The 230686-nt window shown below is 45.7% G+C and carries 210 protein-coding genes and 2 pseudogenes (1 of these 212 cut by a window edge); 40 read left to right on the forward strand and 172 right to left on the reverse strand.

The annotated features are described in order from the left end of the window. Positions 1-5: 5 nt before the first annotated feature. On the reverse strand, positions 6-641 hold the full coding sequence (locus AC58UW_RS11495; protein WP_497420803.1) for a trimeric intracellular cation channel family protein: 636 nt from the start codon (positions 639-641) through the stop codon (positions 6-8). Positions 642-657: 16 nt separating this feature from the next. After that, positions 658-1734 carry a Gfo/Idh/MocA family protein gene (locus AC58UW_RS11500; RefSeq protein WP_497420804.1) on the reverse strand — a complete coding sequence of 359 codons (1077 nt, stop codon included), beginning with the start codon at positions 1732-1734 and terminating at the stop codon, positions 658-660. A 291-nt stretch (positions 1735-2025) separates the two neighbouring features. Here AC58UW_RS11500 and AC58UW_RS11505 point away from each other — a divergent pair, with 291 nt between their 5' ends. Then, the gene (locus tag AC58UW_RS11505) at positions 2026-2247 is read left to right on the forward strand and encodes a hypothetical protein (RefSeq protein WP_127451768.1); all 222 of its coding nucleotides are present in this window, start codon (positions 2026-2028) and stop codon (positions 2245-2247) included. On the opposite strand, the gene kapB is transcribed toward AC58UW_RS11505, so the two are convergent. The 3 genes from kapB to AC58UW_RS11520 are packed head-to-tail and all read right to left on the reverse strand — an operon-like array spanning position 2244 to position 3490. Then, positions 2244-2633, reverse strand: coding sequence for a kinase-associated lipoprotein KapB (gene kapB / locus AC58UW_RS11510; RefSeq protein WP_497420805.1), 390 nt, complete (start codon positions 2631-2633; stop codon positions 2244-2246). The two genes, AC58UW_RS11505 and kapB, sit on opposite strands and share 4 nt — an antisense overlap. Before the next feature lie 19 nt (positions 2634-2652). After that, positions 2653-2970, reverse strand: a complete 318-nt coding sequence (locus AC58UW_RS11515) for a thioredoxin family protein (protein ID WP_497420806.1) — start codon at positions 2968-2970, stop codon at positions 2653-2655. 1 nt (position 2971) lies between these two features. Further along, the gene (locus tag AC58UW_RS11520) at positions 2972-3490 is read right to left on the reverse strand and encodes a hypothetical protein (protein WP_497420807.1); all 519 of its coding nucleotides are present in this window, start codon (positions 3488-3490) and stop codon (positions 2972-2974) included. Positions 3491-3563: 73 nt separating this feature from the next. Here AC58UW_RS11520 and AC58UW_RS11525 point away from each other — a divergent pair, with 73 nt between their 5' ends. Then, positions 3564-3776: a hypothetical protein gene (locus AC58UW_RS11525; protein WP_497367107.1), complete on the forward strand. Its 213-nt coding sequence runs from the start codon at positions 3564-3566 to the stop codon at positions 3774-3776. 57 nt (positions 3777-3833) lie between these two features. Here AC58UW_RS11525 and AC58UW_RS11530 read toward each other — a convergent pair whose 3' ends face one another. The 25 genes from AC58UW_RS11530 to AC58UW_RS11650 form a co-directional block, all read right to left on the reverse strand. Continuing rightward, a complete protein-coding gene (locus AC58UW_RS11530; RefSeq protein WP_497420808.1) occupies positions 3834-5447 on the reverse strand; it encodes an ABC-F family ATP-binding cassette domain-containing protein in 1614 nt (537 codons plus the stop codon). Positions 5448-5484: 37 nt separating this feature from the next. Continuing rightward, a complete protein-coding gene (locus tag AC58UW_RS11535; protein WP_497420809.1) occupies positions 5485-7443 on the reverse strand; it encodes an ABC-F family ATP-binding cassette domain-containing protein in 1959 nt (652 codons plus the stop codon). Beyond that, positions 7440-8462, reverse strand: coding sequence for a M42 family metallopeptidase (locus tag AC58UW_RS11540; protein WP_497421187.1), 1023 nt, complete (start codon positions 8460-8462; stop codon positions 7440-7442). The genes AC58UW_RS11535 and AC58UW_RS11540 overlap by 4 nt, the downstream gene beginning before the upstream one ends. A gap of 181 nt (positions 8463-8643) precedes the next feature. After that, positions 8644-8934, reverse strand: a complete 291-nt coding sequence (locus tag AC58UW_RS11545) for a Dabb family protein (RefSeq protein WP_497420810.1) — start codon at positions 8932-8934, stop codon at positions 8644-8646. Between the two features lie 21 nt (positions 8935-8955). Further along, positions 8956-10518: an ABC-F family ATP-binding cassette domain-containing protein gene (locus AC58UW_RS11550; protein ID WP_497420811.1), complete on the reverse strand. Its 1563-nt coding sequence runs from the start codon at positions 10516-10518 to the stop codon at positions 8956-8958. Between the two features lie 95 nt (positions 10519-10613). Then, positions 10614-12050, reverse strand: coding sequence for a DUF6382 domain-containing protein (locus tag AC58UW_RS11555; RefSeq protein ID WP_497420812.1), 1437 nt, complete (start codon positions 12048-12050; stop codon positions 10614-10616). A gap of 14 nt (positions 12051-12064) precedes the next feature. Continuing rightward, a complete protein-coding gene (locus AC58UW_RS11560; protein WP_497421188.1) occupies positions 12065-12571 on the reverse strand; it encodes an A24 family peptidase in 507 nt (168 codons plus the stop codon). Between the two features lie 29 nt (positions 12572-12600). Continuing rightward, positions 12601-13266, reverse strand: a complete 666-nt coding sequence (locus AC58UW_RS11565; RefSeq protein ID WP_497420813.1) for a TadE/TadG family type IV pilus assembly protein — start codon at positions 13264-13266, stop codon at positions 12601-12603. Between the two features lie 18 nt (positions 13267-13284). Continuing rightward, on the reverse strand, positions 13285-15573 hold the full coding sequence (locus AC58UW_RS11570; RefSeq protein ID WP_497420814.1) for a TadE/TadG family type IV pilus assembly protein: 2289 nt from the start codon (positions 15571-15573) through the stop codon (positions 13285-13287). A gap of 14 nt (positions 15574-15587) precedes the next feature. Next, entirely contained in the window at positions 15588-16457 is an 870-nt protein-coding gene (locus AC58UW_RS11575) for a TadE/TadG family type IV pilus assembly protein (protein ID WP_497420815.1), read from the reverse strand. A 124-nt stretch (positions 16458-16581) separates the two neighbouring features. Then, entirely contained in the window at positions 16582-16809 is a 228-nt protein-coding gene (locus AC58UW_RS11580; RefSeq protein WP_497420816.1) for a Flp1 family type IVb pilin, read from the reverse strand. Between the two features lie 15 nt (positions 16810-16824). Further along, entirely contained in the window at positions 16825-17691 is an 867-nt protein-coding gene (locus AC58UW_RS11585) for a type II secretion system F family protein (RefSeq protein WP_497420817.1), read from the reverse strand. Between the two features lies 1 nt (position 17692). Next, complete coding sequence (locus AC58UW_RS11590) at positions 17693-18577, reverse strand: type II secretion system F family protein (protein ID WP_497420818.1); 885 nt, start codon at positions 18575-18577, stop codon at positions 17693-17695. Further along, positions 18574-19836, reverse strand: coding sequence for a TadA family conjugal transfer-associated ATPase (locus AC58UW_RS11595; protein ID WP_497420819.1), 1263 nt, complete (start codon positions 19834-19836; stop codon positions 18574-18576). Before AC58UW_RS11595 ends, AC58UW_RS11590 begins: the two co-directional genes overlap by 4 nt. Further along, positions 19833-20852, reverse strand: a complete 1020-nt coding sequence (locus tag AC58UW_RS11600) for a P-loop NTPase family protein (RefSeq protein ID WP_497420820.1) — start codon at positions 20850-20852, stop codon at positions 19833-19835. The genes AC58UW_RS11595 and AC58UW_RS11600 overlap by 4 nt, the downstream gene beginning before the upstream one ends. 360 nt (positions 20853-21212) lie before the next feature. After that, complete coding sequence (locus AC58UW_RS11605; RefSeq protein ID WP_497420821.1) at positions 21213-21725, reverse strand: acyl-CoA thioesterase; 513 nt, start codon at positions 21723-21725, stop codon at positions 21213-21215. Between the two features lie 87 nt (positions 21726-21812). Next, positions 21813-23411: a protein kinase domain-containing protein gene (locus AC58UW_RS11610; protein ID WP_497420822.1), complete on the reverse strand. Its 1599-nt coding sequence runs from the start codon at positions 23409-23411 to the stop codon at positions 21813-21815. A 138-nt stretch (positions 23412-23549) separates the two neighbouring features. After that, complete coding sequence (locus tag AC58UW_RS11615; RefSeq protein WP_497420823.1) at positions 23550-24587, reverse strand: SAM-dependent methyltransferase; 1038 nt, start codon at positions 24585-24587, stop codon at positions 23550-23552. 20 nt (positions 24588-24607) lie between these two features. Then, positions 24608-25375: an ABC transporter ATP-binding protein gene (locus AC58UW_RS11620; RefSeq protein WP_497420824.1), complete on the reverse strand. Its 768-nt coding sequence runs from the start codon at positions 25373-25375 to the stop codon at positions 24608-24610. Positions 25376-25397: 22 nt separating this feature from the next. Then, positions 25398-25751 carry a cyclic-phosphate processing receiver domain-containing protein gene (locus AC58UW_RS11625; protein WP_497420825.1) on the reverse strand — a complete coding sequence of 118 codons (354 nt, stop codon included), beginning with the start codon at positions 25749-25751 and terminating at the stop codon, positions 25398-25400. Between the two features lie 36 nt (positions 25752-25787). Further along, complete coding sequence (locus AC58UW_RS11630) at positions 25788-26624, reverse strand: deoxyribonuclease IV (RefSeq protein ID WP_497420826.1); 837 nt, start codon at positions 26622-26624, stop codon at positions 25788-25790. Between the two features lie 15 nt (positions 26625-26639). Beyond that, positions 26640-27449 (reverse strand): Fpg/Nei family DNA glycosylase, encoded by an 810-nt coding sequence (locus tag AC58UW_RS11635; RefSeq protein WP_497420827.1) that lies wholly within the window; start codon positions 27447-27449, stop codon positions 26640-26642. Between the two features lie 72 nt (positions 27450-27521). After that, a complete protein-coding gene (locus tag AC58UW_RS11640; RefSeq protein WP_497420828.1) occupies positions 27522-28955 on the reverse strand; it encodes a ribonuclease H-like domain-containing protein in 1434 nt (477 codons plus the stop codon). Beyond that, the gene (locus tag AC58UW_RS11645; RefSeq protein ID WP_497420829.1) at positions 28952-31240 is read right to left on the reverse strand and encodes a DEAD/DEAH box helicase; all 2289 of its coding nucleotides are present in this window, start codon (positions 31238-31240) and stop codon (positions 28952-28954) included. The genes AC58UW_RS11640 and AC58UW_RS11645 overlap by 4 nt, the downstream gene beginning before the upstream one ends. 59 nt (positions 31241-31299) lie before the next feature. Then, positions 31300-31515: a hypothetical protein gene (locus AC58UW_RS11650; protein WP_497420830.1), complete on the reverse strand. Its 216-nt coding sequence runs from the start codon at positions 31513-31515 to the stop codon at positions 31300-31302. Positions 31516-31670: 155 nt separating this feature from the next. On the opposite strand from AC58UW_RS11650, the gene AC58UW_RS11655 reads away from it, so the two are divergent. After that, positions 31671-32273 carry a nitroreductase family protein gene (locus AC58UW_RS11655; protein ID WP_497420831.1) on the forward strand — a complete coding sequence of 201 codons (603 nt, stop codon included), beginning with the start codon at positions 31671-31673 and terminating at the stop codon, positions 32271-32273. A gap of 251 nt (positions 32274-32524) precedes the next feature. Here AC58UW_RS11655 and AC58UW_RS11660 read toward each other — a convergent pair whose 3' ends face one another. The 7 genes from AC58UW_RS11660 to AC58UW_RS11690 form a co-directional block, all read right to left on the reverse strand. Next, on the reverse strand, positions 32525-33130 hold the full coding sequence (locus AC58UW_RS11660) for a hypothetical protein (protein ID WP_497420832.1): 606 nt from the start codon (positions 33128-33130) through the stop codon (positions 32525-32527). Next, complete coding sequence (gene pilM, locus AC58UW_RS11665; protein WP_497420833.1) at positions 33114-34721, reverse strand: pilus assembly protein PilM; 1608 nt, start codon at positions 34719-34721, stop codon at positions 33114-33116. The genes AC58UW_RS11660 and pilM overlap by 17 nt, the downstream gene beginning before the upstream one ends. Before the next feature lie 15 nt (positions 34722-34736). Continuing rightward, the gene (locus AC58UW_RS11670; RefSeq protein ID WP_497420834.1) at positions 34737-35477 is read right to left on the reverse strand and encodes a prepilin peptidase; all 741 of its coding nucleotides are present in this window, start codon (positions 35475-35477) and stop codon (positions 34737-34739) included. Positions 35478-35592: 115 nt separating this feature from the next. After that, positions 35593-36054, reverse strand: a complete 462-nt coding sequence (locus AC58UW_RS11675; RefSeq protein WP_497420835.1) for a prepilin-type N-terminal cleavage/methylation domain-containing protein — start codon at positions 36052-36054, stop codon at positions 35593-35595. A gap of 30 nt (positions 36055-36084) precedes the next feature. Beyond that, positions 36085-37293 (reverse strand): type II secretion system F family protein, encoded by a 1209-nt coding sequence (locus AC58UW_RS11680; RefSeq protein WP_497420836.1) that lies wholly within the window; start codon positions 37291-37293, stop codon positions 36085-36087. Beyond that, positions 37293-38345, reverse strand: a complete 1053-nt coding sequence (locus AC58UW_RS11685; RefSeq protein ID WP_497420837.1) for a type IV pilus twitching motility protein PilT — start codon at positions 38343-38345, stop codon at positions 37293-37295. The genes AC58UW_RS11680 and AC58UW_RS11685 overlap by 1 nt, the downstream gene beginning before the upstream one ends. A 20-nt stretch (positions 38346-38365) precedes the next feature. Beyond that, positions 38366-40030 (reverse strand): GspE/PulE family protein, encoded by a 1665-nt coding sequence (locus AC58UW_RS11690; RefSeq protein ID WP_497421189.1) that lies wholly within the window; start codon positions 40028-40030, stop codon positions 38366-38368. 364 nt (positions 40031-40394) lie between these two features. Here AC58UW_RS11690 and AC58UW_RS11695 point away from each other — a divergent pair, with 364 nt between their 5' ends. Next, on the forward strand, positions 40395-47000 hold the full coding sequence (locus AC58UW_RS11695; protein WP_497420838.1) for an Ig-like domain-containing protein: 6606 nt from the start codon (positions 40395-40397) through the stop codon (positions 46998-47000). Positions 47001-47045: 45 nt separating this feature from the next. Here the strand turns inward: AC58UW_RS11695 and AC58UW_RS11700 are convergent, their stop codons facing one another. The 10 genes from AC58UW_RS11700 to metH form a co-directional block, all read right to left on the reverse strand. Further along, positions 47046-48962: a hypothetical protein gene (locus AC58UW_RS11700; protein ID WP_497420839.1), complete on the reverse strand. Its 1917-nt coding sequence runs from the start codon at positions 48960-48962 to the stop codon at positions 47046-47048. Between the two features lie 11 nt (positions 48963-48973). Continuing rightward, the gene (locus tag AC58UW_RS11705; RefSeq protein ID WP_497420840.1) at positions 48974-49522 is read right to left on the reverse strand and encodes a PulJ/GspJ family protein; all 549 of its coding nucleotides are present in this window, start codon (positions 49520-49522) and stop codon (positions 48974-48976) included. Next, positions 49506-50060, reverse strand: coding sequence for a type IV pilus modification PilV family protein (locus tag AC58UW_RS11710; RefSeq protein WP_497420841.1), 555 nt, complete (start codon positions 50058-50060; stop codon positions 49506-49508). The genes AC58UW_RS11705 and AC58UW_RS11710 overlap by 17 nt, the downstream gene beginning before the upstream one ends. 198 nt (positions 50061-50258) lie before the next feature. Continuing rightward, a complete protein-coding gene (locus AC58UW_RS11715) occupies positions 50259-51254 on the reverse strand; it encodes a metal-dependent hydrolase (protein ID WP_497420842.1) in 996 nt (331 codons plus the stop codon). 31 nt (positions 51255-51285) lie between these two features. Continuing rightward, entirely contained in the window at positions 51286-52233 is a 948-nt protein-coding gene (locus AC58UW_RS11720) for a lysophospholipid acyltransferase family protein (protein ID WP_497420843.1), read from the reverse strand. A 16-nt stretch (positions 52234-52249) separates the two neighbouring features. Beyond that, positions 52250-53050 carry a GNAT family N-acetyltransferase gene (locus AC58UW_RS11725; protein ID WP_497420844.1) on the reverse strand — a complete coding sequence of 267 codons (801 nt, stop codon included), beginning with the start codon at positions 53048-53050 and terminating at the stop codon, positions 52250-52252. 125 nt (positions 53051-53175) lie between these two features. Beyond that, a complete protein-coding gene (locus tag AC58UW_RS11730; protein WP_497420845.1) occupies positions 53176-53865 on the reverse strand; it encodes an LrgB family protein in 690 nt (229 codons plus the stop codon). Then, positions 53855-54205, reverse strand: a complete 351-nt coding sequence (locus AC58UW_RS11735) for a CidA/LrgA family protein (RefSeq protein ID WP_477500843.1) — start codon at positions 54203-54205, stop codon at positions 53855-53857. The genes AC58UW_RS11730 and AC58UW_RS11735 overlap by 11 nt, the downstream gene beginning before the upstream one ends. Positions 54206-54488: 283 nt before the next feature. After that, positions 54489-55418, reverse strand: coding sequence for a ribonuclease Z (gene rnz / locus AC58UW_RS11740; RefSeq protein ID WP_497420846.1), 930 nt, complete (start codon positions 55416-55418; stop codon positions 54489-54491). A gap of 110 nt (positions 55419-55528) precedes the next feature. Beyond that, complete coding sequence (metH, locus tag AC58UW_RS11745) at positions 55529-58966, reverse strand: methionine synthase (RefSeq protein WP_497420847.1); 3438 nt, start codon at positions 58964-58966, stop codon at positions 55529-55531. 217 nt (positions 58967-59183) lie between these two features. Between metH and AC58UW_RS11750 the strand changes: the two genes are divergently transcribed. Continuing rightward, positions 59184-59723, forward strand: a complete 540-nt coding sequence (locus AC58UW_RS11750) for a 1,2-dihydroxy-3-keto-5-methylthiopentene dioxygenase (protein WP_497420848.1) — start codon at positions 59184-59186, stop codon at positions 59721-59723. A gap of 75 nt (positions 59724-59798) precedes the next feature. On the opposite strand, the gene AC58UW_RS11755 is transcribed toward AC58UW_RS11750, so the two are convergent. The 3 genes from AC58UW_RS11755 to AC58UW_RS11765 form a co-directional block, all read right to left on the reverse strand. Then, positions 59799-60590 carry an HAD family hydrolase gene (locus tag AC58UW_RS11755; RefSeq protein ID WP_497420849.1) on the reverse strand — a complete coding sequence of 264 codons (792 nt, stop codon included), beginning with the start codon at positions 60588-60590 and terminating at the stop codon, positions 59799-59801. A gap of 43 nt (positions 60591-60633) precedes the next feature. Continuing rightward, a complete protein-coding gene (locus tag AC58UW_RS11760) occupies positions 60634-60816 on the reverse strand; it encodes a DUF896 domain-containing protein (protein WP_497420850.1) in 183 nt (60 codons plus the stop codon). 140 nt (positions 60817-60956) lie between these two features. Continuing rightward, complete coding sequence (locus tag AC58UW_RS11765; RefSeq protein ID WP_497420851.1) at positions 60957-61349, reverse strand: LysM peptidoglycan-binding domain-containing protein; 393 nt, start codon at positions 61347-61349, stop codon at positions 60957-60959. A gap of 147 nt (positions 61350-61496) precedes the next feature. Between AC58UW_RS11765 and lexA the strand changes: the two genes are divergently transcribed. Beyond that, positions 61497-62114, forward strand: a complete 618-nt coding sequence (gene lexA / locus AC58UW_RS11770) for a transcriptional repressor LexA (protein WP_127451671.1) — start codon at positions 61497-61499, stop codon at positions 62112-62114. Positions 62115-62604: 490 nt separating this feature from the next. Here the strand turns inward: lexA and AC58UW_RS11775 are convergent, their stop codons facing one another. The 13 genes from AC58UW_RS11775 to AC58UW_RS11835 form a co-directional block, all read right to left on the reverse strand. Further along, the gene (locus tag AC58UW_RS11775) at positions 62605-63843 is read right to left on the reverse strand and encodes an aminopeptidase (RefSeq protein WP_497420852.1); all 1239 of its coding nucleotides are present in this window, start codon (positions 63841-63843) and stop codon (positions 62605-62607) included. A gap of 99 nt (positions 63844-63942) precedes the next feature. Beyond that, on the reverse strand, positions 63943-65283 hold the full coding sequence (glnA, locus tag AC58UW_RS11780; RefSeq protein WP_497420853.1) for a type I glutamate--ammonia ligase: 1341 nt from the start codon (positions 65281-65283) through the stop codon (positions 63943-63945). A gap of 38 nt (positions 65284-65321) precedes the next feature. After that, positions 65322-65732: a MerR family transcriptional regulator gene (locus AC58UW_RS11785; protein WP_145655132.1), complete on the reverse strand. Its 411-nt coding sequence runs from the start codon at positions 65730-65732 to the stop codon at positions 65322-65324. 97 nt (positions 65733-65829) lie between these two features. Continuing rightward, positions 65830-67080 carry a methionine gamma-lyase family protein gene (locus tag AC58UW_RS11790; RefSeq protein ID WP_497420854.1) on the reverse strand — a complete coding sequence of 417 codons (1251 nt, stop codon included), beginning with the start codon at positions 67078-67080 and terminating at the stop codon, positions 65830-65832. Positions 67081-67085: 5 nt separating this feature from the next. After that, positions 67086-68408 carry a GTPase HflX gene (gene hflX, locus AC58UW_RS11795; protein ID WP_497420855.1) on the reverse strand — a complete coding sequence of 441 codons (1323 nt, stop codon included), beginning with the start codon at positions 68406-68408 and terminating at the stop codon, positions 67086-67088. Positions 68409-68592: 184 nt separating this feature from the next. Beyond that, entirely contained in the window at positions 68593-69864 is a 1272-nt protein-coding gene (gene efeB, locus AC58UW_RS11800; protein ID WP_497420856.1) for an iron uptake transporter deferrochelatase/peroxidase subunit, read from the reverse strand. 28 nt (positions 69865-69892) lie between these two features. Further along, a complete protein-coding gene (locus tag AC58UW_RS11805; protein WP_497420857.1) occupies positions 69893-71053 on the reverse strand; it encodes an imelysin family protein in 1161 nt (386 codons plus the stop codon). A gap of 27 nt (positions 71054-71080) precedes the next feature. Next, complete coding sequence (locus AC58UW_RS11810) at positions 71081-72562, reverse strand: FTR1 family iron permease (protein ID WP_497420858.1); 1482 nt, start codon at positions 72560-72562, stop codon at positions 71081-71083. A 170-nt stretch (positions 72563-72732) separates the two neighbouring features. After that, positions 72733-73701: an AAA family ATPase gene (locus AC58UW_RS11815; protein ID WP_497420859.1), complete on the reverse strand. Its 969-nt coding sequence runs from the start codon at positions 73699-73701 to the stop codon at positions 72733-72735. Between the two features lie 137 nt (positions 73702-73838). Then, positions 73839-74150, reverse strand: a complete 312-nt coding sequence (locus AC58UW_RS11820) for an antibiotic biosynthesis monooxygenase family protein (RefSeq protein WP_497420860.1) — start codon at positions 74148-74150, stop codon at positions 73839-73841. 26 nt (positions 74151-74176) lie between these two features. Next, positions 74177-74803: a histidine phosphatase family protein gene (locus tag AC58UW_RS11825; RefSeq protein ID WP_497420861.1), complete on the reverse strand. Its 627-nt coding sequence runs from the start codon at positions 74801-74803 to the stop codon at positions 74177-74179. A gap of 32 nt (positions 74804-74835) precedes the next feature. Then, positions 74836-75837 (reverse strand): lipoate--protein ligase, encoded by a 1002-nt coding sequence (lplA, locus tag AC58UW_RS11830; RefSeq protein WP_497420862.1) that lies wholly within the window; start codon positions 75835-75837, stop codon positions 74836-74838. A 13-nt stretch (positions 75838-75850) separates the two neighbouring features. Further along, the gene (locus AC58UW_RS11835) at positions 75851-76381 is read right to left on the reverse strand and encodes a GNAT family N-acetyltransferase (RefSeq protein WP_497420863.1); all 531 of its coding nucleotides are present in this window, start codon (positions 76379-76381) and stop codon (positions 75851-75853) included. Positions 76382-76490: 109 nt separating this feature from the next. Between AC58UW_RS11835 and AC58UW_RS11840 the strand changes: the two genes are divergently transcribed. Continuing rightward, positions 76491-77291, forward strand: a complete 801-nt coding sequence (locus AC58UW_RS11840; protein WP_497420864.1) for a GNAT family N-acetyltransferase — start codon at positions 76491-76493, stop codon at positions 77289-77291. Positions 77292-77329: 38 nt separating this feature from the next. Then, on the forward strand, positions 77330-78199 hold the full coding sequence (locus AC58UW_RS11845; RefSeq protein ID WP_497420865.1) for an SDR family oxidoreductase: 870 nt from the start codon (positions 77330-77332) through the stop codon (positions 78197-78199). Positions 78200-78427: 228 nt separating this feature from the next. On the opposite strand, the gene AC58UW_RS11850 is transcribed toward AC58UW_RS11845, so the two are convergent. From AC58UW_RS11850 to AC58UW_RS11930, 17 genes are all read right to left on the reverse strand, one after another. After that, positions 78428-79123: a YdcF family protein gene (locus AC58UW_RS11850; RefSeq protein ID WP_497420866.1), complete on the reverse strand. Its 696-nt coding sequence runs from the start codon at positions 79121-79123 to the stop codon at positions 78428-78430. Continuing rightward, the gene (locus AC58UW_RS11855; RefSeq protein WP_497420867.1) at positions 79095-79796 is read right to left on the reverse strand and encodes an alpha/beta hydrolase; all 702 of its coding nucleotides are present in this window, start codon (positions 79794-79796) and stop codon (positions 79095-79097) included. The genes AC58UW_RS11850 and AC58UW_RS11855 overlap by 29 nt, the downstream gene beginning before the upstream one ends. Before the next feature lie 54 nt (positions 79797-79850). Continuing rightward, positions 79851-80555 (reverse strand): peptidylprolyl isomerase, encoded by a 705-nt coding sequence (locus AC58UW_RS11860; RefSeq protein WP_497420868.1) that lies wholly within the window; start codon positions 80553-80555, stop codon positions 79851-79853. A gap of 47 nt (positions 80556-80602) precedes the next feature. Further along, a complete protein-coding gene (locus AC58UW_RS11865) occupies positions 80603-83050 on the reverse strand; it encodes a transglycosylase domain-containing protein (protein ID WP_497420869.1) in 2448 nt (815 codons plus the stop codon). A 290-nt stretch (positions 83051-83340) separates the two neighbouring features. Next, positions 83341-83580, reverse strand: coding sequence for an RNA chaperone Hfq (gene hfq / locus AC58UW_RS11870; protein ID WP_497420870.1), 240 nt, complete (start codon positions 83578-83580; stop codon positions 83341-83343). Positions 83581-83646: 66 nt separating this feature from the next. After that, the gene (gene miaA, locus AC58UW_RS11875) at positions 83647-84615 is read right to left on the reverse strand and encodes a tRNA (adenosine(37)-N6)-dimethylallyltransferase MiaA (RefSeq protein ID WP_497420871.1); all 969 of its coding nucleotides are present in this window, start codon (positions 84613-84615) and stop codon (positions 83647-83649) included. Then, the gene (locus AC58UW_RS11880; RefSeq protein ID WP_497420872.1) at positions 84609-85385 is read right to left on the reverse strand and encodes a class I SAM-dependent methyltransferase; all 777 of its coding nucleotides are present in this window, start codon (positions 85383-85385) and stop codon (positions 84609-84611) included. The genes miaA and AC58UW_RS11880 overlap by 7 nt, the downstream gene beginning before the upstream one ends. Positions 85386-85389: 4 nt before the next feature. Further along, entirely contained in the window at positions 85390-87390 is a 2001-nt protein-coding gene (gene mutL, locus AC58UW_RS11885) for a DNA mismatch repair endonuclease MutL (RefSeq protein ID WP_497420873.1), read from the reverse strand. Between the two features lie 6 nt (positions 87391-87396). Then, the gene (locus AC58UW_RS11890) at positions 87397-88836 is read right to left on the reverse strand and encodes a S41 family peptidase (RefSeq protein WP_497420874.1); all 1440 of its coding nucleotides are present in this window, start codon (positions 88834-88836) and stop codon (positions 87397-87399) included. 49 nt (positions 88837-88885) lie between these two features. Next, positions 88886-91513 (reverse strand): DNA mismatch repair protein MutS, encoded by a 2628-nt coding sequence (gene mutS / locus AC58UW_RS11895; RefSeq protein WP_497420875.1) that lies wholly within the window; start codon positions 91511-91513, stop codon positions 88886-88888. 205 nt (positions 91514-91718) lie between these two features. Continuing rightward, positions 91719-93188 (reverse strand): putative amidoligase domain-containing protein, encoded by a 1470-nt coding sequence (locus AC58UW_RS11900; protein WP_497420876.1) that lies wholly within the window; start codon positions 93186-93188, stop codon positions 91719-91721. A 108-nt stretch (positions 93189-93296) separates the two neighbouring features. Further along, entirely contained in the window at positions 93297-93863 is a 567-nt protein-coding gene (gene cotE, locus AC58UW_RS11905) for an outer spore coat protein CotE (RefSeq protein WP_497420877.1), read from the reverse strand. A gap of 114 nt (positions 93864-93977) precedes the next feature. After that, positions 93978-94937: an aromatic acid exporter family protein gene (locus tag AC58UW_RS11910; RefSeq protein WP_497420878.1), complete on the reverse strand. Its 960-nt coding sequence runs from the start codon at positions 94935-94937 to the stop codon at positions 93978-93980. Between the two features lie 68 nt (positions 94938-95005). Beyond that, positions 95006-95848: an ABC transporter permease gene (locus AC58UW_RS11915; protein WP_497420879.1), complete on the reverse strand. Its 843-nt coding sequence runs from the start codon at positions 95846-95848 to the stop codon at positions 95006-95008. After that, complete coding sequence (locus AC58UW_RS11920; RefSeq protein ID WP_497420880.1) at positions 95845-96615, reverse strand: ABC transporter ATP-binding protein; 771 nt, start codon at positions 96613-96615, stop codon at positions 95845-95847. Before AC58UW_RS11920 ends, AC58UW_RS11915 begins: the two co-directional genes overlap by 4 nt. Positions 96616-96658: 43 nt before the next feature. Continuing rightward, positions 96659-97672: an ABC transporter substrate-binding protein gene (locus tag AC58UW_RS11925; RefSeq protein WP_497420881.1), complete on the reverse strand. Its 1014-nt coding sequence runs from the start codon at positions 97670-97672 to the stop codon at positions 96659-96661. 147 nt (positions 97673-97819) lie between these two features. Next, positions 97820-99340 (reverse strand): carboxypeptidase M32, encoded by a 1521-nt coding sequence (locus AC58UW_RS11930; protein WP_497420882.1) that lies wholly within the window; start codon positions 99338-99340, stop codon positions 97820-97822. A gap of 144 nt (positions 99341-99484) precedes the next feature. Here AC58UW_RS11930 and AC58UW_RS11935 point away from each other — a divergent pair, with 144 nt between their 5' ends. Both AC58UW_RS11935 and AC58UW_RS11940 read left to right on the forward strand, forming a co-directional pair. Continuing rightward, on the forward strand, positions 99485-99808 hold the full coding sequence (locus tag AC58UW_RS11935; protein ID WP_497420883.1) for an iron-sulfur cluster biosynthesis family protein: 324 nt from the start codon (positions 99485-99487) through the stop codon (positions 99806-99808). Between the two features lie 52 nt (positions 99809-99860). After that, positions 99861-100430, forward strand: a complete 570-nt coding sequence (locus AC58UW_RS11940) for a beta-class carbonic anhydrase (protein WP_497420884.1) — start codon at positions 99861-99863, stop codon at positions 100428-100430. A gap of 348 nt (positions 100431-100778) precedes the next feature. Here the strand turns inward: AC58UW_RS11940 and AC58UW_RS11945 are convergent, their stop codons facing one another. The 9 genes from AC58UW_RS11945 to AC58UW_RS11985 form a co-directional block, all read right to left on the reverse strand. Beyond that, positions 100779-101357, reverse strand: coding sequence for a nitroreductase family protein (locus AC58UW_RS11945; protein WP_497420885.1), 579 nt, complete (start codon positions 101355-101357; stop codon positions 100779-100781). 204 nt (positions 101358-101561) lie between these two features. Continuing rightward, positions 101562-103727, reverse strand: a complete 2166-nt coding sequence (locus AC58UW_RS11950) for a hypothetical protein (protein ID WP_497420886.1) — start codon at positions 103725-103727, stop codon at positions 101562-101564. Between the two features lie 22 nt (positions 103728-103749). Next, the gene (locus AC58UW_RS11955) at positions 103750-104928 is read right to left on the reverse strand and encodes an ABC transporter permease (protein ID WP_497420887.1); all 1179 of its coding nucleotides are present in this window, start codon (positions 104926-104928) and stop codon (positions 103750-103752) included. Continuing rightward, the gene (locus tag AC58UW_RS11960; protein WP_497420888.1) at positions 104925-105644 is read right to left on the reverse strand and encodes an ABC transporter ATP-binding protein; all 720 of its coding nucleotides are present in this window, start codon (positions 105642-105644) and stop codon (positions 104925-104927) included. The genes AC58UW_RS11955 and AC58UW_RS11960 overlap by 4 nt, the downstream gene beginning before the upstream one ends. 27 nt (positions 105645-105671) lie before the next feature. Then, on the reverse strand, positions 105672-107399 hold the full coding sequence (locus AC58UW_RS11965; protein WP_497420889.1) for an efflux RND transporter periplasmic adaptor subunit: 1728 nt from the start codon (positions 107397-107399) through the stop codon (positions 105672-105674). 15 nt (positions 107400-107414) lie between these two features. Further along, the gene (locus tag AC58UW_RS11970; protein ID WP_497420890.1) at positions 107415-108017 is read right to left on the reverse strand and encodes a hypothetical protein; all 603 of its coding nucleotides are present in this window, start codon (positions 108015-108017) and stop codon (positions 107415-107417) included. Positions 108018-108117: 100 nt separating this feature from the next. Then, entirely contained in the window at positions 108118-109572 is a 1455-nt protein-coding gene (locus AC58UW_RS11975) for a sensor histidine kinase (protein WP_497420891.1), read from the reverse strand. Then, positions 109565-110293, reverse strand: coding sequence for a response regulator transcription factor (locus AC58UW_RS11980; protein ID WP_497420892.1), 729 nt, complete (start codon positions 110291-110293; stop codon positions 109565-109567). Before AC58UW_RS11980 ends, AC58UW_RS11975 begins: the two co-directional genes overlap by 8 nt. Beyond that, positions 110290-110823: a DUF309 domain-containing protein gene (locus AC58UW_RS11985; protein ID WP_497420893.1), complete on the reverse strand. Its 534-nt coding sequence runs from the start codon at positions 110821-110823 to the stop codon at positions 110290-110292. The genes AC58UW_RS11980 and AC58UW_RS11985 overlap by 4 nt, the downstream gene beginning before the upstream one ends. Positions 110824-111004: 181 nt before the next feature. On the opposite strand from AC58UW_RS11985, the gene AC58UW_RS11990 reads away from it, so the two are divergent. Further along, complete coding sequence (locus AC58UW_RS11990) at positions 111005-112927, forward strand: glycosyl hydrolase family 18 protein (protein WP_497420894.1); 1923 nt, start codon at positions 111005-111007, stop codon at positions 112925-112927. Positions 112928-113253: 326 nt separating this feature from the next. Here AC58UW_RS11990 and AC58UW_RS11995 read toward each other — a convergent pair whose 3' ends face one another. Continuing rightward, positions 113254-113469 (reverse strand): double zinc ribbon domain-containing protein, encoded by a 216-nt coding sequence (locus AC58UW_RS11995; RefSeq protein WP_497420895.1) that lies wholly within the window; start codon positions 113467-113469, stop codon positions 113254-113256. A 162-nt stretch (positions 113470-113631) separates the two neighbouring features. Between AC58UW_RS11995 and AC58UW_RS12000 the strand changes: the two genes are divergently transcribed. Continuing rightward, positions 113632-113790 (forward strand): DUF1540 domain-containing protein, encoded by a 159-nt coding sequence (locus AC58UW_RS12000; RefSeq protein ID WP_157324647.1) that lies wholly within the window; start codon positions 113632-113634, stop codon positions 113788-113790. Between the two features lie 106 nt (positions 113791-113896). On the opposite strand, the gene AC58UW_RS12005 is transcribed toward AC58UW_RS12000, so the two are convergent. The 5 genes from AC58UW_RS12005 to AC58UW_RS12025 form a co-directional block, all read right to left on the reverse strand. Beyond that, positions 113897-115975, reverse strand: a complete 2079-nt coding sequence (locus AC58UW_RS12005) for a thioredoxin domain-containing protein (protein ID WP_497420896.1) — start codon at positions 115973-115975, stop codon at positions 113897-113899. Positions 115976-116050: 75 nt separating this feature from the next. After that, a complete protein-coding gene (locus AC58UW_RS12010) occupies positions 116051-116263 on the reverse strand; it encodes a type II toxin-antitoxin system HicB family antitoxin (RefSeq protein ID WP_497420897.1) in 213 nt (70 codons plus the stop codon). A 401-nt stretch (positions 116264-116664) separates the two neighbouring features. Further along, the gene (locus AC58UW_RS12015) at positions 116665-118077 is read right to left on the reverse strand and encodes a YfcC family protein (RefSeq protein ID WP_497420898.1); all 1413 of its coding nucleotides are present in this window, start codon (positions 118075-118077) and stop codon (positions 116665-116667) included. Next, on the reverse strand, positions 118070-119284 hold the full coding sequence (locus AC58UW_RS12020) for a M20 family metallopeptidase (RefSeq protein WP_497420899.1): 1215 nt from the start codon (positions 119282-119284) through the stop codon (positions 118070-118072). Before AC58UW_RS12020 ends, AC58UW_RS12015 begins: the two co-directional genes overlap by 8 nt. Positions 119285-119509: 225 nt before the next feature. After that, on the reverse strand, positions 119510-120397 hold the full coding sequence (locus tag AC58UW_RS12025; RefSeq protein WP_497420900.1) for a LysR family transcriptional regulator: 888 nt from the start codon (positions 120395-120397) through the stop codon (positions 119510-119512). A gap of 393 nt (positions 120398-120790) precedes the next feature. Between AC58UW_RS12025 and AC58UW_RS12030 the strand changes: the two genes are divergently transcribed. Beyond that, the gene (locus tag AC58UW_RS12030; protein ID WP_497420901.1) at positions 120791-121978 is read left to right on the forward strand and encodes an MFS transporter; all 1188 of its coding nucleotides are present in this window, start codon (positions 120791-120793) and stop codon (positions 121976-121978) included. A gap of 64 nt (positions 121979-122042) precedes the next feature. On the opposite strand, the gene speD is transcribed toward AC58UW_RS12030, so the two are convergent. The 8 genes and pseudogenes from speD to AC58UW_RS12070 form a co-directional block, all read right to left on the reverse strand. Further along, complete coding sequence (gene speD, locus AC58UW_RS12035; RefSeq protein ID WP_497420902.1) at positions 122043-122855, reverse strand: adenosylmethionine decarboxylase; 813 nt, start codon at positions 122853-122855, stop codon at positions 122043-122045. An 85-nt stretch (positions 122856-122940) separates the two neighbouring features. Then, positions 122941-123807, reverse strand: a complete 867-nt coding sequence (locus AC58UW_RS12040; RefSeq protein ID WP_497420903.1) for an AraC family transcriptional regulator — start codon at positions 123805-123807, stop codon at positions 122941-122943. Positions 123808-123961: 154 nt separating this feature from the next. Beyond that, on the reverse strand, positions 123962-125161 hold the full coding sequence (locus AC58UW_RS12045; protein WP_497420904.1) for an MFS transporter: 1200 nt from the start codon (positions 125159-125161) through the stop codon (positions 123962-123964). Position 125162: 1 nt separating this feature from the next. Then, on the reverse strand, positions 125163-125648 hold the full coding sequence (locus tag AC58UW_RS12050; protein ID WP_497420905.1) for a DUF6530 family protein: 486 nt from the start codon (positions 125646-125648) through the stop codon (positions 125163-125165). 547 nt (positions 125649-126195) lie between these two features. Beyond that, positions 126196-126704 (reverse strand): annotated as a pseudogene (locus tag AC58UW_RS12055) (MFS transporter). A gap of 36 nt (positions 126705-126740) precedes the next feature. Continuing rightward, complete coding sequence (locus tag AC58UW_RS12060; protein ID WP_497421212.1) at positions 126741-126962, reverse strand: hypothetical protein; 222 nt, start codon at positions 126960-126962, stop codon at positions 126741-126743. After that, positions 126887-127159, reverse strand: coding sequence for an MFS transporter (locus AC58UW_RS12065; RefSeq protein ID WP_497420906.1), 273 nt, complete (start codon positions 127157-127159; stop codon positions 126887-126889). Before AC58UW_RS12065 ends, AC58UW_RS12060 begins: the two co-directional genes overlap by 76 nt. A gap of 43 nt (positions 127160-127202) precedes the next feature. After that, positions 127203-127406 carry a hypothetical protein gene (locus tag AC58UW_RS12070; RefSeq protein ID WP_497420907.1) on the reverse strand — a complete coding sequence of 68 codons (204 nt, stop codon included), beginning with the start codon at positions 127404-127406 and terminating at the stop codon, positions 127203-127205. Positions 127407-127409: 3 nt separating this feature from the next. Here AC58UW_RS12070 and AC58UW_RS12075 point away from each other — a divergent pair, with 3 nt between their 5' ends. Beyond that, positions 127410-127733, forward strand: coding sequence for a helix-turn-helix domain-containing protein (locus AC58UW_RS12075; RefSeq protein WP_497420908.1), 324 nt, complete (start codon positions 127410-127412; stop codon positions 127731-127733). A gap of 101 nt (positions 127734-127834) precedes the next feature. Next, positions 127835-128263 carry a VOC family protein gene (locus AC58UW_RS12080; RefSeq protein WP_497420909.1) on the forward strand — a complete coding sequence of 143 codons (429 nt, stop codon included), beginning with the start codon at positions 127835-127837 and terminating at the stop codon, positions 128261-128263. 71 nt (positions 128264-128334) lie between these two features. On the opposite strand, the gene cls is transcribed toward AC58UW_RS12080, so the two are convergent. From cls to glgB, 6 genes are all read right to left on the reverse strand, one after another. Further along, positions 128335-129789 (reverse strand): cardiolipin synthase, encoded by a 1455-nt coding sequence (gene cls, locus AC58UW_RS12085; protein ID WP_497420910.1) that lies wholly within the window; start codon positions 129787-129789, stop codon positions 128335-128337. 109 nt (positions 129790-129898) lie between these two features. Continuing rightward, the gene (locus AC58UW_RS12090) at positions 129899-130093 is read right to left on the reverse strand and encodes a hypothetical protein (RefSeq protein ID WP_497420911.1); all 195 of its coding nucleotides are present in this window, start codon (positions 130091-130093) and stop codon (positions 129899-129901) included. Positions 130094-130222: 129 nt separating this feature from the next. Then, positions 130223-131653: a glycogen synthase GlgA gene (glgA, locus tag AC58UW_RS12095; protein ID WP_497420912.1), complete on the reverse strand. Its 1431-nt coding sequence runs from the start codon at positions 131651-131653 to the stop codon at positions 130223-130225. A gap of 91 nt (positions 131654-131744) precedes the next feature. After that, positions 131745-132854 carry a glucose-1-phosphate adenylyltransferase subunit GlgD gene (gene glgD / locus AC58UW_RS12100; RefSeq protein WP_497420913.1) on the reverse strand — a complete coding sequence of 370 codons (1110 nt, stop codon included), beginning with the start codon at positions 132852-132854 and terminating at the stop codon, positions 131745-131747. Between the two features lie 6 nt (positions 132855-132860). After that, positions 132861-134009, reverse strand: coding sequence for a glucose-1-phosphate adenylyltransferase (locus AC58UW_RS12105; RefSeq protein WP_497420914.1), 1149 nt, complete (start codon positions 134007-134009; stop codon positions 132861-132863). Next, entirely contained in the window at positions 133999-135957 is a 1959-nt protein-coding gene (glgB, locus tag AC58UW_RS12110; protein ID WP_497420915.1) for a 1,4-alpha-glucan branching protein GlgB, read from the reverse strand. Before glgB ends, AC58UW_RS12105 begins: the two co-directional genes overlap by 11 nt. A 180-nt stretch (positions 135958-136137) precedes the next feature. On the opposite strand from glgB, the gene AC58UW_RS12115 reads away from it, so the two are divergent. Genes AC58UW_RS12115 through AC58UW_RS12125 form a run of 3 tightly spaced genes read left to right on the forward strand, consistent with a single transcriptional unit; the run spans position 136138 to position 138895 of the window. Further along, positions 136138-137259 carry a peptidylprolyl isomerase gene (locus tag AC58UW_RS12115; protein WP_497420916.1) on the forward strand — a complete coding sequence of 374 codons (1122 nt, stop codon included), beginning with the start codon at positions 136138-136140 and terminating at the stop codon, positions 137257-137259. A 54-nt stretch (positions 137260-137313) separates the two neighbouring features. Continuing rightward, positions 137314-138180, forward strand: a complete 867-nt coding sequence (locus AC58UW_RS12120) for a class I SAM-dependent methyltransferase (RefSeq protein ID WP_497420917.1) — start codon at positions 137314-137316, stop codon at positions 138178-138180. 1 nt (position 138181) lies between these two features. Further along, positions 138182-138895 carry an RluA family pseudouridine synthase gene (locus AC58UW_RS12125; RefSeq protein ID WP_497420918.1) on the forward strand — a complete coding sequence of 238 codons (714 nt, stop codon included), beginning with the start codon at positions 138182-138184 and terminating at the stop codon, positions 138893-138895. 26 nt (positions 138896-138921) lie between these two features. Here AC58UW_RS12125 and AC58UW_RS12130 read toward each other — a convergent pair whose 3' ends face one another. Further along, positions 138922-139326: a MarR family winged helix-turn-helix transcriptional regulator gene (locus AC58UW_RS12130; RefSeq protein WP_497421190.1), complete on the reverse strand. Its 405-nt coding sequence runs from the start codon at positions 139324-139326 to the stop codon at positions 138922-138924. Positions 139327-139581: 255 nt separating this feature from the next. On the opposite strand from AC58UW_RS12130, the gene AC58UW_RS12135 reads away from it, so the two are divergent. Next, positions 139582-139749 carry a hypothetical protein gene (locus AC58UW_RS12135; protein WP_497420919.1) on the forward strand — a complete coding sequence of 56 codons (168 nt, stop codon included), beginning with the start codon at positions 139582-139584 and terminating at the stop codon, positions 139747-139749. On the opposite strand, the gene gyrA is transcribed toward AC58UW_RS12135, so the two are convergent. The 15 genes from gyrA to leuC form a co-directional block, all read right to left on the reverse strand. Beyond that, positions 139740-142181, reverse strand: coding sequence for a DNA gyrase subunit A (gene gyrA, locus AC58UW_RS12140; protein WP_497420920.1), 2442 nt, complete (start codon positions 142179-142181; stop codon positions 139740-139742). The two genes, AC58UW_RS12135 and gyrA, sit on opposite strands and share 10 nt — an antisense overlap. Before the next feature lie 24 nt (positions 142182-142205). Next, positions 142206-144173 carry a DNA topoisomerase IV subunit B gene (gene parE, locus AC58UW_RS12145; RefSeq protein ID WP_497420921.1) on the reverse strand — a complete coding sequence of 656 codons (1968 nt, stop codon included), beginning with the start codon at positions 144171-144173 and terminating at the stop codon, positions 142206-142208. A gap of 65 nt (positions 144174-144238) precedes the next feature. Continuing rightward, the gene (locus tag AC58UW_RS12150; protein ID WP_497421191.1) at positions 144239-145231 is read right to left on the reverse strand and encodes an ABC transporter permease; all 993 of its coding nucleotides are present in this window, start codon (positions 145229-145231) and stop codon (positions 144239-144241) included. A 15-nt stretch (positions 145232-145246) separates the two neighbouring features. Next, complete coding sequence (locus tag AC58UW_RS12155) at positions 145247-146227, reverse strand: ABC transporter ATP-binding protein (RefSeq protein WP_497420922.1); 981 nt, start codon at positions 146225-146227, stop codon at positions 145247-145249. Beyond that, complete coding sequence (locus AC58UW_RS12160) at positions 146227-147042, reverse strand: GDSL-type esterase/lipase family protein (protein WP_497420923.1); 816 nt, start codon at positions 147040-147042, stop codon at positions 146227-146229. Before AC58UW_RS12160 ends, AC58UW_RS12155 begins: the two co-directional genes overlap by 1 nt. 189 nt (positions 147043-147231) lie before the next feature. Beyond that, positions 147232-149040: an ABC transporter ATP-binding protein gene (locus tag AC58UW_RS12165; protein ID WP_497421192.1), complete on the reverse strand. Its 1809-nt coding sequence runs from the start codon at positions 149038-149040 to the stop codon at positions 147232-147234. 35 nt (positions 149041-149075) lie between these two features. Further along, entirely contained in the window at positions 149076-150911 is a 1836-nt protein-coding gene (locus tag AC58UW_RS12170; protein WP_497420924.1) for an ABC transporter ATP-binding protein, read from the reverse strand. Positions 150912-151181: 270 nt separating this feature from the next. Continuing rightward, complete coding sequence (locus tag AC58UW_RS12175) at positions 151182-154835, reverse strand: dynamin family protein (RefSeq protein ID WP_497421193.1); 3654 nt, start codon at positions 154833-154835, stop codon at positions 151182-151184. 126 nt (positions 154836-154961) lie between these two features. After that, positions 154962-155237 (reverse strand): NAD/NADP transhydrogenase alpha subunit, encoded by a 276-nt coding sequence (locus AC58UW_RS12180; protein ID WP_315949363.1) that lies wholly within the window; start codon positions 155235-155237, stop codon positions 154962-154964. A gap of 25 nt (positions 155238-155262) precedes the next feature. Beyond that, entirely contained in the window at positions 155263-155934 is a 672-nt protein-coding gene (gene nth, locus AC58UW_RS12185; RefSeq protein WP_497420925.1) for an endonuclease III, read from the reverse strand. 194 nt (positions 155935-156128) lie between these two features. Continuing rightward, a complete protein-coding gene (locus AC58UW_RS12190) occupies positions 156129-158843 on the reverse strand; it encodes an S-layer homology domain-containing protein (protein WP_497420926.1) in 2715 nt (904 codons plus the stop codon). A gap of 29 nt (positions 158844-158872) precedes the next feature. Continuing rightward, positions 158873-159463 (reverse strand): GerMN domain-containing protein, encoded by a 591-nt coding sequence (locus tag AC58UW_RS12195; protein WP_497420927.1) that lies wholly within the window; start codon positions 159461-159463, stop codon positions 158873-158875. 67 nt (positions 159464-159530) lie between these two features. After that, positions 159531-161015 (reverse strand): N-acetylmuramoyl-L-alanine amidase family protein, encoded by a 1485-nt coding sequence (locus AC58UW_RS12200; RefSeq protein ID WP_497420928.1) that lies wholly within the window; start codon positions 161013-161015, stop codon positions 159531-159533. Positions 161016-161284: 269 nt separating this feature from the next. Further along, positions 161285-161890, reverse strand: coding sequence for a 3-isopropylmalate dehydratase small subunit (leuD, locus tag AC58UW_RS12205; RefSeq protein WP_497420929.1), 606 nt, complete (start codon positions 161888-161890; stop codon positions 161285-161287). Positions 161891-161917: 27 nt separating this feature from the next. Continuing rightward, positions 161918-163339, reverse strand: coding sequence for a 3-isopropylmalate dehydratase large subunit (gene leuC / locus AC58UW_RS12210; RefSeq protein ID WP_497420930.1), 1422 nt, complete (start codon positions 163337-163339; stop codon positions 161918-161920). 236 nt (positions 163340-163575) lie between these two features. Here leuC and AC58UW_RS12215 point away from each other — a divergent pair, with 236 nt between their 5' ends. The 9 genes and pseudogenes from AC58UW_RS12215 to AC58UW_RS12255 form a co-directional block, all read left to right on the forward strand. Then, positions 163576-164613 (forward strand): ABC transporter substrate-binding protein, encoded by a 1038-nt coding sequence (locus AC58UW_RS12215; protein WP_497420931.1) that lies wholly within the window; start codon positions 163576-163578, stop codon positions 164611-164613. Then, entirely contained in the window at positions 164610-166673 is a 2064-nt protein-coding gene (locus AC58UW_RS12220; protein WP_497420932.1) for an iron ABC transporter permease, read from the forward strand. The genes AC58UW_RS12215 and AC58UW_RS12220 overlap by 4 nt, the downstream gene beginning before the upstream one ends. A 125-nt stretch (positions 166674-166798) precedes the next feature. Further along, positions 166799-168382: a spore germination protein gene (locus tag AC58UW_RS12225; RefSeq protein WP_497420933.1), complete on the forward strand. Its 1584-nt coding sequence runs from the start codon at positions 166799-166801 to the stop codon at positions 168380-168382. Next, positions 168363-169472 (forward strand): GerAB/ArcD/ProY family transporter, encoded by a 1110-nt coding sequence (locus AC58UW_RS12230; RefSeq protein WP_497420934.1) that lies wholly within the window; start codon positions 168363-168365, stop codon positions 169470-169472. The genes AC58UW_RS12225 and AC58UW_RS12230 overlap by 20 nt, the downstream gene beginning before the upstream one ends. Next, the gene (locus AC58UW_RS12235; protein WP_497420935.1) at positions 169469-170629 is read left to right on the forward strand and encodes a Ger(x)C family spore germination protein; all 1161 of its coding nucleotides are present in this window, start codon (positions 169469-169471) and stop codon (positions 170627-170629) included. The genes AC58UW_RS12230 and AC58UW_RS12235 overlap by 4 nt, the downstream gene beginning before the upstream one ends. Then, positions 170629-170850 carry a hypothetical protein gene (locus AC58UW_RS12240; protein WP_497420936.1) on the forward strand — a complete coding sequence of 74 codons (222 nt, stop codon included), beginning with the start codon at positions 170629-170631 and terminating at the stop codon, positions 170848-170850. Before AC58UW_RS12235 ends, AC58UW_RS12240 begins: the two co-directional genes overlap by 1 nt. A gap of 135 nt (positions 170851-170985) precedes the next feature. Beyond that, positions 170986-171879: a LysR family transcriptional regulator gene (locus AC58UW_RS12245; protein WP_497420937.1), complete on the forward strand. Its 894-nt coding sequence runs from the start codon at positions 170986-170988 to the stop codon at positions 171877-171879. Positions 171880-171909: 30 nt separating this feature from the next. Beyond that, complete coding sequence (locus AC58UW_RS12250) at positions 171910-172884, forward strand: helix-turn-helix transcriptional regulator (protein WP_497420938.1); 975 nt, start codon at positions 171910-171912, stop codon at positions 172882-172884. Positions 172885-172992: 108 nt separating this feature from the next. Then, positions 172993-173187, forward strand: a pseudogene (locus AC58UW_RS12255) (hypothetical protein); the annotation flags it as partial. Between the two features lie 76 nt (positions 173188-173263). Here AC58UW_RS12255 and AC58UW_RS12260 read toward each other — a convergent pair. Next, positions 173264-173713 (reverse strand): SgcJ/EcaC family oxidoreductase, encoded by a 450-nt coding sequence (locus AC58UW_RS12260; protein ID WP_497420939.1) that lies wholly within the window; start codon positions 173711-173713, stop codon positions 173264-173266. Between the two features lie 255 nt (positions 173714-173968). On the opposite strand from AC58UW_RS12260, the gene AC58UW_RS12265 reads away from it, so the two are divergent. After that, entirely contained in the window at positions 173969-174460 is a 492-nt protein-coding gene (locus AC58UW_RS12265) for a cysteine dioxygenase (protein ID WP_497420940.1), read from the forward strand. 323 nt (positions 174461-174783) lie between these two features. On the opposite strand, the gene AC58UW_RS12270 is transcribed toward AC58UW_RS12265, so the two are convergent. The 3 genes from AC58UW_RS12270 to AC58UW_RS12280 all read right to left on the reverse strand — a co-directional run bounded on the left by AC58UW_RS12270 (position 174784) and on the right by AC58UW_RS12280 (position 177945). Continuing rightward, entirely contained in the window at positions 174784-176166 is a 1383-nt protein-coding gene (locus AC58UW_RS12270) for a glycine--tRNA ligase (RefSeq protein ID WP_145655236.1), read from the reverse strand. Between the two features lie 365 nt (positions 176167-176531). Next, positions 176532-177332: a carbon-nitrogen family hydrolase gene (locus tag AC58UW_RS12275; RefSeq protein WP_497420941.1), complete on the reverse strand. Its 801-nt coding sequence runs from the start codon at positions 177330-177332 to the stop codon at positions 176532-176534. A gap of 85 nt (positions 177333-177417) precedes the next feature. After that, complete coding sequence (locus AC58UW_RS12280) at positions 177418-177945, reverse strand: DUF1572 family protein (RefSeq protein ID WP_497420942.1); 528 nt, start codon at positions 177943-177945, stop codon at positions 177418-177420. A 154-nt stretch (positions 177946-178099) separates the two neighbouring features. On the opposite strand from AC58UW_RS12280, the gene AC58UW_RS12285 reads away from it, so the two are divergent. The 8 genes from AC58UW_RS12285 (at position 178100) to mtnB (ending at position 187295) form a co-directional block, all read left to right on the forward strand. Continuing rightward, entirely contained in the window at positions 178100-179302 is a 1203-nt protein-coding gene (locus tag AC58UW_RS12285; RefSeq protein ID WP_497420943.1) for a pyridoxal phosphate-dependent aminotransferase, read from the forward strand. A 388-nt stretch (positions 179303-179690) separates the two neighbouring features. Continuing rightward, the gene (proB, locus tag AC58UW_RS12290) at positions 179691-180791 is read left to right on the forward strand and encodes a glutamate 5-kinase (protein WP_497420944.1); all 1101 of its coding nucleotides are present in this window, start codon (positions 179691-179693) and stop codon (positions 180789-180791) included. 31 nt (positions 180792-180822) lie between these two features. Further along, entirely contained in the window at positions 180823-182556 is a 1734-nt protein-coding gene (locus AC58UW_RS12295; protein WP_497420945.1) for a proline--tRNA ligase, read from the forward strand. After that, positions 182549-183796 (forward strand): glutamate-5-semialdehyde dehydrogenase, encoded by a 1248-nt coding sequence (locus tag AC58UW_RS12300; RefSeq protein WP_497420946.1) that lies wholly within the window; start codon positions 182549-182551, stop codon positions 183794-183796. Before AC58UW_RS12295 ends, AC58UW_RS12300 begins: the two co-directional genes overlap by 8 nt. Before the next feature lie 27 nt (positions 183797-183823). Further along, on the forward strand, positions 183824-184693 hold the full coding sequence (proC, locus tag AC58UW_RS12305) for a pyrroline-5-carboxylate reductase (protein ID WP_497420947.1): 870 nt from the start codon (positions 183824-183826) through the stop codon (positions 184691-184693). A gap of 42 nt (positions 184694-184735) precedes the next feature. Beyond that, positions 184736-186004 (forward strand): 2,3-diketo-5-methylthiopentyl-1-phosphate enolase, encoded by a 1269-nt coding sequence (locus tag AC58UW_RS12310; RefSeq protein WP_497420948.1) that lies wholly within the window; start codon positions 184736-184738, stop codon positions 186002-186004. After that, positions 186001-186663, forward strand: a complete 663-nt coding sequence (locus AC58UW_RS12315) for a 2-hydroxy-3-keto-5-methylthiopentenyl-1-phosphate phosphatase (protein ID WP_497420949.1) — start codon at positions 186001-186003, stop codon at positions 186661-186663. The genes AC58UW_RS12310 and AC58UW_RS12315 overlap by 4 nt, the downstream gene beginning before the upstream one ends. Then, entirely contained in the window at positions 186660-187295 is a 636-nt protein-coding gene (mtnB, locus tag AC58UW_RS12320) for a methylthioribulose 1-phosphate dehydratase (protein ID WP_497420950.1), read from the forward strand. The genes AC58UW_RS12315 and mtnB overlap by 4 nt, the downstream gene beginning before the upstream one ends. Positions 187296-187686: 391 nt before the next feature. Here the strand turns inward: mtnB and AC58UW_RS12325 are convergent, their stop codons facing one another. The 8 genes from AC58UW_RS12325 to AC58UW_RS12360 all read right to left on the reverse strand — a co-directional run bounded on the left by AC58UW_RS12325 (position 187687) and on the right by AC58UW_RS12360 (position 196070). Continuing rightward, positions 187687-188367, reverse strand: coding sequence for a DnaD domain protein (locus tag AC58UW_RS12325; RefSeq protein WP_497420951.1), 681 nt, complete (start codon positions 188365-188367; stop codon positions 187687-187689). A 34-nt stretch (positions 188368-188401) separates the two neighbouring features. Beyond that, on the reverse strand, positions 188402-189697 hold the full coding sequence (gene asnS / locus AC58UW_RS12330; RefSeq protein ID WP_497421194.1) for an asparagine--tRNA ligase: 1296 nt from the start codon (positions 189695-189697) through the stop codon (positions 188402-188404). Between the two features lie 96 nt (positions 189698-189793). Further along, on the reverse strand, positions 189794-191002 hold the full coding sequence (locus AC58UW_RS12335) for an acetate kinase (protein WP_497420952.1): 1209 nt from the start codon (positions 191000-191002) through the stop codon (positions 189794-189796). Continuing rightward, positions 190999-191871 (reverse strand): 3-hydroxyacyl-CoA dehydrogenase family protein, encoded by an 873-nt coding sequence (locus tag AC58UW_RS12340; RefSeq protein WP_497420953.1) that lies wholly within the window; start codon positions 191869-191871, stop codon positions 190999-191001. The genes AC58UW_RS12335 and AC58UW_RS12340 overlap by 4 nt, the downstream gene beginning before the upstream one ends. A 224-nt stretch (positions 191872-192095) precedes the next feature. Continuing rightward, positions 192096-193604 carry an AAA family ATPase gene (locus AC58UW_RS12345; RefSeq protein WP_497420954.1) on the reverse strand — a complete coding sequence of 503 codons (1509 nt, stop codon included), beginning with the start codon at positions 193602-193604 and terminating at the stop codon, positions 192096-192098. Beyond that, entirely contained in the window at positions 193597-194127 is a 531-nt protein-coding gene (locus AC58UW_RS12350) for a hypothetical protein (protein ID WP_497420955.1), read from the reverse strand. Before AC58UW_RS12350 ends, AC58UW_RS12345 begins: the two co-directional genes overlap by 8 nt. Positions 194128-194241: 114 nt before the next feature. Then, on the reverse strand, positions 194242-194736 hold the full coding sequence (locus tag AC58UW_RS12355) for a cell wall elongation regulator TseB-like domain-containing protein (RefSeq protein WP_497420956.1): 495 nt from the start codon (positions 194734-194736) through the stop codon (positions 194242-194244). Between the two features lie 38 nt (positions 194737-194774). Then, entirely contained in the window at positions 194775-196070 is a 1296-nt protein-coding gene (locus AC58UW_RS12360; protein WP_497420957.1) for an amidohydrolase, read from the reverse strand. Between the two features lie 244 nt (positions 196071-196314). On the opposite strand from AC58UW_RS12360, the gene AC58UW_RS12365 reads away from it, so the two are divergent. Further along, positions 196315-196941 (forward strand): DUF47 domain-containing protein, encoded by a 627-nt coding sequence (locus tag AC58UW_RS12365; protein ID WP_497420958.1) that lies wholly within the window; start codon positions 196315-196317, stop codon positions 196939-196941. 64 nt (positions 196942-197005) lie between these two features. Next, a complete protein-coding gene (locus tag AC58UW_RS12370) occupies positions 197006-198007 on the forward strand; it encodes an inorganic phosphate transporter (RefSeq protein ID WP_497420959.1) in 1002 nt (333 codons plus the stop codon). A 389-nt stretch (positions 198008-198396) separates the two neighbouring features. On the opposite strand, the gene AC58UW_RS12375 is transcribed toward AC58UW_RS12370, so the two are convergent. The 14 genes from AC58UW_RS12375 to AC58UW_RS12440 form a co-directional block, all read right to left on the reverse strand. Then, positions 198397-199017 carry a redox-sensing transcriptional repressor Rex gene (locus AC58UW_RS12375; protein WP_497420960.1) on the reverse strand — a complete coding sequence of 207 codons (621 nt, stop codon included), beginning with the start codon at positions 199015-199017 and terminating at the stop codon, positions 198397-198399. Further along, positions 199014-201875, reverse strand: coding sequence for an ATP-dependent DNA helicase DinG (dinG, locus tag AC58UW_RS12380; RefSeq protein ID WP_497420961.1), 2862 nt, complete (start codon positions 201873-201875; stop codon positions 199014-199016). Before dinG ends, AC58UW_RS12375 begins: the two co-directional genes overlap by 4 nt. Positions 201876-201965: 90 nt before the next feature. After that, positions 201966-202559, reverse strand: a complete 594-nt coding sequence (locus AC58UW_RS12385; RefSeq protein ID WP_127451445.1) for a tetratricopeptide repeat protein — start codon at positions 202557-202559, stop codon at positions 201966-201968. Between the two features lie 79 nt (positions 202560-202638). After that, positions 202639-203022, reverse strand: a complete 384-nt coding sequence (gene panD / locus AC58UW_RS12390; RefSeq protein ID WP_315949310.1) for an aspartate 1-decarboxylase — start codon at positions 203020-203022, stop codon at positions 202639-202641. A 5-nt stretch (positions 203023-203027) separates the two neighbouring features. Further along, entirely contained in the window at positions 203028-203891 is an 864-nt protein-coding gene (panC, locus tag AC58UW_RS12395) for a pantoate--beta-alanine ligase (RefSeq protein ID WP_497421195.1), read from the reverse strand. Between the two features lie 27 nt (positions 203892-203918). Then, a complete protein-coding gene (panB, locus tag AC58UW_RS12400) occupies positions 203919-204773 on the reverse strand; it encodes a 3-methyl-2-oxobutanoate hydroxymethyltransferase (RefSeq protein ID WP_497420962.1) in 855 nt (284 codons plus the stop codon). A gap of 257 nt (positions 204774-205030) precedes the next feature. After that, positions 205031-205999: a biotin--[acetyl-CoA-carboxylase] ligase gene (locus tag AC58UW_RS12405; protein WP_497421196.1), complete on the reverse strand. Its 969-nt coding sequence runs from the start codon at positions 205997-205999 to the stop codon at positions 205031-205033. A gap of 74 nt (positions 206000-206073) precedes the next feature. Further along, positions 206074-207357 carry a CCA tRNA nucleotidyltransferase gene (locus AC58UW_RS12410; protein ID WP_497420963.1) on the reverse strand — a complete coding sequence of 428 codons (1284 nt, stop codon included), beginning with the start codon at positions 207355-207357 and terminating at the stop codon, positions 206074-206076. Positions 207358-207386: 29 nt separating this feature from the next. After that, entirely contained in the window at positions 207387-208559 is a 1173-nt protein-coding gene (bshA, locus tag AC58UW_RS12415; protein WP_497420964.1) for an N-acetyl-alpha-D-glucosaminyl L-malate synthase BshA, read from the reverse strand. Positions 208560-208579: 20 nt separating this feature from the next. After that, entirely contained in the window at positions 208580-209272 is a 693-nt protein-coding gene (bshB1, locus tag AC58UW_RS12420; protein ID WP_497420965.1) for a bacillithiol biosynthesis deacetylase BshB1, read from the reverse strand. 1 nt (position 209273) lies between these two features. Then, positions 209274-209693: a methylglyoxal synthase gene (locus tag AC58UW_RS12425; protein ID WP_497420966.1), complete on the reverse strand. Its 420-nt coding sequence runs from the start codon at positions 209691-209693 to the stop codon at positions 209274-209276. Between the two features lie 27 nt (positions 209694-209720). Continuing rightward, complete coding sequence (dapB, locus tag AC58UW_RS12430) at positions 209721-210524, reverse strand: 4-hydroxy-tetrahydrodipicolinate reductase (protein ID WP_497420967.1); 804 nt, start codon at positions 210522-210524, stop codon at positions 209721-209723. 26 nt (positions 210525-210550) lie between these two features. After that, complete coding sequence (locus tag AC58UW_RS12435; RefSeq protein WP_497420968.1) at positions 210551-211060, reverse strand: tetratricopeptide repeat protein; 510 nt, start codon at positions 211058-211060, stop codon at positions 210551-210553. A 62-nt stretch (positions 211061-211122) separates the two neighbouring features. Continuing rightward, positions 211123-211461, reverse strand: a complete 339-nt coding sequence (locus AC58UW_RS12440) for a nucleotide pyrophosphohydrolase (RefSeq protein ID WP_127451427.1) — start codon at positions 211459-211461, stop codon at positions 211123-211125. Between the two features lie 114 nt (positions 211462-211575). Here AC58UW_RS12440 and AC58UW_RS12445 point away from each other — a divergent pair, with 114 nt between their 5' ends. Continuing rightward, positions 211576-212448: a YitT family protein gene (locus tag AC58UW_RS12445; protein ID WP_497420969.1), complete on the forward strand. Its 873-nt coding sequence runs from the start codon at positions 211576-211578 to the stop codon at positions 212446-212448. Between the two features lie 41 nt (positions 212449-212489). Here AC58UW_RS12445 and AC58UW_RS12450 read toward each other — a convergent pair whose 3' ends face one another. The 21 genes from AC58UW_RS12450 to trpE form a co-directional block, all read right to left on the reverse strand. Further along, positions 212490-213380, reverse strand: a complete 891-nt coding sequence (locus tag AC58UW_RS12450) for a sporulation protein YpjB (protein ID WP_497420970.1) — start codon at positions 213378-213380, stop codon at positions 212490-212492. Between the two features lie 66 nt (positions 213381-213446). Then, the gene (locus tag AC58UW_RS12455; protein ID WP_497420971.1) at positions 213447-214109 is read right to left on the reverse strand and encodes a DUF1405 domain-containing protein; all 663 of its coding nucleotides are present in this window, start codon (positions 214107-214109) and stop codon (positions 213447-213449) included. 62 nt (positions 214110-214171) lie between these two features. Then, positions 214172-215062 (reverse strand): c-type cytochrome, encoded by an 891-nt coding sequence (locus AC58UW_RS12460; protein WP_497420972.1) that lies wholly within the window; start codon positions 215060-215062, stop codon positions 214172-214174. 20 nt (positions 215063-215082) lie between these two features. Then, the gene (gene qcrB, locus AC58UW_RS12465) at positions 215083-215754 is read right to left on the reverse strand and encodes a menaquinol-cytochrome c reductase cytochrome b subunit (protein WP_127451419.1); all 672 of its coding nucleotides are present in this window, start codon (positions 215752-215754) and stop codon (positions 215083-215085) included. A gap of 17 nt (positions 215755-215771) precedes the next feature. After that, the gene (locus tag AC58UW_RS12470; protein WP_497420973.1) at positions 215772-216317 is read right to left on the reverse strand and encodes a QcrA and Rieske domain-containing protein; all 546 of its coding nucleotides are present in this window, start codon (positions 216315-216317) and stop codon (positions 215772-215774) included. Positions 216318-216598: 281 nt separating this feature from the next. Continuing rightward, the gene (locus AC58UW_RS12475) at positions 216599-217030 is read right to left on the reverse strand and encodes a DUF2487 family protein (RefSeq protein ID WP_497420974.1); all 432 of its coding nucleotides are present in this window, start codon (positions 217028-217030) and stop codon (positions 216599-216601) included. 72 nt (positions 217031-217102) lie between these two features. Beyond that, positions 217103-218146: an LCP family protein gene (locus AC58UW_RS12480; RefSeq protein ID WP_497420975.1), complete on the reverse strand. Its 1044-nt coding sequence runs from the start codon at positions 218144-218146 to the stop codon at positions 217103-217105. Positions 218147-218295: 149 nt separating this feature from the next. Continuing rightward, entirely contained in the window at positions 218296-218484 is a 189-nt protein-coding gene (locus AC58UW_RS12485; RefSeq protein ID WP_167053825.1) for an IDEAL domain-containing protein, read from the reverse strand. Between the two features lie 180 nt (positions 218485-218664). Beyond that, the gene (locus tag AC58UW_RS12490; RefSeq protein ID WP_497421197.1) at positions 218665-219819 is read right to left on the reverse strand and encodes a hypothetical protein; all 1155 of its coding nucleotides are present in this window, start codon (positions 219817-219819) and stop codon (positions 218665-218667) included. A gap of 139 nt (positions 219820-219958) precedes the next feature. Continuing rightward, positions 219959-220540, reverse strand: a complete 582-nt coding sequence (locus AC58UW_RS12495; protein WP_497420976.1) for a histidine phosphatase family protein — start codon at positions 220538-220540, stop codon at positions 219959-219961. Between the two features lie 49 nt (positions 220541-220589). Then, positions 220590-221219, reverse strand: a complete 630-nt coding sequence (locus AC58UW_RS12500) for an anti-sigma factor family protein (protein WP_497420977.1) — start codon at positions 221217-221219, stop codon at positions 220590-220592. 7 nt (positions 221220-221226) lie between these two features. Then, a complete protein-coding gene (locus AC58UW_RS12505; protein ID WP_145655289.1) occupies positions 221227-221808 on the reverse strand; it encodes an RNA polymerase sigma factor in 582 nt (193 codons plus the stop codon). 423 nt (positions 221809-222231) lie between these two features. Further along, a complete protein-coding gene (locus tag AC58UW_RS12510; RefSeq protein WP_497420978.1) occupies positions 222232-223101 on the reverse strand; it encodes a polysaccharide deacetylase family protein in 870 nt (289 codons plus the stop codon). A gap of 171 nt (positions 223102-223272) precedes the next feature. After that, positions 223273-224361 (reverse strand): prephenate dehydrogenase, encoded by a 1089-nt coding sequence (locus tag AC58UW_RS12515; protein WP_497420979.1) that lies wholly within the window; start codon positions 224359-224361, stop codon positions 223273-223275. Positions 224362-224384: 23 nt separating this feature from the next. Then, positions 224385-225485 (reverse strand): histidinol-phosphate transaminase, encoded by a 1101-nt coding sequence (gene hisC / locus AC58UW_RS12520; protein WP_497420980.1) that lies wholly within the window; start codon positions 225483-225485, stop codon positions 224385-224387. A gap of 222 nt (positions 225486-225707) precedes the next feature. Next, complete coding sequence (trpA, locus tag AC58UW_RS12525) at positions 225708-226517, reverse strand: tryptophan synthase subunit alpha (protein ID WP_497420981.1); 810 nt, start codon at positions 226515-226517, stop codon at positions 225708-225710. Between the two features lie 3 nt (positions 226518-226520). Further along, entirely contained in the window at positions 226521-227717 is a 1197-nt protein-coding gene (gene trpB, locus AC58UW_RS12530) for a tryptophan synthase subunit beta (protein ID WP_497420982.1), read from the reverse strand. After that, positions 227714-228412: a phosphoribosylanthranilate isomerase gene (locus tag AC58UW_RS12535; protein WP_497420983.1), complete on the reverse strand. Its 699-nt coding sequence runs from the start codon at positions 228410-228412 to the stop codon at positions 227714-227716. Before AC58UW_RS12535 ends, trpB begins: the two co-directional genes overlap by 4 nt. Before the next feature lie 15 nt (positions 228413-228427). Beyond that, positions 228428-229234, reverse strand: coding sequence for an indole-3-glycerol phosphate synthase TrpC (trpC, locus tag AC58UW_RS12540; protein WP_497420984.1), 807 nt, complete (start codon positions 229232-229234; stop codon positions 228428-228430). Further along, complete coding sequence (gene trpD, locus AC58UW_RS12545) at positions 229224-230264, reverse strand: anthranilate phosphoribosyltransferase (RefSeq protein WP_497420985.1); 1041 nt, start codon at positions 230262-230264, stop codon at positions 229224-229226. Before trpD ends, trpC begins: the two co-directional genes overlap by 11 nt. A gap of 27 nt (positions 230265-230291) precedes the next feature. After that, positions 230292-230686: the end of an anthranilate synthase component I gene (gene trpE, locus AC58UW_RS12550; protein ID WP_497420986.1), read on the reverse strand. It continues 1153 nt past the right edge of the window; 395 of the gene's 1548 nt are visible here — the last part of the coding sequence; its start codon lies off the right edge, out of view; it ends in the stop codon at positions 230292-230294.

The following is a 230686-nucleotide window of genomic DNA, read 5'->3' on the forward strand; positions in this document are numbered from 1 at the left end:
TTAGGCTATGAGTCTGATCTACGAATTGATTCCACCATCGCATTGCGCAAAGAACGTTTAGGCAGCTTCCATTTATAAAACACGGATAACATTCTCAAAATGACGATAAGTGCAAAAAGCACGGATATCTGCCAAGCTCCTTGCGACCAGCCCAAACCAACCAATGCCCCAGCCAGCATACCCCATACGGCATAAATTTCGTCCTTCAACACAAGTGGCTTACGACCAGCCAGTACATCTCGGACCATTCCGCCGCCAATCCCTGTTAAAACAGCAGCCACAATTACAGCACTTAGCGGATGCCCCATATTCGTTGCATAGAACGCGCCTTGAATAGAAAAGGCTGCCAAGCCGATAGCATCAAAGAAAGCTTCCCACGTCTTCCATACCCGAATGTATTTGACCGGCATCAAGAAGACCAAGGTCATTGCAAATAACGCGATTTGAAAATAAAGCCCTTGCTCCCACAGCAAGACAACGGGTTTGCCAATCAGTAAATTTCGAATAACACCTCCGCCGAATGCTGTTACGAGTCCAAGAACATAGACCCCTAGAATATCATAATCCTCTTCCATCGCAACAATCGCTCCACTCACTGCGAAGGCAATCGTACCGATGATACTAAACAACTCCCAATTCACTTGCTGCAGCCCCTGTCTACTCGATGTCCCAATTCAATTTAACTTCATTGCCGGTTTGTGAGGATTGGTAAATCGCATCTAGAATTAAATTATTCGTATACCCCGTCATGACTGAGGTTATTGGTTGTTGACCGCTTTCGATGCAGGATAGGAAGTGTCTCATCATGCGCACACGAGGTCCTTCGTCGAGCTCTGGCACAGTCAAATCCACATCAGCTTCGCGGTCAAACATTTCCGCGAGAAGCTTCCCTTTTGTTCCGCGAATCGAAGCGCCTCCTTCGGAACCAAGCAGCTGAACATAAGGCTGGCTATCTGTCTCGATTAGTGCGGCCCAGCTTACATCGAGCGATAGGGTTGCACCGTTATCGAGCTTAATTAGCGCTGTAGCCAAATCTTCTACATCATATTGCCCATCCCAGTTCGGTGTCCCCCAGGAGCCGATCCCTTTCTTGCGTGGACCAAATTCCGCATAAGTTGCCCCATAAACCGAAACCGGTTTCGGATTCCCCATCAAATAGAGCGATAAATCTAACATATGCACACCTAGATCAATTAACGGTCCGCCGCCGGATTTTCCCATCTGCGTAAACCAGGTTCCCCAACCGGGAATTCCCTTACGTCTCATCCAGCCTGCTTTAGCATGATAAATATGGCCTAGCGCTCCTTTTTCAACCTGTTGTTTGACAGCTTGTGAAAGGACCTCCCAGCGCAGTTGGTGTGGAATCATCAACACTTTGCCTGCCTTGCGCTCTGCTTCTACAATTTGTCTAGCCGATTCGAGATTTAGCGCCATAGGCTTTTCCAGCATGACATGTTTACCTGCTTCTAAGGCTTGGATGGCGATAGGTGCATGCCATTCATTGGATACAGCAATAACAACCGCATCAATACTTGGGTCAGCGAGCAGCTTGTCCGAACTCTCATATACCCGCTCAATGTTATATTGCTTGGCTCTAGCCTCTGCAAGCGGTAAGTACACATCTGTGACCGCGGCAATTTCTGCCTCAGGCACTTTTTTCAACACTTCCATATGTACATTTCCGATGTTTCCGGAACCGATTATACCGATACGGATTGGTTTTCCTGCTGTCATTTAAATCCCCCCAAAACATGTTTGATTTCAATCTTTCTTATTATAATTGTGCTTATCTTTCCCCGCAACCGCCAATCTATCGCTCAGATCAGTCTTTTGCAGACGGGTACCCCGATTAATTTCAAAAGATTATTGGAGGAACTAGCCCTCTCTCGCTATTCTTTACATATAATAAGATACTAAAACTTTTTTAATAGTTTGTCTCAAACATACCTAACATTTGAAATGTATCCTAAATAGGTAGACCAACTGGTCCATTTTCCAGATGGAAGACGTGAAGGAGGGCTTAACATGCAAGCAGTTACCATTAAATTCAAAAACAAATCCATTCCCGTGCTTAATTTCACACATCGCAGTTCACATATGGAATTGTTGTCCAGTAAGCTGAAGGAGTTTGAACTCCACTTTGAGTTTCGCCGGAAATTAAAAATGATCTCGCTGATCGAGATCATTGGTGATGTCGCTATTTTTAAGTATAACGACGGCACAAAATTGTATTTAGAAGTTTCTTAAGTCGACTTTGGGAAATATTCCTTCTGCAGCTGACTAAGCTCCTGAAGAGAGCGCCTAGCCCATGCTTCCATTTCCGACAGCTTAGAGATTTGAGCCATAAGCGCTCTCTCCAGTGATACTTGATAGTCAGGAATAGCACCTGCGTATGAACGTATCGTTGAAATCGGCATTAAAGCAATTTCCTGAAACGACAATGCCCGTCTTTGATGAAAAAAAGCTACGTTTGGATCCATCGGATTATGCAAATCCCCTTGTGTTGGATGTTCTTTTACAGCCAAAATGCGGACTGCCGCTTTCATTGTGCTTGACATCTCCACCACTTCACCATAATAAACCCCAGTCTTATACTCAGCAATGACGTGATCCCCAATTTGAAAGCTGCTCATTCTTATCATCTCCTATTAGTTACTTGCTGCTCAGTGGCAGCAATTTGCGATATAGCTCATCCACCGATTGCATGCGGTAAACCAATTGTTTGTCATGCCCTTGTTCAAATATAGCGATACATGGCACGCTGGTCACTTGCCATTCACGGCTAATTTGCGGTAGAAAATTAATGTTGCTCTTATAAAGCGGCAAAGAAGGCTGCATTGTCAGGATGATCTCTAACATACGTTCTGTCACTTTGCATGTCCCACAGAATGGCGTGTATAGAAATACAGCAAAGGACTCCTCCAGCCTGCTAACGATCTCTAACAATTCTTGTTGAGACAGCTCCTTCATGCTAACCTCCTCGTTCATCTAACCAAGTCAAACTGTCAGCCGCATAACCGATAAGATGCGGGAAATCATCCAAATGGCTCTCATCGATCTTTCTGCCGAATGAAAGCGTAATCTGATTATGATAAATTATCGGAAAAATGCCGTATTTGTAAGAAAGAAGTTGTGTGATTTGCGGACGATGCTCCCAAATAAGACCTAACTGCTCTTCGATATGCTTGCATTCAATATCCGGGTTCTTAACTTTCGTGAATAGCTTAATTGTCAGTGTACAGCCTGGCTTTGCTGTAGGATTTTCTAAAATTTCAGCAGCCAAATCGCTTAAATGAACATGTAAATTTATTTCAGCTTTGCTTGGCTTATCGATCTTTCTTGCAAATTCAATTGCATACGTTCGGGACATCGAGGATAGATCCACTAAATCTTCCCGGCGTGTAATAATAATTTTGCCATCCAAATCCAAATCGTAGACGGCTCCTTCTAGAACTACTTTAATGTTGTCATAGATCGTTGGGTCAAACATCGTTCACACCTTCTTTCATCTTTTGTTTGATTCGATTATACTAGTAACATATCACGGTAAAGAAGGTGTTTCTATGTCAGACAAGCCACAAGATCAGCTGGACGAACAACAAGGTCCTAAGAAAGTAAGCCTAGCGGATGCGATCAAACAAAAGTTAGCTCAGAAGAAAGCGGATCAAGCCGCAGCACGTGCAAACCCTAAACAAGCGGGCAACGCCAACCAAAGTGCCAAAAGTCAAATGACGAAAAAAGTAAATAATCAACGCCGTCGTACTGGCGGAAGCTAGAGCTATGTAGGCAAAAGCGCCCTGAGAGTTATACATCAGGGCGCTTTTCATTTGGTCTTACGCGTATTGAGCTTCGCGCAATTTTTTCACATCTTCGCTTTCCAGGTATTCATCATACGTAAGCATTTTGTCGATGAATCCTTTTGGCGTAATTTCCATAACGCGATTGGCAATCGTTTGAATGAACTGATGGTCATGGGAAACGAACAACATCGTACCGTCGAAATCAACAAGGCCGTTATTGAGCGCTGTGATGGATTCCAGATCCAAGTGGTTGGTAGGCTCATCAAGAATGAGAACATTGGCACCGCTTAGCATCATTTTGGAGAACATGCAGCGTACTTTTTCTCCCCCGGAGAGAACGTTAGCTTTCTTCAAAGCTTCTTCACCTGAGAACAACATACGTCCTAAGAAACCACGCAGGAATGATTCATCCGGATCTTTGGAATACTGGCGAAGCCAATCAACCAAGTTTAAATCGGAATTGAAATAATCTTGGCTGTCTTTTGGGAAATACGCTTGCGAAGTCGTAACTCCCCATGTATACGTGCCCGAGTCTGCTTCCATCTCACCCATGAGGATTTTGAAAAGCGTCGTTTTGGCAATACCGTCTGGCCCGACGAACGCGACCTTATCCCCTTTGTTAAGCGTGAACGTTATATTATCCAGTACTTTGACGCCATCAATCGTTTTGGAGATACTCTCAACAGCTAGCAGCTGTTTGCCAGCTTCACGTTCGCCTTTGAAGTGAATGAACGGATACTTACGGCTGGAAGGACGAATATCTTCAAGAGTAAGCTTCTCCAGTTGTTTTTTACGGGAAGTAGCTTGCTTGGATTTGGAGGCGTTCGCACTGAATCGAGCGATAAAGGCTTCCAGTTCTTTACGTTTTTCTTCTGTTTTCTTGTTCGCATCTCTTGCAAGTCTGAGGGCCAATTGACTGGATTCATACCACCAATCATAGTTACCCACGTACATTTGAATTTTACCGAAATCAATATCCGCAATGTGTGTACACACTTGGTTCAGGAAGTGACGATCATGGGATACAACGATAACGGTGCCTTCAAAACGAGAAAGGAAGTTTTCCAGCCAGCGAATCGACTCTAAGTTCAAATGGTTGGTAGGCTCATCGAGCAGCAAAATGTTCGGATTGCCGAACAACGCTTGCGCCAAGAGAACACGAACTTTCTCGTTGCCGTCGAGGTCTTTCATCTTCGTATCATGCAAGGAAGTTGGAATGCCTAGACCAATCAATAGCTCTGCCGCATCGGACTCCGCCTGCCAGCCATCTAGATCCTGGAACTCGCCTTCGAGCTCAGCAGCTCTCATGCCATCTTCTTCAGAGAAATCTGCTTTTGCGTACAACGCATCCTTCTCTTCCATGATTTTGAACAAACGAGCATGACCCATTACAACGGTTTTCAAAACTTCAATTTCGTCAAACTCGTAATGGTTTTGTTTCAGGACTGCCATTCTTTCACCAGGCGTGATAGATACTTCGCCTGTGTTCGGCTCAATTTCACCGGAAAGAATTTTTAGAAATGTGGATTTTCCTGCACCGTTCGCGCCAATTAGTCCGTAACAGTTACCTGGAGTAAACTTAATATTAGCGTCTTCGAAAAGCGCTCTTTTGCCGTAACGAAGTGTCACGTTATTAACATTAATCATGTGGAATACATACCTGCCTTTATTGTAGTTTCTTCTATCATAACTTATTTCGCTCTATTTCTTCTACCAACTCGGATAAATAAGTCCATCTTTCCATTGCTGCTTCCAAATCGGCTGTTGTTTGCTGCTCCTGCTCATACAAATCACGAACGCGGTCAAAGTCACTGCCAGCCACTTCGATCTGCTGTTTCAAGCTTGCCGCCTTGTCTTCCAAAGCGGCAATCGTACCCTCGATTTCATCCCATTCCTTCTGCTCTTTGAACGTTAGCTTCTTAGGACGGTTTGTATTCGCTGAGCCGCTTGAGGCTGCGGAACTATTGGCTGCTGCTTTGCCAGTGCTGGCATTGCTGCTTGCTTGTCGCACCAATTCTTTGCGTGCCTGCTCTGCCTCTTCTTGCTCTTGCTTCTCCTCCAAATAATCGGAGTAGTTGCCAATGTAAGGCTCGATTCCTCCTTGGCCGTCAAAAGCAAACAGATGCGTAACCGTGCGATCCAAAAAGTATCGGTCATGGGAGACGGTAATAACGGCCCCTGGGAAACTATCCAGATAATCTTCCAGTATGGTCAACGTTTGAATGTCCAAATCGTTCGTCGGCTCGTCGAGGAGCAGTACATTCGGTTCTCCCATGAGCGTACGCAGCAAGTAGAGTCTTCGGCGCTCTCCGCCTGACAGCTTCCCGATAGGTGACCACTGCAGTGTGGGAGAGAACATGAAGCGCTCGAGCATTTGCGAAGCAGGAATCGTCTCGCCATCTGACGTCCGTATCAGTTCAGCCGCTTCCTTGATGTAGTCGATGACGCGCATCTTCTCATCCATCTCGACCGTTTCTTGCGTGTAATACGCGAGTTTCACGGTTTGGCCGGTCTCGATCGTCCCGCTGTCGGGCTGGATGCGCCCGGCAAGCATGTTCAGCAGCGTCGATTTGCCGCTGCCGTTAGGGCCAATGATGCCGAGGCGATCCTTCGGCATCACGATGTAGTTGAAGCCGCTGAGCAGCGTCTTCCCGCCTGGGAAAGCTTTGGTGACGGCTTCCAGCTCCATCACCTTCTTGCCAAGGCGGCTTCCAGCCAGCGCCATGTCTAGCTTATCTCCGGGACCGTCCACCTTGTGGTCCCGCAGCTCCTCGGCGCGCTGCACGCGCGCCTTCTGCTTCGTCGTGCGCGCCTTCGCGCCGCGACGGAGCCAAGCCAACTCGCGGCGCATGAGGTTCTGCCGCTTATCTTCACTGGCGGCTTCGGACTCCATCCGCTCCGCCTTTTTCTCGAGGAACGCCTCGTAGTTGCCCTCGTAACTGTAGATCTTGCCCCGGTCCAGTTCCAGGATGCGGTTCGTGACCCGCTCCAGGAAGTACCGGTCATGGGTAACGAGCAGCAGCGCGCCGCGCCACTTGCCGAGGAATTCTTCGAGCCAGATAGCGGTCTCGTTATCAATATGGTTCGTCGGCTCATCCAGGATGAGCAGATCAGCGGGTTGGATTAGAACGCGCGCCATGGCGACGCGTTTGCGCTGCCCGCCGGACAGCAGGCCGACGGGCTTGTCGAACTCGCTGATGCCTAGCTTCATCAGCACGGTTTTGGCCAAGGTGCTGGCTTCCCAGGCACCTTGTTCATCCATGCGCGACTGGGCTGTGAACAGCCGCGCTTGCTTCTTCTCGCTGGAGGGATCAAGCTCCAGCTCAGCAAGGGCCAGCTCATAGTCGCGCAGCGTCTTCATGAGCGGCGTGTCGCCGTGGAATACTTGCTCAAGCACCGTGGAGTTCGGATCGAACTCCGGGTTCTGCGGCAAGAATTCCACTCGGAAATGGTTCGCGTGCACGAGCTTGCCGCGATCCGCTGTTTCCAGTCCCGCTAGCAGCTTCAGCAGCGTGGACTTGCCTGTGCCGTTCACGCCGATGAGACCGATGCGCTGCTTCTCGTTCACCGTGAAGTTGATGTCATCGAACAAAACTTTGTCGCCAAAGGTTTTGGTAATATTGACTGCACTCAAAATATTCATGCTTCCACAGGCTCCATGACGTAAGCTGCAAGAAGTGCTGCTGTGTTAACTACAGCATCCATATGCGTCCGCTCCATGCTGTGTGACGCATGCACACCAGGACCTACCAACGCGGCGCGAATGTCGCGTCCGCCTTTGAGCGCGGCCGAGGCGTCAGAGCCATACCTTGGATAAATATCAACCGCATAGCCGATTTCCAGCTTCTCGGCAAGCTCAATCATTTTAGAAGTCATATGATAATCATAAGGACCAGACGAATCCTTAGCGCAAATGGAGACATCACACTCGCTGCCGCTCAAATCATCGCCAAGAGCACCCATATCAACAGCAATAAAGTCTGTAATATCTTCTGGAATAAAAGCGGACCCGTGTCCAACTTCTTCATAATTGGAGAAAAACAATTTAATTGTAAAGAGCGGTTTTAAGCCCTCTTCTTTGATTAACCTTAGCAGACCAAATAACGAAGCTACACTCGCTTTATCATCCAAATGACGGGACTTCACGAAGCCATTTCCCTTCACTTGAACACGTGGATCGAAGGAAATGTAATCCCCAACCCGGATACCAAGATCCTGAACCTCTTTTTTGGACTTTACAAGCTCATCGATGCGCACTTCCATGTTGGCTTCATCGCGTTTGAACTCTCTAGCATCTTCATACACGTGTACAGATGGCCTCGAAGTGAGAATCGTCCCATCATATACGCGTTCGTCGCGTGTATGAATTTGAACATATTCATTCTCAATTGCGCCCATCATGAATCCGCCCAATGAAGTGATCTTAAGCGTTCCGTTCTCTTTAATAGAACGAACCATCGCACCAAGAGTATCCACGTGCGCAGAAATACCAATAACCCGGTCATTACGGACACCTGGAACCGTCACAATGCCGCAGCCCTTATTCGTATATGTAAGCTCATAACCAAGCTTATTCACTTCTTGTTCTACCTTTTTCATAATGTGGTGCGTATAACCTGTCGGACTTGGTGTACGCAGCAGCATCTCGAGTACTTCCGTCATATAAGCTTTATTTAGTTTGGATTTCACTCGGGATTCCTCCCTTTTCTATAAAATTATTAGATTCCTATAAACACACAAAAAACAGTGCAGCCTAGGAATTTTAGCTGCGCTAGCGGCATAAACCGCAATGCTAACCCCTTCTAAGGATACTACACTGTTCCCTTATGTTTTTCAAACCCAATTAGCTTACAAAATCAACGCAAATGGAAGTCCCATCAAGTACTGTCTTCATATGAGCCTTCACGCCTTCATGAATAGGGTGAGTGTCATATGTTTTTAAATCTTCTAAAGAATCGAATTTTGTAATTAAAGCAATATCATACGAACGCTCCAAATGAAGAATATCTGTCCCTACTTCAATATGGCGCAATACTGGAATTTTCCCTTCCATATTCGTAAGAACTGCTTTCGTTATTTCCACGGCTTCAGGACTGCGATCTTTGAGCTTAAAAAACACAACATGAGTTAACATTGGATATTTCCTCCTAATTGGTTAATTCGTTACTTTTGCTTTGGCAGACCATTCTTCCACGTCCCAGACTCTAGTTACCCAACCTTCATAAAATTCCGGTTCATGGCAAACCAGCAAAACCGTTCCTTTGTAAGCGATCAAAGCTCTTTGAAGTTCTTCTTTGGCAACAACGTCCAAATGATTTGTCGGCTCATCGAACAACAACCAGTTGCTTTCTCTCATCAGCAGCTTGCAAAGCCTCACTTTGGCTTGCTCTCCCCCGCTGAGCATGCTCATGGCACGCGTGATGTGCTCATTTTTCAAACCACATCTTGCTAGAGCGCCCCTGACTTCATTCTGATTCATGGAAGAAAACTCATTCCAAACATCGTCAATCGGTGTCATATTTGGCGCTTTTACCTCTTGCTCAAAGTAAGCTGGGCTTAAGTAATCGCCTTGATACGTTTTGCCGCTGAATGGCTCGATTTTCCCTAAAATGGTTTTGAGCAGTGTAGATTTCCCCACACCGTTGCAGCCAACAATCGCAATTTTCTCGCCGCGTTCAATCGTCACATTCATTTTCGGTAAAAGCGGACGGTCGTATCCAATTTCCAAATTTTCTGCCTCAAATACGATTCTACCACTTGTCCGAGATTCCTTAAATATGAACGTGGGTTTCATCGCACTTTCTGGCTTTTCGATTCGATCCACTTTCTCTAGCTGTTTCTGACGGCTTTTGGCGCGCGTAGAAGTAGAAGCCCTGGCTTTATTGCGAGCAATAAAGTCTTCCTGTTTCTTAATGTACTCTTGTTGCTTCTCATAAGCATCGATATGCTGCGATTTGTTCATTTCCGCCATATCCAGGAATTTCTCATAGTTCGCCGTATAACGAGTCAGCTTCGTAAATTCCAAATGATAGATCACGTTAACGACCTCATTCATGAATTCCGTATCATGTGAGATCAGCATAAATGCAAACGGATAATCCTTGAGGTACATTTTTAACCACTCAATGTGTTCAACGTCCAAATAGTTCGTAGGCTCATCCAAAAGCAGCACGGTTGGCTTCTCCAAGAGCAGCTTGGCCAAAAGAACTTTGGTCCGCTGTCCACCGCTTAGCGACGTCACATCACGGTCTAACCCAATTGCATTAAGGCCAAGTCCGTTTGCCATTTCATCAATTTTGACGTCCAGCAAGTAGAAGTCGCCGATTTCCAAACGTTCCTGAATCTCGCCCATCTGCTCAAGAAGAACTTCCAGCTCTTCCGGCGAAGCATCCGCCATTTTTTCGGTAATGGCCATCATCGCTTTCTCTTCTTCAAAAAGAGGTAGGAAGGCATCGCGTAAAATATCGCGAATCGTCCTGCCTGCCGCTAGTACCGAATGCTGATCCAAATACCCGTACTTAATTCTTGGCGTCCATTCTACTTTCCCTGTATCTTTCAATAGTTTCCCGGTCAATATATTCATCAATGTGGATTTCCCCACACCATTTGCTCCAACTATGCCAACGCGCTCGCCTGCCAGTAGTCGGAAGGAAACATTTTTAAATAATGTTCGATCCCCAAAACTGTGGCTCAAATCCTCTATCGTCAAAAGACTCATGTTAAAAATCTAAACTCCTGTCTGTTAAAAAATCGCACATACTCGTGACTTCTTATTATACCACTGCTAGAGCTAGACAGGAAATAGTTAAATTTTCAATATCGAAATATCATGGGTTGGCACACAATCTGAATCTCGTCGCCATCTTTTAATAAGTAAGATTGATAGGTAACAAGTGTTTCTCCATTGAGAGACGTTCCGTTTGTGGAGCCTGTATCCTTCAGAGCGTAGCCCTGATCACATTTTGTTATTTCAGCATGTATTCTAGAAACACCTGCTTCTTCCAATACGTAATCTGCTTTTAAATTCGTATCTCCTCGGCCAATCGTGAAATGTTCGCTAAGGATCGGCACTGATTTAGGCATACCCTGAATTTGAATTTCGAGCCTAGGGCCTTCTGTTTTGATCTTAAGATTCCCAAGAAAAACAGTCGCATTCCTAGCGTTATTTTGAATTAATGTTGTATGCATATGTAAATTTTGATAATGACTTTGTATGTCCGGAGGTTCAACATTGGTTACCGTAGACGTCTCTCTCTTACTCTCAATATGCTTCTCTGGTTTATCGGAAAAGAACGACACCTGCTTTTCTCTAACACTTTTGTACCGCGGCAGCCCAAGAAATTTGAATACAAACCATACGTCTGCTAATAAAATAGTTATTCCTGCTGACAGGTGCAGCGATGGAGTTGAAGGAGAAGATACATAATGCTGCCAGAGAAACGCCGCTACGAGTATGACACCAATAAGGACAATTATTTGCGATCTCTGTGTGATTGGGGTAAAAGCGGCCGTTTGACCATTGTTTAAATCCTGTTTCATATCCAATATTTTCGAATGGATTGGTAACGGTAACTCGTCTGCAGGGCCGGTTGTGTTGAGCGGCTTGTTCATCGTATTATGCTTCCAAATCGGTTTTGGCAGCCCCTCTAGAACGGGAGGTTGCTGATCCATAAGCTTCAACAGGTTTATTTTGAAATCTTGAAGAAGTTGCGTACTCGACAATGCGTCTGTGTCTATCCAAGCATCTAGATCTTGCCTTGTTTCGTCCTTCAACTTCGAACTGATCTGCCTCATTAAATCCAGAATAGAATTGTGTATGGTCCCTCCCTCTATACTTTGCTCCATTGGCACATACGTCAAACATACATCAGACCAGTCGCTGCCGATAAAGATGAAATTATCTTTCAGAACAAATCCCATCTCATGCAGCATGTAATTTTTACTTTCATCGATAACGCACACAATTGCATACATGAGCTTAGCGAAATGGCACTTGGAAAGCTCCTCAACCTTAAGCACCTGAGCCAGCATTCTCTTAGCTGATAAACGATAAAACAAGCTTACTCGATTATCTACCTCTTGGATTTCGAGCGGCAGCATGTTGGGAATTGTGTTGGCATCAAGCATCTTAATTTGCAAAGTTGAGAGGGCATCAGCTGCCAAACCCTCCCCATTGTCTTTAAAGAGCCTCATATAATGACCATGCTGATATACAAATTCATAGCGCAGTCCGAATACTTCCTCTGTCACGGGCTCACCTCTTCTCAAATAAACGAATAATACCAGGTCAATGCGACACCTGGCATAACCGCATACATAAACGGAAACTTGATATTAGGATCACGCTTCATCCCCATTACGATGTTCAGATCATGTAACACGACGATTGAAAAAAGCCACTTCACCAGCTTCTGACCCGTAGCCTCCATTTGTTTGTGCATCATTAGTAAAATAAGCCCTATCAATGCAGCACAGAGTATGGCATATAGCATCAATTGGAAAACAAAACTGATTCCCATCATCGCGCCTATAGCGGTAAACAACTTAACATCCCCTGCCCCTAAAGCACCGACAAGATAGAGTAGGAGCATCGCAATAAATGCACTTCCTGCACCTATGAGCGAAAAAGTTAACCCATTCCATCCGCTTACTGACACATTCAAAATTATTCCTATGATCGCTCCGCAGATTGTTAATTTGTTGGGAATTACCGCTCTTCGTACATCAGTAACAAAAGCAATCGTAATAAAGATCAGTAATAAATAATGAATTCAAAGCCCTCCTCTATCTAATAAGGCATTCAGGCACCTACCCATGCCCGTTCAAACGCCCTTTTTTTCAAAATAATCGTTTGACTAAAAAACGGGATCGGAAGTCGATACGATATTTCCGCCTCAATTCCAAAATAAGCATCGCCCTCGCTATACAGACTTGGGAGTGTTACAGAAATAACTTTAAAGTTATTTCTCTGTACAGTTGAGTGATCACAAAAAGCGTAAACAATCGGTGTAAACACAGCATGTAAGCGGGGTTTAACTTGCTGCTCGTAGAGATCATTTTTCTCCTCATCTACTAACTCTTCACCTTGCAGCCGTTTCTCTTTCTCCCATTTAACTAATTCAAGCAGTGGTTCAGGAATATATGCGGCATACTCATCTGCTAAACTCTCCGTGTTAGACACTTTTTCTCGGGCAGAATGAACATAGTCAATGGCTGAATTCATTATTTCTGCTGGGCTGCTCTGCTCGAATTTCACTTTAGCTTCTTGCACGAGAAGCCTTACTGGGTAAAGCTGGCCAGCTATCGATTTCGTTGCTTCAGACACACCGGCTTGCAGTGCCATTTCTAGACATGCGATTTGAATACAAATGACAAGACCTACAACAAAGGCAAGGAAGAAAGGCAGTATTAAAGCAGCTTCCAATACGATGCCTCCCTTTTGTTCACTGCAAAACTTATGTAGCATGCTTGCACCTCCTAACATTCAATACGCTACTGCAGCTGCACTAGTAAATTGGCACCGATTCCCTGTCACTTTGCAGCCTAATAGCCTACTCCCATCTAACAGCTTCATGATCTGAGGAATAAACCACAACTTAATATCACTTGAGGCATTACCCTGTATGTAGGTCGAAGCTTGCATTAAATCCTTTCCGGTTTCGAGCTCAATGAGCGCCTGCATTCTAGCCATTTGCTTTGTATTATTGCTATGTATGAGCATGAAGACCCGCAAGTAATCCTTGTATGTCAAGCTTAAGGCTGGGGCTGCAAGTTTTGCAGATAACTCTACAGCTTCTCCTTTCACAAGCTTTGTCATGTCTTGGAAAGCCAGAACAGCCCCCTCTGCTGCTGCAGCCAAAAGTACTAGAAGCGGTGAGCCCAGATTAAGCAGTTCCTTTTTAGGATCAAGGAGAGCTTCAATTGTGCGAATGGCCAGTCGAAGTGAGAACATTTCCGCATAAGCCGATGAAATATTCGCTGGACATGAGGAGAATCCATACAGCAAGTATTCTACCTCTTGGTTAGCTAACAAGTGAGATCTTGGATCTGCACGCTCGTTTGAAACTTTGGGATTGCCAGTTTGATCCTTTTCTAAAGCAATCGTTCGGTAATTGAATTTTGTAAGTGCATATTCATTCACATAAAGCTCATTACGCATCACCTCGGCCGCATTATTGAAGGCTTCAAGCATATCCATTGCCTTTAGGCTCACAGGCTCAGATTTCTCTAGATCATAAGCAATTTCGCTGCCGATAGCGGCTTCCTGCGCATTTGCTTCCCGATACTTCTGATAGAAACCTTTGGGGGATGACGTTGATTGTGAATCAGAACCTTGAAGACGTTCATAAAGCTCATCATCACTACTCTGAGCATTCACCAAGCTGCACCCGCCGATCGATTGCTTCGCTTGATCCAAGATCATTTGAATCTTACTCTTTTGCTGCTGTTTACTTGCTGAGATAACCCCATTTTGTTCCATCCTCGTTCTCTCTAAAACGCTTTGCTTTTGATAAAAATCTTGCGATTCCGTCCAGTAAGCATCATTGGCTAGATTAGCTTTGTTTGTATTTTCAGCCGTATACAGCTGTACAGAGCCCACTAACTCTTGAAAAGCTGTAAATAACGCTGTAATTCTTGCAATAGCTGTTTGGTACACGTAAAAGTATTCATCCCCCATGACAGGAACACTTTGAAAAACTTCATTCGCACTTGTCGCCGCATCCCCTGAGCTAGGGAGTGAAGTAATCCCTTTAAGCTTCGTACGTATTTCATCGTTACGCTGCTTTGCCGTGCGTAATGTTGGTTCAATTGTCTGTTGTAATACCCCAATCTCTTTGGTATTTGCCAGAACTTCAAGCTTCGTTGCGGCAAGGAGTGCCACATATTTGATAATTAATTGCAGCAGATTTTGGAGATCATTCAGCTTTTGAGATAATGTTTGCGCTTGGATCCCTAATGCCTGACGAGATTCCAAGATGGCTTGCATGCCAGCCAAGCCGCCTGGGCCCGCTTGACTGATCGCAGCAATGGACATATCCAAGTCTCTTATCGATGCTTGAACAGAATGCAGCTGACTTTCCACCTGAACGATTTCATTTCGCACTTCATCTACGGTATGGATGCCAATTTGTGACGCTAAACTGTCCAATTCTGCAATCCGCGATTGATAATAGGTGTGGTATATGCTCGTTTTACGATACAGCTCTTCACTGCTCTGCCATGCTTCATCTAGCTGCTTCTCTCTCTGATCTATTAGCTTCTCTAGCTCAGCTGCCTCCTTAGAAAATTGGCTTCCAAACTGAAAGGGAGCCTTCGTCCCTGTTTTGCGAAATTTATCCGTAATCTCTAGTGTGAACTCGATTGGCGCCTTAATCTTCATATCTTCTAGTAATTGACGCTCAAAAATTTCATGGCTTGCTAACGAGTACACGGGTGTAACACGCTCTCCCTGATCTATCGGCCTAGTATCCACATAATGAAAAGCTCCTGACGATACCTGCCCAGACAAATTATTAGCAAAAACGGTTCGAAAAACTTCCTCTGATTTCTCTTGCGGAATCCCCAGCCCGTATAAGCCCATCGCCTGAAGATTTGTATCAAAAGATGACATAACCGAGCGCGTAGCTGCCTTGACCGCTGATTCCGTCTCTTTTTCCGCTAATTTAATTCTTGCAAAATCAATGAGTACCGCTTGAAATAAAAAGACCGGCACAATGATAAGAATCAGATAGACGGAAACGGCTCCTCTCTCTGATCGAACGAATCTCTTCAAAAACTCCCCCCATTCTAGTTATGAATGACAACGACGATTCCTTTCCGCTCAAGCTCTTTTCGAAAAGCATTGGAGGGCATACCTTTGCCGCCGGCATCTTTTTTGAAAAAATGCCAGACCACACCCTTCACTTGTGTTCCTTGATGAATAAGCTCGAGATCTTTAGGTAGCTGCTCCATCCGAAGCTGAGCCTCTGTCAAACTATAAAAGGCTTGATGGCCGATCCCGCGAGCATCCAAAGCGTCAATCGTTCTACTTTTACCAGACTCAGTTGTCAAAACGACTTCAGAGCCATTAACCAAAGATCGCAAATATGCCGCGGCCTGCCTTTCCGATTTTATCGATATACTCGGACCTGACAGATCACTTTGGGTAGGTTCTGCGAGTGCCTCTCTCGCTTTTTGAGGAGAAATCCGATCCTTTATCGTTTTAAAATAAGTCCGTGTAATATCCGTTAATCGGATAAGCTCAACTTGTTCCACGACATGTGAGACAGCACTTCCGCCTGTTTGATTAGCCTTGAACCACCTGCTCATAACCGGAGATACATGAAAAGCTTTATGAAGCTTCACTTCGATTTGTTGGTCTAAAATAAAATTTGAAAACTTTGCTGAACCCGTCACACCTTGAGGCAGCAACTCAGAGGATTTAGCCAGCTTTCTCTCTACGAGATCACTAGCAGCTCCCGTTGGAAGTGCTATCTCAGCGGATTCGCTAGATACCAGTCTTCCGAATAAATCGGAGACTTGGTTTTGAGTAAGTCGAAAGTAGAGACCGTCTGTCTCCAAGGGATTAAAGTTTCCTGTCACCAGATCTTTATGGCTGTTGTCCCAAGTAAAAGTTAGCCGTTCGGCTAAAGTTCTAGCGATTTGCTGAAGATACACTTTTTGATAAGCGTATAAACTAACAAATAGCAGGGTTATTGTACAAAATAATATGAGAGGTAACACTAGGGACGCTTCTAATGTAAAGCTTCCCTGCTCACCATCTCTAAAGCGTTGTCCTCGGCTATTGCGCACAGCTAGTCGTTGGACTTGGCGCGCATGGAGCCACTGCACTGTTGTCTTTGAGGTCAGAATTGGCATCCCCAATCAGCTTCTGGAACCATGAAACTATCCACTTTCTGAATATGATTGCTATGGCAACAAGCACAGCAACAATCAATAAAATTTCTAAAGTACCTAGTCCGTCTTCTTCTTTCCAAAATGATTTCAACCCTTCCATCATGCTTCTCATCATTTCTAACCTCCATTATTTCATCATCAGTAAGGCAGGCATGGCGACAATCACCATCACTACGACAAAAATAAGTACCATGGGAAAAACAAGCTTAGAGGAAGCTTCCTCCCCTAGTGTTCGGGCAACCGATTTCCTGCGCTGCCAAAGCTCCAAGGAAAGCGAATGGAGTGCCGCGACGAAATCACTTCCTCCTCGTTTATAGTTAAGCAGGATGGCTGAAGTAAACAATGATACCTCATGCAGTGCACAGCGCTTACTAAAATCTTCCATCACTTTTGAAAATGAGACATTCATTTCCAACTCATGAACTGCTTGCGATAGCTCTATGTATAGCGGTGATTGCGCTTTATGAGGTCTAACTTCGACGCAGCGAATCCATGCTCGATTGACGGTTTCACCTGCATTGACGAGCAGCACGATTGTGCTCAAAACTTCAGGCAATTCCATGATCATCAGAAGTTGTTTCTTCCTAATTTTCACTTCCAAATCGCGCGCCATGAGCAAAGGAACAACAATCGCAACGATGAAACCAAAACCCAAAAGCGATGCATCCCCACCTGCAAGGACCGAGAAAAGCGTGACAATCACGACACAGAGTAAACTCATCGATATTATCTCAGCAAAAAACCATTTACTCCCATAGGCTGATAAACTTCTCCCATGCAGCTTAATTAAGTTATGGTGGATTTTGGAAGTGAAATCCGGCAGTTTTTCCATCAGGCTCAATTGATCAACTAGCAAATAACTGCAAGGAAATAGGAATTTATTACGAAAGGGATACGGGTAAGCGGTAATTATATCTGCATATCGCTTGCGTCCCCACAACAACAAAATGAGAACTGCCAGTATTTCGAGTATGAGCAAAATAGTGATCCACATGTTACACCTTAATATTCATGATTTTTTGAGTGAGCATAAAACATCCGCCTAGCAAGAGTAAACTCGCACTCATGATGAGGATCCCGCTCCCTGTATAGAGTGGCTGCATATACTCTGGCGATGAAAAGGCAAGTACAGCTACAATGACGATCGGGGCAAACAATAGAACCCTCGACTCAAACCGTTTCTGCGCAATCATGACGCTTATATCCTGAGTGATCTCAAGTTTTTCTCCAATGACAGTTGCTGTACGCCTCATCACCTCTACCAGATTTCCACCAGTCCGCTTACAGGTAAGAAAGACATCCGTGAAACTAATTACATCCTCTAAATGACTGCGTTCCGCCAAGTTCTTCAGCGCTGCTTCAATGGGCTCGCCGTTCTCAACCATTCGGCAGATAACGCTGAATTCAATCACAATTAAGCAGGCAGGGTCAGGATATAGCAGTTTTAAGTCATCTAAAGTTTCTTGGAAGGCACTTTCAATAGACTTGCCTACCGCCATGGAAGAGGATAAACAGCTTAGTGCTTGTTTGAATTGAACAAACAGTTTATTTTTACGCAAATGAATTAATTGTTGTTTGCGAATGCGGGGAAACATTAGCCCTACTGCTGAAAATGCGGCAGCAAGAACGAAGCTTTTATAGAAAATGTACCCTACAATAAAAGCAGGTAAAGCAAGCATAAGAATCGCGCTCAGTTTTTCACGAGGGGTCAATTGATAGAGATGGTAGTCAACTAACGTGTTGATGGAACGGGGTTGTTGCGTATCGGGAATTTTTGCTTTCTTCTCGGCAGTGCTGCTGTTTAGTCGGCGTCGTTCCAGGTACAATAGAAGCATCCAACTAAGTGTCCCCACGAGGAGGATAAGAAATATAATTTTCATTTAGCCTCACACTCACCCTTTCCGTGTGAAAACCAAGTTGGCAGTTTTTTGCCAGCCATTCGTATTTTGTGCATGCTGTGCAGTGGATTGCCTGTATACGTAAGCTCTCCGATGACCTTAGAGTCTGTTACATCCCCTCTCTCTTCGAATAGAAACAGCGGAAGCAGCTGAACTTCCCCCTCCTTAATACCAATAACTTCATGGATTTCAGTCACCTTTCGGGTTCGATCACGAATGCGGCTGATATGGATCATCACATCTAGTGCCGATGCAATTTGCTTGCGAATAACTTCAATAGGCAGTAAAGCGCCACTTAGAACCATCGTTTCAAGTCTGCTTAGCATATCAATTGATGTGTTGCCATGGCCCGTACTCAAACTTCCATCATGACCAGTATTCATCGCCGATAACATATCTAGTGCCTCTGCGCCACGAACCTCCCCGACAATAATACGATTCGGGCGCATCCTGAGCGACGCACGAATTAGATCCCGAATGCTAATTTCACCTCGTCCCTCCGTATTCGCGTTTCTGGTTTCCATTCTGACCAAATTGGGTACGGTTTGTATCTGAAGCTCTGCCGAATCCTCAATCGTAATAATACGTTCATGAGCGGGAATCCACGCACTTAGCGCATTTAGAAAAGTCGTTTTTCCCGATCCTGTACCACCTCCAATAAAGATGTTGTATCCGGACTCAACCAACACTTGAAGAACTTCTGCGGCCTCCACAGAGATACTCCCCATCTGGATCAGATCTTCCATAAGCAGCGGTTTTTCTGGAAATTTACGAATTGTCAGCGTAGGTCCGCTCAGAGAAGCTGGCGGAAGCACAATATTGACCCTCGAGCCATCCTGCAGCCGGGCATCGACAATCGGCGTTGATTGATTAACAATCCGATTCACTTTAGACACAATCATCTGAATAAGATCCTCAAGCTTCTCCGCACTTTCCAAAGCGTACGAATATTGCTCAACTGCTCCTCTACGCTCGAAAAATATATGCTCATGCCCATTAACCATAATTTCAGTAACAGACGGATCATCGATAAGCGGCTGCAGGATATCCAAACCTCGAAATGAATCAAACATGCGTTTGACGGAGGCATGTATTTCGTTCGATGTCCATTTATCCTCCGTTGATGCAAGAAAAATGGCTTCTTCAATAAGCTCCATCAGTTTGGTATCGCTTATCGTGCTTGAAAGATCAAGCTTTTCCTTAATCTGTTGCTTCAACGTCAAAAATTGACTTTGGTTCATGAAGCTGCAGCCCCTTCTGATATTGAAGAAGAATTTCTTTTGCTAATAAAAAGATTGGCTGCCATCTCATAGGCTTGTTCCGAGAATAAACTTGATGCCCACATCTGCTCTGGGGTTCTAAAACTTTTCCACTCTGGGATATAAGGAAGGTTAAAAGAGATATCACGGCCGATCTCAGAGAAATCATTCGTTTGAATGCCTATATACTTATTCATAACAAAATGAACGTTCTGCAGTGCACCCAACTGCTTATAAAGCACCTTCGTTTTATAAACATCATTCAAATCATCCCGAACAAGCCAAATGATATGATCGCTGACCTCCAATCCTTTCACAATTCGCGGATGCACAGATGCTTCAAGATCTATAATGATGTACTCATATTCATTCAAAGAAATAAGGGCTTCAATGAGAATTCGAGTCTGCTCTCCGCTTAATTCTTGCATTTCTCTGATCTGATCATTAGGCGACAAATAGTCAAATCGCAGCTGCGGATCAAAAGACTTGAGTAATTGCAGCTTAGGCCCTAGTAATCCAGGCGAACTTCTCAAGTAGTAAATTAACTGTGAAAATCGTCCTGTTTCCCCCATCAGCCATAGTGAAGTTGAGCTTACGGATTCCAGGCTTAGATAAAAAACTCGCTCGCCACGAAAAGAAAGCTGCTTGGCTAGATGGATAGCAGTCATGGTCTTACCAGTATTTCCGCTTGAACTATAGACGGAGACGACGCTGGTTCTATTTGCCCCGTGGCTGCTTCTCTCCTCATTCAGCTTTTCAGCATAGAAGGCCTGAAGTCGTGTAAGTAAATGGTGCAAGGATTGAAACCGGTACAAAAAAGGAACCTTCGTTTCTGCATCCAGCGAGTTCGCAATCGTTTCGCTTAATATCATCTTATGAAGGCTAGTTCTTCGGTTCAATAGAAGCCGATAATACGTCTCCGACATTAATAGCACACCTACTGCCTGCTGAGTCTCAAGTACTTCTAAAATCAATTCTAATTTCGAAAACAGCTTCACCTGCATTCGTTCTCCGAACTCAGAGGCACGTATAAAGGAAGCTAGTCGCTACGCATATTCCTCATCATCATCTAATACATAGAGTTGAAACTTTTTCATCCAGACCCCCTCCTATACGATCTAAAATCAAGAAAATTGGTTATACAATCCGCTGCCGATTAACACAAGACTAATCACCCCGAGTACGATCGCTAGGCGAATCGTAGTTGCAGCTTTCAAAGCATCATCCTCCTTCTCGCTCTGGAAAAACAAAAAAGCACGCGCCGACTTCAGAGAGATGATCTCCAAAATCAGCGGTGCTTCCGCTCGTCCAATAATTTATCCAAATTGTACCACATTTCACTGAAAAATCAATCCTTTTTATTCCCAAGGATACTTCATCGTGAAAAACCCAGCCAGCCTTTTACTTTCAACTCTGCGAAGGCGTCTCATTTCTGCACGTTGCGGCGCCGATTCATGCAGTTTTGTCTCTTCTTCTGTCTCCGGAATCACATGTGGCACCTCGACCGGCACTTTATTATCATCTAAAGCAACAAAAGTCAGAAAGGAAGTCGCGGCAATTTTTCTAGCCCCAGTTTTCAGATCCTCCGTAACGACTTTCACAAAAACCTCCATCGAGCTTTTCCCCGTCCAAGTCACAAATGATTCCAAACAGACAGAATCCGAAGTGTGGATCGGATACAAAAAGTCAACCGAATCTGTTGAGGCAGTTACAACGGATCTCCGGCAATGTTTATGTGCAGCAATCGAAGCAATATCATCAATGTAGGACATCAGTTTTCCACCAAACAACGTGTTGTGATTATTCACATCGGTCGGGAAAATGCGTGATGTTTTGAAGCATCTGGATTCTCTGGCAAATCTTTTTTCCATTACTAATTCCCCTTTACTTTCTAGCTTGTTTTAATCATGAAATATCATAGCATATTTCTCATTCGTTTGGTCAAAATTGGTTATAACTTAACGATTGCTAATCTTTTTTAATTTTGAAAATAAGGACGGCTTCGGCTTCTTGCTCTCGATAACATTCAAGCGATTCCCTGGTAGGATTTCCTTAATTAGTGGAGACAATGCTGTCATTAATTGTTCTAGCATCTCAGGACGATCCTGCATGCACTCTCCTTTCCAAACTGCGCGCATGACTTCGGCTCTAGGCAATTCAGGCAATGTGCACAACGGAGTGGCAGGAAGCGATGCCAGCCATTCTTGATGAAAGTGATTTTGCATGCTGCCATTAGCAATATAGTGCACTTTTTTCCCACGCTGCTGATAGGAATCAAATCGTTCGAAATGCGCACGCGAGCTGGGTCGATTGCATTTCCCTGGGGATGCGTCGAGGACAACGATAATTTCATCAGCACTATGGCAGAGTTCTTGTACGGAAGGATGCTCCCACTGCGTCGATACGTCCCATAGGACGATTGGCTTTTTGATCGTGTGCAGAAGCTTAAAAGAGTCTGCGGGCTGCCAAGCTCCATGAAAGCCGTCAGGATGAACAGGGAACCATGTCGAGCACCCTTTATCCCATGAGGCAGAAGGTGATAGGCTTTGATCTTGTTCCCTCAGAGAATGTGCAGCAAATTTGTAGGACTTAGGGGCTTTCAGATCACCGTATAAAAGCATGTACAAGTCAGGTTCGATGGTTGGTTGTTCAACAAGAGCGTTAGGGATCTGGATAGCATTTAAAATTCTAGCCAGAGTAACTGCCAGGAATGTCGATCCGACACCAGCAAAAAGACCTCCGACAACAATTAATTTATCCTGTGGCAGCAATGGATTAGAAGGATTCTGAATATCCGTAGTGTGTCCGGGATCGGGGGACATGGAACGAAGTCTCATCTTCACTTCCATGGCGGATTGACAGCGGTACTGAGGATTTTCTTGCAGTAGTAATCGTACCGTAGAAGTAAGTGTTTCCGGGAGCTGAGGGCTTAATTGATCTAAAGATTTATGAGTGAGATAGGCGTACTGACCACCCGTTAATAAGTAATACAGCATGGCACCAAGCGAATATAAATCGGAACGCGCATCGGTCTGTAAGCCCATAAATTGCTCAGGCGCAGCAAAACCGATCGTCCCCATTTGCATCGTATCGGTCTGTTTGCCTTGTGTGAAATGTCTCGCAACGCCAAAATCAATTAATCGAACTTGCGACTGCTCGTTCAACATAATATTGGAGGGCTTGAGATCCCGGTAAATAATCGGGCGAGGCTGGAACGTATGCAGATAATGCAGCATATCACATAACTGAAAAGCGATCTGGACGATTTTGGCGGTGGGTAGCTCCCGTCCTTTTTCTTCAAATAAATCTTGCAGCGTTGGTCCCTGAATATAATCCATAACCAAAAATCCTGTTCCATCTTCCGTTGTAAAATAATCAACCAACTGCGGCAGTTGAGGATGATGAAGCCTAGCGAGCATTTCTGCTTCTTCCAGGAAGGATGCTCCCTCTTGTTCAATCGGCAGTATTTCTTTAACAGCCCACTTCTTCCCCTTCAGCTTCAGATCCTCTGCTAAGTAAACTTGACTCATCCCCCCTTGCCCTAGCAAGGATTCCATGCGATATCTTCTACCGATACAGGTTCCAATCCAATTCTTCTTACGGCTTACGATAAAAAAACCCCCTTCAAATCAGGTAATAATTACCTTGATTATAAGAGGGGCCTAGAGAGAAATCTATACTTTTTTCCAAAAATACTACATCTTTTGCAAATATAGGGTCAATTCCTCGCGATTGTGAAACAGCTGTTTTGCTTTAAGCAGGAAAAGAGAAGGCTCAAGAATTCGTAAAATATCGCGAACCGTTTGGAACGGTTTCTTATGCATCAACTTGACCGTAATAATCGCCGTGCCGCCACTTTGCAGTGCGTACAGCAAATCAGCGACCAAACGTCCCATTTGCCGGGGGTCCCAACTCATATCACAAACAAGCAAGTCAAACTCTTGATCCCGCAGCTTCACATCGCTTGCATTTTTCTTATAAATCTTAAGATTAGGGTTGCCAAGCAGCCTCGGACTCATCGCCGCAGGGTCTATGGCCGTAACCTTCAAACCGCGCTCTAACAACAACGAAGTCCAGCCACCTGGAGCGGCTCCGATATCAAGTGCGGTTCTAGCGACGCTAAAATCAATTCCAAATCGCTGCTCCGCCTCCAAAAGCTTGAATTTGGCGCGTGAAATTTGGTCCTCTTCCTTCATAAATCGAATGGCTCCGGCTGACCAATCAGACAAATTATCTGCTGGCTTAGAAAGTCCAACAAACAGTTTTTTCGCATGGATGTAGATGGATATAATTTGGTCGGCATAACGAACGACCGGTTCAGCATGAACCTCTGAAACAAGTATGTCATCTAAAGCAGCCTTGACTGTAAATGGCGCATAAGGAACATCTGCACGCTCTTCTTTACGCACTTGGATGGCTATTTTCTCACCTGCGTGAATAAGCCCTTCTGCATGTGCATTTTTTAACCATCCTTTTAGATGTTCAAGATCCGCTTCAGTTCCAGTGATTTCCCATTCCTGAAAAACTGGTTGAATATGTCTTAGAAAAATGGGTTCCTGCTCTTTAATTAGTGTTATTGCATCTTCCGTACCTGAGGGCACTTCGAATAAAAAAACTTCAGTTGGCACCAGTAATGTGAACTTGGTCAGCGGAAATAATTTACGGATTTCATCCTGCGCGTACTGCGCAAACCCGTGATTCGAAGAGCCAATATATGTTGTAATTAGTGTCATAGCCGCATCCTTTATCTACTTTAATCCAAAACCTTAATCCACGGTCGATCCTGAAACCATTCCAAAGCAATATCCACGTCAAAAGCTTTACGGATATTTTCCGGCGTCAGCACCTCTTTCTTAGGCCCAGCAGCAATTAATTCCCCTTGTTCAATGATGGCAACATGCGTAATTAACGGAATAATTTCTTCAATATGATGAGTCACATAGACGACCGTAATATCCTGTTTACTAAGTTCATTCACATCTCTCAAAAAGCGTTCTCTCTCGTATAAATCCAAACCAGCAGCAGGTTCATCCAAAACTAGAAGGGAAGGCTTCATCATTAAGGACCTTGCAAGCATTACTTTCTTCCGTTCACCTTGCGATAAACTGCCTAAAGTTTGATGAGCTAAATGAGGAATTCGTACCCGCTCCAGCATAACCATTGCACGATCCAAAACTTCTTGTGGGATCTCCTGATAAAATCTAAGATAAGCATACTCGCCGGTAGCGACAACCTCAATTACAGGATCGCTTAGATTTAGTTTTTCCATTAGCGATTGAGATATATAACCAATTTTCTTGCGAATTTCCCTCACATCACATTGTCCATAACGGTTACCCAGCACGTCTACGGTTCCCCGACTTGGGAATTCGTAACCATTCATCATTTCAAGCAGCGTTGTTTTGCCTGATCCGTTACGACCTAACAATACCCAGTGTTCACCTGGATTAATATGTACATTCACATCATTTAAAATATGTCGTTCGCCTCGAATAAAATGAATATGCGATAAATGAATCATATCAGGCTACATCCCTTTCTAATTACAGTTCACTCTTGTATGTTCCTTGAGCAATTTGCAGCAGCAAATCGTCCGGGATACGGTGAGGATAGATGTTCATCTCATCAGGTTTGGCGGTATACAGCATTTGGTACATAGCTGTACAAGCAGCCTGGCTGGAGGTATGAATATATATGTTCCGCGGGAATTTCCGCTTCTGAACTAGCCAGACGACAACATCCATACCTGTTTGCTCGGTAGACCACCCCATATCATGATCTAGCGATAAAATATCGATTTCACATTCTTCGAGCAGCAGCAAACACTCCTGTATATTTCTAGCTAGCGTAAATCCTTGAGGACAAGGACGCATATCGTCTAAGTATACATGAATCATGAGCGGATTTCCTTCCCTTCCTGTTCATGCGATTCGTCAGTCAGCGTTACTGAATAAAGTTTTTACAAGAGCAATTTCCTCAGAGTGAGTGCCGTTGCTCCCTTTTCCCGTTTCGAGAACAACAGGAATATGTCTTAAAAAGGAAGAAGACAGCAGCTGTCCAAAATTTTCAAGACCGATATATCCCGCTCCAATATTCGCATGACGATCTCTGCGCGAGCCAAAAGGATGAAGGGAATCATTCAAATGAACGGCTTTCAAATGGGGGAAATAATCAAGAATTTTGCCCTTAGCCTCCAGCTCAGCCCATCCATGGCTGCGCCATAGACCGCTAGCAAAAGCATGGCACGTATCCAAACAGAAGCCAATTTTCTCTGGATGCTGGCATAGCTTCCGCACCTGAACCATCTCTTCCAACGTAAGTCCAAGCTGAGAGCCTTCACCAGCTTGATTCTCAAGCAAAATGAAAGACGCCCCCTCATAGCCTTGAGTGGCGCTATTCAAACATTGTATTATATTTTTATATCCTTGTAACGGGTCTTTTCCAACATATTTCCCAAAATGCACCACCAGACCGACAGATCCACACGCATCCGTGATCTCGAGTCCGTTCTTAATCAAGCTCGCCATTAAATCGCGTTCAGCAGCATCTGTCGCAGGATTCAACGGGTACGGCGCATGTCCTATAGACAGCATATCATGCTCACGGCAAAATTCCGCACAGGATGCAGCTTCCCGCACATTTACTATTTTCGTTGATAGACTCCTCGGATTCATCGGGAAATATTGAAAAGCTTTAGCCCCCATCGTAAGTGCTGCTTTTGCTGCTCCGCTATATCCGCCTCTTATACTAACATGGGCACCAACATACATGACCCCTCAGCCCTTTCACGATTGACAGTTCGCACAATAAAAGCATTTGCGACTAGAAACTTCTGTCTTAATAAGTGGATGACCACAACGTAAGCAGGGTTCTCCTTCACGGTCATATACGCGGCATTTTGCATCAAATTGCCCAGTTAGCCGATCTCCGACATATAATGGTTCATCGATATAACCTCCGTACTGAATGGCTTCGAGAAGGACGGAGCGCATCGCTTGAAATAAACGATTTTGCTCCTCACTTGTTAGGGATGACAGCTTACGCAGAGGCACAATGCTCGCCATAAAGCAGATCTCATCCGAGTAACAGTTCCCGATTCCTGATAAAAAAGATTGATCGACTAGCGTCACTTTCAGATTGCCACTTTTCCCTTTGAGCAGACTCTGAAATCGGGCAAAAGTAAAACTAGCTTCCAACGGTTCAGGCCCTAATTTACTTAATACCTTCTCAGCTTCAGGTATCGCATGCATATGTAAATAACCTAACCGTAATCCAATGAAGTATAAGTGCTGCGAGCCAAAATGGATCACTATCTGTGAAGTCCGGTCCGGTTTCTCCTCCTCCGTCCCATAGAACATCCAGCCCCCCAGCATTAAGTGCAGAAGTAATACTTCACCGGAACCTAAAAGAAAAAGCAAATGCTTCGCTCTGCGCTCAATTCGTACGATTCGATTACCGGTCAGCTTCTGGATAAAACGGTCCGGTTCCACATTCAAAGATTTGGGACGCGTAACTTCTGCCCCTGTAATTGGCGTGTTCTGGATGAGTCTCATTAACTGCTGACGATAGGTCTCCATCTCCGGTAGCTCGGGCATAACCAATTCTCCTTGCCTTTTTCTACCTTGTATATCCAAATGATAGGGAAAGTAAACGGCTGCGAGCAAGACTCAGATTAATCCCTCGCTCGCGTATATGGGCTTCATCTTGCGAGTTTTGGTTTTAGTTGTAGGCTCGCCTTTTCTTGTAAGGGAACCTCCATGGACCGCCGTGTTCTCTGCTTTTCTTACTTTATTTTTCAAGCGGCTGATGCGCTTCTCCAGTGCTTCCTCAATCTCATTCTGCTTCCGATCGCCACGGTGCAAGGAGCGCCTGCGCCATAGTTTGGCCCAAGCTTCCTCCGCATAAAAGATTGCCTGAGCCAAATTCCTCTCCCGATGCTCATAATACATGGCCAGCTCCAAATAAGGCTCCAGTTGCAGCGCGAGGGTGGCATTCTTGATCTGAATCCAACGTTTCCACAGATTAACGGCACGAGAATAATCGCCTTTTTTCTTGTAAAAGGCAGCTAGCTGGAGAATGGCCGATTCATGTTCGGTTGAATTTGCAGGGTTCGGGTCATTCATTAGCCTCGAAAATAAATCCTCAAAGAACGTCTCTGCACGCGCAGAACGATCCATCTTATCCAACCAAAGCCCTGTACGATATAATTCTTCCAATTCGATTTCGGCGTACAGTGCGGTGTTCTCCGCTACTACAGAACCACCTTCAAGCTCTGTAGTCGCAGATGATGCTATCGGTTCTATATCTCCGCTTAGCAGCTTGGAAAAATGGATCGCCAGAGCTGCTAATGTGACAATATCATGCTCATTATGAACGAAAACACCCTGCAAGACAGACGGGTTCTTCTCCGCCAAGTATTGAAAATATAGAGCGGGCGCCATGGAGCCAGGCACATCGTCCACGCGCTCAAAACCTAGTCGGCTCTCTTCAACCTTACTCAGACGGCAAGAAGGCAGCGTATTCCGCCATAAGCTTCTGGAAGGGTACAGCAAATCTAACTGCAGAAGCTTCGAATCGTCTAGCTTGAGCCTATTAAGTACATATCGATTCTTCAAGATAGGCCAATCAAATGTCCGTCCGTTGTAGGAAACGATATGAGTGAAGCGGTCGAGCAGTTCTTGCAAATACACAAGCATGGCTTGCTCTTCCGCTGGATTGCGAATCAACAGCTGTTCCACCGTAAACAGCTCTCCGGTGTAATAGCCGATGCCGACCATGAACGGTACGTTGCCCGCGCCGACACCGAGCCCCGTCGTCTCGGTGTCAAAGAAAAGCAGCGCGTCATGCCGAACGGCAGCGTCGCGGTCGTGAAAGCAGATCAGCTGCTGTGCGCAATCGGCCAGCTCCCGCAGCCGGTACTTGCCGTGCACGCTGTCTGTGCCGTACACCCGGCGCCGCATGACGAACGAGCCTCCCGGGCTCGTCTCGATATGGGCGCCGAGCTGCGCCCATTCGTCGTCGGCCGCAGGCACGGACGGCGGAGCGGTCTGCGCCGCCCCGGGTCCCCGCAGGCGGCCGAGCCTTTCGCGGAGCCCGCTCATCGGGCACCGCCATCCAGCTGCGCCAGCAGCTCCAGGGCGAGCTTCTTCCCAAGCAAGCCCACTTCTTCGATCGGCCCGACGCAGGCCGGACAGCCGCTAATGCAGCCGCAGTTCTGGATGAGGCTGCGCGCTTGATCCATGAGCTGTCCATGCACCTCGTACAGCCTGTCGCTCAACCCGACGCCACCAGGGTAACGGTCATAGAAAAACACCGTCGGAAGCTTGTTATGCACCGCCTTAACTTGCGGGACAACTCGGATATCCATCGGATCGCACATTAAATAAAGCGGCGCAAGATGAGATAGGACATTCGCAATGCCTAGCAAGGCATACTGCATGTCGTTGGCTGAACGGCCTGCTGCCATTTCTTCGTCAAAGGTGAACCAGTAAGAACTTGTATGCAGCTCCTCTTCCGGTAAACGGATAGGACCCGAACCTATGTTCTCGTGTGTCCTTAGCCGGATTTTCTTAAAAATTGTTGGCTGCGCGTTCACGGTAACCTCGCCTAGCTGCCGCAGCAATCCACCGCTCCGTCCTTCACGGTTCACGTGCAGCACCTTCAGCTGCACGGCTAAACTGGCATCTGTGAAATAGTCCACATCCACTTGGCGGACAAACGCTTTCTTCTCTTCATAATCCAGTTTCTCCACTTGAAATTGGACGCCTTCATGTATATAAATCGCCTCTTCATGAATAAGGGTAGGCGCACTGAAACGATCACATTCCCCAATCACTCGATTCGCATTGGTCATATCGATAATAATAAAATTTTCCTGTGCTGCTGACCGCAAGGAAATGTTGTGAGCCGGAAAGGACTGCTCCATCCAGTACCAGCGGTCATTCACCTGATGAAGCACCTGCTCTTCTGTTAAATACTCTAGAACGTCAGTCAGCGACTCGTCGCCAAACTTCTCATTCGCTTCAAAAGGAAGCTCATAAGCGGCACATTTCACATGATCCACAAGGATGATCAAATTGTCAGGATGAATACGCGCCTGCTCTGGCGGGCGCTCGAAGAAATAACGCGGATTCTGGATCAAATATTGATCCAGCGGATTGCTGCTCGCGACTAGTACCGTCAGCGAGGTCTCCTGCCGCCGTCCGGCACGCCCGGACTGCTGCCAAGTGCTGGCTATCGTGCCTGGATAGCCATTGAGCACGCACGCTTGCAGCTGCCCGATGTCGATGCCCAGCTCCAGCGCGTTCGTGCTCACAACGCCGCGGATTTCTCCGCTGCGCAAGCCTTTCTCGATCTCCCGGCGAAGCTTCGGGAGATACCCGCCGCGATAGCCGCGGATCGATTTGCTGCCCAGCTCGTGGGTCACGAGCTCCTGCAGATAGGTCAGCAAAATCTCCACGCGCACGCGGCTTCTTGCAAAAACAATCGTCTGGATTCCACTTCGCAGCAGCGTGCCTGCCAGCTTGCGCGTCTCCAAGACGGAGCTTCTACGAATCCCCAGCTGCTGGTTCACCACTGGCGGATTGTAAAAAACAAAGTGCTTCTCGCCTGCCGGCGCTCCGTTATTGTCGATCAGCGCTACGCTTTCGCCAATAAGTCGCTCCGCATGCTCCTTCGGATTATCAATCGTTGCTGATGCGCAAATAAATTGCGGCTTCGAGCCGTAGAATCGGCAAATTCGCTTCAGCCTGCGAATCACATTGGCTACATGACTGCCAAAAACACCGCGATAGGAATGCACCTCATCAATCACAATGTAGTTCAAGTTCTCGAATAACTTCACCCACTTGGTATGGTGAGGAAGAATCGCCGAATGCAGCATATCCGGATTCGTCACGACAATGTGTCCCGCATTCCGAATCGCTTGTCTGACCGTTGGCGGCGTATCGCCGTCATACGTATGCGTTTTGATATCTACTTCCATGAAATCTACCATTTCCTGCAGCTCGGCAACCTGATCTTGTGCTAAGGCCTTCGTAGGGAATAAATAGAGCGCACGGGAGGCATCGTTCTCCAAAATCTTCTGCAAAACCGGAAGGTTGTAGCAGAGCGTCTTACCAGAAGCCGTCGGCGTCACAGTGACTACATGATGACCGGCAGTTACCTGACGGAACGACTCCGCTTGATGCGTATATAACTGCTTAATATGCTTATGTTGAAGCGCAGCCCGAATACCCTCGTGCAATCCCACTGGAAAATCAGCCAGCTTCGGATCACGCGGGGGTATGGTGTGCCAGTATGTAACTTGCGACATGATGTCCTGTTGCTTGCGCAGCCAGTCGATCATTTCGTTCATAGAAGAAACCTTGCCTGTTAAAGGATTCATACGTCGAATCTCCTTACCAATATCGTTTCTTCTATTTTACAGAATATACGTTCGTATGTCTACATGAGATCGGATGAATCATCATAATCATACCGAATCCCTTCATGTTCAGCAGCCGAAACTGGGGCATTGACTTGCAAGGCTTGGATAGCACTTTCTTGCATTTTCAACAAAACTTCCTGATAATCTCTAGAACGGTGTTCTTCCAAATCATGTTTCATCGCAGTTCTCAAAGCTCTTTCAATGATCACAACATCATGACTAGTAAAATTCACGGTTCCTCGCACCTCTCTCGGTACTTTATTTCACAATCTCTAGCTTTGCCATAATAGGGAAAACACATACCGAACACAGTTATTTTCCAAAACTCGTATTGTATGAAGAAATCAGGTAAAATTAGGAAGAGTATATAAATAAGGAGGAATTCATTATGACAGCATCTTTACCCGTCGAAGTCGAATCCACACGCCAACCGGATCACGAGATCAATCCGCAATTCCTGACCCGTTGGTCACCTCGCTCATTCACGAATCAAGAGGTTACCGAAGATGTACTCCTTAGCTTGTTCGAAGCAGCACGCTGGGCACCATCCGGCAGTAATTTACAACCATGGCGGTTTATCGTAGCCCGCACGGAGGAGCAGCTTGCCAAGTTTAACAGCTTTATTGCCCCTGCTAACCGGGAGTGGTGTGAAAAAGCACCAGTGCTTGCTTTAGCTATTTCCTATACCAAAGCGACTAACGGGAACAACTCCCCGAGTCACGCTTTCGATGCAGGAGCAGCATGGGGATACCTTGCGTTAGAAGCTAACAATCAAGGATTAATCACACATGCTATGGGTGGCTTTGATCATAACCAGGCACGCGAAACTCTTCAAATTCCTGAGGATTATCAAACGCATGCCGTAATTGCAATTGGCTATCGGGGTCCTGTTGACGCATTGCCAGAACGCTTTCAAGAGCGTGAAGCTCCTTCAACTCGTCGTCCAGTAAGCGAATTTTTATTTGAAGGATCATTTGGTCAAACACTTTAAACTAGAAGTACAAAAAAACCGTCAGGATAGTACTCCTGGCGGTTCACACAAGCGAACTAGAGTCCGCTAATTGGAGAATATTGAGCATTTTTCCTTCTGATCGGAACTACAGGCTCTTATTTGTTCACCATGATGCGTTTTTCAGATGAAATTAGCAATATAGCGGACCATAGTTCCCCTTGCATTGGAAAATTAAGCCTTTTTAAAGAAATAGCGTACTGTAGTTCCCTCAAAATCACAAAAGATACAAATTAATAGGGAAGTTCGACTTTATCCACTCTTGATTTATACGATGGGTCAAAATAAGCCGTAAACGTGAGATTGACAGTCAGTTTCCGCGTTAAATCCTTTGGCAGATTTCCGAAATTCACTGTATCTACACGAATTAATCGAGGTAATCCTTGCAGCTGTGTAATGGCATCAGTAACTTCATTAAATGTCCCCGCTACCGAAGTTGTCACTCTTACTTCCCTGACATTCGGGTAAGGGTTTTTACTGTTCGTATCTGTCTGCTGCGTTTGTGAGCTCTTGTCGCTCACCGCATAGGAAATTGAGTTGAAATTCACTTTTGAGCTCATTTTAATCTGATTTAAATCAAGCGTCAGCTGCTCCGTATTGTCCCACAATGGAAGAGCGGCTTGAATGTCTTTTAGAGACGGACCGACATCATCTTTCTTCTCGCTTAACTTTTTAGTAAGAAGCTGCACCTGCTTTTCCACGATCGAAATTTCAATTTCCTGCGCTTTGATCTTATTGGTAGATGGCAGCTGCAAGAAATAGTAGAAAGCAAAAAGACCTAAAAACAGCAGGACCGCAAGAAAAAGTAGAAGAGACTTGGTATTATTTTTGCCCAACATTCGTAAGCTCCTCTCCTTTACCTTCCGTTGCTCCCTTAGTTCCCGCTTCTTTTGCAGCCGTGGCTTTCTTGAAAGCTATTGAGTAATTAACTGTATATTGCTTAGCAGTTATGATAGTCGGGTTATTCACAACAGGACTCGTTGGGTCTGTAGGTGTCTCAGCATTCACCGCTGCATTCGTAGTACCAACCGTCGTCTCGGTAATTGACTGAAGTATCGCATTTTCGCCAAAAGACAACTTGCGCAAGTCAAACAAATAGCGTGCTGAATCCTCCATCTTCGCAAAAACGACAGTTAATGTCATTTGCGATTCTGATGAATAGGAAATTGTGCTGATCTGAGCATCTACCGGCAGTGGTTTCTTGATATCCCCGATCATGGCTACAACATCTTTGCGGTTCGCCCTCGTCAATGTAATAAAAGCCGCTGGATCCCCTTGAGTTGCCGGCTTTGAAGTTAATTTTGCCTCTGCAGATGATTTCTGAGCATTGAGAGCAGTTAGTCTCGACGCGTTTTGAGTTAATACTTTCTGATTATCCAAATAATTCGTGCCTATCAAAGCTGCACAGGCAATCCACACAATCATGCCTATCACGGCTAATAGAAACTTAATTTTCGTCTCTGTTTTCCGATGCGGCAGCAAGTTAATTTGCGTTTTATGCTTGGAAAATAAAGCGACACCGATCGCGACACGATACGCGTTAGCGCTAAAATCTTTTGACCGTCCACTCGCATATAAGTCAAAATCAACCTTCTCCACTTTCAGCTCAGAGAGAGCCTGCTCAAGCTCCGAATGCAGCTGAATTCTGCCTTGATTCGCACCTGTTACGATAATATGGGAAATTCGGCTTTTCCCTTCTTGAATACTGTATTGATAAAAGCTCAGCATCCTAGAAATTTCAGCAATAATTTCCCCGATTTGATCAGGTGTTAATTCATCATCAACAGCTGTATCGTGTTCAACAAGCGTAATTGTCCGCATAAAAATGGGATTGCCATTTTGCAGCATGTACACTTCCAGTGTGCCACGATCTAAGGAAACCAACATGGATTCCTCAAAAAACTCCTCCTGCTGCGCCGATATCGCTCTTACTAAAGCAGTGGCAGATATCTCCGCCGCTTTGATGTGGACACCGGCATCCTCAAACACTTTGACATAGCTCATAATCAGCTTCTTGGGAGCTGCAAACACTAGAACTAACGTGCTTTCATCATCATGGCTTACCTGAATGTAATCGTAGACAGGGTCTTCAAAAGGCAAACGTAACGCAGTCTCCACTTCAAGCTCTACAAGCTGACGCAGCTCCTGTGGCTTAATACTTGGAATTCGCATTTTACGAATGATAATTTGCGATGTCGGAATGGCAATGGTCGCAGAAGCCCCCCTCAGCTTCTCCGCTTTTACCCATTGTTTGACCTGAAGGCTCAGGGATTCCGAATTGACAATTTGATCTTCAATAATAATCCCTGCCGGGATGGGAAGGAAGCCGCTCGATCCAACTTCCCACGTTTTTTTCTTTTTGACAGTCACATACCGGACTCCCGTTTGATCTACCGTAATCCCGACTCGCTTAGTACCTAAGCCGAACATATTAATCACACCCTGCTATCCGAGTAATGTTAGGTAAGCTTTTATCATATCCGATCCATAACCGTATGAAATCAAAATGCCCAGCGCCAATGACGGGCCGAATGGTATCGGTTGTTTTCTCTTGGTGATTTTTAGCAGAAGCAGCAACCCACCTATCAGACTGCCAATCATACATGCCAAAACAAATGCGACCATAATATGAGATAAGCCTAAGACTGCTCCACAGACTACTAGGAGTTTGGCGTCCCCCATTCCCATACCGCCGCGCGAAAGAACTGCTATTAACACAATAATACCGCCCCCGATCACAGCACCTAGTACATAACTCCACCAAGCCTGATCGCCAGGAAAAATGAATCGCAAAACAATGAAAATGGGAAAGAAGAACATCAGGATTTTATTAGGAATAAGCATATAGGACAAATCCGAAACCGTGATGATAACTAAAAGACTAACAAGCGTTAAGGCGATTATAGATTCTACCGTGATGCCAAAATGTACATACACCCATAAAAATAGCAACCCTGTTGCGAGTTCCCCTAAGGGATATAAAACTGAAACCTTCGTTTGACAGTATCTACACTGACCTTTGCTAAACATATAGCTGATCACCGGGATTAGATCCCTGTATTTCAGCTTTGTCCCGCATTTTGGACAGGCCGATGGCGGGTTGATGACGGACTGTTTTGCCGGCACTCGCAGCGCGACTACGTTGAAGAAAGATCCGAGTACAAGACCGATTATGAACATATACATTGCGATGAGGAGCGTCATGTGTTTGGGTCGCTTTCTTTGATTTTAAAAAAGGAATCGGAATGGACCGATTCCTTTTTGTAAAACACAATTTACTTAATTGTAATATTAAACTCTTTTAAGGAGTAGGATCAGTTTTATTACCTTTTCCTTTTCCAGCAATAACGTCGTTTCCATTAAATGTCCATTGTTCATTATCAGAAATTTTCAACACAACATTTGTTAGAGTGCCTGTTGCTCCGAATGTTACGGTACCACTTGCAATTGTTGCTTTTGTACTTGGCAAAGCAATATTTGTTTCCAAATAACCTTTTACTTGCAAACTGTCAGTTCCCCCAGTAATCTCAATTACTTTATCCTTAAAATCTCCACTACTTTCATTAGTAACATATAATCTAGCAGCATCATATACTTGTCTGGCCGTTGCCATATCTGCATCTTCTTTTGATTTACCAATGATATTACTAATTAGCGGTATTGCAATTGCTGCAATTACGGCAAGAATAACAATTACTGCTAACAGTTCGATTAGTGTAAATCCTTTTTGATCTTTATTAAGTTTGTTTAATATTTTTTTCAATTTTATTCCTCCTAAATTTTCTTAAATAAACTAACCAAAATTCGAGTACATAGTGAACATTGGAATCATAATAGCTGATACAATTGTACCAACCATTCCTGCAAGGAAAACTAGTAATAGTGGCTCAAGAAGTGACTTCAGTCGGTCAACCGTATTTTCAACATCCATTTCATAAAAATCCGCAATCTTCTCCAGCATCTGATCTAGAGCACCAGTTTCTTCTCCTATTGCAATCATCTGCGTTACTAGTGGTGGGAACACCCATGCTTGCTTTAGTGGCTCTGATAATGGATTGCCTTGACGTAATGAATCGGCTGAATTTCGAATAAAACGGCCAATGACTTTATTTCCAACTATTTCTTCAACAATTGCTAAAGACTGTAGAATTGGCACTGAACTTGAATAGAGAGATGAAAGTGTTCTTGTCATTTGTGCGACTGAGCCTTTTTGTTTTAACTTACCAAAAATAGGAACTTTCAGTTTTAAATAATCAATATAGTAAGCACCTGTCTCGAACTTTTTAATTATTTGGTAGAGAACTATTAATAAAAGTAGCCCAGTTATCCATAGAAACCATTGTTTTTCTATACTATTACTAAGAAACAATACTACACGCGTTACTAATGGAAGTTGCGCATTCATGCTTTCGAAAATCTTAACAAACTGAGGAACAACAGTCTTCAAAAGATAAACACAAGCCGCAACAGCTAGAAATCCAACAACCAGGGGATAAGTCATCGCCGACTTAATCTTCTCCCGAGTCACATGTTCCTTCTCAAAAAACTTCGCAAGTCGTTCCAACGTGCCTTCCAAGTCACCCGTCTCTTCACCAGCACGAACCATGTTTACAAACATCGGCGGAAAAATCTTTTTATGCTCCGAGATCGAGCTAGAGAAAGAAACACCCTTCGAAATATTCGAAGCAACCTGCACGAGCGCCTTGCGTAGCGGCTTACTCTCGGTTTGTGCAGCCAAGATCGACGTAGCTTCCACGATATTGACCCCAGCCCTGATCAAAGTCGCAAACTGCCGGCAATACACGATAAAGTGAATCGTTTTTACCGGATTACCGATGTAGATCTCCGTTTTAAGGGCTTTAAATTGCTCTTCTTTTACAGAGAGAACGATATAGCCTTTTTTCCGAAGCTCCTCAACCGCAGTCGATTTATCAGTGGCAGAAATTTTACCTTTTAGCTGCTTACCACTGCTGCCCCTTACTTCATACAGATACTCTGACATTACATCACACCACCCTCAGCAAGATAAGCTCTCGCTGCAATTGGATCAATAAGTCCTTGTTGCATCTGTTCCTTAATCGACATGTCGAGCGTATGCATTCCTAAGCTGCGTCCGGTTTGCATGACACTCTTGATCTGATGAATTTTCTCCGAACGAATGAGATTGCCTACAGCTGGCGTATTGATCATGATCTCAGTAGCACAAGTTCGTCCTAGGCCACCAGGCTTGGGAAACAACCGCTGTGAGATGACTCCGACCAAAACTGCTGCCAACTGCACGCGAATTTGCCCTTGCTGATGCGCTGGGAACGCATCGATGATGCGATCAATCGTTTGCGGTGCATCTGTTGTATGCAAGGTCGCAAAGACCAAATGTCCAGTTTCAGCTGCTGTAACCGCTGCTGAAATCGTTTCAAGATCACGCATCTCACCAACAAGAATAACATCGGGATCTTGACGCAAGGCCGCTCTTAACCCATTGGAGAAAGACTTCGTGTCACTGCCTACTTCCCGTTGGTCAATAATTGATGATGAATGCGCATGAAGAAATTCTATCGGATCTTCCAACGTCACAATATGCTTCTTCTCTGTTCGATTAATATAATCGATCATGGCTGCTAATGTTGACGACTTGCCGCTTCCCGTTGGCCCGGTCACTAAGACAAGTCCTTGTGGTTTCAATGCTAATGAACATATCACATTAGGCAATTGAAGCTGCTCAAGTGATGGAATCTTTGTAGGAATTGTACGAATGGCGACACTTACGCGACCTCTTTGACGATAGGCATTGATTCTGTACCGTGAACATCCTTCAAGCTCATACGAAAAATCTAACTCTCCAGCTTGATTGAATCGATCAATTTGGTCAGCATTCAATAGAGCTTCTGCCATGGAACGAGTATCATCAGCCTGTAGAGATTCGTTACCAACTTGCTGTAATGTGCCGTGGACACGAATGATTGGCGGAGAACCTACAGATAGATGTAAGTCTGATGCCTTAGACTCATGTGCAGTTCTCAATAGACTTACGATCCGCTCTAACGAATTTGACATTTCCCACACCTCCTTTCTCGTTAATAAGCAACTGTTTCTCTGATAACCTCTTGCAGCGTAGTAATACCTTGTTGTACTTTCTGGATCCCATCATCCATGAGCTGGATAAGCCCCTGCGCTAGTGCAGCATCCCGCATTTCATGAACAGATGCCTTGTTGCTAATGAACTGGCGCATGGTATCGTTCACGACGAGAATCTCGTGGATGGCTAGCCTCCCGCGATATCCAGTGCGATTGCAGTTGCCGCATCCATTTCCTTTGTGAAGCTTTTCGGCATGTATCCCTCTGTTGTTCATGAAGATACGCTCTTGTTCGGTCGGTGTATAAACCACTTTGCACTCATGGCAGATTCTACGAACGAGCCTTTGTGCAACAACACCAATCAGTGAAGAAGCAATCAAATACGGCTCTATCCCCATATCCCGAAAACGAGTAATCGTACTCACGGAATCATTGGTATGTAGAGTTGAAAGTACAAGGTGTCCCGTCAATGATGCACGGATTGCAATTTCTGCAGTCTCTGAGTCCCTAATCTCACCAACCATGACGATATTCGGGTCCTGCCGTAAAATGGATCGAAGACCGGCTGCGAAGCTGAGGCCAATCGTAGGATTCACATGCACTTGATTGATACCTTCTAACTGGTACTCTACAGGATCCTCAATCGTAATGATGTTGGCATTCTCTTGATTTAAATGACTTAGTGCTGAATAAAGCGTCGTTGTTTTCCCGCTTCCAGTAGGGCCTGTAATAAGCAAAATCCCATAAGGCTGCTCAATCATTTCACGAAAAACACCCATGTTACGTTCCCCGAACCCTAACTGCTCAATCGGCTTAACGCCTGTAGATAAGTCTAGAATACGTAACACTATTTTCTCACCATGAATAGTAGGAAGAGAGGAAACACGGATATCTACATGCTTATAATCCACTTGCATTTTGATTCTACCGTCTTGAGGCAATCTTCGTTCGGCGATATTCAGTTTAGCCATAATTTTTAGCCGTGCCGTTATGAAGCCTTGCATTTGCTTTGGAATTACACGCTCTGTTCTTAGATGACCGTCAACCCGGTAACGAATGACCAGATTCGTCTCGCCTGGATCTACGTGAATATCCGAAACTTTTAACTGAACCGCTTGCTGTATCATTTGATTGACCAACCTTACGATTGGAGAATCCTCGTCCGTAATTTCGGTTTCCTTGATATCTTCGGTCGTCGGCATATCTGTCATCATTTGGCTCATTGAATCCTGAAGTCCATAATGACGGGCAATTGCACGCTGCAATTCATCTCTGCTCGTAATTGCCGGTTCTATGCGATACCCTGTGCTCATTCTCATTTCTTCAATTGCAAAGTAATCCAGCGGATCCGCCATAGCCACCATGAGCTTTCCGCCCTCTTTATGAAGGGGAATGGCCTGATAACGTCTTGCCATGCTTTCAGGAATGATTTTGGTTATTTCAGGATCAATCTGATATTTGAACAAGCTAACATGAGGAATACCTAGTTGAAACTCCAGAACCTCAATTAATTGCTGCTCTGTAATATACCCTTGTGTAATCAGCAGGTCCCCAAGCCTCTGTTTTGTTTTACTCTGTTCCTTAAGTGCTTCTTGGAGCTGAGTTTCTGAAATAATCCCGCTCTCTACTAGTAAATCACCCAATCTTTTCCTAACAAGAGCCATTTCCTTATCCACTCCGTTACCAATTTCGCTCAAGACAATTATAGGACTAAATACCTAATTAAAGCAAGATGAAAATCATTATACAACATCGACATACATTTTAGAATGTTTTTATTAGCGAATTTTGTCGATTAATTGAGTTATCTAGTTCTAAATTGCCCCTAACGATACAATTCGCCCCCCATATCCGATATTCCTTTTTAAAAAAATCTTTAAAATTATGTATTTTTCGTCAACATCCTTATACTTTCCTAAAATATTTTCGATATCATATACACAAACTGTATATTTTTAGGACCAAAAAGTAGTAAAATAGTCTCATATCATAAATAATACTTTAGAGTCTACGGGAGGAGAGAAATGTATGTTTTCAGCCATACAAAAAAGGATCAGTATCATACTGATCGCATCCATGGCAATATCATGGTTCGGGTTCTCAGGTCTAACGAGCCAAACAGCTCTAGCGGCTGCCGGAGATACTGTAACTGTGGCATTGAAATCTGTAAATAACAGCAAGTTCATCACGACGGATACGAATGACAGTTCATACCTAAAAGCCAATAAAACGAACCCATGGGTGAATGAATTATTTGATTTGGTGGATCAGGGAGACGGCATTTATGTTTTGAAATCAAGAGCAAACTCCAAATATGTGACTGTCGGATCCGGTAGAACGGATACGTTGAAAGCTTCATCTCAAACCATAAGCGATAATCAAAAGTTCAGGATGATTACAAATTCTGACTCCACTGTATCATTCAAGCCAGTAGGTAACCTTAAAGATTACTTTATCAGTTTAGAAGATGATAGCAGTAATGAAATAAACTCAGAGCAAAGCAGTTCCACCTCTTCGCTTACAAAGTTTCAAATTTCCTACTTCGATCTCACCAAGCCATTGAAAATTCTAGAAATCAAGGATCTGGAGAAGTCTTCTAACGAGAAAACACTCACTTCAGATTTAAAAGCCAAGCTAGGTACAAATACCAGTATTCAGTTAGAAACGATCAGCATGAAAAAATTCGTAGCGCTCCGTGATGAATTTGATGGTAAATATGATGCCATTTATTTCGGTAAAAGTTTGTTTAATCCAACCTCAGAGACAGGAAGCAACCATGATACTCGTTTCCTAGAGAATGATATTACTTCTATTAAAGCGGCTGAAATTACGGATAAATACATAAATAAAGGCCTGCCTGTTATCGTGTATAGCGACGATTCGAAGGACCGTGGTGCTTTATACCAAGGATACTTAAACGGTAGTAATTGGGTAACTAAACCAGGCAATCTCTACAACTTGTTCTATCCTTACAGAACGACAACGCCTAAAAGCAATGTTATCTTTGTAAGTGATGGTGATATAAGTAGCTTAGATGCGTTTATTACTAAAACTAACCTGCTAGTCAATGCGAATGTTCGTCCACAGCTTAATCTGACGAGCAAACCCACGGACTACACACTAACTGCAAACCGTAACAACAAATATAAAGCTGGCGATACCCTGACCTATCATTTTAATGTATCTAATGTTAGAAACATCGGTCAGCGCAATTTAGTGGCTAATTTATATTTGGGCGTCGATAGCGTATTAAAATTCGATGCCTCCAATTTAGTACAAACTGTTCCAGTAACTTCCCTTACCAACAATACAGTAAGCTTTACACTCCCCAAAGGCTACTCAGGACTCTACTACTGGCGTCTTGAGCTTGTTGATCAGACCAGTACTGGGAAGTTAAAGGATTCAGAGTCTGGCGTATTTCGATATCAAGATCAACCGCCGTCCATTAAGGTGCTTCAAGTTATTCCAAATTCACAATCGACTAATCAGACGAGCAGTCTACTTCTAGAATCAAATTTAAAACAAAATTATTTACATTCTGATGATTATAATATCAACATTTCTGTCGTCGACTTCAACACATTTAACTCTACAGAATACAAAACATTAAACAGTAAATATGATATGTTGATCTTCGGTTTTAACGATTCTTACAACGGAACTGCAAACATTTCTGAGACATCTGCAGATGCTGTAAAATCATTCATTGCCACAGGTCAGGGCGTCATGTTCACCCATGACACGGTTTATCAAGGGAATCAAACTTGGATCAAAAAATTCCAAGCAGACACAGGTCAAATCGGTCCAATGACGAATATGGGACTCAATGCTCCTAACACTTCAACGTCCACTGTAAAAATAAATGAAGGCTTATTAACCGAGTTTCCTTTCTTTATAAGTGAAATGACACCATCGGTGGCAACAACCCATGATCAGTATTTCAGACTAGATCTGAATGATCCCAAGGTTATTCCTTGGTATAACATCAATGGCAGTCCTCGAGACGTTGAAGACAGCTGGAATCATTATTACACTTACTCTAAAGGTAATGTAACTTATTCAGGGACAGGTCATAATTTCGTAAACACTTCCAAAAACAGTTCCTTCCCAGATTGGGAACAAAGACTATTCGTTAACACCATGTACAGAGCTTTCATTGGTTCAAATCATAAGCCAACTTTGGATATCCTATCTCCAGTGGCTTTCAATGAATCATCCAAAAATTACATTTCAGCTAATAGTTCAATTTCTGTCAGCTTCAAACCTGATGATTTGGATTTAAATGATAAAAAAGTTACCTCTTCCATTACTTTTAATTACAGAGACGCCTCAGGTACTAGTCAATCTGTCAAAGTTTTAGCAGATACGCAGACGAATAAAGGTGAGACAATTACCAAAACATTTGCAAATCCTCTAGCCGCAAGCGGCGGTGATTTGACAATTTCAGTCTCAACCAAAGATACAGCAGGCGCTCTTGAAACAAAAGAAGTGGCTGTTAAAGTCATTACCTCTACTGGATTAACGCCAGACCGTACGGTATCAGCTGAAAAAATTGAAGTTAATAGTCCTGTGACTGTGAATTACACCATTAATCCAACTGCTAAAACGTACAGTGCGGCTACTAACCTAAATGATTTAACAATTACAGGGCTGCATTATAAAGAAACTTTCCCAGCGAACTTAGAACTTATTACAGTTCCTACAGGTTTCACGAAAACGGGCACATTAACTAGCGGCTTTACCCTTGAAGGAGATATTGCCAATATTCCATACCGCAAGGAAGGCAATCAATTTGTAGCCAACAGCTCCACATTCACCATCGTTGTCATACCAACGAAAGCTGGAGACTACTCATTATCTAATGCCAACCTAAAATACAATGATTTTGCTTCAAGCAACCAAAGTGTTCTCTTCTCTAACAAAGTGATAACAGCATTCACGAAATTAACTTCATTAACTCTGGATAACCTCACAATCGCAAAAGGTGATACCTCCAAATTGATTCCAAAGGTATTGCCAAGTGATGCTACCTATCAAAAGAATGAAGACTTCACCTGGACAACTGACGCAGCATCAATCGTTACAGTCAATGCAAGTGGTGAAATACGAGGTACCAATGCTGGAACTGCAAAAATCACGGCTGTTGCAAAAGATGGAAGCGGACTTATCGCAACCTCCGTCGTTTCTGTCATCCAACCCGGGTTGAATATCACGGGGCCGACTGAGGTAGCTGTAGGTGCAGATATATCATTACAAGCAGCACTAGTAACCGTGAATGAGAACGTAACTTCTGTCAGATGGAGTTCTTCAAATTCGAGTAAAGCAAACTTTACCGTTAGCGATCAATTTACAGGTATTTTACATGGCGTGCAAAAAGGTGCTATTACCGTAACGGCTACTGTTGTGACGGATAAAGGGAATACCTATTCCAAAGATTACACAGTAAACATATTCACTTCTTTAACATCAATAGGCTTAGGGAACGCCAGTATTCGAGTCGGCGAAACCGTCAAATTAATTTCAAACTATGCACCGTCCGATGCTGATTATCCCAACTTGACCTGGAGTACAGATCGATCCGATCTGGTCACAGTAGACAGTTCAGGGAACATCACAGGAGTAGCTGAAGGTACAGCTAAAATTACCATTAATTCTACAGACGGCTCCAATCTAACAGCCATCGCGACCGTTACCGTTGTTAAACCTTCTTTGATGGTTAATGGACCTACTTCCGTAAATATCGGAGAGAAGATCACGTTAGAAGCAATTTTCAATACAATCAATGAAACGGCAACTTCCATTTCTTGGAGTTCACCTGATCAGGATAAAGCAAGTTTTGTAACTGATGGTGACTACAAACGAGTCTTAACAGGCGTTAAAGCTGGAACTGTGAATGGCTCCGTTACGATTACTACAAATAAGGGCAGTACTTATTCAAAGAATTTCAGCGTTAACGTTTCAGCTGTTCCTGTAACTTCCGTAAGCATTGAGAATGCAAAGATTCGTGAGAAAGAAACAATTAATTTAGTTCCAACAATTTTGCCTACGAACGCAAGTAACAAAACATTAACATGGTCATCTAATCACCCAGAAATCGCAACTGTTGATTCAACTGGCAATATTCGCGGGGTTGCAGCAGGTGAAGCTACCATTATCGCAACTGTAAACGATGGGACCAACCAATCGGATACTGCGGTTGTCACAGTCATCAAACCTGCTTTTTCAATTGATGGCCCTAACATCCTTTATGTAGGCGGATCCCCTATCACATTAACAGCAAAGTTAACTACTGTGAATGAGGCTGCTCTTTCCTACACGTGGCATGTCTCAGATTTAGACAAGTTAAAAGCGAGTTTCGTTTCAAATGGTGACGATAAAAGGATATTAACAGGGCTGCATTCTGGAAGCATTAACGGCAGCGTAACCGTTGTTACAGACCAAGGAAGCACATATGAGCAAACCTTCTCAGTAACCGTCGTCTCCCTGCTTACTTCCTTGGACATTAGCGGTAAGGAAATACGAGTAGGTGAGCCTGATGTGATATTAACACCTAGCTTCCAGCCACTCGATGTCAGCAATAAAAATTTCACATGGTCTTCAGACAACACAGATATTGCATATGTTGATCAAAATGGGCATATTGATGCAAAAGCACCAGGTGTAGCAAGTATTCTAATCCGTTCGAACGATGGAACGAATATCTCTTCAACCGCAATTATTAAAGTCATAAAACCGGCAATTCAAGTAATTGCACCAACGACTGCTAACATCAAAGACCAATTTGATTTAAGCGCTTCTTTCACAACAGTGAATGAGTCTAAAACTAGTGTTGTATGGAACTTTGATGAGGCTGACAAGGTTGAAGTGATCAAAACCGACGACTACAATTTAAAAGTAACAGGTAAAACCGCTGGTATCATTCACGGAACAATTACAATTACAACAGATAAGAATAATACGTATGTGCAACCTTTTACATTTGAACTAAAGTCTATCCCTGTAACTTCCGTAAGCATTGAGAATGCAACGATTCGAGTGAATCAATCCTTTGAATTAACGCCTGCATTCATACCTACAACTGCTAGCATCAAAGAACTTACATGGGAATCGAACAATCCAAATGTTGTTACAGTCGACTCAAACGGAAAGATTCGAGGCGTAGCTGTAGGGACAGCAACAATTACAGCAACAACGACGGATGGCACGAATATATCCGACACAGCGACGATTACAGTCATTAGGCCGTCAATTTCTGTTAGTGGGCCTGATAAACTCTTTATTGGCGCACAACCCATTACACTTCAAGTCCTTTTAAGCTCCGTCAATGAATCGCCGTCCTATACGACTTGGAATGTTTCAGATGAGGATAAATTGAAAGCTGATTTTACCGGTGTAGCAGGAAGTTCAACGAGAACTCTTACCGGTAAACAGCCAGGCATCATTAATGGCACAGTGCATATGGTCACTGACCAAGACAGCTCCTACGATGCTAGCTTTAAGGTAACCGTCATTTCATTACAACTGAATGACCAAACCGTAGATGTCGGCCAAACTGGCAGCTTGTCACCATCCATTGATCCTCTGTTAGATTTGACTTCCGAAGTTATTTGGAAGTCAACGAATCCTAGTGTGCTAACGGTCGATGAAATTACCGGCAATTACCAAGCAATATCAGAAGGAACAACGCAAGTAACGATTATCTCTAGAACGGATCAAAGTGTCATTGCATCAGCTACAATTTCGGTTGCTCAACCGAGTGTAGAATTTAAAGGAGATAAAGTCGTAAACATTTCCGGAACAACAACACTTATAGCCTGGTTGCGATCTTCACATCAGAATGCTAAGACTTTCACATGGGCATTGGATAACCCAAATCAATCTTTTGCAAATGTAACAAAGTCTGCAGAAGATTCCCGTACTTTTACAGGTCAGAATGTTGGCTTAGTGACAGGAACGGTCAGCATTGTGACAGATAAAAACATTACGTATACCAATCGTTTCAGCGTATCAGTGGAATCATTATCCATTGTTAGAATTACGGATGGTGTTGAGAGCGACACCGCTGTAATTACAATGGACAAAGGTGAGTCCGTTGTATTGAAAGCTGCTTTGAATCCTAAAACAGCATCAAATAATGGTTTTAAATGGACCTTAATGAATCAAGACGGAGATAATGGTGAGGCTGCCATTGTTGGCGTTGACAGCAACCAAACTGTAACACTCAAAGGCATTAAAAAAGGCAAAATTCATATCAAAGTCGACGTAGCCGGAGGTCCTGGCTTCCCATCCAAAGCAGCAACCAAGGTTGTTGATGTGAAACAGGATTTGACTGGCTTGACTCTTCCTGAAACAACGATTACTTTGTATGCAAAAGGTACTGCAGCTCAAAAGTCGTTTGATTTACTCAAGTATCTAACGGTTACACCATCCAAGTGGAAGTTAGAATGGATTGATGACTTGAGTGCACAGCTACAGTGGAAAAGCAGCCGTTCTGAAATCGCCGATGTTAACTCGAATGGCGAGGTAACCGGTCTTAAGCAAGGATCAACAAAGATAACTGTCACGAATAAAGACGATGAAAATGTAAAAGACGACATTACAGTAAACGTCATAGAGTTTGACGACAGATATTAATAATAAAAAGCCCTCGACTATGTCGGGGGCTTTTTATTTTCATCCTCACTTTTTAAATTCTGTTACTTGCTTTTTCTTTCCTATGGTCAAGCCTACCTTGGAAACGCGTGGCAAACCAACGTCCTGATTTTCAAAAATTTGATTGTTATAGTCAATGATAAGACGCGATAGATTCTCAGAGTTGACTTCCGCTTGATAGTCCATTTGAATGCTTTCTACATGGCCAGCAGCATTCCCACGGATAGCATTTACGGTAAGGCTACCTTTGGCAAAAAAACCGCCATAAACCCATATGACAGAACCAACACCATATATCGTTGCATCACTATCTGTATAGAAAAAGGCTTTTAAAATTGGGGGATTATCAGGATGCGTCTCTACTGGTATGTTTCCAGCTGAGCTCGTAACATACTCAAAAGGTGCCTTGATCTCACGAAACGAATTGACGCGATAAATATCGATAGCTCCTTTAGAAATAAGGACTAACTCCCTACCTTTCAACTCTTTATCATTCAGCTCATTTCCAACCAACTCTTTACTATCCAACCCTAAAATAGAAGCATCCACAATCTCAGTTTTGCCTAACGTGTAAATGGTTGAATCCATATTAACTGTATTATGAATAGACAAATTTCCTGTAACCAGTATGTTAGCTTTAATGTCAATGCTGCTTCTCTTTAAACTAGTATTATTAATCGTTAAATCACCGTTCACGATGAACCAACTGCTTTTGTTTAAATCTACAGGCTCTGGATGTTTACTTCTCTCTGTGTAAAGCAAATCACTGAATATGTCGCCTCCATCAATCGTTAAATTACCATCATACAGCATTGTAGTATCAAGCTCATTAGAAAACAAAGTCTTAAGACTTTGTTTCTTCGCCTCATACGCGGCATATGCCACCTCATTTGCAGGATCAGGCACCACTTCAGACAGCGGATCAATAATCTCAATCCATGGACGCAAATGTCTTGTCAGACTGTCTCGCGACGCCAGTGCCGTCTTCATCTCAGCTCTTTGTCTATCTGGAGCAGCTTTGTCTTTCCCGATGGCCTGAACCATTTTATCCACGAATGCCTCGTTTACATCAATTCCTGCAAATTTACTCTGATCTTTGACATGTATATTTGCCGAATCCGTGCTAGTCAGCACATCTTTGATTGTTTTTACTCCCTCTCCCTCTTCTTCACTAATACTCTTATAATCGCTATTGCTGTCGCCGACGTTTTCAATCGTATCACATTGGGGACTAGTTTGAGAAAAATGAGCACTCACAGTTTCACAGTAATAGGCATTTAGCCCGTCTCCGGATGCATTCTTTTGTACGTAGGCGCTTCCCTCCAGTTTCGGGAATTTCGTCGATTGATATAAAGGTGTACCCAGGTATAAGTATTCTGCTTCGTTTTTAACCTTTAAAGCCTCACCTGCATAAATATCACCGATGATATAAGGCGTTCCGTTAATCAGCACATTACCTTCCGAACCCATCGCATATTTCAGTGAATCTGGGAATGTGTCCAGGGTAAGCTCCTGAGTTAGTCGACGCGTGACATTATTGACAGTTGCTACAGCGTTTATCGTAATTTTATAATTTAGTGAGCTGTCTTCTTTATCATTTTGTTTGAAAGTAATACTCTCAATTTCCCCTCTGGCCGCACCAACATCTACATCAAGTGAAGTGCTAGTGGATCTTCCGTTTAACTGCACTTTAATATCATCTAACCTCTCTTGAACTTCATCAATATTAACGCCGTCCTGACTTTGAAAATCCGACATGATATAAGCAGCGGCTTCATTCAACGCCTTCTCTGCCAGATGCAGACTTTGAACATCCTTCTGCTTCGTCTCCGTTCTCGTTGCACCGCCTATACTTGCACTCAACACAGCCAAACCTAGTATTGAAAATATAAGAACCATAAATAAAACCAACAGCAATGCTGAACCGCGTTCCTCGCGAAACATGTTATTCCTCCTTAGAAACCGAACTGGCTTTGCAGCTTGAGCTTGTGATCTCTTCCTTTAGATGTCTGACTCAATTCCAATGTGACATTAATAAGTCCATTCGTACATCCATTCGTACAGCTATTTATATGTATGATAGATTCACTCATAACTTGAGATTTTATAGCAACAGCACGGCTGGCAGACTTTTGATCGCTATAGATATACACTTTATGGTCAGAGTTATCAATAACCACATGACTGACTGAATGATGCACAACATTATTTTGATCTATTGTTTTTATGTGCATCAAAATGCCATTTTCCGTTTCATTGTTCGTGCTGAAGTTCTCGATGGTTTCGGGTCCTTGTGTATAAAACTCACTCATAATGGCCGACATAATGATATCGCCTTCGTCACGCAGAGAATTCTCGACATTTACACGATCATAGGCCTTAAATCCAAAGTTAATTACTCCATAAATGGAGCCGGCTATTAAAGAAAAAATACTTATAGCAGCAATAAGCTCGATCAACGAGTAACCTTTTTGCTCTTTCATTCTGCTAACGAATCGTCTCATTGGCGATATAGCCCTCCACAATGACGGGTTTATTTCTTCCGTTATTCACGTTGTTATCTTTGACATTTACTTCAACACGAATTGGCAGTAAATAATCTGCCATCCCTTTTTTTACAGGATCTTTTTTCAATTCATCTGTTATTTCATCCTGATAAGACACGGATATTTGATATTCAATATCATTTACCTTGGGATTAAGCACATCCCAAAGCTTCATATTCGGGTTTAGAAATAAATTTTGCAAATTAGCATTGGGACAAATATTTCTAGGACTACAGTCCTTGGGTGAAATAGGAGGGTTTTTCGTAGTAGAATCAATAAAATAATTATGAATCGTTGCATAGTTCTGCTTTTCCATATAAAACAAGGCATTCCTCGCCAAATTCACCATCACCGTCTTATTCTGATTCCCTTTGTTATAGGACATTGCGTTGATGAAAAACGCCATCATCGCCATGGAAGCTACAGACAAAATCACCGTCGCAGCCAAAACCTCAATCAGCGTAAATCCCTCTTCACGGGGTTCTCTTCTAATCATCTCATGTGCTCCTAGAATTAATAATTTCGACATCTTAAAGAACTTCTATATAGGACTATTGTACCATATCTTCGACCCCAATGACCGATTTCCCTGCATAAAAAATGACAAACCGGGCTCAAATTGTGTCGCTTTCCTAAAATGTCAAAAAAGCCATACTCCCTTATAGGAGCAAGGCTTCTTAAGCTTTTCTCAACTTTAGACGTAAGGCGGGTCCCACGCCTTTTTATCCCATCCAAGCGTGTCGCTGACAACGTTCATGTCCCGATCCAGCAGGACGTTCACTCCGAAAGGCAACTTTCGTTGATGCCAGAACCGGACATCGCGCCACTGTACTTCATAGCCGTCTGTTTTCTCGGTCCAGCACACATGGATGCGCTGCGCGAAGTGCAGGAAAGCACGGACGCCATCCGTAGTCAGGGTAGCTTGCACGATCGGGTGTGACTGTTCCTGATTATAGTCAATTTTGCTATATTCCACTTCAGTCACGACAGAACCATACCGAATTTCACCCAAGTAAAACCGTGTATCGCTCTCAATAACGAATTGCCAACGAAACCAACTGAGACTGGGGATGAGATGACAGATCCCGTCTTCCAGATTCAGTTCCTTTTTCACTAGTCGAATAAATCGTTTCCGCTGATCGCTCCTTATGGCAATGTAGAAGAAGGTCGCCACATAAATCAGCGCAAACATTTCCCCGATATGAAGCCCCCCGCTGCCGTGCCAGACGAATATCCAAATAAGTACGCCAACAGTGTGCAGGCCGAACAGGAAAGGCTCGTAGAGACAGAGGGTATCGAGATGATGCCATTTGGAAGAAAACGGCCGGAAACACTGCACACCATATACGTTAAATAAGTCCAAAAACACATGAAAAACAACAGCCAACAAAGTCCACATATACAAACTAAACAAATGATCCCATACCCCAAAGATAGCTGCAAGAGGCAAGCTGAGCACAATCGGCCAAATAAATAGTGCCGGCAAGGAATGGGTAATTCCTCGATGAACACGCAAATAGTTCGAATACCCTTTGATTCTTGCTATCGTGTCAAAATCAGGGGCATGCGAACCAATGAGCGTCCCGGCCAGAATTGCATGGGTCAAATTCGGATCTTGCGATACGACAGGCTCCAAACAAGCAAGTCCTGCTAAGGTGACGCCGAACAATAAATGGCTTCCTGTGTCCATGTGTCAATCACCCATCCTTTGTTTATGTGTGTTATCCCACTTCAGATGATGTCGTTTGATCGGCATTTGTGGCAGTCGTTTCTTCCCAGCGTTCATGCACATTGAACCAATAGAACCAAGAGCCCGGCTGCTCACGTATGGCCCGCTCCATGAGCCCATTCAGCAGCAGGTTCGCCTCGGCGCGAGCGATACGTCCCGGTATCTCCGTTTGCAGCTCGAGTGGTGAACCAAAAATGAGCTTATGCTTAAATCCGCGGATGCGATGCCCATAAAACGGTACAATCGGGATGCGTAGATCATGAGCAAGCATCGCCGCACCTTCAGGTGTGCGAGTCAATCTGCCGAAGAACCGTGATAAAGGAAACGAGGCGCGCCAGAAGTCCCCGAGCAGAAAGACGACTCCGCCGCTCTGCAAATGCTTCTTTAAGGTCCGATACAGCTCCAGAGGAGGGACACTGTCATAATCCAGTCCCTTGCAGCCCATGGCAGCGAATTTAAAATAAAGCGGTCTAAGCTCCGGGCTGCCTGCAGAAGCAACAGTAAGACAATCATACTTCCTGGTCAAATACCAATAGTAATAGAAAAAGTTGCCAATGTGCGGCGTATAGACGATGAAACCTTTCCCGTTGGCACGACTCTGGGCTTCTTGAAGATTCTCCTCACCCTGCACATCGAAATTATGCGCTTGCAAATTTAACATGCGTTTAGATAAGAAAAGGATCTCAACAAGCGTAAACACAACATTCCCCATATAAGTTTTAGAAATCGCACGAACAGCACGTTTTGGCATTTCATCAAGCAAGTCGGCAATATTATGTTCCACACGTCTTACTAAGCTATTGCGCAAAGCAACATAACCGACAAAAGAGATAAACGTACAAACCGCCTGCAACACCCATAGCGGAATGACCCGCAGCATTCGTTCGATACGCGCCAGCTTTTGTTCATCTGAAGTTAGTTTGGCGATCCCATCATACAAAGCAAATCCTCCTTGCCTAGGTTGTTAGAAAGTGACGTTTATACCGTCTTGTAACCCGCTCTTTTTCCAAAATAATGAAAAAATCGACGGTTTCAAATAGCTCATCATACGCCGGATCTCCACCAATTTCAGCACCGAGCCATTGATAGCCCTTCATGAGCGGGGGAAGCTTACGAAACACATCTTTCTCATTGCATTCAACATCTAATCGAGCAAGTCCGGGAATCCGGTGCGTGGATAACGGTTCAATGCCGTATCGGTTTGTAATCACCTGTTTTTGAAGCAGCATTGTATAAATTAGATTTAAATCTTCTAAATTGCTCATATGTACGCTAGCGCAGCCAATTAAATGGGTGTAGTTTCGTTCCGTAATATAACCGGCAATTCCTTCCCATAAAAGCTGAATCGCTTTACCGCCGCGATACTCCGGTGCAATGCAGCTTCGGCCTAACTCAAGCGTTTGTTCTTTATACGCTGCATAAGCCGCTAGATTAAATTCGGTTTCCGAATAAAAGCCGATGCCATGAATGGCACGATCTCCAGGAAGCAGACGGTATGTACCAACAACCTGATCCGTATCCAAATCTTTCACAATGAGATGATCGCAGTACGCATCATAAGCGTCTTTTTCAAGACCCTCCTCATTGAGCATTCGCATGTTTTTCTCTTCTTCAACGAAAACCTGATACCTTAGTCTCATGGCCTGCTCAATTTCATCTGCGCTGCACGCAAGCCTAACCGCTAATTTGGCCTGCTGAGGCGCCGTATTCAGATGGGGTCCACTCATCATCTTCACGCCTTTCCACTGGATTCTCACATTTCCATCGTAGCAGAGGTTTATTATGGTTTCATTTTCGGATTGTAAATATTTTGTAATGTTTGGAAAATGTAAAATAAACCGCTTTCGTCACTTCGACGAAATACGGTTTAAGGGCATGTAAATTATTTTAACCAATAATAGATGGGTATGAATAAAATGGATGTCATGATGCCACAAAGCGCCATCGACAGTCCGGCAAAGCCGCCCTGCTGCTCCGAATCTTTGACGACTTTAGCCGTCCCTATGCCGTGCGCGGCGGTCCCTAGAGCAATCCCGATGGAGATGTCGTCTCTAATCTTCAACCAGTTCAACAAACGCGTGCCAAACATACTGCCAAACAGGCCTGTCATCGTCGTTAAAACGGCAGTAAGCTCTGGAATCGCCCCAAGTCGCGTAGCTATTTCAATCGAGATTGGTGAGCTGACTGACTTAGGAAGCATGCTAAGAATAATGGACTGGCTGCCACCTAAAAGTCCAACAATAACTGCGCTCGAGGCAATGCCGGTAATTGAACCTGCCAATACACTAAGCATGACGCGTTTTAAATTGGCCTGGATCAAGGATCTATATTTATATAACGGGACACCTAATGCGACGGTTGCCGGTCCAAGTAGAAGGGTCAGTACATCTGCCCCATGTTTAAAGTCCTCAAAAGGAATTCGAAAACCAACTAAAATAAGAATGATAAGTCCTGTACATACAAAAAGCGGGTGCATAAATCGCCATCGTTGATACATCACATTCGCGAATGCATAAATCAGAACACTTAACGATAAACCGAATAAGGGGTGCTGCAGCATATTACCCGCCATATTTCTCCCCTTCCTTACCAAGCTTAGATGATATCCATCCCGTTACGATCAGAACAACCGCTGTCGCACCAACGATTCCACCACAAATGGCAACCAGATTCGCTCCAATGATGGGTAGAAACAAGAGAATACCAACTGTATAGGGGATAAAAAAAAGCATCATATGCCTGGTCAGCAGCGACGCGGCTTCTTCCACCCATTCAAGTTTAACTAGCTTAGCGAATAACGCCGCTGTAAATAGCATGAGCCCGATCACGTTGCCAGGTAGCGGCAGGTGCAGGCCCATTTGGATCACATACCCTATGAAATTAAAAGCTAATAAAATGGCAAAACCAAGCATGTTTTCTCCTTATCTGCTCAAAACCAAGGTCATCCAGAGTCTTTGTAAGCATTTCTTATTTCTCTTAACATAACATAAAAAATCGAGGACATAAAGATAGAAAGCAGTATTTCCGCTGCTGTAATCCCCATTTCGTCACCTCAGTTTCACACCTTTTGGATAGTGTATGAGCACGAAATGCGAAAATGACTTCTTCAAACATATGGACACGATCAACCTAATAAAAAAAAGAGACTATCCATTCGATCATTTCTAACCTTCCGAGATAGTCTCTCCCTTTATTTTATCCTTTGCGCGGCACTTCAAAGCTCCAAAAGTCCTTCGCAATATGACTGTTGCTGTGATGATGCTGCGCTTCTTGCAGCAATTCCAGCACAGCGTCTCCTTGGTAGCGAGAACTAATGTGCGTCATAATCAACGCATTCGCTCCCGCCTCTTGAGCAATTCGCGCCGCATCCGTAGATGTCGCATGATCAAAAGAATAGGCTAATTCCTGCTTATCCATGGCGAATGTCGCCTCATGAACAAGCACATCGGCGCCTCGAGCCAACAGCTGAGCCCCGCTGCAATAGCGGGTGTCGCCGAGGATTACGACGATGCGTCCGGGAATCGGCGCACCCAAGAAATCGGCGCCATGCAGCGTGCGCCCATCCTCAAGCTGAACCGTCTGCCCTTGCTTGAGCATGCCGTAGATCGGCCCGGCTGGTATGCCCAGCGCCGTCAACTTATCCAGCATCAGCTTGCCGGGTTGATCCTTTTCAATGATCCGAAACCCAAAGCATTCGATTCGATGCTCCAAACGCGCCGTTTCAACCAAAAATGTTTCATCTTCGAAGAGGAGTCCTTCTTCCTCGATCTCCACAATCTTTAGTAGATATGTCAGATGCGCACCGCTAACTTCCAGAGCCGTTTCAACGAAGCGTTTAAGCCCTGGCGGGCCAAACATCGTAAGTGGAGTATCGCCTCCCAAATACGAGCGGCTTGTTAACAATCCCGGCAATCCGTATAAATGGTCTCCATGCAAATGTGTGATAAACAGCATTTCAGTACGTCCAAGCTTCACGGGAGAGTTCATAATCTGCTGTTGAGTACCTTCTCCACAGTCAAATAACCAATAAGCCCCTCGTTCATCCAGTAAGTTAAGAGCTATTGATGTTACATTGCGTTGCTTGGAAGGCATGCCTGCCCCAGTTCCCAGAAAATATAGTTCCACGATCTAAAACCCCAATCTCTCTGAAAATCACTGTTGGTAGCAGCGAAAGCGAGGACGCTGCCGAACATCGTGTTCGGACAAGCTGCCTCGCTTTGTGCAATAACTTTTTCTTAGCCTACATTGAAATAACGTGCTTCTTTGTGGGCAAACACGATAGCCGAAACCGATGCTTCCGGCTCCATCATGAATGACTCCGTCAGCTCAACGCCAATATCTTCGGGTTTCAGAAGATTAAACAACTTGGCTTGATCCTCGAGATTAGGACAGGCTGGATAACCGAAGGAGAAACGTTGTCCGACATATTTGGCTCCGAATCTCTCCTGCATCGTCATATCAACGCGATCCGCGATCCCCCAAACATCCCTCATAATATGATGGATACGTTCTGCAAAGCCTTCTGCTACTTCCAACGCTGTCGCCTGCAGCGCGTGAGATTTCAAGTAATCTCCTTTGTCACGCCATTCCTTGGCCAGCTCATTAATATCATGCCCAGCTGTCACAAGCAAGAAGCCTACATAATCCATCTGACCGCTCTCTACAGATTTCAAATAGTCAGCTAGACACAGATACGGTTCTTTGTCTTGACGAGGGAACGTGAAGGTTTCAAGAACTTTACTCTGATCTTGCGGGTCGTAGACGATGACATCGTTTCCGCTTGATTGTGCCGGGAAGAAGCGGTACATGCCATGAGCTTTAATGATTCCGTTATTTTGAGCAGCATACAGAATGGAATCGACCGTATCTTTAAGCTGAAGAGCCTTCGTATCCTTATCGCTAAGTAGTAGCTCTACTTTTCCTTTGAGACCTAGATGATGGCCTAGAAGCATCTGCATGTTGACATATGGCATGAGATGGCTAATCGGGTAATCTCTCATGATATGGCGTTCCGTATCCTGCGGCACTTGTACAGGCAAATCCTTGGACACAGCAGACGAACTCACACGTGTAAGCTGCGGCTGTTTCTCTTCCTTCTTGCCTGTATCCATCACATCGGATTCAAGACTTTCTCTTAGTTCTTGAATGAGACGTTTACGTTGCTCAGGATCGCTTAGGCGGTTGGCAATATCCAGGCCGTCCATGGCATCCTTCGCATAGAGCACTACGCCTTCGTATTCCGGTTGAATACGCGTTTTGGTGAACTTACGTGTCAGCGCGGCGCCACCAACAAGGATCGGCACATCAACACCTGCTGTACGCAAATCCTGCGCAGTAATAACCATTTGCTGTGCGGATTTTACCAATAGACCCGATAAACCGATCGCATCTGCGTTCTCTCTGCGCTGTGCATCAACAATTTGATCTGGCGGTACTTTTATCCCAAGGTTTATAATCTTGTAACCATTATTCGACAGAATAATCTCGACAAGATTTTTACCGATATCATGCACGTCCCCTTTTACGGTTGCCAAGATAATTTTACCTTTGACAGCTGTTTCGGATTTCTCCATAAAGGGTTCCAAATAATTAACGGAGGCTTTCATTACCTCAGCACTTTGAAGTACTTCCGCAACAATCAACTCATTGCCATTGAAGAGTCGGCCTACTTCTTCCATCCCTTTCATTAACGGCCCATTAATTACTTCCAGAGGCGAATATGTTTTCAGCGCAATATCAAGATCTGGAATTAGCCCTTCCTTCGTCCCTTCTACCACATAAGAACCAAGGCGCTCTTCCAAGGAAAGATTGGAGATTTTCTCCTTCTTCTCGACCTTCTTCTCACGGAAATGAGCGACAAATTTCGCCAAAGTCTCATCATTGGTATTGTAAATCAGTTCCTCAGCCAGTTGACGCTCTTCCTCCGAAATAGAGGCATAACGCTCCAGCTTCTCTGTGTTCACAATCGCATAATCGAGACCCGCCCTCGTACAGTGGTACAAATAAACCGAGTTCAACACTTCGCGCCCAGCATCCGGCAATCCGAATGAAATATTGCTCAAACCGAGAATGGTTTTGGCTCTTGGATATTTCTCTTTAATCAGTTTAATGCCTTCAATCGTTTCCACAGCAGAACCAATGTACTGTGGATCCCCCGATCCTACAGGGAACATATTCGGGTCAAAAATAATATCCTCAGGATTCATCCCGTATTTCCCTGTAAGCAGCTCATAAGAACGTGTTGCCACTTCAAGTTTCGCTTCACGCGAGACGGCCTGGCCCCGTTCATCAATGAGAATACAAACAACGGCAGCCCCATATCGATGGATGAGAGGTAAAATCCCGGCAAATTTCACTTCGCCATCCTCCAGGTTAATGGAGTTAATAATCGCTTTACCTTGCGAGTATTTAAGCCCAAGCTCGATAATGTGATCATACGTGGAGTCAATCATCAAAGGTACCTTCACCTTTTTGACCACCTGCTGCATGAACTCTTCTACCGCGTAGGCCTCATCAATGTCCGTATCCTGTAAATTGATATCGATGACGTGAGCGCCATTCTTCACTTGATTACGTGCGATCTCTGAGCCTTCTTCAAATTTGCCTTCTTTAATCAAGCGCTTGAATTTACGCGATCCCGAAATATTCGTTCGTTCACCGACCATGATCGGACGGTTTTCAGGCTCGATAAATAAAGTTTCAATCCCCGAGACAGCGGGTAAATGTGTACCATATTCCGTTCTTGGTTTGTATTCACTAAGCGTTTCTGCCATGGCACGAATGTGCTCAGGCGTTGTTCCACAGCATCCACCAGCAATATTGAGCCAGCCTTGCTCAGCAAATCCTGCCATTTTCTTAGCCAAGGACTCCGGCGATTCATGATAATGACCATTCTCATCTGGCAATCCGGCATTCGGATAACAGCTGATTGCGGTTTCGGCAATACCCGACAGCGTTCGAATGTGATCCCTCATGAATTCAGGACCTGTAGCGCAGTTCAATCCCATTGAGATGGGTTTCAAATGTTCAAGTGAAATATAAAACGATTCGATATTTTGCCCTGCGAGCGTTGTTCCCATTGGTTCAATCGTTCCCGAAATCATAATAGGCAGTTCAAAGCCCAATTTTTCGAAAGCTCTGCGAATACCAATGCTTCCAGCTTTCACATTCAGAGTATCTTGTGACGTTTCCAGAAGAATCGCGTCTACCCCAGCCTCACATAAAGCTAAGGCTTGCTCGTAGTAGCTATCCTCTAGCTGGTCAAACGTAACGCCTCCGGTCACTGATAAGGTTTTGGTTGTTGGCCCCATTGCGCCTACGACATATCGAGGCCATTCCGGTGTTGAATATTTGTTCGCTGCCTCGATAGCCAGCTTGGCTGCAGCGAGGTTCAACTCGCGGTGACGGTCTTGCAAGTCATACTCGGCAAGTACTACACTTGTAGTTCCGAATGTGTTCGTTTCTATCATATCCGCGCCTGCGGCGAAATAAGCTTCATGAATTTTACGAATCACATCCGGGCGAGTTACGCATAGAATTTCATTACAGCCGTCTAAATCATCGCCTCCGAAATCTTCAGCTGTTAAATTCTCTTGCTGAATCATGGTACCCATGGCGCCATCGAGGATCATGATCTTTTTCTTTAGCTGCTCTTGAATCGGTGGTTTAGACATGAAATGACTCCCTTTCAACTTATCCTAAAGCGATAGATAATAAATAATCGACAAATTATGTTAAGATTTAGTGTAACAGAATACGGCTTCTATGAAAAGAATTTGAATTATCACAAATACCTATAGGTTTTATCGGGTAAACTTATGAACTTGCATCGACAGCGCACATCATTTCCACTATAATACAAGTATATTTACTAAGAAAGAGGGATGCTGCATGGCACAAATTAGAATTCGCAATACGAACGAACGAATCGAAGGCGAAGAACAAGTCAAAGCCTTCTTGGATAGCCAACAAGTTGTATATGAACATTGGGATGCGAACAAACTTCCTGAAGCGCTTCGCGAGAAATTCGTGCTTAATGATGAAGAGAAAGCTCAAATCATCAGCACTTATGAACCAGAAATCCGTGATTTAGCAGCTAGACGCGGATACGAAATTTGGGATGTTATCTCCCTTTCCGACGCGACACCGAATATTGAAGAACTCCTTAAGAAGTTTGAGCAAGTTCATACACACACGGAAGATGAAATTCGCGCAATCGTTTCTGGTAAAGGTATCTTCATCATCAAATCCGAAGAAATCGGCTATTTCGATGTAGAACTTGAGCCAGGGGATGTCATCTCGGTTCCTGAGAACACGAACCACTTCTTTACATTGATGGATAATCGCCAAATCGTTGCCGTTCGTCTTTTCATTGAAAAAGATGGATGGGTTGCTTACAACGTGGAAGATCCAGCTTTCAACAAAGCTTAAATCCTTATCTAGACAAAAGCCCAACAGTGCTGGACTCCTCGTCCGAACAGCCGTTGGGCTTTTTGTTATGCGGCATTAAGCATTAGCGATAATCGGTAAAACTTCCTCTAAGCGCGATACCACATTAGCAGGAACAATCTCATCTCCACTTTGCAGTCCATGATGATTGATCCAAATATTGCGCATGCCTACACGTCCCGAACCAAGGATATCCGTCGTCAATTTATCACCGATCATGATTCCTTCTTCCGCATGAATCCCCAGAAGTTCAAGTGCATGGTGAAAAATTGAAACATCCGGTTTCCCTACTCCAAATTCCCCTGAAATGACAATATGATCGAAATAGGACGTAATAGCTGGTACGCCAGCTAATTTTTCTTTTTGAAGATCAGGCGATCCGTTTGTTAGTAGTAGCAACTTGTAGTTACCCTTCAAAGCATCCAGTACACGGAACGTTTCTTCATAAACGTAAGGACGCTTGCGGCGTTCAGCAGGAAAAAGCTCGCCGAGCTTGTACCCAAGTGCTGAATCTTCTACGCCTAACGCGCGAAGCCCGCGGGTCCACGATTCCGTACGATAGCCTGGCGCTAATTTTTCAAGTTTGCGAAAATTTTCATTTTCACCTTGCGTGAAATTAGCCCATAGTCCTTCAAACGGATTAATACCAATTATTTTGGTGAATGAAAAAGTTTCATAAGACTCATATAAAGCACGGGCTTCTTTACGAACAGCAGCCTCCAGCTCTTCTGGATTCACAGCCGCGTGTTTGGCTGCTTCAGCGCAAGTTGCTTCAAAAGCTTCTTGTACACTACGGTCATCCCATAGGAGCGTATCGTCTAAATCAAAAAGTACAGCCTTCAACGTCATCATTCATTTCCCCTTTGAATGTTGTTTCTATGTGAAAAAGCAACTACTCTTCGTCCGTGAACTTGATGGAATCAAGTTGGACTTTAAGATTGCCTCGGAAAGCCTCAATATATTTTTTTCTCAGTTCGTTACGTTCATCGATTTCCGCTTCCGTTAATCCAACGGTTTTCGCTTTACGAGCAAGCTCATTTATGCGCTCAATGTTTTTATCCATACTGTCACTCATAATGATCCTCCAGTTCAAAAATTCAATATGAGTATTACTTTGCCATCCCTCTAATGGAATGTCAAGAAAACATCAAAAGAGGCTTAGGAACAATACCTAGCCTCTCACCGTCTATTTCCATTTCATTAGGGAAGCAATTGTCAAGGGAGCAATAAAACCTGTCCTTCTTTCAAAGAGCTCGTAGTTAGATGATTCTTCGTCTTAATTTTATCTATATAGGAACGAATGTTCTCTCCACTCTTCTTATGAGTAGTTGCAATGTCCCACAGCGTATCGCCCTCTTGAATGACGACTTGCTCTGGAACAACAGTCTTCGTCTCCGAGTGATTTGACAAGCTGCTCGTCGGCGAAGATGCTGACGCATAAGCTTGTACCATGGCACCGAAAAAGAACACAGTCCCCAGAATGAGAGCAATGAAAAGAAACCGAATGATAGTTTTCGTATTGCGTGATTTGGTTGCGATCCCTTTGGACGCGGTAGTTGATCTATGAGGTGTGCGTGAATTGTTAGTGTGTGAGTAGGCCATATACATGAATAATCATCCCCCAAACATTTGTTCTGTTATTAGAATAACACGAACACATGTTTGAGTCAACGATTTATTCGAACTTATGTTTGTACGAACTCGGGTTCTATGTTATACTTTGGGTAATGATTCCCAGTATTGGAGTGATAACTATTGAGTAAGATTTCACAGCGTCAACAAGCTATTTTAGAATACATTAAGAACGAAGTGAAAGATAAGGGCTACCCGCCTTCCGTACGCGAAATCGGTGAGGCTGTCGGACTAGCCTCCAGTTCAACCGTTCACGGGCATTTGGAGCGTCTTGAGAAGAAAGGGTTAATTCGTCGAGATCCAACAAAACCTCGTGCCATCGAGATCCTTGGCTTAGACGGTGCTGAAACTCATTTCGCTGTTTCCGTTGCACGCGTTCCGCTCGTAGGTAAAGTTACCGCTGGGGTGCCGATTACGGCGACAGAGAACATCGAAGACTACTTCCCTCTTCCTGTCAGCATGGTTGGGGATAACAACGTGTTCATGCTTAGCGTCATGGGTGACAGTATGATCGAAGCCGGCATACATAACGGCGATTATGTCATCGTCAAGCAGCAACAAACAGCGAACAACGGAGACATCGTTGTCGCGATGACAGAAGACGATGAAGCTACGGTCAAACGTTTTTACAAAGAGAAAGACCATATCCGTCTTCAACCGGAAAACTCCGCTTTGAAGCCGATCCTATTGAAGAATGTTACGATTCTTGGCCGTGTCATCGGATTATTCCGTGACATGTAAGACGAATAAGGACCGTCAGGTGAATCATCCTGATGGTCCTTATTCGTTTGTATCTGTGTTCTCCCGCGAATCCATTTTTCCTACGAGGAACTTGAGAACCTAGAGAGAACTGCGATATCTCTTTGATACATTCTATTGAAATCTCGTACTACTTCTTAATAAATTAATAAAAACCTAGCAGGACTCCAGCTAAGGGGTCACTAAAGGGAACTGGCGTACTCTATTTCATGAAAAACGAGCAATTTTCTCCCTAAGCGGAACTACAGGCCCTTATTTATCCTCAATACCTCGCTTTTCCGATGAAATCCACAAAATAGCGAACTGTAGTTCCCCTCGCTAGTGAATAATATGCTTTTGCAGGCTAATAACGGACCAGAGTTCCCTAGAATCCCCCAAACATGTAAATTCTTAAAGTTAAGACAAACAAAGAACCGAAGGACAAATCGTCCCTCGGTTCTTTGTACTAGTCAAAGCTTTGCTCAAGCTGACACTAAAACGCAAGCGCCCAATTACCTTCACGGAAAATAGGCTCCAAACTGCCATCCTGAAGCACACCGTCAATTTCAAGATCGGCCGTCCCTATCATGAAATCCACGTGGATCAAACTTGTGTTCCCGCCTCGTGCTTTCAGTTCTTCATTGGATAAAGAAGCTCCATCCTTGATATTTATCGGATAACAGCTGCCTAAAGCAAGGTGACAGGAAGCATTCTCATCAATGCCTGTATTGTAAAAAATTCGATTAACATTGGATATCGGCGAATCATAGGGAACAAGCGCGACTTCGCCCAGATAGCGAGCACCCTCGTCCATCTCCAATAACCTTGTCAAATGCTCATAGCCAACTTCTGCCTTATAATCAACGACCTTTCCTTCTTCGAACCTGAACGAAAACTTATCAACCAATGCTCCGTTAACATTTAGCGGCTTCGTACTTGATACCGTCCCATTAACGCCTGTCCGTTTGGGCATCGTAAATACTTCTTCCGTCGGCATATTCGCAACAAAGCGAATTCCGCTTGCGTTCGCTTTATCACCGCCCAGCCAAATATGGCCATCTGGCAGCTCTACGCGCAAATCAGTCCCCGCAGCCCGATATTGCAGCGCTGCATATTGCTTCTCGTTCAGCACCTTACGAACGCGTTTCAATTGCTCAATATGTGCGCGCCATGAGCTAACTGGATCATTTTCGTAAACGCGATTGAACCGGAAAATAGCGTCCCACATCGCGTCCATCCGCTCTTCTTCAGGAATATCTGCGTAAACTTTGGATGCCCAAGCCGCAGTCGGAGCTTTAATCAAGCACCAGCTGAACGTGCTCGTTCTCACATAATTTTGATACTTTGAACGTGCTGTTGCCATCGCTTTGGAAGCTCTGGAAATCACACTGGCGTCAATACCGGCGTACAAGTCAGGATCTGGCACTTTAATATTCAGTAGTGCGCCGCCATTCTCAACAAAACGCTCAAGCATATCTGTGTACCACACTGGGTAGTAGTCGAGTGCATCGTCATGAGCCGTTTCTAACCGGGCACGAGTCAGGAAATCATCCTGCCAGTTGACCTGAACAAAGTTCGCTCCTGCTTCGTAGGCTTTCTTAACAATTAGACGCGTCAAGTCCAAGCATTCAATCGGTGACTCGATCATGAGGTCTTGACCTTTGGTCAAATTAACGCCAATTTTAACGACCAATTCGGCATATTTTTCTAAGTTGACTAAAAAGTTATCCATATGAGTTCCTGCTCCTTCGCATGAAAAAGCCCATCAGCTCAGGGCGAGCCTGAAGCGTGACGGGCTTTCGTATCTAGTTTTCAAACGCTGCTGATCATCTTAGTACAGGGACAGATATTGATCTCTTTCCCATTGGTGAACCTGTGTGCGGTACATATCCCACTCGATTTCTTTAAGCTCATAGAAATGTGCTAAAGCATGTTCGCCAAGTGTATCGCAGATTACATCATCACGCAGCAGCTCATCCAAAGCTTGTTTCAAGTTCAGAGGCAAGCTTGGAATACCTTGGTTTTCTCTTTCCTCTTCCGTCATCACATAAATGTTGCGATCCGTTGGAGGAGGCAGCTGCATTTTGTTTTTGATGCCATCCAGACCCGCTGCAAGCATGACCGCAAGCGCCAAGTATGGGTTCGCAGCCGGATCCGGATTACGAACTTCAACGCGCGTGCTCAAGCCGCGGGAAGCCGGGATACGAATCATCGGACTACGGTTGCTCGCAGACCATGCTACGTAACAAGGTGCTTCGTAGCCAGGAACGAGACGTTTATAAGAGTTAACCGTTGGGTTCGTAATCGCTGCAAAAGAACGTGCATGGCGAAGTACACCTGCCATGTAATGTCTTGCAACATTACTTAAACCTAACTTGTCGGACTCATCGTAAAATGCGTTGGTATCACCTTTGAACAAGGATTGGTGACAGTGCATGCCAGAGCCGTTCATGCCGAACAATGGTTTAGGCATGAAGGAAGCATGTAGACCATGCTGTCTAGCAACGGTTTTGACAACGAGTTTAAACGTTTGAATTTGATCAGCCGCTTTGATCGCATCCGCATATTTGAAGTCGATTTCATGCTGACCAGGAGCTACTTCGTGGTGAGAAGCTTCAATCTCAAAGCCCATTTCTTCAAGCGTTAGCACGATATCGCGACGGCAGTTTTCACCAAGATCCATCGGAGCCAAATCAAAGTATCCACCTTGATCGTTCAGCTCGGTTGTTGGATTGCCTTTTTCATCGGTTTTGAACAAGAAAAACTCAGGTTCAGGACCTACATTCATCGCTGTGTAGCCCAGTTCTTCCGCTTGCTTCAGCGTATTTTTCAAGATCGCACGTGGATCGCCTGGGAATGGTCGGCCATCCGGCAAATAGATATCACAGATCAAGCGAGCTACTTTGCTTTCAGTTACCCAAGGGAAAATAACCCATGTATCCAAATCAGGATACAAGTACATATCTGACTCTTCAATACGTACATAACCTTCGATGGATGAACCGTCAAACATCATTTTGTTGTCCAACGCTTTTTCCAGCTGACTGAAAGGAATCTCAACGTTCTTAATACTTCCCATCAAGTCCGTAAACTGCAAGCGAATGAACCGGACATTCTGTTCTTTTGCAATGCGTAGAATATCTTCTTTGGTATAGTTGTTGTTGTAGGTCACGTTCATTCTCCTCTCATTTTAGAAGCGCTTACGGCGTGTTATTTATAAAACCGGGAAAGCTGTCCTTGGATGAGGGAAACCTGATCTGGACGCTTGCCCCCGCCTATCAACTGTTGCTTAAGCATTTTGTGCAGTTGGGAGTCGGTTAGTTCCTTACGCTTAACTTCCGTATGCTCGTTCAAAATCGTAGCATCTTCCGAATCTTTATCGACTGGGATGAGCACTTGCTTAATCCCTGCGATGTTAACGCCTTTTTCAATCAAATCTTTAATTTCAAGTAGTCGTTCCACATCATTAAAGGAGTAGAGTCGTTGATTACCGCCTGTTCTGGCTGGAATAATAAGCTCATGCTGCTCGTAATATCGAATTTGTCGTGCGGTTAGATCCGTCAGCTTCATGACGATCCCGATCGGGAATAACGCCATATTTCTACGTATATCATCACTCATGCTAATCACTCCTGCAAAGTTAAGTACCTCTCCTATATTGTACCTAAGTAACAAAAACGTGTCAAGGAGTGTAAGGTTTGTTCACAGACTTATTTTTTCAAAGCAATCCCTTGTCTACCATATGTTGGATTGCCGTAAGCACCCCTAACTTACAATGTGAATAAGTAAGTCCTCCCTGCATGTACGCGATGTAAGGCTCGCGAATTGGAGCATCGGCGGACAGCTCCAGGCTGCCGCCTTGGATGAAGGTCCCGGCTGCCATAATGACGGGATGCTCATAGCCGGGCATATCCCACGGCTCAGGCACTACGTGCGAATCCACGGCAGCTGCTTTCTGGATGCCCTGCACGAACGTGATCAAGTGTTCCGCCGACGTGAAGCGAATCGCTTGGATCAAATCCGTCCGCTGCGCGTCCCAACGCGGATGGCTCTCGAAGCCCAGCTGTTCGAATACAGCACTCGCGAACACCGAGCCCTTCACCGCTTGCCCAACCAAATGCGGGGCAAGGAACAGCCCTTGAAACATGGCTCGCGTAGCACCGAGCATGGCACCGACCTCGCCCCCAATGCCAGGGGCGGTCAATCGATAGGCAGCGAGGTCCACGAGGTCCTGCCGCCCGGCAATGTAGCCCCCGGATGGGGCGATGCCGCCGCCGGGGTTTTTGATCAGCGAGCCCGCCATCAAATCGACGCCAACCTGCGTCGGTTCCTGCAGCTCGGTGAACTCGCCATAGCAATTATCGACGAAAACGATAAGATTCGGGTTGATTTCTTTGACAAATCGGACCATCTCTCCGATTTGCCGGGTGGTGAACGACGGCCGCCAGGAGTAGCCGCGAGAGCGTTGGATGCCGATCACCTTCGTGTTCGGCTGAATAGCTGCTGCGATAGCCGCCCAGTCGGGCGATCCATCCTCCAGCAAGGCTACTTCGTCATAGCCAATGCCAAAGTCCTGCAGTGAGCCTGTGCCATCACCAGGTTTGCCAATCACCTTATGCAAGGTGTCATAGGGCTTCCCTGTTATGTAAAGTAGATGTTCGCCTGGCCGAAGCACACCGAACAATGCAGTCCCGATTGTATGCGTTCCTGACACAAAATGCGGACGAACCAGCGCCGCCTCTGCCCCAAAGCTATCCGCATACACAAGATCGAGCACCTCTCTACCGCGATCATTGTACCCATAGCCTGTGGAGGAGGCAAAATGATAATCACTTACTTTATGTTTCTGAAAAGCGCTAATCACTTTCCATTGATTCAGATCAATTGTTTTTTCAATGTGACGAAAAGCGCTTTCGACTTGACGCTCTGCACTTTCCATCAACGACATGACTTTATCCCCAAATTGCATAATGATTAATTCTCTCCCTCGTTCTCTTGAACCTCATGCTGCGGATTCTGATCATAGGCGACCAGCTGATAAGCGACTTTAACATAATCATCTTTGTTCACTCGGACTTTAAACACCATATCCTCGCCGTCTACTTCCGTTTCAAGTACATCGCCGATTCGGTACATTAAAGAGATGATGTCTCCTTTATCGGCCGGAATACGAAACTCTTTGCTATCCCCCATCAGCTTTTCTTGAATCGTGTTCCTCAGACGCTCCAAATCCGCTTGATCGAAAGCGCTAATCTTCAGAAACTCCCCTTCGGTCGTTAGTAATTCTCGGTCTTCCTGGGGACACGCATCGATTTTGTTGAAAAGTGTCAATTGTTCCTTCTGATGGGCGCCAAGCTCTTTAAGGACTTCGCTTACGACGCGCATCTGCTCGCCCCGCATATCTGTTGAGCTGTCAACGACGTGGAGAATGAGATCGGCTTCATTGGCCTCCTCCAATGTAGCACGGAATGAAGCTACAAGATCATGCGGCAAGTTTTGAATAAATCCTACGGTATCTGTAAGAACGATCTCCTTGCCGCTTGGCAGTTCCATCGTCCGTGATGTCGGGTCTAGGGTAGCAAAAAGCTGGTTCTCAATATAGACGTCGGCTTGCGTTAATTGTTTCAATAAAGTTGATTTACCAGCATTCGTATAGCCGACGAGAGCAACCTGGAACACACCGGTTTTCTTCCGGCGCTCTCGGTGCAAGGTGCGATGACGAACGACTTCTTCAAGCTGCGCCTTTAACTCGTCTATACGTCCTCGGATATGCCGGCGATCTGTCTCCAACTTGGACTCCCCGGGACCTCTTGTACCGATACCGCCGCCAAGCCTGGAAAGGTTCTTCCCTTGACCAGAAAGCCTTGGAAGCAAATAGCTGAGCTGTGCCAATTCAACCTGGATAATGCCTTCACGCGTTTTCGCGCGCTGTGCAAAGATATCTAGAATGAGCTGTGTGCGATCAATGATTTTGACATCGAGGGCCGCTTCCAGATTACGGACTTGAGCACCCGATAGCTCTTGATCAAAAATCGCGGTGTTTCCTCCCAAATCTTCCAACATTGCCTTCAATTCATCGACTTTCCCTTTGCCGATAAACCATTTGCTATCCTTCGTTTCTTTGTTCTGTGTCATGGTTTCCAAAACCTGTACTCCCGCTGTTTCAGCCAGTTTTACTAACTCCTGCAGCGAATATTCGGCTAATTCTTCATTGCGCTTCTGCTTCTGTGTAACCAGACTGACGAGCACAGCGCGGTCATCAATCTCTTTTTCAACCATATGTGAAGTTGTTTTCATAAGTTATAGTCTCCTTTACCTTGCACTTTCACGATTGAAATCCCCTCAAATAGGCGGATTCCTTCATCATTGTGTAGGAAATGCTTGGGAAAGTCAATTTACTGCGCTGGAAAGTTCAATTATAACAAAACGCAGTCAAAAAAACCGAAAGGCCACGTGGCCTTCCGGTATCTTTCCACACATGTTAAGTAAATAAACTTTGACCTAAGTAGGATCCTTTCGAAGGAACGCCCGGAAGCACGGCGAAATACCCCCCGCCAGTCGTATCCGTATAAGCCAGCATTTGATCTGGCAGCTTCGGATTCGTCAACCTTTTCTGAATCGATTCAAACTGCGTTTGAATGTTCCGATTGAAACAAACGAACAACAATCCGGCGTTCAACCGTCCAACGCTGTCCAGATTCTCCATGAAATTATAGCCTCTTCGCAAAATACGTTCACGTTCTGAATTCTCGCCTGCGCGCGGATTCGATAGGCGAATGTGGGAATCGAGCGGTGTAAATTTACCGCCCGAATCCTCTTCGAATTTAGGCTGATCCATTTCCTTTTGACCATCTAGCGGTGCCCCGGAAACTTTCTGACGTCCTATAATCTCCTCTTGATCGGAGTACGTTTGTTGATCCCATGTTTCAATTCGCATTTGAATGCGGCGAACGACCATGTAGGTTCCACCAGCAAACCAGGATGCATCATCACCGCTATCTGCCCATACGTTATTTTTCATAAAAGCTTCATCCGTCAAAGCCGGATTATTCGTACCGTCCTTGAAACCGAACAGATTTCGCTTGGTTCCTTGCGCCTTCAGGCCTAGCTGCCCAGTTTGCTGCCAACGTAAATGGGCAACCCCGCGTGCTGCCTTGGCCAAATTCCGGATCGCATGAAAACAGATCACTGGATCATCTGAACATGCCTGAATCAACATATCGCCATGGGTTAATTGATCCTGCAAGGAATCTTTATGAAAGATCGGCATCTCTGTTAAACGTGAAGGTTTCCGTGAACGAAGTCCGAATCGATCAACACCCTCCTTTTCAAAAAGAGAGGCACCTACAGCGAAAGTTATCGTCAGTTTCCCCGTATCTAGCCCCAGCTGCTCACCTGTATCCGTTGGAGGAAATTTGGCTTCTTGAGGCTCGACGGCCAGTGGTTTACCTGCCATTAGCGTAGCTGCCATTTCTGTCCAATGCTGCAGGAGCTCCTTAAGTTCCTGCACATTCTCAGTCGTTATATCAAAAGCCGCCACGTTGGCAAAGTTCTGAGCAGGCGTCACGACACCCGTTTGATGAGCGCCATAGAAAGAGATCGTTTCACTCTCAGCGTTGGCTTTGCTTGCATTCGCCTCTGCTGCGCTTGGAACCGCTCCTTGTGCTTTCCCCAGCAAATCACCGAGCACGATTCCCGCTGCTCCTGCCGCAGTCATCCCCAAAAAAGCTCTGCGATTCATTTTATCTGCCATTGTTGCTTCTCCCCTCCGATCCGTTACTTTATTTACTTAACGTTCCTGGCATTTTCACAAGAGGTTCTGCCAAAGCTTCCAATTTATTTTTCAAATCGACTTGTTTGGATTGCTCAATTTTCCCAAAATCGTTCCAAGTGGGTCCAGCTGGCGAAAGTAGGTTCATTGTTTCAATAACTACCGCTAAGCTTTTGGAAATTTTCTCATCTAAAGCAGCATCCTTCTTCTTCAATTCACCTTTGACAAGGTCATAAATCGCTTGCGCACCTTCTACATTGGCCCGGATAACAGGCACTGTAGCCCCGCTCCAACGCTCTTCTTCACCCGTAATTTTGCTGGACTGTGCTTCTTCCATCAATTCCCCGACACCCGCGATAAAGTCTGAAGCTTCGATCGTTGTAGATGCGATTGCCTGTTGCATTTTCTTGCCGTCTTCTAATAGGCGGGCAGAGAATGGCTCAGCATCTTTCACATTCTTTTTCACAAAAAGCAAGTACTCAATGCGGTGATATCCCGTAAATGCTGGATCTTTTTCATTCTTGAAATCATCCACACGAGCATCCATGACACCGTCCAATTCGCTGAACGTTTCGATGATCGGCTCAATTCTTTCATAAGGCATACGGGATAGTCCATAAGCTTCCTGCGCTTTTTTCAGATCGCCGCTTTTCACAGCTGCATCCAGCTGCTCTAATAAAGTAACAAGTTGTGTCCCTTGATCCTGTACATATTTATTATAAGCTTTCGCTGCTTCTTGAAGCTCCTTGGATGCCTCAATAACATCTTTATTGACCGCACCTTTGTTATCCGTAAAAGATGTCGTTAACTCTGTCATGGCTGCCTTAGCATTCGTGTTTAGTGCCGCTAATGTGGGATAATCCAACTTGTCTTGTTTCAAACCAGCTTCCAATGGAATCAGAAATTTCTCCACTTTAAAATAGAGTTCCGGGAATTTCGGTTTCACTTCATCCTCAAAGCTGGCCCACTGATCTTCCAACTGCGTTGATAGCTTCTTCGCGTCTTTTATTTTATTTGCATCTAGTTGACCTTTTAGCTGATCAATGCTTGTAAGCAGTGCTGCCGAACCTTCCGTAAAAGGAACTTTCTTCACTTCTACTGTTTCTGTTTTTCCGCAACCAGCAAGGACTAGCGTTGTTGCTGCCGCTAAAATGATAAGTTTCTTTTTCATAATTTGTGCTCCTTCTCGATAAAAAAATTATTTATAAACCGCTCGATTTTTGTTTTGAATCCATTTAAGACGATCCCATATGACAGTGAACAATGCCGCTAACAAGAGGATAAATTGAGGAATCGCACTCTCGAGTGTCGGATAAAGTGCAACGAAATCCCAACTAGGCAGCCAAGATGCCGTCGTTGCAGGAAGATAACCGGCTAACTGCAGACCGTGGACACCCATACCGGCAAATTTGAAGCACAAATAAAAGACGAAGAAGCTTGAAACCAAGAAGAATGGGCGCATCGGAATACGCAAGCCGACTTTTAAAATGAGGAACGCCACAATGATCAGGATTACAGCACCAATCGCGATGCCTCCGACCAAAGAGCTCAATGAAATCGAGGACGCCATCCCGATCATGAAGAGAACCGTCTCAGTACCTTCACGGAACACAGCTAGGAAAGCTAGTAAACTAAGTGAAACTAAACTCCCTGTCGCTAGCGCTTTGACGCTCTGATCCCTTATGTATTTTTGCCAGTTCGAAATACTCGATTTACTGTGCAACCAATAACTCATATATAGCAACATGACAGCAGCGAAAATGCCGGTACATCCAGCAATCAAAAAGTTGTTATTGCCAAAAGCACTCGCTGAGAACAGCTGCTGAACAGCGATGCCTAGCGCGATACTCACAAGTAGTCCACCTAGCACCCCGTACCAAATCCATTGTTTCTTATTACTATGACCCGATTTATGTAAAAATCCGAGCAGGGCAATAACGACTAGCAAAGCTTCCAACCCTTCTCGCAGTAAAATCGTCGTTGCATCCAGCATCGTATATCTGGTTTTGGCGGCTAACGGATTCAAATCTGCATGCATACGTGCGATCGTTGCTGAAGCCTCATTGACTTGAGCAGGCGTCGCAGACAGCTGTGCATAGGCTGTGACCATGTCTCTTTCCATGGATGTATAAACCGAGGAAGACTGTGTAAGGACAATCCCCTCAATCTGCAGCCAAGAATCTCGAAGCATTTGAATACTTGTCGAAGCCCCGTCCACATCGTTCTCTTTGAGCTGTCCGGAAGCTTTGTCCAAGAGCGCGACCAGGTCAGCTACAGATACTTGGCCATCGTTCTTAGAAGCTAGACCAAAAGCATTCAAATTCCCTTCAATGAAGTTCTTATTGAGCGTATGAAGCTCTTTCAGTCCCGCTAGAAGCTTAGGCTCATCAATGGGCTGCTTAACGGTTTGAAATGAGACTTCTCCCATTGCCTGCTCGATCTTCTGATAAGCCGCAAGCGAGCGCTCCTTCACGCCACCTTCATAAGACAACCAGTTCATTTGAAACGTATCAAACAGTTTGGAAGCCTCTTCCACCTTACCGCTCTCCGCAGCTTGGATAGCACGGACGATGCTCTCATCTTCCTTAGCGAGGTCGTCTTCGGCATTAGCGAAAACGGAAAATGGGACAGTTATAAATAAGACCAATGCAATCCAGCTAGCAATAAACATTTTAGGCATGATAGCAAAAGCCCCCCTTGGAAATCAATTACCAATTTAATTAATATTGATAATCATTATCAATCTCTAATTACTCTGTCTATTTTACTCCGTTCTTCGATCCTGTCAATTCATTTAAACAAGAAAAAAAGCCATTTAACCTAAAAAAAGTTAAATGGCTTCTTAAATGTTCATTTAAATTTCATATCTTCTGGTCGAATTGACATTAATTCCGATTTGGAAGGAGCATTCACATATTGACTAAGCAATCTTACCGCTTGATGCCTCATCGCTTTCTCTAGAATATTGCGAACATACCTCGCATTACTAAAAGCCCGCCAAGTTGCTGCCTTCTCCTCCGTTAAATGCTGCTTAAGCTTCATTACGGTCTGAGGCATAAGTACATATTCCCGATCTTTGGCCATTAGCTCCGTAATCTGAATTAATTGTTCGATTGGATAATCCTCAAAATCAATTTGAATCGGGAACCTGGAAGGCAGCCCGGGATTCGTTGCAAGGAATTGCTCCATTTCGTCACTATAGCCGGCGAGAATCAGTATGAAGTCATTCTTCTTGTCCTCCATGCCTTTGACCAGCGCGTCGATCGATTCCTTCCCGAAGTCTTTATCTCCTCCGCGCGCGAGACTGTAGGCTTCATCGATGAATAAGATGCCGCCCATCGCTTTTTTCATCAATTCCCTCGTCTTTAGAGCTGTATGTCCAATGTATTCACCTACGAGATCTGCCCGCTCCACTTCAATAAAGTGCCCCTTGCTCAGCACACCCATTGCGTGAAACATGCGTCCCATCAGCCGGGCCACCGTCGTTTTGCCCGTGCCGGGACTCCCTTTGAAAATCATATGGTACACATGCGCATTGCTGATCAAGCCAGCCTCAGCGCGGAATTGTGAAATTTGGAGCAGCGCGTAAATCTCATGCACCAATTCTTTGACATTATCAAGTCCTATCAATTGATTTAACTCTTTAAAAATATCCGATAACGGACCTTCAAGCGGCGTCCTTTTCCCGGTTTGCTGCGGTTCTGCATCGGCCAGCGGCGAAGCATGAATCTGGTCGCCGGCGCCATCAACCGCTCGCCGATGCTCTGGCTGCCGCAAGACGATGTTGATCTGTCTGGATGGCAAGCTCCGACCACTCATGAGGATCACCTCGTTTACAAGTTGGTTTCGATGGATGGTATCTATCCATCCTACGCTCTTTCCTTGCTATTTAGACCGATCAGCGGTGCTTACACTAATAGAAAAAGCCTCCGAGCTATGCCGGAAGCTTTTCTGCTTTATTTTACGCCTGCGCCATAGGCTTGCGTTAGGGTGTAATGCTCTACGACCGGGAAAGGATCATAGAAGTGATGCAGCAGTTTACGCCACTCCTGATACTCAGCTGAGCCTCGGAAGCCTACGGTGTGGTCCTCGAGGGTTTCCCATTGCACAAGAAGCAAATATTTGTTGTCGTCTTCGATGCATGACTGAAGCTCATGTGACACATACCCTTTCATTGATGAAATAAGGGAAGATGCTTCGCGGAATGCAGCTTCGAATTCTGCATTTCTCCCTGCAATTACAGGTAAAATGGCTACTTCAAGGATCATTGATAGTCCCTCCTATTGAATAAATGTTAGTACCCGAAAGCATCGTCTTCAAAATGTGAAGTGTCTGCATGAAGACGGATGTGCGGTTCGTTATTCACGATTTCAACAATACTTAGACAGGTTGGATGAAAATATGGCGGATTCCAGAGCTCAGCAAGACCTCTCTGCTCAAAATAAGCCATGATCACTTTCAGCGTGACAGTGTGTGAAACAAGCGCAATGGTTTGTCCCTCATGCGCTGCAAGCAATTGTTCAAGTGCCGGAGTAACCCTGGCCTGTAGATCCGAATAAGATTCACCTCGCGCTGGGCGATACGCCTCAGGATTACGCCAGAAAGCATGGAAATTATCCGGGTCTAATCGCTCAATTTCATCCGAGATGCGCCCCTCCCAGTCGCCTAAATTCATCTCCCGCCATTCATCGGAAGGTTGGATCGCAAGATCACGATCCCCTTTGATTATCTGTGCAGTTTGCAGCGTACGCCCGCTAGTGCTTGCATACATGGCTTCAAATGGAACATCTTTCAACGCGCAGGACAACCATAATGCTTGCTGTTCGCCTAAAGATGACAGCGGTGAATCCAAATGTCCCTGCATCCGGCGCTCCACATTCCAGAGCGTTTCCCCGTGCCGGATTAGATATAGCTTTGTCATGACCAGATTTCCCTCCCCTAGGATCTAATTGGTTAAGTTAACATCAGAAGATTGACAAAAGAATCAAGCTCCAAAGCGCCGAAATAACGTCTCATTTCGATATCCGCTAACCGCTCTCGAATCGCCGTTTCTTCATAACGGGAGCTGCGCAGCACCTCTTCCAGCTCCGCTACATCGCTAGCGCCGAAGAAATCGCCATAAATTTTCAAGTCTTGAATTTGACCCTCTTCTATGGCTAAACGTACATCTAACTTCCCAACACCTTCGAAGCGCTTGGAGTTTTGCACAGTACTCTTCGGTGATTTGCCATAGTTCCAGTCCCAGTTTCCGTAACGTTCTTCGGATATGCTGCGAATTTGGCGCCAATCTTCTTCAGAAAGCTTGTACGTCGGCACTTCTGACGCTTCCATTCCAAATATGGAGGCCAGCAGTTTCAGACGAAATTCCTCAATCGTTATAGATTCATCCAGAAACTCAACGATGTTGGCGACTCTGCTGCGAATCGATTTAATGCCTTTGGATTGGATTTTGTCAGGGCTAACCTTGAGTGCAGAAACGACATTTTCAATCTCAGAGTTGAATAACAGCGTACCATGGCTGAACATGCGGCCTTTCGTTGCAAACTGCGCATTCCCTGAAATTTTACGCTCGCCGACCTGAATATCATTACGTCCTGTTAGCGCCGCTTCCACCCCAAGTTTGCGAAGGGCTTCTACAACGGGCTCTGTAAACTTTTGAAAATTGTGAAAAGAATTCCCGTCATCTTTAGTAATGAAGCTAAAATTCAAATTGCCTAAATCATGATAAACAGCCCCACCGCCGGAAAGTCTGCGAACAATATGCAAGTTGTGATCTTTCACATACTCTGGATTAATTTCTTCCAGTGTGTTTTGATTTTTCCCAATAATAATGGATGGTTCGTTCATATAAAAAAGCAGGTAACTGTCTTGATCAGGCAGATGTCTTAACGCGTATTCCTCAATCGCCAAGTTGATCCGTGGATCTGTTATTCTTTCGTTATCAATAAATCGCATGAGGTTGCTCCTTCTATTCGTTAGATAAATCGGACGCCATCGTTCGATTGAGTGTATACATGCCTAAAGATTGGTAGAAAGCTCTGGCGCTCTCATTAAATTCCCAAACATTAAGCTCAAGGGAGGAAGCCCCCTGTTCCCGCGCCCATGCCGCAGATGCTTGATAGAGCAACGTTGCAATGCCTTGCCGCTGAAAGTCAGGTGACACCGCCAATTCATTCATATGAGCGTAAGTGCGTGGAACTAGCGCTTCATACGAAGAGCTTTTCTTTATCTCCAGCATAGCGACACCCACCACTTGCCCGCTTTTCTCAGCGACCCATATCACCTTGTTCATCTGATCGGAAAAACTGCGGTACCAGCCCATGGCAACGACGCGATCCAATCTTGCAAAATGATTAGGCAAAGCTGCCGCATGTTCCTCTTGACCAAAACGAATGATGGCATTGACCGCCTCATAGTCTTCGGAATGTGCTCGTCGTATGATAAGTTCCAAATCATCCACCCCTGCTGCCAGTTTGCAGTTTTCTTTCCGTTGTTTCATAGCTTACCTCAATGGACAATATTTTTCCACTTTTGATATTGTATTTTTATGCATTAATATGTATATTTATTTAAAGTACGTCTGAAGAATCGAAAGGAGTTCACTTTTGATGAACGATTCAATCACTTTTTACAACGAAATCGATACGATTGCCTCCAACACATGGCCTGCCGAAATTACCGCTTATATCGATCACTGGCAATTGCGAGCTACCCAAGGCGTCACAAAGCGTGCCAATAGTGTGCTGGCAATCGGTGAGTATCCTACAACCGCTGACTGGCTGCCGCTTATCGAACAATTCTACGCCGACAAAGGCCTTCCTGCCATTTTTCATATTAGCGATGCATCGCCGCCTGGGCTGGATGCCATGTTGCATACGCAGGGATATGTCCCTGATCTTCCATGTCTCATGATGTTTGCAAATACTCAAGAAGCGGCCGCATTAGCACAGCAGAAACTCCTGTTGAAACCACCTTTGCCCATATCGACAGAATGGATGAACGAAGTGGATGATGAATGGCTGGATGCTTTTCTTACTCTTGAAAATTACGATAAATCGCTCAAGGAATGCTACAAAGGAATATGTGACCGAATCTCCAAGACCAAAGGTTTTGTAAAATTAAAAAAGGGTAATCAAATCATTGCCGTCGGCACAGCTATTGTCGAAGGCGAGTGGGCCGGTTTCCTAAATGTGGTTGTGAGCGAGAAGGAGCGTGGTCAAGGTCTGAGCTACTATCTTATGTACGCCCTCTCCTCTTGGAGTCTGGAGCAGGGTGCTGCTGAGCAATACTTGCAAGTGGTTGCTTCCAATGCAGCCGCCGTTTCGTTGTATGAAAAACTTGGCTACCAAACCAAGTATCGCTATCATTACCGATTGAAGTATGATTTGCCCCCCTTTGCATCATCCTAACTAAGAATTTGGTAAGGATATGAAAGGAGTCTAAGTTCATGGCTACAGCTACTACGCCGAAACCTGTTTTTCCACCTCAGCATCAAAATGTACAGCCTGGCATCGAGTCACAGATGAACCCGCGTCCTGAGTTTGACAACGCTGCTTACAAAGCAGCTGGCAAGCTGAAGGACAAAGTCGCGCTAATCACCGGAGGCGATAGCGGCATAGGCCGCGCGGTTGCGGTCGCCTTTGCCAAAGAAGGCGCTGATGTCGTGCTCGTCTACCTCAATGAACACGGAGATGCGGAAGAGACGCAGAAGCATGTGGAGAAGGCAGGTCGTAAATGTCTGCATGTCGCTGGTGACATCGGCGATGAGAACTTTTGCAAGAAGATCATCGAGCAAGCCGTTCAACAATTCGGGAAGCTCGATATTCTCGTGAACAATGCCGCTGAGCAGCATCCGCAGCCAAGTATTGAGAATATTACATCCGAACAGCTCGAACGAACATTTAGAACGAACATTTTTTCCTTCTTCTATTTAACCAAAGCTGCTCTCCCCCATCTCAAGTCGGGAAGCGCCATTATTAATACTGCTTCCATCACAGCTTATCATGGACATGAGCAGCTGATCGACTATTCCGCCACGAAAGGTGCGATCGTTACTTTCACACGATCCCTTTCCTTGCAACTGAATGCCAAAGGTATCCGCGTGAACGCCGTCGCGCCAGGTCCGATCTGGACACCGCTGATTCCTTCTACCTTCACGGAGCAGGAAGTCGCCACCTTCGGCTCCACGACGCCAATGAAGCGCGCGGGGCAGCCAGGAGAGCTTGCAGCGAGTTACGTCTTCCTGGCCAGCGAGGATTCCTCTTATATGGCGGGTCAGGTGCTGCATGTTAATGGAGGAACGATTGTTAACGGCTAAATCACAAGAAGAACCGTCAGGGAATTTCATCCTGACGGTTCTTTTCGGTTTGACGAACATCGACTCATATCAGATGAACTGTAGTCCGCTATTTGGAGAAAAACGAGCAGTGTTCCATCTGAACGGAACTACAGGCTCTTATTTGTCCCTCATGATGCGTTTTTCAGATGAAACCAGGAAAATAGCGGAATGTAGTTCTCTCAAACATACAGGTCATACTTTTTCTATTTAGACGCCTACCTTCAGCAGCAGCTTCGTCCATATCCACTTTGTATAAGCAAGTGTTTCTCTTGCTTCATGATACGGCATGAACAATACTTCGGAGTCGATTGACGAAACGAGCGGCTCTTTCATTCCTACGGATTCCGCAATATCCAGCGATCTCGAGCCATGGTAGGAGTGCGTCACAATGATGGAGCTCACAAGGCCCTGCTCGTCCATAATTTGCTTGGAAAACAACAAATTCTCGTACGTGCTTGTGGCCTTCGGTTCGATCAGAATGCTTTTGGCGGGAAGTCCCTTTTTGACCAAATAATTGCGCATGCCCTCTGCTTCAGTCAGCTTGGAGCCATTATGATCCAGACCGCCGCTTACGATAAGTTGCTTGAACTTGCCTTGTTTATATAGGTTAACAGCTAAATCTAACCGCTCTTGAAGCCCTGGACTTGGAATATCTTGACGTAAGGATGCTCCCAGCACAATGCCTACATCAACCTGCTTAGGCAAGGCTTGATCCGGAGCGACTTGCACCTTCCACTGAATATATATAATCCAGGCTACTCCGAGAAGGAACAGAATGATGAACAATCGCAATAGGTTGGTTAGCGTCCGCCGAAATTGTGACCTCGGCAAAGGTTTGGAAGCTTTTCTCGGTTTTGGGGAAACCGTTCGCTGCTTATGGTTCATATTGGTTTTGGCTGTCATCCATGTACTCCTTATCCAAAAATGCGCTTACTTGTCGAAACAATATAGCCGCATCATCGCTATGGCAAATGAGGTGATTAGATCTCGGATGCCAGTGAAGCTCGCGTTGGCCTTTCACTTTGCTATAAATGTAACGCGCACTTTGTGGATGAATCACCTGATCCTTCTCCGATTGTGCAATTAGTGTAGGAATACTCACCTGACTTAGCTCTGGCTTTAATTTGTTAACTAACCGGGCAAACTGCCAAGTAGCTCTTAAAGGTGTTGATTTGGCTTTGTCGAGGGAAATTTTCCTTTCATATTTCCATTCATCTCGCATCACTTCAAGCATCCGAGCTGGGCTTACATAAATCACAGCTGTATTTAATAAAATGAGCCGGCGAATCGGGTATCTCACGGATAAATACGCAGCTAGCAAGCCACCCATCGAGAAGCCCACCATGTCAAACTCGCCGTATTCGCGCGTCATTTTCTCCGCTTGCTCCTCGGCAGCCCTTACCCAATCTTCCCAGCGGGAAGTTTTTAATTGGTTCTTGGAATCCCCATTCCAGGGGAGTTCCGGCACCTTACAAAGTTGACCGCGTTCACGCAAGTGCCGAGCTAACGGCTCAACTTCATATGGCCCACCAGTAAATCCATGGAACAATAGACAGGGTTGTTTCACCTGTTTCACCCGGCATCCCTCCCGTCAATCTTTCCGAAGTAATGTCTTATATTCTAATTTATTCTATTTTTCTTTAATCGTGATGCCGTTGATCGTTACCTTTTCTTTCGGTTTGCTTGGTGTCGATTCTCCGCCCATCTCTACAGGTGTCTCGGCAATTTTGGCAATTGTTGCCATGCCATCCTGCGTCACTTTCCCGAAAATGCTGTAATTCGGCATTTGGTTCAAATTCGCGCAATCAGCACCCGAGCAAATGAAAAACTGGCTGCCATTCGTATTCGGACCGGAATTCGCCATTGCAACAGTGCCTGGTTCGTATTTGTGCGAAGTTTTGAGTTCGTCTGCGAACTTGTATCCAGGTCCGCCCATACCCGTCCCTTGCGGGTCCCCTGTTTGAATCATGAATGATTTGATAATCCGGTGAAACGTCACATTATTGTAGAAGCCCTCTTTGGATAAAAACACGAAGTTGTTCACCGTTTTGGGAGCTTCCTTGGCGTAAAGGTCAATGGTAAACGAACCTTTCGACGTCGTTACTTCCGCTTGATAATTTTTATTTGTATCAATCGTCATGTCTGGAGCTTTGCTCCATTGCTTCGCTGCCGGGGTGGCCGCAGGTGAAGCAGAAGCAGCCGGCGCTGTGGCGCCGTTTTTCGGCGTAGCCGTACCGCCAGCCGTTTCAGCTGGTTTGTTGCCGCAAGCCGAAGCAAGCATCGTGAGTGCGATCAATGTGAGTGGCAGTAGTTTCGCTGGTTTAAGCAGGTTCATTGTAAATTCCTCCGTCTAGTCGTGGGTTTCAAATTGCTGATCTTCAATTACGGCGTTCTGGGCACAATCACTTGTTCCCCATCTGGCTTGCCATCCTTCGGCTTATCCGGAGTTCCATTTCCCGGCTTATTGGGTGGCGTTGGTGTCGGACTTGGTCCATTGCTTGAGTTCGGACTCGGGCTCGGGGTTGGACTCGGGCTCCCACCTGGCTTGACCGTATGACCCGGCGTTGGCGTAGGTGTAGGCTTCCCTCCCGGAGACTGCGTCGGATTAGTCGGGTCATTCCCATTCCCATTGCCAGGTGAAGGCGTAGGCGAAACACCTGGTGATGGAGTAGGCTTCGTTCCATCCGGCAGCGTGTCATCCTTAGGGATTTCTACGGAAGCTACATTTGATTTGGCACCTTCGACATTGGTGTCCGCGTTAAATGGCGCAATGTAATATTGATAGGTTTCTCCGCTGAATACCGACGAATCATCCACATTTGCTACAGGTGATTGAATCAGAAGTTTAGCATCCGTCTCTTTGGAACCTTTGCGGTACACATTATAACTCGTCTTCCCGCCAAGCGGTGTCCATGTTAGTTTAACAGATTTCTTGTCGATCTCATACACAGCCGCTAGATCGGTTACTCCAGTAGGTGTCTCTGTTGGTGCAGGCACATTCGCTGGTTTAACGAAATTCGTGATAGGAAAAACGCCATCCATCGACTTGGACATGATCTCTTTGAAAAGAGCCGCCGTGCTTCCGCTGCCAACTGTCACATAATGCTTCGAATCTACCTTATCAAAGCCTTCCCACACGGCCGCCGTCCATTCAGGCGTATACCCAACGAACCAAACATCACGGTCATATTGCTCAATTCCCTTAATATCCAGCCCTGTAGAACCTGTTTTACCGGCAACTGGACGATTCAATTTAGCCTTAGTACCTGTACCTCCTGTTTCGACAACTCCCTGAAGAAGAAGTGTCATATAATAAGCGGTTTTCGGTTGAATCACTTGTTTCTTCTCCTGCTTATAAGCCGCAATTTCTTTCCCTTGCGTATCCGTAATGCGAAGAATCGCATGGGTTTTGTTAAGAGACCCTTGGTTCGCGAAGGCGGAGTAAGCAGTCGCCATTTGCAAAGGTGAAACCCCATCCGTAAGACCGCCAAGTGCAATAGCCAAGTTGACGTCTTTCGTCGGATTCAGCTGAATGCCCAGCTTTTTGGCAAAATCGATGCCCGTTCTAACGCCGATTTGGTCAAGCAACCACACTGGTGCCAAGTTGTATGATTTTTTCACTGCTTCAAACATCGTTACTTGACCATGCGTCACACGGTCATAGTTGCGTGGTGAATAAGTCCCATTCCCGAAAGTGGTTTGAGAATCATCCATCATGGAATAAGGTGTGTAATTCCCGCTTTCTAGGGCAGGACCGTATGCGGCGATCGGTTTAAAAGAAGAACCCGGCTGCCTTTTGGAATAAATACGGCTGAATCCTCGCGATTTGTAATCACGTCCACCGATCATCGCCATCAAACCGCCTGTTTTGTTATCTACAATAACCATGGCGCTTTGAATTTTCTGCCCATCCGCAGCATCCTTTTGGAAAAAGCTCGGATTCGCGTAGGTTTGCTCCATGACTTGTTGGGCTTTAGGATTCATCGTTGTGTAAATACGGTAGCCCTTCGTCAGCAATTCATCTTCATCAATGCCATACATGTCTTCCGCTTCATTCATCACGTAATCCACATAACTGGCATAATCCTTCGTGTTTGTTCCTGCAGCAGCAGGCGGTACGTAATCCACAGCTGCGGCTTCTGCGCGCTCGGCTTCCGTAATATACCCTTGATCGGCCATTAGTTTAAGCACGACTCCTCGACGCTCTTTGGACAGATCCGGGTTCGCTAATGGCGAATATCTCGATGGCGCTTTGGGTAAAGCAGCTAGAGTCGCCATTTCCCAAACCTTTAGATCGTTCAAGTTGGATTTGCCAAAGTAAACCTTGGCAGCTGCTTTAATCCCATAGGCATTACTGCCAAAGAAAATACGATTCAAATAACGCTCAAGAATTTCATCCTTGGTATACTTTTCGTCCAAAGCAAACGCAATGGACATCTCCGTTCCTTTACGGAACGCTGTTTTCTCGGAACTGAGGAATACATTTTTGGCTAACTGCTGGGTAATGGTACTTCCGCCTTCAACGGCGCTCATATGAATAACGTCCTTGACTAGCGCTCGGCCAATCGCCCAGAAGTCAACACCGGAATGCTGCTCAAATCGGCGATCTTCTGTCGCAATAAATGCCTGCTTCAAACGCTCCGGAACGTCTTTGATGTTCACGCTCTCCCGGTTCTCGCCTTTATAAATCTTGGCAATCTCCTTAGCCTGTGCATCCTTGCCTTCTTCCTGCGCATAAATAAGGGTCGATTCCGTCGTCGTCTCGATTTTATCGATATTCATTTCCAGAATCTTAAAGCCGTTCATAATAACGACAATATAAATTGCCATTGCACATATGATTGCCAGAATCGTTGCTATAATAGAACCCAAGATTAATTTGCGAAAATTAAACTTCTTCTTTTTTGGACCTTTCTTACTACCTTGTGGTTTCGTTTTGGTATTCGTTGTTGACTGTTTGTTTGTAGGTCTCTCCAAATCCACCGACTCCCTCGTTGTACAATTCTTTATCTATTAACCAACAAAAGAACAACCTTAAACAAGGTTGCTCCCACAAGTTTCTATTCGGTTAGACGATTCAGTCCATTAAAAAGTTGCAAAACCAAACGAGTAAAGGAATATTATTCCGTTGTTTCCGCGGCAGCCATTAAAGAAACAGCGCGTTGCGGCGTGAACGTAGAAATGGCATGTTTGTACACCATTTGCTGACGGCCTTCGCTGTCAATGATGATCGTGAAATTGTCAAAAGCGCGGATAAGTCCTCTGATTTGGAACCCATTTGTTAAATAGACGGTTACGGGAATGCTTTCTTTGCGAAGTTGATTTAAAAAGTTGTCCTGAATGTTAATGGAACGGTTCATCAGTAGGTCCCCCTTAATGGAATGAAACTATCGCCTGACGGCGCTATTTTCTAGTGGTCATATTTGTTAACTATATTCAATTTTATGTACAAACTTTCCTGCTAGTATATCACTAATCTTTTCGAAATGGTCAGAAAAATTTGCCGGCTCCGTCACATCCACCCAGTGGATATCTTTCATATGCCGGAACCAGGACAATTGTCTCTTGGCAAATCGTCGTGTATCTCGCTTCAGCAGCGTCACAGCCGCTTCAAGGGTAAGCTCTCCCTCCAAATAGCTGACGATTTCTTTGTAGCCGAGTGCTTGCATAGATATAGCCTGTTTCGGACATCCTGCGGACAAAATCGACTGAACCTCGCCCACGAGCCCCTCTTGCATCATCTCGTCGATGCGCTCTTCAATGCGCTTATATAGGAGCGCGCGATCCATCGTCAGTCCAATGATACATAGTTCGTAGGGGGATTCTTTTTTCTGGGCGGCCAAATGGGAAGTCATCGTCTCACCGGAGACATGATAGATCTCCATAGCCCTAATCACCCGTCTACGATCATTGGCATGCAGGCGATCTGCGCTTTCCGGATCCATTTCACGCAGCTTTAGATGCAAAGCCTCGTCGCCATGCTGGGTAGCATACGCCTCCTGCTCAAGGCGGAACGCTTCATCCATACTGACATCTGTAAATTGGTAGTTATAGCAGACAGACTCAATATATAGGCCTGTACCGCCAACGATAAAAGGAAGCTTTCCACGCGAGTGAATATCAAGTATTAATGCTTTCACACGTTCTTGGAATTCCGCAGCCGAAAAAGGATAAGAAGGATCATGAATATCAATTAAATGATGCGGAACAAGGAGCTGTTCAGCTTCGCTCGCTTTGGCTGTTCCTATATCCATTCCCCGGTATACCTGCATGGAATCTCCGGAAATAATTTCGCACCCGAACTTCTGGGCAATTTCTAAACTAAGCTTGGTCTTGCCAACTGCCGTGGGACCAAGAAGCACGAGTAATTTCGGCTTGGCTGATGGGGCTAACACAGTCGAATCACTCCATACGTTGTTTTGGTCGTCGATCGTAATACATGCTCAAAGCCAAGACGCGCAAATTCCTTGCTGTCTCTGTTTTCTTTGAGCACAATGCTTTTGCGTGCAACACGCCTTGCCTCCTCGATCGAATCTAGCGTGATTGCTTCATCGTTCGCATTCCTTCTCAGATGAGAAATCGCTTGAGATTCTTCGATTGGACTTCGAAACATCGGATCAAAGTAAATGACATCAACGCTTTTTGATTCTAATTGTTTCAAATACGCATGATGATGCAGCTTTTTGACCGATATGCGCCTCATGGCCTCATTGAGCTCCGCAACCTCGGATTCATAGAGCGCTAAACCCTCTTGAATCAGCATGGCCGGAATGTCTTCGCTTTCTACGGCAGTGACACTTCCTTGCGCGCCGACTGCGAAGGAGAACACGATCGAATCTGACGCTAATCCTGCTGTACAATCCACAATGACATCGCCACGCGCCGTACCGGAGGCTTCAATCAATAGATCTGATTCACCTCTGAGCATACGCTTCACACGAACGAGGGCCATACTGGGATGGAAAAAAGCTGCAGGATAGTCATCTTCATAGTACCTGATCTCATCCCTGGTCACAAGCAGGAGAGCTGTATCCTTATTATTTTTCCTAAGATGTTCCAAAGAATACTTCCTTCGGGGGACGAATCGACCGCCATACTCCGCAGCCAATCGTCCTGCTTTGTTTTCAATTTCAACCGAAGGGTCAAAAGAAGTCGTTACTATCACGGGGTTACATCACTCGCTTAAACATTTTTTCCAGTTCATAGGTAGTAAAGCTAACAACAATAGGTCGTCCATGCGGACATGTATACGGATTTCGGCAGCCTGCAAGACGGTCAATGAGCGTCTCCATCTCCAAGACACTAAGCCCTTGATTCGCTTTAATGGAGGCTTTGCAGGAACACATAATCGCTGCTTTCTCCCTCAGCTTGGCGATATCAACCGCCTTCTTCTCGCTAAGCACCCATTCACATATTTCCTCAACGATCCCTTTTTCTTCCCCTGACGGGAACCAATGAGGATGAGCGCGAACCAGAAATGTATTCCCGCCAAATGCTTCCATAAACACGCCGGCTTGTTCAAAAAGAGACAATCGATCTGAGAGAATACCTGCCTCAGAAGGTGTAAACTCCAGTGTAATCGGAACAAGCAATTCTTGGCTTGCCTCAGCAGGATTGCCAAAACGCTCATAATAATATTCATAATTAATCCGCTCATGTGCGGCATGTTGATCAATTAAGTATAACCCATCGGCATTCTGTGCGATCAAATAAGTGCCATGCATTTGACCGATTGGCTCTAAGCTTGGAAAAGCAGGCAGCTTGGGCTGATCGTTCTCTTCATTCGACGGCAGCAAATCCATGAATGCCTCATTCGTGCGGCGCTGCTGCTGAATGGAAACATGTCTTGGATTTGCGGCTGCCGGCGAATACGAGTTGTTTGCCTGCGTTGAGGCAGCCCGAGCGGAATAGGACGGACCCGGGTTCGAAGGAGGCGACCACGCTTTAGGCTCTGCCGCTTGTGCCGGCGATTCAAATACAGGTTTCTGCTGCTCAGGTTTGTAAGCAGACAGGCTTTCTTTGATTTGAATCCGTGGAGAATCCGTTTCTTGCGGATTTTCCAGTGGCTTCGTAACGCTAGGATTCTGCGGCATTAACGGCTCAATCGTTCGTGTCAGATCAAGCTGCTCCTGAACGTAGGCCCCTTTCGGCGCTGACGGCTTGCTCCCCGTGGGAATCAGTACTTGGCGTCCGAATAAACGTTTGACCTCCGTTTCGATTAACGCCGTCAACTCCGCTTCTTTACTGAAGCGGACCTCAAGCTTGGATGGATGCACATTCACATCCACCAGGGCAGGGTCCATCCCGATTTGCAGCACAGCAACCGGGAAGCGATTGATCGGCAGCAGGGTGTGATACCCCTGCAGCAGTGCTTGATTCAGCGCAAAATTGCGGACGTATCGGCCATTCACAATGGTCGATATGCCGCCGCGATTCGCGCGCGTCATTTCGGGCTTCGCAACGAAGCCCATGATGGTGTAATCCAAGCTATCCACTTGGATTGGAAGCATTTGCTTGCCGATGGCTGTGCCATATATGCCGGCGATCACTTGAAGCAAATCGCCGTTGCCCAGCGTTTGCAACAGCATATTGCCGTTATGCTTGAGCGAAAAGGCGATGCCAGGGTGAGCTAATGCTAACCGGTACATATAGTCCGAAATATGGCCCAGCTCGGTTTGGATCGTTTTCATATATTTGAGGCGCGCAGGCGTGTTATAAAATAAATCCCTTACTGTCACTTCGGTCCCGCGTGAAGCCGCCGTTTCTTCTACTGTACGAATGGTGCCGCCTTCGATGGAGATTTTCCGCCCTAAACCATCATTGGTAGAGCTTGTAACACACTCCAATCGAGAGACTGACGCTATGCTTGGCAATGCCTCGCCACGAAAACCCAAGGTACGAATAGAAAACAAATCTTTGCTTGTCGCAATTTTGCTCGTCGCGTGCCGCTGAAAAGCTAATTCACAGTCCTCCAGCGCCATTCCGGTCCCGTTATCAGACACGCGAATCAGCTGCAGCCCGCCTTCTTCGATGGTCACATCAATCCGTGTGCTCTCTGCATCGACCGAGTTCTCAACAAGCTCTTTGACGACAGAGGAAGGGCGTTCCACCACTTCCCCTGCAGCAATCTGGTTCGCGATGTGCTCGCTTAAAAGCTGGATTTTACCCATAATGCTCTAGTTCCCCTTTACTGCTCGGATGGAAACATGCTCTCCCTGATCCTTCACTTGCAGCTGCGGGAAATATTGGGCGAACAGGTCAACATTCACATAGCTTGTCCCATTTTCGATTATGAGCTTGTCTGCTTCAACCGGAATAGCGTGGGTCCCTTTGCTGTCAGAAATATCGACCGTATGGTTCGCTTCATTCCACGTGATCGTCGCCCCAACTAAGGCCGCTAACCCGCGCGAAGTCGCAAACAATTTGCCATTCTCACGGAAGTTCCCAAAACCGCTGCTTATTTCTACCCCATTGAACGTTACCAAATGATTGGAAATGTCAACTTGAACATCAGGGATGCCTGCTGTATGCAACGCTGTAATGAACTGCGCGGCAGGGCCATCTACCTTCATATCCGGCGTAATGCCCACTTTATTCACTTTACGTTTGTTTGGCGTTAGATACTCTTCAATCGTTACTTTCAGCGCGGTGTTATTATCTAGCTGGTACAACTGCTGTACGCTGCCTTTGCCATATGTCTGCATGCCGATTACTTTCGCAACGTTATAATCCTGCAAAGCGCCTGAAAGCACTTCCGATGCGCTGGCACTATTCTCATTGGCTAAAATATAAACAGGAATCGATAGCTCGCTCCCGCCTTGGATTAATACAGGATCATCTACGCCATCGCGGTCTCTCGTATGAATGAGCACGCCGTCCTTCACGAAATGCTTGGCAATATTCTGCGCCGTGTCCACAAGGCCACCTGGGTTATTGCGCACATCCAAAATCAACGATTTCAAGCCTTTTGCTTGAAGCGCGGCAAGTTGTTTATCAAAATCTTCATCCGCATCACTGGAGAAATCCGTAATTTGGATATATCCTACCCCATTAGTAAAGCTGCTGCTGTACACTTCAGGCACGTTAACCCCTTTACGCGTTAGCTCAACCGTCAGTTCCTTGTCTCCACGAGCAACCGTTACTTTAACTTTCGAGCCTTCCACGCCGATGATTTTGTCACGAACTTCATCAATGGAGGTTTTCGAAGCAGGCACACCATCTACAGCACGGACGTAGTCATCCCGCTGTAAACCGGCGATTTCGGCAGCTGAGCCAGCAAAAACTTCAGATAAATAGACACCTTTTTCGTCAATTCCGATCCGCGCACCCATACCCACATAATTATTTTCCAATGAACTGGAGAACTGTCCATACTCTTCTTTGCTAAAGAAAACCGTATAAGGATCTTTCAAACCTTCGATCATTTGTTTAATACTTTGACCAGCTAATGCTTCTTCCGTCACGCCGCTCACATGCAGTTTCCCAATAATTTCTCTAACTTGCAAGGTTTGCAAATCTTCTTGAGCGAGAGCAGCGCTAGCAGGCAATACGGCCATTAGAGCAGAGACGAGGGCTAAGGTTACTTTCATTTTTCTCAATCTAGGCTGGTTTTTCATGTGCGTCTCTCCTTGGTTATATAAAATGAATAGATGGTTACCATCCGCTTTATTGCAGCTTTTGTTTCCATTCGTATACTAAATTGAGCGCCTGCAGAGGCGTCATATTGATTAAGTCAATCCCTTTCAACTGGTCAAGCACCAGCTGAGACTTGGCGTCCGGCTTCTTCTTGCCGGACACAGCCGCCGTGCTGTCCTCCTCGAAGAGGGACAGCTGCTGAATCGGGGCGGGCGCAGGAGCGGTGACCGCCACAGCCGCTGCGGCGACCTGGGCAGAGCCCGCCGCCCGCTCTTCAAAGCCATTCAGCAGCTCATAGGAGCGCTGAATGATCGCATCCGGCAGCCCGGCGATTTCGGCACAGTAGATGCCGTAACTCGTACTTGCTGCACCAGGAATGAGCTTGCGCAGGAAGGTCACCTGCCTGCCGCTTTCCTTGACCGCCATGCAATGATTGCGCAGATGGCGGAGGCTTTCTTCCAGATGAGCAAGCTCATGGAAGTGGGTCGATACAAGCGTCTTGCAACCGATACTGTCATGCAAGAACTCGATAACGGCCTGCGCAATCGCCATGCCTTCTCCGGTTGAAGTGCCTCGTCCGAGTTCATCAATGATAACGAGACTTTTGCTAGTCGCTTTCTCCGTCATCACTTGGATATCCATCATCTCGACCATGAACGTGCTCTGCCCGCCGATCAAGTCATCCGCCGCGCCGATCCTCGTAAAGATCCGGTCCGTGACCGGAATGCGCGCGGATCTGGCAGGAACGAAACAGCCAATCTGCGCCATCAGGCAGATTACGGCAACTTGCCGCATATATGTACTCTTACCGGCCATGTTCGGACCGGTAATGAGCAGAATGCGGCCCTGCTCTCCTTCAAGGCGCGTATCGTTCGCGATGAACGAGCCGTCTTGGATAACCGCCTCCACAACTGGGTGGCGGCCTTCTTCAATATGGAGATCGAAGCCTTCGCCGATCTCCGGCTTGCGGAAATGCTGCGCCGCGCTGACTGCAGCCATCGATTGGTATACGTCAGCGGTCGCAATCACTTCCGCCAGCTTCTGCAATCTGGAGATATGCTGAGAAATCCGGTCGCGAAGCTCCGTGAACAGCTCATGCTCCAGATCAATCATTTTATCCTGCGCTTCCAGGATGAGCGCTTCTTTCTCTTTCAGCTCTGGCGTGACGTAGCGTTCCGCATTCGCCAGTGTTTGTTTGCGTTCATAGCGGCCTTCTTGTAGTGCCGACATATTCGCTTTGGTCACCTCGATAAAGTAACCGAACACTTTGTTGTAGCCGATCTTGAGCGACTTAATGCCCGTCGCCTCGCGCTCCTGACGCTCCAGTTCCGCAATCCACTGCTTCCCGTTCGTGCTCGCCTCACGCAGTTGATCCAGATAAGGCTGGTAGCCTTCACGGATCATTCCGCCATCCCGTATGGATACAGGAGGTTCGTCAACAATTGCGTTAGCAATCCATGACATTACGTCTTCGCAGACATCCATATTCTCAACAAGTTTACGCAGTGTTGCAGAACCGGATTGTGCGCAAACCTCCTGCAGCAATGGCACCTGCTGAAGAGAGTGCTTCAAAGCGACCATGTCGCGGGCATTCGCATTGCCATAGGAGATACGCGCTACGAGACGCTCCAAATCGTAGACTTCCTTCAACGCTTGCTTCACGTCATCACGTACGATGAGCTGATTGTAAAGCACATCAACAGCTTCCAGACGCTCTTCAATGCGCGAGACACTCATGAGCGGCTTCTCGATCCAACGGCGCAGCATTCGTGCGCCCATTGCCGTTACGGTTTTGTCTAGCAGCCAAAGCAAGGAGCCTTTCTTCGCACGTTCGCGGACTGTTTCTACGAGTTCAAGGTTTCTTCGCGTAAATGGATCCATTGTCATGAATTGATCAGGTTCATAGACCCTAATGTGCTTCACGTGAGTAAGTGCGCGTTTCTGCGTTTCTTTCAAATAGGCCAGCAGCAAAGCCACGCCATCTCGATGAAGGGATGTCAAAGCAGAAAGCGCGGTATCTTCAGCAAAATGCTCGTCCAGCAGCTTCTCATCCGACTGCGTCCACTCCGTTAATACGGTATTCCGTCCCCATGTGACCCCAGATTCGCGAATTGTCGTTAACAATGCTGCATCCGTAATAATCTCGGAAGGGTTATATACGTTAAGCTCATCTACAACGAGCTCCCAGGAAGGAGCCAGCTTCGTCGTATACAATTCGCCTGTTGAAATATCGCATGCCGTAAAGGCATAACCTTCTTCGCGTGTCACGAGCGAAACTATGTAGTTATTGCTGGATTCACCTAATAACTTGCTGTCCATGACAGTCCCCGGCGTCACAATCCTCACAATTTCGCGGCGGACAACGCCTTTGGCCTCTGCAGGATCTTCGACCTGCTCGCAAATCGCAACTTTGTAGCCTTTCTCGATTAAACGAGACATGTAATTCTCAGCCGAGTGATGGGGCACGCCGCACATCGGAATTTTCTCGTCTACGCCGCCTTCTCTTCCGGTTAAAGTTATTTCGAGCTCACGGGAAGCGTTGATGGCATCTTCAAAAAACATTTCATAAAAATCCCCCAGACGAAAAAACAAAAATGCGTCCGGGACCTGCGCCTTCACGGCCAAGTATTGCTGAATCATCGGCGTATATTGGGCCACCTTGCGTTCCTCCAACCAATCACATTATTCACAAATAACCGCTATGAAACTACCATTTTTCATTTTCATAGACACGCAAAATATTAAAAAGCAGTAACCGCTAAAGGCCCCACTCACCCGAATACAGCCTGCCTGTTGGACAGAGCGCATACGGATCTACGAGCCTCTAGCGTTAGCCAATCTTCCATCTTGTATAGATAATCTATTATAACATGATTCTTTCTTCAATTGCTTCTTTACGGTTGTACGGAGCAATTTTCCAAGCTTTGCGAAAGTCTTCTCTCTCGTCCCAAGGTTTCATGGATAGAATTCGTTCGCGGAACCGGCCTAGAACCGCTGCGTGCACCTCATAGCCCTTCAACAGCTCAAGATCCTGCCAAAGCCTGGCAACCACACCGTAGAGCCGCTGTTTATCGCCGCTATAGTACGCCGCCTGAATATCCAGATCCTGCAGCGGCTGCCTTGTAAGCAGCCAGTAGTTATCCGCTATAAGCGCAGCAAGCGCGAAAACCCCGCGCGTGATCAATGGCGAATGCATCCAGCTCGGCAGAGTGCGGTACTCGAAGCCTCCGTGCGACTTTCTCCGGAAGTCGCCGAGAAAACCATATCTGGGGCGGCGCTGACCCGTCGTGTCGCCTTCGATCAAGATCAAAGGCAGCGCGAGGTAGTTATCGAGCGCGCGCAGAAGATGGCCATTCAGCCAGCAGCGGCTGAAGTGGATATGTCCGCCGAGGGGGTAGCCTCCCACCGGCATTCCGCCCGAGAGCCACGCCAGGCTCTCGTCAGGGATCGCCCGCGCGGCGAGCTGCATCGCAGACAGCAGGTTCCTCGCCAGCTCGCGCGGGTCTCTACTAGGCTGCGGACGCAGCTCTGCCAGCGGCAGGATCAGGCGATGCCCGCTGAGCACGACGGCATCGCAGCCGACTTCGCCTTTCCGCGTCAGGAAACGGTCGGCGAAGATGACCTGACCTTGCGGGCTCAGCAGCAGGAACTCGGGATCGGTCCCGAGCATGACCCGCTCCTTGCGCTGAACTTCCTTCGCGAGTGCAAGCTCATACCGATCAATGGCCTGCGCGAACAACTGCGTCAGTTTTCCATTGAGCTTCGGTGCTGGATCTACATCCAGAACGACGGTATGCCCGGAGGCCAGAACGCCAATTGTGACCAATCCGTAATCTAAACCAAGTGCATAAATGGCTTTAACCGCCTCACGGCTTGCTCGGCGCACATGAAAGCTGGCTCGATCCGGCATGACTTCTATGTAGGCGGAACTTGCGTTTGCTTGCCGCTGGGTAAACAGTGTTTTCTCAGAGAGCAGCAGCGTTTCTTTTTTCTCATAGACAATAAGCGTTTGCAAATGAAAGACGGCCACCTTATATTTGTGGGTGAATGTCAGCGGGGCATCCTTCATCAAACCGCGTTTCTTCAGTAAGGCTAAGGTCTTGAGCCCATGCATAGCCAGCTGCTCGTCGCGCTTCGTGCTTGCCTTTGCTCGCAGAATCGCTTTAATTGGCTGCAGCGCCTGTTTCTGAGGCCATTCATCATGAGCGGCTCCCCAGTGAATGATGATTCGTCCCCGCCAATCATCCGGAAGTTTCGTGCCGCTCGGAATTTGAATAAGATTAGCCAGTTCCAGCGCTTCTTTCTCTTGTGCGTGCAGTAAGAATGATTCCATCCGGATTACTCCTTCTCGTTATGCCCAAATATGTCTATAAAACAAAAAAGAGGGCAAATGCCCTCTGCCGAACCTGTAACGCCAGCATATACTGGCGTATAGGGTTCATTAATCTAATTCATCCTCAAGAAGTTCGGCATCGAGATCCTCGAAATCTCCATCGCCACTATCATCGAAATCCACATGTTTGTCGTCAAAATCTCCCGGACCATACGGGCTGACAATGACAAACACTTTCGTTTCGGCAATGAGCTCGACTTGGAACTCGCGCTCAACCCGAATCACTACGCTGTCGCCGCTTGCAGCGATACTGGCTTCCACACAGTTGGGCTCTTGCGTTGCGACAGCAGACACTTCAGCTGTCGTTGGCTTATGTTTTTTGTCCAGATAGCTTAGTCCAACGACTTCTACATAAGAAACGGTTTCTTTTGCTACGTCTGTTTTCGTGTTGCGATCGTAAGAATACCAGATGTTGATATCATAAGTACCAACTACCTCTACGCCCTCTCCAGATTGGATCGACTCGAATTGGTTATTAATAATCCAAGCGCCCAAGATACTGGTCGGAGAAAAGGGCGGAGTCACGGTATGACTTACATGTGAAAATTTGCGACCTTTACCGCAGACAGCTTTTGTAATGATCTCTCTGCTTTGCAAATCTTTATCTAATGACATCCTTTCAACCTCCTCCATACAATCATTCATTACAAGTGTATGCAGGACATTAGTCTAGAGTGACAATTATTTTATATTATTTTTACTGTTTGAAAATATGGATATCTGTTAGAGTCAACCCGCCCCCGCGCGGTTTTTTTTTTGCTTTTTGGCAATCGATAAATAGATCTTTAGCTCTCTGTTTAGCTGTAAAATCGCGGATCGGACCTCGAATTCCTCACGGCTTTCCGGCAGACTCATCTTTTTATATTGGGCATCCAGCTCTTGCAATTCTTTCTCCGCTTCGCCTGTATAATAGTCTTCCTTCACAGATTGGCTAATATCTTCAAGAATCTTTGCGAGTAGTTCCCCCTGCGGTAAAGCTTGATACACCTGGGCGACTAGAACGAGCATCCTGTTAACCGACTCCAGCTGCTCACCCCTCATATAGAAATAAACCCGCCAGTAGGGTTCTCCTCCGAAAATAAGCGTATTATCTAAGGAGCGTTTGGCCAGCGCAGCACCTAGATCAATTTGTTCACTGACCTCCAAAAGCTCCTTCCCATCCCACAAGATGGAATTATCACGCAGATGCTTGGCCATGTTGATAAAAATAACCGAAAATAAGTCCTCTACTCTTTTTCTATGTGCTACCATCGCTTTATCCGTCTTGGGCATGTAAGCAATATTGATTAGTGTCGCAACTCCTAAGCCGATAAGAAGCAACACCATTTCGTTCCATACGGCTGTCCAACTATCATCCTCATAAGCATAAAGATGCAGCAAAACAACAGCTCCAGTCACAGTTCCTTCCGAAATTCGCAAGCGATGCAGCACGGGGAACACCAACAGAATGAAAAGAACGATAACCCAAATATGAAAGCCCAGGAACCTAAATAACAAAGTCCCCATCAGAAGTGCGAGCATAGATGAAGCTATGCGGTGAAACGCGCTTTGTATTCCTTTTTTCTTGGTTACTTCTATTCCGAGAATAGCTAGTAGCCCTGCAGCGGCAGGCGTTTTGATCCCAAGTAGATGAGCAAGATACATCGCTATACCGACCGCAATGGCTGTTTTGAGCACACGAAAGCCCATAGCGTGTCACCTCTTAACTGGTTTTACTATGGGCTCATTATTTCATTTAGATGACAAAGTGGCAAGTATTACCGATGTTTTGTCAATCTTTTTTCTAAATTGGATACGATCTGGTACATGAACGTCGCAACAATTGCAATAACGAACAACGTCGAGATAACCAATGTAAAATTAAACACTTGAAAACCGTATATGATTAAATACCCCAGACCCATTTGGGAGACTAGAAACTCCCCTACAATGACACCAATCCACGCTAAACCTACATTGACTTTCAGCGTCGAGACAATGGCTGGAAATGATGCGGGTAGAATTACTTTTTGGAATACTTTTCTCTTCGTCCCCCCGAATAAGGACACTACTTTCACGTAATTCTGATCAACCTCTTTGAAGCTGCCATAAACGACAAGTGTCGTAATAATAACAGTTATCGAAAGTGTGGTGGCGATGATTGAAAGCAGTCCCGGCCCCAAACCTACGATAAATAGCGGCCCCAGTGCAACCTTCGGCATACTGTTTAAAACGACGATATAAGGGTCGAGCACTCTGGAAAGAAACGGAGACCACCAGATGATTACAGCCAATGCTGTGCCAAATAATGTACCCAACACGAAGCCTATAATTGTCTCCACAACCGTTACGCCTACATGAGGAAGCAGGCTGCCGTCCAGCAGTTTATCCCAGAGCAGCTTGAATACTTTCGTTGGATAGCTGAAAAGAAGCACATCAATCCATTTTAATCGAGCCGCCACTTCCCACAGAGCAAAAAACACGAGCAATATGATGAGTTGAACGAGTCTTACCTGTTTCGTTTCCTTCTTCTTGGCTTGAGCAAACTGCTCATGAACCCGTTTGGTAAGAGAATCTTCTATTGCTATATGTTTAGCCGATTGGCGTTGATTCTCTATCATGCGTCATGCCCTCCAAATTCCTGCCAAATCAATCGAAAGAGTGCATGGAACCCTGGCAATTCCCTTGCTTCAAAAGGCACGGATGTTCGAATTTCCTCCGGAATGCGGAATTCTTGCCTTATCCGCCCTGGGTTAGGATCTAGGACAATAATGCGATCGCTCATCGCGATAGCCTCGGAAATATCATGCGTTACAAGGATCGCTGTTTTCTTCTTGGCTTGCAGCGTTTCCACTACCAAATCCTCCAACTGAAGCTTCGTTTGATAATCCAGCGCCGAAAATGGTTCATCAAGCAGCAGCAACTCCGGTTCGGTAGCCAGTGTGCGGACCAAAGCGACCCGCTGGCGCATGCCCCCGGAAAGCTGTGAAGGATAGTAATCCTTGAAGCTGTACAGCCCCATCTCCTCCAGCATGTGAAGCACACCTTGTTGCTTCTCTTTGGTCAATTCACCTGCAATCTCTAATCCCATGCAGGCATTCGCTTCAATCGTCAGCCATGGGAACAGATAATCCTGCTGCAGCATATAACCGACTCTTGTCGATGGACCGTTCACTGGGTTTCCAGCGACAGTCACGGTGCCTACCGTCGGCCGAATAAGGCCGGCAATGATCGACAAGAGAGTCGTCTTCCCGCAGCCGCTTGGACCGATGAGACTTACAAATTCGCCGCGCGCTATAGAAAAGTCGATCCCCTGCACAGCAAGTGTCGCCCTCTCTTCGGTCACGTAGACTTGAGTTACATTTTTAACCGTCACAGCTGAATCCATGTTCGTACTCCCCTCTCGTCGTTCATTGCCTTCCTGGTGCTTCTTATGGTTTTACGGTTGATTTGGCTTTCTCTGCATACGTATTGTTCACAAGCGTTTTCCAAGCCACTTTTTCCTTCAACTCACCTGCGGAAGTCATGACATCCAGCAAGTTGTTCCATTCCTGCTCATCGACGATCCCGTCTGTTGCAAATGAACCTTGGTCTTTATAACGTTTAACGACGCTTTTTACAATCTCTACATCGATATCTTTAAAATAAGGCAGAACCGCATTCGTGATTTCATCTACGCTTTTCGCCGCAACCCATAGCTGTGCGCGTTGGATCGCATTGGTGAATTTTTGAACCGTTGCCGGGTTTTGCTTCATGAAGCTTTGTTTGGTCATAAATACGGTGTATGGCAGGTGACCGCTCTCGACGCCAAAGGACGCCAGCACAAATCCTTTCCCTTCTTTTTCGACGATTGATGCTTGCGGTTCAAACAACTGCACGTATTCTCCGGTTCCTGATGAGTACGCCGACGCGATGTTGGCAAAATCGATGTTTTGAATCAGTTGAAGATCCTTCTGCGGGTCAATATTGTGCTTCTTGAGCGTGAACTCACCAGCCATTTGCGGCATGCCGCCTTTTCTTTGGCCTAGGAATACGGAGCCTTTGAGTGAATTCCAATCGAATGGATCTACTTTCTTGCGAGCCACCAGGAAAGTCCCGTCTGTTTGCGTTAATTGAGCAAAATTAATAACGGGATCATCTGAACCTTGCTGCGACACATAAATGGACGTTTCCGAACCAACCAGCGCCACATCGATGGCACCCGAAAGCAGAGCCGTCATGGTTTTGTCACCGCCAGGCGTTGTTGTGAGCTCTACATCAAGGCCTTCATCCTTGAAAAAGCCCTGTGACAGCGCCACATATTGTGGTGCATAAAATAAAGATCGCGTTACCTCGCCAATGCGAACCTTGGTCGTTTCCGTGCTTTTCGTTCCGCAAGCTGAAACGATGCTGCTGAGCAGCAAGACCACGGATAAAGCAACTCCCCATTTTTTCCGAATCTTCATAAGACGTCCCTCCGATTAAGTAGTACTCTATCCTATGCAGGAGCCCAGAAGACGGTTAATGGCAACTTTGCACTAAACCGTTTGCAGCGCAAAAAAAACAGCACCCCAAGACAGTTGCCACTGCCGAAGGATGCTGCTCCTATGCTTTTATATGCCGTATACCGACTTATACTTTTCTTCCAAATACTGAACTAAGTACTCAGGATTCAACTCTTCTCCTGTTACCTCGCGAATAATTTCATTAGGCGTCAGTAGTTTTCCATGCTTATACACTTTCTCTGTTAGCCATTCCTTAATCGGCGCCAAATTGCCTTCGGCTATCAAACTATCGAAAGCAGGCAGCTCTTGACGCAGCGTTTGTGTAAATTGTGCTGCGTACATGTTGCCGAGCGCGTAGGAAGGAAAGTAACCGAACGCCCCGCCTGACCAATGCACGTCTTGCAGCACACCCTCGCCATCATTCGCTGGCGTTACTCCCAAATATTCTTCATATTTGGCATTCCAAGCCGCAGGCAGATCCGCCACAGCGATTGTTCCGTTAAACAGCCCTTTTTCCAGCTCGTAACGAATCATGATATGTAAGTTGTACGTCAGTTCATCGGCTTCAATACGGATAAGCGAAGGTTCAATGTGGTTAATTGCCTTATAAAACGTATCGACATCCACTTGGTCGATCTGTGGAGAGAACGTCGCTTGCAGCTCACCATAGTATCTGTCCCAGAAAGCTTTGCTGCGGCCGATCACATTTTCCCAGAAACGGGACTGTGACTCATGAATGCCCATGGATGTTCCGGTGCACAGGTTAGTGCCCACCAAATCGTCGGAAATGTTTTGTTCATACAGCGCATGTCCGCCTTCATGGATCGTTCCGAATAAAGCGGAAGTGATGTCATTTGGCAAATAGCGCGTCGTAATCCGCACATCTCCCGGGTTCAGCGCCGTCGCAAACGGGTGCACCGTCTCGTCCAACCTGCCCGCTTCGAAGTCGTACTGCATTTGCTTCAAAATCGATAGGGAAAATTGTTTCTGCTTACTTATCTCAAATTGTTGATCTAGGAAAGAGCGATCTGGTTGATTTGGCGACGCTTGGATGCGCTGCAGCAACGGTACTGCTTTTTCGCGCAAAGCTCCGAATACCTCATCTAACTTCTCAACCGTCATGCCAGGTTCGTACATATCGAGAAGCGTGTTATATTTATGGCCTTCATAACCCCATAATTCAATGAATTCTTGGGTTGTCGCCACAATTTTCTCCAAATACGGCTGAAAGGAAGTCCAATCGGAATTATGTTTGGCATCTTCCCACGCGGATTCGGCTTGAGACGTCAGCACGACATAGGCTTGATACTTCTCGGCCGGTATTTTTTTGGAGCGGTCATATTCTTTTTTACACTCTTCGACCATTTTTCTCGAAATGACATCAAGCTGTTCAAGCTCAGCAGGCTGCGTGAAAAACACAAGATATTCGCCCATTTCAGCGGATGTGGACATACGGAATACTTCGGTGGAGAGCTCTCCGACAACTTCAGAGCGTGTTCCAATCCCTTTTTTCGGGGCGCCAGTTCGCATATCCCAATATATTAAGGCGATGGCCTCCTCGTACTGCTTCATTTTACGAACATAGGCCTTGAACGATTCCAGCTTGTTTGTGGCTGTTTGCACACTCATGCTTCAAATCTCCTCCCATAAGTTTCTATTTTCATCATACTTCGTCCCCTCCACAGAATCAAATTTATTGAACTTGTGGTAAAATAATGACAAGCTATTATTCTTAATGCTATTGTAAAACAACATTGTGAGGAGATGACTTCCATGAATATTATGTTTACCGATTCAGCGATCCAACGATTAACCCCATACATTGGCCAAGGTGAAGCCCTGTTGAAGCTTGCTTTTGATACGGAAGGGTGCGGCTGTTCCGTTAACGGCGTGCCTACGCTCTGGCTAGTTTCGGAAGAAAGTCAAAATGATTTAACAGCCGAAACGAATGCCCTCAAGCTGATCTATAGCAGCAACGATGAAATTTTTTATGAAAATAATATGAAAATCGACTTTTCCGAAGGAAGTAAATCCTATATACTGAAGAGTAATAATCAGATTTACAATGCGGGTATGAGCTTAGTCGACAAAAGATAAAGCTGCATGAACCATAGATAAGCAGCACATTAACTTACCTGGAGGAGAAACCATGTCTTTGATTAGTGAAATTTTGAATTACAACGAAGAGTTTGTCGCAAAAGAGGAGTACAAAGAATTTTTGACTACGAAGTTTCCGGACAAAAAAATGGTCGTTCTAACATGTATGGATACGCGTTTAGTCGAACTATTGCCTAAGGCGATGAATTTGCACAACGGTGATGCCAAAATCATCAAAAATGCCGGCGCCATTGTTTCCCACCCATTCGGCAGTATTATGCGCAGTATCATTGTAGCTGTCTATGAGCTCGACGCAGATGAAGTATTCGTTATTGGCCATTATGACTGCGGGATGACGGGGCTGAATTCAGACAGTGTTATCGCAAATGCCAAAAAACGCGGTATTTCCGACGATGTCATTGCAACGCTCGGCCATTCCGGCATTGATTTGTCAGGTTGGTTAACAGGCTTTGACCATGTCCGCGAAGGGATCGAGAAAAGCGTAAATATTATTCGCAATCATCCCCTGCTTCCCAAAAATTTGCCTGTTCACGGTCTCATTATTGACCCGCAAACTGGAAGACTAGATTTAATCAAAGACGGCTACCAACCAGTTGAATAACACATAAAAAAGGCTCTCCCAAAAAGTCATCAAATGACAGAGGGGAGAGTCTTTTTTTTGAACTTGTGGAACCACAGCTTCAGATAAAGGTAAATACTACCGCTATTTACTGGAGTAACGCAGCTATTGCATGAATAAATGGAATTTCTCCTGTTAATGACGAGGATTGAGCTAGGAATCAGGGTTATCGGGTAAAATTAACTCGATTTTTTCCCGTTAACTACCCTATTATCCATAATTCCATTGATATAACAGGAGGATTTCCCGTTAATTATAGTAAGGCAATTGCAGCGTTGTTATCGTATTTTTGCCCTCATTTTGTCACAATTAGGACAACGTCTTATTCAGCTATACCGATTCTTTAATAATCAGTTTCTCTCTTGCATCCGTCCGCGGCCGCACAGCTGGCACTTGCTCCGGGTAACCAATATGCAGCAAGCCTACAATTTTCTCCCCTGGCTTAACGCCTACCGCCTCACGGAAGTTCGGACTATGAATAAACGGATTCGTTTTCCAAACAACGCCAACCCCCACTTCCCACGCAGCTAGTTGGAAGTTCTGAATTAAGCAGCAGACGCAGGCGAAATCTTCTTCCCACTGCTTCTGCCTCGGATCTTCATTCATGACGACAACGAGATGGGCCGGAATTTGCATGAAGTAATCCAGCTTCTGCGCAGCGAGCCTTTCTTTCTCCTCCGCCGTGTAGGTGCGAATCATTGCTTCAGCAAGCGGCTTACGCGCCTCGCCTTTGAAGAGAATGAATCGCCAAGGCTCCCTTAGACCGTGTGTCGGTGCCCATACCGCCACATTAAGTAGTTCGGTTATGAGAACAGTGTCGATGGGGTCGTTTTTAAATTCGCGGACAGAACGTCTGTCTTTGATCAGTTCACTAATTGCGCCTACTTTCTGATTCTGCATCGTATTCATCGTGCTTGTGCCTCCAATGTAGTTAGATTAATAGTTCAGCATGTCAATAATAAGCTCTATTCGACTATGTACTCTGAGCAAACGATCATGATAATCATTCTCATTGTCGCAAATGGATGTAAAACTGTCAATCTTTTCATATTTCGTTTCATGGAATGAAAAAATGCCCTTCCCGTTGGGAAAGGCATCTTTATATATCGGTACTTACATAACCAACGTTTTTACCAAACGTTTCGCGTCACCATTCGGTGTAGAAACAACCTCGTAAATGTTAATTTTAACATCATCGTTTAGTTGCTCGGATTTAATGGAACCGAAATCAATAAACTGAACCCCGGACATAATTTTGTCCTGACCTGTGAAGCTCATTGCCTTCGTGCTAAGCACACGATCTTCGGAATCGACAACTTCAAACACAAGGGATGAGAAGTTAGTGTCCGTAATAACCTGCTCTTGACGTTTCACACCCAAATCCAAACGCAAACGATACGCATAAGACGAATCTTTACTATACGTGGCGCTTACCGAGTAGTCGTTAATAGCAATACTAAACGGATACAAGGAGATATCCCCTGTTTCTGGAATTGGCTGAACAGCTGTTTTGTAAGAACCAATTGCCAAGCGATTCGCATCGTATAGGTTAAGTGCCAACTTATCTGCTGTTTCAGTACTAGGCACCATGTAGGAGTAGTTCAACACATAGCTGGTGTTTGGTGCAATGGACTTCGCAACTGTAGACTGACGAGCACCCGAATAGGTGTAGCCTTCATCGTTGGTCAGATCGGTTTGGAAATCCGGCAGATTCAGCGATGTCGTACCTTTATTCGTCAGTTTATATTTGGCAACGACGGTTTTGAAGCCGAAGTCCGCATTCTCGCTCATTCCAAGCTCTACAAGCGATACATCAATATTCGAGTCAATGAGATTATTCGACGTAAGCTTAAACGGCGTACCGATCGTGTAATCTTCTGCAGAGGTATAGGAAGAAACCTCTCCGCCTTGCCCAGCTCCCGCCAGTGTCGTGATTGAAACAGGGAGCGATGCCGTTTTACTATTACCAGTATTGCCAGCATTACCTGTGTTCCCTGTTTCAGAAGAACCGGAACCCGAACCAGTATCTGTACCATTTCCTGTGTTCGTTTGCGTGTTACTATTCGCCGCACCTTGTTTCTCCGAAACGACCAACTGCAAGGCATCTGTGTTCAGACCAGCAGGCAAAATACCGGAGAAGCGGAATGTAGTTGATTCATTTGGCGATAAGTAGGACGTGCGAACGGCATTATCCGTAGACGTAACTGCCACGCTGCTGCGAAGCGCTTGAAACGCTGCAGACAAGTTTGGAATCGTTACAATGCCATCACTTTTATTCGTCAGTGTGACATTAGCTTGCAGATGCAGTCCATCCGATTGCTTGCTTGCCGCGGCCCAAGTCGTCGTGATCTGAAGACCCTCTAAATCTGCGTCCGGGTATTGCGTGTCGTCGCCGATTTTACCAACCACGAATGATTTCGCTACATTTAATGACCCGAGTACCGTCGTTTTCACTTTGCCTTTCGGCGAGAAAAGCAGCGATAACCCATTTGCCTCTAGGGATGCCGGAACTGCCGTTTGTATCGTCGTTTTAACAGGCTGCTGCGGAAGCAATGTTTGACCTGACCCAGAGATAAACTGAGCACCGTAAGTCAATCCTTTGGCATCTTGCAAGTTAAGCTCAAGCGCATCGGGCAGCTTAATTGTCGTGTTGCTTAAATTTTCCAACGTTAAGTCTGTATAAACCAACCATGCACCGTCTTTGTAAACTTTGTAGCTGTTGCCAAGCTGCGCTGTCACTAACGCATCATCCGCGAAGGTAGAGTCTACCTCCTGAAGGTTGATGACGGCTTGCTGAAGCACGGATTGTCCCGCTTCATCCATGGCAGCTTGTACGGATAAAGCCCCAACATCATGCATCGTATTGTAATTCCATTCGAAAATATCCACTTTCAGCTGACCAGGTGTCAGATTCGCCGGAATTTCGGAACTAAATTTGAAAGTACCGGTTTGCCCTGCTTGCACACGAGCGTTTACTTTTTCACTTAGTTTAGCGGTATAGGAAACCCCATTGGTATCAATGACTTTGACACCATAATTGTTAAAATCCACAGGCGTAGTACTGTTATTATTCAGCCCAAGGGAGAAACGAAGCGATCCGTCATCCGCACCTGATGACAAGGAAACCTTGTCTAATGTAAAGTAGACAGAATCGTTCAGGAACACGCCTTCTTTCCCAGCGAAAGCCGATGTGGCCAGAGGTAGTGTCAGGAAGCTTGCAGCCGTTAGCATTAGTGCTGAGCGACTGAGCAAGCGTTTCATTTTCAGATGTTGCTTCACAGGTAGTCCTCCTCTAAGTTCATCAATCAGATCGTAAGGCGTCAATCGGACGCAATTTGGAAGCTTTGTTGGCCGGATACAAACCGAAGATAACCCCGACCAATACAGAAAATAAAAAGGCGTACAAGCTAATATCGAAGGACAGGCTAGTCGTTTGTTTCGGGCTGAAATACGGCAGCGCGTAGGATAATCCGACGCCTAGCCCAAGCCCGATAAGTCCGCCAAGTCCGCTGATGACGACAGCTTCGACAAGAAATTGGAGCAAAATATTGCGCCTTTTGGCACCAATGGATTTACGAATCCCAATTTCTCGCGTTCGCTCACTGACCGTCACCAACATGATGTTCATAATTCCGATACCGCCTACGAGCAAAGAAATAAGGGCAACAGCTACTAATTGATTCGTAAGTGTGTTCGTTGCTTCTGTCCGTGCCTTAAGCAGCTCATCCTGATTCGTCAGCACGAAGCCTGTGTCACTTTTGAATTTGTAAGTCAAATATTGCTTCATCGTTTCTTGAGCTGTGTAGATATCTTCCTTGGTAGGTGCCTCTACGTAGGTCGTACGAATTTGCCCCAGTTTGAATACACGTCTCGCCGATTCCAAAGGTACAATGACAGAACTGTCTACCGAGGCGCCTCCGATGTTAGAGCCTTTCGCTTGGAGGGTGCCGATGACACTAAAAACAGCGCCATCAATGTTGATTTCCTCTCCCACTGGGTCTAACGTGCCAAAGTAGGTCTTCGCCACTTCACTCCCCAGAATCGCTACATTGGAACGAAACTCCAGATCCGTCGGCGATAGATTGCGACCCTTATCGACTTTCGCTTTAATGATATCCAAGTATCGATCATTGGTACCTATCACATTGTACTTCTCTTGCGTACGGTCATATTTAATATTGGAGCCATTTTTGGTCATAGTAGGAGCAATAGATTTGAATTCCTCAAAATTCTCGAAATTCATCAGCTCATTGTAATCCAGCTGCGTGGCGCGACCGTTACCTGTCGCCGTTACAACGAGAAGATTCGTCCCCATATTTTCATACTGCTTGGCGATTTGTTCCGAAGTTCCTTGCCCAATCGACACTAGCGTGACGACAGAGCTAACTCCGATAATAACCCCCAGCATCGTCAGAAAAGTTCGCAGCGGACTGGACACAATGGTCTGCAGCGACATTCTGAGCAGTTCATTTACCTTCATACGCTCACCTCTTGCTTTACATCGCTTTTGTCAGCGTTATTCCGGTAATCATCAATGATGACGCCGTCACGGAGGGCAACGACGCGCTTGGCATTATCGGCAATATGATGATCATGTGTAATCAGAACGATCGTATTTCCTTGCGCATTCAATTGCAGAATTAACTCCAGAACTTCTTCCCCTGTTCGGGAATCCAACGCTCCTGTCGGCTCATCTGCCAAGATGAGCGATGGTGAAATCGCAAGAGCCCGGGCAATCGCAACACGTTGCTGTTGACCACCGGATAGCTCGCTAGGCTTGTGATGGCCCCGCTCGCCCATTCCGAGCATTTTGAGCATTTCGTGCGCCCGCTCCCGTCGTTCTTTCCTTGGAATACCGGCATAAATCATCGGAAGCTCCACATTTTCCATCGCTGACAAACGGGGCAGAAGGTTAAACTGTTGAAAAATAAATCCGATTTTTTGATTTCGAAGCGCTGCAAGTTCATTATCACTCATACGTTCGGTTACGACGCCGTCTAGGATATAACTGCCTGACGTCGGAACATCCAGGAGCCCAATCGTATTCATAAGCGTCGATTTACCGGATCCGCTTGGCCCGATGATAGCTACGAAGTCGCCTTCTGCTACAGAAAGCGATATGCTGCGCAGGATAGGCAGATCTTCTAAACCGCGTTTATAGGTTTTGACAATATCTTTTAGCTCAATGATATTCATACCGCAATAACTCCTTTCCCGGCAGTATTATCTGTTACCGCCACCGCCGCCACCACCACCGCCGTTAGTCCGAACAGCACCACCTGCGCCACCACCGCCGCCTTGGAATCCACCTGCTCCTCCGCCGCCAAATCCGCCAGCTCCGCCTGCGCCGCCGTTTTGTTGGAACTGCTGTCTTAAACGATTAATCTCATCCTGGCTAAGGTTCTGTTGTCTTTTCACAGCATTAGGAAGAACAACTTTATCCCCTTCGTTCAGACCTTCGGTGATTTCAATTTGCGTTTTCGAGCGAATACCGATTTTCACTTCATGATCAGCTTCTACCGTTCCATCTGCTTTTTTCAATGTGACAATACGCTTGCCTTTTTGCAATTGCAGCGCCTCAGGCGGTATGTAAATCGCATCTTTCTTGTCTTGAATTAAAATTTCACCTGTAGCGGTCATGCCGTATTTCAAAACATTATCTTTGTTGTCCGCAGCCAACACAACATCATAGGCCGTCACACCGTTCGTAGTCGTACCAACCGTAGAAATCTGCGTAACTTCAGCAGGGAAAATGCGGCCAGGGTAAGAATCCACTTTAATTTCAGCCTTCATTCCAAGCTTAATGTTAGGCAAATCTAACTCATCCACCTGCACCGGAAGCTGCATTTTGGCAATGCTGGCTACCGCACCTAGCTGCATTCCGCTGTTAACCTTGGTTCCAACTTGTAAAAGACTAAGAATGTCATTGCGTTTGTTAACAAAGTCCGTTGAGAACACACCATCAAATGGCGCTAATATTTTCAGTCCGTTAACTTTGTCTTGAGCCGAATCCACTTTCAGCTTTGCACGATCAAGTGCAGACTGTTTCGTGAGAATATCATCGCCAATCGTATCGTTCGCAAACGTTGCGATTGTATCTCCTTGACGAACCATATTGCCTGTTTTTAAAGGCATTGTGGACACCGTACCCGTTGTCCCTGCCAGAACAGTTGTGACTTTCACATATTGAAGCGCAGCCTTCGCTTGCGAATCAACAGCACGGCCACCGATTGTCACGCTGCCCAGTACATTGGTACCTGCATCCATGGAATTGTCATTGAGGACGGCGATATCAATATCGACTACTTTACCGCCCTTCCCATCCGATTTCGGATCTTTAGAAATGCTTTGAATCGTTCCCGTTTTCGTAATCATGTAGCCATCAATCGTAATATCAACAGGATCGCCTTTGTGCAGCTGTGCAGCGTCTTCCACAAAGAATGGCAGCGTCACAGTCAAATTATTTACATCAGAGATGGTTGCAATTTTAGTTGATTTGTTGATTGTAGCTCCTAATTCTAGGTTCGCTGCATATGTGAGTTTCCCGGAAACCGGCGCCTTAACGGACATTAATCCTTGCTGCTCCATCAAAGAATTCAAGTCCTTCTGTGTTTGCTCGTATGTCAGCTGCGCATCCTGCAAATCACTTTCCAGGCTCGTACTCGTCAATTCCAGAAGAACATCCCCAGCTTTCACCGCTTGGTTCCGTTTCAGATTAATGGTTTTAATGTTCGATTCAACCGGAATGGAGATCGTTTGTGTATCTTTAGGTTCGAACTGCGCTGTTCCAGATACGGAAGAACGGATATTGCCTTTTTTGACCTCATAAGTAACTTCTTTCACATCCGCTGCTTTGCTTTTCTTACCTTTGGATAAATAAGCATAAGTGCCACCTGCGCAGATGATTACCGCGATTGATACTATAAACCACTTACTGCGATACCATTTCATGAAGTAACTTCCTCCTTAGAGTTTGGACATGAGTAATTCCATTAACTGCTGCTCTACGCTGATCCCCATGATTTTCGGATCAAACTGGTTTTCTCCATGCTCACGGTCAATGAAGCCTGACTCTGTCTGTCGATCGGTCTTTCTTTTTTGCATAAAATCTTTAACCCGCTTCTCTCGCTCCTCTGAAGAGAGCTCATCCCCCTGATTGCCCATACGCTCAGCTAATCGCGCCTTCTCTTGCTTGGACTGTTCCTCAAGAAAAGCAATTTGATCTAACGTCAAGCCGCCAAGGACCAACTTGCGTTCGGATTCGTTCATGCTTCCTTCATCTATGCTTTTACGGACTAATGGAAGTATAGTCTCTGCTTGCTTAGCAGTAATCGACAAATTGGCATGCCGGTCCATACGAAGCAGTTCTTGAGAGAACATGACCAACTGCATCTCCTTTACATTTTGGACGTCTTCTGTGGGGTTTTCCTCGGGGAGAGCTTGCTCGGTTTCTGGGGACGGAGCGACCAATGCCTGCGTTGAGGAAAGATTTGGCAAATATGTCTGACAACCACCCAATAGGAAGGAAAAAAGCGTCACACCTATTGCTGCTTTCCAAGTGTACTTCATCGAACATACACCTCCAAGACAAAAAATCCTGTCCAATAGGATCAGGATACGTTTCAAACATGAAATAAGTTTGTTTTAGTTGTAAAAAATTTGTGAAACTCTAAGAAATCCTCGGGAATGTAACACAAAATTCGGTTCCTTCCCCTATTCGGCTTCGTGCTTGGATCGTACCATGCATACCTGTGACTAAATGTTTCACAATCGTAAGTCCAAGCCCCGTTCCCGTTGGCACATCAGAGCTTGACGTCCTTGCTTCATCCGCCTTATAGAATCGATCCCAAATACGCGCTAGCTCAGCATCCGTCATCCCTGTTCCCGTATCGCGGATATATAGATGGACTTCATGCTCCGCCTCTTCTAGCGCCACGGTCAACGTCCCACCCTTAGGCGTGAACTTCAAGGAGTTATAAATTAAATTATGTACGATTTGAGCAAATCGATCAGGATCTAAAGGAACTTGAGCAGGCTCTTTGTCCGGACTAGGTAAAATAAGATGCAGCGTTATTTCATTGAGTGCGATCGGCGCCTTCAATAATTCCAAAGATTCTTCTAGTGCTTCTATCATGACGACAGGTCTCAGCCGAAACACATCGACACCGTTTTGGATCTGCGCAAGATCTAATAGATCCGTAACGAGACGCTGCAGCCGCTGAACCTCTTGATCACAGATGTGCAGGTAATGCGAGTATTTCTCTTCAGGGATGATCTTATCGTTCATAGCTACGATAAAACCGCGCAGTGTTGTAAGCGGTGATCGCAGCTCATGTGACACATTCGTCAGAAACTCCTGCCGAGTACCCTCCCATTCTTCCAACTGCTCCACCATGAAGTTGAAACTGGTGGCAAGCTGTCCGACTTCATCCTGTGAAGTGACCGGAACACGGGTTGTAAAGTCGCCATGCGCCAGCTCAAGCGCCGCACGGTTCATTTGCTGAAGCGGGCCGGCGAGTTTTCGTGAAATAATATAGAGAATGAAACCTACAGCCAGGAGAGAAAACAAAAGCGGAACCAGAATGTTAACACGTACAGCCGAAATAGCTTCACTAATGTCCCCAGCTGGGAAATGTAAAATGAAGACCATGGGCTGCTCGTTTAATTGATACGGGGCGTGATACGTAAACAAATTAATAATTCTACCGTCCGGCGCCGTTAAAGTGACCATCCCATATCCGCTATGGCCATGCAAGCCGTCGATAAACTGCGTATCCATCTGCTTAGGTATCGTTCGACCCTCACTGTCTGAGGAACCATTCAGAATATTCCCTTTGTCATCAACAAGCCATACCTGCCCATTAATGCTTCTCGCTAAAATGCGTACGGTATACTTCAATTCCCTCGTGGAAATGGTACCATCTTGAACGGAATTCATTAACCGGGTCACCTCGACAACCCGTTTCTCCAGCAGTTCAACCTTATCTTTGTAAAACAGATCCGTAAAATAATAGTTCCAGAACAGAAACAATCCCGCAAAAAAAAGCACGCAGGTCGCCAGAAACGACAAGAAGATTTTCAGATAAAGGCTGTTATATTTGCCCTTTAGCCAAAGCTTAAACATGCTGGACCACCTCAAACGAGTAACCAATACCCCACAGCGTTTGAATGTTCCACGTATCATGCGTTCCTAGCTTTTTACGCAAATTTTTCACATGAGCGTCAACCGTGCGCGTACCGCCGGTAAAATCAAAATTCCACACATAGCCGAGCAGATCCTCACGCGTGAAAACACGGCTCGGGTGGCTGGTCAGGAAGTGCAGCAGTTCAATCTCCTTCGGCGTGAGGTCAATGCGTTTCCCTCCCACGGTTACCCGATACTGGTCCAAATCAATCACAATATTTCCGATTTCCAATATTTTACGAGACGAATTTTGCGAAGCTGACAGATCTGTTGGCACTTGTACCGTACGTCGAAGAACAGCCTTAATGCGGGCTATTAGCTCATTAGGATCGAATGGCTTGACTAAATAATCGTCAACACCTAAATTAAATCCTCGCAGCTTGTCAATGGACTCGCCCTTAGCCGTTAGAAAAATGATCGGCGTCTGATGAAACGGGGCTTCCATTTTCCGAATCATCTCGCATAGCTCGTAACCAGAAATATCTGGAAGCATAATGTCCAGTAGTACTAAGTTTGGTTTCTCTTCTATAATTGTATGAAGAACCTCCTGCCCTCGCGGCAGCAGAATCGGTTCATAATTGGAGTGCTCCAAATACAGTCTGACCACTTCCGCAATATTTGGCTCATCATCTACGACAAGCACTTTTCCTTCCGAGTTCACTTGGCGCCACCCTTTTCCTTACGAATTTGCTGTTGTCTGACTCTTTCTTCAATAACGTCTGTTCGATCTCTTCGCGTGTGCTTTTGAATGAGTTCGATATCAGCCATTCGGCTTGGGGCATGCCAAATCAATCCTCTTCGCTCGCATTCGGACTGGCATAATGCCATTAGCTCCAAATCTGCGATCGGTAAATTGATATCTTGATACAAATAACCATCCTGCTCGATTTGAGCCCAAGTATGCCCAATTAACTGGCCTAGCTTCTCTGGATCAAGCCCCAAAGAAGTGAAATGCTCAGCCTGCGCATTACGTTCTGCGCTTTGCAGCATTTTTACGGCACCCATACGGTTCCCACGCCTAATATGATACATTCCCACCGCAATTTGAATCAATGCGACATACGTTTTGCCACGCTCGTCCCCGGGATGCTCTTTCCAAAATTCTTCCATAACCTCATGGCATTCAAAATAATCTCGCTCTGCATGAAAATGCAGTAAATATTCGATATAAGCTTCCGGATAGTGCTTCATAAATCGTTCCTCCACCTTGTTCTGATCACGATAATGACTATGTATACCTCATGTTACTCGAAAGTTGTTCCATCGTCCAACATCGCCTTGCTTTCCCCGTGTATTTCTACCTTTTTCCATCGCAACCAATCTATCATTCGGTACGTCTTATTAAGTAGATTAAGAGAAAGAGGCGTGATCTATGAAGGTTGGAAAATGGCTGCTGACGAGTACCCTTTTGTTGTCAATGACGATACCGCAAGCTGTACACGCAGCAGGAGCTCCAAGCGGAACTACCGACAAAACAACGAAATACCGCGTTTATCAGTATAATCAAGTGCTTATGGAATTTGCTAATTATAAACAAGCCGAAACTTTTGCCAGAGGATTTTCCAATAGTTATGTGGAGGAAATTGGCACACGCAAGTGGCTGTGGAACAATTTCCCCCGCTATCAGGTTTATCAATTAGACGCTACACTTCCAGAATGGCAATTCTCTACGCTGGATGCTGCTATTGCTGAAGCGAAGAAATGGTCCAATGCCAGTGTTCGTGATCTAGCATCCGCGGGCTGGGTGTGGGACAACTACCCTCGTTATCAAGTCTACCAAAATGAAATCACCTTAGATTCGTGGAGATTTCAAACGCTGAATGAAGCCATCTCCGAAGCGAAGAAATGGGGTAGTAGCCATATCATTGATTTAAACAGCCGGGGTTGGGTCTGGGACAACATTTCTAATGATGATAAAATATCGCTGCGCGCAGGAGATCCCCTATACAAGGTTTATCAGGGAACTTTTTCAGCTGACAACTGGGAATTTGCTTCCTTGGAGGATGCGGTCAAAGAAGCCGTGAAATGGGGAAATTCGACCGTCATCAATAAAAACTCAAAAAAAACCGTATACAGCAATCTTAGATCCTATAAAGTGTTCCAAAATGATACCTTCCTGCAGGACTTCACTTCATTAGATGCAGCTATTGACTATGCAAAACTATGGGGACACGCCGCCGTATTCATGGATGGCCGCAAAATTTGGAACAATTACGCCGCTTACCAAGTGTTCCAGAATACCTCGCTTATCGGGGAATACACGAACCTTCCCGATGCGCTTAACTATAGCGTACAGTACAACAACAGCTCCATTCAAACACTTGAACACCGCATACTTTGGGATAATTTCAAGAAATTACAGGTGTGGGGATGGAACGGCCAATCTGGTGGCGATGTAATTAAAGCTCAAGTCTCGAACACGGTTGGCCTGGATGTTGATTCACCAAGCTATTTCGAGCTAGCAGACGCTGCTGGTAATCTCAAAGACAGCTCTAATGCCGAAACTGTAAAATGGCTGCAAAACAGCGGTTATACCGTGTATCCTCTTGTCAGCAATCAATTCAATGCCAGCTTAACAACGCAATTCCTTGCCGATAGCGCAGCCCAGGATAAATTCATCAAAGCTTTGGTCGATCGCTCCGTACAGCTTGATGTTCCTGGTATCAATGTCGATTTCGAAAGCCTTGCAGGCTCAGATCGCAATGCATTCACAGCATTCATTTCCAGATTAACAACTTACGCGCACTCACGCGGCTTGGTTATTTCCATCGATCTCCCGCGCGGCAGCGTCAAATGGAATCATCTTTCCGCTTTCGATCATGAGAAGCTCGGCGGTATTGTGGATTACATGGTCATCATGGCCTATGACCAGTTCTATCGCGGAAGCACCTCCGCTGGATCCGTCGCCGGTCTTCCCTGGGCAGACGGTGGAATTCAAGAATTTCTATCCTATGGCATCCCGCGGGACAAAATCATCCTTGGCATCCCTTACTATGTGCGCGAATGGAAACTAGACGCAGCCGGCGCCTTGCAGAGTAATCGGACTGTGCTAATGAAGGATATTCCGGCTTTATTAGCTTCCAAAACTGTCAAACAAACGTGGGATACGACTTACGGCCAATATCGCGTGGAATACCAAGAAGGCGGCTTTACTTATGTGTTTTGGTTAGAAGATACCGCTACCGTTAAGGCCCGTTTGGATGTGGCGAAAAAGTATGACATCGCTGGCGTCGCGGCTTGGCGGCTTGGCTACGATCCTTCGGACTTGTGGACGATGATTTTGCAAAACAAGTGAAACATGTAAAGCTAAAAGCACCGTCAGGTATATTCCTGACAGTGCTTTTTGTTTACTCTAGTTGCATACTTCCACCACAATTTTCACACAAGACTGTTCTAGTTAAAATCCCGCGAGGCCTACCTTTGAGGGAACTGGAGTCCGCTATTCGGAGGAAAACCGAGTTTTTCCACTATTAGCGGAACTACAGGACCTTATTTGGCCTCCGAGGCATGTTTTTCCTGAGGAATCGTCAAAATAGCGGACCGTAGTTCCACTAAACTTGGAAAATGCTCCTTTTCAGGAAAATAGCGGATCATAGTTCCTTTGAGTTTCGCTCTGGAGGTTCATAGCAGATTCCATTCGTTAAAAATCGTTGCCGTTCCACAGTCCGCACAAAACTTGGCGTCCGGCTTATTCACCTTAGAACAGCCCTTGTGGAGCAAGGTTTTCTCCCGTGTACAGCGATTTTTGAGCGGAGCTCCGCATTTAATACAATATCTTTCCTCTTTCTCAGCAACATACTTGCACCTGACACACTGCAGAAATTCCTTCTCAGCCATAACTTCACCTTCTTGAAAGTAGGGTCTCTACTCCAAGTATATGAAGGCCATCTGGCGAAAGGTGAATCCTAATCTTCATACTTTTTTCCATTTACATGCCCAGCCATGTATAAAAACTCGCCTTTTTACCCCACCCTATGAGGTAAAGGAGGTGAATAGACAATGGCAAAAGATGTACTTTGCGAAGTGAATTCTTGCAAAAACTGGGCAAATGGCAATAAATGCAACGCGTCCTCGATTTATGTCGTGAGCCACCACGGCAGCAATCAGGCTCGCAATTCCGAAGAAACCGACTGCAAAACGTTTGAACCTAAGGTTTAATTGATAGAGCTACACATTCAACAACAGTTCAGTGATGTAAGTGGAGGCCCCTTCGGGCCTCTTTTTTCTTTCTATATATTATTGTAACCAATAATGATAATTATTATCATCGAATATTAGAAAGATTTTCGAGGTCTTCGAGATCCTGTGTCGGCGCTTGGCAGGCAAAGTTGTGACACACATAGGCCGTCGAGCGGCCTCCTAGAGGCATTTTGTCCTGCACAAGCGGAATAAGCTTGCGCACTTCTTCTCCCGCTTCACCTGGAGGGTGAAGAATCAGCAGCGCATTCGGCAGGAACTGCCGCTGCACGGCACGCAGCATGTGCTGCGTCTCCGGCTTCCCCGGGTCGCCGGCGATGACAATTTCGCTAGCTTCGCTGTAAGCGAAATCGAGAGCGGCCAGCATGAGCGCATGGCCCGGCGGGTAAGACGCGATAGCGCCGGCGAATGCCAGGAGCTGCTCATCTGCGGCCTGCGACAGCTTCGCGTCGTAGGTCAGCCTTGCCAGCCGCTGCATGTTGAGCGCGGCTGCGGCGTTGCCCGACGGCATCGCGCCGTCGTAGATCTCTTTGGGGCGGGTGAGTAGCTGCTCGGCATCGCTGCCGTAGAAGAAGAGCCCGCCCTTCTCTTCGTCGCCGAAGAGACGAAGCATCTCTGCGTTCAGCTGGACGGCTTCACGGAGATAGCGCAGCTTGAACGTGGTCTCGTACAGCTCGATCAGTCCCCAAACGAGGAACGCGTAGTCGTCCACGTAGCCTGGAAAAGCGGCCTCGCCGTCGCGGTAGCGGGCGAGCAAACGCCCATCTTCGCGGCGCAGCTCGCGAAGCAGGAAGTCCGCAGCTTTCGCGGCAGCCTCCGCGTAAGCAGGTCTGTCCAAGGCGCGGGCCGCCTTGGACAGCGCAGCTATCATCAGACCGTTCCACGCGGTCAGAATCTTGTCGTCTTTGCCCGGGTGGATGCGCTTCTCGCGGTGCTCGAAGAGCTTGGCGCGGGCTTCCTCCATCCGCTGCTTCAACTGATCCAGAGGGATCTGCTTCCGCTTGGCAAATGAAGCGAGAGTCGTCTGAATCAGGTTGGGAATATTAAGCCCTTCGAAATTACCTGACTCCGTAATATCGAACAACTCGGAGAAGAGGTCCCCCTCGTCTATACCAAGCACAAGTTCTACCTCGTCTGGTGTCCATACGTAGAACTTGCCCTCATCGCCTTCGGAATCTGCATCCTCTGCGGAATAGAAAGCGCCTCCAACATCGGTCATGTCCCTCAGTATGTAGGTGATGATCTGCTCCGCCACTTCAGCATACTTGGCTTTGCCAGTAACTTGATAAGCTTCCGTATAGGACATGCTGAGCAACGCGTTATCATACAGCATTTTCTCGAAATGAGGCACCAACCATTTGTTGTCAACGGAATATCGTGAAAAACCATATCCGATATGATCATACATGCCCCCGCGATGCATGGCATCTAGCGTTTTTTCGACCATTTCAAGAGCTTTTTCGTTCCCCGTTTTCTTATAGTACCTGAGTAGGAACGACAAATTGTGCGAGGTTGGAAATTTCGGTGCACTTCCGAATCCCCCGAACTCAGGGTCGAATGTGCTCTCGTATAAACGGAACGCTTCGTGAAGCGTCTCTTCCGTTAATTCGCCGCCAGATTGATACTCCAGCAGCCGATTTGTTGTCTCTTGGATGATCTGTTCCCCGACTTCGCGAACGCGATCGGCGTCTTCCCGCCACTTCTTCCCAAGTTGCGCGACCACTTCCACCATCCCGGCACGATTGTATTTTCGGCTGCGTGGAAAATACGTTCCCGCGAAGAATGGCTTCTTCTCCGGCGTTAAGAACACGGTGAGCGGCCAGCCGCCTTGTCCCGTCATTGCTTGGCATACCGCCATATAGATGTTATCGATGTCTGGGCGTTCCTCACGGTCTACTTTAATTGAGATAAAATCTTTATTCAGCATATCGGCTACGATTTGGTCTTCGAAGGATTCATGTGCCATCACGTGGCACCAATGACAAGTCGAGTAACCTATAGACAGGAATATTGGCTTATTTTCTTGCTTCGCTTTCTCAAAGGCTTCTTCAGACCATGGAAACCAGTCGACCGGGTTGTACTGATGTTGAAGCAAATATGGTGACTTTTCCTTGGCTAGTCTATTGGATAAGTTATTCGTTGTCACGGAGTAACACCTCTCTCTCTATTCCAAAATAATAAGGCTTACTCTATATTGCATCTATTAAAAACATCCATATTATCAATTTCCAGGCTCCGGAATCGGCTCGCCATATTCTAGCTTTACCTCAATCCACATTCGTTTGACTGCTTCTAAATCAGCGAAAAACTCCTCGATGTTCTTTCCGTCCGTCTTGCAACCTTGCAGCTCCTCGAATCCACCATAATAATAACCTTCCGGGTAGCTGGGATCGTTAGAAATAAACCGGAATCTGTATGTATAATTTACATTCATATAATACTCAACATCCTTATTAGATATAAATCTTTCCTCCTAGGATACTTGGTTTATTTTGGTATTAATCCATAATTAGTTTAGCATACCTCTTCAATAGAAATCTCGTACGAATAAACGGAATCAGGTGAAAGCTTTACTCAGAGGGAACTGGGGTCCTCTATTTCGAGGAAATCAAGCTATTTCCTCTCTGAGCGGAACTCCAGGCACTTATTCTGACTACATACGACTTTTTTCGTGTAAAACGGCATAATAACGGACTATAGTTCCCCCATCCTGTGGAATATGTCCTTTTTCAGGGGAATAGCGGCCTGTAGTTCCCGCACGAAACATTTAAAAATCTTCTAGATCAAAAAAAGATATGAAACTTTTCCCAAAAGAAAAGTACCATATCTTTTAACTCACGTATACTTAATCACATTCGCCACGATGATAAAAACAGCTCCAATAATCAGCCACATGCACATCAACGGCCAGAAGAATTTCACCCATTTCTGGTAAGCAATCCCCGATACAGCCAAGCTGCCCATCAAAGCGGAAGAGGTAGGAAGGATCATGTTCGTGATGCCGTCACCCAACTGGAAAGCTAGTACGGATGTTTGTCTTGTAACGCCAAGCAAATCGGACAAAGGTGTCATGATCGGCATGGTTGTAACAGCCATTCCTGTTCCCGAGGTGATGAAGACGTTCATAATATTTTGAAAAGCGTACATCCCTAGAACTTGAATCGAACTTGGCAAGTCACCTACTAGAATAGACAATCCATTCACGATGCTATCGATGACATTTCCTTGTTCAAGCACGACCATAATGCCTCTTGCAATACCGATGATGAACGCGCCGTAGGTAATGCTGCTTGCGCCTTTGACGAATTCGCTAGCGATACGACTTGGACCATAGCCTGCGCAGAAGCCGGATACAATCCCCATGGTCAAGAATAACGCTCCGAGCTCCTCCATCCACCAGCCTTTTTTCGATACACCCCAAATTACTAGACCGAAACCTATGATTACAGCAGCAATGGTAAGGTAGTGCTTCAGCTGAATGGTAGGCAGCTTGGATAAGTCTACTTTCTCTCCCGATACAGACTGCTCCAAATCATAAACAAGTCCTTTGGTCGGATCTTTTCGTACCTTGCCTGCATATCGAATCAAATAAAGACTTGTCACGGTAATCAGGCAAATTAATAAAATAACCCGCAGCCAAGCCCCTGAGAACATCGGAACTTGGGCGATAGCTTGAGCCAATCCGACATTGAATGGGTTGAGTATCCCCGCCGTAAAACCACAAGATGCCCCCAAGGATATCATCGCCGTGCCTGTCAAAGCATCGAAACCAAGTGCACGGGCAATCGCAATCCCGATGGGTACGAAGACCATGACTTCGGTGGACATCCCCATCGTAAAGCCGCCAACGGAGAAGAGGGTAATGAAAATCGGAATCACCCATCTGCCTTTATTGGCAAACGTTTTTGCCACTCTGGAGGTAACCGCCTCAATCGTGCCTGTCGACGAAATGATTTGAAACGCCCCGCCGATGATGAAAATAAAGAAAACGACATCTGCTGAAGACACCAGTCCGTGGACGATTGCTTTTGGTATCTCAATCAGACTAACGGGACTCGAATCAACCTGATGATACGACCCTGTTACGAGTAAGGATTTTCCAGTCGCCTGATCTTTTACACGTTCAAATTTCCCAGAAGGAATTGTATACGTTAGTGCTGCTGCAACGAACACTAGGATAAATAAGATGACAAAGGTATGAGGCATTTTAAACCATTTGCGAGGACTATTTTTTGCTATACTATTCAATGCCCGTTATCCCCTCTCTATTGTGCTTCCATTGCATAAACTCACTGCGAACGCGCTGCATCGCCGTCTTGTCGATACATAAATCATACGCGGTTAGGGCCAACGCCTTGGCCGCTCGATTCAGCTCAATCATGCCTTCTTCCGAGCCTGCCAACTGAGCGAACTCCGGCGTATGCGTCGTGGCGTCTCCAAGTCGAATGTACGGGTGGATCGTTGCCGTCAACTGGCTCACATTCCCGATATCGGAGGAGCCTACGCCCCCCTTAAGTGGCGGTTCGGATACCTCTATGCCCATTTGCTCCAGATTGTTTTGAAACAGTTGTGCCAAAGCCTTATTGTTGATCCGCTCCGCATAAATTAACCCTTCCTTAATATCAACGGTGGCCCCAACGCCTTCTGCCGAACAGCGAACAGCACGATAGACTTTTTCTCTTACAATTTCCAGTTCTTGGGCCGTCGACGCTCTCAAAATAAATACGGCTTCACACAACTCCGGTACGACATTCGGCGCATCTCCGCCTTTGGTAATGATGCCGTGAATTCTCACGTCCTCTTTCACAAACTGACGGATCGAGTTGATAGCCACGAATGCATGAATTAGCGCATCCAGCGCACTGATACCTTTCTCAGGTGAAGAAGAAGCATGTGCTTGCTTGCCATGGAAGGTAAACGTTGCATCTACACAAGCAAGTGCTCCGCGCAGAACCATCGTTTTATTCTGCGGATGGCACATCATAACGGCATCGATGCCACCAAAGATCCCTTCGTTGCACATGATGATTTTACCGCCGCCTTCTTCTTCAGCAGGTGTTCCTAAGACAACGATTTTACCCGGCAGATCAGGATACGCTTCCTTCAACGCCAGCGCGGCACCTACGGATGCAGTCCCAATCAAGTTATGACCGCAAGCATGGCCAATCGCAGGAAGCGCATCATACTCGGCTAGAAGGGCAATCGTTGGTCCTCCCGTTTGGCCCTCCCAAGTAGCGCGGAACGAAGTTTCAAGACCTGCAATCCCTTGCTCTACTTCAAATCCTGCTTCAAGTAAAGGTTCAACTAACCACATCTTCGCTTTATGCTCTTGGAAGCTGAGTTCCGGGTTCGTATGAATTTGCATCGATATGCGGCGCAGCTGCTCGTCAAGCGAATCTACAGCTTGTTCAATCTTTTGTTTGCTCTTGATTACTTCTGAATTCTCTTGAATCATTTTAATCCCCCTGTCAAATTCTATGATGATTTACCTATTTGCATGGATAATACCACTAATAAAATGAATAATTATGTAACATAATGAATATTATTTTATCCACTTCAAATCTATAAGTACAATCGATTGTTTTTTGGCCAACCCCTTAAATTTTTTTATAGCCCATAGAAATTGAGTGAAAAAAGCAAAAAATACACTGCCGAATGAATGGCACTGTACTTTTGATTAAACATATTGGGATTTCATAAATTGCACAAATTTATCCACAATCGCAAGCTCTAGGGTTGATTCCCGGTAAATCATCCACGTGTTTCGTTTTATTGGCTCTCCACTCTTTCGAACTAGATCAATGGTTTTCAGCCCATCCTGCGGTGTGACAAAAACGCCGGGAACAATCGAGTAACCAAGCCCCTGTTTCACCATTTCCTTACAAGTTTCATAGGAGTCCACCCGCATTGTAATCGTAGGAGGTGAGTTATACCGTTCATACCACCAGGCTTGAATCGTTTCGCTGAAGGGTGACTGCATGGAACTGATTGTTTTAATTCTTGGTTCTTTATAGTAGATATGAGGCAAATCCGGAAGGCTATCTAAATCAATGTCATCTTTGGAGATGATATAAATGTGTTCGTCATGCAATAGACATCTGGCATCAAACCACGGGTAGTCTCCTCGAATTACACCTACATGGATCTCTTCTTGGTGGAGCAACTCGAGAATCTCTGGACTTAAAGCAGATGTAACATTGAATTGCACGTCTGGACAAATTTCTCTGAACCTTTTGAGCAGCGGTGGAAGTTTATATAGACCATAATAACTAGCAATTCCCAGTCTTAATGTCCCTTTAACCTCATTTCGCAAGCTAGTAATGTGATCCTTCATTTTATTGAATTCTAAAAGTGTCTTCTTCGCATAGGAAACCAGGTATTTTCCTTCTGGGGTAAGCCTGGTTCCCTTAGAGGATTTAACGATGATGGAAACCCCGAAGTCTTTTTCTAACTGCTGAATCCTGTAAGATAGCGCGGGTTGCGTGATGTAAAGGCGTTCCGCCGCTTTCGTCAGACTCTGTTCCTCTGCAAGATACTGCAGCATGATGCAATCCTTCTCGTTCAAAGATCACCCTCCTTTGGGATTTTTTTGCCAATCTCTAAAGCTTAGCATACTAACAAAGTTAATGCCAAAATACGCCCCATTAACAAGAGGAATTTTTTCCTTTCACTTCAACTGGTGCAGGTTAACGGATCATCCCCAACGATATAGTTGTTGTACGTTTCGGTGTTCTAGAACGAATTATCTTCATCCGCCGTTTGGCGTTCCTCAGCAACGTATTACGCTATATTATCGCGATTATGCGGCATAAAAAAAATACCAAAGGGACGCAGCTTTGATCCTAATAACACATATTACACTTTGCATAAATGCATAATAATGAGACGGTCTTAAGCGTTACATGCGTGTAATAGACTAAGTGGATATATCTTTAATGAATCATGGAGATGACTGATCATGCGCTTTGCTTTTCTAATTACTGCCCTTTTTCTCGCTTCACTTAATTTACGACCTGTCATCACTTCGGTATCTCCTTTACTTGGAACGATTCAGGAAGCACTTGGCATGAGCGGTTCCAGTGCTAGTCTATTGACCTCGCTGCCTGTTCTGTGCATGGGGTTCTTCGCTCCTGCAGCAGTTAAATTAGGTAATCGATGGAGTATCGAAAAGACGATTGCCTATTGTCTGTTGCTCATTGGTCTTGCTACTGTCGCGAGGTATTTTGTTAACTCTGCATGGTTAATGCTATTGACTGCCTTCCTGGCCGGTATCGGTATTGCCATAATTGGGCCTTTGTTGTCCGGATTTATCAAAGGAAATTTTGCTAACCCATCAGCTATCGTCGGAGTCTATTCCATGGCCCTCGTTCTTGGTGCCGCCCTTGGATCCGCTTTTTCCGTACCTTTGCAAAATGCCTTTAACCATTCCTGGCAGGCTTCCGTCGCGTCTTGGTCTGCCTTGGCATTCATAGCGCTTTGCTTTTGGTGGAGACCGGTCCGGAAGTCCCCGAAATCACCTGAAACTGTGCTACCCGGCACCCTGCCCAATTCCAATTCAAATCGTTTGAAACTTCCATTATCAAGTAAACGTTCTTGGTTGCTGACTTGCTTTTTCGGGTTGATGGCTTTCATCTTCTATTCCCTCACCGCCTGGCTGGCCCCGATGGTGCAGGAAATGGGCTACGGGAAGCAAACAGCTGGCATGATTTTGACCTTATTTACTGCTGTGCAAATGCCGGTCAGCTTTGTAATTCCAATTCTGGCTAGCCGCTTTCAACACAGAATGCTTTGGCTGATTGGCTGTTCGGTTATGGAGTTAATTGGGCTCATTATGCTCCAGCTTCCCGTGACCCCCTGGCTAACCTGCATTTTCCTGGGGATCGGTGCGGGAGGTCTGTTCCCTATGGCGTTAATGCTGCCTATCGATGAAACATCGAATACGGAGGAAGCAAGCGCGTTATCGGCAATGACGCAAGCAGGCGGGTACATTTTCGCAGCTTTGGGTCCCTTTTTTGTAGGATTTATCCATGATCAAGCAGGCAGTTTTCCTCCAGCACTTATTGGCATGTCGATATTGGTCGCAGTAATGATACTCATCCAGTTTAAAATCGGTAATAAAAAGTCGAAACTCATCCCATCAGACTAGTTGGATATAAACAAATAACCGCTCACGTCGGGATATTCCCTAATGAGCGGTTTTTCGTAACTGATCAAGTAAACACCATATTTTTACCGTAAAAAATCTCGTCCATCTCCCACTTCACGCTCTTCTCAATTTCCAGCTGCTCTTCTTTACTCAGCGAATCCTTGGTGTAACCGAACAAATAATTGTTCAGATCAAACTCCCGAAGCTTACATTTGGTATGAAAAATATTTTCCTGATACACGTTCACATCAATCATTTGGTACATCTCTTTGATTTCACTTGGAATATAGTTCTGGATGGAGCTGATTTCATGGTCAATGAATAACTTGTGCCCGACGATATCACGTGTGAATCCTCTTACTCGATAATCCATTGTCATAATGTCCGTGTCGAAGGATCGAATCAGGTAGTTCAGCGCTTTGAGCGGCGATATTTCCCCGCAAGTAGATACGTCGATGTCAGCACGGAATGTGCTAATCCCCTCATCTGGGTGATACTCCGGATACGTATGTACAGTGATATGACTGGTGTTCAGATGGGCGACAACGGCTTCCGGGAGCGGCCCCGGCGATTCCTCGAAGGATTCATTCGGTTCTTTCTCAATCGGGCCTTCCGATACCAGCATAGTGACACTTGATCCCTGCGGATCATAATCCTGCTTGGAAATGTTCAGCACATGAGCGCCGATAATGTCGGCAACGGACTTCAATATGGCGGTCAAACGGTCTGCATTGTATTGCTGGTCTATATAAGCGATATAGGCTTCACGCTCTTCCTTGGTCTTTGTAAAGCAAATATCGTACATGTTAAAACTTAGCGATTTGGTCAAATTATTAAAACCATGCAAGGTAATGCGCTGCTCCGATGTTAATTTCACTTATACTCCCCCTTTAAAAAGCACAGTTATAAGCTTATGATGTGAAGGCTAAGCGGCTTCTATTCTATTATTTATTAAGCCACATTTACCTTTTCGAAACAGGAATCCATATTTCACTTCTGAAATTAGGGGATGATACGTCTTTGCTTTCATTCCACAAAATCTCTGGACCATCCAGTTGTTCATAACTCGACGACGGAAACCACTCCGAATAGATGCGGCCCCATACCTGTTGAAGTGTTTCTGGAAAAGGACCCACAGCCTCAAAGACAGCCCACGAGGAGGCAGGAACTTCAAGTGAAGCCAGATGAACCGGACACTTCAACGTGGTTGCTGCTCCTATATAATGATCGAGCTCCCCTTTCTCTTCCATTCTCCCTTCTGAAAAGTTTGCTGACCCGCTAATTAGCCCGTTTGGCGTCACATTGGAAAGCGATTTAAGCTGCTGAATCAGCTCCGCGTTTAAACTTCCCCACATGGCTGCAATTTCTGGATTCACGCCATCAAAAATAATAGGCACTCTTTTCTTGAGTCCGACAATGCGGAACGCTTCTTTTTCTTCAATCCGATAGTTCATTACATCTCCTCCTTTAATCGTGAGCTGGAAGGTCAGTCTTGGATAAGCTTTCAACATTTGCCCCGTCTCTCGCGCCTCTGTCGGCGTTATCCCATGCAAGCCTTGAAAGGCTCTGGTAAAAGAGTCTGGCGAGTTATAGCCGTATTTTACCGCCAAGTCAATGATCTTTATAGCGCTATGGTTAAGCTCAAATGCGGCAAGCGTAAGCCTTCTGCGGCGAATGTATTCCGATAACGAGACACCTGCCAGGAACGAGAACATTCTTTTAAAATGAAATTCCGAGCACATCGCTAGCCTAGCAGCTTCTTTGAAATCGATCTCGTCCGTCAGATTTTCTTCGATATAGGATAACGCCCCATTCATGTTCTCAAGCATCTTCAAGCTCACCTCCCTCTCTTATCTATAAAATAGCAAAAGTCTGGAGCCTAAGTCCGACTTTTCGTGCACAATGCCGCAGGGTTGTTGACCAAAAGAAGAAGAGGCTGCCATAGGTTTAGTTACCTGTTGGGCAGCCTCGTTGTAATGATCCTCAAAAACTTTGTACCCGCGCCTGCTTTTCCTTCATGATCGGCATCAACAGCCAAGCTCCAACTAGGAGCAGACAGCCGCTAATCACATAGACAGCAAAAAGTGAAGACATATCTTTTAAATACCCAGAAATCGACATCCCAACCACCATCATTCCCATAAAAATCGGGGTTATGGCGCCTCCAACTCTGCCCATATAAGCAGCTTCTGTATTCTTCATCAGAAGAGTTTGAATGCCAACTTGAACGCATGGATAAAATAACCCACTGAGTGCTTGGAGTGCAAAGGACAGAAGCAATATCTTCGATGCTCCTACTGCAATAGTGCATATGGCGCTAACCAGTAAACCCACAGCAAGCAAAGCTTGCGGTTTCACTTTCTTGGCTACAGTCATGATGAAGGCTCCACCAATAAGCATTGCCGCGCCATTCGTCATGAGAAACCACTGCATAAACTCTTTATCCTGACCTAAGTTTTCAATCGTGATAAAAATCATAAGGGGCTGTATCATCCCTGCGGCAAGCCCTGAAGCAGCAAATGTTGCACTTAGCGTTCGTAACGAACGGTTAGACCATACATAACTTATTCCAGCTTTCATCTCGGACATAAAGCTACTGGTATTAGTAGACTTCACTTCGTCTGAATCACGAGGCAATAACGATAAGATGATGGCAGACGTCAGGAAAAATAAGAATGTCAACAGAAGGGAAACCTTAATACCTAACTGCATGAAAATAAAGACACCAATGATTGGACCGACAATGGTAAAGATGCCGATTAAAGATTGCGATAGCGCCATGACACTTTGCAGTTTATCACTGGCAACATGCTTCTTATAAAGCTTCATGGCGGAGGGCTGCGAAAATTGAGATAAGCTTGCAGAGATCAATGTTCCAATTAATAGCGCATACCATTCGCCTATCACAAGCGCGAACAGTACGACTAAGACGGAAACAGCTGATATGAAGTCACTCCAAACCATCGTTCGCTTGGGTTTCCAGCGGTCCGCAAACGTCCCTCCAATGATTGCGAATAAAAATATTGGAGCAAATTCAACAACGGAAATGAGTGACACATACTTAGGATCATTATTCGTAATATCGGTCACATATAAAAGCACGGCAAAATTTCTTATCCATACGCCTAACTGCAAAAACACCCGCGAAAGGATAATCGTTCGCACATATCGATTCGTAAACACGTCAATACCCCATATCTTTTAAAATTCTAGACAGCATACGCAGACGTTCGCCATTAAGCTCATCATCTTCACTAAGCGCTTGGCTGAATAGTTTAATGTCTTCATTAATTTTATCGTTATCCGTACAGACCGCCACAGTCATGGCATCCCCTTGCAGACCTACACGGTCAATCACCGGATTCTCAGGATTGTATAAACTCTTATTTCGATACGCCTCTTCACGGAAATACAGCATGCTTCTTGTTACAAGAATGGCCAGATCGAGAACGCGATGCAGTGGCAGCTCCTCTGACTGTCTGGACCATTTCTCCCCTGTGTATCTCCAGACCTTGGCCGAAATGTCGACTTTCCCTCTATCGTTCCATTGAGCCAGCCCCAAAGAGAGCCCTTTGGCATCGGATGTATCGCCGGCATATCTGCCATCCACTTGCTCATAGTTTTCGGAAACAATTACAGGCTTATGTTTTAAAGATGTAGGTATTTTCATTTGGTTATCTCCCTCGTTCTCATTTAGTAATTTAGTAAATTAGTAAATTACTAATTCAAAAACCAATTCTATCCCGAGGATTCGAATAAGTCAATAAGCTGCGGCGGATTGTTAATTTTCACACATAAGAAAGAGGCTATCCCAGAAGTCATCAAATGACCGCGAGAATGCCTCTTTCTTTAAACTTTTCGGACAGCCTCTTGAGATCAGCGGGAAATACTCCCGTTATTTAGTGGAGTAACGCCAGTTATAGCATGAATAAATGGAATTTCTGCTGTTATTAGCAGTAATTGAGTTGGATAGCAGGGTTATTCGAGCAAATTAAATCCTTTTTTTCCATTTAATCCACTTTCCAGGCACGACTTGATTGAAATAACGTGAGTTTTTCCCGTTAATGTGCCTGCCGCGCGAAGAGTTCATCGAAGGGGAGTACGAACCTTCGCTCCACAGATAATGAGGCTTTCCCAAAAGACGTCCAATGTCCAAGGGAGCGCCTTTTCTTTGAACTTATCGGACAGCCTCTCCAACAGCTTCGCTATGGTAATCCTTACATTCCGCTGCTCAATCTCTTTTCATTCAAATGCTCGGCAAGCTGGCTCGTCCGACGCTTATTCAGCGGATATAAGAAAATGATGATGAAGAAAATGAACAGATATACGATGCCTGGGACCAAGGTGGCCAAAGTGTATAGGCCATCCAGTGCTTCTTGGGTCTGAACGGATCGAGCCGCATCATAGCCAATTGAACCGATGGCCACGCCACCGATCCCGCCAGCTAGCGCTTGCCCTGCCTTGCGTGCAAAGGAATACACGGAATAAACGGTTCCATCTTCTCGCACGCCAGTCACATATTCTTGGTAGTCAATCACATCGGTGACAAACGCCCATACAACTAAATTGAAAATGCAAAGCCAAACATCCCAATTGCGGAAATGATCACAAATTGCCACGCCGTCAAATCCGGCAGGAAGTACAGCGTAAGATAGACGAAAGAGGAAAGCAGCATCCCCGCTGCGGCTATTTCCTTCTTACCGAATTTGTTCACCAATGATTTCACGAAAGGAATTGCGATAAATACCGCGGCTGTTAGGATTCATCCAGCCATACTCAACATCGAAGCGATTCCAAAATAGTTTTTAAACAAATACACATTCACTGCGCCCACCAGCATGGAAAGCATCATAAATGTGAGCGATGCAATCAGGATGGAGATTAACGGTCTATTTTTCAACATCCCTTTTAAAGTTGTGCCCAAATCGATCTTATTTCTTTGCGTCTCTGGTATTGTAATACGTTCCGTTGATAATTGTAACAAGCCATGTAGCAGGAGATCGACAAGATCCCAAAAATAATCGCTGCCAGCATGAACCTGTTGGAATCTGCTTTATTGTTAACGAACAGGATTAGCGGACCAATCACATTGATAATTAGACTCGCGAGCATGGCCCCCATCGTCCTGAAAGTTGATAATGTCGTACGCTCGACCGAATCGCCAGTAATCACAGACGCCATGGACCCATAAGGGATATTACCGTGCTGTACAGCGTCCCCCAAATCAGATAAGTGACAAACGCATAGGCCATGTAGAAACCATCAGAATTCCTGGGATTTTCACGAACATAAGAATGCCTGATAGGACGAGCGGAAAAGACATTCGGAAGATCCATGGCCGAAATTTGCCTTGAATCCCCGCTTTTCTCGTGTCGATGAAACGCCCCCACCACTTATTCAACGAATATTGCGACTGGTACGCCAACATGCTGTGAAAGGGTATTCTCCCCTCGTCCAAAAAATCATTCAATTTGTTTCCCTGCATTACAATAAACCATTAAGCTTAGAGGAGCTTTCTCAGGAGTGCCACGCTCACCCGGCACATATTTCAAGGCAATTCAAGAAAGAAACGGGTATGACAGTGACTGACTACCAGCAGAAACAGCGGATTGAAGAAGCAAAGCCGTTACTGAAGAATGGCGATTTATCCATCAAATGGATTGCCGAATCCATTGGCTTCGATGATGCTGGCTACTTCTCTCGCATTTTCAAAAAAGTCGAGGGAATGACGCCAACACAATTTCAGAAGAGCTGAATGAAAACGTCCTTCCCCTTCTTTTTATTGGATTATGGACAAGTTAAATGATACAATATGGGAATAATATGAAAAGAAACAAATTCTGAGGAGTGATACAAATGGCATTAGATTTTTACTTGAATTTTAATGGAAATTGTCGTGAAGCGGTGGAGTATTATGCCGAGGTATTCGGGAACGAAGAACCCAAAATCATGACTTTTGGCGATACGCCATCCGACCCAGCTTACCCGCTCCCAGAAGAAGCGAAATCCTTGGTCATGCATGCTAGACTTTCGATTAGCGGCAGCACAGTTATGTTCTCTGACGTATTCCCTGGCATGCCATTTGTAGCAGGAAACAATATCTCCCTATCCATGGTCAGCAAGGATGTCGAAGAAATCAAATCCGCTTTCCATAAGCTTAAAGAAGGCGGCAAAGTCGTTATGGAGCTTCAAGAAACTTTCTGGAGCAAATGCTACGGCAGTTTGGAAGACAAGTTCGGAATCCAATGGCAATTTAACTACGATAATGGTGAAACCGTGTATTAATGACATAGCAATCACTTGCAAAAAGAACACCTCTTCTCCTTCTAGGAAGAATGACGTGTTCTTTTTTTTGTTCATAAAATGGGTGAGATCAGTTTCGATATGGACTCCAAGAATCGTATCCGGAGGGAACGCTTCTCATATTCCTCCAGCGTTAGTTCCATACAACCTTCCATGTCCTTCCAAAACGTAGCTTCCAGCTTTTTCGCTGTTTCTTCGTGATACATCAGCGCATTCGTCTCGAAATTAAGCCGCAGGCTGCGAATATCAAAGTTAGCCGTCCCTACCGATGCCACCTTCCCATCGATAATAATCGTCTTCGCGTGCAAAAACCCATAATCGTAGAGGTAACATTTCACTCCGGCGCGAAGCAATTCACCCACATAATAAAGGGAAGCCCAATGCACAAACAAGTGATCCGCTTTCTGCGGTATCATGATACGAACGTCGATTCCTGACAAAGCTGCAATGCGCAGGGCATTTAGCATACTTTCTTCCGGAATAAAATACGGCGTCTGCAGCAGGATTCGGCTTTTGGCCATATGAATCATTTTGAGGAATGTATACACAAAATGCGGCCATTCTTCATTGGGTCCACTAGCCACAATTTGCATGGGAACATTCTGCCCTGCACTCTTTTCTTCACGTTCTGGAAAATAGCACGGATCCACTTCGACCGGAGTCGCAGCAGCTAAATTCCAGTCTAAGATGAATCGGGACTGGAGTGCACGAACAACGCTGCCCGTTAAGCGCAGGTGTGTATCTCGCCAAAAACCAAAACGAGGATCCATGCCGAGATATTCATTCCCCACATTGAACCCGCCCATATACCCAATTTTGCCATCAATAATGACTAACTTTCGGTGATTGCGATAGTTAACCCGATAGTTCAAATAAGGAATTCGGGAAGGGAAAAAAGCTGCTTTCTGACCGCCGGCCTTCAGAAAATCACGGAAAAAGGAATCTTTTAAGGCGCGTGAACCAATATCATCATACAAAAATCGAACGATGACCCCTTGCTCCGCTTTTTTCGTTAACGCCTGAATAATCTTCTTCCCAAGCCCGTCATTCTTCACGATGTAATATTGCATGTGAATATGCGTTTTCGCGGCTTCAATTTTCAAGAGCAAATCGCTGAATTTGGTTATGCCATCCGTGAAGATGTGGACGCCGTTATCCTGGGTCAGAAATGCGTCATTGGAGGACACGTTCAAATAAATCAAATCACGGTATTCGCTGACCATGGGATCGAGATGAGTAAGCGTCCCGTTCATCAGTTGCTCCCGCTGCTCAGCGATCACCGTCTGCATTCTTTCCTGCATGCGCCGATTCCATTTATACAACTTCCTGCGGCTTAAATTTTGCCCTAGCATCACATAGAGCAGAAAACCGAGAATTGGAATAAATAGAAGCACCATCAGCCATGACCAGGTAGCAGCAACGTTCCTGCGTTCTAAGAATACGACCGTAAGAGCAAGTAAAATATTAACAATAAAAAGTACAGTAAGCGCGTGCGATATCCAATCCATTTTGCCACTCCTAACCGTTGATGTCAGAGGATCAGGAATATTATACCTTATTTTCGGCAATTTCGAAAAAAACCTCATATTCTTAGTTAGAATACGAGGTGACCCTGCATTATGCTATTTTTTTAATTAGGCATAGCTTCCTAAGATAGTAAACGCCGCCTACTTTAATGACATCATCCGAATACGCTTCTATGAGTGTTCCTGAGTCTTCTAATTCGTCGTCAAACCACACCTCAACAGGTGTTTGAAATAGCATGCAAAGATACATATCTGCATCTGTTAAACAATCTGTAGTCCGGCTCATTTATTAACAACTGCCTCCCTTACCCATTTTCACCTGACAACATACTTATCGTCATTTGAAATTGATAAATGAAGAGGGCATGGGTAAAAAAGACTGGAAGTCATGAGCCTCCAGTCCTGTTTTTTTCAATTATTTGACCATTTCCTTATAAAGTCCAATGTATTGCTGCGCTGACTTCTTCCAGCTAAAATCACATTTTTTCATATTCTGCTGAATTTTCAGCCATGCGTCGCGATCATTTTTGTAGAAAAAGACCGCTCGACGGATCGTATGCAGCATATCATGAGCGTTGTAATTTTGGAAGGAGAAGCCTGTGCCTTCGCCAGTAAACTCATTATAAGGCAAAACAGTATCCTTCAGCCCACCAGTCTCTCTAACGATCGGTACAGAGCGGTACCGAAGTGCTATTAGCTGTCCAATCCCGCATGGCTCGAATTGAGACGGCATTAAGAACAAGTCCGAAGCTGCATAGATTTGATGCGCCAAAGCCTCGTCAAAGCAGATTTGAGCCGATACTTTATTAGGATGCTTCGCAGCCGCTTGCTTGAACATCTCCTCATAGTCGTATTCGCCCGTTCCGAGCACAACTAGCTGGATGTCTAGCGACAGAATTTCAGTGAGAACATGCTGGATGAGATCTAGCCCTTTTTGCTGCACCAACCGAGTTACTAAGGCAACCATCGGCACATCATCTTTCACTTCTAATCCTAGGCGCTCCTGGAGTGCTGTCTTGTTCAACAGCTTTTTGGGCAGCGAATCTCGGTACGTAGATACCAGATGAGGATCACTCATAGGATCAAACACGTCATAATCAATACCGTTCACGATACCCGTCAGCTGATCCTTGCGGTGGCGCAGCAGGCTATCCAAATGTTCGCCAAAATATGGCGTCTGAATCTCTTCGGCATAGGTCTGGCTCACCGTTGTAATACGGTCGGAGTATAGCAGCCCCCCTTTTAGGAAGCTAGCACCTCCGTGCAGTTCAAGCGCCGTGCCACTAAAATGGTCGTCGGATAAGCCGAATAGCTCCTTAAACAACGATTGGCTAAACACGCCTTGATATTTTAAATTGTGAACCGTCGATATCGTTTTGATCTCGCTATAGAATGGAAGATGCTGATAGTGAGCCTTCAGCAGCACAGGAATCATCCCGGTTTGCCAATCATGGCAGTGGATGACATCCGGCTGGAAGTCGAGAAGCGGCAATGTTTCGATCACGCCTTTGCAGAAGAATGCAAACCGTTCGGCCTCATCGCCATAACCATAAACACCAGAACGGTTGAAGTAAAATTCATTGTCCACAAAATAAAAAGTGACCCCATCCTGCTGCAAGACTTCAATTCCGATATATTGCTTTCTCCAACCGACATAAATATCATGCGTAACTGCCATTGTCATCGCATTCCGGTACTTGGCAGGGATCCCGCCATATTTAGGCAAAATAACCCGCACATCCAACCCTTGCTGGGTGAGCTCCTTAGGCAATGAACCGATCACATCCGCCAGACCACCTGTTTTGATAAAAGGAACAGCCTCTGAAGCCGCAAAGAGTACTTTCATCTTTCCACTCCTCCTGATCGTCGAAAAGCCGCCTTTGGGGAGGCAGGCTTTTCGGATTATATCTAGTTATGTCGCTCAAGAAAGATACCGATTAGATCACTTTCGTTTTAGCCGCGATGAATGGCGCTTTGTTGTCTCCTGTGAGTACGCGACCGCGAGAGATGAAGACATCCTTATCGAGAATCGCATTCTCAATAATCACATTCTCCTCGATTTCGCAGTTTTGGAGAATAATACTGTTTTTCACGTAGGCACCCTTGCGGATTTTCACTCCACGGAATAGTATGCTGTTCTCTACCTTACCTTCAATGGTGCAGCCGTTAGCAATCAGCGCGTTTTTGGTTGCGGCAGATTCCAAGTATTTCGCAGGCGGCTCATCTTTAACCTTGGTATAAATCAGATTTTTCTGGAAGAACAATTCTCTCCAGATCGCTGGGTTCAACAGCTGCATGCTGTGCTTGTAGTATCCTTGAATCGAATTCACGATTCCTACATGCCCTTCGAATTTATAGCCATACACACTAAGTTTATCAATATTTTTCATAATACCATCACGAACCAGGTGGTCATAACCCTGAGCCAAGCAAGATTCTACCATGTCGAGCAAAAGCGCTTTGCTCATAATGTACATTTCCATGGAAATGTTATTGGTCCGCAGTCTTCCGGTATGATCTTCCATAAGTGTAATTTGTCCGTTATCTTTGACGGCTAAGCGGCGGAATTTACCTTGAATATCTTCATCCGTTTGCTTATAGATGACCGTAATATCCGCTTGCGTGTCCTCATGATGACGGATGACATCGCGCAGATCAAGGTTGCACACCATATGGCTGCGAGAAATAATAACCAGCTCTTCTTTACCGCGATAGAAATAATCCCGATGGCTGTAGAATTGGTACAAATCCCCGCGTGAAATGCCCGTTGGCTCATCCATGACGGATGGCAGGACGAACAATCCACCGCGTTTTCTATCCAAATCCCACTCTTTCCCGGATCCAAGGTGATCCATCAAAGAACGGTACTTGTGTTGTGTAAATACGGCCACATTATCAATCCCAGAATTCACCATGTTCGACAATGTAAAATCAATTAACCGATAGCGTCCGCCGAATGGTACTGATGCAGGGCAGCGGAAATACGTCAGTTCTTCCAAATCGTCCGGTTCATTCACTAAATTAATTACACCCATTACATGTTTCATCTGAGATCATCCCTTCTGTTTGGCAGTCGCTAATACTCGTTCATTGCCGCCTATGAGTGTAATTTCACCGTGACCGTCTACAACAGCGCCATCTTCTACAACCGTGTTTTCCCCAATAATCGCTTTGTTAATTGTTACATTGTTACCGATTTTCGCATTCGGCATAATAACTGAGTCACGAATTTGACTACCTTCTCCGACTTGTACACCGAAGAATAAAACAGAATGATCCACATCTCCGAAAATCGCACAGCCCTCATTCACGAGTGAACGCTTAATGTTCGCTGTGGGTGCCACATATTGAGCAGGCTGGTATGGATTTTGGGAGTAAACACGCCAATCTTTATCATTAAGGTTCAGCTCGTTATTATCATCGAGCAGATCCATATTTGCTTCCCATAAGCTATCAATGGTACCGACATCTTTCCAATACCCTTCGAACGGATAAGCATACATTCTTGCTTCATTTTGCAGCATCATTGGGATTACATCTTTCCCGAAATCCTTACTGGAATCCGGATTTTCCTCATCCGCAATCAGATACGATTTTAGAACACTCCAGTTAAAAATATAAATACCCATGGAAGCCAAGTTACTATTCGCTTCTTTTGGTTTTTCGGCAAATTCAGTTATTTCCTGATTCTCATTTACGCTCATAATTCCGAAACGGTTCGTTTCTTCCCATTTCACTTCGATAACGGCAATACTTGCATCAGCTTTCTTCTCTTTGTGGTAAGAAAGCATCTTATCATAATCCATTTTGTAAATGTGATCACCCGAGATGATCAGTACATACTCCGGATCATACTGCTCAATAAATCCAATGTTGCGGTAAATGGCATTGGCCGTTCCTTTGTACCAATCTCCGCCTTTTTGTTCCATGAACGGAGGCAACACAGTGACACCGCCATACTTGCGGTCCAAATCCCACGAACTGCCGATTCCAATATACGTGTTGAGCACGAGAGGCTGATATTGCGTCAGGACACCAACCGTATCGATACCTGAATTCGTGCAATTGCTTAGGGTGAAATCAATGATACGGTACTTTCCGCCAAAGTGAACAGCTGGTTTGGCCAAATTATTCGTTAGTACGCCTAGTCTACGTCCTTCTCCACCAGCGAGGAGCATGGCAACACATTCTTTACTGCGCATCTCTGATTTCCCCCTTCAACTTCGTTTTCTCTAGTTGGAATTCTTTCACACATTTTATATAAACAGCCGCAAGCGGCGGAATACACAGAGATAAGCTATAAGGCAGTTCGTGATATTTTCTTTTTTCACTCGTGATCGGCAGTTTGTTTCCTTGTCCGGAACCGCCAAATTCAGGAGCATCGCTGTTAAAAACAACTTCATACATGCCATTGTACGGAACGCCGATTCGATAATCGGGGTGCACGACAGGCGTGAAATTACAGATGAGAATCAGATCATCTTCAGCGCTATTTCCTTTGCGCATGAAAGTGACGACGCTTTGGCTCTCATCATGCGGATTAATCCATTTGAAACCGTCTGGACTGTGATCCTTTTGCCATAAAGCCGGTTGGTCCAAATAAAATTGATTGAGCGCCTTCACGTAAACGTGCATCTGCTCATGCTTCTCATAACCGTCCAGCAGGAACCAATCCACTTCCTCCTGGTCTTTCCATTCGTCGAATTGACCGAACTCGCTGCCCATGAACAGCAGTTTTTTGCCAGGGTGACCTGACATATATCCGTATAAAACGCGCAGATTGGCAAATTTCTGCCAATAATCGCCCGGCATCTTATGCAGGAGTGATCGTTTCCCATGAACAACCTCATCGTGAGAAAACGGTAGTACATAATTTTCGCTAAAGGCGTACATAAAGGAGAATGTAATCAGTTTATGGTGATATTTGCGATGAACGGGATCCAGCTTCATATAACGCAGCATGTCGTTCATCCAGCCCATATTCCATTTATAGTTAAATCCAAGCCCGCCATCATGCACAGGTGCTGTAACCAGTGGCCAATCGGTGGAATCCTCTGCCATCATAAGCGCATCCGGATAATAAGAGAAGACAACTTGATTCAGTTTTCTTAAGAATGCGACGGCTTCGGGATTGTCATCCCCGCCCCATTGATTCTTAAGCGGCTTCTCATCCGATCGACCGAAATTCAAGTGCAGCATGGAAGCTACAGCATCAACCCGGATACCATCGATATGGTACATATCCATCCAAAATATGGCGTTTGAGATGAGAAAGCTTTGCACTTCCGGCCTGCCAAAATCAAATGTAAGTGTCCCCCATTCTAGCTTCTCGGCTTTGCGCGGGTCTTGATATTCATAAAGGGGCTTTCCATCAAATTGCCTCAAACCATGAGCATCTTTGCAGAAATGCCCAGGGACCCAGTCCATGATGACGCCAATCCCTTTTTGATGACAACGATCGACGAAATGCATGAACTCTTTCGGTGAACCGTGCCTGCTCGTTACAGAGAAATAACCTGTCGCTTGATAACCCCATGAGCGGTCAAACGGATGCTCGGCGAGCGGCATTACTTCAATATGTGTATAACCCATCTCCACGGCATAATCAACTAACTCGTCCGCAAGCTGGTCATAGGTGTATAATTCTTCGCTATGTCTGTCTTTTTTGCGCCACGTACCTAGATGCACCTCATAAATCGACAAAGGCTTATTATAAGCGGGAGCCTGTTTCTTCTGCTCCTGCCAAGCCTCATCTTTCCATTCATAGCCTTCCAAATCGACAACACGAGAGGCTGTGCCTGGACGCACTTCAGAGTAAAAGGCGTAAGGGTCAGCTTTCAACAAAATTTGACCTGTCTCGCTTTGAATTTCGTACTTGTAATGATCACCTTCACTTGCCTCAGGAACAAACAGCATCCAAACCCCGAGTGAACTGAACTTCTCCATACGGTGTTTACCGGATTGCCATTGATTGAAATCTCCGAGTAAGCTGACCTGTTTGGCATTAGGCGCCCATACTGCGAAACGTACTCCCTCATAACCTTTTCTTTTACTAACATGCGCCCCTAGAATGCGATAGCTGTGATACAGGGAACCTTCATGAAGTAGAAACAAATCTTCTGAGCTGGGTGTACCAACATTTGCCCCCATGTTATCCCTCCCATAATCGACCTTTTTCTTCAAAATATGGATGTAATAATTAATCACATACAGTACAAATACAACAAGCAGGTGGAGAATTCCTTCAAACCCTCATATTAAAAAAAGGAAAATCCTTTATCCTGGGTGAATTACTAAAGTGACAGTTAAATGAAAGGTGGAAACCAGATTATGAAAGACAAGGTGAAAGGACTTATCGTAGGTTTAACGATCGGTTCATTAATTAGCGGTACAGCTGCTTTTGCGGCTAGCAGTCAAATTGAAGTGGCTTTCCGCAGCATCAAATATATGTTTGATGGTGTCGAAAAAGCGCCTACAGATGGAAAAGGTTTTGTGTACGAAGGTTCTACTTACGTCCCTCTTCGCTTCGTGAGTGAAGCACTAGGAAAAAAAGTCGAATGGGATGAAGAAAATGAAACCATTTGGATCGGTAACAATCCGAATAAAGTCGTTGCAACCTATAAAGGCGGTACAGTAACGAAAGGCGAGTTTGATACTTTCTTTGCGATGCAGGCAATTTTAAATAGCGGCCATGCTGCTTCAAAGGATGACCCTGAATATCAAAAAAGTGTTTTATCCCAATTAATTCAATATAGAATCCTGTACGGTAAATCTTCCGAAGCTGATCAAAAAGCGGCTAAAGGTACTGCATCTGCTCAAATTGCGACTTGGAAAACTCAAAATGGCGAAGCCAAGTTTCTAGAAGACTTGAAAAACTTCAAAGTGACTGAAACTGAACTTCAATATTACCTAGTTGGCAGATTGACAGCAGAAAATTATATCAATTCCAGCATCACCGACGCACAACTGAAAGCCAAATATGACGACAACCTCAAACAAGATAAAGATGCTTATACGATTGCTTCTGTCCGCCACATTCTGATTGGTTTCACAAACGAAGACGGAAGCGCGAAGCGTACGAAAGAAGAAGCGCTTAAGCTTGCTAAGGATGTGCAACAAAAACTTAAGAGCGGCGAAGACTTCGCTAAGTTGGCTAAAGAACTAACTGACGATCCTGGCTCCAAAGAAACAGGCGGCCTTTATGCAGATGCAGAAGTTGGTAAATGGGTGCCTGAATTCAAGAAAGCTTCGATTGAGCAACCGATAGGCGCTGTAGGCGACCCTGTTGAGACACAATTTGGTTATCATGTGATCAAAGTCGAATCCAGATCCGTGAAATCTTTCGATTCGGTGAAGGACTCGTTAAGAGGATCATTGGAACAAGCACAATACCAGCAATTTGTAGAAAAAGAATTACCCGGTTTGATTGAAAAGATCGATTTAAGTGAATAAATGGTGTACAATGGATGTTCGTTAAAGTATACAAGTTGAAGGATGGAATGCAACATGTTTTATGCAAAAGACTGGGTAGATTATGAGCTTCTCGATACCGGCGGCGGCGAAAAGCTTGAGCGCTGGGGCACGATCGTACTTCGAAGACCGGACCCGCAAATCATTTGGCCTTTGGAAAAAGAAACACCCGCATGGCGTCAAGCCGATGCTCATTATCACCGCAGCTCCAGCGGCGGCGGACAGTGGCAGCAGAATGCTGAACTGCCGGAACGCTGGACCATCACCTATGACCAGAAGCTGTCATTTTATATTAAGCCAACTAGCTTCAAGCATACGGGTCTATTCCCTGAGCAAGCCGTCAACTGGAAATGGATGATTGATAAGATCCAAAATGCTGGAAGACCAATCAAGGTATTGAACCTGTTTGCTTATACAGGCGGAGCTTCTCTGGCCTGCGCTTATGCAGGAGCAGAGGTTTGCCACGTCGATGCCTCCAAAGGTGTTGTGCAATGGGCGAAAGAGAATCTGCATCTCAGCAATATGGGCAGCCGCCCTGTACGTTTCATTACGGATGATGTCTTCAAATTTGTGCAAAGAGAACAGCGCCGCGGAAGCAAATATGATGCGATCATCATGGACCCTCCCTCATACGGACGCGGACCTAATGGCGAGACTTGGAAACTAGAAGATGACCTCTTCCCTTTCATTCAAACCTGCCAGAGCATTTTGACGGATAATCCTCTATTCCTGTTAATTAACTCTTATACAACAGGTATTTCGGCTACTGTTCTGCAAAACATCCTAACAATGGCGATGAAAGCCAAGCATGGCGGTACCATCTCCAGTGGAGAAATCGGTCTGCCGATCACTCACTCCGGCTTAATGCTCCCTTGCGGTATTCTGGGACGCTGGGAGTCGTAGGATGACTGGGGCCAAAGATGTTTCGGGAGCATCGCAAATTCCGATACTTTTCGAAGACAACCACATTCTCGTGGTAGAGAAGCCCGTGAACATGCCAACACAAGAGGACGACTCGCGTGATCCTGATCTGCTAAACGTCCTGAAGGCAGATCTCAAGCACCGGCACAACAAGCCTGGCAATGTGTACCTCGGGCTTGTCCACCGGCTTGACCGCCCTGTAGGCGGCGTGATGGTCTTCGCCAAAACGTCAAAAGCCGCGTCACGGCTGTCGGACGCGGTAAGGACTAGGCATCTCGACAAAACGTATGTCGCTATTGTGCATGGCAAACCGCCACAGCCGACCGCTACGCTGCGTCACTGGCTCTGGAAGGACACGCGGACGAATACCGTCAGCGTTGTCAAACCAGGCCAGCACGAAGCCAAGGAGGCTGTGCTGGACTATAAGCTGCTCGGCAGCCAGGACGGTCTCAGCTTGATCCAGATCAAGCTGCACACCGGGCGGCCGCATCAAATCCGGGTGCAGCTGGCTGCCATCGGCTGCACCCTGTACGGCGATCAGCGCTATGGCAGCGCGGTCAACAAGCCCGGCCAGCAGCTAGCGCTCTGGGCGGCGGCACTGTCCTTTGAGCATCCAACACTCAAAGAGACGATGCATTTTCGTTCGCTGCCGCCAGTGCAGCGGCCATGGAATGAATTTACAATCCCAGAATTGTAAATTCACTCTGGGGGGAGCCTCTGCCATTAATTGGCGACCTTCCCCAACAAATAAATAAGCAATTTCTGATTATGGGCGGAAACGCGGCTCAGGTAGGTGTCCAGCAGTTGTTCCCGGACTGACGTACCTCGCTCGCATTCCGCCTTTCCTTTATCTGTGACATGTACCCAAACGATACGGCGGTCTTTCTCATCCCGCACCCGCACGATTAATTCACTTTTCTCCATACGATCTAATAGCGTTGTAACCGCTGCAGGTGTTGTAGATAAATACTCGATTAGATCTGAAGGCTTCATTCGCTCATTCGTCATAAGTAATTCTAATACGTTAAGTTGCCCTTCTGTAATCGTAGGTGCTAATCCTACTTCCATCTGGCTCTTCAATTCCTTAGACAATTTCAGCCACAGCTTTCCAAACTCATCGGAATACAACCTCACATCAACTCGCTTCCAACATCTACTATAACGCAAGTATAGCACGCATTTTCGCCGGTTAAAAGGTTAATGCCATTAATACTTTCCTACAAAAGCTGCACATTTCCGGGACTTGCTGTGGCTTGTTGTCGAGTCATCTACAACTTTGTCCGAACTTGAAGAAAATCTCGACTTCTTTTTAACACTTAGCCCACTTCTGACATATACTGTTAAGCAGTTAGTATCGCAGATCACGCTAAGGAGTGGTTCAAAGTGGATGATTGGAAAATAGAGCTTGGCAAAAAGGCACTCGAAGCCGGCATGCTGAAAGACCCACAGTGGCTAGATCGATTAGACGAACCGATGCCCCTGTGGGTCTTATTAGAGTTAGCTTTTATGCTGGTGGAGAAACTGGATCCACCTACGGTCAGTTATGACTGAGGGAAACGCAGCACATCTATAATAGACTCTGTTTTGGTAACAGGTATAAGCTGTTTGCCTTGCGCTTTACGATCTTCCAGTGGCGCTGTCTCCGTTGAGAAGCGAAGCTTCTCTCCATTACTCATCACGGCTGTAATCTGATAATCCATTTTCACAATGAATGTTCGGATTAAACCTGTTCCATTCGGTCTCACACGCTTGCCTTCCTTGAACTCAAAGGTCAGAATACCTTTTCCTCCACGCCCTTGAATCGGATAATCAACGACTAGGGACCGCTTAGCATACCCGAGGTCCGAAATGACGAGCACTTCCCCCTCATCCCCGTAGATCCACTCCGCCGAGACGACATCATCGTCTTCTTTGAGCTGGATGCCGCGCACACCCGCAGCCGCACGGCCCATCGGGTTTACTTCCTCCTCGCGGAACCGAATGCTCATACCCAGTTTCGTGACAAGCAGAATTTCCTTCGTGTTGTCGCTGAGATGCACATAGAGCACTTCATCTTGTTCAGCAATTTTACAGGCGACAAGTCCGTTGGAGCGATTCGTCATGTACTCTTTAAGTTCCGTACGCTTCACTTGGCCTTTGCGGGTGACGAACACAAGTGATTTTGTTGGATCGTCAAAGCCTTTGATCGGAATCACATTGACGATGCGGTCTTCCTTGGCGATCGGAATGACATTGACAATAGCGGTGCCATTATCTTTCCACTTGTACTCTGGCACTTGATGGACAGGCAGTAAGTAATACTGGCCTTTTTTCGTGAAGATCAGCAAGCTCTCAATCGTATTAACATCGAGCAAGAAGCGCAAGTAGTCGCCTTCTTTAAGCCCTGTATTTTCCAGTTCTCCGCCAGAACGCGTAAACGAAAGCTTGCTAGTACGTTTCAAGTAACCTTCGTTAGAAAGCGTTACGAAGACGTCTTCCGGATTGACGAGCACTTCTAGATTAACTTTCAGCTCTTCAACCTCGCCTTGAATAGCTGAACGGCGTTCGATACCGTATTTCTTCCGGATTTCGCCCATTTCATCTTTAATTACACCTAACAGCTTTTTCAAGCTGCCCAAAATGCCCCGCAAATAAGCAATTGTTTTCTCAACATCTTTCAACTCTTTTTCAAGGGTTGTGATTTCTAAATTCGTTAACCGGTATAATTGCAAGACTAGAATGGCGTCCGCTTGACGCTCAGAAAAGCCAAATTTCTCGACCAGGTTGTTTTGTGCATCCTGACGATTTTTGGACGCTTTGATCGTTGCGATCACTTCGTCCAATATATTAAGAGCCTTGACAAGCCCTTCCAGCACATGAGCGCGGTCTTCCGCTTTCTCAAGCTCATATTGGGAACGGAAAGTGACAACTTCCTTTTGATGCCCAATGTAAGCTTCCAGAATTTCACGAATACCCAATTGGCGCGGCGCTTTGTTTACAATGGCAACCATGTTGAAATTGTACGTTACTTGCAAATCCGTCTTCTTCAGCAAATAAGCCAAAATCCCTTGCGCATCCGCTTCCTTTTTCAGTTCAATGACGATCCGCAGTCCATTACGTCCGCTTTCGTCCCTAACTTCTGCGATACCTTCGACTTTCTTCTCAAGGCGGATATTCTCCATTGCCGTTACAAGGCGAGATTTCACGACCTGATACGGAATTTCAGTGATCACAATTTGCTGTCTTCCGCCGCGCATGTCTTCGATCGCTGTTTTGGACCGTATATAGATACGGCCTTTGCCTGTGCGATAAGCCTCACGAATACCATCTTCCCCCATAATAATGCCGGAGGTAGGGAAGTCCGGGCCTTTGACGATTGTCATTAACTCGTCGACGGTAATCTCAGGCTTGTCGATCATCGCCGTGCAGGCATCAATAATTTCACGCAAGTTATGCGGCGGAATCTCAGTCGCAAAACCAGCTGAAATGCCACTTACACCGTTTACAAGCAAATTAGGATAACGCGCTGGGAGCACAACTGGCTCTTTCGTGGAGTTATCGAAATTATCCTTAAACATAACTGTACGTTTCTCAATATCACGAAGCAGCTCCATGGCAATTTCAGAGAGCCTAGCTTCTGTATACCGCATTGCTGCTGGCGGATCATCGTCAAGAGATCCCCAGTTACCATGCCCATCCACAAGTGTATGAGCCATCTTCCATGGCTGAGCCATACGAACCATCCCGTCATAAATGGAGGCGTCTCCGTGCGGATGGTAGTTCCCCATGACATCGCCGACCGTTTTTGCGGACTTGCGGTATGGTTTATCAGGGGTGTTCCCTGAATCGTACATGGCGTACAATACACGCCGTTGTACAGGCTTTAATCCATCCCTAACATCCGGGATCGCGCGATCCTGGATGATGTATTTGGAATAACGCCCGAATCGATCGCCAACGATCTCCTCTAGATAGGCTGGTAAAAATTCTTCTAAAATACCCAACTTTCAGTCACCACTCTTTTTGGTCTACTCTACATATTCGGTAAAATCGACGTTCTCTATAATCCAACGTTTACGCGGATCAACTTTATCGCCCATTAAGGTTGTTACTCGGCGTTCTGCCTTAGCAGCGTCTTCAATTTGAACCTGCAGCAACTGACGGCTCTCCGGATTCATGGTTGTTTCCCATAACTGCTCCGGATTCATCTCGCCAAGTCCTTTGTACCGTTGTAACTCGGTATTCTTGCCAAGCTCTTTCACAACAAGCTGCAGTTGCTCATCTGTCCATGCATATTTATATCCGCCATTTTTGCCTTTTCTAGTCACTTTAAAAAGCGGCGGCTGTGCAATGTACACTTTTCCAGCATCAATCATAGGCTTCATGTAGCGGTAGAAGAACGTCAGAAGCAGAACTTGAATATGCGCACCGTCGGTATCAGCATCCGTCATAATGATAATCTTACCGTAGTTCATCTCTTCAACTTCGAACTCAGACCCGACTCCTGCCCCAATAGCCGCAATGATCGCTTTATACTCATCGTTTTTCATAATGTCGAGAAGCTTTGCCTTTTCGGGATTCATCGGCTTCCCTTTTAGCGGCAAAATAGCTTGATGCTTGGAGTCGCGTCCCTGCTTCGCGGACCCTCCGGCAGAATCTCCCTCGACGACGAACAATTCATTGCGCTGCAAATCTTTGGACTGCGCAGGGGTTAGCTTACCGCCTAGATTGGAGCTCTCGCTCTTCCCTTTTTTCCCGCTGCGAATTTCTTCCCTCGCTTTACGAGCAGCTTCGCGTGCTTTAGAGGCTTGAACAGCCTTCTTCAGCATCATCTGCGCAATTTGCGGATTTTCTTCCAGAAACACCGTCATTTTGTCCGAAACAACCGCATCAACGGCACTTCTTGCAATAGCGCTTCCAAGCTGGTCCTTGGTTTGACCGACGAATTCGACATCGCCCATCTTAATATTGATCACGACCATCATACCTTCTCTTAGGTCGGTGCCGTCAAGGTTTTTATCTTTCTCTTTGAGAATGCCCGCTTTACGTGCATATTCATTCATGACCCTCGTATATGCCGTCTTAAAACCCGTTTCGTGCGTGCCGCCGCCGCGGGTTGGGATTGCGTTCACGAATGAGGCAATCGTTTCTGTGTAGCCATCATTGTACTGAAGAGCTACCTCCACTTCAATTTCGTCCTTCTCAGAAGCAAAATGAATAACGGGATGAAGCACTGTCTTCTCTTCATTCAAGAATTCAACGAATTGGCTCGCGCCGCCTTCATACTGGAACGAATCTTGCTTATCCGTGCGCTCATCTTTTAAATTCACGAGCAAGCCCGAATTCAGGAAGGCAATCTCCTGCAGTCGCTCGGATAAAGTGTCGTACGAAATGGTAGTCCCGCCTTGGAATACGCGTTTGTCCGGTTTGAACGTAACTTTAGTTCCTGACCGGTTCGTATTGCCTATGACTTCAAGCTTGGTAACAGGTTCACCGACATGCTCGACACCGGCATCATCGACCCAATATTCAAAGCGCATTTTGTGTATTTTGCTGTCACGGTAAATTTCAACTTCCAGCCACTCGGAGAGGGCATTTGTAACCGAGGCACCAACGCCGTGCAGTCCTCCGGATTTCTTGTACCCAGAACCTCCGAATTTACCTCCGGCATGAAGAATTGTAAAGACAACCTGAGGTGTAGGAACACCTGTCTTATGCGTACCCGTCGGAATTCCCCGACCGTTATCTTGCACCGTAATAGACTGATCTTTATGTATGGTCACACTGATTTTGGAACAGTGTTTGGCAAGATGTTCATCTACCGCATTATCGACAATTTCCCAAATCAAATGGTGCAAACCGGAAGAACTCGTGCTGCCGATATACATCCCTGGTCTTTTACGAACAGCGACAAGCCCTTCCAGTACTTGAATATCATCGACATCATAATCCGATGTTGGGGCTTTTCCATTAGCAAATTCTAGTTGCTCGGTCATTGAAGCCCTCCTTTTTCTAATATAGGGTTCTTTGATAGGAGTTTCGCGGGCTCCTATGTATCTTGTTAATTCAATATATCCTTACGGGAGAAAACAGTAAAGGAAACAATCAGCGAAATCGCGGCCCAGACGCTTAGAACACTTAGCGAGAAGGCTAAATCCATACCTTTTATCGGTGGCAGACCTCCCGTAAGATACTTGGTTAAGTCCAAGTTGACCATAAACAAATATTTCGCCGTTTCCCAAGATGACACCATGTTCGAAAGAATCGTCCCCGAAATTAAGACTGCGAGCATGACCCCCATACCAGCAGCTGTTGATCGAATAAGAACCGAGATCATTAACGACATGAGTGCGACGACGACTGCCGAAAACCATACCAATCCAAACTCCATCAAGAGGAAGAACCACTGATCTACCGCTCTTACCAGACTGAAATCGACATCTGTGCCATTGATCTGAATGCCGGTAAAAATTGGCATCATCCATCCGTTATAGCCGAAAACTAGGCCAGAAATCAAGTAGCACACCACGCCAGTGGACAGAACCGTAAGCGAAGTAAAGAAAATAACAGTTATTAATTTGCTCAATAGGATTTTCCATCGCCGGACCGGTCTTGTCAACAATAATTTAATAGTCCCCGTAGAATGCTCGGATGATACGATATCTGCCGAAATGACCATGATGATCAAAGGAATGAATAAAGAAACGGCATTTTTGACAAACTCGCGCGTAAACGTAACGGCATTAGGGGAGTTTGGATCAACATCCTTATCCAAATAATAATTTGCGATCTGTATTTGCACTTTAAGCTGCTGCTTCCATTCATCCGGTGTACGTGCAGAGCTTAAACGCTTTTCCCAATCAATAATTTTTTGGCGTTGATCTGCCTTCCAGTCTGTCGTTCCAAATTGCTTTTGAGTATTTTGAGCCACACGCATTTGTGCATAAGTAAACATAGGAATAAGGGCAAGCAGAATTAGGATGATCACATAAAATCGTTTTTTCTTGATCATTTTGATGCATTCATTTTTGACGAGTTCATACAAAATACGCATTTCTTTCACCGTCCCCTATTGTATGGTTTCACCCTCGGTTAGGCTCAAGAACAAATCTTCCAGCGTTGGGTTCTTGATTTCTACAGCATAGAGGCTAATTCCTGCTTCCATCAATTGCCTACTTATTTGCGGGACATGCTCCTTATCCATTTGGGTAACTATTTGTTTCACCGAAGATTGTGTATGCATGGGATCATCTTGGCTAATTTCTTCAATCGCATTCACAAGCGGCGACGCATCGAGAAGCCCCTCAGCCTTATCAGCCGGAGACACGGACCAAACCACTTTGCCGCCTTGTGCAATCAACTCATCTACCGCTCCTACTTGAATGACTTGTCCATGGCTAATAATCGCTACACGGTCGCACATTTGCTGAATCTCGCTCAACAGGTGGCTCGAAACGAACAAGCTCAATCCATCAGCCGCCAAGCGCTGAATGAACTCCCTCATTTCCTTGATTCCTTGCGGATCAAGTCCATTGGTAGGCTCGTCCAATATTAATAAACTGGGCCGTCCAAGAAGCGCTTGCGCAATACCTAAGCGCTGCCTCATGCCAAGGGAATATGTGCGTACTTTATCATGAATACGTCCATCCATGGAAACAATGTCGACAACCTCGTGAATTCTCTGCTCATCAACATCCGGCAGCATTCTTGCAAAATGCTCGAGATTTTCCCATCCAGTCAAGTACGAATACAGCTCTGGGTTCTCAACAATACAGCCAACGTGACGCATGGCTTGATTATGTTCTTTGCGGACGTCGAATCCACAAATGTGAATCGTCCCTTCCGTGGGGCGAATTAAATCAACAAGCATCCGAATTGTTGTTGTTTTGCCTGATCCGTTAGGACCCAGGAAACCGAAGATTTCTCCAGCGTAAACATCGAATGAAATCCCTTTGATAATCTCTTTATTTTTTATTTGCTTTTTCAAATTTTTCACGGACAATACGGTCTCAGGAACGATTACTGCTTCTGTCACTTTACCTGCCCCCATTACTTCAGAATTTGTAAAATTCGATCTGCAATCCGCTCATAACCATCCCCGTTAGGATGAAAATGATCAGCTGAAGACAAATATTTAATCAAATTTTGTTCAAACAAATCATAAGTCGGGACAATCACCATTTGCGGATAATGATTGATCATTTCGAAAACGCCATTATTCCAGCGCTGTACAATGAGCGATCCTTCCTGTTTGGGATCCAAATCTAGAAACGGATGATATAATCCTACGTACATCACGGTTGCCTTAGGGTTGGCCTTATTGATGGCTTCGAGAATTTTCTGTACTTTATCGAGTGCCGGTGCCACACGGCTTACCGCTGCCTCAGGGTTAAACTCTGTCTGATTCTCCCCTTGAAATAGCCCATCTCCACCTGCAAAAATATCATTACCGCCGATGGTAAGTAAAATAATATCGGCCTGCGCAAGCGCATCCTGTGTCTTCTTTAACCCTAGATCAGCTAAAAGCTGTTCGCTCCTGTAGCCTGGAATAGCTAAGTTATTAAGAACAAATACCGGTTTGCCTGTCTCTTTTTCCAGCTTTTCACGGAAGCGGCCCACGTAACCTTTACCTGTATTGTCGCCCGTTCCTGCTGTTAATGAATCGCCAAGCGCAACAATTTGCAGCTTTGCTTTGCTTTCAATCATCGATTCCTTCTTCGGAGCTTCTGTCGCTAATTCAAGCGTTCCAGAAGCTTTCGGAAACCATATCTGATTCGCCGCGTAAGCAAAACCTACAGCGAAAACAATCGTCGTAATGGTTGCGGTTAAGCCAATTGTTCCCCATATGAAGCGAGATGATCTCAAGAATGTCCCCTCCTGCGAATAAATGGCATAATTCATACTAAGAGTATAGCTTCTAGAATAAATTTGCAAACGCTGCAAAATGGTGTCGCGCAAAAATCGATCATACGTTCGTAATTTGTAGTATAGCACAGGTTAAGACAAAAAACCTAGCGGGAATGAGAATCACCGCTAGGTCTTTTTACTGCTATTTTAAACCGCATCCTGCAAAAACTTATACTGTGCTTGAATCAAGCCGTAGTAAATTTTTTGCTCCTTCATCAATTCATCATGATTGCCAATTTCCATCATGCGGCCATGATCCAGCACGACGATTTTGTCCGCGTTCCGAATGGTAGAAAGTCTGTGCGCCACAATGAAGGAAGTTCGGCCGGCGAGAAGCGTCTTGAGAGCTTCTTGAATTTTCAACTCCGTATCCGTATCAATGCTGGCTGTTGCTTCATCCAGGATAAGCACTCGCGGATTAGCAAGCAGAGCCCTCGCAAAGGAGATCAATTGACGTTGCCCCATCGATAACACATTTCCGCGTTCCTGCACTTCTGTGTCATAACCATTCGGCAAGCTGACGATAAAATCATGTGCATGGACGGCTTTAGCAACCTGTTCAATCTCTTCATTGGTTGCAGCCAGCCGACCAAAACGGATGTTATCGCGAATCGTCCCTGAGAAAATAAACGTATCCTGCAGTACGACGCCTATTTGGGAACGTAAGCTTTGAATCGTAACATCGCGAATATTGGTGCCGTCAATCATAATACGGCCTTCTGTAGGATCATAGAATCGGCAAAGCAGATTCATAATGGTGCTTTTACCCGATCCGGTGTGCCCGACTAACGCAATAGATTGCCCAGCATGCACATCCAGATTAAAACCTTTTAATGCCGGACGTCCAGCCTCGTACTCGAATACGAGATTTTCAAACTTCACATTCCCTTGGATGTTAGGCAGGTCTTTCGCATCTTCGAGCTCAGCGACAGAAGGCTTTTCATCAATAAACTCAAAGATCCGCTCAGCAGAAGCCATAGCAATGAGCAATTGGGAATACATTTGACCTAGGCGCGTAATTGGCTCCCAGAAATAGCCTATGTAAGTTGCGAAGGCAACCAGTAAACCTACTGAAATCTCCTCCGTTTGGATTAAATAAGCACCCAGCCAGAATAGAATGCAGTATCCGATAGCTCCAGTAATCTCAATGAGAGGACCGAACGACTGATTGAGCATGGAAGCGCGATTCCAGGACAAACGGTTGATCATATTCATTTTGGTGAAAAACTGAATATTTTCTTTTTCCTGCGAATAGGCTTGGGTGACCTTAATCCCTTGAATACATTCATTCAAATGGGCATTAAGCCGCGATTGCTTCATCGTTACATCCTGCCAAGCATGGCGAATTTTTTTGCGAAGCTTGGTAGAGATCATGAACATGATGGGAACCGTCACAATAATGGCAGCCCCTAATTTAAAATTAAAGGTCAACAAAATAATAATGATCCCAACCAACTGTACAACGTCAATCAACAGGTTGACGACCCCGTTCGTAAACAAATCTTGCAGCGAGTTCACATAATTCGTTACCCGAACAAGAACAGATCCTGCTGGACGCGTATCGAAGAATCGAAATGACAGCTTTTGAATGTGACTGAACAAATCGTGCCGCAAATCGTAAATAACACGTTGTCCAATCATATTTGTATACTTAATTCGGAACGTATTTGCCAGCCATTGTATGATATATACGGCAAGCATGACAGCGACAATAATTAGCAGCAAGTTCGTATTTTTAGGTATAATAGCTTTATCAATCGCTTCTCTGATCAGTAAGGGCACCGTCAGCTTGGTGATGGCTCCAACCAACATCATAATGATGATGATCGGCAGCATCTGTTTCTTGTATGGCTTCATATAACTAAATAAACGTTTCAATTGCCCCCAGTCGAAGGGCTTATCAATCAACTCATCGTCCTGGTAAACAAATCGCTGCCCGACTTGAGAATCTTCCATCTTGGCAGACGCCTCGGCTTGATTCGATTTCGTACTCAATGTGCTAACCTTCTTTCTTGCAAAGAGGAATGGTTTCGCGTTGTCGCATCTACTTCAGTATCTTTGGCTGCAGCAACTTGATCATCTTCAGTCGCTATCTTAGGTTGATCCGCGTATTGAATATCGTAAGTTTGACGGTAAAGACCTTCCTGCTGCAGAAGCTCATGATGTTTGCCTCTTTGAACGATTCGTCCTTTATCGAGCACGATAATTTCATCAGCATGCTTCAAGGAAGAAATCCGATGGGCAATAATAAATGTCGTTCTGCCCTGCATTACCTCGCTAAAGCCCGCTTGAATCTCGTGTTCTGTTTCCATGTCTACGGCACTAGTTGCATCATCAAGCACCAGAATTTTGGGATCTTTGATCAGTGCTCGAGCAATGGCAATACGCTGCTTCTGACCGCCCGATAAGCCTAATCCGCGCTCACCGACTACGGTGTCATAACCTTCCGGCAGCTCAGAAATGAAATCATGCGCTTTGGCTAGTTTCGCTGCCCGAATAATTTCTTCCATCGTGACATCTTTGCGCCCATAAGCGATATTGTTAAGAATAGTGGAGGAGAATAAGAACGTTTCTTGGAAAACGGTCGCAACCTGATTCCGATAGCTTTCCAGATCTAGCGTACGGACATCCTTGCCATCTAGCATCACTCGGCCGTCTTTCACGTTATAAGCTCTCATCAGCAGCGAAATTACTGTCGTTTTACCTGAACCCGTGCTGCCAAGCAGCCCGATCACGGAGCCTGCCGGAGCATCCAAACTGAAGTCATATAAAGCCGGCTGCTTTTCCGGATAAGCAAAAGTAACATTGTCGAAACGTACATTTCCTTGTACTTCACTGCTTTTTACTACGATTGCATCCGCTTGATCTTTCACATGTAAGTATTGATGCAAAATATCAAGTATTTTCTCACCGGAAGCTTTCGTATTCGTAAAGTTGTTAATATGGAATCCAAGTCCCCACATCGGTCCGATGATGTACCAGATTAAGCTGAAGCAAGCAACAAGCTCACCAAGGGAAATCGTATTCTGGATGACCATGTAACCCCCGACGCCAAGCAGCATAACGACACTCAGATTCGCCAGAATTTCCATGATTGGAAAATACCTCGCCCAAATCCCGGAACTTTCAATATTCATCGCCTTATAGTCCTCGTTGCGGGCGGAAAACTTATCAACCTCATGAGCCTCGCGCGCGAACGATTTGACGGTCCGAACCCCTGTAATGTTTTCTTGTACCGCGGTTGTCATCGAGCTAAGCGATTGGCGCACCATCCGGAAGGCGGGATGTATTTTGCCTTCAAAACGAATTGCCGTAAATGCCAGAAATGGCATCGAAATCATCGTCAATAAGGCTAACTTCCAATTAATCGAGAACATCATGCTCATGCCGAAGATCAGCATTAATAGCACGTTTAACAATTGAGCGAAACCAAAACCAATAAATTGCCTGATGGCTTCCAAATCAGCTGTCAATCTGGACATCAAGTCTCCTGTTCTTGCTTGATCGTAATATTGAAAGGATAAATACTGCAGCTTGTTGTAGAGCGCATTCCGCAAATGATACGCGACTCGGTTGCCCAATCGGCCCCCGCACAAGCCATGCAGGAATTGAAACATCCCCTTCAACGAAACGACAATTACAACAATAATCGCTAATTTCGGAACGAGTTCAAATTGCTTTTTTGCGATCACGTCATCGATCAGATACCGGAGTAAATTCGGATAAACGAGGCCTAATGCAGTTGCCACGGCTAAACATAGAATTGCTCCAAAAAACAGTTTTTTCTCTGGCCAAAAATAGGGCTTCAGTTGCCTGAATACATCCACTCTGGTGACCCCTCCTCAAGAAGGTGAATTTGGAAAAGCTAGGTAAGCGTTTTAATACTTAATGAATCTTAACACCATCCCTATATGCGGGCAATCAGAAGAATGCGTGATATATTCGCTTAAAAGCCCATAACTTCACAAAAACGTGCAGGAATCCCCCCTATTCTTTAAAATCATCCCAATAACCAACGATGTAAGCCTTTACATACACATGCATGAAAAAGGGTTGGCCACGTTCAATTGAACATGGCTAACCCTATTGTTTAAATGTTAAACAAACGACTTTAATTGATGCTGTTTGGATATTAGTTCGTTCAAATCAATCTTCATTTCAAGGGCATCGCGCATCCCTTCGGCGTGCTCACTCAGCTGCCCAAGGAGCTGATTTTTCTGTTTCATCAGCCAATTTTCCAGCTGATTCGCATAGGCCTCTTCGAGCTCAGAAGTTTGAAGCTCAATAAACTGAGCCACCGGAGTTGTCATCCGATTCTCCAAATCAGCTCTCAGTTTGCTTTTGCCATCACCTTCAAAAAATTGCTTCGGATTCTTGAAATGACTTTGCAGCAATTTAAGTGAAATCTCAGGGGCTTCCATTTTAGAGCTGATTTCAGGTGTAGTAAACGTGTTGGATTCGTAAGTACCGCTCTCAAAGCCATCCATCACTTGACGAAGCTGCTCTTCCCACCGTTTAACACGATTTCCGGATATCAGATTCATACGATTCTCAACGCGCAGCGTCGTAGCAAGCACTTCCTGAGAAAGATCATAACCGATCATGCGCAGCAGCTCGCCCCAGGCCGACTGGAGCGCTTGCTTCGGATCTCTCGCTTCCTCACGGAATGTGGAGGGATTAAAGGCATAATTGTACAATTCGCCAAACCGGTACATCGTGCGCTGCTTCACATAATACAGAAGCTCCTGAATCTCTTTCTTCAATTCTTTAAGCTCCGCTTCGAATACCGTACTGTCAAGCAGCTCTGCGCACTCTCGCTCAGACCGCTCCAGCTTCACAAGCTGTTGCTTCCGCTGTTCTTCACCGGTTTGGGCGCTCTCCAGCCACTGCTGCATCATAGAAATCGCTCGGTGAAGCTCTAAATTCGCTGCATGTATGGCTACATCGCTAAGTTCATTGAATGTAAACTGTACAAATTCGCCTTCAAACGGGCGTATGCCCGATTGCGCCACAAGTGTTTCGTTACCGGTAATTTTCCCTTCTGCTGCTAAATAACTGGATATCGGGTAAATTCGCGGATTCCGGATACCATGCTGTACGAGGTTCGTTTCCACATGAGTCATCACACCTTGCAGTTCTTCGGGGCTTGCGGCAAGATCGGCGGCATTCACGATGAAGAACATTTTATCCATTTCAAAACTATCTTTGACACGTCCAAGCTGTAAAAGGAATTCACGGTCCGCCTGCGAGAACGCATGATTATAATAAGTCACGAATAGGATAGCGTCAGCATTTTTTATATAGTTAAAAGCAACGCCGGTATGTCGGGCATTAATGGAATCTGCACCAGGTGTATCAACGAAAATAATGCCTTGTTCCGTCAAGGGATTCGAATAATATAATTCTATAAATTCAACAAAACAAGACTTGGACTCATCCGCAACGTAGCTTGGAAATTCCTCTTTGGTAATTTTGAGCTCCGTGCCCAAATGATTCTCTGCCAGCTGCCAGCCCTTCTCGACGGCCTTGAGGAAAGAATAATGCGGCTTTCCTTTCGCTGTTACGTCAGCAGGTGATAGAGCGCCAATGCGTTTCAATGAGGATGTCATATCACTCGCTTGCACACCTAAAATTTCTAAGGAATACAGAACGTCCTGAAGAATCGCGTCCGCTTTCTTCATCTTTACCTTGGCTGTGCCATGCGGCCAACCTTCTTGCGGCGGCATGATTTTATTGATGGCCGCCGTCGTCGGGTTCGGCGAGACCGGCAGCACCCTTTCACCAATCAACGCATTGGCGAAAGACGACTTGCCTGCGCTGAACGCGCCGAACAGCGCAATCGTGAACGTCCGCTGCCGCAGACGTTCCGATTTCTCGCGCATGGCGCGCGCGATCGACCGCATCGACGGCAGCCCGTCGATGAGCTGCGAAGCCGCCAGCAAGTCGGCGGCTTTGCGCTCCATGCGCCTGCCGTGTTCACCCGAGGTGAACGCGGTTGGCATGGCAGCTGCCTCCACAGGGGCAGCTGCTGCAGGCGCTGAGGCCGCCGATGCTGTCGCAGCGGCCTGCAGGATCTTATCCATGGAGGTGACATGCAGCCCCCCGCTCAGCGGGGCGGCTGCTTGGTCCTCCATGGGGGTGTACTGCTGCGCGTCCGGCAGCGCCGGCGCAGCGGGTCTTGCCCAGCTGGCCATGCGCAGCAGCTGGGCCGTTGCTGCCGCCTCGGCTTCCTCGAGGCGGCGCAGTTCGCGGGCAGCGCTGAGGCGGCTGCCCAGCGCTTCTAGCTCAGCCGCAAGCGCAGCGGCGGCTGGCGCACTGTGCTCGCGGACGGCAGCCGCGAGCAGGTCGATGACCGCAAATGCCTGTTTGCGGTACTGCTGCTTAATATCGGACGCAACTTGCTTCATGAAGTTGAGCGTATATTCACCGCCGAATGTGGCACCAGCATTGACTTGACCTGCAAGCCATTGCGATGTAACTTCCACACGCAAAGCTTCAATCTGTTCCAAGAGAACCGCATCATGCTGCCCTTGGTTTTGTGCAGCCTTCTTCAGAGCATCCCGCAGATGCCAATCCAGCTGCGCTTCTACCTGCTCTGATAAATCCGCTTGAAACGCTGTTAGCCGTTTCTCGGTCTCCAGAGCCGTCTGTGCAGCTCTGGAGAAAAATCCTACCTTGAATCCGGGCTTGCGGCTCTCTAAGTACGCATGAGCCTGATCGCGGGTCAAGGCTGGCGTGATGTTGGCATTCTCTATAATCGTGCCAACTTCCTTACGCAGCTGTGCCGTCAGTGCTTCCGGCAGCCCCTTCAAAACTGTAAGCTCTTGTTGCTTTGCAGCCGCCAGCGCCTGGGCCTCCTGTACATCACCTTCCTGGCTGATTTGTTCCATAAGCTCAGCCTTCTGGGGTTCATGCTGCTCAGCTAACCATTTGCCGTGCTCGTCTGCAAGATAGCGCGCAGAGGCGTCAATGCTGAAGCTGCGCAGTTCATCGCCTCTTTCAATCAAGCGGCTCAAGAGCCATTGCAGCTTCCCATATTCATTATGAGGATGATTAGGCTCTTTCATTGTCACAAAGAGTAGATCATCCGGCACGATTCCCCAGTTCAGAAAGGCTTGTTTCGTCCCCTCTTGATACTGCGAAAACGGCAGTTCCCATTCTTTGTGCTTATCGATCATATTGACAATGAGATAGAGCGGTTTGCCCCACTCCTTCATTTTCTTTGTAAATGCGAGATTCACTTCGGATTGCACGTGATTGTAATCCATCACATAAAACACGACATCCGCCAAATGTAGCGCCGATTCCGTGGATTTATGGTGGGCATCGTCTGTCGAATCGATCCCTGGAGTGTCCAGCAGCGCTGTATGTTCTCCTAGAAATGCAATTGGAAACGATATCTCCACCGTTTCAATATCCGTTCCGTTCACACAGTAGGCTTCTAGCTCATCAAGTGGAATCGTGTTCGTTTTCCCTTGAAGACTAGCATGACGATGTGTAACATGCGCGCCAGGCCTCCCGTTACGGATACTAACGATATTTGCACTCGTTGGTATCGGAGAGGATGGCAGCAGCGGATGCCCGCATAGCTGGTTAATTAAGGTTGACTTCCCCGCTGAAAAGTGACCGCAGAAAGCAATGTTCATTCTGCCTGAATCAATCTTAGCGAGCAGCTGCCCTAGCTTACTAGCGTTGTCCTGATCCCCTGCTGTTTGCAGATTCAACTGCATCTTCTTAATCGCATCCGGCATGACCGAGATGCTTGTATCTATAGCTTGCGTCATTCGTCCGTTCCGCTCCTTATTTACCGGTCTTCTATCCAATCCTATATCTATGATGATACAGAAAAAAATCTCCCAGAGGGAGATTTAATTTTTTTAGGACATAACCACTTTTTCTTTTTCAGGCAAGAAAATTTCAAAAACATCGCGATGCTGTAAAATCGTAATATCCGATTCTTTTACTTTCATCACAACAACCTCAGTTTTTGTTTTCATCTTGTCTATGTAATTCTGAGGAACTTCACCTGATTCACTGACTGTTATACCTTCAATGACTTTTTCCTCATTATCAGCTAATGGAGTATTAATCACTTGTTCGAAAATATCAGAGAATAACTCAAAACTATTGGTGTATACGGCGATGCATTTCATTTAAATCCCATCCTTTGTCTGCATATCATTTGTTTGTAATAGTTTTCCTAGTTAAGCTTGGTTTCATACGTTTCTTACCCTCGCGACAATGATCCAAGAGTGGACAAACCTCGCATTTGGGGTTCTGCGCTTTACAATGATATCGGCCAAAAAAGATCAGACGATGATGGGTTTGTGTCCACTCTTCTCGAGGAACCTTTTTCATCAGCTTCTTTTCAACTTCTAGCACCGAATCATCAATGCCAGCCAATCCTAGTCGCTTGGACACGCGCTCTACATGAGTGTCAACCGCAATAGCAGGTACTCCAAAAGCGTTGGAGACAACGACATTCGCCGTTTTTCGGCCTACGCCAGGCAGCTCGACTAAGTGTTCGTGCTTCTCTGGGATTTCACCATCAAACTTGTCCAGCAGCAGCCGACACAGTTTCTGAATATTGCTCGCTTTATTTCGAAATAGTCCAATCCGTCTGATGTCTTGCTCCAGTTCTTCCAAAGGAACGGCCAAGTAGTCTTCGGGGCGCTTATATTTCTGAAATAAATCCAATGTCACCTTATTTACGGTTTCATCGGTGCATTGAGCGGATAGCAAAACAGCAATCGTTAATTCAAATGGATTACTGTGACGCAGCTCGCAATGTGCATCCGGAAATAGTTCACCAATCGTATCCAAAATATGCCTTACTAACTTCTGCGTCATGTCTTTGCTTCCTTAAGGTCGTAATATTCTTCAGTTTAGCGAATTGTGACGTTAGAATCAATGCTTGTTAGCGTCAAAATGCGAACATTTTCTAAAAAATTGCCATATTTATTTTTAAAATAATAAAAAACCGCCTGCAACAGGAGACTAGCTCCTACGATACAGACGGATGAGACGTTTGTTTTGTTCAAATCTTACTTTTCAACCTCAACGATTTTATTATCCAACACATAAATCGTCACTTGTTCACCAGACATGAAGGAGGATGCACTAACAATATCCGTCCCTTTGTGATAGTAAGCTCTTGGGAAAAGGCTATAAGAAGTCTTATCTCCCGCTGCAGTTGCTTTCAAATACATTTGATTAACAACTGAGCTATAGTTATCAACTTCTCGTTTAGAAGCAGCGGCAACTTGGATCATCAGCTTATCACTCGCGTCTTTCATTACTTGTACACGATCGCCAACTTTAATGGCAGAGAAACTGTAATCCGTTCCGCCATTAAGCTTAACGCCGAAATTGGTTCCAGCATTAATGACTTGATTTTTACCTGTGAAATCTTGAATGGTCAAAGAGGAGTTCGCTGCGTTAACAGCTGTTACTTTCCCTCTTACTGGTGTCACGATTTCAGCTCTAATTACAGATAACCCTTTGAAAGTAAGCTTAACATAATCGTCAATAGCAATATCTGCCATCGTACCCGTGCTTTGATCTGGTTTGACAATTGGAACATTGTCCAGAGACACAGCATAAGACGTATTAGCATCGTCTGTAACAGTAATCTGCTTCGCATTCGAATTGTTCAAAATTGTTTTATACAAAGCTGTTTTACTTGTCACAATCTTAGTCACAATGGTTTGATCATAGCTTAAAAGCAAACTTATTCCGTCTCCGACTTTCAAATCGGACAACGTGCTATTTGTTTTATTCGCAAGCTCAACTGTAGGAGCAAACTGGAGTTTGAACGTTAGACTTTGACCGCTGTCTGTTTTTAACGTAATATCGTTCGTTTGCAGGTTCAATTGGGTTAAAGTGCCGTCCAATTGGGAAGACATTTTAACTTGCGTAACGTTATTTTTCGAGACTAACAAGTCAACGTATTTGCCTGTAGTAAATGTGGTACTAAAGCTTGCAAAAGGAAGTGTTGTTCCCGCATATGAAATAGCTACATTTTCAGTCATTTTATAAGCATGTGGATTACCGGAATTGTCTGTTACCGTCAAAAGTTTGGATGTTGGATTGTAGGAGTCAATTTTAGCAAAGTATAAATTTTCAATTGACCGATTTGTAACGGTAATTAAAGTAACTTTATTATTGAGAACATCCAGCTTAAGTTGATCACCTGGAGCAATATCATAAAGGCTTGCTGTCGCTAGACCATTGATTTGTACTTGAACATTATCCGCTAACAAGTAGGATGCCAAAGGTGTACCGGTTGTCTTCTCAATCGTTAGGTATGTTTTGTCATCACTCAAATCTTTGAGCGTACCTTCAATGCTAACGCCAACATCGGCTTGCTTTTTAACGGCAATCTTCACAACTTCACTGTTTTTAACTGTGTACTCAATTGTATCCCCAACATGCAGTGAATTCAGGTCTGCCAAGCTGTTATCCGTAGAAGTAATAATTAAAGCAGAAGAGAAACTGTATGATTCAGGTTGACCTGACTCGGTGTCCAGCAGCGTGATTTGCGCGGAATCTTTGTTCAGATTTTGAATCGCTCCATTTGCGGTTTTATTAACTGGCACTTGCTTAACGATAATAGATGTGTATTTATCCGTTTTGACAATTTTGCTTTTACGTAACTGAATGGTACTGCCTGTAACAATATCCCCAAGGCTGAGACCGCGACCTTCCGGATCGGTTACTGCAACATCTGTTGCTAAGTCATAACTTTCAAAATCATCCAATGTCGCTTTCAGGGTGCTCAAGTTTAATTTGAGCAATTTCCCCTCTTGAATGTCGAGCTGAAGTTCGTCTTTCACAATTTCAACGTAGTAAGCAGTGCCATTCACTTCAACAATTGAAACTTCATAAGTTTCTTGAAGTTCTTTCGGATCGATCGACGTATCATTTTTGTTACCGTAGAAGACGGCGTTTGGTGAGAGCTTATATGTACTTGTATTGCCCTCTTTGTCCATTAGTCCAATCGTGCCGCTTGTAAGTGTTGTCAAATACCCTTTCTTCGCATGCGTTGGCAAGGAAGTCAGATCTTTCTGTGAGCGGCTTAAGAATGCGGCCATTTGAGCACGTGTTACCGCGCCTTTCGGCTGGAACGTCCCGTCTTCAAAGCCATCAACAACTTTTAACTCAACAGCAGCATTAACATAGCCCAGCGATGTCGAGCTGATGGAGCTATTATCGTTAAATGTCGTTTGCGTTTGGGATAAGCTTTGGGCAAAAGCGGCTTTGCCAATCGCACGAATAACGATCTCTGCAACCCATTCTCTTGATGCCTTACGCTGTCCCCACTTCTCTTTGGACTTATCGCTCGTGCTTCTTTCTTTCTCTTCTTCGTTCGTAATTAGTCCTTTTTGAAGAGCTACAGCTACATAATTCCTCGCATAACTATCAACGAGCATGAAATCGGGAAAAACAGTTGTTGATGTCATATTATTAACTTCATCCTGCAAGCCCATCATGCGAACTGCCATAATCAGTACATCCTGCTGGGAAACCGAATTTTCAGCACGGTAGGCACCATCTTCATAACCTTCGATGATACCCTCCAAGGCTAATTTTGAAATATGACGAATTCCCCAATAATCTGATTTCACATCCGGGAAAGACAGTTTTATGTTGTTTGTTGAAGTTCCACTTGTGGAATCTGCGGCCAGAACCGGTGTTCCAGCTAAACTTGTTACAATTAAAGAACTTAAGATTGCGCTTGCCAACTTCTTATTTCTCATCACTCGTGTTAACTCCTCTGCTCTTCCATTTAATTAGGTCGTTTGATTGGGTAGGGAAGCTCCAGATGCCCCATTAAGCTGTCCACTTGTTTGCCATCCTTCTGGATGTATAACGCTTTTACTTCTGGAAATTGAAAAACCGTTTTCTTGAGCGCTTGCAAAAACATTTCTTCCCCTGGCGCACCCAACTGTGTTTTGGGACCAAAAGTGAGATCCACTTTCAACTCCCCTTTGGTTTTATCAAAAGCTGAACTTGTAAACTTCAAATCATCAAATAAAGGTACCGCTTTAGGATCATCACTTTTCTTAAGTGCGTTTAGGGCTGCTCCATACACATCTGCATCCTTTTTGTAAGAGATCGTAACTTCTTTCTCTACAAGCTTCATTTCGTCTTGATCGCTATAGTAGGCTTTAATCTTTTTCTGCAAGACAGGTTCTGGTGTCGGAGTCGCCGCAACCGTTGGCGCAGGACTTTGAGATGTAGAAGTCGAGATTGGGCCAGTTGATGTCTGCGGAACATTACCGCTTACTAACTGGTTTTTTTGACCGCAGGCCGTAATAGACAATGTAATAGCACTCACAAGGAGTGCACCTTGTATGAAGCGTCTTGTTTGAGTCATTTCACTCACTCCTTCGCGTTTTGCTAAGCAAAACCTAGCATCGTAGCATAATTAGAGTTCTCACCTCTTATTTGAGGTTCAAATATTCTTTGATAGCAGTAACGAGAGCAGCGGCTAACTTGTCCTGAAACGCATCCTTGTACATCGCAGTTTCATCGTTCTTATTAGACAAGTAACCCACTTCCAGCAGAACAGCTGGCATGGTCGTTTTCGTGATGACTCTAAAATCAGCTTCGCGTACTTTGCGATCAGGAAACCCTATTGCCGGAATCGCATATTTGTGAATGACATTCGCAAAAGCTGCGCTTTCCGGTCTGTTGTAGTACGTTTCTGTGCCGGATACCGTAGCCTTAGCACTGTTGCCGTGAATAGATAAGAAAAGATCCGATTGAATGTTATTAGCAAAAGAAACCCTGTCATCCAACGGGATGAACGTATCATCTGAGCGAGTCATCAAAACATTAAGACGCTTGTCCTGAAGGAGAAGCTGCTCTACTTTCTTCGCCATTGACAGTGTAAAATCCTTCTCATGTCTGCCAGTTATGGATAATGCGCCAGGATCGTTGTCCCCATGACCAGCATCAATGACGACAGTCAACTGATGCTCGGCAATTGTCGCTTTCCATTGATTAGGCAGCTTCGAGGGCTGAACTTTATAATCCGCAGTGCTTTTCAAATCCAGAATAATTCTGACGGTAGCCGGATTATCGTTAAAATTGGAAAAGCGTACTTTCTCGACGAGCGGATGCTTCGAGCTTAGCTCTCCCGCATTTTTGACAAGCAGTTTCTTGAGAGGCTCATCTAAGACTGTGTTAGGGAAATCCAATACAATCCGATTCGGATTGGCTAATTTCATCGTTGTCGGTACGAGCGAACCGTCTTTGGCTGTTACCGTTAGCTCCTTATCGGACAACACGATGGATTGCACCAGGTGAACATTCGGATCCGGTATGTTGGTCCCTGTACCTGTACCAGTTCCAGTACCTTCCCCGGGTTTGACTGGATTTGTCGGTGTTGTTGGCGGTGTTGTTGGCGGTGTTGTTGGCGGTGTTGTTGGCGGTGTTGTTGTTGGCGGCTTCGTTGGCGCTTTGTCATCATCTACGACATCAACCGGACCTGTTACTGGTTTGGAATCGCTCTCGTCTTTTTTGAACATATGAACGGAAGAAGTGGATGCGTCCCATGTAAATTCAATACCCATTTGCTGCCCAATGAAACGGAGCGGCAGCATCGTATTGCCTTTATCAATGATCGGAGCAACCTCCATGACTTCCTTTTTACCCTTAATCAGCGCTGTTTTGCTATTGATAATCAATTGAATGTTCACATCGTCTTTGACGATTGTTACTTTGCTCGTGGCTTCATCCCAAGTTACCTTAGCGCCAATTTCTTCAACGATAATTCGCACCGGTACAATTGTATTTCCACTAATAATACGAGGTTGGACCTCACTCGAAACTAATCTTTTTTCATTCAAGAAGAGCTTAATTGCATTAGGAGCTTCTGCCCCCAATGCCGTAGTAGGCAGCAGCATCACAGAAACCAGCAACATGAAACAAAATGCAGGAAATTTCATCATTCACCTCTATATATTGTCGGAATTATAGTCGTAATCACAAAAATGAGAAATCTGTCTCTCAAAACCTAGCAGCAATTGTCCTTTATCTCATATTAGTCACTTAGCCCGACAGCAAAACCCCCGTCCGTTCGACAATCTAGTAATCTATTAGACGTAAGAAACTGCCAAAAGTTGCATAATAAATTAACAAAAAAAAGACGCATCCTATGGAGTCCCCATAGAGATGCGTCTTCAACCCGAACTTATTTATAAGCCAAACGCTTAGCATGAGCTTGCTCGTAAGCCGTAATTTTGTCTTCATGCTGGAGTGTTAAACCGATATCATCCAAACCTTGCAGCAAAAACTGACGGCGGTGCTCGTCGATGTTAAAGCTAATTTCCAGGCCATAGTCGTCTGTAAGCTTGTTGTTCTCAAGATCAACATTTAGCTTGTAACCTTCATGCTGGGCTGTGCGGGCAAACAAATCATCCACTTGTTCTTCCGAAAGCTTAATTGGCAAAATGCTGTTTTTAAAGCAGTTGTTATAGAAAATATCCGCATAAGATGGTGCGATGATGACACGGAAGCCAAAATCTTGAATCGCCCACGGTGCATGCTCACGGGAAGATCCGCAGCCGAAGTTCGCTCTGGAGAGCAGGACAGAAGCGCCTTGGTAGCGATCCTGATTCAGAGGAAAGCTCTCAATTACGTTACCCGCTTCATCCCATCTCCATTCGAAGAAAAGAAATTGACCGAACCCGGAGCGCTCAATTCTTTTAAGAAATTGCTTAGGAATAATTGCATCTGTATCTACATTGACACGATCCACAGGACCGACTAGGCCTGTATGTTGTTTGAAAGCTTCCATGTTTTCATTCTCCTTAATCAGACAAAATTAAGCTTGTTGGTATTCTTTAATTTCCCAATCACGAACATCATAGAAATGACCTTTGACTGCTGCAGCGACAGCCATCGCTGGGGAAACGAGATGCGTACGTCCACCGCGGCCTTGACGACCTTCGAAGTTACGGTTGGAAGTCGACGCACAACGTTGACCTGGTTGTAGAACGTCTGGGTTCATCGCCAAACACATGCTGCAGCCTGCATCACGCCATTCGAAACCTGCGGCAGTAAAGATTTTGTCCAAGCCTTCTTTCTCAGCTTGAATTTTAACGCGGCCGGATCCAGGTACCACGATAGCTGTAACGCTAGGATCAACTGAGTATCCTTGTGCGATTTTTGCAGCTGCGCGAAGATCTTCGATACGTCCATTCGTACAAGAGCCGATGAAAACATAGTCTACTTTCAACTCTGTCATTGGTGTTCCTGGTGTTAAATCCATATATTCAAGCGCTTTTTCAGCTGCTTTACGTTCATTTTCGGTTTCGAAGCTTTGTGGATCTGGAACAAGAGCAGTAACGCTTGTACCCATGCCCGGGCTAGTTCCCCAAGTTACTTGCGGAATCAAGGTATCAGCGTCAAACTCAAGTACCCAATCATACGCTGCGCCTTCATCCGTTACATACTTGGACCATTCAGCAACTGCTTCATCGAAATCAGCGCCTTGAGGCACATACTCGCGACCACGCAGATAGTTGAAAGTTGTTGCGTCTGGAGCAATCAATCCTGCTCTAGCTCCGCCTTCGATGGACATGTTACAAACCGTCATACGCTCTTCCATGGAAAGACTGCGAATCGCTTCGCCTGTATACTCGATAACGTAGCCAGTTGCAAAATCCGTACCATATTTCGCAATAACACCAAGGATCAAGTCCTTCGCTGTTACGCCCGGCTTCAAATTGCCCGTAATGCGAACTTCAAGAGTTTTGGCTTTGGATTGTTGCAGCGTTTGTGTTGCAAGAACGTGCTCAACTTCACTTGTACCAATACCGAACGCTAAGGCCCCGAAAGCACCGTGTGTCGATGTGTGGCTATCGCCGCAAACGATTGTTTTACCTGGGTGTGTTAGACCAAGCTCAGGTCCCATAACGTGCACGACACCTTGGTCGATACTGTCAAGATCGAATAAGGTAACGCCGAAGTCACGGCAGTTTTGTGAAAGTGTATCGATTTGTTGCTTCGAAATAGGATCCGTAATATTGAAACGATCCTTCGTCGGAACGTTGTGATCCATTGTTGCGTAAGTCAAATCTGGTCTGCGAACTTTACGACCTGATAAGCGAAGTCCTTCAAATGCTTGCGGTGATGTTACTTCATGAACCAACTGCAAGTCAATATAGATAACGCTTGGTTTGCCTTCTTCCTGGTTAATTACGTGATTATCCCAGATTTTCTCGAACATCGTCTTTTTACTCATATCCAGTCACCTCTTGTCATTATCCGCTCAATTTGTTAATGTCTTACCCTCATAATGTAGTTTAGCACGATTGACGTCATTGCTCCAAGATATAATAACTATAAGCTTGATAGATTAATCCTATAATTTAATTAACCGTTGACATTCTTAGTGATAATGATTATCATTCTCTGGGTGGGATTGAAATGGCCATCAATTCTATCCATTTATAGATACATACATAGGAGGGTTTATCTGTGCGTAAATTTGTAAAACCATTAACAATTACAGCTTCACTCGTCATGCTTTTCCTTACTGCTGCTTGCGGGAATGCCGCTAGAACATCCAGTTCATCACCTTCACCAAGTGCCGCCGCTTCCGTGAAGCCCGCAGCTACAGCTGCTGCTACGGCTGCTGCTGACACTGTCAAAACCATTACACATGACCTTGGGACGACAGAAATTAAAGGTACTCCTAAGCGTATCGTAACTTTAGAGTGGACATATGCGGAAGACCTGCTCGCTGTTGGAATTCAACCTGTCGGGTCTGCTGATAAAAAAGGATATCAAAATTGGGTAAATGTTACTCCTGCTTTGGACGCTTCTGTTGTTGATGTAGGAACTCGACAAGAACCAAACCTCGAGACCATTACTGGCCTCAAACCAGATCTGATTATTACAAGCACACTGCGTTCAAGCAAAAATTATGAGGCGCTCAAAAAAATCGCCCCTACTATCGTATTAAACTCCTACCCTGCTGAAGGGAAAGGCGATCAGTACGCAGAGATGGAAAATACCTTTAAAACCATTGCTGATGTTGTTGGTAAGAAAGCGGAAGGCGAGAAAGTGCTTGCTGACCTTCAGAAAGCATATGCAGATACGAAAGCTAAGCTTGCCGCTGCTAAGAAAGATGGCGCTGAAATCGCACTGACACAAGCTTTCAGCAATCAAAATAACGCAGATCTTCGTATGTTCCTAGACAACTCCATGGCTATACAAATTCTACAGCGTATCGGATTGAAGAACGCATTTAAAGCCAATAAATTTGAAATGTACGGCTACTCGACAGCTTCCGTAGAAGCGCTGCCTGCCGTGCAAAATGCCAACTTTATTTACATCGTTCAAGACAACGATAATGTGTTCGAGAAACAGCTTAAAGATAATGCCGTTTGGAAAGGCCTTTCCTTTGTAAAAGAGAACAAAACTTACAAGCTGCCTGGCAACACATGGCCGTTCGGCGGCCCATTGTCCGCGAAAGTATTTGCCGAACTAACAGCTAACGCATTAACTAAATGAGAGAAATTCAACTAAAATCAGATCCTTTTATGCATCGGCAAATAACATGGAAAGCTCTTTTCGTTTTTGGAGGAGGCTTGCTGGCTCTGCTTATGGTCCTGTTTCTGAACATCACGCAGGGAGAAGCCAGCATTACCGTTCATACCATCGTGAATGCCTTGCTGAAACCCCAAGATACCCCCGACCATCATATGGTTCGGGGGCTTCGCTTGCCGCGGGCAGTTATCGGCCTTCTTGCTGGAGCTTCGCTTGCCGTTGCAGGAGCGCTGCTCCAAACCGTTACCCGCAATCCGCTTGCCTCTGCTTCTACACTGGGATTAAATGCAGGTGCTTATTTTATCATCGTGCTAGCAGCGGTTTACTTTCCTAGCCTAAAGTCAGATCATTCCCTGCTATTGGCGCTAATTGGGGCATGCGGCGCAGCCGTCATGGCTTATTTGATGTCAGGCGGGCGCAAAAGCACTCCGCTGCGCATGGCGTTGGCAGGGATGGTCGTTGCACTCGTCCTTTCCGCTTTTACAAGCGGTCTGCAGATCATGTACGAGAATGAGACCAATGGTCTATTTATGTGGGGCTCAGGCGCATTAGGACAGAACGATTGGCTCGGCGTCCGATACGCTCTTCCTTGGGTTTCAATTGGGCTAGTTGCTGCACTATTGTTCAGTCAGAAGCTGGATATGCTGGAGCTGAATGAAGATACAGCTGTTTCCTTAGGGGAAAATGTGAATTTGATCCGTTTCATGGCGCTTGCTGCTGCCATTTTGCTGGCCGGAGTGACGGTTAGTGTCGTTGGTCCAATTGGCTTTGTTGGCCTCATCGCCCCTCATCTGATCCGATTAATTGGGCTCAGACGGCATAGGTTCTTGATTCCAGGCAGCGCATTATGGGGAGCGGTTGTGCTGATATTGGCGGATACGATTGCGAAAATGTTTCGAAGTACGCTTGGCGAGCTGCCTGCTGGGTCCGTCACCGCCGTCCTTGGGGCACCATGGCTTATTTGGCTTGCTGTTCGAGGCTCGAAGATGCAATCATCAACCGATAGCGGCTCTACAATGGGTGTCGGCTTCATCGGCAGCAAAATTCCGTATCCGATGCTTATTCTGCTTTCCACGGCTTCTCTAATTGCGCTTATTCTAACCGGTTTATCTGCAGGCGCTTTAAAAATTCCTTTTGCAGATGTCCTAGCGGTTCTAACTGGTCGTGGCCCCGAGATGTCCAGCAATGTCATCCTAAATTTACGTCTGCCTCGTGTGCTGGTAGCCGCGCTTGCTGGAGCTGCTCTCGCGATTGCCGGCTCCATGATGCAAGGCGCCGTACGCAATCCGCTCGCCGACCCGTCCGTTGTCGGTGTTACGACAGGAGCTGGAATGGGAGCCCTTCTCGTACTCACCTTATGGCCAACGGCTTCGGGGATATGGGTGCCGATCGGCGCGATGGCCGGCGCGCTCCTCTCTGCCGGCAGTGTATATGTGCTGGCCTGGAAAAAAGGCCTTAATCCCGTCGTATTAATTCTTGTCGGCATCGCCATTTCTGCGCTTGGATCAGCTGTTATCCAATTCCTGATCATCAAATCCAAACTAGGCGCTGCTCCAGCGCTAACTTGGTTGGCTGGGAGCACGTATGCCAGAGGCTGGCTGGAATTCTCCCAATTGAGCGTGGCGATGGTTATCCTATTGCCAATTGCCTGGATGCTTGGCCGCCGTGTGGATTTGCTTGCGTTTGGAGATCTTGTCTCGCTCGGATTAGGCCTCAAGCTGCAGAAAACCCGTCTGATTGCAGCAAGCATCGGGGTTATCATCGCTGCAATAGCAGTTGCTTGCGTAGGCACGATATCTTTCATTGGGCTGCTCGCTCCACATGCGGTTCGGATCTTCATGGGACAACGACACCAGAAATCAGTTATACTATCCGCTTTGATCGGTGCAATATTGCTTGTCATCGCTGATATGATCGGGAAAGTGATTGCTATTCCCAAAGAAATCCCTTCCGGTATTGTAGTTGCTGTTATTGGCGCTCCGTATTTGCTGTTCCTGATGTACCGGAGTACGGTGAAGAGATAAATGAATTCACAGTAATAGTAACTACAGTCCGTTATTTATTCAAAAAAGGCTATTACAACCAAAATTGTATAAATTCTCTTTAAATTTCAATACTAATTGCATCCATGTACGAGGGGTTCTGCAAAATGATATTTGATTTCTTTAAACGAAAGCGCATATCTTTGCAACAGCCGACAAGTTCTTCCCAACAAACCTCGGCTTCTTTTCCACTGCTCGCTTCATCAATTGATGAAACTCTCGACTTCCTTAATAATAAATTGGGTGAAAGCCCAGATTTCATTAACCGCAGCTTTCAGCTTGGCAATATCGCTATGCGCGCTGCGGTTATTTATATACACACTCTGACGAACGACAACGCCATTAATAAACTGATCCTCGAGCCGCTCATTCATGGCCATTTTGATTCAGGGGAAACCACCGGAAAGGCTAATCTGATCAGCCTGATCGAAGCCACATTGGTGCCGATAGGTCAGACAAAAATTATCAACACAACTAAGGCCTGTATAGAAGCTTTGTTGCAAGGTGACGCTGTCCTTCTGATTGACGGCTACCAAGAAGCACTGATCATGAAAACCGAGAGCTCGCCAATGAGAAGCATCGGTGAGCCGCTGAACGAGAACGAAATCAGAGGGCCTAGGGACTCTTTTGTCGAAAATCTTTCTATCAATATATCGTTGATCCGCAGCAAAGTACGCCATGAGCAATTGCAATTGGAATGGTATCAACTTGGAGAGAAAACTAATACAGCCGTTTGTTTGGCTTATATGGCTGATCTCGCGCCCACATCGCTTGTTGATGAAGTCAAAAAAAGAGTTGGGCGCATTATCATGGACGGAATACTGGAAAGCAGCTACATCGAGGAGTGGATTCAAGATCACCCAACCGGGCTGTTTCCGCAAATCGATTATACGGAAAGACCGGATCGCGCGGCAGCCATGTTACTTGAAGGACGAGTCATCCTTGTCGTCGATGGCACTCCTTTTGTCCTGATAGTACCTACCGTTTTTTTGCAGTTTTTCACAACCGCAGGCGACTACTATATGAATTTTTATTTTGCCACTGCTTTACGTTGGCTGCGATTTGTTGCCTTCATCACCTCTTTGGTAACTCCGCCACTGTACATTGCCATTACCACGATGCATCAAGAAATGCTTCCGACCCCGTTAGCTTTGCAAATCGCCGGAGCACGCTCCGACGTTCCTTTTCCTGCCATCGTGGAGGCCATATTAATGGAAGCCGCTTTTGAACTACTGCGGGAAGCAGGGATACGACTGCCTAAAGTCGCAGGTCAAGCTGTCAGCATCGTCGGAGCGTTAATTATTGGCGAAGCAGCAGTCGAAGCTGGGATCGTTTCTCCGATTATGGTCATCGTTGTTTCGTTAACAGGTATTTCTTCACTGGCGCTTCCGAGCTACAACCTCTCGTTGGTCGTCCGGTTACTTCGCTTTCCACTTATGATTTTGGCCTCAATCCTAGGAGTTCCTGGAATCACTGTTGCCCTTCTGTGCATTCTTACTTACATCGCTTCAATGAGTTCGTTCGGTTTGCCATACCTGTCTCCGCTATCACCTGCCGTCACAGTCGATTGGAAAGATACGCTATTGCGTATACCGCATCCATTCAAAAAAAACAAACATCGTTATAAATTAGAACCGCACAAAAGCGAGTTTGAGTCGGAGGATTCGATAGATGAGCCAAACCAATCATAAACCTGTTATTAGCGCAGCCCAAGTCGCTTGTCTGCTTCTTGCCAATCGAATTGCCACAATGGTCGTAATTTTGCCAACCATCAGCAGTTCGCGTGAAGGAGCGAAAGATGCCTGGATTGCTGCTGCGATCGTCGGGCTATGCGGATATGCCATCTACTGGATTCATATTTATTTGGCGCAGAGACATCCGGACATGACGCTTATTCAAATTTGTGTAACGCTTCTTGGAAAATGGGGAGGCGGGTTGATAGCTGCCGTTTTTTTAGCATTTTTTTTGCAAGTGTCGATCATCTTGATGAGAAGCTTTGCAGAAGTATTGAATACGGCTATCATGCCAGAAACGCCTGTGCCCGTGTTTATCATATATATTACGTTCGCGGCAGCTTTTTGCGTTCATCGCGGACTGGAAGGCATCGTCAGGGCAAATAGCATTACGTTGCTCCTGACAATCGCTTCACTAGCGTTCATTATCCTCTTAGTGACGAAAGAGGCTCATTTCAATGAATTGCGTCCGGTGCTGGAAGACGGCCTTGGTCCCATATGGATTAGAACTGTCGTTCCGATTGCATGGACGGGCGAAGTTATCCTTGTGTCCATGTTGTTTCCTTATGTAGCTGACAAAAACCGCGTATTGAAATACGCGTTATGGGCCAATACATCGTCAGCCGTGTTAATGATCGTACTGTCCGGAATGATCGTCAGTGTTTTCGGTGCGGATGAAACAATTAATTTGACACTTGCTGTTTTTTCGCTAACACGTATGATTTCCATCGCTCAATTTTTTGAAAGGATCGAAGCGATGGTCGTAGCTGTGTGGATCAGCTTGCTGCTCACAAAAATATCAATTTATTTATACGCGGGGGTAATGGGCGTAGGCCAATGGTTAGGATTAAAAACATATAAATTTTTGATTATACCAATGTCAGTACTCTCCATGATATTAGCCATAACTTCCTATGACAGACTGTCTGATTTTGTGTATAGCTTCTTACCCCATAATTTTGGCATATATGCAAATGTCATAGAAATCGTTCTACCCTTACTTTTAGTTGTGGTATCCATGATGCGAAAAGGGAAGAAAACGATATGAGTATACATCCCCGCCTAAGAAACGGACTACTTCTATTCGCCTTAGCAGTGTGTCTGACAGGCTGCTGGAACCGCAGAGAAATCGAAACGCTGGGTTTCGTTATCGCTGGAGGGATCGACACACACAAACAAGGTTATCTTCTCAGTTCACAGATCGTAAATACGAATAATATGGGCAAAAGCAAATCGGAAAGATTCCCGCCCTACAACGTATACACGTCTACGGGAGGAACGATATTCGAAGCAATTCGCGAATCTACCCACGTTTCCCCGAATCGTTTGTTTTGGGCTCACTCGAAAATACTGGTTATCAGTGAAAGCGTGGCCCGGAAAGGCATTTTGCCATCACTAGAATTTTTTGCTAGAGACGGTGAAGAAAGACGTAATGTCCTGCTGGCGATAACCCCGGGAAAGGCAGAGCAAATTCTTAAAGCAGATGTACGGTTAAAGAAAATTCCTGCGCTCGCGCTTTTGGAATTAATCGGAGTTACAAAATCCACTTCCACTTCACTTCCTTTACCGCTTAACGATTTTTTGCGGGTTTATAGAAGCAGTACAAGTACTCTTATGCCTACCGTTAGCGTTATAAAGGAAGACGGGAAGGATAAATTTGTTCTATCAGGAACGGCTGCATTCCTAGGGGACAAATTAACCACTTATTTCTCGCCGACTCAAACTCGCGGGGTATTGTGGGTGCTAGGAAGAGTAAAAAGTGCCATTCTCGTGGCTAAATGCCCAGGCACCGACGGGCTCAAAGCGAAGGATAAGCTCGCATTTGAAGTTTTTAAAGCGGACGCGAAAATCAAAGCCGAGCAACAACAAGGACGATTTGTAATGAAAGTAACCGTTAAAGAAGGTGCAAACCTGGCGGATGCCTCTTGCAGCAAGGACGAAGTAACGCCGAAGGGAGTAGCCGAGTTCGAGACCATCCAGAAAAAGAAGATTGAAGATGAAATTGCAGCAGCCATCGCCAAAGCCAAGGAAGCAAAAACGGATGTATTCGGATTCGGCGAGGAAATTCACCGTAATTTCCCTAAAGAATGGAAGGAAATATCCAATAATTGGGGTGAAGTATTTGCTAAACTAGATGTTGTTGTAACAGTTGAAACGAAAGTAACCGGCAATGCTTTACTGCGACGAATCGAGGGGGCGAAATAATGCTGCTAGCTGCCGTTATTGTATTGACACTGATAAATCTGAAAGATCTCCCTGGACTGCTGAAAAGAAAACGGAAAAAGGAGATGGCCATTCTCGTTCTTTTCACGATCAGCAATATCACATTAGGCGTTCTCATTGCCATGAATGTGAAGTTTACAACGCCGCAGCAGCTCATTAACGCCATGATGGACCGATTTTTCGGTCCATCAGCCCCAACGTGAAATTCTATCTGCGATGACAAGGGTTATTATGTTAAAATACGTTCATGATATGAATAAATCATAACGATCCGCATGCTTTATAGTTAAAAGCAATAAACATGTTACTTATCATTCACAATAGGAGTTGTACAATCATTGGAATTACGTCAACTACAATATGCGATTCAGATTGCGATTGAACGGAACTTTTCGCGAGCCGCAGAAAAACTTCATATCGCCCAGCCTTCACTTAGTCAGCAGTTGTCCAAGCTTGAGAAAGAGATCGGCGTTCTCCTGTTCCAGCGCAGCACAAACTCTGTTGAACTTACGCATGCAGGCTCTTTATTTGTCGAGAAATCACAAAAGATCTTAGACATGGTGGAGCAGCTCAAAAAAGAAATGGAAGACATCTCTCAAATGAAAAAAGGACGCCTTGTCGTCGGCAGCATGCCAATAACGGGATCGACCATTCTCCCTTTTGTAGTCCCTGTTTTTCAAAACGCTTATCCGGATATCGAAATTTCGCTCGTTGAAGAAACTTCAGCTAATTTGGAAACATTGACAATGAACGGACAAACTGATATTTCTCTCCTCTCCTTACCGATGCGGGAAGAATCGCTTATCTATGAAACACTATTGGAAGAAGAGATCGTCCTTGCTGTGCCCCCTCGTCATCCGTTGACTCAGGCCAAAGAACCGATCAGCATTTCGCAATTGGAAAAAGAAGCGTTCATCGCTTTAAAAAAAGGGCAAGGATTTCGAAAGCTTACGCTCGATCTCTGCCAAAACGCTGGAATCGTCCCTAATATCGTGTTCGAATCCAGCAACATGGAAACCGTCCAATCCCTTGTGGCAGCTGGGATGGGCATCGCATTCGTGCCTTATTTGATCTCTAAACGCAGCTACAGCGAGCTGTCTCCCGTTCATCTTGCCTTAGAAGGCAGACCGACCCGAACACTTGTTATCGCCTACCGCAAAGGCAGATACCTCTCCAAAGCAGCCGAGGCTTTCGTCAGCACGATGAAAGAGGTCATGCGAACAATTGGTTAACTCAACGCGTCTAAGGAGGAGCAATCTGTCATGAACAAAACGCAGCGATTGATCCAGCTTATGATGGCGGTTAATGAGCGCATGGCTTTCACGACAAAGGAGCTCGCCCAGGAATTCGGCGTCTCGGAGCGGACCATGCACCGCGATTTGCAGGAGCTCAGCGAGCTCGGGATGCCGCTGTATACGGAATTCGGCCCGCATGGCGGATACCGCTTGCTGAAGAAGCGAATGCTCCCTCCTATTCTATTTACGGAACAGGAGGCGGCAGCGATGTTCTTCGCCTTTCAATCGCTCCAGTATTATGGAGCGCTGCCTTTTGCAGCAGAATCGACTTCAGCGCTTGGTAAGTTCTATCACTATCTTCCGACGGATACCAAGAAAAGAATTGATGCTCTTAAGGACCGCGTGTCATTTTGGACACCTACCCGCACACATAGTTCTCCATACTTGGAGCAACTATTGGAGGCTTCGATCGATGGTCTCCCCCTTCACATCACTTATGCATCCAAAGATGGTGCAACGGAACGAACCATACAGCCCATCGGCATTTACGCATCGAATGGCTATTGGTATTTTCCATCCTACTGTTTTCAAAAAGATCGCATCCTGTTATTTCGCACAGATCGCTTGCAAAGCTTGAATCGCGCTGAGTCGGAACATCCTAGTAAAGACCTCAAGCACTATACAATTCTTGATTGGCTATCAGGTGGAGTTGACCAAAAGACAGATCCTTCCGAGCACATGAAACTCCGCGTCAAGCTTACACCGGGCGGAGTCAGAGCTTACGAGCGAAGCAGTGGCAGGGATGAGCATGTCACAATACATGCTGACGGGAGCGGTCAATTAGTAACTGAGATGCACCAAAGCAATTTACTATATTTTGCGAAGTTTTTCCTTGGCATGGGCGCAGATGCTGTTGTCGAAGAACCATCAGAAATGGTGGAATGGATTCGCGACCAGCTTCAGGGAATGCTTCGCGCGTATGGCGCCTCGGCAGATAGATAAATTCGAGCTATTTTGCGCGAGTATTATCCATGACAAGTATTGTCAAGGTAACGAGGTAAGCTATACGTGTAGATTAACTTGTTGAATGATATAGAGGAGGCTTAAAGGCTGACGAATAGTAAGCAGCTTCACGGTCAGATAGCACTTGTGACTGGATCTAGTCGAGGCGCTGGCAGAGGCATTGCTTTAGCGCTTGGCGAAGCAGGTGCCACCGTTTATGTAACGGGCCGCAGTACGAGGGCACAGTCGACTAGATCAGATCTTACAGGCACGATTGAAGATACAGCGGATGAATTAACCCGCACGCGGCGGCATCGAGCAGAAGCGCGGCACGGATATCGATGGCAGACGAATGCCTCCGTTTCGCGTCTAACTCTTGCTATTTCATAAACCATTTTTGAACAAAATTCGGCGGTTGGATGCGGCAGTTATGAAATGCTGCGATTTTCCAGCCGTCTTTTTCTTTTATCACCACATTCGTATTTATGGAATCTCGGTTTTTCGGAGCTTTTCTCTGCCATCTGAGCTTAATCGCTCCAACGCAGTGCACAACGGCCATGTCAGCCTGCAAAAATCGAATCTGGATTGAACCTCCCTCCGTCATCGAGGAGCCTCGTAAGACACCGTCAAATAGTTTCTGATGAACGTCCGCAATCTCCTGACGCCCTTTCAGATGTTGGCCATTGAACGTAACATAGTCGGCATCCACCGTAAAACATTGGCCAAATGCCTGCCCATTATGCTCATTCCAGGCCGCCTGCAGCGCATTAAACACACTGTAAATCTCTTGCTCATTCTGCGTTTTTAAATTCGCATCCATCACTTTCATCAGCTCTCATTCCTTTCGATAAACTTTCGCGCTACTCTTCTACTCCCCATTGTGTCAAACTTCGATGCTCCTGAAAATTGCCCGTAAGAATGAAAATTTCCCCGCCTGCAGACCGATTTCAAACCCTTTTTCTTATCAAAATTATACCATTTCCCCTAACCCTTCCATCATCAAAAGCATACAATATAATTAAATCTTATCGTTTCTCTAATTAATATTGATAAAGAGATACTAAATGCCTAGGAGGCGGAAACCATGATGTTAGTAAGAGCAATTGAGCAGGCATTCTGTAAATTGCATGAACCTTCATTAGAACAATTAAAATCAGCGCTTCAATCCCTAAACAGTTTATTCCATGAGGTGATTGATTATAAAACCGAACCCGTGAAACTCCCATATGGCCGTAATGTCATCTATAGCACAAAAGAGCTTGAAGTCATTATCATTCATATTCCCGCTTCTGCCGCTACAGCCATTCATAATCACGGAGCATCCGTAGGCGCTGCCTGTTTAGTTCAAGGCAATATCGTCAACTCTAAATTTCTTCTGGACGCAGAAAGTTATCCGGTTGTTCACCGTGATGATTTCATTAAAACAGGTGACTATTTTACGGCTCCGAAGGATCAAATCCATCAGCTTAGCAATCCGTTCCATGAGCCCGCTGTGTCCATTCATGTCTATAGTCCTCCGCTCTCTGGCGTTCATCGCTATCTGCCTTACACTGAAGTTCTCGATTACGTTATTTAATAAAAGAAGAGGCTGTCCCATCAGTCATGATAATGACGGAGGGATAGCCTCTCTTTATGTTTTTCGCCTGAACCACGCCTCAAATAAGGGAACGCCATTCCCTTATTTAGGATAAAACCGGCAGTTTAGGGCAGGAGTGGAACTACAAGGCCTTATTTCACTCAAATTGGCTAAATTCTCACCAACATTGGCGAAATAGCGGACTGCAGTTCCGGTTCTCCGCTTAAATCGCTGTCTTGAGCAAAATAGCGCCCCATAGTTCCCTCACCTTGAATGATGACTGGCTACATGGTTAATCAACCGTAGTGCACAGTCTCTTTGCATTAAAACTGTAGGGAATTCTCGATGAATGCTTTCAATTCAGAAATAGGCATCCGCGTTTGTTCCATTGTGTCACGGTCACGCACCGTTACTTGACCATCTGTCTCGGACTCGAAATCGTACGTGATACAGAATGGCGTACCGATTTCATCGTGACGACGATATCTCTTACCAATTGAACCTGTATCGTCATAATCAACCATGAAATGTTTCGCTAGATCTGCAAACACCGCTTGCGCGCCTTCATTCAACTTCTTGGAAAGCGGGAAAATAGCTGCTTTAATAGGAGCAAGCGCAGGGTGGAAGTGAAGCACGGTACGGCTGTCGTCACCTTCCAGCTTTTGCTCTTCGAATGCGTCAATCAAAAGCGCCAGCGTCACACGGTCTGCGCCAAGGGATGGCTCAATGCAGTAAGGCACATAACGCTCATTTGTTTCTTGATCGATATAGTTGAAATCTTCACCGGAATGCTCCATGTGCTGTTTCAAGTCGAAATCCGTACGATCCGCAATACCCCAAAGCTCGCCCCAACCGAACGGGAATTTGTATTCAATATCTGTCGTAGCATTACTGTAGTGAGATAGTTCATCCTCATTGTGGTCACGCAAACGAAGGTTTTCACCTTTAGCGCCTAAAGACAGCAGCCAGTTATGGCAGAAGCTTCTCCAGTACTCGAACCACTTCATATCCTCGCCTGGTTTGCAGAAGAATTCAAGCTCCATTTGTTCAAACTCACGTGTACGGAACGTAAAGTTACCTGGCGTGATTTCGTTACGGAAGCTTTTACCGACTTGACCGATACCGAATGGCAGCTTTTTACGCATAGTGCGCTGTACATTTTTAAAGTTAACAAAAATACCTTGAGCTGTTTCAGGACGCAGGTAAACGACGTTCGAACTTGCTTCTGTTACGCCTTGGAACGTTTTGAACATTAGATTGAACTGACGAATATCCGTGAAATCCTTGCTGCCGCAATCCGGGCAAACGATGTTATTCTCAACGATCAGCTTCATCATATCATCGAAAGTCATACCGTCTACGACGATTTCGATGTCTTTTTCAGCTAGTTTATTCTCAATCAGCTTATCCGCACGGTGGCGTGCTTTACAGTTTTTGCAATCGATCATTGGATCGTTGAAATTTCCAACGTGACCAGAAGCTACCCATGCCTGCGGGTTCATCAGAATAGCAGCGTCAAGACCCACGTTGTACGGGGATTCCTGTACGAATTTTTTCCACCAAGCACGCTTGATATTATTCTTCAACTCAACACCTAATGGACCGTAATCCCATGTGTTGGCCAAACCGCCGTAAATTTCGGAACCTGGGAAAACAAAACCTCTGTGCTTCGCTAACGCGACAACTTGATCCATAGTAACACTCATTGTTCATTCGCTCCTTCAGCTTATCATAATGGGGCTTAGCCCTAAGACGTCCGTTTGGATATGAGCACGCAAAAAAAGCTCCACATCCAAAGGCATCAAATCATGCCTAGGGACGAGAGCCTTACGCACCCGCGGTTCCACCCTAGTTGATACACCTGTATAAGCCATGTATCCCCTTTATCGTATCGGCTCCGGATAGCCTTTTCCTTGAGCTCCTGTCTGGGCTCTCACCGTCCCCAGCTCGCTGAACAAGAAGTTGTTCAAGTACTATTCATCCTTCACAGCCGCAATTGATCATTCAATTGGCTTTAGTTTACAGAAAAACCGACAAAAAATCAAATGCTTACTGCCTATTTCAAAAAAATTTAATACAAGTGCGGGCGGCGATCCTCAAAGACTGGGATTTTGGCCCTTACACGGACAACTTCCTCTAAATCGATTGTTGCATGTAAAATTGCTTCGCTTTCGTCGCCTTCCACAAGCACTTCACCCCAAGGGTCAATGACCATGGAATGTCCAAAGAAGTCCGTTGTGCCGCTCGTTCCTACGCGGTTGCAAGAAACGACGTACATTTGATTCTCAATCGCTCTAGCCATGAGCAGTGTACGCCAGTGATGCAAGCGCGGATGAGGCCACTCTGCAGGGACGAATAAGATTCTAGCGCCATCCAGCGCTAATTTGCGCGCCAGCTCCGGGAACCGAATATCGTAGCAAATCATAGCGCCAGCCGGAACGCCTTCGAGCTCAAATCGGCCAAGTTGGTCGCCGCTGTGCAGAAATTTTTCTTCGTCCATCAAACGGAATAAATGAATTTTGGAATACTCCGCAATTTCCATACCTTCACGATCGAACGCATATATCGTGTTCAGCACACGATCTTCTTTTTTATCGGCAATAGAGCCGCCAATAATATTCACATGGTTCGCTTTGGCAAAACCGCTCAAGAGCGCTTTAGTCCGCTCCCCTTTCACGTCTGCAAGCTCCTGAATCTCCGTTAAGGCATAGCCGGTATTCCACATCTCAGGAAAAACAATGACATCCGGTTTGGGATTGTTTTGTACGGCATCTTGGAGAAGCTTCTCCAATCGTGCAAAGTTCGTATCTGGCTCACCGATCGTGATATCCATTTGAATGAGTGCCAAGTGAAGCTGTTTGGATTCTGACATGCTGTAAATACTCCTTCCAGAGGGCAAAAATAGCCATTGATGTTATCCATCATAATCGAAAATCGGTTTGAACCCAAGTGCTGACTTAAGACGGCCTGAAAGCTTTGGATTGACCTCTTGCAATGCTGAGCGTCTTCCAACCTTGGCTGGCCAAGTGTTTGCTCAAGAAAACAATTTGTCCTACATGATAGCCGTAGTGAGAAACCTGGCGCTGGATGCCTTGAATGACAGTAAGCTCTTGTCCGCGAATGCAAACGATCCGAAGAACATCCTCAGGGGTTAGCGCGTACAGTGCATCAAACAGCACCTTCCACCCTTCTTCCCACAAAGAAATAAGCTCCTCCCGCGAGTAACGGCTGCTTTCAAATTCCTTATCGCGCTCTCGCGTGTCCTTTTCCCCGTCCGATGTTAGAAAATCGACCCAACGGGATAACATATTCCCATGCATGTGTTTGATCAACACTTCCAGAGAATTCGACTCTTCATCTAACGTTTGATAAAAATGCTCGTCCGCCGTTTGCGCAAATGCTTGATCCGCCAGTTTTTTCATACTCTCAAAAGCCCGAATCGACTCCTGCAAAAAAACTTGAGCAACTTGTGATTGGTCAGACATGGCTCTCATCACCTTCCACAGCTTTTGAACTAACTGTATGACAAGGCTAGACCATTGTAAAATCGATTTTTTTCATCACTATGAAAAAAAGACTAATCATGTTACATTTAGGTTATTAATTAAAATCCCGACCTCCGGAGTGTGAATTAAAGACGTGACTACGCTATCTACAAAAACAAATGCTTTTTCCATACAGCCTGCTGAACGTATGAAAGGTTTGCCTACCCAATTTTTTGCTACCCTCGTAGGTAAAGCGAATGAACAAATCGCGTTAGGACATGACGTAATCAATCTGGGACAAGGCAACCCTGATCGCCCTACACCCCCTCATATCGTAGCTTCGATGCAAGAAGCTGCAGCTAATCCTTTGTACCATAAATACCCGCCGTTCAGTGGTTTTCCGTTCTTGAAACAAGCTATTGCACAGCGTTACAAGGAAGATTACCAGGTTAATCTTGACCCGGATACCGAAGTTGCCATTCTTTTCGGCGGCAAAACAGGACTCATCGAGATTGCTCAGTGCTTGCTGAACCCAGGCGATGTTTGTCTTGTGCCTGACCCGGGCTACCCCGACTATTGGTCAGGTGTTGCATTAGCCGGTGCAGAGATGGCTTTCATGCCTTTAAGAGAAGAAAATAACTTTCTTCCGGACTACTCGGCATTAAAGCAATCCGACCTGGATCGTGCGAAGCTTATGTTCATCAACTATCCGAACAATCCGACTGGTGCCACAGCACCCGTTTCTTTCTATGAAGAAACAGTTCAATTCGCGCAGCGCAACGGCGTGGTCGTAGCAAGTGATTTCGCTTACGGCGCTATAGGTTTCGACGGAGAGAAGCCGATCAGCTTCTTACAAACGCCTGGCGCCAAAGAAGTTGGCATTGAGTTTTATACACTCTCCAAGACGTATAACATGGCTGGCTGGCGCGTAGGCTTTGCGCTTGGCAACAGGGAGGTCATCCGCCTCATCAACTTAATGCAGGATCATTACTACTGTTCCTTGTTCGGAGGCATTCAAGCAGCGGCAGCAACGGCGCTTACCGCTTCGCAAGATTGCGTCAGCGAGCTGCGGGATGTATATGAGAGCCGTCGTAATACCTTATACTCCGCTCTCGCGGACATTGGCTGGAATGCCCGTCCTTCCCAAGGGTCCTTCTTCTCCTGGCTGCCTGTTCCGAAGGGACACACGTCGCAAAGCCTTGCTGATCTGCTTCTTCAGGAAGCAAAGGTTGTCGTCGCGCCAGGCATTGGGTTTGGTACACATGGCGAGGGTTATGTACGTCTCGGTCTCTTATCTTCGGAAGAAAGATTAGCAGAAGCTGTACAGCGCATTGGGAAGCTGAATCTATTCAGCTAATCAAAAAATAGAGGCTTATGCTTCTTTACAAACGCTCGTACCCCGTGCTATTCTATATAGAACCAAAAAGGAAGTCTTCCAAAACTTCTATATCGCAATGTTATGATGGGAATAGTAGGAACGTGCAGCACGTAAACAGAGAGTAAGCTCCATCGACTGAGAGAGCTTGCCGTGAACCGATTCCGAACCCGCCCCTGAACCGTCAACGATGAGTTGAACAGCCCCCTGCTGTTATCCAGGGAATCTAGAGTTGGGTGCAGCCTTTTGGCGTGCGCCAATCTAAGGTGGTACCGCGGAAGCTAACAGACTTTCGTCCTTATGTTATGAGGACGGGAGTCTTTTTTGTATCTACATGTACATATTTGCACAAGCAAAGGATGGGATCGTAATGACACAGCGCATCGTCGTGAAAATCGGCAGTTCTTCTTTAACTTCAGATACGGGTGGATTAAATCCCGATAAAATCCGCTTTTTCGCATCGGAACTAGCGCAATTGCAGCAGGACGGCAACCAAGTCCTGCTCGTGACGTCCGGCGCCGTTGCCGCAGGCTTCACCTCCCTTGGGTACCGCACGCGGCCCAAGGTGCTGCACGAGAAGCAAGCCGCTGCCGCTGTCGGGCAAGCGCTGCTCATGCAGGCGTACCATGAAGCATTTGCGTCCCACGGCGTAAGCGTGGCACAAATTTTGCTGACCCGGTACGACTTCTCCAACCGCAAGCGCGTTCAGAACGCGCTGATGACAATCGACGAGCTGCTGCAGCGCGGCGTAGTCCCGATTATTAACGAGAATGACACCGTCGCGGTGGATGAGCTGAAGTTCGGCGACAACGATACCTTGTCAGCCTTGGTAGGCAATTTGGTGAAGGCCAGCAAATTGATCATCATTACAGATATGGACGGCTTATACACGGACGATCCCCGCAAGAACGCGAACGCACAGCGTATCGATCGCGTAGCTGCCATCAGCGACGAGCTGTTCAGCTTCGCTGGAGGTTCAGGGAGCGCGGTCGGCACCGGCGGCATGCGCTCGAAGGTAGAAGCCGCCCGCATCGCGATGCGCGGGGGCGTGCCGGTCTTTATCGGGCGGGTGCTGGAGCCCGGCGATTTGCCGATTGCCGTTGGCGGCAGCGGCAAGGGCACATACTTTGACACGGCGCTGAATAATCTGCCGGTGAAGAAGCAGTGGGTAGGCTTCCACTCGCTGCCCCAAGGACAAATCCTCGTCGATCCGGGCGCGAGATTGGCTCTGATGAGCGGCGGCAAGAGCCTGCTCCCCGCCGGTATTATTGGGGCTACCGGGGACTTCCACCCCGGCGACGTGGTTGAAGTGCTCAGCAACGAAGGCAATCTGCTCGGACGCGGTGTCGTCAACTACGCAGCTTGGCAAATACAAGCTGCTGCGGGATTATCAACCGAGGAAGTGCAGAAGCGCGTCGAAGTGGCCAGAATTGAAGTCATACACCGCGATGAATGGGTTCCGCTAGCTTAAATAAGATAGATGAAAGTGAGGCACATGAGCGATGAGACAACAACGCATGTTGATCCCAACTTTACGAGATGTCCCGGGTGATGCTGAAGTCGCAAGCCACAAGCTGATGCTGCGCGCAGGATTGATCCGCCAGTTATCCAGCGGTATTTATTCCTATCTACCTTTGGGGCTTAAAGCCCTTCAACATATCCAAACCATCGTTCGAGAAGAGATGGACGCCGCCGGTGCGCAAGAAATGCTCATGCCAGCGCTCCATCCTTCCGAATTATGGAAAGCATCCGGTCGCTGGGACGTATATGGACCCGAATTAATGCGTCTGGAAGACCGGCATGGTCGTGAGTTTGCTCTAGGAGCAACCCATGAGGAAGTTATTACAACGATTGTGAAAGACGAAATTCAATCTTATAAAAAACTGCCTGTTACGCTTTATCAAATTCAAACGAAGTACCGGGATGAACGAAGACCAAGATTCGGCCTGCTGCGCGGACGAGAGTTCCTGATGAAGGATGCTTATTCCTTCGATCGTACTTCGAGCGGTCTCGATGAAAGCTACGAAAGCATGTACAACGTTTATGATCGCATTTTCACGCGTTGCGGGTTAAATTTCCGGGCGGTTGAAGCTGATTCCGGGGCCATCGGCGGTACAGATACGCACGAGTTCATGGCGCTCGCAGACATTGGGGAAGATACCATTGTTCATTGCCCATCTTGTCACTATGCTGCCAATTTGGAGAAAGCGGTTGGACAATTGCCATTTGCTCCTGCTGCAAGCAAGCAGCCAGACAAACAGGATAAACCTCAGAAAGTGCATACACCACAGGTGACCAGCATTAAACAGCTAAGTGAGTTCCTTCACATCTCGCCTCAGCAAATCATTAAATCCATCGCGATTGAAGTGAGCGGAGAACCTGTTATCGTTCTTCTTCGTGGTGACTGTGAGGTTAATGAAATTAAATTGAAGAATGTCTTAGGCGGTTCAGAATTCACTATGCTTTCCGAAGCTGACATTCATAAATTAGGCTCCATGGCTGGATTCATCGGACCGCTTGGACTTCAAAAAAATGTCAAGATCATCGCTGACTCCTCAGTCATAGGCATGCAGGACGCAGTCATCGGTGCTAATGAAGCCGATTATCACCTCATGCATGTTCAAGTCGAGCGCGATCTCGCCAACTTGACATATAAGGATCTACGTAATGTTACCGAGGGCGAGCGCTGCCTGACATGTGGCCATGTACTCTCATTTGCTAAGGGAATCGAAGTCGGTCATGTTTTCAAGCTAGGAACCAAATACAGCCGTTCACTAGGCGCTTCGTTCAGCGACGAGAATGGCGCTTCCGAGCCCATCATAATGGGCTGTTACGGGATTGGCGTTTCTCGTGTGCTAGCTGCCATTATTGAACAGAATTATGATGAACGCGGCATCATCTGGCCGGCATCCGTCTCTCCATTTGCCGTTCATTTGCTAACGGTTCACGTACAGGATGAGATTCAGATGAAGTTATCCACAGAGATTTACAAAACATTGACCGAAGCCGGATATTCCGTCCTCTGGGATGATCGTGAAGAACGTCCGGGCGTTAAATTCAATGATGCCGACCTGCTAGGCTTCCCACTTCGAATTACTGTAGGAAAAAAAGCTGCAGAGCATATCGTGGAATGTAAAGAACGCCGCAGTGGAGACCAATATGAACTTACAACGGAGCAAATAGCTGCGCACTGCCAAACTTTTTTCCAAACAGGAGGTCGATCTTCCCATGAGTGAAGTCGTTCAAAAGTCCAAATTAGCGAAACAAGCTGCCCAAACAATGGGTAATCTCACAATGGAACAGAAAAACACAGCGCTGCTGCTGATGGCAGATGCCCTTGTTACTGAACAACAAGCCATTATTGAAGCAAATGCCAAAGATCTGGAACGTGGCAGACAACTAGGCACTAGCGCTTCCCTGCTTGACCGTCTTGCTCTTAACGAAACGCGAATTGCAGCCATCGCCGAGGGTTTGCGGCAAATCGCTGAATTGCCCGATCCAATCGGGGATACGCTCGAGGACTTTGATCGTCCGAATGGCCTTCGCATTCGCAAGATTCGCGTTCCACTTGGCGTGATCGGCATCATTTATGAAGCAAGGCCTAATGTTACCGTGGATGCCGCAGGATTGTGCCTCAAAACAGGCAACGCCGTGGTGCTGCGTGGCGGCTCTTCCGCACTATTTTCCAATGAGAAAATCGTTGAGGTTCTGCATGGCGCGCTAAACCGTTCTGCCATCCCAGCTTATGCACTTCAATTAATCCTAAGCGCAGATCGCAGTTCTGTGGATGAAATGCTGAAATTGAACGGTCTGATCGACGTTCTCATCCCAAGAGGCGGACACTCACTTATTCAAAATGTTGTCAATAACGCCTCCGTCCCTGTCATTGAAACAGGAGCAGGTGTATGTCATACTTTTATAGACGAAAGCGCACAACTTGAAATGGCCATCGCGATTGGACTTAACGCCAAGGCTCAACGTCCTTCCGTCTGCAATTCGATGGAAACTCTGCTCGTGCATGAATCTGTGGCAGCCAAACATTTGAGCGCGATTGCGGAAGCTTTCACAGGCGCAAATGTCGAGCTTAGAGGAGATCAGCATGCTAGAGTATTAGTTCCAAGCCTGCAGAATGCTGCTGAAGCGGAATGGGCGACGGAATACGGAGATTACATTCTTAATGTCAAAGTGGTCCAAGATCTAGACGAAGCGCTTGACCACATTCGTGAGTTCGGCACGATGCATTCAGAGTGTATTGTGACGGAAGATGCATCCAATGCGGAGAGATTCCTGCAGGAAGTCGATGCGGCAGCGGTTTACCACAATGCGTCTACGCGTTTCACAGATGGCTTTGAATTCGGATTCGGTGCGGAAATCGGCATTTCTACTCAAAAACTGCACGCTCGCGGACCGATGGGTCTGCCAGCCTTAACTTCAACCAAATACCGCATCTACGGAAGCGGTCAAATACGTCAATAGTTTTTACAATTTGAGGAGGAATGTTCGATGTCCACAACTTTATCCCAAGCCAAAATCGCTTTTGTCGGCGCAGGCTCTATGTCGGAAGCCATTATCCGAGGTCTGATCCAAACCCAAGTAGCCGATCCGCAGCAAATTTATGTAATGAACCGTTCCGATCAAGACCGTTTAGCTTTTCTTCGTTCTGAGTATCGCCTGCAGGCCACTTCCGATCCCATTACCAAAGAGGATTACCTACGTCAAGCTAATGTTGTTGTCCTTTGTATGAAACCCAAAGATGTTGTGACTGCTTTTGAAGATCTGAAGCCTTTTTTGAATGAGGATCAGCTGCTCGTTTCCGTCATCGCCGGCCTATCCATCGCCAAAATGGAAATCTTGCTGGATTCGAAAATGGCCATCGTTCGTACAATGCCGAACACATCCTCAACGATTGGATTGGGAGCAACAGGAATGAGCTTCTCCGCAAACGTTAATGATACATTCAAGCAGCTCGCAACCCAAATGTTCGAAGCGGTAGGTATCGTATCCATTGTTGAGGAAGAGAAGCTTGAAATTCTTACTGGCGTATCCGGCAGCGGTCCTGCCTATGTCTACTATTTCATGGAAGCCATGATCAGAGCTGGCATCGAAGGCGGTCTAACCGAAGAAGATTCCCGTCAATTAACCCTGCAAACCGTACTTGGTGCCGCTCATATGGTCCAGCATACACAAGAAGATCCAGCTGAGCTTCGTCGCAAGGTAACATCGCCAAATGGTGCAACTCAGGCTTCAATTGAAGCACTGGATCAATACCAGTTTACAGAAGCTATAACGAAGGCCGTTTTCCGCTCAGCTGAACGGGCTAAAGAAATGGGCGAGCAAATCGCGGCCCCAAGTCCAGTGAGCAAATCGTCCTGAATGAAAGAGGTTTTATTCTAGCAAAGCAGGTGAACATTTACGATGAGTGCATATTGTTTAGCCACATATCGGAGTTTCGATGAGAAAGCCGATTTTCATAAAAAAGCAAATGGCATTGCTGTCGGCCTGACAGTCGGCTCTTGGACAGAGCTGCCTGAGGCTCAGAAGGCGCAAATGGAAAAGCATTTGGGAAAAGTGATTGCCGTGGAGGTTCATGAGCCTGCTGCTGGAGAGCCTGTCTCTACCCGCTATGCGGATATTACGATCGCTTACCCCGACGTCAATTTCAGCCGGGATATCCCTGCGCTATTAGTCACCGTTTTCGGCAAACTGTCCATGGATGGCAAAATTAAACTCATTGACTTGAAATTCTCCACTGATTTCCTTGCCGGCTTCTCTGGTCCCAAATTCGGCATGCAAGGCGTGCGCGACCTTCTTGGCGTGCATGACCGTCCGCTGCTGATGAGCATTTTCAAATCCGTTGTCGGTTATGAACTCCCGGCGCTGCGCGAACAATTTTATTTGCAAGCGGCAGGCGGTGTGGATTTAATCAAGGACGATGAGATCCTATTTGAAAATCCGTTAACTCCGCTTGAGAAACGGATTGAGATTTGTATGGAGGCTGCTGAACAAGCATCTAAAGAAACCGGCCAGAAGCTGCTGTATGCCGTGAACTTGACCGGACCTACCTCGAAGCTAGCTTCCCAAGCCAAAAAAGCAATTCGAGCAGGAGCTAACGCCCTTTTATTCAACGTATTAGCCTACGGATTCGATGTCCTGCATGAGCTAAGCGCTGACCCTGAGATTACGATTCCAATTATGGCGCATCCAGCAATGGCAGGTGCAACGTATCCTTCACCGCATTACGGGATCTCCCCTTCTGTGCTGCTAGGTAAATTGATGCGGCTTGCAGGAGCAGATCTGGTGCTCTTCCCTTCTCCTTACGGTTCTGTGGTTATGCCTAGAGAAGAAAACCTAGCGATCAAGCATGTACTGTTAACAAATGATCTACATACCGATTACAGCTACAAGGCTCCGGCAGAAGCTCCTTTGAAACTGGCTGCTTCCTTCCCTGTACCGTCTGCGGGTATACACCCTGGCTTGGTGCCTCTCATTCTGAGAGACTTCGGTCAAGATGTTATTGTGAATGCGGGAGGTGGCATTCATGGCCATCCGCTTGGTACAATCGCCGGAGGACGAGCTTTCCGTCAAGCCATAGATGCAACGCTGCAAGGTGTTCAACTTCGCGAATACGCCCAAACACATCCAGAATTACAATCAGCTATTGACACTTGGGGGATCAGAGAATGAGTAAGGAACGCATCATTTTTTGCGATTTTGACGGTACCATTACCATGAATGATAATATTGTGGCTATCATGAAGCATTTTAACCCAGCAGGTTGGGAACCGATTGTGGAACGCATTTTGGATAAAAGCATTTCTATTCGTCAAGGCGTCGGCCAAATGTTCGCCCTGCTGCCCACTTCACGCAAAGATGAAATTGTTGAGTATGCCATTAAGAACGCAGTCATCCGAGATGGTTTTGGGGAATTCGTGGACTACTGCAAAGAGCAAAACATCAAGTTGTTAATCACAAGCGGCGGCATCGATTTCTTTATATACCCGCTTCTGAAGCCTTTTCCCATTCCGCATGAGCACATTTACAGCAATACCTCCTCATTCGAAGGAAGCGTCATTGAAATTTTGTGGCCTAACAAATGTGATGAGTATTGCCAGACGGACTGTGGCATGTGTAAAACAAGCATCATTCGTTCTTATGATGCCAACCGGTATGAGCGGATCCTCATCGGAGACAGCATTACAGATTTCGAAGGAGCTAAGCTGGTCGATACCATTTTTGCACGCTCCCATTTAGTCAATATGTGTGAGGAGCTTGGATATGCGTATTACCCATTCGATACCTTCTTCGATATTATGAAGCAATTGGAGGCTGAACCTGTAGTATGAGTATTTTACTCGAAGAGAAACAACGCGCTTTCGCCGAACTGCGTGACATTAAAGCCAATTTAGCAGCAAGAGGCTGGTTTCCTGCGACTAGCGGCAATTTATCCGTTCGTGTAGGCGGCTTCGAGCCTGAACAATTCACTTTCGCCATTACTTCAAGCGGCAGAGATAAATCTGTGCAGACGCCGGAAGATTTCCTGCTTGTTAATGAGAAAGGCGTTGCTACCGAAGCTACAAGCCTGAAGCCTTCAGCTGAAACGCTAATCCATAGCGAGATTTATCGCTTAACAGGCGCTGGCGCTATTTTTCATGTGCATACCATTTTCAATAATTTGATTTCTGAACTTTATTGGGAGCGCAAAAGCATTCCCGTCGATGGCGTTGAGCTGATCAAAGCCTTCAACATCTGGGATGAAGAAGCTCAAATTGAGATTCCGATTTTACCAAACTATGCGCAAATCCCTCGTATCGCCGCGCTTGTCGAAGATGCCATTATCCCGCGGATTCCTGGAATTGTCCTGCGCAAGCACGGTATTTATGCATGGGGTGCGAATGCATTCGAAGCTAAACGTCACTTGGAAGCATTCGAATTCCTGTTTGAATACGTATATCGCTCTCATTTGCTGAATAAATAAGGTGATCATCGGAAGTAAACCAAAGAGGCTGACTCAAGGTCTGAAATGACCAGAGAGACAGCCTCTTACTTATAAACCGATTCGGTAACTTTATTGCCAAGTGTAGAGGGAACTACGATCCGCTATTCCTTAGGAATGAATCGATTTCCTCTTTGAGGCGGAACTATGATCCTCTATTCCCCCTATTTTAAGCTCCATGTAAGGTTAATAGCACAAATAAAGCCCTGTAGTTCCGCTTCACCCCTGCTACCACCAGATGTCGCATAAATAGCGCCCTCTAGTTCCTATAAACCTCGCATGCCGCTATAATTTGATAGGGCATTGGCTCTGCATAGAGAAAAATAGACCGTCTCATTGGCAGATTACTCTGCTTTTGAGACAGCCTCTTACTTTACCTAGATTGTCTGAAACGTTGTGAATATTCCTTCGCTTGATCCACTGTACCTACTCGGTTGCGGCTCCATTCCAGCAGAATTCGGTCAATATATCGGAAGTGTACCTTGCCGGCAAAAACAGCTTCCTTCAATGCCGTCATTATAAGCTCTTCCTTGTATTGATCCTTGTCTAACCAACCGCTGATCGTTTCCAGCTCCATCGGTGTTAATGGACGCGCAAACTCTTTTTCGAACGTAGAGAAAATATTTCTGGCTCCCTCATCGGTCGGCACTGTTGTGCGCAAAGCCGATAATTTGGCCAGTTCTTGCTCAGCTACCTGTTTGGCTAGCTTACGGTAAAGCGGTGTGAGATTATATTTCTCGCTGCGAATCCCAGTCGATTCTTCCATGTCTTCATCAATCGTGATGAATTGCTCATGAATCAACTTCTGTAAGCTGGCTATGACCAAATCTGGGGAAGCCGACATGCGGGATTGAATCTCATCCGTAGTTGGAAAATCATACTTTTCCTTATCCAAGAAGGAAATGAGATGGATTAGCGTCATGACCTCGATTTCGCTTAACTGAAGGGCACGATAGTTCTTCAGCAGAAGAAGCGGTACCGCGACGCTGCCCTCTTGGAAGCTGGCCAATAGAACGGCCTCGATCTGCTGCTGTGTTATGAACGATTTACTCATCCGGTCTCCTTTCTACCTTTGGTCGATAAACGGATTACGGATATAGACGATATAGCAAGCGTGGGAATGGAATCGTTTCGCGAACGTGATCTAGACCACAAATCCAAGCAACGGTACGTTCAAGACCAAGGCCGAAACCTGAATGCGGCACCGTTCCGTATTTCCGTAGGTCGAGATACCATTGGTAGGCTTCTTTGGACAGTTCGTGCTCTTTGAAGCGTTGTTCCATTAATTCTGGATCATCGATCCGCTGGCTGCCTCCGATAATTTCGCCATACCCCTCAGGTGCAATCATATCCGCACATAGTACGACTTCTGGACGGCTAGGATCTGGTTTCATATAAAAAGCTTTAATTTCAGTTGGCCAATGTGTAATGAACACAGGTGTTTCATATTCTGCGGCAATGGCCGTCTCATGCGGCGCTCCGAAATCTTCGCCCCACTCAAATTCATGGCCGTTCTTTTGCAGGAATTCAACGGCTTGATCATACGTAATACGCGGGAAAGAGCCTTTGATTTTCTCCAACTTGGACGTGTCACGCTCTAAGGTTTCCAGCTCTTGTGTACAATTTTTGAGCACAGTCTGCACGATATGAGAAACGAATTGCTCCTGAACTTCGAGGTTCTCGGCATGGTCCACGAACGCCATTTCCGGCTCGATCATCCAGAACTCAATCAAATGCCTTCTAGTCTTCGATTTCTCAGCACGGAACGTTGGCCCGAAGGAATACACGCGACCCAGCGCCATCGCAGCCGCTTCCATATACAGTTGTCCGCTTTGCGTTAGGAAGGCATCCTCATCAAAGTATTTGGTGTGGAACAAATTCGTCGTTCCCTCGCAAGAGGATGGAGTCAGAATCGGCGGATCTACCAGATGGAAACCGCGATCATTGAAAAATTGCTGAACAGCTTGAATAATTTGAGCGCGAATGACAAGAACCGCACGTTGGCGCGGACTACGAATCCACAGATGGCGGTTGTCCATCAAGAAATCAACGCCATGCTCCTTCGGTGTGATCGGATATTCTTCGGTTACTTGAATGATCTCTACGCCAGTAACATCGAGCTCAAAGCCGCCTTTGCTGCGCGTATCCTCTTTCACATTGCCTGTTATGTACAGCGAGCTTTCTTGTGTCAGCTTGGACGCCGCTTCCCATACATCTTCTCCGACATCACTTTTCACCACGACACCCTGTATATATCCTGAACCGTCTCTAAGTTGTAAAAATTGAATTTTACCGCTAGACCGTTTCTTGTTTAGCCAACAGCCAATTGTAACTGACTCGCCGACATGATGTTTTACTTCACCTATCGTACATTTCATACTGATATAGTACCTCCTTGAGTTTTCGTGCGAACCTTCTTTAGCCGGGTTCCCCCTGCTAAAGAAGGCGCTTTTCTATTGTACACTATTTCGAGCAAAGATTCAGTGTGTGGTTGATTGAACCAGATGATAGGTGTCTCTTGCGATAACCCATTCTTCATTCGTTGGTATGACCAGCACTTGCACTTTGGAATTCATAGTCGAAATGCGTCGTTCCTGCCCTCTTCCCGCGCGGTTTGCGGCTTCATCGAACTCCACCCCGAGGTAGGTCAGATGCTCGCAAACCCGCTTGCGCAGCACTTCAGAATTCTCACCGACACCTGCTGTAAATACGATTGCATCCACGCCATTCATGGCCGCGGCGTAAGCTCCGATGTATTTGCGCAAGCGATACTCATACATCTCAAAAGCCAGCTTAGCGTTCTTATCTCCAGCTTCCATCGCTTCTGTGATCTCCCGCATATCGCTGGATATCCCCGAGATCGCCTGCAGGCCGCTGTGCTTGTTCAGCATGGAGGAGATCTCCCCAAGCGTTAAATCCTCCTTGCCCATCGCATAAGGCACGATAGCAGGATCCAGATCGCCGCTGCGCGTGCCCATCATTAGACCTTCGAGCGGGGTCAACCCCATGCTCGTATCCACGGACTTGCCGCCCTCTATGGCGGCGCAGGAAGCTCCGTTACCGATATGGCAGGTAACGAGCTTCAGCTGCTCGAGCGGGCGGCCTAGAAAGGCAGCAGCACGTTCGCTGACATAGTTGTGCGAAGTACCATGAAAACCATAGCGGCGCACTTTGTGCTTCCGGTACAACACCATCGGTACCGGGTATAGGTAGGCCTGCGCCGGCATGGACTGATGGAAGGCCGTGTCGAAGACAACGGCCTGAGGAACATCCGGCATGTTCGCCTCCACGGCGGATATGCCGAGCATATGCGCCGGATTGTGCAGCGGCGCCAAATCAAAGAGCCGCTTAATCTCCTGTTTCACCTCGTGGTTCACGAGGACGGAGCTTTTGAAGCTTTCACCGCCGTGGACCACGCGGTGACCGACAGCTTGAATCTCTGCTGTTGACGCGAGCACCCCATGCTCAGGATGCACGAGCAGCGCAAGCACCTTGCGGATCGCGGTTGTATGCTCCAGAATTTCACTCACCTCGTGAACTTCTGCCTTATCCTTCGGTTCATGCACCAGGATAGCGGTTTCCATCCCAATCCGCTCCACGCGGCCTTTCGCCAGAACCGTATCATTTTCCATATGAAAAAGCTGATATTTGAGCGATGAGCTTCCCGCATTGATGACGAGAATGTTCATAACCTGTCACCATCCTTGTCATAGAGGAAAAATCCTTCTCCCGTTTTGACACCTAATTGACCGGCACGCACCATTTTCTTCAGAAGAAACGAAGGGCGATACTTAATGTCCCCATAATCCCGGAACATCCCTTCAAGTGCGTCATGCACAGCATCCAAGCCGAATCGATCGCACATTTCCAACGGTCCGTACTTGAAATCGTACCCTATCCGCATCGCGGTATCGATGTCTTCCGCCGTAGCTACGCCTTCAGACAACGTATGCAAAGCCTCATTGATGAGCGTGCATATCAGTCTCGACGTAATATAACCAGGCGATTCATTGACTTTAATGCCTTTCTTATGAATGAACTCTTCGACAAATCGTCTGGTTTGTTCAAAAGTTTCATCGGACGTCTTCATCGCCCGGATAATCTCTACTAGATTTACTTTCGCAACCGGATGCAAGAAATGAAGGCCAATGACCCTCTGCGGATGGGTTGTAATAGCAGCAATTTCGGTTACGCTGAGTGTTGAAGTATTCGTGGCCAAAATAATAGATGGATTGCAAATTTGATTCAATTGAAAGAAGACATGCTTTTTGGCATTCAAATCCTCCGTAATGGTTTCAATGACCATATCGCAGGCGGCCATGTCTTGGAGAGAATCCGCTTTCTTTATTTTAGCTAAAATGAGCTTTTTCTCCGCTTCGGTCAAAGCCCAGCGTTCGATTTGTTTATCTAAACTTACCTGGATTTGCTCGAGGGCGCGATCCAGCTTCTCTACGGTTTTCTCAACAAGTAGCACCTCTAGGCCGCTGGCTGCAAGCATTTCAGAAATACCTTGCCCCATCGTGCCGCCGCCAACTACACCAATCGTTTTAAACACCATGCCATATTTCTCCTTCTTTAGGGCTCATACTTATCATTCACAACTGTAAGACAATACAACCTATGGAACCCACTCATATCATACAATTTTTAGTTCCAAATTTCATTACTAGTCACAAAACCTTGCGGAAGCTTTACGAGCTTTGACACAAATCATGCATAAAAAAGAGGCTGTCCCGAAAATAGCAGCTCTATCGCTATTTTCAGTGACAACCTTTGGGAATCCTATGCACTTTGTGAAACAGAAGCATCAAACAATTTACGGAACGTATCCCCTGAGATGACTTCTTCCCTCATCAAAATAGCGAAGGAATGGTCAAATACACTTCGTTGCTGCTCCAGCAGCGCCTTCGTGCGTATCATCAGCGCATCTAGGATAGCGGTATTCTCTTTCATCAATTGATCCTTGGTGACCATTTCACGGTCAATGATACCAAGCGACGTTAAGCCGGAGTCCATCATATTGCGCACCATAGAAAGAGCTTGCTCAAAGTCATTACGCGAGCCCGTACTACGTCCGCCATAGAAGATTTCCTCGGCCGCGGCGCCGCCTAAAGCGATCATAATTTGCTGCTCGATATAATCCTTCGTGTACAAATAATGATCCTTCGGTGGGTTATGGCGCACATAACCGAGCGCTTTCCCACGCGGACTAACGGTTACTTGCGAAACCGAACCAGGACGAACGAGCTCAGCAATAATAGCATGGCCCAGTTCATGATAAGCAACGCGTTCTTTCTCATCCTGCGCGGTTTCCTTATCTGTCCGCTCACCCATCATGATTTTATCAATCGCAGATGCCAAATGATGTTGTTCAATTTCCTTTTTATCCTCACGCATGGCATAAATGGCCGCTTCATTCAGAACACCTTCCAACTGCGCTCCAGAGAAACCAAACGTTTGTTCCGCAATAGCATCTAAGGAAACTTCGCCACCCAACGGCTTATTTCTCACATGAATATTCAGAATAGAAAGGCGGCCTTTCTTATCTGGCAAATCAACTTCAATATGACGGTCAAAACGCCCAGGACGAAGCAGTGCGCTGTCGAGCATTTCTTTACGATTCGTTGCAGCCATAATCAAAATACGCGGAGCGTCATTCGTATGAATACCGTCCATTTCAGTTAACAACTGGTTCAATGTTTGGTCATACTCGCGCTGTTGACCACCATCACGCTTACCACCAATAACATCAATTTCATCGATAAAAATAATCGCGTTATCCTTGCCTTCTTTCACAGCGCGGCTTCTTGCTTCCTTAAAAAGATCACGAACACGGCTTGCGCCTACACCGACATACATCTCCACAAATTCACTGCCTGATGCCGCTAAATAAACGGAATTTGTATAATGAGCTGCTGCTTTTGCCATCAACGTTTTACCTGTACCAGGAGGACCTGTAAGCAATATCCCTTTGAGAGGACGAATGCCCAGTTTCTTAATTTCTTCGTGTTTAATCAAAAAATCTAATGCTTCCGTCAATTCTTTCTTCGCACGATCCTGTCCGCCAATCTCATCGAAGGTGAGAAAAGCTGGTGTCCGAGATTTGCTTTTACGATCGCCGCCACCGCCTGAAGAAACGCCTACACCGCCGCGGCCTCTAATCATATAAAATAAGGAAACACCTAATACGCCTACAAATAAAATAGGGATAATATTGACGCCTAAGAAAATTAAGAAGACTAGCAATACCGGAATAACGCCTATACCAATCTCTTTATAAATTTTACTCATTCGGCCACACTCCAATCTGCGTGGATCTAGGAAGCATAATGAACTTTGTGGCATCACCATCTGTCAAACGAATATAAACATAAGTTTGGTCCATTTCACTTTCAACCTTCAAACTGGGCATATCAGACGCATACTTTTGAAGGGTCGTTGGGATGTCCGCATAATGCTTGGTCTCCATCGCTTGAGCGACTTCGAATAAAGCTTTGGACCACCATTCATCAAGCTTCTCAGATGGATTATCCTTTACTTGAATATTCACGGTGCGTTTGCCAATAATCGATGCCCCATCTTTGTTAATTTGTTCAACAACTGTTCTTAAATTCGCATCTGCCTTTAAGCTAACTTCTATATCAACACGATCTTTATCCAATTTCATCGTTGAGCTTGTCACCCCGGGAACCTTACTAATGATATCTGATAATGGGTTTTCCATAGCGAAACTTGTATAAGCGAACCAGCCTCCGAATAATACGCCGGCAGAAATAATGACACTCAGTACGACAGGTAAGAGACGTAGCTTCATGAGTCAACGTCCCCCTTTCTCGATATATTATGTTGCGTCCAATTCCATACGATTAGTATATCACGCGGTATATATAGTGACCTTATGAAATGAGTGGAAACAACAAAACTCAGCCTATTGCAGGCTGAGTCTGTATGTATCCAGATAGAGTCCATCTTTGAATTTATAATAATCATAAAAATATCTTGTGCCTCTATCGTCTATCTTTTTATAAAAAACTTCCCATACATACTCCTGACCAAGCTTCCCAGGCATGACACGCTCAATCTCCACACCCGGATTTTTCTTCGTTACGGCATCCCGAATTTGTGCTTCCGTGGAACCTTCTGAAGCCATCTCGGTGTGAACATCCTTATCGGATACCCATACAATGACACCTTGTCCAAGCTTATCTTCCCCATAGACGATCCGAAATGGCTCATCTCCATAAAAGAAATCCACTTTTTCAGCTTTCGTCATAATGCTTTTCTCAAAAGCAGTTTCTACCGCAACGCGTTTCCCGTCCCAATGATCTTTTTGCACATTTAAGTAAAAGCGGCTGAGCACAACGCCAAGCGTCAATACAATAAACACGCCAAAAGTAATTATTCTCGTTCGCTTTGCACCCATTAGCGCCGCTCACCTCCCCAAACAACTGCCGGCACCATCTAACCTATTAATCTGTCGAAGCACATTTCAAATTCACGTTTAATTTTTTCCTCATCCATCGTTAAGCATTCCCCTTTGCGAACAAGCCAATTGCCGTCAACACAGACATCAACGACATCTTTGGCACATGCGGAATAAACAACGTGAGAAACAAAGTCTGTTTTGGGCAAGAAATGAGGTTGATCCATATCCAGCGCAATAAAGTCCGCTTTCATGCCTGGTTGCAGCAATCCTACGTTATCCAACCAGATGGATTCCGCTCCCATCTTCGTTCCTAGCAGAAGCGCTTCAGCAGCAGGTACAGCGAGCGGATCGCCAGACACTCCCTTGTGAATCAACGCGGCAAGTCTCATTTCTTCAAACATGTCCAAATTGTTATTTGACGCTGCACCATCCGTGCCAAGTGAAACCTTCACCCCAGCGCGAAGCAATTCAGGCACACGCGCTACGCCGGAAGCAAGCTTCAGGTTGCTTCCTGGATTGTGGGAAACGCGAACATCATATTGTTTTAGAACGCTAATTTCTTCATCCGTTAAATGTACACCATGCGCTACAAGCGTTGGTCTGCTGAACACACCGATCTTCTCCAGATGTGCAACAGGACGCAGTCCGTATTGGTCCACATTGCCTTGCACCTCACGGCTAGTTTCCGACATGTGCGTATGAATCGGCAAATTCAAATCGTGAGCCGCTTGAACGATACGTTCTATATAATCCGGAGGACATGTGTAAGGCGCATGAGGAGACATCATCGTCGTGATACGTCCGTTCGCAGCTCCATGCCAGGTTTTTGCAAACTCAGTAGCTTCCTTCAGTTTAGCCGTCTGTACATCAACTGGGCACAGTCCGATCACACCGCGGGCAAGAACGCCGCGCATCCCGGATTCTGCTACAGCCTTTGCCACTTCGTTCATATGGTCGTACATATCTACGAAGGTAGTGGTACCGCCTTTCATCATTTCCAAAATAGACAGGCTAGTGCCCCATTTCACATCTTGGGCCGTGAATTTCGCTTCCATCGGCCACATTTTCTCTTCTAGCCAAATTTGAAGCGCTAAATCATCGCCATAACCTCTAAGTAACGACATCGCGGCATGACCATGGGTATTGACCAAGCCAGGCATGTACAACTTATTCGTACCATCGATGATTTCATCGTAGTTTTCCTTGGGTTCAGGAGTTTGTTCACCGATATATGTAATCAGATCGCCTTCTATGACCATGCAGCCTTTGATAGATGATTTTCCTTCAATAGTAGAAATGAAATGACCGTTCATAATTAATGTTTTTTTCATACTAAAAAACCCTCTCTATGCTCATTCTAAATTAAATACCGCTTTATAAACTTTACATCTTCAGGCTTGTAAAATCAAGGAAGCGCATAATGTTAAGTAATTGTAAATTGTCACGGAATTTTCGTTGCTTTCCCTCCAATTGTTATGATATTTTTAACTTTGTGAGTTTTTTCAACAAGTTGGTCTATTTATCTTATAAATTCGATCAAAATCTTGTACATATAGTAAATACTAGGAGGCATTTATGACCACGTTATTCACAAAAAAGAACGAAGTCGATTTCTTGCAACTGCTCATCCGCGCTGCAGAGAACGCATTGCACACTGCACAGCTGTTCCGTACAGCCATGATGGGTGACAAACCCCCAATAGACTACGTTCAGTCCATTCACGATCTAGAACATGCAGGAGACTCCATCACTCACGAAATTTTCAAGGGCCTCAATAAAGTCTTCATTACACCGATCGATCGTGAGGACATCATGGTTCTTGCCTCCAAAGTGGATGATGTCACGGATGGTATTGAAGCTACAATCGCTCGTTTTGACTATTTGAACGTGTCGCATACAGATGCCTATATGAAAGACTTCTCAGCTGTCATTGTGGAGTCCTGCCAACATATGCTTGATGCCTTCAAGCTGCTTGCGAAGAAGAAATATATGCAAATCCCTGAGCATACGGTTGCAATTAACTCCCTTGAGAATGACGGGGACCGCTTGATGCGTGAGGGAATTCGCCAAATTTTCATCACACGCAAAGACCCGTACGAAGACTTCAAACTAAAAGAAATCTACGAGCGCTTAGAAGAGACAACGGACGCTTGTGAAGACGTAGCTAATATCCTAGACAGCGTGGTACTTCGTTATTCATAAGACTTTAATCGGTCGATGTGTACGAAGGATAGTTTTCCGCATGGAAAGCTCTTAGGAGGAAATCATGTTAACTTATTTAATCGTAATTGTTGTACTAGCCTTACTTTTTGATTTCATTAATGGATTTCATGATACAGCCAATGCCATTGCCACATCCATTTCTACGCGCGCACTCAGCCCGCGGGTAGCTATCGCCATGGCAGCGACGCTTAACTTTGTTGGCGCAATGGTATCTTCCAAAGTGGCCAAAACGGTCGGTGGCAGTATCGCGAACCCAGCCAAAATTGAAAATGGCGTTGAAATCGTAATCGCAGCCCTGCTCGCAGCGATTATATGGAACCTGTTGACATGGTACCTTGCCATACCTTCCTCTTCTTCTCATACCCTGCTCGGAGCTCTAGCCGGTGCGGTTATCGCTGGTGCTGGCGTGCACGCGGTGAATTGGAGCGGTTTTACGCAGATCATTATCATCTTGATCCTTTCACCCATCATTGCCTTCGTCCTTGGTTACGTCATCATGCTTTTGATCAAATACATTGTCATATGGTCCGGAAATACGTCCAGATCCAAGCTTAATCGTATTTTCAGAACTTTACAGATTATTTCTGCCGGATTACTTTCCTATTCGCATGGCGGTAACGATGCACAGAAAGCCATGGGAATTATCGTATTCGGTCTAGTCGCAGCCGATGTTCAAACAACGCTAGACGTCCCTCTATGGGTCAAGATCTCAGCAGCTTTGGCCATGGGTCTAGGAACTTCGATCGGTGGATGGAAAATTATTAAAACCGTATCCGGGAAAATTGTAAAAATCGAACCGATTAACGGATTCGCATCCGACTTAACATCGTCACTCGTTATTCAGTTCTCCACCCATATTGGAAAACCATTATCAACAACACATGTTATTTCCTCCGCCATTATTGGGACAGGCAGTGTCATGCGCTTCCATGAAGTTCAGTGGGGTACTGTCAGCCGCATGTTGATCACTTGGGTTATTACCATACCGATCAGCATTGCGCTCGCGTACACCCTTTACTTCCTTATCTTCAGACTTATCTTCTAAATAAAGAAAGAGGCTGTCCCGAGTCAATTAATGACCGAGGGACAGCCTTTTTTCAAACTTTTGGGGTGCGTTTTTGGTTTTACGGGAAATACTGCCACTAAATCGTTGAAAATCACAGCTACAGGCATGAATAAATGGAATTTCTCCTGTTAATGCGGACAACAGAGCCTGAAAACAGGTTTAAAGGGACTGATTAACAGTATTTTTTCCAGTTATTAGTCAGATCTAGCGGAGACATGCTTGAAACAAAGGGAGTTCTTCCTGCTATTCGATTCGGCTCCATAAAAAAGAGGCGAACCCAGTCATCCAATGACCGAGAGAGCGCCTCTTTTGCCTCTTTTTCATAGAAATAGCGACGTTTAGTTCCCTGAAAGTCCTCTAAATTTCATTTAATCTAAATAGTAAGCTAAGCTTTGCAGCTCCGTAGTAAAATCCGCATAGTGCACACGAACTTCTGAAGGAACCTTAATAATGACTGGTGCAAAATTCAAAATTGCTTCAATGCCGCAATCAACAAATTGATTGGCGACATTCTGAGCTTCGCTAGCAGGCACTGTGATAATTCCGATTCGCACGCCTAACTCCGATAAGACCGTCTTCATTTCCGCCATCGGTTGAACCGTCAAATTATTAATAGTTTCTCCTGTTTTAGAGGGCATCGCATCAAAAACAGCGACAATTTTCATATCATTTCGCAGATAAGTATTATAATTGCACAATGCGCGGCCAAGATTTCCTGCTCCAACAAGAGCAACCTGAATATGCCGGTCCAGCTTGAGTATCTGCCTAATTTTCTCGATCAAATAAGCAATATCGTAACCGATGCCTTTTTTGCCGAACTCTCCGAAATAGGCCAAATCCTTACGAATCTGGGCCGGATTCAGATCAAGCTTTTGACCCAAATCCTGCGAAGATACCGTTGCGACATTTTTCATAGCCAGCTCGTTGAGGAACCGTAGATAAATGGGCAGCCTGCGAACAACAGCCTCCGATATTTTTTGTGATTTCATTTCTGCGCCTCCCCCATCCACTGCTCAATCCTAGGTAACATTTGTTCGGTTGTCATATGCTCGATTTTGGGTCCAGGCAGTGAGTAGAGGAAGTGCTTGCCATAAAAGGTTTCAATGACACGCGTATCATAGATGATCACAATCCCTTTATCCGATGCGCGTCTAACTAACCGGCCGAAGCCTTGTTTAAATCGAATGACCGCCTGCGGCACAGAAAATTTCATAAACGGGTTCTCATTCCGTTTCTTAATATTTTCGCATTTTGCCTCGACTAACGGATGATTTGGAGGTTGAAACGGCAGACGGATAATGGCCAAACAGCTCAGTGCATCGCCAGGTATGTCAACGCCTTCCCAGAATGAACTGGTGCCGAGAAGCACGCACATCTTGTTGTCCTGGAACATACGGGTTAATTTACTGCGGTTGCCGCTGTCAACTCCTTGACCGAGTACGGTAATGCCGTATGATTTCAAATAGTCTTTCATCCCGGCATAAATCTGCTTGAGCATCCGGTTCGATGTGAACAAGATGAGCATTCGACCTTTGGTCACGATAGCAACTTCACTTAACGATTCAATGAGCGATGCGATGAATACGGGATCTCCAGCTCCTTTAATCGTTGGAAAGTCCCTTGGAATAACAACCAAGGCTTGCTCCCGATAATTAAAAGGAGAAGGCAATTGAACGGTTTTGAGCTTACCGCTTTCTTCATCCTGCGGAATCACCAATCCCAATTGATCTGCTGAATATTGGAAGGATTTATTCACGGACAAAGTCGCGGAGGTCATGATAATGCTGTCTTTCGTCTCAAAGAAATGCTGCTGAAGCAAGCTGCTTACGTCCGTCGGGATCGAGAAAAGCTGAAGCGATTTCGCTCTGGCATAAGTTCCCGCTTCCATCCAATACACATAGCCCTCATCAGCCATTTTCATAAAGAAATGCAGAGCATCCCGATGTTCATAAAGCTCTTTCACCGTTCCGTTAAGGTCCGTCACTAATCCTTGAACCCCGAACACATCCTGATGCTCCTTCACATCGCTCAACAATTTATCAAGCGTGCGCAGCAAATCATTCGCATTCAGATAAATATTGTCCTCCATCGTCATCAGCTCCTGCCAATTGGCAGGCAAAGTCTCCGGCTTCATTCGGAGGACATAAGTAGAATTCTCCGTTTGCGACGGATCGCTTTTGGACGACAGCAGCTCATAAAGCGATTCGCTCAGCCGGTCCCAATCCTCTTTGATCTGTACGATTTTGGGGAAGAGTCCATCAATCGTATGACTCCATGCAGCAGCGCGTTCTTGCTGCTCATCCGATTTCTGCAGTCGAAACCGGAGCATCGGCAATTGTCCGCTCCGATTATCCTTGTAAAGCCAGGTCAACGAATGATACATCGCCGCGGAATGCAGCTCGATGCCAAGGTGTTTACTGGCTACTTCTTCAAAGTGATGCGCCTCATCAATAACAAGGTGCTTGTAAGCCGGTAGGAGGCGGTTCTCCGCCTTCATATCGGTAAACAGAAGGGAATGGTTCGTAATTATCACATCAGCCGTATTGGCGTCATTACGCGCTCGGTGATAGAAGCATTTTTTGTACCATGGGCACATCCGATTCAAACAAGAATCTGTATCGCTGGCAACCGAGTACCAGAATTGAGCGCCTTTATTTCCAAAATGGATTTCCTCTTCGTCTCCATGCTCCGTTTCACTCAGCCACACAACCATTTGTGCCGCTGTGACTGGATCTTCTTTGCCATTCTCGTAATCACGGGTAGTCAGCTTCGTCTCAAATTTGCGCAAGCACAAATAGTGACTTCTTCCTTTCAGTACCGCTGCTTTGAAGGGAACTGGAAAAATCTCCTTCAACAGCGGAATATCCCGCTCTCTAAGCTGCTCTTGCAGATTAATGGTGTGCGTGGAGACAACCACTTTCTTCTCATATTTGATGCCATAATAGAGTGCTGGGATCAAATAGCCAAGTGATTTACCCGTGCCTGTTCCCGCTTCAATCATCAAATGTTGATCGTTCTCAAGCGATTTCTCCACTTCGTAGATCATTTGCTCCTGAGATTCTCGCTCTTCGAAAATTTCAAACTTCTGCTGAAGCGCTACTTTCAAGCCTTGTTGGAATTCTTTGAAGGAAGCTCCGAGTCCGTCTTCATCAGAAGCGCCGCGGATGTCCTCTTCTTCGCCCCAATCCGTAACATTCAGCGTAAATTGGCGGAAATAACGATTCGTATCCGTATCGATGCTTGTAATCGATTCTTTATATAGACATATTTCATCCAAAAACCAACCTAAGTCGCTAGAGCTGTTTTCGAAGATATGCTGTAACCGCTGAACAGTAAGGAGTGGCAAACCTATCAGCCTCTCTAGACATCGAATCCAGATTTCAGCTGTAACCTCCGCGTCACTGTCAGCCTGATGAGGCCGTTCATGGTCAATGCCAAACAAACCGGCTACCATGCTCAACTGAAGACTGGAAATCGATGGAAATAAGATGCGAAGCATATCCATCGTATCCAGTACTCGGCCTGAAAATGGCGGGTAACCGGTTTTGGTCAGTCCTTTTTGCAAAAAAGAAACATCAAAAGCTGCATGATGCGCAACGAGTACGCAATCAAACAAAAGTGGAAACATATCCGACATCACTTGATCAAGCGTGGGAGCATCAGCAACCATCTCATCCGTAATGCCAGTAAGTGTTGTAATGGAAGAAGGTATACCCATCCCTGGATGAACCAGAGAAGTATACCTGTCGATAATTTGAAATTGATCTATAATGACCAGTCCAACTTGGATGATTTCATCCGCAGGCTGACTTCCTGTCGTTTCAAAATCCAAAACTGCAAATTTCATGACGTGTATCTTCAATCCCTTCGTCCTGCACTTCTCCTAGCATACCAAATCTTATTAGGAAAAGGGAATACCTAGATCGCCACATTGGTTTTAGGACTCGTCCAGATTGATGAGAGGCTCCATACATGATGGGTCGGTATGGTACGCTTTTTGAAAATACTCGAAAGCTTTTTCTATATTCTGATTCTGCACCTGTATGACGCCCATGGCATTGTAGGAAATAGCTTTCATCTTGGAGTTATCCGTTAGAGGAAGCAGGAATTTGAAGTGCCTATACGCCTCCCCAAACTCCCCTTTACGCAGATGCCCCATCGCCAAATAAACCCTTGCCAACAAGAAATCAGGCTGCCTGCGAATCAAGACTTCAAACTCCTTGATCGCTTGATCATACATGTAAAGCTTGTAGTACCCTTGCCCCCGGACAAATTCATCCGTTTGCTTCCCAGACAGATCGAGATCCATCAGTTCTTTATGAAGGGTTTGGGTACTGATCGGCACGGCCCCATAGAACTTTCCCAGTTTCTCCTCAAAAAGCAGCCACGCCTCAATGAACTCATCGCTCATCGTTTTCAACACTTGCAATTGTTCGTCAAGCTCCGCTCTTTTCTCCACATCACTATTCGGATATTCTTTTTGGATTTCTTCCAAAACCTCGTTCATTGTGGAAAATAAATGCTTAAACATTTGGCATCCCACCTTTGCTTCGAAAGCTTACCCTCATTCTTTGTAAACAGAGCCGATTTCATGCATGGAAGCGACCATCTTAGAGGATGGTGGAATGCTCCTCTGCTTTTAACAATTGGGCAACTTTATTATTTGTTCCCATGATGGCAACAGTAGGTTGATGCTTCTTGGCTTCTTCGTCGGTCATCATCGCATAAGTCATAATAATGACCGTATCTCCTTCTTGCACCAACCTTGCCGCGGCACCGTTCAAACAGACGACCCCAGTCCCTCGTGGGCCTGCAATGATATACGTTTCTAGGCGTGCGCCATTATTATTATTAACAATTTGCACTTTCTCATTGGGCAGCATATCAACAAGATCAAGCAAATCCTCATCAATCGTGATGCTTCCAATATAGTTCAAATTAGCTTCTGTTACGGTAGCGCGGTGTATCTTAGCTTTCATCATTGTGCGAAACATAAACTTCACTTCCTCAATTGTAAAATGACATTATCGATTAAACGTGTTTTGCCGAATTTAACGGCGAGTGCAAGAATGATTGAATCGGTATGAGTGCTGTTTTCAAAAGGTTCCAAGCTAGGAAATGCCAGTACTTCCGCATAATCAATAACAGCTAATGGCGCTGTCGCAATATGGCTGCTGACCAGGCTTTCAAGCTCAGTGGCATTGAAATTACTTCGTGATTGCACGAATTCCTTTGCTTTATCCAACGCTTGCGAAAGAACTAAAGCTTGCTTCCTCTCTTCTTCCGACAGGTACACATTACGTGAACTCATGGCAAGGCCATCTTTTTCGCGCAAAGTAGGGCATGGTACGATTTCGACCGGCAAATTCAGATCCTGCACCATCTGCTTAATTACGGCAACTTGCTGGGCATCTTTTAGTCCAAAGAAAGCTTGATCAGGCTGCACGATATGGAACAACTTACTAACCACTGTCGCAACGCCGTCAAAATGTCCCGGCCTCGACGCTCCACAGAGCCTCGAGGTTAGCCCTGACACAGCAACCGTCGTACGTGTTGGAGTCGGATACATTTCACCCACAGTAGGCATAAAAACAAGATCAGCGCCGGCTGCCTCCGCAACCTCAAGGTCTCGCTCCGTATTGCGCGGATATCGCTCAAAGTCCTCTCCAGGACCAAACTGCAGCGGATTGACAAAAATACTTAATACCACAAGCCCGCTCTGGGACCGCGCTTTGCGCAGCAAGCTGGCGTGGCCTTCGTGCAAATAACCCATTGTAGGCACAAAACCTACAGATCCATCATTCTTACGTCGGTATTCGCTAATACGAGAACGCAAATCGGCTATCGAATGAATCACTTCCATCGTCTGGATCGCTTTCATGGCCGCTCACTACTCCTTATCGCCGTACAAATATTGAACTACATCGTTATCCATATGAAACGTATTTTCTTGTGAAGGGAACGTCCGCTCTTTCACTTCTTTGACATATTCACGAATGCCTTCACGGATAGTTTCCCCGATATTCGCGTAAGCTTTGACAAACTTTCTGGGCGCACTGTCAGAACCATACTGCAAAAGATCATGATAGACAAGAACCTGCCCATCGCAGTGAACTCCAGATCCAATGCCGATTGTCGGGATCGACAACTGCTTGGTGATCCATTCGGCCAGCTCATCGGTAACCAGCTCCAGCACAATCGCGAAAGCTCCCGCTTCCTCAATAGCTTTCGCATCGCTGAGCAGCTTCTCAGCTTGCTCTGAGCTGCGGCCTTGAACGCGGAAACCGCCGAGCTGATGAACCGACTGCGGAGTTAGGCCAAGATGGCCGATAACAGGAACGCCAGCCTCTGTGATCGCTTTGACCGTTGCTGCGATCTCAGCTCCGCCTTCGAGTTTCACCGCTTTCGCTCCACCCTCTTGCATTAACCGGGCGACGCCTTTTAAGGTGGTGTCCAGGCTTCCATGGTACGTAAAGAACGGCATATCCGCTACGATAAACGTATTGGAAGCACCGCGTACCGCGGCACGTGTATGATAGACCATGTCATCGAGCGTCACAGGGAGGGTCGAATCATACCCTAGTACGACATTTCCAAGTGAATCTCCCACGAGGATCACATCAATGCCGGCTTCTTCCGACAAGCGAGCTGACGGGTAATCATAAGCCGTTACCATCGTAATAGGTACGCCGTCTTGCTTCATTTTTCTCATTCTGGCTGTTGTTAGCGGCTTCCGCTTTTCCATTTGTATCCCAGCTTCCTCATATAAAATAAAAAAACCTTTTAGCTAAGAGCTAAAAGGATCGCGTGCAGAAAGAATCCAATGATTCTTCTGTCTCGGTCCCGTGGGCTCAGAGCAGAATCCAACATCTTGTTTACTCGTTATTCGGCTGAGTTGAACATGTTACTACGCTTGTATACTAGCAAGTGCAGTTCCTTTAAGGATACCGCCTCGCTATTCAATTATACCAAATGCAGCTTCCAAATGATACCTCAACTTTTCTAACGCAGTTCAATATCACCAGAATAGACTTTGATTTTCTCTCCGTCCGCTTTAATCACCGTTAACGCGCCTGAGTCATCCAAGGAGTCCGCAATACCCTCTATCACACCATTAGGTGTATGGGTTCGGATAGGACGCTTGAGAGTGACACTCAACGCTTCCCATAGCAATCGAATAGGCGAGAAACCTTTTTCCAAATACAAAGCATACAACTCTTCGAATTCTAAAAGAAAGGCTTGTACCAACGTTTCTCTTTTGATATCCGATCCAGATTCAATCGCCAAGGAAGTTGCAATCGAACGCAATTCCTCCGGATAGTCCTCGACTTTCAAATTCACAGAGATCCCAATCCCGGCAATGACATACTTTAGCCGTTCATCCTCACCGCTGCTCTCCAGCAAAATACCGCTGACTTTCTTCCCTTTGATCAGCAAATCATTCGGCCATTTGATCCCAATGTCAACGCGGCATACTTTCTGGATCGACCGACAAAGCGCGACTGCGCTCAGCAATGTTAGCTGGGGCATGAAGTAAACAGGCACCTTTGGCGTTAACACCAGACTCATCCAGATGCCTTTACCGGCCGGAGAATGCCACGCGCGCCCCATTCGGCCACGCCCGGCTGTTTGTGCCTCAGCAAGCACGAGTGTGCCTTCAGACGCCCCTGATGCTACCAGCGTGTGCGCAATGGTCTGGGTGGAGTCAACTTCCCCATACACATGCACCTTTTGTCCCAGCACTTTCGTCTTCAGTCCCTGCAGCAGCTCGGCCACCTGCCATTTATCCGGCTTGCTCACCAACCGATAACCTTTGCGCGGGGCTGCCTCAAATTCATATCCAGCTGCCCGCAGCTCTTCGATATGCTTCCAAATTGCTGTTCGGCTGACGTTTAGTCTACGGCTAATTTCCTCACCAGACACGTAAGTTTCCGGGGATTCCTGAAATAGTTCTAAAATCCGCTCATTCATCTTTTTCACTCCAATTAAATGACTAGACTACTTCCTGTTGAAAAAACAAGCGTTGAAAAAAACCACGCGCACTGCTACTTTGCAGCACGCGCGGCTTGTAAAAGCAATTCTCGCTCGTTCGGCAATTCCCCGAGCGCGGTTCTCTCAAGTAAGTCCTGCAGCAGCTTGCCCATCCACGGGCCCGGCTGCATGCCCAGCTCTGACGCCAGATCCTTGCCGGATATGGCGAGTTCCTTCAGGCTGAAGCAGGGAACCTCGCTCAGCCAAACCTCCCCGCGGCGCACCAGCTCCGGCGCGGTTGCTTCAAGGAACAGCGCGAGCTCGCCGCGCTGACCGTTACTCGGCTGCAGCACACGCAGCAGCCGCAGCAGCGCGCGAGCGGCGGCGATGCCGCTGCGCACCGCGCCAATCTTCCAGACCCGCTCCAATTGAGCAGGGTCTGACGGTAAGGCGGCCACTGCTTCGCGCAGGGCCAATACGGCCTCTACCGCGTCGCCGTCGGCGCGGGAGAAGGTCAGCTCCTGGAGCGCCGTGCGGACCACGTCCGCCGGCACCTCCAGGAGCATCAGCAGCATGGACCAGCGGTCATGCTGCCCCTCCAGCGCGCTGACAGCGTCCAGCGCGTCATCCCAGGCGAGCCAGCGCTCAAAAGGCAGCGGTAGCTGCTTTTTGAGGTGCGCCGTCAGGCGGCTCGCCAGAAGCAGCCTGACGGCCCGCGCAGGGGCGGGGCCGTCGATCATGCGCTGGAGCTCGCTGCGCACGCGCTCCATAGCGATGTGGCGTAGCAGCGGGGCTTGCGCAAGCAGCGCCTGCCACGTGCTCTCCTCGACCTGCAGTTCATAGGTCGCGGCAAAGCGAATGCAGCGAAGCATGCGCAGCGCATCTTCGCCGAAGCGTTCTTCCGCTTTACCTACGCAGCAGAGCACGCCTAAAGCGAGATCCTTTTGCCCGGCAAACGGATCGATCACATCACCTGCGCGGTTCATCGCCATCGCGTTCATGGTAAAATCACGCCGCTTCAGATCCTCCGTCAAGTCGGAGATATAGGCGACCGAAGCCGGGCGGCGAAAGCCTTCATACTCCGCCTCTTGGCGGAACGTCGTTACTTCATATGTCCCCTGCTGCAGGATGACCGTGACAGTTCCGTGTTGAAGTCCTGTCGGCGCCGTCCGCGGGAAGCAGGCGATCACCTGCTCTGGCAAGGCTGATGTAGCGATATCGATATCTTTAATCGGACGATCAAGCACGGCGTCCCGTACGCAGCCGCCTACGAGGTAAGCTTCATAACCTGCCTCCGTAAGCTTTGCCAGTACATGGGAAGCGCCTCGATCTCCCTCCAATATTTTTCCAGCATCCAACATGTTACTCCTATCCAGCGTACATCCTCTTATTGACAGGATGAGGCTGTAATCCGATGAGATTCCGGAAGTTCTCTTCCCAATACGCGATAATAAATTTCTTCATACTGTTGTGTGGTGATATCATTACAAAACGTGAATCTGGCACGGTCCAAACAATTTTGCACCACTTGCTCATACAGTACTTGGTTGCTGAGCAGGTTCACGACATGATCTGCCATCGCTTCCGTATCGCCCACATTGGCCAGATAACCGGTTTCCCCGTGAGTAATCAACTCCGGAATCCCCCCTGCATTTGAGCCAATGGTAGGCACTCCGCAAGCCATAGCCTCCAGAGCGACCAGTCCGAAGCTTTCTTTCTCCGAAGGCAGGAGCATCACATCAGCAAGCGAAATCACCTGTGATACATCATCCTGTTTGCCGCAGAACGTGACCTTATCGCTAAGACCTAGCTCCTTGACCTGGGCAATTATTCTGGATAAATCAGGACCTTCACCTACAAACAGAAGCCTTGAAGGAATTCGCTTGCTGACTTTCGAGAAAATATCCACGACATCCTGAACGCGCTTGACCGGCCTAAAATTGGAAATATGAATGAGGATCTTTTCTTCCGGCCTAGCAAACTCGCCTCTAAGCTTCGTAACGTCCCGAGGGTAATACACCCTTTTGTCGACAAAGTTATAGGTCAAATCGATATCACGGTCAATATCCAGTAATTCCCTAGTTTCCTTAATTAAATCCTTCGACACCGCCGTAACCGCATCGCTCTCATTAATTGCATATCGAATCAAATCTGAAATGGATTGATCTTGACCCAGTACAGTAATATCCGTTCCGTGAAGCGTAGTTACGACCTTCAGCTTGCTTCCAACCATTTGTTTGGCCAGCAGAGCACAGACGGCATGTGGAATCGCGTAGTGAACATGCAGCAGGTCGAGCTCTTCCATCTTCGCAACTTGTGCAAGCTTGCTTGCAAGGGAAAGATCGTAAGGAGGGTACCGGAATACATAATACTGACTGACTTCCACTTCATGATAAAAAATATTTTTATGAAATTTACCCAGGCGAAACGGCATGCTGTGCGTAATAAAATGAACCTCATGGCCTTTTTCGGCAAGCAGTTTACCGAGTTCTGTTGCAACGACTCCTGAACCGCCTAACGTCGGATAACACGTGATTCCAATTTTAAGTTTATCGTTCATTTTTGCACCTCTTTTCCCGATCACTCGAATCGATCTACCACCATAGGCAGTTTAGAGACGAAACCTTCTGCATACTGAAGCATACGTTTTTGTCCCATTAAATGGTCACGAGCCTCTACACGTTCTACATAACCTTGATTAAGCGGTGTCGCAACGGAACCTTGCCCCGTCACAAACTGCGAACGATATGCGCTCAATGCCGCCTTTTTGGTCTCATAATAATCTGTTACATTGACTATGAAATCAGCTTCGTACACATCATTAATAAAATAAAAATACAGGTTCTCCACATTGACCGGATCAGACTCCGGCAAATACTTGCGCAGTTTAGCATTAAATACAGCCTCTTGAATGAGTGCCGAACAAGCAATATGATCGGGATGACGATCCTGCCAATAAGGAGCGAAGACTATTCTAGGCTTATACTTCCGTATTTCAGCCGTAATTTGTTCAATATGATGGGGAGTCACAAACAAGCCCCGATCCGGTAACCCCAGATTCGTTCGCACGGTCAGTCCTAATCGTTGTGCTGCTTGCTCTGCTTCTTCTTTCCTTGTCTCAACCGTCCCATTAGAGGACATCTCTGCGTAGGTTAGATCGCAAATGCCCACCCGATAGCCCATCGCGGTATGCTTCGCAATCGTTCCAGCCATCCCAATCTCGGCATCGTCCGCATGTGCGCCAAAAATAAGAATATCTAATTGTTCGCTCATCTTATTCAAGTCCCGGTTTATATTTATGTACGAGTTCTCTCCATCCAAAATCCCCGCGATCGAGCGCTTTAACGAGGATTTCCGCTGTGGCAATATTGGTTGCGCACGGGATTCCTTGAACATCGCATAAGCGTAATAGTGCAATGATATCCGGCTCATGCGGCTGCGCCATTAACGGGTCACGCAAAAAGATAATCAGATCCATTTCATTTTGGGCGACCAAAGCACCAATTTGCTGGTCTCCGCCAAGTGGACCCGACATAAAGCGATGGACATCGAGCTTCGTATTATCCATGATTCTCTGTCCTGTCGTGCCTGTTCCATATAATTTATGACCTGCAAAGACATGCTCATACGCCGTAACGAAATTGACCATCTCATCTTTCTTGCGGTCGTGAGCGATTAGCGCGATATTTAACATTCTGACTTCCACTCCCCTAGGACTTTCTTAATCTATAAAATGCTCGAATCCATAAATCATACCGCTATATGTCATTACTTTACGAACAGCAATAGCTACGCCAGGCATATAAGCAGCACGGTCATATGAGTCATGTCTAATCTTAAGTGCCTGCCCTTGTTCAGCCATAATGACTTCCTGTTGAGCAAAAATACCCGGCAGACGTACGCTATGTATTCTAAACCCATTGTAATACCCGCCGCGCGAACCTTCAATCGTTTCTTCTTCTTTCGGATTACCCTGTCTCATCTCTTCTCTAACTTCAGAAATAAGTTCAGCGGTTTTCACGGAAGTTCCTGAAGGCGCGTCAAGCTTCTGGTCGCCATGATACTCGATTATTTCCAAATGAGGAAAGTATTTAGATGCTTGCGCGGCAAATTTCATCATCAGAATAGCTCCAATGGAAAAGTTAGGAGCAATAATTCCGCCGATTTCTTTTTCCCGACACTGCTTGTCCAACTCAGCAATATCCTGCGGTGTGAATCCTGTAGTCCCCATCACAGGACGAATGCCTAACCGAATCGCCAAACTTGTATGTGAGAACGCCGTTTGAGGTCCAGTAAAATCCACTAAGACATCCGGTTTGGATTCGGTTAGTGCAAGTTCCAAATCATTGCTCATTTTGACGCCGCATTCTTCAAACCCTACCATTCTTCCAAGATCAATTGGGCCAGAGGAGCGGTTCACTCCCGCCACTAACTCCATATCGGACTCCGTGAGTACGGTCTTTACAACCTCTCTCCCCATTCTTCCACTTGCCCCAATGACGGCTACTCGAATTTTACGATCCATGACGATGTTTCTCCTTTGTGTATGTTTCAAACTCTATTTTTCATCTTTTGCTGGTAGCGAGCAGCCTGCTGCTTGGCTAGTTCGTGATTCGGCTCTAAACGAACGGCTTCCATCACCGTTTGATAGGCTCTCCCGTAATCCTTACGGAAAGCAAAAGCTTCCCCAAGTATCAGATAGGCTTCAATCGTCAGAGGATCGAGCACAATTGCTTCCTTCAGCAAGAAAATCGCTCTTTCGGCATGCTCGGATTGCGTGCTTAACTGCCTGCGAGCTTTATCAACCAATTCTCTGGCGTGCAGCACTTGCAAATGATAGCGATACACTTGATTTTCTTGTTCCAGCTCGGTAGCCCTTGAAGCATGTTCAATGGCATTGCTTAGCTTATTGCTTCTTGCATAAGTTATCGATAGTTTGTAGTGATAGGCAGCATTGTTGGGTTCTGCGGTTATCGCTTTTTCAAACCATTCGATAGCCTTTTCGAAGTCTTGTGAAAGTATAGATTCGTACGCTTTCTGTATTTGATCTTCTCCATTCATCTGCCCATCCTCCTTATCGAAAGAGATTCTCCCTTCAGAGGGGATGGTATAGTTTATGAAGCTTATGTAATTTCGGTGTTAATTTTAGTCCATCTACCCGCATCTCTCGTATTGAACTTATGCATGATTTTATCATGCGCCTCAGTCAAATCAATCCCGAGCGAGTTCGCGAAGCAGATCGTTATAAACATAATATCGCCCAGTTCTAACTCAATGGAGTTGTCTGCTTCCGTGCTCTTTTTCGGTTTTTCACCGTAGGTATGGTTCACTTCACGGGCTAACTCCCCCACTTCTTCGGACATTCTAGCGAGCATAGCCAAAGGACTGAAATATCCTTCCTTGAACTGGGAAATATAAGTATCGACTTCCTTCTGTATATCTTTCAGCGTGCGCTCCGACATGTTCACCCTTCTTTCCTTCTTCTTCACCAAGATATCATTACTATGTTAAACTAAACAAGAAAAGTTGACAAATTTTTTTGACTGATGTGAACCATCAGGTATGGAGGAAACGAAATGATTTTTAAGGAACGATTTGCTGATCAATTTACCAATGTACTTGCCATTACGATTGGCACCGCGATTTATGCGTTTGGTTTACATTACTTTGTTATTTCAAATGAGCTCATGGAAGGCGGCGTTACAGGCATCGCTTTGCTGCTCAAATATGTGCTCAACGTTCCTCCTTCCATATCTACCTTAGTATGTAATATCCCCCTATTTTATCTCGGGTGGCGTGTTTTCGGGAAAGGAACCATGTTGTACACGATTTACGGCGTAGTTTCCTTGTCGTTCTTCCTCTGGGTGATGGAACAGCTCATACATAACAACTGGCTTATCCCGTTTCAAACCACACAGGATTACTTTCTAGTCACACTTTATGCCGGGATCACGTTAGGTACCGGACTTGGCCTTGTCTTTCGCTTCGGAGGCACAACAGGGGGCTCAGACATCCTGGCTCGGATCGGAAATAAGAAGAGGGGCTGGAGTGTCGGACAAGTCATCTTAATTATCGACGTTGTCGTAATTGGTACTTCCTTTCTCTATTTGCCAAAGGAGAAGGTCCTCTATTCACTTGTTGCCGTCTTTGTTACTTCCCGCCTCATTGATTACATATCCGAAGGCGCTCATGCGGCTAAGGCATTTACGATTATCAGTGAAGAAGCAGTGCCTTTATCTGAAGCCATTACAAAAGAATTAGATCGAGGAGTGACTTTGTTCCCAGCTAGGGGCGCTTACTCCGGCAACAATAAAGAAGTCTTGTATTGTGTTGTGTACCGCCATGAAACAAGACGTCTTCGCGAGCTCATACAGTCAATCGATCCTCGCGCTTTTATCATCATTGGGGAAGTCCATGATGTGATAGGCGAAGGCTTTAAGGCACAATAAAAAGGTTGAGCAGATGATGACATCTGCTCAACCTTTTTATATTAATCGCCAAGTTCCTTTTCCCGTGTTCGCGATTGCTTGATTGGGACGATATGCCGACCGGATTGATACATACGCCAGCCCACGAAAGATAAAACGCTAACAATGATAAGTCCAATCCCTGCAGACCAGATGATCGGATGCTTAGGGTCGGTTATGGGGACAAAAGCAATCGCATCCTTATTTTTTAAAAACAATTCATCAAGTACCTGACCTAAATGGTCCAGTCCTGTTTCCACTTGACGGCCTATCATCGGCTCACTCGTTATATTTTTTCTTAAAAAAATGATGATTGAATCAAGCTTTTCGACAGAGGAAGCATCCCGGCTAATCAATAAAGAAGGATGAATAATAGCAATATGCTGAGAAAGCTTCCCGAAGCCCGCAATGCTCTCTTGCTGCTTCCCAGCTTTTACAACCTGAGTTAATGCAGCCGTGTCATTTTGCAGCACTTTATAATATTGCAGCCACATGGGCTGATTTTTATGAGTAAGGGCATCCGTTGCGAGACGTATTTTGGCTACAGCCATTTGAGCTTCTTCCGGTGAGTAGCTCGCGGCATTATAGACTCTCTTGGCCTGCGTAATCGTTTCCGTTAACGCGTTAAGCCCCTCTACGGATGTAATTCCTTCAAATTGTATCTTTGGAATTTGATCTGACATCTGCATCAGCTTATTCCGCGCCTCAAGCACTTGACCGTCCATCGTTTGCTTGTACATCTCATCGGCAATTTGATTCAAAAACTCAACCCGCTTCAACTGTTCTGGATCTACTGGTTTAGCGGCTTGTCCAATCGTGCTGGTGCTAGCTGCGCAGGCAGAGCTTATACTTACGACTGCTGCCAGCAAAAGCGTGACCGTCAGCCGTTTAATTCCCCCGGTAAACATAAACATGGGACATCCCCCCCTTCACCATCATCATATGGAGGTTCGTCCCAATTTAGACCATCGGTTATGTGATTATCGTTGTTTCTTCTGACGCAAACCTAAACAGATGAATGCTATCAAAATACCTATAAGGCTTAAGCTGATTGTAAACCCTTCTATGGTTCTATAGTAGTTGTTTACAAGCACTTCAGGCAATCTAGGGAATACCCCTCGTTCGTAATCCATGAAGTCGTTCCAAAGCGTCCAACACATAACGAGTAGGATGGCAGGAATCCGGTAGGTATACCATCTAACGAATAATAGCGCTTCCACTGCCATTGCCAAATGCGAGCATGTAAGCATCCAACCATCCCAGCCAACGGGAACTCCTTGCCAAGCGCCTGCCCAGATCATGGTAACTGCCCAAATGCCATACTTAAATGATGTGATAAGAGCAAAGGCTTCTACAAAGGCTCTAATGGCTTGGTAAACTTTCCCGGTTCGTTTGCCCCAAGAACGGTCTGTAATCAAGTAACCAACTGTCAAAGTGAAGAATAAACTGGCTGTCGGACTATCGGGTACAAAATATACGTACCAAAGCGGAAATTCGGCTATTGTGTCCTCCATTTGCAGCCAATACCACTCATAACCATATATAGTCCCAAGCAGATTCGTAATGAAAAACAGCCACAGCATCTTTTTGCTTAATAAGAAATCCTTACTCCAAAAATAAGAAATGGACACGCCTTGATGCAAGGAAGTTCCTCCTCCGGTGATTTAAAAAAACCTGACCGCTTTCGCGATCAGGTTTCCCTATTTTATTGGGCCTTTTGTTTGGATAACCATTCAGTAAGCTTCGTGATATCGGCATCTGTTAAACCTTTATCAATGTTGGCTTGGTATTGTTTACCCATGTTACCCTTACCGTTTTTGATAATGTTCAAAATCTCATCTTGTGGATGTTTGTCACCTACACCAAGCAGCGCCGGTACGCCTGAAGCCGGCATACCTTTGAGTCCAGCACCATGACAAGACAAGCAAGTTGCTTTTTTGTAAATTTCAGCACCCGGATCATCTGCTGCTACGATAGCAGGAGCTTTCTTCGTATCCTTGGTTGCGCCGCCGCCAGCAGCTGCGCCTTTGTTAGCGTGCATTTCTTCTTCACGCTTAATGTGCTCAGGAATGATGTTTTTCTCTTTCAACTCAAATTGGTAGTGATCCCAAGATGTGTACGTCAAGTATGTACAAGCGATTAGAGATAAAATCATCAAGCTTGAAGCAATTGGTCTTCTGTAGAAGCGACGCTCTTTACCTGTATCCAAGAATGGAGCAAGCAGCAAACCGCCGAACAGTAAACCAGGTACTACAACCGCTCCAAGAACTACATAATCCCCGGATGTATACGGGTATTTCAATAATTGATACATGAACAAGAAATACCAGTCAGGCATCGGAATAAACGCCGTATTTTTAGGATCCGCAGGATAACCTAGCGGAGCCGGATCGGACATTACTAACACTAACATACCGACTAATACAACAACCCCTACCATCCACTCTTTTAACAAGAAGTTTGGAATAAAGGCTTCCGATTTTCCCGGATACGCAGAGTAATCGCGAGGAATTAATCTTTGTTCTTGTGTTTTCTTAATTACGCGGGAATCCCCTACGTAAACGATTTTCTCGTCAGACTTATGACCATGCGCCACGCTATTCGCCCCTCCCTAATTTATAGCGGTCCGGAAATACCTTGTTTGCGAATCATGAAGAAGTGTCCAGCAAGCAAAGCGAGCAGAACGCCAGGCAGGAAGAACACGTGAATGGCAAAGAAACGAGTTAGTGTTTGCGCACCAACGATGCTTCCGCCTTGCAGCAATGTTTCAATGTACGGACCTGCTAGAGGTACGGACGCTGCAATTTTCATACCTACTTGTGTAGCAAAGTATGCTTTGTTATCCCATGGAAGCAGGTATCCCGTAAAACCTAGACCTAACATAACGAAGAAAATGAGCATGCCTACAACCCAGTTCATTTCACGTGGTGCTTTGTAAGAACCTGTGAAGAACACGCGCAGGGTATGTAAGAACATCATTACGATAACTAAACTAGCTCCCCAGTGGTGCATACCTCTGACGATAACACCGAAAGCTACTTTATGTTGTAAGTAGTCAACGCTTGCATAAGCATTGATGATATCAGGTGTGTAATACATCGTTAAGAACATACCTGACAAGATTTGAATGACTGTGATGAAAAACGTCAATCCGCCGAAGCAATACACGAAAGCGGAAAAATGATGAGCAGGGTTTACGTGTTCTGGAACCTCATGATCTGCTACATCCCTCCACATAGGCGTAATATCAAGACGTTCGTCAATCCAGTTGTATACGTTTTTAAACATCTGACTGTGACGCCTCCTTATACTCTTGTGTTAGCATGCAGTTGTCCCACATAAACGAACCCATTCTCAACTTTGGTTGTGTATTCATCCAAAGGTTTTGGCGCTACAGCAAGGTTTTTACCATCTTGCGTATAGTGAGCACCATGACAAGGACAGAAATACTGATCTTTGTAAGCCGGGTTATCGTTCCAATTGACCGTACATCCAAGGTGCTTACAAGTAGGATTTAGTGCAAAGAGCTTGCCGCTGCCATCTTTGGAAATCCACGCAACCAATTCAGCGTCACTTTCGTACCAACCATCTACTTGATGAACTTGGAACGTAAATGATTGTGGTACATTTGTAATTTTACTTTCTTCGACAACTTTAACCCAATCTGATGCTGACTTCTTCTGAAGTACAGGATCTACCGCAAACCGAATCATTGGAATAATGATGCCGGCCCCCATGAATCCACCAGCGCCACCTAGGGTATAGGATAGAAATTGTCGACGAGACATTTCGCGTTTAGTCCCGGGTTTCTTCCCATGCTGTTCTTCATTGTGATTGTTATGATCACTCATTCTCAGGTCTACCCTCCTACATTGGCCGATGTCCAACCCTCTCGGACGTCAGTTACCTCTATCACGTGTCGTTCGACATTACACTACATAACTAGGACATTACTAATAATATCCTACGACTACTAGGTCGTCAAGAATCCAGAACTCCTTTTGAGCCATTGAAAACTTGGCGTTCGGACAAATTTTAACGAAATTGTCACAACTTTTTGGCAGCCAATGTACGCCATTACTCCCCTTATCCTGCACATTTTTTTTTCCAATAATACGCTTAACAGTTAAAGTTAATCACTATGCTGCCATAAGTGCTGGACTTGCTTAGAAATACTTGATTTGATCTGTTCGGATTGACTTGACCATTGCTCCATATCGACAGCAATCAACAAATCGGTTTGATCTGCTTTCCAGTTTGCAGCATCCGTATGTATGGTCAGTACAATGACATAGCGGAATCCCATTCTTTTTAAATGAAGGGAAAGGGCTTCTAGCTGGTCCCTTATGCTCACCGCTGTCATATAATGAAGCGCTGGGTACGTCACTACCCTACCTTTGTATGGAATTTCGATGGTTTCTAGTGCATCTCGGAGCTGTTCCAGAGCCAAAGTGACTTGAGCTGGGTCTTCGAATCCGGTCAACCCTGTTACTGGCAGCAAACATGTGTCCAAGTATGGTTTTAAATCGTGCCAATCTTGCGCAGAAATTTCATTAAACTTCAACCGTGCTTCCCCCTCTATCTTTTACCAAAAATGCGTTTGCTATGTAGCAATAGCCATCGCTTCTTGTACACTTTAATCTGTCTGCAAATGGCTGTCAATTGAACTGTCCGTTTGCCCGCGCAATGCTTCCAGCGCTTCCTCTAAATCCTGCTGTTTCACGACTAGATAAGGACTCTCCCATGTGCCATCCAGATGAATATACTGCACATTAGCAGGCTTATAATCACGGTACGATTTGGTTAAATATCGAAGTTGGTCCGCTGGGATGTCCGTCTTAATGGAACTTCCCATAATATCAAGCACCTTCCCCCATGCGGTTACGCCATTAAGTGAAGTTAATTTATCAAGCAATTCATTGAGCACAAACTGCTCGCGTTGGTTCCGCTCCATATCCGACGACTCCGCTGTACCCAGATTCGATTTGCGATAGCGGATATAATCAAGCACTTGTTTACCATTTAAGAGTTGCGTACCTTTTCTCAGATCGATATCTGTTCCGTCACTTTCATCCTGGTATTTCATATCCATATCAACATCTACTGTCATGCCGCCTAGTTGATCAATAAGCTTGCGAAATCCATCAAAATTAATTACAGCCATATGATCAATAGGAACTTGATACACCCTGCTGAACAGCTGCTTCGTTTCATCAAGGGCCGTTTCTTTGTTCTTATTATAATTATAAGCATAGAAATAATTAGCTTTATGGGATGTTTCTAAACCGGACTTTTCAGCAGCAATCTCAAGATCCCTAGGGATCGATACGACTGTCCCTTGATGAGTCACTGGATCCACGCGAAAAAGCATCATAACATCCGTATTCAGCGATCCTTGGCTTCCCGACCGTTCATCAACAGCCGTAAGCAGCATGGTAAGCGGTTTTTCATCATTTTCAGCCGTATTTGAAGTGTTAGATGTCTGTGAAGCCGGATAATTGCTTGTATAGTTGTCATTCGTTGTAGGCACGGTAGGAGCGGCTATTTGATCCAAGGCATGGTTCCATTTATTCATCAGAAAAGCGACATAGCCGGATGCAGCTCCGACAATGATTAAGGTTAATAGTAGAAACGTTGACAAAACTTTCCGTTTCCGCATGGTTTTCACGAGCATTCTCATTTGTATTCTCCTTTTGCGTCGCAATATAGTCTACTAAATCGACGTACGAAGAAACAAAATGGTTCTTTATTATCATCTTTCCAGCAAAAAAAGACATGTGAAATGGTTTCACATGTCTTTCGTCCCTATTGTGGCTGCCACCACGATCATTATCCTGAAGATTGCAATGTTTTAAGCTCAGATGTAAGAGCAAGGAATGTCGGTTGATCCCCTTTAGCTAACGCAAGATCAATCTCTTTATAGAGATTCTGTTCTTTATATTTGCGAATGGCATCATCCCAAACCATTTCCGCGAAAAGTGCCAGCAGCGCGTTGTTAGATACATTCATTTTTCCCATGAGACCTACCTCCAAATGTGTACGCGGTTTGTCAGGAGCTTCTTTTTCGCAAAAACATGAAAGTCCGTTCCTAGGTGTCTGCCAACCCTGTGTGCTCCTACTTTTATCATATTCACTCCGTACCTTAGCGCTTCGTTCAAAAGCCCGATTGATCAGGAATGTGCCTTTACCTACTACTTCCTAATTTCTATCCCCTTTAAAACGTGCGCTCTCTTGATCCAGAAAGAGGACAACCTTGTCTTCTTCAGCAACAAAAGTACCTTGAATCACCTTTGAACCCATCTTAGTTACCTGTACGACCATGCCGTTCTCTTGATCTTCTCCTATACGTATGAGCCCAAGATGCATCATCATTTGTAAAATGCGCTGTTCTACGATGGATTCCGAGCTGTCATAGTAAAATGGCTTAACCAATTTACATAACACTTCACTTAGTGAGGCTAAAGTGACCCACTGACCACATAAGCGGTCAACCCATCCTGCCAGGCTTTGTAGATTGGGGATCGGGTTCTTGTAGAGCCTAAGCCAGAACTTGTACACATCTGCCAGATTTTCTTTCTTACCTTCTAGCAAGCGTGCTTTTCCTTCTTCCGTTAAACTAAGTGCTTGGCCTTGTTCACTGATTAACTGACGGTAGTAGCAGTAATCATAGATGAATGAAAACCGGTTCGGATAGTCTTTAAACATGCGGCCATATCCGAAGCGCCAAGATCCTTTCGACACCATTTCCTCCTGCACAGACAAACGATCCAGCATTTGCTGAAGCTGCCTCTTGTACACGGAACCTTCCGTTGTTAGAGGTAATTGCTGCATTTGAGAAATGAACGTCAAGAAATGAAAGATATCATCAATAATGAGTAATTGCTCATCCCGATAAACGTTTGGCTCACTCGTCAGACTCAAGCTTTGTTTGAATTGTCCAGTAAGCACATCACTAAATTTTCGTTTCAAATCATTAGGTACATGAAACAAAAATTTCGTTTGCTGGGAATACCCATTAAACAACCAGCCGAGTTTCTTAAATTTAATGACCATGTCGCGGGGATTCCATTCAACCGATTCATCCTTCTGAAACCGCGATTGTTGAACTCTAGCGATCAGTTCTTCGATACTAAATGCGTTACGAGGATCGAAGAGCAGAGAATTCAAAAATCGGATGTCCTCCAAGTTCAAGCTTTGAATATGCTTCTCGAAAATCTCTCTGCGCAGGGCTGTGCTCAAAATCGATTGAATCAACTCGTTCTTTGAATGGCCATTGCACTCACACTCATAGGTGTTAGCGATTCGGCCTAACTCGTGAATATCGGCGTAGCTGAGCATGTCCGCTAGGTTCATTTCCATCTACATCCCCCATTTGGCGAAGCTTTCAGCTCCGTGGTTTCTAGTAACCATTATGGGATTTTTTCCCGAAAATATTCCAAGCCACGCAAAAAAAGCATGACTCTATAACAGAGTCATGCTTCTTGTCTGGCATTTATTCGTGTACGATTTCCAAGTGTGATAAACAATTGTACAACTGCAGCTCCCACCCTTTTTCTTGACGCAGCAGGATGGTTAGAGATGTATTTTGCAGGAATTGCTCGCTATCCATACGCAAAACTCTGAGTATCTGCACAATGAATCCGCCGTGAGAAACCAATAATATCTTCCGATTCGGATAGGCTTCAAGCAACTCGCCCTCTAGTTCGGACCAACGTTTCCATAGTTCATCATCCGACTCCTGGCCTAAGTCCTGAAGCTTCCATTCTGGCCCCCAGCGCTCTTCTCTTTCCGCTACAGTAGTCCCCTCGACCTGACCATATCTTCGCTCACGCAGCCGATTATCGGTACCGATAATCGGGATTCCCGATAGCTTTGACATGATTTGGGCCGTTTCCTTTGCTCGTTTCAAATCACTAGAGATGATACCGTCCCAGGATTCGTTGGATAATCGGATTCCAAGAAGCCTGGCTTGTCCTCTTCCTTCATCGGTCAAATCTGTATCCAACTGCCCTTGCAGCTTGCCTAAGCGATTCCATTCCGTGCTTCCATGCCGGATAAAGCCAATCGTTGTCATTTTGTTTCCTCCATCAGTCAATAAAATGAAAAATGCCCCTTCCGGAGCACTAGGCTTTTGTACGCGATAACCAGTTCATTATAATGATCGTTGCAATTAAACCCAAAATGGATACAACCAGTAAATAATGTGGATATGAATGAATCGGCCCTACATGGAATCGCAATGGCTCCATAAAGCTAGGGTTTAGACTTGCTACGGCATCAACCATCTTATGACCATTCATCGTTTCAGAGCCAGTCGGCTTCATGGCTTGCGGCGCTTGCAGATCGAATAACGTATTATCAGCAGCAGCTATCGAAGATTTTGGCGTGCCATCATAGACAACTGCGAATAAAAAGCTGAATACGAATAACGCTAAACAAAAAGCAATGACAGCCGTAAGATTGCGGCGAAGCTTGTAAGAGATCGTATACATGCGCTCGGAAACCGGAATACGCCATGATTCATCCTCATAAATTCGACTCATGACCTTGCCTGAGACCATCGGTTCATAATCAGGAAGCTCGCTCTCGATTGCAGCAGTACGTATGAGGATCGTACTTTCTTCCCAAATCTGAAATTCTTCTGCACATTCGGCACATGTAGCAATATGCTCATCCACCGCGGTACGTCGCAGGTCATCATTCGGCAAGTCCCAATACACCCCAAATAATTCCTGGATCTCACTACACTTCATCGCTGTTTCATCCCTTCGATTCTTCGAATATCGGTTCACTGAAGTAAGGGTCCAACTGTAGCTTGACAGATGCTCTAGCCCTGAATAATAGAGACTTCACCGAACTTACTGTTTGACCTAAAATGTTGGCAATTTCCTGATAATCCATCTGATCATACTCTCTTAAAATCAAAGCAGATCGCTGTTTCTCTGGCAAACTATTAATTGCATCTCGAACCATGGATACTTTCTCGTTTCGCAGCATAGCTTGCTCTGGCATGGCATCAAAAGATGCATGTGGCGTCAATCCGCTTTGCTCTAACGAAACTTGAACACTTTTATTTTTGCGCAGCTCACTCAAAACGGTATTCCGAGCAATTGTATACAACCAGGTAGAAAAGGATGCTTCAATCTCTCTAAAGGAGTGCAGACTGCGATACGCTTTATAAAACGTTTCGTTACACAAATCTTCTGCAATAGCTTCCATTTGTGTACTTTTGAGCATATGAAAGATGAATGCAAGGATTTTACGCTCGTAACGACGCATAAGCTCGTCATAAAGCTGAACATTTCCATCCTTGATTTCTCTGATCAATTGGGAATCGGTCATTACGTGGCGACCCTCCTAACGGTTCCCGGGTACCACTCCAACTGCTCATACATGTTGTACTGCGGTTAGAGTGAAAAGTTGCGTTCATTTGTAAAATAAATGTGAAAGGATCCATATGTAAAATATGACCTATTAAAGTCTTCTCGATAAATTGCGATATTCCTGCTCCATTCGACAAAATGTTGAAAAAATTTCACATTTCAGCTTGTCTGTTGAAAGCAACAACCCACCCTATCCATTATATATTAATTTCAGAAAAATATGGTATCTATGAGCAAAAAAAAACCGCCAAATTGGCGGCTGCACTTATGGTGCGATTATCGGATAGGAGTGGAGAGAAACCATACTGTACTTTTATTATATGTATACGGTTTCATTCTGTCAACACTTTTTTGAAAACGTTTACCTTGTCTTTTTTAAGCATTAAGAGTTGATCTGTTGTAGTTGATGCCTTTTGGATTGATTAATCAAATTATTAATGGAATGAGGCCGAATATAAGGACTTCCTGCATTAATACGTGGTATTTGCATCGGATCCGTTTGTATAGAAGTTAACCCCGCTTTGGTCGTGAATGCATATTTAACCCCGACTTCATTGAGATAGGAAATCGTAAAATCATCATAGCTGCCAAACGGGTATGCATAAGAGTCGATAGACTTTGCACCATTTAACTCTCGAAGCTTAGTCATGCATGTTTTGGTATCTGAAATAACTCTTTGTCTGAGATCTTCCTGTGTCTCGGTTACACCGTTATGCGTGATTTTGTTGTTCAACATAGGCTTGCCATCTTTCATGGCATGCAGTTGGTCCGAATGCAGCTGAAAATCAATGCTTGAAAACTCTTTTCTCATTTTCCTAATTTGATCTTTGGACAAGGATGGCAGCAATGTCGCTGTCGGGTTATCCAAATCTTTTGTAATCACAAAATTCACAGCTGGAATACGCATTTTTTTGAGAATAGGATAAGCGTTCGTATAGAAACTTTCATACCCGTCATCAAAAGTGATGAGAACCGCATTATCAGGAATTTTCGCTCCATCTTTCATAAAACTCTTGAACTGATCCATCGTAATAAAATTGTACCCTTGCCGCTGCAACGCACCTAACTGTCGCTCAAATAATTTGGTCGAAATCGTCACTGAGCCCTCAACCTGATCATCTACGTGATGATACACGAGAACTGCAACTTCCTTCGAGTAGATGACATTGTTCGCACTTACAAATGAGGGGAAAAAATTAACAAAAATAACAATAATAATTAACGTGCTTTTTAACATCATCCACAGCTTCATCTCGTTCGCCCCACACTTAGAAGTTTGTAATATTTATATGAACGATGTCATTATAGCACGAAGTTTTTTATTTGAGAATCAATTTCAATAGAATACAAGATAAGCTGATTCCCTCTCTTTTGGGACGTCCTAAAAGAGGAGAAATCAGCTTATTTGTGTGTACAATTTATTCTAAACATGAACCGCGTAAGGCCCGCTAAGCAGTTCTGCTGCGCGATCTGCGTCTTCCTGATTACGGAATGATAACCGCAAAACACCAGGCACATCTTCACGACTCTCAATAATTTGGATATTGCTCAAATTAATTCTAGCATTCCCTAATAGTGTCGTGATTTGTCCAATAATACCAGGATGATCCGGAATATCGACATAGATATCAAACAGAGATGTGATCATCCCTTTTCTGCGTTCAGGCAGTTGGCTTCTGAATTCACCGGCCATGCGGAATTGTTCAACGATCCCCTCGCCGTCACTATTCTCAATGAGTTCAATGAAACGGGAAATCTCAAGATTCCAGTCCGAAAGCAGCTTGAGCAGCACTTGCCGGTTATTTACTAGAATATCTCGCCAAATCATCGGCTCGCTTGATGCAATGCGCGTGATGTCTCTGAAGCCGCCTGCAGCCAGATTCTGATATAATGGGTTGGTTTCGTTATACCCTCTGACTTGGTTAACCAGCGCAACCGCAATAATGTGCGGCAGGTGACTGATCGCGCCAACAATATCATCGTGCTCCCGTGCACCGACCTGCACGATCTGTGCTTTCGTCGTCTTGAGCAGCTCGGTTAAGCGGTCAACCTCCGCCTGTGGTGTACCCTCTGCTGGGGTTAGCACATAGAAGGCATTTTCAAAAAGATGCGAAGATGCTGCCTCAACACCGTGACGTTCGGAGCCTGCCATGGGATGACCGCCAATAAAGTAAACGCCATCTTTTACAATAGTCTCTGCACTTTCCGTAATGGATGCCTTTGTGCTGCCCACATCAGTGATGATACAGCCTTTCTTGAGCGGGAGATTCATCAACTGTTGCACATACTCTTCTAACATCCCAACTGGCACGCAGAGAAAGATGTAGTCAGCCCCGTCTACCGCCTCAGCCATATTCGTTGTTGCAATATCAACCACATTCCGCTTGAGCAGTTTATCAACGGATTTCGGATTTGGAGAATGGCCGACAACGGTAAAACCCGGTTTTCCTTTGTAACATAAGGCCAGTGAACCGCCGATAAGCCCTACACCAAATATCGCAATTTTCGTCATAAGAGATCAACCTTTAATTTGTATTAGGCTTGAACGGCAACTTCAGCCAGTACCTGCTGCAAAGCTGCAATGAATTTCTCATTTTGTTCACGTGAGCCGATTGTAACTCGAAGGGATGTCGGGAAGCCAAGCATATGCCCGCCTCGGATAATAATTCCTCTGCGCAGCAAACCATTAAATACTTCTGCCGCTGGACGTCCGACATTAACCATAACGAAGTTACCGTGCGCTGGGAAAGCCTGTAGTCCCATTTCGTTAAACTGCTCCGTTAAATAATTCAAACCTGCTGTATTTGCTTCGCGGCAGCTTGCGATGAAGTCTTGATCCTTTATCGCCGCTAAAGCAGCAGCTTGAGCAAACCTAGTCGTGTTGAACGGCTCACGAACTTGATTAATGGATCGGATCACATCTGGGTGCCCAATGCCATAACCAATTCGCAAGGAAGCCAGTCCGTATATTTTCGAAAAAGTACGCAGTGCAATGACATTGCGATACTGGCCAATCAGCTCGATGCTATCTGGGAATTCTCCCGTCGTATTGTACTCACAGTACGCCTCATCCAGAACGACCAAGACATGCTCAGGAACTTTGGCTAAAAATGCTTTAATTTCCGCATCCGTATTCATCGTGCCGGTCGGATTGTTCGGATTACAGATCCAGACGATCTTCGTACGGTCCGTAATGGCCGCCAGCATGCCATCCAGGTCATGAGTGCCATCTTTCAATGGGATCTCGATGGATACAGCTCCTTCAATCTCACAGTTGTGCTTATATTGCGGGAAGGTATGAGATGCCATCACCGTTTCGTCGCCTTGTACGAGGAAAGCGCGTGCCAGCATGAGAATAACCTCATCGGAACCTGCACCGAAAATTAATTGGTTCGTCGCGACTCCAAGGTGCTCAGCCACTGCTTCTGTCAACTGAACAGCTCCCCCGTCAGGATACAAGCTGATGTTAGCGATTTCCGCTTCAATAGCTGCTTTTGCTTTTGGCGAGGAGCCAAATGGATTTTCGTTGGATGCAAGTTTAATCACTTCCGTTAATCCGAGCTCTCTTTTTACTTCTTCAATAGGTTTACCCGGTTGATAGACCGGCAAATGTACAATCGTTTGTTTCGGTTTCATTGGTAGCCACCTCATCAATTAGTTGTCCGAATTTTGTAATTGTCCCACAAAACTAGTAGCATTGTAAAATGTGGTTCCTTTATGTAGAAGGAATATTGCTTTAGCCACTCATTTGAGACAAAAGTCTCGAAGATCAACACATAATAGTGTACTGCTTTAACGCTTAACAGTAAATAGGTAATTTTTAAAAATCCCCCTAGACAAGTGTCTAGAGGGATTTCATTATTTGCCTTTTAGCTGGCCGACAAAGCTGCCAATTTGCTGTAATCCTTCTGGATGGGCAGCATCTTCTTTGAAATGATGAAGCGCGCTTTCAATCGAGCGGACAATGGCACTCCCGACAACAACACCGTCGCAGAGCTTCTCAAACCGCTGAACCTGCTCACTGTTGGAAATACCGAAACCGACAACAATCGGCACGTTCGCCGCTTCTCGAACGGTGGATAGAAAATCCTCAATCCCGCCGAAAAACTCTGCCCGTTCACCGGTTACACCTAGTGAAGAGACACAATAAACGAATCCGCGAGCTCCTGCTGCGATGCGTTTAACGCGTTCATTCGACGTCGGCGCAACTAAAGGAATCAAATGGACACCATAAGATTCTGCAATCGCTCTCGTTTCGCTATCTTCTTCTAATGGAAGATCTGGAATGATAATTCCGCTGATTTCATTTTCCTGCATCGTTTTGAAAATGCGTTCTAACCCGATCTGCAGAACAGGGTTGTAATATGTGAATAGAATGAACGGCAGATTAGAGCCTCTGCTTCGCGCCTCGCGAGCAACATCAATAACGTCAAAAATTGTAATCTTACGAAGCAGTGCACGTTCAGAAGAGCGTTGGATCACAGGACCGTCAGCTAACGGATCCGAGTACGGAACACCGAGCTCAATCAAATCAGCACCTGCCCGCTCCATTTCAAGAATAAGCTCCAGTGAAGCTTCAATTGAAGGATCACCAATGGTCAGGAAAGGAATCATTGCTGTTTCCCCCCGCTCTTTAAGCTCAGCAAATCGCTTATCAATCAGGTTCATGACTTATTCCCTCCCTGTGCCAAGATAGCTCATAATAGATTCCACATCTTTATCGCCGCGTCCGGACAGGCTTACGACAATAATTTGGTCCTTGGACATCGTTGGAGCTAGTTTAACCGTATGTGCAATCGCATGAGCGCTCTCGAGGGCAGGAATGATGCCTTCTGTGCGGCTTAACAATTGAAGAGCATCAAGGGCTTCTTGGTCAGTGATTGGAAAATAGGTGGCGCGCTCAATATCCTTGAGATAGGAGTGCTCTGGTCCGATACCTGGGTAATCCAACCCTGCGGAGATAGAGTGAGCCGGCAGCACTTGCCCATATTCATCCTGCAGCAGGTAGCTCAGCGAGCCTTGAAAGACGCCAGGTGACCCTTTGGTCATTGTCGCGGCATGCTCTTCGGTATGAATACCGCGTCCAGCGGCTTCTACGCCGATAAGCTTAACTGTTTCATCCTGTACGAACGGATAAAATATCCCCATCGCGTTACTGCCTCCGCCTACACACGCGACAACAGCATCCGGCAATCTGCCTTCAGTTTCTAAAATTTGCTCACGAGACTCGTCGCCGATAATCCGCTGAAAATCACGTACCATCATTGGATAAGGATGTGGTCCTGTAACAGAGCCGAGGATATAATAAGTATCCTGTACATTACTAACCCAATAACGCAGTGTTTCATTACACGCATCTTTCAGTGTACGAGTGCCTGAAGTTACCGGAATGACTTCAGAACCAAGCAATTTCATACGAAAAACGTTCAATTGCTGTCTCTTAGTATCTTCTTCGCCCATGAATACTTTGCATTCAAAACCCATCAAAGCAGCGACCGTTGCCGATGCAACCCCGTGCTGTCCTGCACCGGTTTCAGCAATGATCTTCTTTTTGCCCATCTTTTTCGCTAGAACAGCTTGTCCGATGGTGTTATTAATCTTATGTGCGCCTGTATGATTAAGATCTTCTCGTTTTAAGTAAATTTTGGCTCCACCCAGTTGTTCTGAGAGTCGTTCTGCATAATATAGCGGAGTTGGTCTGCCGGAATATTGCTTTTGCAAATACCGAACTTCAGCAATAAATTCAGGGTCATCTTTATATTGGTTATAAGCTTCCTCCAGCTCTGTTAAAGCATTCATCAACGTTTCTGGTACGTAACGGCCGCCGAACTTGCCGAATCTGCCGTGTTTATCAGGTACTTGCGTCACTTTCCGGTCACCCTTTCCACAAATGCGGTAATTTTCGCAATATCTTTCATACCATCTGTCTCGACACCGCTGGACACGTCCACGCCGTCAGGACGATAGGCTTCCACTAATTGATCCACATTGTCAGGCTGCAATCCGCCTGCTACAAGCAATTTGACACCTGCTGAACGGGCCCACTCCTGATAAACGGGAATGCAGTCCCAAGCAAAGGTTTTCCCAGAGCCTCCCCCGTACACGGGGTCAAAAGTATCTAGTAATACAGCATCAACCGATCCGATATACGGTTCCAACTGAGCTGCTACTTCTGCTCTTGAGGGAATCTTATTCTCTGTTTTGGAAATGGATACGGACTTAAACACCTGAACTTGGAAATGTTCACGTACCCATTTACAGAATTCCGGAGTTTCCTGACTGTGCAATTGAACGACATCAAGTGGAGCCGCAGCCATTATTTCAGTAAGCTGCTCCTTGGTCGGATTCACGAAAACGCCTACTGTGAGCGGAACGGAAATACCAGTATCCGCTTCATTTCTCAGGTATGAAATAAGCTCCCCAGCCTTGTGTGGCTTGACTTGACGCTTGCTTGGAGCAAAGACAAATCCGATATGATCAATTGGCAAATGTATGATTGATTTTAACACTTCAACGCTTTGAAGTCCACAGATTTTAACCGTTGGAACCGTGCCTGCAGTCATCCTATTCGCCTCTTTCTAAGCCATCTGATTCGTTGAATTCACAATAGGACCCATCAGATCATGAACCGCTTGCTCCACAACAGGCTGACGCATGAAATGTTCACCGATCAACACGGCTTGTGAGCCGATTTGCTGCAAATAAGCCATATCTTGAACCGTGGAGATTCCACTCTCGCTGACGATGGTTTTGCCTGACGGAATGAATTGAATCAACTCTTCCGTTGTTTTCAAATCGGTAACGAAAGTCTTCAAGTTCCGGTTATTGATGCCAATCAATTGGGTATCCAATTCAAGCGCGCGCTCCAGCTCTTCACGGTCATGAACTTCAACCAAAGCATCCAGGCCAAGATCGCTCGCAAGTGACAGATACTGCTTCATCTGATCAGTGGTCAATATGGCAGCAATGAGTAAGATTGCATCTGCACCAATCAAGCGTGCTTCATAGATTTGCTTTGGATCGATTGTGAAATCTTTACGCAGCAAAGGTACTCTCACCGCTTGGCGCACAGCCTTCAAGTACGCATTGCTTCCTTGGAAATAATCCACATCCGTGAGCACCGAGATGCAATCAGCACCTGCATGTTGATAGGAACTTGCCAACAGTACCGGATCAAAATCCTCGCGGATCAAACCTTTGGACGGAGATGCCTTTTTAACTTCAGCAATCAAACCCATCGCACGATTCTTACGAGTCGTCAACGCTTTTTCAAAACCTAAGCAAGGCGGCATCTCTGAAATAGTTTTCTCCGCTTGGGCAATGGAAAAGCTGCTCATTGCTTCAACTTCAGCTCGTTTAGTGGCAACAATTTTATCAAGAAACATGGCTTAGTTCTCCTGTGAAATGGATTAAGTCGTTCAACTTTTGTTCCGCGCGGCCCGAATCGATCACGTCAGCCGCAAATTTAACGCCTTGCTGAAGGCTTCCAACATGTCCTGTCACGTAGAAGCATGCAGCAGCATTCGCAAGCACGATATCGCGATGAGGCCCTCTCTCGCCAGCAAAAATGTGACGGATTATCTCTGCATTCAGTATCGCATCCCCACCGCCTACATCCTTGATACTGTGAGCTCGTAAGCCAAGATCATCAGGAGTAATGGTATAAGTGCTAATCTGATCTGCTTTCAACTCCGTAACTTTCGTTGGCGCTGAAATGCTGAATTCATCCAATCCATCTTCGCTCGCTACAACCAAAGCCCGCTTCAGCCCTAGCGCTTGCAGCGCTTGCGCGACTAACTCCGTCTTCGTGCGATCAAACACGCCCAACACTTGACGATCCGCTCCCGCAGGATTCGTAAGCGGACCAAGCAAATTGAATACCGTGCGGAAACCCAGCTCTCGGCGCGGTGCCGCGACATGCTTCATCGATTGGTGATAAGCTTGCGCAAACATAAAACAAATGCCCGTTTTGTCTAAGCATTGTGCCGCTTGTTCGCTGCTAAGCGTAATCTTCACGCCAAGTGCCTCCAGCACATCCGCGCTGCCGCTTTTGGACGACATTGCCCTATTGCCATGCTTGGCTACACGAATGCCCCCTGCAGCTGCTACAATGGCCGCTGTTGTCGATATATTGAACGTCTCTGCCCCGTCACCGCCTGTGCCGCATGTGTCCAGCAGGTCATGTTGCAGCACATTGACTTGAATCGCCTTGTTACGCATCGATTCAGCGAAACCTGTAATCTCTTCCAATGTCTCGCCTTTGATGCGAAGCGCCGTCAGCAGACTACCGATTTGAGCAGGTGACGCCGCCCCTTCCATTATCTCCGACATGACGCCTCGCGCTTCCTCTCGGGAAAGATGGCTGCCGCTAATCACTTTGCCAAGCGCTTGCTGTATCTGAATAAGTCCACTCATAACATTCATCCTCCTCTACTTCTTCCCTTAAGAGTTAACAAAGTAATCTTTGTTAATATCGCTTACTGGTCTAGGCTCTGGGCTGAACATGGCTTCTGCCATCCGAATCGATTTGAGCAAAGCTGTCGCTTTGTTCACCGTCTCCTGGTACTCGCTTTCCGGTACGGAGTCCCAAACAATACCTGCGCCTGCTTGCACATAGGCTTTGCCATGCTTGAAAACAATCGTACGAATCGTGATACATGTGTCCAAGTTCCCTGAGAAGCCTAGATAACCAATAGCTCCTGCGTATGTTCCGCGCGCCTCTGGCTCCAACTCAGCGATAATCTCCATAGCTCGCAGTTTCGGCGCTCCAGACACCGTCCCTGCTGGCATGCAGGAAAGAAAAGCATCGAAGAAATCTTTGTCTTTCGCAATTTTTC

The sequence above is a fragment of the Paenibacillus sp. J22R160 genome, assembly GCF_059692135.1.

Coding starts and splice junctions, on each gene's coding strand:
- AC58UW_RS11500 (WP_497420804.1), bottom strand. CDS start 1,734: ATGACAGCAGGAAAACCAATCCGTATCGGTATAATCGGTTCCGGAAAC.
- AC58UW_RS11505 (WP_127451768.1), top strand. CDS start 2,026: ATGCAAGCAGTTACCATTAAATTCAAAAACAAATCCATTCCCGTGCTT.
- kapB (WP_497420805.1), bottom strand. CDS start 2,633: ATGAGCAGCTTTCAAATTGGGGATCACGTCATTGCTGAGTATAAGACT.
- AC58UW_RS11515 (WP_497420806.1), bottom strand. CDS start 2,970: ATGAAGGAGCTGTCTCAACAAGAATTGTTAGAGATCGTTAGCAGGCTG.
- AC58UW_RS11520 (WP_497420807.1), bottom strand. CDS start 3,490: ATGTTTGACCCAACGATCTATGACAACATTAAAGTAGTTCTAGAAGGA.
- AC58UW_RS11525 (WP_497367107.1), top strand. CDS start 3,564: ATGTCAGACAAGCCACAAGATCAGCTGGACGAACAACAAGGTCCTAAG.
- AC58UW_RS11530 (WP_497420808.1), bottom strand. CDS start 5,447: ATGATTAATGTTAATAACGTGACACTTCGTTACGGCAAAAGAGCGCTT.
- AC58UW_RS11535 (WP_497420809.1), bottom strand. CDS start 7,443: ATGAATATTTTGAGTGCAGTCAATATTACCAAAACCTTTGGCGACAAA.
- AC58UW_RS11540 (WP_497421187.1), bottom strand. CDS start 8,462: ATGACGGAAGTACTCGAGATGCTGCTGCGTACACCAAGTCCGACAGGT.
- AC58UW_RS11545 (WP_497420810.1), bottom strand. CDS start 8,934: ATGTTAACTCATGTTGTGTTTTTTAAGCTCAAAGATCGCAGTCCTGAA.
- AC58UW_RS11550 (WP_497420811.1), bottom strand. CDS start 10,518: ATGAGTCTTTTGACGATAGAGGATTTGAGCCACAGTTTTGGGGATCGA.
- AC58UW_RS11565 (WP_497420813.1), bottom strand. CDS start 13,266: ATGCTACATAAGTTTTGCAGTGAACAAAAGGGAGGCATCGTATTGGAA.
- AC58UW_RS11580 (WP_497420816.1), bottom strand. CDS start 16,809: ATGAGAAGCATGATGGAAGGGTTGAAATCATTTTGGAAAGAAGAAGAC.
- AC58UW_RS11585 (WP_497420817.1), bottom strand. CDS start 17,691: ATGTGGATCACTATTTTGCTCATACTCGAAATACTGGCAGTTCTCATT.
- AC58UW_RS11590 (WP_497420818.1), bottom strand. CDS start 18,577: ATGAAAATTATATTTCTTATCCTCCTCGTGGGGACACTTAGTTGGATG.
- AC58UW_RS11595 (WP_497420819.1), bottom strand. CDS start 19,836: ATGAACCAAAGTCAATTTTTGACGTTGAAGCAACAGATTAAGGAAAAG.
- AC58UW_RS11605 (WP_497420821.1), bottom strand. CDS start 21,725: ATGGAAAAAAGATTTGCCAGAGAATCCAGATGCTTCAAAACATCACGC.
- AC58UW_RS11610 (WP_497420822.1), bottom strand. CDS start 23,411: ATGGAATCCTTGCTAGGGCAAGGGGGGATGAGTCAAGTTTACTTAGCA.
- AC58UW_RS11615 (WP_497420823.1), bottom strand. CDS start 24,587: ATGACACTAATTACAACATATATTGGCTCTTCGAATCACGGGTTTGCG.
- AC58UW_RS11620 (WP_497420824.1), bottom strand. CDS start 25,375: ATGATTCATTTATCGCATATTCATTTTATTCGAGGCGAACGACATATT.
- AC58UW_RS11625 (WP_497420825.1), bottom strand. CDS start 25,751: ATGATTCATGTATACTTAGACGATATGCGTCCTTGTCCTCAAGGATTT.
- AC58UW_RS11630 (WP_497420826.1), bottom strand. CDS start 26,624: ATGTATGTTGGTGCCCATGTTAGTATAAGAGGCGGATATAGCGGAGCA.
- AC58UW_RS11635 (WP_497420827.1), bottom strand. CDS start 27,449: ATGCCCGAGCTACCGGAGATGGAGACCTATCGTCAGCAGTTAATGAGA.
- AC58UW_RS11640 (WP_497420828.1), bottom strand. CDS start 28,955: ATGAGCGGGCTCCGCGAAAGGCTCGGCCGCCTGCGGGGACCCGGGGCG.
- AC58UW_RS11645 (WP_497420829.1), bottom strand. CDS start 31,240: ATGAATCCTTTAACAGGCAAGGTTTCTTCTATGAACGAAATGATCGAC.
- AC58UW_RS11655 (WP_497420831.1), top strand. CDS start 31,671: ATGACAGCATCTTTACCCGTCGAAGTCGAATCCACACGCCAACCGGAT.
- AC58UW_RS11660 (WP_497420832.1), bottom strand. CDS start 33,130: ATGTTGGGCAAAAATAATACCAAGTCTCTTCTACTTTTTCTTGCGGTC.
- pilM (WP_497420833.1), bottom strand. CDS start 34,721: ATGTTCGGCTTAGGTACTAAGCGAGTCGGGATTACGGTAGATCAAACG.
- AC58UW_RS11670 (WP_497420834.1), bottom strand. CDS start 35,477: ATGTATATGTTCATAATCGGTCTTGTACTCGGATCTTTCTTCAACGTA.
- AC58UW_RS11680 (WP_497420836.1), bottom strand. CDS start 37,293: ATGTCAGAGTATCTGTATGAAGTAAGGGGCAGCAGTGGTAAGCAGCTA.
- AC58UW_RS11685 (WP_497420837.1), bottom strand. CDS start 38,345: ATGTCAAATTCGTTAGAGCGGATCGTAAGTCTATTGAGAACTGCACAT.
- AC58UW_RS11690 (WP_497421189.1), bottom strand. CDS start 40,030: ATGGCTCTTGTTAGGAAAAGATTGGGTGATTTACTAGTAGAGAGCGGG.
- AC58UW_RS11695 (WP_497420838.1), top strand. CDS start 40,395: ATGTTTTCAGCCATACAAAAAAGGATCAGTATCATACTGATCGCATCC.
- AC58UW_RS11700 (WP_497420839.1), bottom strand. CDS start 48,962: ATGTTTCGCGAGGAACGCGGTTCAGCATTGCTGTTGGTTTTATTTATG.
- AC58UW_RS11705 (WP_497420840.1), bottom strand. CDS start 49,522: ATGAGACGATTCGTTAGCAGAATGAAAGAGCAAAAAGGTTACTCGTTG.
- AC58UW_RS11710 (WP_497420841.1), bottom strand. CDS start 50,060: ATGATTAGAAGAGAACCCCGTGAAGAGGGATTTACGCTGATTGAGGTT.
- AC58UW_RS11715 (WP_497420842.1), bottom strand. CDS start 51,254: ATGGACACAGGAAGCCATTTATTGTTCGGCGTCACCTTAGCAGGACTT.
- AC58UW_RS11730 (WP_497420845.1), bottom strand. CDS start 53,865: ATGGCGGGTAATATGCTGCAGCACCCCTTATTCGGTTTATCGTTAAGT.
- AC58UW_RS11735 (WP_477500843.1), bottom strand. CDS start 54,205: ATGCTTGGTTTTGCCATTTTATTAGCTTTTAATTTCATAGGGTATGTG.
- metH (WP_497420847.1), bottom strand. CDS start 58,966: ATGTCTAAACCACCGATTCAAGAGCAGCTAAAGAAAAAGATCATGATC.
- AC58UW_RS11750 (WP_497420848.1), top strand. CDS start 59,184: ATGGCACAAATTAGAATTCGCAATACGAACGAACGAATCGAAGGCGAA.
- AC58UW_RS11755 (WP_497420849.1), bottom strand. CDS start 60,590: ATGACGTTGAAGGCTGTACTTTTTGATTTAGACGATACGCTCCTATGG.
- AC58UW_RS11760 (WP_497420850.1), bottom strand. CDS start 60,816: ATGAGTGACAGTATGGATAAAAACATTGAGCGCATAAATGAGCTTGCT.
- AC58UW_RS11765 (WP_497420851.1), bottom strand. CDS start 61,349: ATGTATATGGCCTACTCACACACTAACAATTCACGCACACCTCATAGA.
- AC58UW_RS11775 (WP_497420852.1), bottom strand. CDS start 63,843: ATGGATAACTTTTTAGTCAACTTAGAAAAATATGCCGAATTGGTCGTT.
- AC58UW_RS11785 (WP_145655132.1), bottom strand. CDS start 65,732: ATGAGTGATGATATACGTAGAAATATGGCGTTATTCCCGATCGGGATC.
- AC58UW_RS11790 (WP_497420854.1), bottom strand. CDS start 67,080: ATGCAATTTGGGGATAAAGTCATGTCGTTGATGGAAAGTGCAGAGCGT.
- hflX (WP_497420855.1), bottom strand. CDS start 68,408: ATGAAAACAACTTCACATATGGTTGAAAAAGAGATTGATGACCGCGCT.
- efeB (WP_497420856.1), bottom strand. CDS start 69,864: ATGGCAGATAAAATGAATCGCAGAGCTTTTTTGGGGATGACTGCGGCA.
- AC58UW_RS11805 (WP_497420857.1), bottom strand. CDS start 71,053: ATGAAAAAGAAACTTATCATTTTAGCGGCAGCAACAACGCTAGTCCTT.
- AC58UW_RS11810 (WP_497420858.1), bottom strand. CDS start 72,562: ATGCCTAAAATGTTTATTGCTAGCTGGATTGCATTGGTCTTATTTATA.
- AC58UW_RS11815 (WP_497420859.1), bottom strand. CDS start 73,701: ATGAGTGGTCGGAGCTTGCCATCCAGACAGATCAACATCGTCTTGCGG.
- AC58UW_RS11820 (WP_497420860.1), bottom strand. CDS start 74,150: ATGATCCTTGAAGTAGCCATTTTACCTGTAATTGCAGGGAGAAATGCA.
- AC58UW_RS11825 (WP_497420861.1), bottom strand. CDS start 74,803: ATGACAAAGCTATATCTAATCCGGCACGGGGAAACGCTCTGGAATGTG.
- lplA (WP_497420862.1), bottom strand. CDS start 75,837: ATGCGATTTATTGATAACGAAAGAATAACAGATCCACGGATCAACTTG.
- AC58UW_RS11835 (WP_497420863.1), bottom strand. CDS start 76,381: ATGAAACAACGGAAAGAAAACTGCAAACTGGCAGCAGGGGTGGATGAT.
- AC58UW_RS11840 (WP_497420864.1), top strand. CDS start 76,491: ATGAACGATTCAATCACTTTTTACAACGAAATCGATACGATTGCCTCC.
- AC58UW_RS11845 (WP_497420865.1), top strand. CDS start 77,330: ATGGCTACAGCTACTACGCCGAAACCTGTTTTTCCACCTCAGCATCAA.
- AC58UW_RS11850 (WP_497420866.1), bottom strand. CDS start 79,123: ATGACAGCCAAAACCAATATGAACCATAAGCAGCGAACGGTTTCCCCA.
- AC58UW_RS11860 (WP_497420868.1), bottom strand. CDS start 80,555: ATGAACCTGCTTAAACCAGCGAAACTACTGCCACTCACATTGATCGCA.
- AC58UW_RS11865 (WP_497420869.1), bottom strand. CDS start 83,050: ATGGCAATTTATATTGTCGTTATTATGAACGGCTTTAAGATTCTGGAA.
- hfq (WP_497420870.1), bottom strand. CDS start 83,580: ATGAACCGTTCCATTAACATTCAGGACAACTTTTTAAATCAACTTCGC.
- mutL (WP_497420873.1), bottom strand. CDS start 87,390: ATGGGTAAAATCCAGCTTTTAAGCGAGCACATCGCGAACCAGATTGCT.
- AC58UW_RS11890 (WP_497420874.1), bottom strand. CDS start 88,836: ATGAAAAACCAGCCTAGATTGAGAAAAATGAAAGTAACCTTAGCCCTC.
- AC58UW_RS11900 (WP_497420876.1), bottom strand. CDS start 93,188: ATGGAATCATTCTTACTGCACGCACAAGAGAAAGAAGCGCTGGAACTG.
- cotE (WP_497420877.1), bottom strand. CDS start 93,863: ATGTCATTAGATAAAGATTTGCAAAGCAGAGAGATCATTACAAAAGCT.
- AC58UW_RS11910 (WP_497420878.1), bottom strand. CDS start 94,937: ATGGGCTTTCGTGTGCTCAAAACAGCCATTGCGGTCGGTATAGCGATG.
- AC58UW_RS11915 (WP_497420879.1), bottom strand. CDS start 95,848: ATGATAGAGAATCAACGCCAATCGGCTAAACATATAGCAATAGAAGAT.
- AC58UW_RS11920 (WP_497420880.1), bottom strand. CDS start 96,615: ATGGATTCAGCTGTGACGGTTAAAAATGTAACTCAAGTCTACGTGACC.
- AC58UW_RS11925 (WP_497420881.1), bottom strand. CDS start 97,672: ATGAAGATTCGGAAAAAATGGGGAGTTGCTTTATCCGTGGTCTTGCTG.
- AC58UW_RS11930 (WP_497420882.1), bottom strand. CDS start 99,340: ATGAGTGTGCAAACAGCCACAAACAAGCTGGAATCGTTCAAGGCCTAT.
- AC58UW_RS11935 (WP_497420883.1), top strand. CDS start 99,485: ATGAATATTATGTTTACCGATTCAGCGATCCAACGATTAACCCCATAC.
- AC58UW_RS11940 (WP_497420884.1), top strand. CDS start 99,861: ATGTCTTTGATTAGTGAAATTTTGAATTACAACGAAGAGTTTGTCGCA.
- AC58UW_RS11945 (WP_497420885.1), bottom strand. CDS start 101,357: ATGAATACGATGCAGAATCAGAAAGTAGGCGCAATTAGTGAACTGATC.
- AC58UW_RS11955 (WP_497420887.1), bottom strand. CDS start 104,928: ATGAAGGTAAATGAACTGCTCAGAATGTCGCTGCAGACCATTGTGTCC.
- AC58UW_RS11960 (WP_497420888.1), bottom strand. CDS start 105,644: ATGAATATCATTGAGCTAAAAGATATTGTCAAAACCTATAAACGCGGT.
- AC58UW_RS11965 (WP_497420889.1), bottom strand. CDS start 107,399: ATGAAATGGTATCGCAGTAAGTGGTTTATAGTATCAATCGCGGTAATC.
- AC58UW_RS11970 (WP_497420890.1), bottom strand. CDS start 108,017: ATGAAGTACACTTGGAAAGCAGCAATAGGTGTGACGCTTTTTTCCTTC.
- AC58UW_RS11975 (WP_497420891.1), bottom strand. CDS start 109,572: ATGTTTAAGCTTTGGCTAAAGGGCAAATATAACAGCCTTTATCTGAAA.
- AC58UW_RS11985 (WP_497420893.1), bottom strand. CDS start 110,823: ATGAAGCACTATCCGGAAGCTTATATCGAATATTTACTGCATTTTCAT.
- AC58UW_RS11990 (WP_497420894.1), top strand. CDS start 111,005: ATGAAGGTTGGAAAATGGCTGCTGACGAGTACCCTTTTGTTGTCAATG.
- AC58UW_RS11995 (WP_497420895.1), bottom strand. CDS start 113,469: ATGGCTGAGAAGGAATTTCTGCAGTGTGTCAGGTGCAAGTATGTTGCT.
- AC58UW_RS12000 (WP_157324647.1), top strand. CDS start 113,632: ATGGCAAAAGATGTACTTTGCGAAGTGAATTCTTGCAAAAACTGGGCA.
- AC58UW_RS12010 (WP_497420897.1), bottom strand. CDS start 116,263: ATGAATGTAAATTATACATACAGATTCCGGTTTATTTCTAACGATCCC.
- AC58UW_RS12020 (WP_497420899.1), bottom strand. CDS start 119,284: ATGATTCAAGAGAATTCAGAAGTAATCAAGAGCAAACAAAAGATTGAA.
- AC58UW_RS12030 (WP_497420901.1), top strand. CDS start 120,791: ATGCGCTTTGCTTTTCTAATTACTGCCCTTTTTCTCGCTTCACTTAAT.
- AC58UW_RS12040 (WP_497420903.1), bottom strand. CDS start 123,807: ATGCTTGAGAACATGAATGGGGCGTTATCCTATATCGAAGAAAATCTG.
- AC58UW_RS12050 (WP_497420905.1), bottom strand. CDS start 125,648: ATGAAAATACCTACATCTTTAAAACATAAGCCTGTAATTGTTTCCGAA.
- AC58UW_RS12065 (WP_497420906.1), bottom strand. CDS start 127,159: ATGGCGTCTGTGATTACTGGCGATTCGGTCGAGCGTACGACATTATCA.
- AC58UW_RS12070 (WP_497420907.1), bottom strand. CDS start 127,406: ATGTTGGCGTACCAGTCGCAATATTCGTTGAATAAGTGGTGGGGGCGT.
- AC58UW_RS12080 (WP_497420909.1), top strand. CDS start 127,835: ATGGCATTAGATTTTTACTTGAATTTTAATGGAAATTGTCGTGAAGCG.
- cls (WP_497420910.1), bottom strand. CDS start 129,789: ATGGATTGGATATCGCACGCGCTTACTGTACTTTTTATTGTTAATATT.
- AC58UW_RS12090 (WP_497420911.1), bottom strand. CDS start 130,093: ATGAGCCGGACTACAGATTGTTTAACAGATGCAGATATGTATCTTTGC.
- glgA (WP_497420912.1), bottom strand. CDS start 131,653: ATGAAAGTACTCTTTGCGGCTTCAGAGGCTGTTCCTTTTATCAAAACA.
- glgD (WP_497420913.1), bottom strand. CDS start 132,854: ATGAAACATGTAATGGGTGTAATTAATTTAGTGAATGAACCGGACGAT.
- AC58UW_RS12105 (WP_497420914.1), bottom strand. CDS start 134,009: ATGCGCAGTAAAGAATGTGTTGCCATGCTCCTCGCTGGTGGAGAAGGA.
- glgB (WP_497420915.1), bottom strand. CDS start 135,957: ATGGGGGCAAATGTTGGTACACCCAGCTCAGAAGATTTGTTTCTACTT.
- AC58UW_RS12115 (WP_497420916.1), top strand. CDS start 136,138: ATGAAAGACAAGGTGAAAGGACTTATCGTAGGTTTAACGATCGGTTCA.
- AC58UW_RS12120 (WP_497420917.1), top strand. CDS start 137,314: ATGTTTTATGCAAAAGACTGGGTAGATTATGAGCTTCTCGATACCGGC.
- AC58UW_RS12125 (WP_497420918.1), top strand. CDS start 138,182: ATGACTGGGGCCAAAGATGTTTCGGGAGCATCGCAAATTCCGATACTT.
- parE (WP_497420921.1), bottom strand. CDS start 144,173: ATGACCGAGCAACTAGAATTTGCTAATGGAAAAGCCCCAACATCGGAT.
- AC58UW_RS12150 (WP_497421191.1), bottom strand. CDS start 145,231: ATGCGTATTTTGTATGAACTCGTCAAAAATGAATGCATCAAAATGATC.
- AC58UW_RS12155 (WP_497420922.1), bottom strand. CDS start 146,227: ATGGGGGCAGGTAAAGTGACAGAAGCAGTAATCGTTCCTGAGACCGTA.
- AC58UW_RS12165 (WP_497421192.1), bottom strand. CDS start 149,040: ATGGAAGATTCTCAAGTCGGGCAGCGATTTGTTTACCAGGACGATGAG.
- AC58UW_RS12175 (WP_497421193.1), bottom strand. CDS start 154,835: ATGCCGGATGCGATTAAGAAGATGCAGTTGAATCTGCAAACAGCAGGG.
- AC58UW_RS12180 (WP_315949363.1), bottom strand. CDS start 155,237: ATGAAATGCATCGCCGTATACACCAATAGTTTTGAGTTATTCTCTGAT.
- nth (WP_497420925.1), bottom strand. CDS start 155,934: ATGACGCAGAAGTTAGTAAGGCATATTTTGGATACGATTGGTGAACTA.
- AC58UW_RS12190 (WP_497420926.1), bottom strand. CDS start 158,843: ATGAGAAATAAGAAGTTGGCAAGCGCAATCTTAAGTTCTTTAATTGTA.
- AC58UW_RS12195 (WP_497420927.1), bottom strand. CDS start 159,463: ATGACTCAAACAAGACGCTTCATACAAGGTGCACTCCTTGTGAGTGCT.
- AC58UW_RS12200 (WP_497420928.1), bottom strand. CDS start 161,015: ATGTTGCTGGTTTCTGTGATGCTGCTGCCTACTACGGCATTGGGGGCA.
- leuD (WP_497420929.1), bottom strand. CDS start 161,890: ATGGAAGCTTTCAAACAACATACAGGCCTAGTCGGTCCTGTGGATCGT.
- leuC (WP_497420930.1), bottom strand. CDS start 163,339: ATGAGTAAAAAGACGATGTTCGAGAAAATCTGGGATAATCACGTAATT.
- AC58UW_RS12220 (WP_497420932.1), top strand. CDS start 164,610: ATGAGAGAAATTCAACTAAAATCAGATCCTTTTATGCATCGGCAAATA.
- AC58UW_RS12225 (WP_497420933.1), top strand. CDS start 166,799: ATGATATTTGATTTCTTTAAACGAAAGCGCATATCTTTGCAACAGCCG.
- AC58UW_RS12230 (WP_497420934.1), top strand. CDS start 168,363: ATGAGCCAAACCAATCATAAACCTGTTATTAGCGCAGCCCAAGTCGCT.
- AC58UW_RS12235 (WP_497420935.1), top strand. CDS start 169,469: ATGAGTATACATCCCCGCCTAAGAAACGGACTACTTCTATTCGCCTTA.
- AC58UW_RS12240 (WP_497420936.1), top strand. CDS start 170,629: ATGCTGCTAGCTGCCGTTATTGTATTGACACTGATAAATCTGAAAGAT.
- AC58UW_RS12250 (WP_497420938.1), top strand. CDS start 171,910: ATGAACAAAACGCAGCGATTGATCCAGCTTATGATGGCGGTTAATGAG.
- AC58UW_RS12260 (WP_497420939.1), bottom strand. CDS start 173,713: ATGAAAGTGATGGATGCGAATTTAAAAACGCAGAATGAGCAAGAGATT.
- AC58UW_RS12265 (WP_497420940.1), top strand. CDS start 173,969: ATGATGTTAGTAAGAGCAATTGAGCAGGCATTCTGTAAATTGCATGAA.
- AC58UW_RS12270 (WP_145655236.1), bottom strand. CDS start 176,166: ATGAGTGTTACTATGGATCAAGTTGTCGCGTTAGCGAAGCACAGAGGT.
- AC58UW_RS12275 (WP_497420941.1), bottom strand. CDS start 177,332: ATGTCAGAATCCAAACAGCTTCACTTGGCACTCATTCAAATGGATATC.
- AC58UW_RS12280 (WP_497420942.1), bottom strand. CDS start 177,945: ATGTCTGACCAATCACAAGTTGCTCAAGTTTTTTTGCAGGAGTCGATT.
- proB (WP_497420944.1), top strand. CDS start 179,691: ATGACACAGCGCATCGTCGTGAAAATCGGCAGTTCTTCTTTAACTTCA.
- AC58UW_RS12295 (WP_497420945.1), top strand. CDS start 180,823: ATGAGACAACAACGCATGTTGATCCCAACTTTACGAGATGTCCCGGGT.
- AC58UW_RS12300 (WP_497420946.1), top strand. CDS start 182,549: ATGAGTGAAGTCGTTCAAAAGTCCAAATTAGCGAAACAAGCTGCCCAA.
- proC (WP_497420947.1), top strand. CDS start 183,824: ATGTCCACAACTTTATCCCAAGCCAAAATCGCTTTTGTCGGCGCAGGC.
- AC58UW_RS12310 (WP_497420948.1), top strand. CDS start 184,736: ATGAGTGCATATTGTTTAGCCACATATCGGAGTTTCGATGAGAAAGCC.
- AC58UW_RS12315 (WP_497420949.1), top strand. CDS start 186,001: ATGAGTAAGGAACGCATCATTTTTTGCGATTTTGACGGTACCATTACC.
- mtnB (WP_497420950.1), top strand. CDS start 186,660: ATGAGTATTTTACTCGAAGAGAAACAACGCGCTTTCGCCGAACTGCGT.
- AC58UW_RS12325 (WP_497420951.1), bottom strand. CDS start 188,367: ATGAGTAAATCGTTCATAACACAGCAGCAGATCGAGGCCGTTCTATTG.
- AC58UW_RS12335 (WP_497420952.1), bottom strand. CDS start 191,002: ATGAACATTCTCGTCATCAATGCGGGAAGCTCATCGCTCAAATATCAG.
- AC58UW_RS12340 (WP_497420953.1), bottom strand. CDS start 191,871: ATGGTGTTTAAAACGATTGGTGTAGTTGGCGGCGGCACGATGGGGCAA.
- AC58UW_RS12345 (WP_497420954.1), bottom strand. CDS start 193,604: ATGAGTAAAATTTATAAAGAGATTGGTATAGGCGTTATTCCGGTATTG.
- AC58UW_RS12350 (WP_497420955.1), bottom strand. CDS start 194,127: ATGAAGCTACGTCTCTTACCTGTCGTACTGAGTGTCATTATTTCTGCC.
- AC58UW_RS12355 (WP_497420956.1), bottom strand. CDS start 194,736: ATGGGTGCAAAGCGAACGAGAATAATTACTTTTGGCGTGTTTATTGTA.
- AC58UW_RS12360 (WP_497420957.1), bottom strand. CDS start 196,070: ATGAAAAAAACATTAATTATGAACGGTCATTTCATTTCTACTATTGAA.
- AC58UW_RS12365 (WP_497420958.1), top strand. CDS start 196,315: ATGACCACGTTATTCACAAAAAAGAACGAAGTCGATTTCTTGCAACTG.
- AC58UW_RS12370 (WP_497420959.1), top strand. CDS start 197,006: ATGTTAACTTATTTAATCGTAATTGTTGTACTAGCCTTACTTTTTGAT.
- AC58UW_RS12375 (WP_497420960.1), bottom strand. CDS start 199,017: ATGAAATCACAAAAAATATCGGAGGCTGTTGTTCGCAGGCTGCCCATT.
- dinG (WP_497420961.1), bottom strand. CDS start 201,875: ATGAAATTTGCAGTTTTGGATTTTGAAACGACAGGAAGTCAGCCTGCG.
- AC58UW_RS12385 (WP_127451445.1), bottom strand. CDS start 202,559: ATGTTTAAGCATTTATTTTCCACAATGAACGAGGTTTTGGAAGAAATC.
- panD (WP_315949310.1), bottom strand. CDS start 203,022: ATGTTTCGCACAATGATGAAAGCTAAGATACACCGCGCTACCGTAACA.
- panC (WP_497421195.1), bottom strand. CDS start 203,891: ATGGAAGTGATTCATTCGATAGCCGATTTGCGTTCTCGTATTAGCGAA.
- panB (WP_497420962.1), bottom strand. CDS start 204,773: ATGGAAAAGCGGAAGCCGCTAACAACAGCCAGAATGAGAAAAATGAAG.
- AC58UW_RS12405 (WP_497421196.1), bottom strand. CDS start 205,999: ATGAATGAGCGGATTTTAGAACTATTTCAGGAATCCCCGGAAACTTAC.
- bshA (WP_497420964.1), bottom strand. CDS start 208,559: ATGAACGATAAACTTAAAATTGGAATCACGTGTTATCCGACGTTAGGC.
- bshB1 (WP_497420965.1), bottom strand. CDS start 209,272: ATGAGCGAACAATTAGATATTCTTATTTTTGGCGCACATGCGGACGAT.
- AC58UW_RS12425 (WP_497420966.1), bottom strand. CDS start 209,693: ATGTTAAATATCGCGCTAATCGCTCACGACCGCAAGAAAGATGAGATG.
- dapB (WP_497420967.1), bottom strand. CDS start 210,524: ATGGATCGTAAAATTCGAGTAGCCGTCATTGGGGCAAGTGGAAGAATG.
- AC58UW_RS12435 (WP_497420968.1), bottom strand. CDS start 211,060: ATGAATGGAGAAGATCAAATACAGAAAGCGTACGAATCTATACTTTCA.
- AC58UW_RS12440 (WP_127451427.1), bottom strand. CDS start 211,461: ATGTCGGAGCGCACGCTGAAAGATATACAGAAGGAAGTCGATACTTAT.
- AC58UW_RS12445 (WP_497420969.1), top strand. CDS start 211,576: ATGATTTTTAAGGAACGATTTGCTGATCAATTTACCAATGTACTTGCC.
- AC58UW_RS12450 (WP_497420970.1), bottom strand. CDS start 213,380: ATGTTTATGTTTACCGGGGGAATTAAACGGCTGACGGTCACGCTTTTG.
- qcrB (WP_127451419.1), bottom strand. CDS start 215,754: ATGTTTAAAAACGTATACAACTGGATTGACGAACGTCTTGATATTACG.
- AC58UW_RS12470 (WP_497420973.1), bottom strand. CDS start 216,317: ATGAGTGATCATAACAATCACAATGAAGAACAGCATGGGAAGAAACCC.
- AC58UW_RS12480 (WP_497420975.1), bottom strand. CDS start 218,146: ATGAGAATGCTCGTGAAAACCATGCGGAAACGGAAAGTTTTGTCAACG.
- AC58UW_RS12485 (WP_167053825.1), bottom strand. CDS start 218,484: ATGGGAAAAATGAATGTATCTAACAACGCGCTGCTGGCACTTTTCGCG.
- AC58UW_RS12490 (WP_497421197.1), bottom strand. CDS start 219,819: ATGAACCTAGCGGACATGCTCAGCTACGCCGATATTCACGAGTTAGGC.
- AC58UW_RS12495 (WP_497420976.1), bottom strand. CDS start 220,540: ATGACAACGATTGGCTTTATCCGGCATGGAAGCACGGAATGGAATCGC.
- AC58UW_RS12500 (WP_497420977.1), bottom strand. CDS start 221,219: ATGAAGTGTAGTGAGATCCAGGAATTATTTGGGGTGTATTGGGACTTG.
- AC58UW_RS12505 (WP_145655289.1), bottom strand. CDS start 221,808: ATGACCGATTCCCAATTGATCAGAGAAATCAAGGATGGAAATGTTCAG.
- AC58UW_RS12510 (WP_497420978.1), bottom strand. CDS start 223,101: ATGAAGCTGTGGATGATGTTAAAAAGCACGTTAATTATTATTGTTATT.
- AC58UW_RS12515 (WP_497420979.1), bottom strand. CDS start 224,361: ATGACGAAAATTGCGATATTTGGTGTAGGGCTTATCGGCGGTTCACTG.
- hisC (WP_497420980.1), bottom strand. CDS start 225,485: ATGAAACCGAAACAAACGATTGTACATTTGCCGGTCTATCAACCGGGT.
- trpA (WP_497420981.1), bottom strand. CDS start 226,517: ATGAACCTGATTGATAAGCGATTTGCTGAGCTTAAAGAGCGGGGGGAA.
- AC58UW_RS12535 (WP_497420983.1), bottom strand. CDS start 228,412: ATGACTGCAGGCACGGTTCCAACGGTTAAAATCTGTGGACTTCAAAGC.
- trpC (WP_497420984.1), bottom strand. CDS start 229,234: ATGTTTCTTGATAAAATTGTTGCCACTAAACGAGCTGAAGTTGAAGCA.
- trpD (WP_497420985.1), bottom strand. CDS start 230,264: ATGAGTGGACTTATTCAGATACAGCAAGCGCTTGGCAAAGTGATTAGC.